Origin of the sequence: Sinorhizobium sp. P24N7 (genome assembly GCF_042436655.1) — a bacterium.
Classification (GTDB): domain Bacteria; phylum Pseudomonadota; class Alphaproteobacteria; order Rhizobiales; family Rhizobiaceae; genus Sinorhizobium; species Sinorhizobium meliloti_A.
In genome coordinates this window covers 1-230,686 of record NZ_JBHMIW010000002.1, presented here as the reverse complement: position 1 = coordinate 230,686, position 230,686 = coordinate 1, and the positions used below count along the sequence as shown (strand labels likewise).

The following is a 230,686-nucleotide window of genomic DNA, read 5'->3' as shown; positions in this document are numbered from 1 at the left end:
TTGAGGCTTAGTTCGAACGAGTGTGGGCGTCCGTTCGACAACAGTTCGGTTAAGATCGTTTCGTCGACATTGATGGAGAGCGCGCGCCGCAATGTATGCTGCGGCCACACCACATAGGATTCGGCGGGCGTGTACCAAGCGGCGCGGCGCCCGGCGCCCTTCTTCTGCAGCCTGCGCGTCTCGCTCGGATAGTGCGCCTCGACCTTGGCAAAATCCGCGATCTCCGGCGGATCGAGCCGCGCCATTGCGGCAGGGAGCGCCTGCACGCGCGCGACATGGCGTGCTGGCAACCGTGTGAACAGCAGAACGACGGCATCGTTATTGGCGAAAGGCGTGGGATCGCTCGCGTCAGTGCAGGTGAGCACGAGCTTCCGGTAACCCTGCGCACTGATCGCGGCGGTCAGATCGAAAGCGAGCCAGCGCGATGCGTCGTTCGCTTTGACCAGCCGCACTTGCCCCTTCACGCGCTCGCATGAGTCGTTGATTAGGTCGAGCACCGATGTCCGGTCGGCGCCTGACCGGTCGCGCAGGTCGGCAAAGATCGCGGTTGCCTGCGATTGTGGCTTGCGATTGAGCCGGATGGTCCCGTTGCCCGGATCGGCGTCCTCCACCGCCGTGCTCAACTTATAGGCGATCGCAACTGCCGCCGGAGCAGTCGTAGCGCTTTCAGCTTCGTCAGCCGCATCTATCTCAAACAGATCGAAACCGCCGAACAAGCGGGCCAAGCGCTTTGCGCTACTGTTTCCCGCATCGACATCGTCAGCGGCCGGGCGGCCGTTCCAGCGCACGCGCGTCGCGACCCGACGTTCGCCATCGCGCAGCAGCACGAGGGCCGGACCATTGGCGTCCGGTGTCAGAAGGCTTCTGAGCAATCCGTTTTCGGCCGGATGCCAGACCAACACGCGGCCGGATTCGCCGCCAAGGTCGTCGAACAGCAACGGCGCGGCGTCGATCGCCACCGGATGCTCAAATATCTCGACAGGCGCCGCGATCGGCGGCAGCTTCGGCGACGGGGCATTCGATTCTCGGGAATCAATCAGCATTGTGATGTCGACCGGACACCAGGGGCCTGGAGACTCTCCTAGCTCATGCTTCGGCCGGATCGCGAAGCGCACGCCGCGTGCGCCGTCGCGCGCACGCTCTTCGCCCGACAGGTCCACGCCGATCGTGCGGAAGAACTTATCAAGGTCGTTGCCGCCGCTCGAGCCGACGTGCTTCAAACCGTAGCCGTCTGAGTGCGCAAGCGGCCGCGGATCGTCGAACCACGGGATCTGGTTCGGCGTGTTGTTGGATTTGACCTTGGGCAGCGTCAGTTCGAAATCTTCGTCGGTGACGTGCTTCTGCGCAAAATCGCCGGCCGTCGGTCGCGCCAGCGCGTCGGTGACCGCGTCGTTACCGTAGAGTCCGGTCGGAGCGGCGCGCTCCTGACGCACCCGGAGGATATAAGTGCGCTTATCGCTTACGTTGCCGCGTTCGTCAGGGCGCTCGCCTTTCGCCGGCGTTGGATCCATTCCGTCATCCAGGCCGAGGGTCACAATCGGCCTAGTGGGAGGCGCATCGATGTTGCGGATTTGAGCGTTGTCGTTGCGGTACTCGAAGTGCAGCACCGCACGGCGGATGCCCTCGCGCGACCGGCTCGGCGCTTTTATGTCGAGCTGAAGCGGCGTCGGAGCGCCTGCGGTGCCGGCTGTGTCCACCGGGACGACGATATAGCGTAACGTGTCGGGCACCTGCGCTGCCACTTTCTCGCTCTTCTCTGCGCCTGGCAGAATCGCGGCGCGCAGCTCGCCGGGCAAGTCGGCCAGGTCATCAACATATTGCGCGTTCGGACGCAGAAAACGCCACACGAAGTCCCCGGTGGTGATGTCGCGCACCAGCCGCATCGGTGCCGCGGCCTTGACGGTGACCCGCCGCGGTGGCACGGAGGCCATTACGACACCTCCACGCATCAGAATGCGCTCGATGCGGTAGTGCTGCAGGTCGAACTCTGGATCGTTCCATACGCCGGTCGACAAACCGAACGCCGGCTCAAGGTCCCAATCGAGACGGATGCCGGTGCGTGTGGCCTCGACCACCGGCTCGGCCAGCTTCGGCCCGCGCTCACGGAACATGCGCTCGGGCGGATTGAAAAGATGGACCGAGGGCGTCAGTGCCCCGATGCCGCCGACCGCCGCATCCAACTCGAATTTAGCGCGGCGGGGCGCGGCTTCGCCGTTCGGCGCGGGGAGTTCGAACAACTCATCGATGTTAGCCCGTGTGACGACGAAAGCGACGCCGAGCGACCGCACGTCGAGGCCGAGCTCCGTTGCCTCTAACGTCCATGCGGCTTCGCCGCCCATCGCGAGCTTGCCGGCGGATTCGCACAGTGAGGCGATCACCGCGGAGCGGCGCTCCTCGATTTCATTTGCGGCCCGCTCCTCCGCCTTGAGCGCGATTTGGTCGCGTCCCGCCGTGGCGAGGAGCTGGGCGGCTGCTTCGCGCGCATCTGGCAACCGCTCGGGATCGACGTCGATGCGCCTCGGACACGGCTCGCGCAGGTCCGTAGCGGCATCGCCCACGCGTACGAAACACTGTCCTAGAAAGCGGCCGAGCGAAAGCGTGTCCTGTCCAGATTGGAATGCCGTCCTGGCGACGTCGTACGAGATTTCGATGGCGGCACTGTCGCCGAACAGGACCTCACGCGTAGTGCTGCCGGAGTTGTCCCTGCGCGACTCCAGTTTCTTGACTGCAACCGGTCTGGTCATCGAGCGGTTGCGGATGACCAGGGACGGTGGAACCGAACCGTTTGGTTCGTACACGGAAGGCGGTGCATAAAAGGTGCCGAGCAGTCCACCCGCAGTCGTTTTCGGCAGAGTCGCCTCCGGCAGTCCAGTCTCGGAATGATCGCGCGGCACGAAGATCATGACGAAGCGCTCGCCATCCCCGCCTCGGCCCGCGACCGGGAAGAGCATCGCCCAATAGCCGCTCGGCTGCAGGTCGCGACCTTCCGGCGTTGGCTGCGGCAGCGGTCCCGCCGATATTTCCTCGTGCTTGTCGAGCGAGTGGTCCAGCATCTGGTCTGCATCGCGGGACGTGGGCCCGCGAGGCTGCTCCGGCGCCGGCGGCGCGACGCCCTGCTCGGAGTCGGGAGTCGCGACCGTGAGGCCGAGCGCGAGGAACCGCTCGACCCGGCTACGCGCAGTATTGACCGCGCCCTCGTTGAAGCCGAAGCCGATGCCGAGGCGGACCGAGCGGCCGAACGCGCCGACTCCGACCGATGCCGCGGCGCGTCCACCGATCGCCCGCGGCGACACTGCAACCTCGAGCGCGATCGAGAGAGTGAGCGAGAGCGAGAAGCCGATTTCCAGATGGATATCCTTGATGCCTATCGAGAATTCGAGCCACACACGCACTTGCAGCGAGATCGAGACGTCGAACGCGAGCGATCCGTAGAACAGCGTCTCGTTGAAGCGCTGGATCGACAGATAGGCGATGAATTTCGCATCGATCGAAAAGTCTGCGCGCGCGAGCACCGAGGCGCCGAACGAGCGCCCGCCGACGGAGCCCCCGATCTGCGCGAATCCCCTGGCGCGAAACGCGATGCCGTAGAGGATCGAGAGGTCCTCAATGCGATTAACCAGACCGCCCTGGCAGACGATCTGGAACGTCTTGTCGCGCTCGAAGGTGAAACCTAGCTCGTAGGGCCAGCCGAACTCCTGGTGGAATAGACCAGGGCGGATATAGGTGGTGGCCGACCAGCGCACGGCCTTCATCGCTGCGACCAACGGCGCCGGCAACTCGGGATGCTTGCCGTCGACGTCGCCGGTCCCGTCGGCGATCATCCGGGCAAGAAACTCCTTGCGCGGCACCGAGAGATACACATAACCGCGCAAGGTTGGATTGGTACGCCAGGCATCGGTCCCACTTGAGTCGTGCCAGTCCGCATAGTTGCGCGCGATCCAGACGCGCGCGTTCATGAAGAAGGTGAGATCGCTGCGCAGCGCCGCCACGATGTCGAACAGCACTGGGTTGGGAATCTCTTTTTCCGCGTCGGCGTTGTATTCCCTTTCGCCCGACGCGCTGGAAATGCTGATCAGGCCGCGCAACGCAAGCGTCAGTCGATTGCCCGCGGCCTCCGGCTCCCATGACCTCACAGTAGCAAGTTCGCCTTGATATTTCGAGATGTCGTCGAGGACATCGATGAGCTGCTTCACATTGCGTACCTGATCGGCGCGGTTGAACGCAGCCAGGGTGAAGCGATAGCCGAAGCCGAAGCCGACCTCGCGCAGATAGATAGGTCCGAGCGGGGTCGGGATCTCGATCGAGAGCTCCCCGGCCTCGCCGTAAAGGAAGAACGCCTGCCGCAGCTCGCCGCCGCGCTTTTGCAACTCAAGGAAGCCCATTGAGGCGGCCATCTGGCCCCAGCCCTTGATGGTGAGCTTGCCTGACGCGAGGAAGCCATGCGCGGTTACGTCGGCCGGCAGCGCACCAGGCCTATACAGGCTCGGCAGCTGGTCATCGACCGCAATGGCGGTACCCTCGATCGAGGCCGCGCCGCCGAAACGAACGCCGACGGTGAGCCCGTCAAAGCGCACTTGCGGCAAGGTCTCGCCGTCCTTCGGCGGCGCAATCCAGAGCTTGTGGAAATCGAATTTGGGGCTGACGATGTCGCCGGCTTCGACGAAGTTGACCTGACCGGAGACCGACATTGCAGGCTTACCGCCGAAGGCCCGCGAGGCCGGATGAAAGCCGATGCCGCGCAGTTCGAAGGTGAAGAGGTTGAAGAAGTTGATCCGCTTCTTCGGCTCGACCGCGACCTGGAACTCGATTGCGGTCAGGAGCATCGAGGGATCGCGGGCGAGCGGCGCCTTGTCGAGAGTGATCGTCAGGCTGCCGAAGTTCTTCAACAGGCCGTCCGTGAATTCGCCCGCGCGCGGCTTGAATTCAGCCGATCCGGTGAGTGTGAAGTAGAAGTGATAGCCCGCGCCCTGGGACGAGAAGTCCTTGAACTCAAGTCCGATCGCCGAGAGTGTAAGCTTAAAGCGTGTGCCGTGGCAGACGATCGGATCATTCGACTTGTCGAGTGTCGCCTCGGCGCTTTGCACGATCAGCGAGCCATCCTTGCCGCGCCCCATTGAGATAGAAATCGTGGCGTTCGCTTCGCCAACCAACTCCGGCGGCAGTTGCCCGGCTCCCTTGATCGAGAAAGCTTGTATCTCGCTGCGCTTGATCGACAATCCGCCGCTGTCAAAGCGAAACGGCATGTCGACGCCGGCGAGCTGCACCGGGATATCGGGATCCACCTTAGCATTGAGGTCTAGTCCGCCACGCGACAGGCCGAGCTCCTCGACCTTGAACACGATGCCGCGCCCGCCGCTTGCGACTCGGCCGTAGGAGAGGTCGAGCCGCGCGCTGTCGGCCAGCGCGAGGCGCACGTCGCCTTTGGAGAAATCCAGCTTGTAGAAGCCGTATTCGGCGGGCAGCGGATCACCGGGCTTGTGCGTCTTGGGAACGATCTCGCCCGACAATCCCAAGACGTCGAAATCCCTTTTGGCGCTCGTGCCCTTGATCTCGATCATCTCCGGACCGGCGAAGCGCAGCTCGAAGGTCTTTAGATTGAGCCCGAGCTTGAGCGGCAGCTGCACCTTCGTTTCGCGGATGCGGAGCTCGGCATTGAGCGGCAGCTCCACCACGCCGTCCTTGGCCCTTTTCGGCGTCCCTGGCTTCACCGAGATATATTGATCGAGATTCTCCAGGAAGCTCGGTTTGGCATTTCCCTTCGATGACTGCAGGAAGGGCAACAGCCGTTCCGCCGTGCCGGGTTCGATCTCTGCGTCTACGGCAACGTCGCTCCAGTTGATCGGACGATAGACCACGGGCCCACTGATGCCCGCAATGCTGATTCCGCTTTCAACCAGCGGCGTTACGGCCGCCTCCACCGTTTCAAAGAAGGCCGTCTTGCCGGAGCGGAAGCGGAAGATCACTACCGGCTGCGCTTTGCTGAGCTTCGCGGCGACCTGGATCAGTCGTTTCGTCGGGCGTTTACCTTGGACGTCGGTATCCGCGACCGATTCGATGCTGGCATCGCGAGCGAGCCACAGGTCGGTTCCAAGCGTGAAAGAGGTGTTGTTGTTCTTGCCCTGCAGCGCGATTAGCGCGACGCTTGGCGGACCATCAAGGTCGATCACCAGGGATGGACGCCAGTTAAGCGGTACGGTCACATCCAGCGCGGCTGCCTCGCTGCTGAACACCTCGTTCGGCGCCACCGACCAGGCGGGCGAGATGACGATCTGGCGCAGCGCGAAGCTGCGTGCATCGAGGCGGACCTCGATCGCGACGTGCGGGTCGCCAGCCGAAAGCTTGCTGAGCGCCTTGCGAAGCCAGTGCACCGCCTCCTCGAGTGCCTTGCCGATTGCCTCCGCGATACCGAGCAGCGCGTCAAGCGCGCCACCCGCCTGGCGCGCCAGCCATTTGACCGCCGCGCCGATTATCGCGCCGATGCGTTCCAGCAGCGCGACCAGGCCGGTCTCCGGGACGTTCGGCTTCGGCAGACGGATTGCGCCGATCAGCCGGATTAGCCCCGCAGCGGCATCGGCGGCCTCACGTGCTGCCAGCGCCGTAAGTGCGAGCGGGTAGGGCTCCACAATCTCAAGTCGGGTCAGCTTGCCGGACGATGCGCCCGTAGCGGAATCATAGAGTTGCTCATAGGTTGCGCCGAGCGCGAGCAGCAGCGCCGGATCGCTCTTCGCCCGGACCAGCACGCGCGGCAGGTCCAGCGTGGCGGTAACGTCGGCGCTGGCGGATTGTGGAAGATTGATGTCGGCAGTGATCTGGATTTCGAGCTTGCCCGGATCGAGCTCGATCGTGAACGGCAGCGCGTCGGGCTGATCGATTCGCTTCCGCGGCAGACCAATCGATGCTGTGGCGGCCTTGATTGCACCGGTAAGCGAAAAACTCCCGCCGCTCGACAGCGCGATGCCGAAACCAGTGATGTCGGCGATTTTCTGTGCGAACGGGTTGCCATTCGCATCGATCGTGTCGCAAACGAGCTCGCCAGTGCCATTTTGCGTTGTCGTGATCGTCAAATGGTTCGAGGCGTCTATCGCGAACGCGATCTGAGGCTGTGGCGTGGTCCAGTTGATGTGCAACGGCTGATCGAATTCACCTGCCTTCGGAATCGGCAGGTCGAAGCGCAACAGCGACGCGACGTGATTCACGTCCAGCGTGGACCAGCTCAGCGACGGCCAGTCGATGCTGGGCCACCGAAAGTCGAAGGCGGGAATCTTTGCAGCCGGCAGTCCCTCGAGCGACAGCGACGGGACGGCGCTCACCAGCGCGCCGCGAGTGACCACCAGGACGAGCAGCATCGCGGCAGTGCACGTGTTGCCGCCGAGTTGAACCGTCCCGCGGCTGCTGAGGCGCGCGGTCAGCACGGCCGCATCGTCGGCCGGCTTTGGCTGCAGAGTCGGATCGAGCAGGAGCAGATCGATCGACAGTTGCGCCGTGGCGCTCGCGCCGGCGAAGCCGACGCCATCGATCCCAAGGAAAGCACCTGTGTTTGCGCTCAGCGATATCGAACGCTCCGCCAACTGCTCTCGCAGGTTGTCACGCATCCGCTCCCGCGTCGCGGCGAGATCGGCCCTCGCGGCATCGCGAAATGCCTTGATCTCGGCTTGGATTTCACTCCAAGTCTTGAGCCGTCCGCCAATGGTCAGCTCATCAGGCAGGTCGAAACTGACCTTGAGCTCGCCTTGACCGAGCACTGTATTGGCATGGTTGCGTGCTGTGACAATGATGGCTTCAACGGTCGAGCCGGTTGATCTTCGCGCCGAAAGATCGACCGAGTAATTCACGCCCGTAGCGGAATAGAGTTGAATGACGTCCGCCATGTCCCCCCTCGGTCTGGCACGCCAATAACTTCTGACCTTTTAATAGATCACATCTCGACAACGCTTTCCACAATAAATTGAAACTGCAGCATAAGAGTAGTATAGGTAGCGAGTGCGGCGATGTTCGCGACTAGCTGTGCCTGCGGAGGGGAGGGCGATGGCTGATACGGATGTGCTTGCAATCGTTTGGGGCGAGACCAGCGGGGCCACTTCCAAGGACGGCTCTACGGCAGCCGAAGCGCGACTGGAGGCGGTCGTTTCCAAGCTCGCAGCGGGAGCAAAAAAGCGTGGTCTCGACAACAAATTAAGAAAGCTCCCACCCCCTCGCGTCGGCGCAACCGAAGAGGCACGCTATAAAAGGGTAATGGCCACCGTGGACGCGGTAGAGGCTGGTAGTTGGAGTGGCGCCACGCTGCCTGCGCGTGCCGCATTGTGGGAAGTCACCGTCAACGGCAGTCCACGTGTCGATCAGCCGCTGCCCCAGGGAGTGAGTTGGATCACAGAGGAAGGCGTTACGAGCGGCGGTGACTTCGTAACCGCCGATGGATCAGACGGTCGCGTCTATCGTCTATTCGAAAGTGACAAAGTACCTGCCGACCACGAGTTGCCCTTTGCCTCCGCGCTCACCGGCAGTGGTCTGCCGCAGCTGGGGGGCAAAAACCCATACAACCGAGTTGCTTGGGGAATTGGCATCGTCGCGGCCATCGTCTTCGTGCTCGGTGGTGCATTGTCGGTCTGGGCTGGTCGATCGATGAGCGATGCACGCAATATTCTCGTTACAAGCAATCCCGCCTATCAGTACGAATTGCTGGCGAGAACCACCGAGTTGTGCGCAGCCGACCATAAGCTATTGCCCAATGGCGCCCAATCAGCAGTCTGCGGCAAGCTGTTGAGGGGCAATGATATTCCGCCGCCGACCAACGGACAGCGCCACGATTTTCCGGCGGCTGTGTCCGTTCTCTCAGACGCGATAGCATGCCCGACAGACCCCAGCAACGATGGATGTAACACCATTTGGCGCGCGGCGCTTGACGTTAGCCAAGAACACAGTTGGAGAGGCCCGATCTTCACCCTCTTGAACGATGTTTCGGGCTACCTGAGCGGAGTGGCTTCGGCCGCAGGATCGATCTCTGTTCTCGTCCCTTTCCTGATGCTGGTCTCCGGCATTGCAGGGCTTACCATTGCGCTTGGCTTAGGAACCAAGCAGCGTGTCGCCGGCGTGTGGATCGACACCCGGAACCGCGTATCGCTTGCGCGCGCCCAAGTCACACTTTGGACTGCAGTAGCTCTGTCCGGGTATGCCACGTTCGCATTGTTCAACATCGGCTTCGCCGGCATTGCCGGACCGGCGGCAGCAGCGGCCGGAGCAAGCGCGGTCGACATCGCGACGTTCGGTGTCTTTCCGACAATACCTGCCTCGGTCGCTGCCGCGCTTGGCATTGCGGCGGTTTCTCCGATGGTCTCTGCACTTATTCTGCCCACAAAGGACGCCAGCGGAAATAATGCCAGTTTGTCCATTAGGGGCGGTGACGCCGACTTACAAAGACGAGGTGCACCCTTTTTCGGCGTGGCAACGGAGGGGTTGGAGAAACGCGCATCGGCGCGCCTCGCTTCAATCGCTGATATTTTCATGGGCGAAGAAGTAGCCGATTCCGATACGGTCGACGTTTCGCGCCTGCAAAACGTGGTCATCACTGCAACCCTCGTGCTCGGCTTCTTTTCTATTCTCGTCGCGATGACTACCATTGACGCTTTCCAGATAATGGGCGCCAAGACGGCCATATTCACTACTCTGCCGGAACTCGGCACGGCGTTCACGGCGCTTCTCCTCGCGAGCCACGCGACGTACTTGGTCTCAAAAGCGCACGATGCGCAGCCTCTGAGGCCGCCGGATCAGCCGGCCAAATAAAGCGACATTGTGAGTCCAATTGGGAAAGATGTCATGGCAACATTCAGCGTACTTTCACTGGGAACCCGCCGCGACGCAAAACAGTTCCGCAAAGGCGCAGTTGAAAAACTTCAACTATCGCCCGGATCATTCCTACACGCCACGAAGCCGTCGCTCAACGACCTGAAGTCTCTCTTTGCGCGCAGCGATGACGTGCTTTTCCTCGCCGGGCACTTCAGCAATTCATTGTATAACGACGACCAGTCCATTGATCTCGAATTTGGGACCAGCAAACTGACGATCACTTACGATGGGCAAACCGTTGTTCTTAATCGCGGGACGGAGTTTAAACAGACCAGTTGCAAGCTCATCATCTGGGGCGGCTGCAACGTTTGTAGCAGTGCCCAAACAATCGCGACCATGCGAGCACTGTTTGGCCCGCATGTTCTCGTTGGTTGGGTCGGCGTGACCGGTTGGGAGATCACAGATATAATGTTCGGAGGCAAAGGGCACGGCAGTGCCGCGCCGGAGCCCTTGCCGGATTTCGCGATGCCGAACTACTTCTCCGCTCTGGGTGGTTCGATTGGGGACTCTACACGCCTGTGGAAAGAATGGCTAAAAGTCGCAAAAGCAATATCATGGGGGAATGACGCGGAGGGCCGACCATATCTCGAGCGATTCTGTGTTGTGGATGCAACCGGTAAAGCACACTACGCTTCGGAAGCAATCGCCTGAAGGCAAGAGCTTGTGCAAAACGTCGATAACGTTGAGGTAGATCTTGTCTTGAAGACGACCGGTGTTCTCCACACAACCGCAGGAGCGGCCGGAAAGGCGGTATCGCTGTCGCGAACAGCAAGTAAAGGCGGCGGCACGCGGCCCTGAATGGCACGGCAGCGGGCTCGTGCCGTTCACGGTATCGACATTGCCGTGCAGCGAGCAAAGAGGAGTCCGACTTGCAATGGTTTCTGCGACGATCCGAATTGAAACGCATGAGGCGAACAATGGCAATTTTGACGTCCACTTGATAGAGGAGGATGGCCACCAGACGTCCGGGATACTCAAGCGGCTCGACCTCACCACCGGACGATGGACCGCCAACGTCGATCGCGTCGTACCACCGCCTCGCACGGATATCGTAACCTATGTGTCCGGCGTGACTCCGGACCGCCGCAGTCACCCCGATTTCCTAGACATAGCCACGAAACTCTACGACTGGCTCCTGCCGGACGGCGTTCTGCGCCAGCGATGGGCCTCATTGGGCAATCCTCGCCTGTACGTCGCGACCGCGGTCGAAGCACTCGATCAATTGCCCTGGGAGATGGCCTGTCCCGCGGAGCCACCTCTCCAAAGGCCTGCGTTGATCGCCGGCCTTTGTCGGCTGAACCTGCAGGCCCCCCCCGCGACGAACAAGCCGTCGACCTGGCCATTCCGAATTCTGATGGTTGTCGGCTGCAAGGCGGAGGAGGAAGAAGCGCTTGGAATCGGCAAGGAAGTCGAGGCCGTGGAGAGGACGTTCCACCCACTTGGGCGAACCGTCGACGTTCATTGCATGCGCCGTCCTACGCGTGAGGCGATGATGCAATGGATCAGCCGTTTCCAGCCACATGTCTTTCACTTCGCCGGGCATACCAGGAAAGTCGAGGGAGCCGATGAATACGGCCTGCGAATTGAAAGCGACGGCGGTAGTTGGACCTGGTCGAGCAGCGGCATAGACAACGATTTGCCGGCAAAGCACTGGATTCCCACCTTCGTATTCTTGAACGCCTGCCGCAGCTCGGCCGAAATTGGCAGATGGAGTACACACCGAAGCTTCCTGGCAGCCGGCGCCAAGGCGGTCCTCGGCATGCAGGCGGATGTCATTGGCGATCTCGCCGGAAATTTCGCCGCCACGCTGTATAAGGGGCTGGCGGCCGGTGACCGCCTGGAAGATGCCATGAACGAGGCGCGCGCGCTGATCCCTGGCGCTCCAGGGAACATCGCCTGGGCGCTGCCGGCATTGACGGTAAGCGAGCGCAACGCGAAGCTGTTTACGCCTTGCACGCTGCCGTCCGACCAAACCTACGAGAAATGCGCCGAATTCGAGGAGGCCCGGCTGTTCGCGAATTGCCGCGAACCGCGTCGGATATTCACACACTGGGCCTATCCTTGCAGGATGACGGACAAACCGGAAAATGTCCTCATCGTGCTAGGCGAGCCGAATTCTGGAAAATCCCACTTGCTGAAGTGGTGCATGGAGAATTGGGCCATCGGCGGTGCGCGTGTCCGCTATATCAGGATGCATGACGGGACTCCCAAGTCTTTCCTCTCCATCCTTAGGCAGATTCGCGACGGTGACGCCGACAATCGGGATATCAGTACCCAATATTTGCATGCCGGGCTTTCCAAGCTCGCTTTCAGGCAGTTCAACTGGCACCTGAACAATCTGACGCGAACCGGCGCGCCGGGCGACTGGGTTGAGGCTGAGCACCCAGAAACTGAAATTTCAGACGAATGTCGGCCCTTGACCGCTCTGAGCGACAAGCGGCCGGAGGAGCAAATCGGGGCATTATTCGTGGAGGCTTTGCGGCGCGACGCCGCGGATAGACCACTCGTCTTGGTCTTCGATCAACTCGAAGGGCCAAAGGGCGAACGCTTGCTTCCAGTCGACGACTTTGAGCAGCTTGTCCGAAACGTGTTCCTGCCGATTGCCACACAGTCCAGTCACGTCAAGGTCGCCATAGCAGTCACGAACATGCAGGCTGCGGCCTTCAATCTCCTGCCGATGCCGCCAAAATATTCAGACAAGGTGGCCAAATATGAAGTGCCTGCCGATGTGGCGGACGATCACTTGGCTACGCTTGCCGCCGAGATGATGTGGTTCAAGGATGAGCAATGGATCAAGGATTTGGCCGGCTTGCTGTTGTGTCGTTCGCCAGGAAGATCACCTCCACCCAAGGGCTTGGCACGTCTGGTGATGGTTCGGGACACGATAAGACTTCATTTCCCAGAGTACTATAACGCCGTGGAGCGCATGCGATGAGTGTTCCGGATTTCGCGGCTCTCCTGCAAGCTCTGAAGAGCTTTCCGGCCGACACGCCGCTGGACGAAGTGCTCTCGAAAATCCGCCCGCCGCGGCCGGACGGTGTGGTCGAAGCGACCAAACAATGCGCGCTTGTGCGCTGGTTCGACAAACCACTCTACGATTCACTCTGCAAAGACCTGAACGACAAGCCGTCATTCGAGGACTTTATTACCTATCCCGATGTACGCCAGCTACGCCGCAATCGCTGGGCGATCGAGGATGGTGAGCGGGCGCGGTTGATCGCCGAGTGGCAGATCGAACCGCGTAGCTGGAGGCGCCAAAACACCAACATTGGCTCTCATTTCCTGAGAAGGGATGATCCTGAGGCGCAACTCGCCGCAGTGTACCACCTCGCCGCTTCGGCGTCGCCCGAACGAGTCATACCATTCTTCCAGAGATGGTTTGCCCGAGCCGACAAGGTTTTCGACATGGCGCAATGCAACGCATTGCTCGAAATGCTGCGTCTGCAGGAAAGCTGGCGCGGCAAACGGGTATCACGGTTATGGGAGGACTTCCGTTCGTACAATACCGCGCGCCTCCTGTTCGCCGGTGACTATTACAAGACCGGTTCCTATTTTGAACGGCCGCAACTGCTCGAAAGCTTTAAGTCGGTATTCGATCGAAAGCTCGGCGAGCGCGTCTGGATCTTTCACCTGCATGCCACCGGTGGCACCGGCAAGACGATGTTCCTGCGATGGCTGACCACCCGTCGCCTGGTTCCTAATCGGATTCTATGCGCAAAGGTCGACTTTGATGACTTCAGGCTCGAAGAAGTTCAGAGCTATCCGGCACGCCTCTTTGGCCGGATGATCGCGCAGTTCGTGCAGCAACCCAACGGCAATGCGCTCGCACCGCTTCTGGAAAGGCTGAAACGGGAGGAGGGGATTCCAGGGTGGAATCCGGATGTCACAAAAGAAATCCGCCGCCAGCTCAGGGGCGCCAATATCGACACCCCCGTCGTCGTCATGCTGGACACTCTCGAAGAAGCGACCTTGTCGGCCGGCAATTGGCTGGAGGCTTGCATCGACGCGTTGCGCACCATTCACGACGATTTCCCGAATCTTACCTTGGTGCTTTCCGGCCGTTACGATATCGCCAAACGATGCGATGTGCTCCACGACGGAGAATTTCTTGGTTACGATTTGCCCCGATTTGACGACGATGAGGCTCACCGTTATCTGGAGCAACGCGGTGTACCCGGTGGTCCTGTCCGAGATGCGATCGTCGAACGCACGGAAGAGAAGGATGCGTCGACGGGGAAAAACAACGCGTCTACCGACCAGCTGACTGGACGCAATCCGTTCAAGCTGGCCATGTTCGCGGAGCTCGCGCTCAACCGCAAGGAGCTCACGGCCGAGGAAGTCAAACGTTTCCCTAGCGTCGATATCGCCTATCTCGTCGAACGCATTATCCGGCGCATAGATTCGCAACCCATCCGCTGGATGATACGTTACGGTGCAATCGGGCGTCACCTTACGTTCGAATTCGCGAACGCCGTGTTGCTGCCACCGCTTCTTCAGGCTCTGCGCGGTAAGCCATTCGATGATGATCCGGCCAAGGGCCTCGACGGCTTCGAGGATCCTCTCGACGGCAAGATAGATGTCTGGAAGGCAGATTCCGAAGCACTCGCGAATCTGGAGCGGAACGGCATGAAAGATCTTTGGGATCAACTTGCCGGCTATGCGCGCGAAAAGGGATGGTTGACGGACGTCACGGTGGACGGTCAATCCGAGCTACACTTCCACCCGGAGGTGATCAACCCGACACGCATGCTGTTGCGGGAGCAGCCGGTATTCGCCGAACTGCAGAATCGCGCCGCGGAATTCTTCGAGCAGAAGGCGCGCGCGGCGAGTCGGGCCAACACCGCCGTACGCCATTACCAGGATGCAATATTCCATCGCTTTCAGGGGGAAGGCGTCCAAGCGAAGCCACTCTGGACCGGGCATCTGCGAGAGGCGGTTGATCGGTTCGGCCCGGCGGCCGCTGTTTCCGTTGCCGCCGAGATCCTCGGCCGCGAATATTCTGAGGCCGAGCGCATTCCTTACCCGAAAGTGTCCTCTGCGGAGCTGCTTGTTTCCGCACACTGCGAAGTCGCGGAATTGTTGATGCAGGCAGCCGGACTGAAGTTCGCCGAGCCGGTCAACCGCAACGAGTTCAACCGGCATGTCGAGATTGCCCGGGAGATCGTCGGCGTGCATCCGGATATCAGGGGCGCTATTCCGGTCTATCTCGACCAGATATTCGAGGCCTGGCAATCGGGTTCGGCTGAGAATGCTGGGGAATTCCTCCGGGCCGCCATCCCAGGCGCGCAAAATAGCCGCCATAAATTCGTGTTGGAATTCCAGCTTGCTGCCATCCTGCTGCGGCATCCCGGCCCCGACACACCAACCCATTTTCGCGAAGCGTTGCGGTTGCTGTCGGGAGCCGGACCGGTCGGCGTCACGGCGACCGATCTCTATCTCGCGCTGGCTTCGTATTACATGTTCCTCGGCGCTCACGCCGCTGTCATCGAAGCAATGAGCTCGGCGGGGCGGAGCGCAGGGGAGGACCCGCGCGCCCGCGCTCGCGTGATCGACCACCAGGCCTGGTATGCGGTTGGCGTGGGTGACATTTCGACCGCCAGAAAGCGCATAACGGAGATGCGCAAGTTGCCCCCCGGTGTGCTGCCGGTCCCCACGTCGCCGCAGGTTCTCGAAGAACGGCTCGCCATCATGGAGTGCGAACCTTTCACGGCCTTGCGCGCCTGCGAACAAGGTCTGGCCGTCGCCACCAGCGCGAACGAGCGCGCGCGGCTTCTCGACCAGCGCGCGGAGGCTCGAGCCTTGCTGCTGGAGTTTCGAGCCGCTTCCGATGACTGGGATTCGGCTGCAACAAGCTACGATCTTGCGACGATCTCATCGGGACCGGCAAGATGCGCGCTACTTTCTGCGACCATGACAGCCCGCGAGATGCAGGATTATCGGCGTGCGGAGACACAGATCGTGTCGGCACTTTCGTTGCGGGGAAGCGCGGACATCGAGATCCGAACCGAATTGCGACTACTAATGGCCTTTGTGCTGTGCCGAACCGGCCGGCAAGATGAGGCGCGTCAGAACCTGTCGGAGCTGATTGAGCGTCAGGGCATTCCGCCGCACATTCATGCGCGAGTATTGATCTTCGCGCTGTTATTCAGATTAAGGGAAGCATCGAATGATTTTCTGGAGGACGTGCTTGAAACGGTAGGCCAGATACAACCGATCAGCCGAACCGCGGAAGCTTTGGATTGGGTCAGGGACGCGGACGGAAGACTCGATGTATCGCAAGATTTTGTGACGCGGCTGATCGGACAGTTCGCGCGCCCTGGCTCCGAACTGGGGAGCGGCGTCGAATTGATGATCCGCCGCGCCGACCTTTATCGCGTTTTCGGCAGGCGCGAAGAGGCTGCGAAGGAACTCGACCGCGCCAGCGCCGGTTTCGCCACCGAATTCAAGGATGCCAGCGAGGGGCCGCTCTTGAGGGCCTGGCATTTGAACTTGGCCCGCAAGCGGCTGGGCCAGACCGAGACCGGTTTTGGATCCCTGCTTGAGCGTGCTCTTTCAACAGAGCTCGCAAATTTCCCCATATATGGCGCATTTTTGTGCCAGGCCGCCGAAGAGGTCCGTCACGCTGGCGACGCCGCAGCCGCTAAGGATATGCTTGATTCATATTCACCGCCGGCAGAGCTTCCCAATATTTGGCAGGCCCGTCGCGCCGACCTCTTAGTCGAGCTTGCTACGCCGGGCGATCGTCTCCGCCTCCAACGGGAGGCGACGGAGCTATATCGGGCGCTTGGACAATCCGCACCGCCTGATCGTTCAGCTTTGCCGGAGTCGCGCGAGATGGAAAGCTTCGGCACACATCGGCTCGCGCAAGCGACGGAAGGTGCACTGCCGGCGGAGGCGATCACAATCTCTCGGTCGGATTTGGTGCCGCATCTCAGTGATGCGGCCTTGTCGCACGAACTTGCCATCGATTTCTTGTGTGCCGACTGGGCTAGTTTCGCGAGCGAGCTCCGCAGCGTGCTTCGCAGTCGACATGCGGAGGGCGCACCGATCGCGCTGGCGCACGACATTGCGGCGCTGCCATGGGAGCTCGGGGGAGCAGGCACGCGATCTCGACAGGTGCCGGAATTGCGGCCGCCTCCATCCATGGCCGGCGATCGCCGGCGTCCTGGCTCGGTTCAATTGCTGATGCCCTCCGGAGGCGAAGATGACGTACGCATCGAGAGCTCCAGCGGATTCAGCCTCGCCGCAGTGTATTCTGACCTGGGGGTCGCGCCCATCGCTACCGACGTCCGCGATGTTGAATTCTTTTTCAGGGCATTCAACTGGAATAACCAGCCACCGGAGGTTCTGCATGTGGTTGCCGCCGTGCGAGAGGGATACGCGGGAGTCTATCTTGACTTTGCAAGCACGAGCCATCGCGTGGAATCGCTGGGCGGCGGATCAAGCGACGGCGGAGCCGACCCGATCACCGCGTCGTTTCTGGGCAAGATGCTCGGCAGTTTGCCGCAACCTCCATTCGTTGTGCTGGACATCACCCACCCGCGCAATGACGTCGAAGCCGTTCGCATGATGCTGCTGCGAAATATCTTCGCGGCCGAACTCTTCGAATTCGGCGTTGCGCGGGGCGTTCTGGCATGCGGGCTGGCGCGACCTGATGAGAGGCAGGATCTGACGGCGAAAATCGCGGAGGCACTATTGTCTGACTGCGTGCGCGCTCCGCTCAGTCGACTGCGCGCCGAACCACCGCGGGATCTGGGTCATGTCCTGCCGCGCCACGCCGCGGCGCTTTGGACCAATGATCCGAAAGACCGGCTGTTCATGCCATGAGTGCAGGACTGAACCAGCGGCGACGCGCCGAGATCGACGCCAAAATGGAAAGCCTCGACAAGGAGCTAGACCATTGGAGGCGGCTCACCGATGACGAGGGGCTCGGACTGCGCCGGCATTATTCTCAGATTCGTCGGCTGGAAACAGTGCTGAACGGGCTAACCGCATCCGTCAGGAAGGATCTCGGCGATCTGCCTCCAGACGGCACCGTGATTGACAAGGCGGTATCACTGGAAAACAGCATTCTGGCGGCGCATTCGATCTGGGAGGTATTTCGCACCAAGCTCCTGCTGCGCGAGGACGAGATGTTCCGCGGTGTCCTTGCTGCATGTGATGACCTTGCTTGGGAATGCTACGGGCCGGCCATGCAGAGGTTCGATCCGGGCCTCAAGGGCCCGCCGCTGGTGTACTTCTCGGCGACCTGGAGCCCCTTCATGGTCCCGCGCGACTCAAGTTTTCAAAACGAGGTTCGCGCCGGGCCGGGCGCGGCCGGCGCGTTGCGCGATGATGCATTCCTCGAGGTGCTAAAACGCCTTCCGATCCCGTTGATCGGCGTGCCCTGGTATCACACGGTTCATCTGCCCGGCGCGATCATCATCGCCCATGAAGTCGGCCATGTGGTTGAGTTCGATTTCGATCTGACTGCCGATATCGCGGCCGCTTTGTCCAACGCAGCGCTCGATCGCGCGGAGGTCTGGCAGGGCTGGGCATCCGAGGTTTTCGCTGACTTGTACGGCTGTTTGTGCATGGGGCCAGCGTTTGTTGGGGCGATGATGGATCTGCTGACGACATCTGTCGACGCTGTGCAGAAAGAGATCCGCACCGGTGGCAAATACCCCACGCGCGCGCTGCGCATCGAGCTAATGCTCAATGCCCTCACGCAAGCCGGGCATACGAAAGATGCCGCCCGTCTGCGTAGGACGTGGGAGGATGTCTACGAAACGAAAGGCACGCTGGTCGATTTCGAGAGCGATGTCGCCAAGGTGATCTGCGCGATCTACAAGGGCCCCTACCGGGGCCATGCGCTAACGGACATCATCAGCTATACCGTTGATCCATACGCGGACAATGTGATCGGAGAAGCTGCGGCCTTGGGTTCAACTGCAGTCCTGGCAGATCACACGGATCCCCGCAGGCTGTTCGCGGGCGCCCAGTGGTTGCACGAAAACCCGCAACCCGATCAGGATCCGAAAGCCTATGGCTTGATCGTCGAACAGATCGGCAAGAGGCACGCCCAACTATACCGGAGCGACGATGGCGAGCCGGTCGCAAATAAGGCCGTGATCGAATTGGAGGTGACGGCACGAGCAGTTGCTGACCGCCGGAGCGGCCGGGACTTGGCGGACCTTCTTGCGGCCGCGACCCAGCAGCGGCGAGAGGACTGAATTGCCCGTATGGCCGCCGCTGGCGACGGCGTCGGATGCCTTCACGTCCATCAAGTTGGCGGCATGTCCTCGACCCTCAGCCGCACGGCCGGATCTCCGAGGACGACGAAATTGCGAGCATCGTCACGCGAAACCCAAAGATTACCAAGCCTGCGCAGAGAAACGTCTACGCCCTTCGCCGCATCGGCCTGCATGTCGCTCAGCTCGGTCGCAATCGAAGCCCAGCGCAAATTGAACATGTCAGTAGCCTGACCGATACGCTGGCCGTTCAACAGCCGGCCGATGACGTCGCGGAAGCCCTGAATTTGCGAGCCGCCGCGCTGGCCTTGGAACGAATAGGCCCAGGCCCGTTCGACATGGGCCAGCACGGCGAGCGCGCCGCCATTGGGGTGCCCGAGCAAACGCTGCGGCAGTCGCGCCAGGAAGGGCTTATCCGCAATTCTTTTCGGCGCCTTGTTGAGGCGGTCGAAATCATCGAATTGTGTGCAGCCGCCGCCGTGGCAAGCAAAAAAGAAATGCATCATTCCCTCAAGCCTAGCGTCGTCAGGAACGTCCGCGGCCGATAGCCAATGGTCAGCCTTCACTGGACCGGAGCGGATCCAATCCTGGCACACGATAGCGCCTTGAGCGTGCGCCTGACGTGAGTCACCGAGGGAAAACTGCATACCATGGCTACCGCTGAGCAGCAGTGCAGGCGTCGGCTGCGCTTGGCCGCGAAGCACCTCAATGAGTGCGGCTTTTGTCGCCCGCTCACTGAGCAGCGTTTGGAGGCCAAAACTCTGTCGCTTCCACACGGTGGTGCCGCCATTTTCCCCCTCGGCTAGCGGCTTCGCCACTTGGCGCATGAACAATTGGGTGGCTTCGTCGAAGTCGTGTTCGGTCGCGAAAATGGCGCCGCGGCGCAACGTCGGGACGCTCACTGACGTCTCATATTTGACGACGCTTTCCGCATAACGGCGGAATTCATCCGCGGTCTCGAACCACAACCGTCCTGCCGCCCAATAGATATCGAGCGAATACTGAAACTCGAACGGCAGCTCATCGGGTGGGCCAACCAGCAGGAGATAGAACGGGACGCCCTTTTCAGGATCCACCACGTCCATGCGCACGTTGCGCCTCTTGAGCCAGTCATTCGCGGTGTCACCGGGACGGTAGCCGTCCGAACCATCGAAGATCTTGAACGGTTGCGCCTGCGCCTTGCGGCGCTCGATGAGTGGCGCCAGCGCGTCCTTGACTGCTTGGCTTACGCTGGGCGCATAGATAACACCCCACCCGGCCTGCGCCAGATCGCTCGGATCGACGTAGCCTTCGGTGGCGAAGGAGATGTTCGCGGGGTCGACGCGGCTCGACAGTGCCAGCGTTTCAGCTGTCGGCTCCGCTTTTCGGCCCAACAGATCGTGGATGACCTCGTCAGTCAATCCGTTCAGCGGTAAGCCATTATCGGCGTTGATGCCAAACGGGACTGGCGCATCTTCATCAGTCTGGTCCATGGCGGCCTTTCATCTAATCTGGGACAATGCGCGATGCGAAAGCCGCAGCCCATATCAAATGGGCGACTTCCGGTCCGGCGATGTCATTGTGCGCCCCGCTCGCGCCATCCATGCGCGCGATGAACTGCGAGCCGTCCACGTTGTAGATTTTGCCTGCCTCAAATGCGTAGCCTTCGGCCGCCGCCAGCATCTTCAGTTCGCTGCGCGAACTGTCCGGAATGCCCTGGAGACCGAAGGTGCCAATAGCGCCAAACTTTGGAAACCCGTCGGCGAAATTCACCGAACCCTTGATGCGCGACGCTAGTGGATAAAGTACGCCCACGGCAGTGTCGTGCTTCGATTGCGTAGTGACGATTGGCCCGCGTACTTTATGATCGGCCAGGATGCGGCTGAAATATCCATGACCCGCGCCGTCAAATGGAATCTGTCCAGCGTAACACCATAGCGACACCGCGCCCTGAACCAAAGCCACCGAATCGACGGGCCGCGGGAGCTTGCCGCCAGCATTTGGACCACCCAGCATCCCCGAGACCACGATGGTGCCGAAGCTGTGGCCCATCAGATGGATTTTGGTATGGCTGTCGGCGGTGGCATTCTGCAGGTTCTTCAGGAAATTGTGCATGCCGCCTTCGCCGATGGTGCGCGCCCGCTTCTTCATTGTCCAATAGGAGAGCTGGCGAAGCGGGCCAAGCAAGCCGCCGAGATTGGTGATACCGCCACCGAAGGATGCCGATTCCTCATTCGCGGCCTCGAAGGATTCCTCCGGATCGAAGCCTTGTCGGTCAGCATCCGGCGGCGCATCCACGCCTTCGCTCTTCAGCCCAAGCGCGTCGTTCAGGTCGAGATAGGCCCTCTTGATATGTTCTGGCAGTTCGTCGGGAGCCGAATTGCGCCGCGCTTCATCGATGATGATCTCAAGCGGCCCGCGGATCTCCGGGCGGTCGCCGAGCCGATCGAGATATCTCTGTAGCAAGGCAGCGCCTAGGATCGGAGCACCAGCTTCGAAGGAGGAAGCACCGACCTCCTCGTCGCCGAATGGCAGACTCGGCCAATGCAGCCCGATGTAGAGCGGATGGAAATTCGGAAAATGCGCGGCCGCCTTGGCGCTGTCCGCTGAATCGGCAAAGGCCTTGATCCAGAGCGCATATTGCTCCTTGGCAGCGGGTACATCGCCCTTCCACCCGTGGCTGAAAAAAAAGATATTCGTTGCATTATCCGCCCGCGCCTTGTCGATTAGGCGCTGGCTCATAAGGCCGCCGGGCTCCGGTATCTCCTTGCCGTCGGCATCGAAGCTGATCAGTCCATATTCGAGATTGGTGCCGGAGATCGTTTCGAAGCCCATGCCGTTCCCCTCGCTTTTGTATCCCACTTCAATTAAATTAAAATATAATCAATAGTTGTAGCGCGATATCTAAGCAGCTTCAAACGTTCTTTAGATTCAGACGCTTTACCTGACGAATGTGCGACCGCCAGTCGCCAGAGGGGTTAAGTATGATCGCCAAAACTCATCGAGCTGACCTGACGCGGGGCAGCCCAGCGATGGACCTTGCGACGACAGAGCGCAAGTACTGCAAATTTCATCGGCGGGGTGATCATTGGCAAGCTGACCATGCTCAATATCACCTGGTTCCTTTGAGGAAAACTGCCAGGACTGCGACTGAAGACAAGACTGCTGTCGGCGCCGCCACTCAGGTATGACCCAATGCCCCATCGATCTGCGCCATGACGTCGGTGAAGAGCTCAACGACATCCTGGATACTTTGATTCTTGAAGACTATCCGCGTCCCCTCAGTAAGAGGCCCTACCAAGGGACCTGCGCTGGGGACAGGTGCAAGATGAACGATTTCTTCGACTCGTATTGCTACGCTCGTATTATCTGGGCGTGTAAACGTAACAAATGCCATCGTAGCCCCCATGAAAGATCTGCGCATCATCTACGGCTGCCAACGCCGAGGTCGCAGACGATTTCGAAAACAGGTGGTTTTTGGAATTGCAGTATATTCCCTTGCCCATTTTAAGTTGATTAAATAGCAAACTCGAGATGCGTTGTCACATAGCTCGATGAGGCTATAGATGCTCACCTCTTTGGCAGGTTGCCAGCGATCGTTGTTGGTTGCAGGGCAATGTGTCGCTTGGCAGATGGGATGGTTGCCGCCCTCTTCGAGCGGTGCTTTATGAACAGGCAAGGTGTTCCTCTAACGGGCCTCGCCCATCTGAAGCGGATCGAGGCGTTGATCGAGGGTCCGACCTGTGGCCCGCCCGCTAATCATCACGGAATGCCAAGATTTGCTGACACAGATCTCCGAGAGGACAGAAAGATCGAGAACAAGACGAAGGCCTTGAAGGCACTTGCGGCCGAGACGGATACGGCGCGGCGACTGGAGACCATGCCTAGTGTCGGCCGCCTCGGTAGTGCTGGCATCGAGACCTTCGCGCTCTGCGCGAAGCAGTTCTCCGCTGGCCGGAATTTCTCGGCCTAGCCAGGGCTTGTGCCCACGATGGCATGGGCGGTGAGGAGCGGCGTGGTCGGGCTCATCGGTGCGATGACGCGGATCATCGGGCGGTGCGTATGCTGACACGCAAGCCCGAAATGCTGATGTTGATTGCACTTGCCAACAAAATGGCGCGTCAGATTAGGGCCATGCTGACGAAAGGCGAGGACTATCGGGATCCGGCGCAGGTGGTGACGGCGATCGACATACCGCCACAAACCGCCTGACGTCGGTGTTGGAAAATACGGCATCCTTCCTCCCCCAACTCCGCATGCAAATTGATTCCAATTTACGTTGCAAGCGTGGCTGCATGCTCTGGTTGAAGAATTTTCTTCCAGCCGAAGGAAAAAATGCCGTTTTAGCGTGATTGTGTCGCTCTGTGGATATCACGCTGAAAGGTGCCCGCGGGTCGGGCTGTAGTACCCGGATTTCGATAGTCTTCGTCGGAAGATTAAGAGCCGGATTTCTCCCCAATACCAAGGGTAGAGGGGCGGGTCGTTGGTTCGATTCCTTTCAAGGCGGCCTTTAGATCGGATCGAGATTAGGCGTTCCGCCGGCTGCAAACGCACGTCTTTGACCCCGTCATGTACGAGGAAGCGAGGAAGTCAGCCAAACGATCATGAATAGGATTGCGAGAGGTCCTCCGGTTGTGGATAGCTCAACTGGATTTTGCCACTCGCTGCATATCATCTTTAGCACCATGGCGGCGCGAGTTCTTAAATCCCTGACCCCTCGAGCTCTTGGTCGTCGCCGCCTTCCCAGGGCGAGGGCATCGAGATGCGATCGAGATTGGCCGAGGGCATCGGCATCCAGCACTTCAATTCCGGCTCGGGGTATTCGATGATGCGACCGGGCGAGGAATCAGAGGCGCGCCAGCCTTCTGCACCGAACTGATCGCCATTCGACCAATACGCGAGGTCAACTTCTGCCGCCCCTTGTTCGGACGGGCGGATCGTGACGAGGATCCGACTGCCGTTTTTCGGCGCGCTTGCCATGTGACGCCAGCGGTCTGGCTCGGCCATCATTTTTCCTCCTGCCTCGCTACAGGTTGCAAGTGTCGCCTCGCCGTCGAGAAGGGTCAACTCAATCTTTGCACAACCCATCGTCTTTCGATGGACTGTCCGATCAGAATGAACGCCCCGAATTGAGGCGTTCCATCGCTCCTCGGCTGGCACTTCGGAGCGTGGGTCTGCCGTGCTCAGCACATCAAATGCAACAGCAGCAAACCGGTCGACGTGCGCGAGCGAGGGGGCGCGGCATTAGTAGGGACGATCTCGGCCGCATTCGCCGTGTAAGGTGGCGCCCGGTAAACGGGATCGATCGAGCATTTTCCCAGAATCCTCCTCTGCAGGTTCTTATGGCTCCTATCTTATGGGCGCCTTAGTATGTGGCGCATCTCCGCAAAATCCTGACGTCCAATGCCCCTCGCATCTGTATGCTCCGTGTAACCTCGCGGGTCAAAGTCTGGCGAGATGATATCCCGAAGGCCCGGCAACCAAACGGGAAACTCGGTATCTAAGAAGCGCTTGAAACGGGCGTTATGCTCAGGCTGATAGTATTTTATCGCCATCGCCTCAAATATTTCCGCGCTTGCTTTGTGTTTAAGGTTTGCTTCGAGGATAGACCGAAGAAGAGACTCTCGTTCAGCAGCTCGTCGCGCATGCGGCCGTTGAAGCTTTCGATGTAGCCGTTATGCATGGGCCTTCCCGGCGCGATGTAGTGCCACTCGATCTTGTGCTCCTTCGACCAAGCAAGGATGGCGTTCGAGGTGAACTCCGTGCCGTGGTCGGAGACGATCATGTTTGGTTTGCCGCGGCGCTCAAGGAGTGCCGTCAGTTCCCGTGCGACGCGACGGCCGGAGATCGAGGTGTCGGGATCGCCGCCAGGCAGTCACGCGTCACCTCGTGGAGGATGTTGAGCACGCGAAACCTCCTGCCGCAGGCGAACTGGTCGTGAACGAAATCAAGCGACCATCGGGCATTGGCCTTCGCCTCGACGAGGATCGGCGCTCGCGTGCCGACGGCACGGCGTCTGGCTTTCCGCTTGCGAACAGAAAGCCCTTCCTCGCGATGCAGCCGATAGATGCGGTTGACCCCGGACGGCTCTCCCTCCCGCTTGAGCAGGATGAACAGCCGCCGGTAGCCGAAGCGTCTCCGGATCCAGAGCTCACCTGCCTGCAGGCTTTTTTTATGGCTGAGGTCGAGCCGGTGGAGATGACGACCAACATTGGAGCGGTGCACGATAACGCCGCGCTCGGCGAGTTCCAGGCCCAGTTCGTCCAGCGTCAATTCGTCATTCTGCGCCAAGCGATCGCGAACCCAGTCGCCATGCGCGTTCAGCTTGCCACCACCCAGATGGCCTTGCCGCCGCGGTGCCAGCGATCCGGTCGCGCGTTTGAGCTTCACCAGATTGTTCACGAAATTCGGTGACACCCGGAAGTGCCGGGCCGCGGCCCGGTGGCTGTGACCTTCCTCGACAAACGCAATGACACGACTACGCAAAGCAAGCGGATGTGATTTTGCCCATGGTGTCCCTCCCGTCAAAGCGAGGGAATCGCAGCCAAACCCGATTCGGGAATCCATAAAAATCGCGACCCGCTTTAGCGACCTTCATGCTCGCTTCGGACGAGTTCCTTTGTCCGCGATTTAGCCTCTTGGATCTGGGCCATCACTGAACCGAGATTCTCGAGCTCGATCTGCAGCCGTTCGGGCGAAAGCTCTTTCGATTCCGCGAGGTCCAGGTTCATGCGTCGGATGAAATAAAACGCAAGCGAGGCTCGCATCTCGATGTCAAGGCGGCCATCGACCATCCCGTAGTCAAGCTGGATTGCCTTGCTCTGCTCTGGCGAGAGGCCGCGGTGCGGTCTGAGCCGGAGCATGACCTTCGTCGCCCACTCGATGTCATGTTCGGGATCGAATTGTACTGGCTTTGTTTCTCCGATTTCGTCGATGCGCGAGAGGACGAAATCGCGGAAGTCCTCGTTATCGCAGCACCAAGCGCGAACGTGCCAACGGTGACCGTCAAATGCCAGAGCATGAGGTGCGATGGCACGGCGACGCGCCCCAGTGAGAGCGTGGTAGCGGACGTCGAGTGCTACACGTTCGCGCATTGCCATTAGAATCTGCCGCAAGCACTCGGGTGAAACGCTCCGGGCTATATCTGGTGCGACCTCAACTGGTGGGTCCTCCCTGAACCAGAGGTCAGATCTTGGGATGACACTCGAAAGAGCCGCCCGCAATTGCAGGAGTAATCGGTCGGCAGAGGGAATCAGGAAGTGCGGCTTGAACTTTGGCGATGGTTTGTAACCTCTCGCGGTCGACTCGAGATTGCCGGGTGCGATCTCTCTGTAATGCCTTAGATCCACAGAGGCTTGCGGTGTGGAAATGCCAAACGTTGATTCCAGGTCGCTTCTGATAACTCGGTTCTCCCAGAACATCTTCCATTCCAGGAATTCGAAGCGCCGCTGTTGCGTCCATGTGCGTCGATCGTCGGATTCCGACATTGTTACCCCTATCAGGACTTGACACGTATAGGAATTATAGCCCTATACTAATGATGCAGGTCGAGATGGCACAATCCGACTTCCCAGGGACAGAGGCAAGCCCGAATCGAGGGAACTCATAAACTGGAGCGGCAAGCATTCGAGACCGATGCAGTGTTTCATCGAGAAAGGATTTGCTGATGGCCAAAAATACAGGTGACGGTTACCGACGCGGCGCTGTGACCGGCAGAACACAGTTTGAGCGCCCCGATGGAATGTACCAGAAACGCGACGAGCGCTCGGGACAGTTCATGGAGGTGAAGCAGACGCCGGGCAAGTTCAAAGGGGTTGCCCAAGAGCCCGACGGCCGCGACACAGAGAATTCGTGACCATGGTTTGGACCTGGCGCGGCGGAGATGTTTATCACCAGCGTCGCGCCAGGTCCGGCGCTCACCTTCCCATAGTTGGCAAACGAAGCCTGTTGGCTGGCGGCCTGAAGGACGGCGGCGGCTCATGGCTGGGGCGTAAGCGGGGCTGGAAGTATGCGTTTAGTATTCGGGTTGTCTGCGGATGGCCGCGTGTATCCCGAGGCGACTGGGGTGGTAGGCGCCATCGACGCAGCGGTCGTAGGCCCTGCAGGTCTAATCAGCGTGCTGGAGGGCCAGCTCGGGCTCCTCGGCCCGATCGTTTCGCGTGCGGCGCGGATCGCAAGCTATCTCCCCAAGCTTCGAGCTGCGGGCAAAGGTCGCTTCTGGATTGCATCCTTTGAGAAGGATCCTTGGGCAACAGCAGCAACCTTGCTGCAATGGCGCGATAATCTCATTGCGGCAGGATGGCATGGAAAACCGGTTGGGACGGGAAGGATTGACGATCTCGCCGCGGCCGAGAATGCCGGAACGAGCTTGCCGCTTGGCCTTGCAGATCGCGCGGTTCAGCTGCTGCAAGCATTGCCAAGTCGTTCCGGCCTGCGTCTTAAACGGCTCACGCTGGCTGAACCGCGAGCTCTGCTTCCCCCGCTGTGGCTGCGGTTGGTGGACGCACTGGAGGCCGCCGGCGTCTCGATCGATCAGCACGAAGGCTGCGTACCGGCCGTGGAAGGGTCCGACCTTCGCAAGGTGCAGGGGGCTCTTGCCGGGGAACCGCCGGAACCGCTCGAGGGAGACGGCACTTTCGTCGTTGTTGAGGCCAACACGGAACTGATGGCTGCGGAAGCAGTCGCCGATTGGCTGGCGACCGGTTCTGCTGAGGAGGGTGCGGGCACCGTTGTGTTGGCCCCGGACGGAGACACGGCCTTGCTCGATCATGCGCTGGCTGCGCGTGGCCTTCCGGCGCTTGGCCTCTCAGCCGCATCACCCTGGCGTGGCGCGCTGCAGGTACTGCCACTCGCCTTCGCCGCTGCTTGGCGACCATTCGATCCGCGAGTGCTGCTCAACCTTCTTATGCTTCCTCGACCGCCGATCTCCCGTTGGGCGGCAAAGCGTCTGGCCCGTGCACTGAGCTCGGAGCCAGGAATCGGTGGTGCGGCTTGGCTTAATGCTTGGGCCGAGATTGAAGCGCGGCTCCTGGAGATGCACACCGAGCTTGAATCAAAGGACGCGAACAAGAAAGTTGATGCCGTACTCGCCGAATGGCGCATGTGGACGGATGTCGGCCGTTTCGACAGGAGTGTGGGAATTCCGATGGTCGAGGCGCAAGCGATCGCCGGTCGAGTGGCCGCATGGGCGATGCGCGCGGATGCTGGACGCAACGACAGGCTCTTGCTGGCCGTCGCTGCAGCCGCGGGTGCTGTGGTGGATGCCCTCACTCGCCTGGAGCAGGAGGTCGTCTCGGCCTTGCTGCTGGAGCGAATCGTCGGCCAAGTGCTTTCGGAGGGTGTTGTTAATCCGGATCATGTTCCCGAAGCAGGAAGCGTTCGTACCGTGCGCGCGCCCGGAGCGTTGTGGTCGGCGGCGCCGCGGGTGGTCTGGTGGGGCTTCGTTGGCCCAGGCGAACGGCTCGCCCACGAACCTTGGGATAGCAACGAGGTCAAGGCTCTCGAGGCCGCAGGTGTGACCTTAGAGTCGTCAGCCGAGGCGGCGCGCAGGATTGGGGCTGGCTATACCCAGGTTCTACAGCGCACGGCAGAACGGCTGATTTTCGTGCGGCCGGCGCTTTTGCGGGACGAACAGACCACAGTGCATCCTCTTGCCCATCAATTGAAACCCATTCTTGAGGGCGCCGGCGAAGGAGTGACGTTCAAGGCCGAGCGTCTGCTGCGCGAGCCAGACGCGGCACTTGCCGGACGCCATCTCACCCGTCAGGCTAGCGAAACCAAGGATCCGCCCGGCGGCGTCGCGACGTGGACCTTGCCGGGTAGCACCGCGACCGCCTTCATGGAAGGGCGGCGTGAGAGCGCAACCTCGCTTGGTCGACTTTTGAACTGCCAGTTCGGTTGGTTTGCCCACGATGTCTTGGGCCTGCGGCCCGGGCGCTTCGCTGAAATTCCAGGGCCAGATCAGCTCTTTGGCAATCTCGCCCATGAGATCGCACGAAGGTTGCTCCCTCCCGGACCGCCACCGCCGATGGGTGGTGTGCGCACCGGCGCCACGGAACTCTTCGAAACTCTGCTGCCACAGATCGCGGCGCCGCTGCTGCAGCCCGAGCACGCGGGTGAGCTCTCTTCTGCGCGCGAACTCGTGCCGGCTGCATTGGAATCGCTCGTGCGTTTGCTGCATGAGCGCGACTTGGAAGTCGTTGGCTCGGAACTTGAACGGGAGGGTTCTCACCAAGGTCTCAGCCTTCACGGGAGACTGGATCTGCTTGTGCGCCGTGGCTCGCAAGTCGCGGTACTGGATCTGAAATGGACCCGATCCGAGCGGCGTTACCTGGAGCAGATCGCCGACGGGAGTGCGGTTCAATTGGCCGTGTACCGCGCGATCTCGGCGGAAACCGGAACTAAGGGCACCGGAGGCTACTTCCTGCTGCGTCAGCGCCGGATCCTGGCCGGCGGGGGTTCGATCTTGACTGATCATCCGATCGAGTCCGAGCGCACGGACACCGAAACGCTCGACATGGTCGCAGGTGATTGGAAGCGCTGGCGTGATCTTGCGTCGTCAGGCGTGCTGGTGGCGGCCGGATTTGAGGACGTGGTCAACGACCGGCTTGAGGGTCTCGAGTTCGAGGCGCCGAAAGAGCCTTGCCGTTTCTGTGATTTGACGAGCCTCTGCCGCGTCCAAGTGGAGACCATCTGATGCGTCGACTGAACACCATCACCGCAGCCGCCGGCGCCGGCAAAACCACCCGCATTGTTGCCGACATCGCGCGCGAGGTCACTATCCGTGCACCGGAAGAAATCCTAGCCACGACGTTCACGATCAAGGCGGCTGACGAACTTGTCGAGCGCGCTCGCGCGAAGCTCTTCGAAGGGGGGAATGTGGAAGAGGCGGCCCGCCTTCTCGGAGCACGCTTCGGCACCGTCAACGCCGTCTGCGGCCACATCGTCAGTGATTTTGCGATCGATCTGGGACGATCACCGTCAACGAGCGTCATCGGCGAAGGCAACGAGGCCTTGGTCTTCAGTGTGGCAGCGGATGCCGCCATTGCGGCAAGAGCCGGAGTGCTGAATCCGCTTGCGGAACGCTTCGGTTATAACGACCCCAGGCGTCCGGATAGCGGTGAGCCACCGGACTGGCGGCGCACGGTGCGAGCGATCGTGACTCTGGCCAGGGCCAACGGTCTCGATGCTGCAGGCTTATTAGCTTCGGCAGAACGGTCGGTTGAAACATATCGAACACTCCTGCCGTCGCCGGTCGCTGACGGCGCTGCCCTGGACGCAGCGCTCACCGCGGCGCTGGCAGCCGCCATGGCTGCTCGACCGGCACAGCCGAGCGCGACCGCGGCAAAGGACCTGCCGACCATTCGCGCCGCTCATGAGCGCGCCTCGCGTGGGGAGGTGCTCAATTGGTCAACTTGGGCAAAACTGACCAAGGTCAGCTGCGCGCGGACCAAGGATGGGCCGGCCTACGCGGAAGCCTTGGCCGATCTGGTTGCCGCGGCCGGACGCCACGTGGATCACCCACGTTTGCGGGGCGAGACCGAGCAGTTCATCCTTGAGACGTTCACTTGCGCCGCGGAGGCCCTGACGGCCTATCACAACTGGAAGGCAGAGCGCGGTCTTCTCGACTTCACGGATCAGGAGGCGCTCGCGCTTGAGGTGTTGAAGGATCCCGTTCGCGTTGGGCGACTGCGCGAGCGCGTTGGCCGCGTGTTCGTGGATGAGTTTCAGGATTCGAGCCCCCTGCAGCTCGCCGTGTTCACGGCTTTGGCGGAGGTCGCCGAAGAAAGCACCTGGGTCGGCGACCCGAAGCAGGCAATCTATGGCTTCCGCGGAGCCGATACGGAACTCACCCAAGCCGCTTTCACCGGCTCGGGCGTCGCTGCAAATCCGCAGGACGTGCTTTCGAAGTCCTGGCGCAGCCGCCCCGGAATAATCAAGCTGTCGAACGCCTTGTTTACTCCGGCATTCGAACGAATGGGGCTGGCGGCGGCCCAGCATGCGTTCTCTGGCGCGGCCCGATCGGACGTCGAGTTCGACCGCCCACCGATCGCTTGGTGGCCGCTCCTGGGCAAAGTCGAAGAGCAGGCGCAAGCCTTGGCCGAGGGAATTCGCCAGTGCCTGGCGGATACCTGGCAGTGGACGGTCGAAGGAGTTCGCCGCGAGCATCGACCCCTTCGCTCGGGAGATATCGCTGTCCTTTGCCGTACGAATACCGACGTGGCCCGTTTCGCTCGGGCACTGAGTCGAGCTGGCTTGCCAGTGGCGGTGGAGCGTTTCGGACTCGTGCGCACCCCCCATGTCGAACTTGTGCTCGCAGCTTGCCGTTTGGTGGCAGACGCGACTGACCGGCTGGCGCTCGCAGAACTCGCCCGGTTTTTCGGTGGCGATCCGGAATCGGATGACTGGTTGCATGCAGCCGCCGCCGAAGACTCGGCTGCGGCGCTGCGCGCAAGAGTTCCCGTCGCGGACGAGCTTGAGCGACTCCGCGAGCGCACACTCAATCTTACGCCCGTCGAACTGATAGACTCAGTGCTCGCCCTGCCGGCGCTGATGGAGCAGATCGAGCAATGGGGCGACCCGGCGATCCGTTTCGACGACCTCGAGGCGCTTCGCGGCTTTGCCGCCGCCTATGAAGGCGAATGCGCCGCGTCCGGCGCACCGGCGACGCTGCAAGGCTTGCTTCTCAGTCTCGATGGCGCTGATCCAAAGCGACCGCCGAGCCTCGCCAAAGATGCAATCCAGGTTATAACCTATCATGGCGCAAAGGGCCTGGAATGGCCCATGACCGTCCTGACGGGGCTTGCGTGGGAACCACGGGCACGGCTGTTCGAGCCGATCGCGGAGGTCGATGGCGCGCTCGACTGGCGGGCACCTCTCGAACGGCGCTGGATTCGTTTCTGGCCATGGCCTTATGGCCAATCTGGTAAAGACAGCGCCCTCGAAGTCGCTGCGTTCGCTTGCGAACTCGGCCAGTCTGCCTGGCGCCGCGCCGTGCATGAAGACATCCGGCTCCTGTATGTGGGGGTAACCCGCGCTCGTGATTACCTTGTACTTGCACCGCCTGCCAAAGGGACGTTGAACTGGCTGAAATTGCTGGACGAGCCTGATGCCGCTCCACACGTCGTTCCGCCAGCGGCGGACGACAATCTGTTGGGCGTGGGTGACCAAACCTTTGTTGCGGATGTCCGGCCCCTTGCAGCGAAGGAAGCGCCGGAGGAACGATATCCGCAGCCGTCTTTCGTGCGGCCGCGAGGCGCTCCGGTAGATCGGTTGCCGCTGTACCTACGGCCCAGCCAGGCGGAGGGCGGCGATTGGAGGGTCGTGGAACGCGTGAGCCTCGGGGGGCGGTTGCCGATCGATCGGGTCGCAGACATGGCGGCGGTCGGCGAAGCCTTGCACGCCATCATCGCGTACGATGATGTCAACCGGGACCCAGCACAGCGGCTGGAGGACGCCGACGCGACGCTCGCGCGTTGGGGGGTCAAGGGGTTCGCCGCGGTCGATGCATTGACCGCGTCCGACAGGCTTTCTGCCTGGCTCCGAACCCGTTGGCCCAATGGCAATATGTTGCACGAAGCCCCCGTGACGGCCCGGTTCGGTGATCAGCTCGTTCAAGGCAGGATCGACTTGCTCGTCGACTACGGCCATGGCTCGGCCATTGTCGACCATAAGAGCTTCCCCGGCCGCATGGATCATTGGGAGGGGCACGCCCTCCTGCACGCCCCTCAGCTCGGGCTTTACAGCGACGCCGTAGCTGCGGTCTCGGGCCGAAGGTGCGACCAGCTATGGATTCATATGCCAATCGTTGGCGCGCTACTGCGCGTGATGGCGCACGGTCATGGAGGTGCTGAATGCTAGTAGTTCAAAGCGGCATGCTGCGCGCCTTTCAACACGGTGCTTCGGTTAACCGTAACGGTGGGGTGTCATCTAACGTGCTCGACTAAAGGTGGATTTTCTGCTCAACTCTCGCGAGGGGAAGGGAACATTCAAGCGACTGAGCGGAACCCGCTGGCATTTGGTCGATCTGGCTGTTTGTCGTAAGCGTTTGGCGGACGCAAACTAGGTCAACCGACTGCGACGGGGTTCGCTGCGAAATTTTGGAATTGCCGACACAAATCCCTCCCGCATCACTGGAGGCGGCAATGCCGTGCACCAATGGATTTAATTGATGATCATATTGCATACACCGAACCTCATATCCGGCCGGTCCTACTTGGACTAAGGGCTGCAATTAGGGGTCTTGACCCGCGAATAGTCGAACGCGCAACACCTGCGCAGCGCATAGTTTACCTCATCGATCGCATCTTCGCGGAAGTGAAGGTGCAGAAGGGTTGCGTGCTTGTCCGTTTCTTCGACAGACGTATTCCAGATCCCGAGCGGCGAGTTCGGCACATCGAACATGCCCGGAAAAATGGCTGGCAGCACGACAAGGAAATTCGTCTGTACGAACTGAATTCCGTGGATTACGCAATGCAGTTTATATCGGCGTCCTTAGGAATAGTCGGCCCGCCGCTTGTTTCAAATAATTCTTTTCCCGTCAGAAACTTACCAAAATCTGAGGTGCCTATGTCAACTACCATTACCATTCCCGCAGCTCGTGTTCGTCAGGGTGATTTGACGTTGTATGCGACTGCGCTCAAGGTTAGAGATCTGATCCGCCCCGGGTTCTATACTGTCGAGACGCTTGACCCGTCTGACACGGACGACAAGGGATACCAAAGGCTCCTAAACAAGAGTCGCGCGAGAAAACTCGCGGACTACGTTGTGAAAGGCCAGGACGCGCGGGACGCGTTCCTACCCACATCGGTATTTCTTGCGACGGACAAGACTGTTCCGTTCGACGAAAACGGAAATACTATTACCATTGATGTCGCGAAGGTCGGCCCGTTCAATGTCGTCGACGGACAACATCGGCTCGAGGGATTGAAGGTTGCCTCAGAGAAGGATTCGCGCGTCCTTGATTTCGAAGTGCCGGTTAACGTGGCCATCAATCTTCCGACGCTGCATCAGATGTGCCACTTCCTGATCGTCAACTCGACGCAAAAGAGCGTCGATAAGTCGGTCGAGCAACGAATTGTGGCGAGATTGACCGAAGCGTTGGATGTTGAGGACATCCCGAGTTTGCCGCGATGGATCCTCAATACAGTGGAAAAAGGAGAAGTTGAGAGAGCTATAAGATATGTAGACTTTCTCAATGACCAGCCAGACTCCCCCTGGTACGACAAGATTCGTAAGGCGAATGATGACGCTGGGCCTGGACGGATCAACCAGAGCAGCTTCGCGAAGTCAATTCTAAAGTATGTGCTGACCGCAAATAATCCGATCTCAGCCATAATGGACTTCGATAAAGAAAGAAGAATATTTTTGAATTATTGGAAAGCGATTTCTTCCATCCTTGATGATGGCAATTCAGAAACTCTATACAAGTACGGTGGCGTGGAGCTGTTCTGCCAATTCTCAGTTCCGTTTTTCATGAAGCTGCAAACCAGCGGCAACTACCGGGTGGAGACCATGGAAACCCTACTGCAGTCCTGCTTCGACAACGTCGAGGGAGAGTATGCCGGAGTGGGGCATCCGGAATGGTGGCGCACGGGCGGGCAGGCTGGCCGGTTGAACTCTGGAGCACTTCGCCTGGTGTCGAACGAAATGGCCAAGGCACTGAACAAATCTTCTATGGCTGAAACGATCCAGATATGAATATTGGCGAATTGGTTCCCCGGCCAACGAAGAGGGAAGCGTTCCGTCGCAGCAGATTGCGCTTCATTCCAGACGGCAGTGGTTGCTACGTGCTGACGTCATTTGATGGGAATGTCCTTTACGTCGGCCTCACGAAGAATCTCAAGCGCCGAATGGGGCAGCACCTGGACAATCCGGAAAAGGTAAATGCCACTAGCAACGGGCGGGCAGTGTGGTTTTCTTGGCTCGAATGCGACGATCTGAGCAAGGTGGAGAGAACGTGGATGAACATCTACGCCCAACATCATGGTACGCTGCCGTTACTCAACAAGATCTATTCTGCTACGTCTTCATGAGATGATCTTGCAAGACGGAATCATCATCTGGGAACGCTTGGAAAATAGTTTGAAATAATTTCCAGTTTGCAGGAGAGCAGGCGGGTTTGGAGAAATGGAATTACCGCGAAAATCCGTGCAGGAAGTCGAAATCGATCACTTGCTGGCCGAGGAGTTTGCATGTGATCCACTGTTTGCGCAGCGTTTCCTCTCTGGTTGTGGGCTCGGTTCTCTGAATTTTAGGACGATCACGGTCACTGTAGAGCCAAGCCTTGGCGGGGAAGGCTTCGGGGATCTGTTGGTCCAAGGCGAGGTGGACGCTAACCGTGTCGCGCTTCTAATCGAAGACAAGATCTCTGCCGCACCGGCAGTACGGCAGGCGTTGCGCTATTCGGCCTATGCTGGACGACTGCGAGCCCAAGGCTGGGATGCGGTCTGGACCATCCTCGTGGCCCCAGCGGCCTATACCGGCGAGCGGAAAAGTTACGACGCGAGTATCGATCTAGAGTCAGTCGCAAAGCTCATCTCATCACCGGATTCTGTGCGGCAGGAATATCGGCGCTCCATCATTGATCGCGCCATCCGGAAACGAATCGCGACGGGCGTGCAGATCCCCGACCTCGCTCTTCACCGGATGAAGTCGGAATATTTGGAGTTTGCAACCACCTGGTGTGCAACGGAGGGAATTGCTTTCGATTTTCCGCCTCTTCGCCCCAGCTATTACGACGGCGATTCTTGGGTCGAGCCGATCCGTGATGCACGCTTGCCCACCCATGTCAAGCTTCGGCATCGCCTCTGGACTTCCGTCAAAGAACCTGGCGGCCAGGTGGACCTCATCGCATCACCCGCGGACGAAGACGAAATGGCGCGCTTCTTCGAGAACGCGCCGGAAGGGGCGATTGTTACCCCCTATTCAAGCGGAAAAGGTGTGCAGGCGTCGGTGCGCTTGCCCGAGATGCGGCAGGCGTCAGGCTTTGATCGCGAAACTACGTCCGCCGCTTTTTCGGCAATGTGCAAACTCGTTCAATGGTACCTGGGCGTGGGGGCAAAGCAGGGCCTGCCATAAGGCATGTCTTGTCCGGAGATTGGGCGATGTGGCTTTGATTAATTTGTTATCTGGCCGGGCGCGTACATATCGCCCTGGCTTCCTTGCAAGGTTGTTTTCTTCCGGAAAATGGAAGTTGGTCCTGGACCCCAGGCGATCTGAAAGCATCCGGCTGAGCCAGAGTGGTGATGTCGAACTCAGTTGCCTCGATATCGTGTCGATTTCCACCAGCAAGGCGCTGCTCTGGCACACCGTCGAGATCCGCGCACGCAGCAGAACAGATACCCTATCAGGGCTAACGGGTGAATCGGCCGCACAGCTGGCGGCAGATGTTTATGCATTCATCAACACCCACCTCTTTGGCCTCATCGGCACAGAGAGGGATCATTTGCTCGATGTTGATGCTAAGCTTCGGGAGATCACCAAGGGCAACAGACAATATCTCGCTCAGACCGATGTCGGCCGGGCTATCGCCGGCGTGCCCGGCAGCGCCGCCGCCGCCCTCTCTCACCCGCTTCTGGATCCACAAATGATGCCGGTCGGGCTCAAGGAGTCCCTACCGGCTTCATTTGCCCTGCTGACCGACCCGAGCGTTCGACGCGCCTATAATGAAGCGTTCGTCACCTCGGAGTTCCTTAAATTCCAGCAATTCTTCGACGATCTCGACGGGCGCTCGCTTTCTGATCAGCAACGCGAGGCCTGTATCCGGCTAATTTAGAGGATAACAACCTGCTCGTTGCCTCCGCCGGGTCGGGCAAGTCCGCGACCATGGTCGGCAAGGTTGCTTATGTCCTAGAAAAGCAGCTCTACCGGGCCGACGAGATCCTGCTTCTGGCGTTCAACAAGAGCGCGGCCGATGAACTCAGGTTCAGGATCGCGCGACAGCTCCACGTCGAGGAAAGCTCGTTGGAGTGTCGCGTCACGACGTTTCATGCGCTTGGACGCGGCATCATCGAGGAGGTCGAGGGACGCCCGCTCCAGCTAGCCAACTGGGTGGATCATCCCGGCGGCGAAGCCAGGGTTATCGGAGAGATCATCCAGGGTCTTGTCGAGACCGATCCGGAGTTTGCCCGACTGTGGAGCGACCTGCTCGTGGTGCATCCCAAAGCGGACATCCCGGCCGAGGTTTTCGACACTGAGGCGGACTTTCGCCGCTATGTGTCGGATCGCCTCAGGAAAGGCGCGGCCACGATCGGGTCACTTTCCGGGGTGATCGTCAAATCCCTGCAGGAGCAGAAGATCGCCAACTGGTTATGGCTGCACTCCGTCGCGTTCGAATATGAGCGGCAGATCAAGATCGAAAATGAGGACGGTACCCGCCTACACCTGCACCCCGACTTCTACTATCCGCTGACGGATACGGTACACGAGCATTTCGCGCTCAATGCCGACGGCACCTCGCCCTTCACAGATTATGTCCAACACGCGGACAGCAAACGGCAGGCGTATCGCCGGAAAGAGATTGATTTTTTCGAGACCACCTCGGCGCAGGCCAGCAGCGAGACGATGCTCAGCGCTCTTGAAGCGGAACTGGCACGGCGCGCCGTGCCCTTCGAGCGCAGGAGCTATAAAGAAATCACCAAGGCCCTCGAGCCGGTCGTGATCAAGCACTATCACAAGCTTATAGCCACCTGCATCAAGCATATCCGCGCCAGTCATCTGACGCTCGAAATGCTGCTCGAGCGCGCCAAGACCCTGCACGACAAGGAGCGTGGGAAGCTCTATGCGCGCGTCGTGTGGATGATCACGCAAGGGTATTCCCGGAGACTCGAAGAATCCCAGCGGATCGATTTCGACTCGATGATCGCCGATGCTGTAAGTTTGATCCAGACCGGCCGATATCAAACACCGTATTCTCTGATTCTCGTGGACGAGTTCCAGGACATTTCCGCGCCGCGCGCCAACCTTATCAAGGCGCTCAAGCAGCAGAAGGCGTTCAGCAAGGTGTTCGCGGTCGGAGACGACTGGCAGTCGATCTATCGCTTCGCCGGCTCTGACATCACGATCTTCACGCAGTTCGAGGCGAATTTCGGAGCCAGTTGGCAGGGGCGCCTTGAACAGACCTATCGGTGCAACCAGCTCATTGCCGAGACGGCCGCGAAGTTCGTCCAACGCAATCCGGAACAGATCACGAAATCGGTGCATTCGATACGTGCTGCGGTACCTCGCTCGATACGGGTGATACCCATCGAGGGCAAAGGTGGCAAGCCAGACTTCGGGTTGGCCTGCCATCGCATTCTCGAGCGGCTTGATGCGTTTTTGGAAGATATCGCGTCGCAATGGCGGAGTGCACCAGGCACCACGCTCAAGGTTTTGGTGCTGTGGCGATATAATCACGTTGACCCTTTTCAAGGAACTCTACCGTCCTATGCGAACATCGAGGTTTCCGGCCAATCGTTTCATCGGGCGAAGGGACTCGAAGCGGATTACACGATTCTGCTTGATGTTAGCGAGGGCGATTACGGTGTGCCGAGCCGGATCGAAGATGACGAGCTGCTTAATCTGGTGATACCGTGTCCCGAAACGTTCGCCTACGCCGAAGAAAGGCGCCTTTTCTACGTTGCGCTGACACGCGCCAGCCGCGGCGTATACATCGTTACCAACAGCCGCCAGCCGTCACGATACATCCGCGAACTTTGCGAGATCGCGGGCGCTGAGGTCCGCTTCGAGACGACCGAAGGGGCTGTTTTACGCCAGTGTCCTACCTGCCTCGTGGGCCAGATCATCGAAATCCGCAATCGAGACGGCTCGGTATTTTGTGGGTGCAATCAGTTTCCCGATTGCAGTCGGGCTGAACGAGGTCCAGTGCGGTCAGCGCCCAGACTGCGAAGAAGGCGTTAAACCGCGGCAGCTGCGCCCTGCTTTTGACGAAGGGCGCTGTTCATCCGATGTTCCCGCTTTGTGCGTTTAGGATCGCATAATGTATCGTCTGGAACGCTCTAAAGCGCCGGGGGCAATGCCGCTGACTCGCAGCCTAATGGCGATGCCGCGTATACGGATCTGGACCGTCGTGCACTGTCGCAACGGACGGGCAGCTGTTTTTTGGGGCTCAGCGAGACTTCAGTCCGATTTTCTTGCGAGCGGCAGGTGGCGGCGCTCGCGCTGGTGCCGCCGGTTCTTGCCCAGCCCAGCCCAGACGCGCGCGCAAGCTCGGAGCGTTGTTGAGCATAGCTTGGATCATCGGGTAGTCGGCCGGGAGACCCACTTCTCACGATATTGCTCCGGAGTGAGGCCGTACTTTGCCATCAGGTGGCGTCTCAGGGATTTGAACTTTTCACCATCCTCCAGGCAGATGATGAAATCGGCTGTCACGGACTTCTTGATCGGAACGGCCGGGCGCTGTTCCTCGACGGCCGGTTCAGCCTGATGTCGCGAAGACGTGCCGCTCAGCGAGGAATACGTCCGCTGGATAAGATTGGATAGATCGCCGGCAGGAACGACATTGCGGCTTAGATAAGCCGCGACGATCCGGCTCGTCAGCTCCAGCTTCCGCTCCTCATTGCTCGAACGCGATTCGCTCAACATCGTCTGTCGATCGGGCCGCTGCGCTGAGGGTGCAGGTATTTCGGTCGGAACGAAGTCGGTGTCGCTGGAGAGGTGTGTTTTTCGACAGATTTCTGGGCATTTTGGTTTGTGTGTCCTGTTCTGCCGACCTCATGCGTTGCCAGAGTCTCCCTCGGTTTCTATCCTGACACATGATCCGCACCCTACTGGTGCGCCGAAATCCGAGGGCACTGGAGGCCGATGGCATCTCAGCTAGATATGTTTCCCTCGCCGCGTGAGCCAGGCGATGATGTCGTTGTGAAGCTGCGACCGCCCTTGAAGCTGCGCGAGCGGAGGCGACTCGATGACGAGAGCATGGCCCGGCTTTTGGAGGAGAGCGGCAGCTATCGCGTGCTTCGCAAGCTTGTCGGCCGCCAGATCGTCGATACGCCGCGCCCGGGATTTCCTCGCATGGGAGTGATCGTTGACACCGAGACGACGGGCCTCGACCACAGCAAGGACGAGATCATCGAAATCGGCGCAGTGGCCTTCACCTTCAACGACGAGGGCGATATCGGCGACGTCACAGGTGTTTACGGCGGCCTGCAGCAGCCAACTGTCCCGATCCCCCCTGAAATCACCTGCCTCACAGGAATCACGGACGAGATGGTTGCCGGGCAGATAATCGATGTCGGGCTGCTTCGAGCGCTGCTCGACCCGGCCGACCTCGTGATCGCCCACAATGCCGGCTTCGATCGTCCGTTCTGCGAGGTGTTCTCAAGCATGTTTTCCGGCAAGGCATGGGCCTGTTCCGTCAAGGAAGTCGATTGGGCGGCGCGCGGTTTCGAGGGCACGAAGCTCGGCTATCTGATCGGTCAGAGTGGCTACTTCCACGATGGCCATCGCGCCGTCGACGATTGTTTCGCCCTGCTCGAGGTGCTCGCCGGCGCCAGCGGGGTGACGGAGCCGAGCGCTTTCGCGGAACTTCTCAAGACAAGTCAGCGCTCGCGCGTGCGCATCTTCGCCGAGCACAGCCCCTTCGACATGAAAGATCATCTGAAGGCTACCGCTGGTCGGATGGCAGCGACGGCCGCCCGAAATCCTGGTGGATCGAAATCGACGAGGAGCAGCTCGCCGCGGAGCTCGCTTTCCTGAGGTCAGAGATCTACCGGTGGGAAGAGGCCGACCCACCGGTCAAAAGGCTGACGGCGTTTGATCGTTACAAGGCTTGATGGGGATGGCCTGGGGGGGGCAGGCTGTGGCATGCAGGTTGCGCAGGCTCGTTACCGCGATGGTGGGGCCGTCTCGAAAGGTGTGAGGAGGCAACAGCTGCAGCTGGATCACAGTGCGGCTTGCTCAAGGTTGGAACGCTATGAAATCACCGTGGAAATTCCTTGTTCAATTGACGTCGCGGCGACCATCGGTGAAGGCGCAAGAGAGTTCGATCGGGAATGACACCGATCCCAAGGCTCTCGAGAGCGAAGTGGAGCACACGTCCGCACTTCCACCCAATTCGAGGGTAGCTGCCAGCCCACCTGCTCACGATGAGGACATCTCGGTTGATCGAGGGTCGGTCGCATCGGACAGGGCGAAAGACGATGACGATGTCGCGCAGGCATTAGGACCGCCGATCGATGCTGACGAGGCTCAAACACCGGCGCCGAATAAAGTTGACCACTCAGGTGCCGAAGCGAATTCGTTGGCACCGAAAAGCACGGCAAGCACAAAGTCGCAACGCAAGCCGCGGATCAAGCGTCGAGAACATGGGAAGAGAGCCAACGCCCACGTAGCTGCGCAGAGCGCGGTCACCTCAATGGATCATCAAAGCGTGCGACCCTCGTCTTCACGGGATTTGTTCTTCCATGAAGTGGCAATGCTCGACGAAGAAGTCAAAATGCTGCGGACCCAACTCGCTCAAAAGCTTCATCTGCAGAACGTTCAGCTAAAGAAGATGCTTGAGCGATTCGACGTGTCGTGAGCCTGGCGGCGCTCCCCATAAGCGCGCACCTGCGTCATCTTTGCCCGGCAAAGCTCTCGCCGCCACTCAATTGAATGAGTTGGGGAGCCTGCTGAGCAGGCAGCCATCAATCGCACACGCTCAGCGTCTATTCGCCACTGCGCGCGCTGCGCCTCAGGACAGCCCAGCGACAATACTCAAGCCTAGGTCGTCGCGAATCCCTGCTTGATAAGCGTTGATCAGCTTTGCGGCGAGCGCTTCAGCTTCTTCAGACTTGCGCGACAAGGCTCGCCTTTGCAGCTCGTCTTGGAAGGCCCTTCCGATCAAATCCAGCTCGTCAGGTCCAATCGGATCGAAACTCAAGGTTTGACCTGAATTCATCTTTTCCCCTTCCGCTACCCGATGCGACGGAAGACCCTTTGTGTCCTGCGTTTCAGTCTGATTTGAAAGGGTGCAGCTTGGCTGGAGATCTATCGAAAGTGAGCCGTCTTTAAGCCCGGACCATCCGTGTCGGTCCACTGCAGTGCCGCAATGGCGGAGCCGAACAGGAGAGCAGGTATGGCCAGAGCTCCCATGAACCTGAGCATTTGGAGCCGACGTGTGCGCTTTCCATCCCAATCGTAAGCCATTTGCTACGCCCTCAAAAGCTACTCGGAAACAGTACGTCAGGATAGAACCAGAGAACAACTTTCCGGTCGAGTCTATTTTCAAGTATGACTTTTCAAGGAATTTGATTGGCGGGTTTTATATTGCGCGTCCAACGGCGAGGCGAGAAAACTAGAAGTAGAGTTGCTCAAGCAATTGAAGCATGACGATCGCCTTGGCTGTGACGGGCGGGCGTGATCGCCAGAAGGCGGTGTCCTGCGGTAACATACTGCGATGCCGTTGGCGCTCGCGTCGAACCTGCTCCAACGTGTAGGGGTCGCACATCGTCAATTGGGGAACAGTGATAAGCAGGGCGCCGTTTATTTCAGGTGAGACCTCGTAGCCTTCACGCATCGTCGATCGTCAGACTCCAGGCACAAGGCCAACATCAACTTCCGTAAAGCAGGACTCTGATGGTTGTGTTGACTCTGTGGTGCACTCAGCGGAAAACAGGCGATGACTAAAGGAGGGAATTGCTGATGGCTGATGAAAGTAATGCAGGACCAGTTGCTGCGACTGTAGCGACGGACGCAGAAGTGAAAGCACCAACGGCTAAAAAGCAGAGGTCGCCACGGCGTCCGAAGGCTGCTGCCGAACCGGTGCAAGCTTCATCAAAGGCGTCCGCCGCTGAGCCTAGGAGGTATAGCGAACAAGAGAAGAGCGAGAAGCTCAAGCTGATCGAGACGCAAGTCACCGAAGGCAGCACCCTCAAGGACGCTATCAAGAGCGCCGGCATATCGGAGCAAACCTACTACCATTGGAAAGGTGCCGCGAAACCTGTAGAGCGAAAGGACACTAAGAGCACCAAGCCCCGACCGGCCGGCGATGAGTTGGCAGATCTTGGCCAGCTCGAAGAGGAAAACCAGAGGCTCCGCAAACTCCTGGCGGAAAAGTTGCGAGCGGAAAATGCCGAACTGCGCAAGAGGCTCGGTCTGGACTGACCTGCCACGGGTAATTTCCTCCAGATTGGATTAGAGTCCGGCCTTATTAAAGGACGGACGCATGAAATGCCGGGAGCGGAGGCCGTCCAAGTCTTTTGAGGACTAGTCTTCATGCCGTGAAAATTCAAATCGTACTTGGAAATGTTGCTCTTCTCCTGGGGCGAGATTGACATTGTATTCCCGTTCGTCAAATGGAATGCGCGTGCCCTCTATATCGCCGTGGCCCGTACATGGTTCTAACGCCAGAAAGTCCTGCTGTGGAAGAGACCACACAACCCAGTGACGTGCATCTGGCGCATCAATTCCAATTGTGACCTTCTCTCCAACAAGCGACAGCCTTTTACTATTCGCATTCAAAAAACAAAGCGCTTCATTTTGGAAAAGGCTTTCATTTAGATGAAGGCAACGTCCGTGGAATGAGATTTTCCGTTGATTGCCTTGAATTAGCCCTTGGGAAGATATGCACGGGACGAGAGGGGATTCCGATTTCTCGAATTGCAGCCGCCAGGTATCTTTGTGCGGAGACAGTAACGGCCATCTAAATCCGGGATGTATTCCGATGGAATAAGGCAAGAATGCGCGATCGGACGTGTTTTTTACGGAAATCCCAATGTGCAATTGCATATCTACAATTGTATACTTAATTCTCAAACGGAAATAAAATGGAAACATTGTTTTTGTGAATTCATCGTCAGATGCTTCTAATGTCACCTCAGATTCTGAGTTGGAAACCAAGGCAAATTCCTGCATGCTGATGAAGCCGTGAACAGGCATCGGATAATATTGCCCTTTTATTTCGACACGTGAAGACTCACTCCATCCGCATGATGGGAACATCAGGGGACAGGTTTGGTTCCAACCTAGGGAGTCTCGCGGCCAAAGGAGGTCGTTTGCACCGACCTGCCACCCAATTAGCTCCGCTCCTTTTCGGTTGACAACTGCCCGTGCAATACCAGAACGAATAACGACAGCATCATTCATGAATGTTGTCACCTTAGAACCTTTAGAACCGGCAGCTTGGCGGTCTTTGCCCTCTGCAATCGTCGCGCGACCAGATTAAACTACTGTTTTTCGACCGTTGAGGACCAGCTTCACACCATTCTGTTCTTCCGCAGATAATTGCAAGATCATGCCCTTGATCTCTTTTGCAGCACCGGCCGAGCGTTGGGCCAATTCACGAACCTCCTGAGCGACAACCGCAAAGCGCTTCCCGTCTCGCCGGCACGTGGTGCCTCTACGCCTGCATTGAGCGCGAGAAGGGTGGTTTGAAAGGCGATTTCATCAATGACTCCGATGATATTGATGCCGCACTGATGGCGTATCGGACCCGCGTCGTTTCGCCTGAGGACGAGATCTGCACCTCGGTGATTTTGCGGCTCGGCGTGCCGGCTCGGCGAGCATCTGCTCTCGCAGCTGAACGGCAGCAAACATCTCATCCTCCGCCACTATCCATTCCGCACCTGGAACCAGATAGGGAAAAAAAATCGATCAATCTCCGTGGTCATTCGCATGGACGGCTGAAAGCGATGCTGCTGTCGCATCCCGGTGCCATTTCGGATCCGTTTTTCTTGACGTTCCCGAAATGGGCCCTGTTGCCGATGGTGATGCTTGCTACTGCCGCAACAATCATCGCCAGTCAGTCAGTCATCGCCGGAGCGTTTTCACTCGTCCGGCAAGCGATCCACCTTGGATTCGTGCCAAAATTCGAGATCTGTTACACCTCGGAAACACAAACGGGACAGAGCTATCTGCCGTTGCACTCCTCACCGGCGTCCTTGTGCTCAATGTTTGCGTTCAGCAGCTCCGAATCTCTTGCCCCGGCTTATGGTGTATCGATCATCGGCGGCATGGTGATCGATACAGTTCTCGCTTTCGCATTCCTCCGAGATCTGTCGAACTGGCCCGTCTTCGCGGCAATTGCATTCCTGCTTCCTCTGTTCTTGCTCGAACTGGTTTTCTCGGCGCCAATTTGTTTCAGCTCCACCACGGGGCTGCGTTCGGTCAGGAGAACGGCCTATATGGCTGTGTCAGTCCTATGGTCTCTGAAACTGCGGCGACCAGCCGCGCGAAATGTGGCACGCCCAACAGGATCTTTAAGGTCCTGATAACGTCGGCCGCGTCGACAAGGGCGGCCCTGACCTTTTCCGCGCTATGGGCGGGCAACTGGCACGACCTGATGCTATTCCAACGCGCAGGCTTGTCCGGCGTTTGTGGAAACTGCTCCTTATGGAGTGCTTGTTTTGATGGTTTTGCGACCCAATCAGATTCGAAGTGTAAATCTCCGCTCGTTCAATCCCCAGCCTCTACACCAGTTCCGACTTTACTATGCCAACGACGTCGATCGAATGGGAACATAATGTAATCGCGCACGGTAAGCGGCTCGGGCTGGTTTCGGAGGCCGACGTCCGGCCACTCATTCTTTTTTGGCCAATATGCCGTTAGAAAAACCGTGTCCCAGATGGTTGTAAAGAACCCATAGTTTCGGTGCCGGTGATGCGGTTCCATCGAGTGGTGAATGCGGTGGAACTTATTGTCGCCAATGATATATCGAAGCGGCCCAAGATTGATGCGGGTGCTAGAGTGTGAAAGATGGCCCTGAAAGGTAATCAGTGTCATGGCAACAACGGGCACTACGCCAGATTCGAAGTGGATCAGCGCGAGTGGCAGTGCTACCAACGCTGCGTAAATGAGGGGCTCGGAAACGTGATGATTGCAATTCCATGCCGTCAATTCGCGGATCGAGTGGTGAGTAGCGTGCAGGCGCCAGAGGAATGGAACAGCATGCTGAGCGCGGTGCATCCAGTAGTAAAAGAAGTCGCCGGCAATCGCCACTAAAACCCCTGAAAGGACGGCCAATCCATTATTAATGATTGCGTTGTCAGAGTGAAGCAACATACCGAAATTGATCGTTACGAGCGGCTTTATCCCTAACCAGCCCAAACCCACAGCGAAGAGGTGCCAGATCAACGCACCCCATCCGAGGCGAATAATCCAATTCCGGACGCCGCGCACGTATGAGGCAAAACTGTATCGATAAGCCGGAAAGGTTAGCTCCAGCGCGGCGCAAAAGGTGGCGAAGATCACAACCAGCTCAAGCGCTTTCACGAAGGACTGGATCATCTGATTAACATCGAGAACGTGCATTTGGTTGCTCCGGCGAATCGTTAAAATGCGCCAACCTCAGGTCGGAGTGACTCTCATTACCGCGGTCGTCTTCGTCACGGGGGCGGGTCCAGTAGTTATGAATCTGCAGCGCGCCCGACAAATTCGGGTCGGCATCCGGATCGATATCCACGCAGAAAGCGCGAATTGCATATAGCCACGTCTTGCAAATTTCCTTTTCACTGCGCATCCAAACGGTGATCCTTCCGCCAGCACCGCGTGGACGTGCTATGCGGCATTCTCGCAAATTGGTAAAATTGATTGTTTGGATAAGACCAATCCATGCCACAAATGGGTGGAGGAGTCCGGTAGACGAGGTGGCTTGCGCGAGGCGACCGACTATGCCTCAGTGTGTTGAGGCGGCGACCTCCAATGGCAGCAGAGCCTTGTAATAGCCACCAGTGTAGCGAACGGGCGTGCCCTGAGCTGATCGCGCCTTCGACGAGCGTTCGGACCTCCTGGCCAGACGCGCTGGTTAGTTGCTTGATCGTCTCGCCAAACTTGAGGGTGAACGGCTCGCCATGACGGGCGCTGCGTGCTCCAGGCCGACCGCCGCAACTTCTACGACCGCATCGAACTTCTCATTTCCCTCGCGAATCCTCAAAGCCGTCCACGTGATCGCCACCTGCTGCGTCTTGTGATCGCGGTGGAGCGCGATCCGCTCCGCGAGCATGTCTTCGCCGGCAATCACCGAAATTCGATAATCGATGCCGGCGGTGGCGAGATCTTCGGGGTCGCTGGACCAGGGCATGGTCAGTTGCGCGCGATCCTGACTCACGACCCTGTAGTTTGGCGCGGATGCCGTCTGTCTCCTTTCAAGGCCAGAGATAAACAGTCGACTTCCCGAAAAGCGGCAATCATCGGCCGGTCTACCGATCGCCTAAAATAGGGTCGAATTTACCCGTTGCCGCAGGTCTCAGCCCAGCGCTCGGACCTGTTTGACTTGCCTACCAAAGAAGCATCGCTCCTCAGGCACTTTACCCCCGGGCGGCGGCGATCTGAGCTAGTCCATTTTGAGTAGAAATGAACGGCGAGATAACTATCGGGACTAAGCGATAATGACATTGGCGCTTGATGGTTGTATCGGTAAACATAATTAGAGCCAAGTATTTAGCGACGGCGTTATCTGAATGTACTTAATTTAATATCCATCAATTTTTGAACGCTTACTAGAATACTATCGCAATATTTTGCAATGGTCTCAGGCGAAGTTTAACGCACTCAGGTAGAAACTCAGAATCCGAAAGATATAGCGAATACGAAGGAGGCATAAATGTATCGCACGAGTGCGCCCCTGAGCAATTTTGCAGATAACGACAAGGTATTGCCGAAGAAAAGCAAGATTGTAGTGCTCGCTAAGACCGACCTGTTCGCCGAATGTCTGACGCAGGCGATCAGCGCGCGTTTTCAAGATCGGGACGTCGTAAGCCTTTCCAGCGCCGAGCGTCTCCTGGATGGCAAACTTATCAACGTAAGCCTGATCATGCTCTACGGTCTGCCGGTGGCAGCATTTCCATCGATCATGAGGATGGTCCACGAGTTCCATCCGAAGGCCGGTGTCGCCCTGATGGTGCAGGATGCGGACGAGCTCGACTCGTCGATCGCGGGATTTGTCGACGAAGGGTTGGTTCACGGCGTACTGCCCCTGAATCTCAATCTCGACGTATGCCTTACCGCCATCGATCTCTTGATGAAGGGCGGCGAGCATTTTCCCGCCGCGTTGCTTCGCCGCCTGGCGCCGAGAGCGCTCTCAGGCGGTGGCCTTGTCGAGCAAAAACAGGCGTCTTCGGAAGCCGTCGATCTGGAACGCAGGACCGACTTTGGCCAAGGCCTCCTGACGACGCGCGAGATCCAGGTTCTCGAGCTCATCTGCATGGGCACGCAGAACAAGATCATCGCCGATCGTCTCGGGCTTTCCGAAAACACCGTCAAAGTCCATGTCCGCAACATCTGCAAGAAGATGGACGTGCGCAACCGGACGGAGGCGGCGTCGCGCTACTTCCGGAGCGACGCTGATCTGGCCTCACTCCGCGCACCATCACGCTGACGGAACTGACCGAAGTCGGCTTGATTGTCGTGGCGCCGCGCGCCTTATCAGTCGGCCGTGAACAACGGAGGAATTTTCTTGTGGTAGGCGACGCCTTGGCTGGGCTTGCAGCAACAGCCTCGGGATCAGTCTTCATCCTCGGCCGCTTTTCCATGCTTCTCCGCTTTCAATTGGGATGATCCGCCTACCCAATAAACTAAATAGTTGCCGCAGATAGCGGCTGATGTGGTTTTACTTACCAATCGTATCCGCGAGACCTTCCACAATCTGCACCGCGCCTGTGGCGATGATCAGTGCGAGCACCGTCATAATCGTCTTCGCGAAAGTCCAAACTCCACTGAAGCTGATCTTAGAACAGTCGGTGGCGTACAGGACTACTGATGCCAGGAAATACGACGTGCAGAGCGCCAACGAGAATATTGTAGATGCGCTTAATCGCTTCGGCGACGATGGGTCCGCGTGGACCAACCTTGCAACCCTGCTTACGGGGCTGAAGCGCCCTCAGAACGGCAAGGCTGCTTTCTCCCCTATTTCCTTGCTTCCGGCCTCGAGACATTCCCTGAGAAGGTCTTTGCGCTCATTGGATAACATCGCCGCTCCGGTCTTGATGCCTTCCTGCCATTGGGGCCTACGTTCCCATGCTTCTATATAGACCATTGCGAGGTCGGGAGATCGTCTGGTCTGCAGCAGGGACAAGGATCCCGGCCTGCATCACGTCCTTGTCGCGCTTGAGTGCACTGTCGGCATGACGCCGGGACGCGACGATGAGCTTGTGAACGGCATAACGCGCCGGGTCGGGCACCAATACCGAGACACCGGCTCCGTACAGGAGCACCGTTCTGACGGGTTCGCGGATCAGGAAATCCATAAACCTAAGCGGCTGTGCACCCGCTCCACCAAGGGCAGGCATTTCGGCAGGCTTGTCCAGGTACTCGCGCTTGCCTCGATTCGTAGTCAAAAACTCGACGCGATAGCCTTCGCCGTTGGTGAACGCGGTTGTCTCCGCCCCGGTCAGGGTCGGCACGGCACGGAAAGTCGGGTCAATGGATTGCAGCAGATTGAGGATCGGTGGCAGGCTATCCATGACGCTGGCCGAAAACGCATAGCCCTTTGCGAAATCGGCATCTGCGGTCACGATGGCAGTGGAGGGAAGGCGGACACCCAGAAGGCCGGAATAGGCTCCGAAGGCGAGCGTGCCTACAAGCACAGCGCGAAGCCGGAAGAGGCCTGCAGCCGCCAGAGCTTCGACGATCACGCCTGAGCTTCGGTCGGCCGCCAGCAGGCCGCCGTCCGTCGTGAGGCTGGAGACCAGACGTCGGCGTGTCCTGTAGTCGGTTTTGATGGTGGAGAAGTCCTCGACGCGTTTCGTGATCTCAGGATCTTCGACGGGGCCGACATATTTCCGCTTTTGACCGCCTTCGCGTCTGGCTGATCGAAATACCAGTAATCGCGATCCTTGACCCTGACCTTCACAAAGCGACCAGTCGGCAGGAAGCCCAGCGTCCAGGCGTCATCCATCGCACGCTGACCGACCTCGGCGAGCATCGTCTGGTACATCATGTCGACGGTTTTCAGCATGGATCTCGGCGTTATACTGGATTTCCAGATTTAGTATAGTAAAGTGGGGGTCCGTATCAACGCTATTATATCATAATCAAAAATCTAGTATAACTGTCGTGCTCAGACGCGACCGCTTGGTAAGTGCATCAACCAACTCTGTTGTTGCGAGTTGAATTCTGTGTTTCCATCCTGGTTCTGCAGGGCTAGCGGCAGCGCGACGCGCTGAAGACAGTCTGGCTGTGGTATATCGGCCCCCTCATTTCCGGCTTTGCCGTGCTGTTAGGGGGAGGCCGTGTGGGGGCACCGTGGGAATTTCCGTCATCGATGAGAGGAGACACAGGCAAGCTTGAGGTCGAATGGGACACGGTCTTGTTTACCGGATAGGCAATTAGATCATCGAAGCGGGTGGCTGAAATCGCCGGCGGAAGGGGCGTCCGTGTGGTGTACGACTCCTGATGGAGTTTCGATCGGTTCTTGGTCCCGCTCTACGTTGCGAAATTTCGTAGCAACCCGGCTAGCTCGGCATGGCACCTTCTTCTTTTCTATATTAGCGCTGTCGTATAAATTTACCTGCTCAGCTTGCTATTGGGAACAGAACGGGCGAGATGCAGACAGCGCGCCGCAATCGGACTGCACGCGCACATCTCTCGGTCAGGTCCTCGGCCATTGAACCAGCAGGAACGATAAAAGCAGCAATACTGAACCTGGAGAATACATGATGGAAAATAGCGCCGGTGACGCCGTTTTTCGATATCGCGGCTCAACGTTCGATAGCATGATCGAAACCCTCGGAGGGGTTTTCGGCACATTCGACGCCGAGCTCGTCGGCCGTGCTCAAGACTTCCATTGGGCGATCGATCTTTCGGCCTGTGAAAGCGCAGTATTGATTACTGGGTATCATCAGACAGGGTTTCAGTTCCGCGCTCAGGGGGCTTCCGATGCAACAGAGCACCTATCGATCGTAGTGCCGCGCAGAGGTGGCATGGGGGTCACGTACGGTTCGCGCATCGCCGAGGCCGGACAAGGGAAATTGCTTCTTTACAGGAATTTCGAGCCTGGCGGCATCTCAATGCACGGGCAATCCAATCTCATAGACGAGTTGGTGCTTGATTGGTCCTTGATCCAACGGACAATTGGCGAAACTTTCGATGTGCCGTTTAATGGCTCGCTCGACCTGTTGCCCGAATTGGATCTGTCAACGCCAGTTGGTAGGACAATCGGCAATATTACGGAAGCGGTCATCGACGGAATACGCGATAATGGCCCCCTCACTCAGTCTCCCGTAGCGATGGCACATATTACGCAGGCACTAGCCGACGTGGTAATAAGGATGGTGCCTCATCGGTTGTCGCATCTAATGAATAAGAAGCCTTGCATGATTGCTCCCGGACATGTCCGCCGCGGGATCGAGTTCATGTGTGCCAATATCAACCGTCCGATTACAATGCCAATGGTGGCAGATGCAGTGGGTGTTTCCACCAGAGCACTCGAAGCGGGTTTTCGTGCTTTCAAGGATACTACGCCTGCTGCCTATCTACAGATGCTTCGGTTACGCGCTGCACGGGAGGACCTGCTCGATCCAGAGAACCGTATGCTTTTGAAAGAAATCTGCCTGAAATGGGGATTCTTTCAGTTCGGGAGGTTCTCCGCAGTTTATAGGGCGCACTATGGAGAAAATCCGTCCGAAACAAGGAGACGCGTCTGTGGATCACATTCTCGCAGGTCCTCCTGACAAAGCGGATGACGAACGCCCTCACGCGGCAAATAGGATGACCGGTTTGCGTAAATCGGAAGACAGCCATGCCGTAGATATGCCTCTGCGTCGGCGGATGATCGCCGTTGGCGCCGCTGACTTCTCCTCGTCAGCATCCGTCGCGCTCAGCCGCTTCCTGAGCGGCCAATTTGTCGTCCGCTTCACGGATGAACTTCGCAAGCGAGCCAAGAGGAAGTCGCTCCTCGTTGTTTGACCGCCCTTAATCAGTGTCGTCGACCGCCAGAAGCTCTTGACCGAACAGGTCAAGCTATCGGCACGCGATGACGAAAGTCCGACCGTTCACTCGCTGAAAGCCGGCGCGACGCGAGGCTAGATCGCTAGCATTGCCCGAGCACGGCGCGTCCGCAATCCGACACGCCGTATTCAAATTCGCGTTCAATATGCAATTCGCGAATGAAAGTTTCCATACCCCGTCTCTGCACTGTGAAAATGTCAATTTGTATTACTAATAAACGGTGCTGATAGGTCGGATGGCATACATCCACGGTATGGATAAAGAAACATGCGGTTCAAGGGTCTTGATCTAAATCTCCTGGTTGCGCTCGACGCTCTGATGGCCGAGCGGAACCTCACGGCGGCGGCACGCAGCATCAACCTGAGCCAGCCGGCGATGAGCGCCGCCGTCGCCCGGTTACGCACCTATTTCCGTGATGAGCTATTTACGATGGCTGGTCGCGAATTTATCCCCACACCGCGTGCGGAAGGGCTCGCCTCCGCGGTGCGCGAGGCTCTGCTGCACGTTCAGCTCTCGATTATTTCCTGGGAGCCGTTTAACCCGGCCCAGTCGGATCGTCGTTTCAAGATCGTGCTTTCCGATTACGTCACACTCGTGTTTTTTGAAAAGATCGTGGAGCGTGCGGCGCGGGAAGCTCCCGGAGTCAGCTTCGAATTTCGGCCTCCCACCGACGATAATGAGGACCTTCTTCGGCGCGGCGATGTCGATCTGGTAATTCTCCCGGAAATCTTGATGTCGAACGCTCATCCTCGCGCGAAATTGTTCGAAGATGTACACGTGTGTGTAGGTTGTCGCACGAACGAGCAACTGTCAGAGCCACTTACATTCAACAGATACATGTCGATGGGGCACGTTGTGGTCAAGTTCGGGAATAGCCGGAGGCCAGGCATCGAGGAATGGTATTTGCTCGAGCATGGTCTCAAGAGACGTACCGACGTCGTCCTACAGGGCTTCAGCATGATTCCGCCCATGCTGGTGGGGACCGAGCGTATAGGAACCATGCCCTTACGGCTGGCGCAGCATTTCGCAAAGACAATTCCCGTGCAGATCGTTGAACTTCCGCTGCCACTTCCCCCATTCACCGAGGCTGTCCAATGGCCTGCCCTTCACGATAGTGATCCGGCAAGCCTGTGGATGCGCGAGATGTTGGTGCAGGAGGCGTCCCGTATGGGTTCGCCGCTTGCCACGGCCGAGCCCCTCATCAACCCGGACAAACACGAGTATTGTCCGGCTCACCTCTGATCCACAAACTTCATCGGGGCCAGGACTGTAAAATGGGTCGCACGGCACCCCTTGCTGGCGAAGCGCGTCAATACCGCCGGTACGCTTGTCCGTTCCCCTCGCAGCCTGCTTGCGATTGGCACATGCGCCGGAGGATCAGGCGCTCGCTACATTGCGCAGTTGGTCGATCGGAAAAACCTGTCCTCAAAGATAACGAATTCAATGATCTCTCGAGATTCAGCGGCTAGAAGAGGCGCTACTCTCTACTGCATCAGGACGAGATCAAGATCGCTTTACATACGCATCGTCGGTCTCGAGATTTAGCTGCGAGGACCGGTGACTCTATGAGGTAGCCGATCAGACGGATCTGACGTTTTCCGCTTTCGACTTCCCCGTCTTGCGGTCCTGCCCAAGGTCATAGCTGACCTTCTGACCGTCGCGAAGCGGATCCCCACCCTGCACAGCCGAAACATGGACGAACACGTCCGCTCCGCCATTGTCGGGTGTAATGAAGCCAAAGCCCTTGTCCTGGTTGAAAAATTTTACGGTACCGGTCGCCATGAACATCCTCGTGAGCTGAGCGGCGTCGGCGCCGCCGGCGAACCTTATTCGCTGCTGCCCGCGCCTGCAACCGCGTTTCTTGAATGAACAACCTTAAGGGAGTCCTGTCTTGAAGCGTCGCGGGGCCCATATGGGAGAGCCTGGAGCACATTGCGAATGGGAGAAACATCACGACATCCAGCGTCAACTGATCCGTGCGTTGGGGTCGCAAGTGTGAGGGAGGAGCCTTGCACGAGGACGCCAGAGGCAGCCGATGGGGCGAGATTAGGTGAATACCGAGACGAGAACGGACAGCCAGATCAAGATGACTCCCAACGCCAACGCTCGCCTGGCGGCTAGGACCTTCTCCTCGCCGTCATTTGCAACGGGGGTAGTCACAATCCAGGGCACCGAGCCAAGCGCTGCAAATCCGACGAGCGCCAAAATCACAATGACAAGATCGGCGCTGCGCCAGTCGTCGGGCTCATACAATCCCCAATAGCCAAGGAACGCCATTCCCACTGCGAACATGGTCGCGGAGGCAGAGCAAAGTCCCGCAACAGCACCTGATGGCGCACGCATGTAGCCTCCTTTCCGTGCCGTCAATTCAATGGCGACATCCATGATGGTGCAAACCGCCTTTGTACATGTGGCAGTGCGCCGTCTCATTCTGATCAGGTTTTCCGCGCACTTGGTGCACGAGGATTCACGTACCTCGCGGATAAGTTCATTGATTCGGAATCAAAGTTCAACATTCGGGACAATCTTCCCGGTTGACGACAAGGATAGCAGCGTTCAACAAAGCCGCGGCGGCATCAACTCAGGAGATTTTGGGGGCTCCGCAAACAGCGCGACGCCCGTTCCGCTAGTTCAGTAGGAACGTGGAGGTTGGCACTCGAAGTGCAGCAGCGATGCGCCGGAGTCTGCCCGGGTCGGCATCAGCACCTATTTCAATCCTTGTGATTTCGGCGCCAGTCAGGCCACAGGTTATTGCAAGCTCCTCAACGCTATATCCCACCGCTTCGCGAGATCGCCGAACCGCGGCTCCTGTATCGCCGTAGCCTCGGTCTGCGACGGGCGCCCTTATATCTCTCATTGAAGTTGTCATGGGTTGATCCCTCGATGGTGCGCCCTAAGCGAGCCGGCCGTCACAGAAGTTCGGACAGACAGGCTGATTTTGTTGCAGTGCAATATAAGAACAATAAGTATGATGAATATAAGGCAGGCGCTGGTGTCCGGAGAGCGGTGGGTGGGGCAATGGCTGGAGAGGCATCCTTCTGTCGAGATCGTAAGCCGAAGCCGTAGCGGATTTACACGTACTCGCGAGGGTGCGCCGCAAGCACGTCAGATGGCAGATCGGTTCCATCTAAGAATAGATGAGCCTTCCGGCCGCGCCACAGGTGCCCCGTGGCGGCCCTACCGAGGGCGTAGTGCCAACCCGGAGGGCACGTGGCCGGTTGCCGTGTATTGAGCACCTGCAAACTGGTAGATAATCAATATAGATTGGCAAACGTTGCGGTACAGCCAGTTAGAGATGCGCTAAGGTACCTCGGCCCTGGCGCAGGGCTGCACTGTGCAACTGACGACCGTGCAGGTGGAGCGTTTCGACGACAACCTGCCGGAGATCGGGGCCTTCGACCCGCCGGCATGATGGCTGTTCGAGGCCCAACGTGCCCGGCCCCGACGGGGGATCCATCGTTCAGCTCTGCACCTTTTGAAAGGCTGAGCCCGTTGGCGCGCTTGCGCCTTCCATGACATGGCGGCGCACGTAAGCTTGGGGACTACTGCCCATTTCGATGCGGAACGCATACACGAAAGCCGATGTCGAGCCGTAACCAAGCTCCATGGCGACTTGTGTCACGCCCAGACCACCGCCCAGAAGCTCTATTGCACGGAAGAGCCGAAGGCGCCGTCTCCATGAGCGCAGGCTCATGCCCAGCTCCGTGTTGAAGCGGCGCGCCAATGTTCGGGGCGAAATATTCAGCGCCAGCCCCCATTCCTGCGGGCTTCGGTCATCCGTAGGGTCCAGATAGAGCGCCTCGCACAGCGTGGTCAACGGCTTGTTGCGCGGCCATGGCAAAGCCGATGGCAGCGGCTGGACCCGCACGAGCTGATCGAGGATGAGGGCGGTCACGCGACCTGAATAGCCATCTCCTTCCGGCTCGCCCTCGAGTTCCGTGGCCTCGATGATCAAGGCCTGCAGCAAGGGTGACATCATGAAGATCGTCGGGACTCTCGGTAGGTTTGCGCCGGCGGCATCCGCGATCCAGAGGCTTCGAAATACCGCGCCGAGAAGCGAGCCGACGCGGTGCACGACGCCGGTCGGCAACCACACTGCCTGATCCGGCGTGATCACGAAGGATTGGGCTTCCGTGTAAACCGTCAGCACTCCGGAGATCGCATAGACCAGCTGGTGCCAAGTATGGGAGTGGTCCGGAAAATAATGACGCGCGGGAATGGATTGCGCTCGCACCGTGATCGGTTGAGGAGGACGAACCCCCGGCGGCGCGGCGATCGGATGCCAGATCATGTTTATCTCTCGCTTTGGCAGGTATTCTACATAGATTGTCAGTCCATTGAAATACAGCCAAATCGAAATTCGCTAATCTTTGGTCAAATCGAATGCTAAGCGCCTTTTCCGACCGACGCGACCAGACCTCGCGCCGGATCAGTCCCCTCATGCCTTGTGAAGCCGGATGTCAGAAATTACCGCAAGCAAAGTGCTCGAACCCGCTGCCTCATCTCATTATGACGCCGCACGCGGCAACCTTGCGAGGCTGACCATTGCACAGGCGTTGGGGGGCGCGAATTCGGCCGGCATCTATTCCACCGGGGCGATCGTCGGAAACACGCTTGCTCCTACCCCCGCGCTCGCCACGATGCCGATATCGATGTTCGTGGTGGGGATGGCGGTCTCGACGCTGCCCGCCGGTGCCATCGCGCAACGCTACGGCCGACGTACCGCATTTCTGGTTGGGACGGGCTGCGGCGTGCTCGTCGGGTTGCTGGCGGCGGTTGCGGTGGTGATCGGCTCGTTCTGGCTATACTGCGCCGCGACGCTCTTCGGGGGCGCCTATGCCGCCGTAGTGCTTTCGTTTCGTTTCGCGGCTGCAGACTGCGTTCCGGCTGACCGGCGTCCGCGCGCCCTGTCTCTCGTCATGGCCGGCGGCGTCCTGGCCGGCGTGATCGGTCCGCAGCTTGTCAACAACACCATGTATCTCTGGATGCCGCATATGTTCGCGGCGAGCTACCTCGCGCAGGCGGCAGTGGCGGCACTCTCCGCACTGCTTCTGATCGGCGTTCGCCTTCCGGCCCCGACCAAGGTGGAGGCCGCAGGCGGTCGTCCCCTTGGTGTTATCGCCCGCCAGCCCCGGTTCATCACGGCAGTCATCTGCGGGGTCGTCTCCTACCTGCTCATGAACTTCCTGATGACCGCGGCACCCTTGGCAATGCAGCTCTGCGGGCTGTCGCAGGAGTCGTCAAACCTCGCCATTCAATGGCACGTGGTTGCGATGTATGCCCCAAGTTTCTTTACCGGGCGGCTGATCACGCGCTTCGGCGCACCCCGCGTGGTCATGACGGGCCTGGTGCTGACGGGCATCTCCGCAGCCGTCGGATTGACGGGAGTCGATGTGGCGCATTTCTGGATCACCCTGATCGTGCTCGGTGTCGGCTGGAACTTCGGTTTCCTCGGGGCCTCGGCCCTGGTGCTCGAATGCCACCGTCCCGAAGAGAAGGCGCGGGTTCAGTCGCTCAATGACTTCGCAGTATTCGGAACGATGACCCTCGGCTCGTTCCTCTCCGGGGGACTGCTGACAGCGTACGGATGGAATACCATCCTCGCGCTTTCCTTCATTCCCCTCGTGCTCGCCCTTCTTGCGCTGGGTGGGACCTGCGTGCGCGGTGCGGCGGGGTCGCGGTGACTGCGATTGGCGTATGCGCGGCTCAAGGCAGCCGTCGCGGCGGGATGATCCCGCGCCGCAGCGGTAGAGGCCAAAATCAGAGCTTGGTCAGGCCGGCATCTGCAGCACGTCGGCGTGCTGAAGGGCGGCGTCCTTGATCCAGATCTCGGCGCCCTCGGGGCCGGTCATCGCCTCAAGCGGCAGGCCAGCGGGCAAACGTCCCCAGCTGTGCGCTTCCAGTTGCTCGGTGCCAACTGTCAGGCTACCGGAAAGCATGAGGAGTTCGAGACCGCGGCGATTTTCGACCGTCACGGTGGCCTCGGGCCGCCAGCGCTCGATCGATACGCATTCTTTCCCGTCGTCGAACAGGACCCGCGCTGCCTCGGCTCCATCGCGCAAGGGTGCTGCCTCACCTTCGCCAGGCTGGCGAACGATCTGCGTGCGGTCGCCATCCCGATACTGCCAGAGACGCACGAAGATCGTGCAGCCATCCTTCGACGCCGGCACATGGGAGGTACCGGGCGGGTTGCGGAAGTAGCAGCCTGCGGGATAGTCACCGTGTTCGTCCTGGAACGTGCCCTCGAGCACGAGGATTTCCTCGCCGCCGCTATGGACGTGGCGGGGGAAGGCGCTTCCCGGCGCATAGCGCACGATCGTGGTGGCGCGCGCAACTTCGCCGCCGACGCGATAGAGCATGTGGCGATCGACGCCGGCGGACGGACTGGCGACCCAGTCGAGCTTGGCCGAATGGACGATAACCGGTTTCGTCAGGTCTTCATTGATGCGCATTGGTCTGGTCTCCCATCGTCAGCACGATCCGGAACTTCGCGTCCCGGGATCTCATCTTCTGGACAGCTTCCTGGGCTTTCTCCAGCGGCATGGTGTCGATCATAGGCCTGACGCCCGCAAGCACACTGAAATCAAGCGTCTTTTCGTTCTCATACAGGGAGCCGGTGATCGAGCCGATAATGCCCCGTTCAGCCCCCACCAGGTAGCCCGTCGAGACCGGCAGTGGATCCTTGCCGACGCCAAGCACGATCAGACGCCCCTCCGGCTGAAGCGCGGGCATCAGCGCGGTAACGGCTGTCGAATTGCCGGTGGTGGTCAGGATCGCTTTCGCGCCGCCCAACCCGTTCAGCACATCTGCGGCGTTTTCGCTCTCCATGTCGATGTAGCGATGCGCGCCCAGGTTCATTGCATCGGTGGCGATATCCTCGCCTCGACCTACCGCCACCACCCGAAATCCCATCCTGCGGGCATATTGGAGCGCCATGTGGCCGAGGCCTCCGATTCCGAGAATGGCGACGGTGTCGCCTGCTTCGGCGCCCGATTTTTTCAAGGCATTGAACGTGGCGATACCCGCGCAGAGGATGGGTGCCGCTTCTTCTGACGACAATTCGTCCAGGATAGAGACAAGGCCTGTTGCACGCGCGATCATCATCTCGGCACAGCCGCCGTCGCAGGAAGACCTGACAATGGGCTGGTTGCGGCAAAGGTTGAAACGTCCTCGCCGGCACTCGCCGCATTCGTTGCAAAGACCGCCCAGACGGCCAACGCCGACGCGCTGCCCCACCTTCCAGATCGACGGCGTGTTGGGACTCAGTGCTGCGATGCGGCCGACGACCTCGTGACCGGAAACACGAGGCGGCTCAAGCGCCGGATCAGCCCGGTCGATATCGCTGGCATCGGCGCCGCAGATACCGCAGGCTTCGACGGCGATCAGCACCTCATTCACCCCTGGCTTCGCCGTTGGCCGCTCCACCAGTTCCAGGCGACCGCGTGTAGTGACCTGCATCGCTCGATAGGTAGTTTTCATGATTTCAATTCCCCACGGTCTGGGATGCTTCGGTGAAAGCCGTGAATGTGTGTGTCTCGACCTTGCTCAGTCTGCCGACGAGTTCGTTTGTGATCCGGGTGGCGGCTTCGACCGCACCGGCCAGGTAACCAGGTTCACTGATGCTGGTTTCGCTCCCGGCCAGCGAAATGTAATCGCGCCATTTTCCGTTGACCCATGGCCGTCGATCGGGGGTGGGATGGCCACCGGCCTGCCTGTCGTCCGCAGTTGCAGTCAACGGGTCGTCCGTCCAGTCCTTGAACAATGTCGCGCGGGGACTGGTGGCCTCCGGCCCGAACATGTGGGCGAGTTGCTGAATCGAAGCGGTGACGATTGCATCGCGTCCGACAGATGCGCGCTCACCGGCCGGGACGCCGACGAAGCCAAACAGTGCGGCTCGGCCCGAGGCGGTTGTCGCGTCGTGAATCTCGGCCAAAGGCCCCACCAAGCTTTGCGCCGTTCCCGAGAGGCCGGCGTCGCGCCAGAATGGGCGGTCATAGAGTGCGAAGAACTTGGCATGCGGCGCCATCCAGGTCGGGGTCTGCCGCCATCGCTCGGCTGTCGCGTAATCGAGCGATGGCGAAAACAAAACCTTTGCCTCGATGAGACGCGGCGGCAGTGCGAACAGGACATGCGACGCCCGCTCTTTATGGGACGACCCGCTCGCATCGACGTACTGCACAACGACGCCTTCGCCGTCGAGCGAGACATGCGTGACGCGGGCATTCAGTTGAATGCTTTGTGCGGGCAGGGTTTCGGCAAGCGTCGATATGACCGCTCCCATGCCCCCGACGAGCCGCATGCCCTGCGGTTCCTGCCGCATTCCGCGATAGCGCTGAGGAGCTTCGCGGGACATCCGCTGAAAGATCACGTCGCCGTCGCTGTTCTGCTCGAAATAGTTCAGCCCGAGATGGTGGACGAAGTCCACCATCTCGGGCTGCATGTCAGGCCAGAACCACGACGGGCCAAGATCGAAGCCGTCGCCTGATGGTTCACCGCTGCAGTCGACGGAGAGAATGCGTCCGCCCAGGCGCTCACGGGCCTCAAGAAGCTGAAAGCCGAGGCCGGCTTGATGGAGGAACCGGGCCGCGCTCAGGCCTGCAAGTCCGCCTCCAACGATCAGAATGGATTGTGACAAGGGACAGCTCCTCGTGAAGAGTGAGGGCCGGTGTCCGGGCCCTCCAGTACAACCGGGCTGGGCTTAGTCTAGGCCACAGCGTAGATGCGGACTTCCGCGGCGGCAGCCAGAAGCGGCTTCAGACCTCGACGACATCGTCGTTAAACAGCGCGCTTTCCAGATAGGCCTTTGCGTCTCCGACGCTGTTGGATCCGTGAAGCACCTGAACGAGTGGGTGACCGGTCGCGAACTTCGCGACGTCGAGATTCCGCACTCGCTCGACCCGGGGGTCCGGTGGCAACCTTGCTGCTCGCATATGACATAGGGATCTTTACGCTGCGAGCAGGCCGTGCCAGCGCGTGTCGCGCGGTGATGGGCGACGATGAAGGCGGCGGTCGAGCAGCGCACGGGCCTTCGCGGCTTCGCCGCTCCGCATGAGGGCGAGGAGGAGCATGTCTTCGATCATCTCGCGCTGGGCGCCACTGCCGCCGATGCGCGCGACGTCGACTGCGACCGGCTCCAGGATACGGGCGCAGCCTGCGTAATCCTCCTCCGCAAAGGACAAGGCGGCGCGGCAGATCGCCGGTACGACTGGCCCCGCGGCCAAGGCTCCGGCATCGATCAAGCCAGTCAACACCTGCACACGCTGCTCGACTGCAGCCCTGTCGCCGACTGCCGCCGCGATTATGGCCATGTGGACATCCGCGAAGGCGAAGCCGGCCTTCTGGAAATATTCCCCGGAATAGGTTGCCGCCGCCGCCCACAGCCCCGCCGGCACCGTGTGACCGTAGGCCTGGAGCCGCCACAGGAAAGAGGCCGTGTCGCTGACCACGTTGACCGGCATACCGGCCGTAACCGACGGCTGGATGTAGTTCTCGTAGATCGCAAGTGCTCGCTCGGGATCACCCCGCTCCAGGGCGCCCAACGCCGAGTGCCAGGCAATGTGGCCGTGAAGGATGCCAGCGCGGTCGTAGCGGGGCAGCCAGTTCGCGACCAGCCTCTCGGCGTCCTCGCCCGCGCCGCCTTCATACATGGCATGTGAAAGCGCATGTGCCGCATTTGCATTGTCGATCCTGAGCTCGTAGCCGCGCTCGGTGAGTTTTCGGCCGTGGGTTACGTTTCCGTTCTCGGCATGCGCCCAGCCCAGATACGTGAGGAACCACCAATCGTCGCCGTTAAAGTGGCGCGCATGACGTTCGCAAAGATCCACACGCGCCTGGTCGTGGTCGGACATGCCGGAAAAGGCGAAGAGTCCGAAGGCGCCAAGAGGCAATGAAAGGATAAGGATGTCGCGCGGCCAGCGGTCGGCGTGGTCGAGAGCTCGCTCCAGCGCCTTCGCCGCCTGCCCGTTGATGGCAAGCGAGAGGACCTGGACATGGCTTCGCTCCCTCTCGGTCCCGTACCGGGAGACGATCTCTTCGGCTTTCGCGATCTTCGCCTTAGCGCTTGCGAGTTCGGTGCGGACGGCATGCAGGCGCGCGCGTGCCGCATGTGCAAGAGCAAAATCCGGATCAACTGCGATGGCCTCGTCTAGAGCCTCTGCCGCACCCGGCCAGGCCGAGAGGAGCAGGTCGACCCCCTCCCGGTAGTGTTCGGCCGCGAGATTGGATGTCGTCGAGAGTGGTAGGCCACGGCTGTCGATGTGGGTCATGGCAGGTTCCTCAAACCAGGATCGGGCACGCATCAGCGCCCATTTCGGCTATTATACGGGATTGCCGCTGGCTGTATTTTGACAATATGCCAATTTATGTCGAACAACTGCCAATGACGCCCGAGGAAGACTGGCCTGTACGAGAGCGGCTGTTCCGCTCTCGAACATGGAACGATCGTCGAGGACGTTGGCGGTGAACATCGCGCCCTCGAGGGTAGCAAGTACCCGCACGGCGGTGTCGCGGCCCAGCCCCCTCGCGTGAGCGTTTCGATTCCGAGCACGAAGAACCGTTTTACTTCTTCCCTCACTTCCCCGGCCAGGTCGTGGGACACTGCTCCCATGGCGCCGCAGAGGCAGATCCTGCCGTTGCGGTGCAAGGCATCGCGGAAGACCTGCCGCCAGGCTGTGACGATGTCGTTGCCCGTAGCCTGTTTCTGATCCACCGCATCCAGAAAGCGGTCGGTGTAACGGCGGGCGACTGCCGCTGCGAGCTTCTTCTTGGTCGGGAAGTGATAGTGGACGCTCGAACTCTTAACACCGATATCCGCAGCGACTTCCCGAAAACTGAAGCCACTATAGCCTGCTTGACGGATACGCTCCTCAGCGGCGTCCATGATTGCTTCGGCTGTTTCGCTCATTTTGCCAAAATCCTCTCTATCGATAGATAGAGAAACAGAGATCAATATGCGATTTGAAGGCAAGGTAGCCGCCATCACCGGCGGCGGGTTCAGGCATCGGCAAGGAAGTGGCCGCTCGTCCCGTTGCGGAAGGCGGGAAGGTCGCTATCAACGGCCGAAACCGGCCGGTCAGCTTTGTAGCGGCAAATGAGTCTCGCAAGATGTCTTGGACGGCTAAGGCAGCAGCCGTTTGAAGTTTAGGAGGCAGGCTGTCGAGCCGACAGCTTTGACCGTGTCTTCGGTTTTTCTTGTGCGGCCTGGAAGTGCTCTAGAATCCGGTCACGCTGCCGCTCGATGTGGTTTCTTATCGTTTCGGACAAGCCTGCCAGGTCACGGCGTTTGAAAGCATCCAGAATGGACCGGTGCTCCTGCACGATGACCATCGAACACTCCGGGTAGCGGTCGTACAGGTTCTCGAACCAGTCCAGGTAAACATCGCAGTCGCGCCCGACTTCGTTCACCGCTTCATTACGGCAAGAATGCCGGATCTTGAGGTGGAACTTATGGGAGACGCTCTTATAGGTCCTGACATCGTTCTGTTCGACGGCGGTGGCCATCTGTTCGGCATATCGCTCAAGCTCGTCGACGTCGTCTTCACTCGCCGATAGCGAGGCGAGGTAGGTCCGTCCCACATCGACGATCCACCACAGTTCGAACTTCTCTCGAATCATCTCAAGGCTTGGGACCGTTATCTTCCGATCCCGCATTCCCGAGCGTTGGGTAAGCCCGGCACGCTCCAGTTCCGCCAGCGCCTCGCGGGCCGGAGAGCGACTGACACCGTAGGTTTCGGCCAGTGCTTCTTCCGAGATGGGACTACCTGGAAGCAACTGTCCTTGCAGAATGTCGTTCTTGACCATCGAGTATAGCTGGGAAGAGAGCTTGGATCTCTGCATTTGGCGCTTCGGACCGGTCTCTGAAACCATTCGTATTCATCCTTTAACGTTCATTTCGGCAGGCGCGGCTACGCCTCCCGAAAACTCAGTTCCTCGGGTCTGCAGGTCACAAGCCGGAGGGGAACATGCACATCGGCCGTCTTCCTCATTTTCGCGCGTCAGCTCGCCCGTCTGACCAAATCGTTATCTGCAACCATAAACCACTTGCAATCGCTTGTCACGTATGTATCCTGAATCCCGTATTCTGTATCCGAAAGACATGCAGATTAAGTTGGCGCCTATTCGCCGCCGACAAACCGCGTCGTCGGGCCGTTGACCGGCTGAACGAACGCATCAATGAGGAGGAAGTTAATGGCTGAAGTTGTCTGCGCCCTGAGCATGTCCCATGCCCCCGGCGTCCTTGGATGGGCGGACGCGCCATCCGAAGCGGTAAAAAAGAGCATCCACGAAGCCCATCAGGAATGCGCTCGGCGTCTCGACGCGGCACGCCCCGACTTGATCATCGCCTTCCTGGACGACCATTTCGAAAACCATTTTCGCAAGATGATGCCGGCCTTTGCCGTCGGCATCTCGGCGTCCCATAGCGGTCCCGCCGACTATATGATGGAAGCTCTCAAGTTCGACGAGAAAGTCGTGATCGAGAGCAATGTCGAGCATGCGGAGACATTGCTTCGTGGGCTCATCAAGCGCAACTTCGACGCAGCTCGCATGGGCGAGATCGAATACGGCAACAACCTTCTTGTGCCGTGGAAGCTGATCCGACCGCAATACGACATTCCTGTCATTCCGATCTACACGAACGTATTCTCGCCGCCGCTCCCGAGCATGGCGCGTGCATACGACATGGGTGCAGCGGTGCGCGATATCATTGAACGCGAACTGCCGGCCGGCCTTCGGGTTGCGTTCCTGGCGACCGGCGGGCTGTCGCATTGGCCTCCCGTCTGGACCGAAGGTGCGCCGGAAGACGACCAGTTCCTCCAGCGTATGAAGCGCTATCAAAGCGAGGGGAAGCACGTCGCGGAGGAAGATCCGACGCTCTATTCCGACCTGGCCGCCTACGAGATCGAAATGGCCGACAAAATGCAGTGGCCGCTGCGCCATCAGCACCCCCTGGTCAACGCGGCTTGGGACCGCGAAATCATCGATGCCTTCGGAAGAGGCGACACCGATTATCTTCGGAACTGCACGTTCGAAAGCGTCGAAGAGGGTGGCGGACACGGTGGTCACGAGATCCTCAACTGGATGGCCGTGATGGGCGCCATGGGCGGGTCCAAGGCCGATGTGATCGGTTATGAGCCGGTCGTCGAGTGGATCTGCGGCATGGGCTACATCGCCTACGACGCTGCAGCTTAACTGCACTCATCCATCGATTTGCCGATAACAGCAACCCGCACCGGGACAAGTGCGGTGCGGGTTCACGCATTCATTCGGCAAGAACGTAGCTGGCGTTTCTGGAGCTTCACATGCCCCATTTCGAAGACCGAGAGTTCTCGATTGACGGCCACCGGGTCGCTTATATCGAGGGCGGCAAGGGTTATCCCTTGCTGATGATCCATGGGTCCGGTCCCGGCGCATCCACGTTGGGAAACTGGAGCCGCGTCCTCGGGCCCTTGTCTGAGCGATATCATGTCCATGCAATGGATCTGATTGGCTTTGGAAAGTCGGACCGGAAGAAATCAGAACCCTTCTTTGACCTCGATCTTTGGGTCCGGCAATGCAAGGCCATGCTGGCAAGGATCCCGGGCGAAACAGTTGGGATCATCGCTCACTCCATTTCGGCCTCGCTCGCCCTGCAGGTCGCTGCTTCCGAAGCCCGCGTAGGCCAGGTGCTGACCACCGGGGCGATGGGAGCGAAATTTAATGTCAACGAAGGTACGGTCGCCTGCTGGACCTTTCCGGAAACCCGGGCGGATCTGCAGAAAGCGATTGGGTTCCTGATCAATGACAAATCGCTGATTGACGACGCCTATCTGGACGCGCGGGTAAAAGTCCTCCACGAGGATCCCAGCTACAAGGACTACTTTTCGCGGATGTTTGCCGGCGACCGGCAGCGTTACGCGGACCTCGCCATCATCGACCCGTCGGTGCTGGCCCGTATCAAGTGTCCAGTGACGATGCTGCACGGAAGAGTGGACGAACCGTTCCCGCCAGCGACCACTCTCAAACTTGCCGACCACATACCGCAAGCGGACGTCGTCCTGCTCGCAAATTGCTCTCACTCAGTGGCGCTTGAGCGAACGGACGCGCTGTTGTCCGCCGCTCATACGCTGTTCCCGCAACCACAATAAAATAACAACACCTTAGAGGGGTTCTACTATGGTTACCGGAATTTCGAAATCCAAACTCAGCTTTGCCCGCATCGCCTGTGCTGTCGTCGTTGGATCACTTTTTGCGTCGCATTCCAGCTTGGCCGAGGAGCCCGACCGGCTGGCCGGAATCGTTGAGCCGGTCGTCGCGACCAAGCCGCTCAAACTCGGCGTAACGCTGGTTCACCTCAATGACGATTTCTGGAAAGGCATCGCCTACGGGATTGCCGACGAGGCAAAGCGAAACAATGTCACGGTCGCCCAGATTTCGATCGCCGGCGCCTATGGGAACGTGACGCAACAGTTCTCGCAGATCGAAACCTTGCAAAGCCTTGGTGTCGACTATGTCGTGCTCGGCGCTGCTGCTTACAAAGGCTATGATCCCCAGCTCAAGCGGCTTAAGGATGCGGGCATCGGCGTCATTGCTGCGGGCATCCCGGTCGACAGCAAGAACGTCGATTTCGGTGTCACGCAGGATGACGAAGCAATCGGTCTCGGTCTGGCCAAGGAGATCTGCGCGGCTGCCGGACCAGACAAGGCCGGCGCCATTGCCCTACCGGGTCCCGCCGGCGCTGAATGGGCGCGCTTGCGGCTTGATGGCTTCGAGCAAGGCCTGAAAGCGTGTCCGAACGTAGCCTTGGTCAAGGGTGCTGTTACCGGCGGGCTTGAGCTGGAGCAGGGCCTCACCCAGGTATCGGATATGCTTCAGAAGAATCCGGACACGAAGTTTATCTTCACGCCGGTGATACCGCTGGGACTGGGTGCGGCTCAGGCTGCTCGGCAGAGCGGCATCCAAGCCCAGGTGGTTTCTGCCACGATCGTCCGCGAGGCACTGCCGTTGATCAAGAACGACCGCTTGTTGGCGCTCACGTCGGAGCCGGGCATCCTGATGGGCCGTCTGATCGTGCAGTTCGCCATTCGAGATCATGAGAAACTCTCGAAAGGTGACGAGTTCAAGACGCAGGGCATGGCCTATCCAACGATCTTCACCAACAATGCCGTGATCACAAAGAAGAACGTCGATTCCTACGGCTACGATGTCTACGACCTTCCCCCGAAGGATTGGTCCTTGAACATCAAGCAGTGACGGTGCCCTGATGACACCACTCCTGCGACTAGTCGACGTCAGCAAGTCCTTCGGAGCGACAAGAGCGCTCCGGGGGGTCTCCATCGATATTTTCCCCGGTGAGATTCATTGCATCATCGGGGAAAACGGGGCGGGCAAGTCCACTTTGGGCAGAATCTGTGGGGGCTTTGTTCGGCCAGATACCGGCAGCTTCTGGTATGGCGGCAAGGAAGTTCCGTTTTTTACTCCTGACGAAGCGCGAGCAGCCGGTTTGGCGATGGTTTTCCAGGAGCTTTCGCTGGCGCCGGACCTGAGCATTCAAGACAACCTTTTCCTGGGCGCTGAGCCGACACGCAACCCTCTTCGCGTCCTCAGACGTTCGCGAGAGCGGTCGCAATGCCAGAGCGTTCTGGAAGCGGTGGGCCTCGGCAGGATTGAGATCAAGCGGCCAGTCGGCCAACTCCCGCCTGGCCAGCAGCAGCTTGTTGAAATCAGCAAGGCCCTGGCGCGTAACCCGAGAATTCTCGTGCTCGATGAACCCTCGGCCATGCTTAGTCTGGCCGAGCGCAAACACCTGCACGGGATCATGGGCGAGCTTAAGGCCAACGGCACTGCGATCGTCTTCGTTACCCATCATGTATCAGAAGTCGCCGAGCTCGCCGACCGCGTCACCGTGCTTCGCAACGGCGCTCTCGTTGAGAGCATTGCCGGGCGCCAGACCGTCGATCAGATCGTTGAGCGTCTCGGCGGCGGAGGCATTCCCGCACCGCATCGGCAGCGCCAGGTCGTGCAAAATCCCGACAATGACACCGCCGATCTGCTCTCGCTCGTGGTGCCGCGTCTGGACGGTAGCACCGAAGCAATTCGCGTCGCGCCTGGCGAAGTCGTCGGGCTCTATGGCGTCATCGGCTGCGGTAGCGAGCGGATTGCATCGATCGTGTCGGGCCAGGAATCGGATGCCGCATCCGTCGCGATGGAAGTCGAGGGGCAAAAGATCGCCATCAATACGCCAGTTCGGGCTCGCAGGCTCGGAATAGGGCATCTTCCAAACGGCCGCGCCGCGAACGGGATCCTCCCGACGAGAAGTATCAGCGAAAACCTCTATCTGCGTCCTCGCAGCCGCAATCAGCGGGCGACGCTCGCTCCGACGGGCGGAGATCCTGACAAGGAACTGTCGGAAATCGGCGTTCGATACGGAAATGCGAAAGATCCGATTACGAGCTTGAGCGGCGGCAACCAGCAGAAAGTCCTTATCGGTCGGCTGCTCGGATCCGACCTCCGTCTGCTTGTGCTCGAGGAGCCGACGGCCGGAATCGATATCGCCGCAAAAGCGGACGTTCACAATCTACTGCGCAAATGCACTGGCAAGGGATGGGGGATCCTTCTTGTGTCCAGCGATCTCGAAGAAGCGATCGCCCTCAGCGACCGCATTCACACGATGTTCGACGGACAGTGCGTGCGCACGTACAGCGCCCCGACCACCGGCGACATGTCGTCGATCTCGGCGGACGTGGTTGGCGCGACACATGCAAAAGACAGGGAGGAAGTTCTATGAGTTCGCAAAGTATCAACCAGGCCGGTCCTCCGAAGGTGCGGCATCTGTTCGGACACGTCGGCTATGCCGATTTGATGTTGCCGTTGCTTATACTATTGCTGGCGCTCGTCGCAGTGATGATCGAGCCGCGGTTTCTTTCAACGAACAACCTGCTCAATCTTCTTCGGCAATTGACGCCATTGCTGATTTTCGCAGCCGCGCAAGGCATCGTGATCATGTCCGGCGGGCTAGATCTTTCCCAATCGTCCGTGTTGTCTGTGGCCGGGGTCGCAGGCGTCCTCGTGATGCCGCAGCTGGGTATTGGTGCCGGCGTCTGCGTGATGGTTGCTGTTGGGGCGTTTTGTGGGCTGTTCTCAGGCTTCGTCGTCGCCGCGACAGGGGCAAGTCCGCTCATCGTCACCCTATCCGCCCTTTCCATCACACAGGCTTTCGCGCTGATTTTGGCGAACGGCGTGCCGATTTATGACGTTCCCGGCGAATATACCGATCTGATCGGCTTTACCTCACTTGCCGGAATCCCGGTGATGGTTTTGATCGGCCTGGCGGTCTTGGCTTGCTGTTGGGTCCTGCTGCGCTTTACCGTTTTTGGACGGTACGTGTACGCGATGGGCTCGAACTTTTCGGCAGCTTCGCATTCAGGCGTCGACGTCCGGTTTTATACGGTGCTCGTCTATGTCTTGAGCGGCGTCTGCGCCGGGATTGGCGCGGTTGTCGTGACCGCCTGGACAAGCGCTGCCCAACCGATTGCGGCACCTAACCTCGCCTTGCAAGCCCTAGCCTCCGTTGTCCTCGGTGGGGTGGCCCTCAAGGGCGGCAGCGGTGGAATGATCCATGTGGTCTTCGGCGTCGTCACGCTCGGGATGCTCTCGAATGTCCTGAACATGATTGGCGTGTCCGCCTATTTCCAGACCTTGGCGGTCGGCCTCGTCATTCTGTTGGCAGTCTGCCTCGACCGGCTCCGGCAGCGCTCGGCTCGCCGTTAAGAGTCCCCCGAGCTCGCATCCCCCGTGGGTGGCGCGGTGCCCACCCATCCCCTCAGACAGGAGTAAATTGATGAAGTTTGTTACGTTCCAGCATCGGGGCAACACTGCCGTCGGCGTTTTGGTCGATGACGGTTCGCGCCTGGTCGATCTTACTGCGGCAGGCCTCGCAGCAGATATGCAGGATCTGATCGAAAACTACGATCAGCACACCGCCCAGATCGCGAGGCTTGTCCAAGAGAAAGCCAACGCATTGCAGCTCTCCGAGGTGGAGCTTCGCGCGCCTATCCCGACCCCACGCCGGAACATCTTCTGCGTTGGCAAGAACTATCATGAACATGCTGCAGAGTTCGGGCGCAGTGGCTTCGACGCGGGATCGATCGGCGGCTCAGAAGTTCCGGAATATCCGATCATCTTCAGCAAACCGCCGTCATCGGTGATCGGCCCGGGCGCGACGATCGAGTGGGCGAATGATCCCTATCAGTCGGTGGACTACGAAGCCGAGCTTGCTGTCATTATCGGTCGTGCCGGCCGCGTCACCGAGAACGATGATCCAATGGATTTTGTCTTCGGCTACACCATCATCAACGACGTGACCTCGCGTGAACTGCAGAAGCGCCATAAGCAGTGGCTGCTCGGAAAAGGTATCGACACCTTCGCGCCCATGGGCCCTGCGATCGTCACCCGGGAAGCAATGGGCGACATTTCTTCGAGGGGCATTCGCTGCCACGTGAATGATGAGCAGCGTCAAAACGCTCGCATCGGCGACCTGATCTTCGACATTCCGACCCTCATACGCTCGATCGGCCGCTCGATCTCGCTGGTAGCCGGCGACATTATCGCAACCGGCACCCCGGTCGGTGTCGGCATCGGCTTCACGCCGCCGAAATACCTCAACCGTGGCGATCGCGTTCGCGTCGAAATCGACGGAATCGGGACGCTCGAAAATCCGGTCGGATAATCATCGCACATCGAAGATAGGAGTATAGAATGGCCGATATCAATATTTACAATCCGGAGAAGCTTGGCCCGCCCATGGGTCAGTACACACATGTCACCCGTGTAAAGGCGAACGAGTTTCTGTTCATCGCCGGAATGCTTTCCGGTGACGCCGCGGGAAACGTCATCGGTGAAGGTGACTTTGACACCCAGACCGCGCAGGTTTTCAAAAACGTCGAAGCCGCACTGGAATCTGCCGGGGCATCCTGGAGCAATGTCGTGCAGTTCACGACCTATTTGGTCCACTCGCAGGACATCCCGAAGTTCATGGAGTTCCGCCTGCGTGAATTTCCCAAGATGTTCCCGGACGGGAAATATCCGCCGAACACTTTGTTGATGGTCGACCGGCTGGTGAAGGAACCGTTCCTCGTAGAGGTTCAAACGATCGCGGCGCTCTAAGCGCGAATACCTTCATCCGATTATCGAAGAGAGCAGGCTCAGCCATGCAGGCCGGGGCCTGCTCTCGGCCACCTCGTTTGTGAAGAAGAGTTGCGATGCCCATTTCCAAGATACTCGTTGCCAACCGCTCTGAAATTGCCATCCGTGTGTTCCGCGCGGCCAACGAGCTGGGACTTAAAACGGTCGCGATATGGGCTGAGGAGGACAAGCTGGCGCTGCACCGCTTCAAGGCGGACGAGAGCTATCAGGTCGGGCGCGGCCCGCACCTTGCCCGCGATCTCGGGCCGATCGAGAGCTATCTGTCGATCGACGAGGTGATCCGCGTCGCCAAGCTTTCCGGCGCCGACGCCATTCATCCGGGCTACGGCCTGCTCTCCGAAAGCCCGGAATTTGCGGAAGCCTGCGCCGCCAACGGCATCACCTTCATCGGCCCGAAGCCGGAGACGATGCGCCAGCTCGGCAACAAGGTGGCGGCGCGCAACCTGGCGATTTCGATCGGCGTACCGGTCGTGCCGGCGACCGATCCGTTGCCCGACGATCCGGAGGAGATCAAGCGGCTGGCGCAAGAGATCGGCTATCCGGTGATGCTGAAGGCGTCCTGGGGCGGCGGCGGCCGCGGCATGCGGGCGATCCGTGAGCCCAAGGACCTGATCCGCGAGGTGACCGAGGCCAAGCGCGAGGCGAAGGCCGCCTTCGGCAAGGACGAGGTCTATCTGGAAAAGCTGGTCGAGCGCGCCCGCCATGTCGAAAGCCAGATCCTTGGCGATACCCACGGCAACGTCGTGCATCTCTTCGAGCGCGACTGCTCGATCCAGCGCCGCAACCAGAAGGTCGTCGAGCGCGCACCGGCACCGTATCTCACCGCAGCCCAGCGCGAGGAGCTTGCCGCCTATTCGAAGCGGATCGCCGAGGCGACCAACTATATCGGCGCCGGCACCGTCGAGTATCTGATGGATGCCGACTCCGGAAAATTCTACTTCATCGAGGTCAATCCGCGCATCCAGGTCGAGCACACGGTGACCGAGGTCGTCACCGGCATCGACATCGTGAAAGCCCAGATCCACATCCTCGACGGCTATGCCATCGGCTCGCCGGAATCGGGCGTGCCCTCGCAGGAGAACATCCGGCTGAACGGCCATGCGCTGCAGTGCCGCATCACGACCGAAGACCCCGAGCAGAACTTCATTCCGGACTACGGCCGCATCACCGCCTACCGCGGCGCCACCGGCTTCGGTATCCGTCTCGACGGCGGCACGGCCTATTCCGGGGCGGTGATCACCCGCTACTACGATCCGCTCTTGGAAAAGGTGACGGCCTGGGCGCCGAACCCGGACGAGGCGATCCACCGCATGATCCGGGCGCTCCGCGAATTCCGCATCCGCGGCGTGGCGACCAACCTCACCTTCCTGGAAGCGATCATCAGCCATCCGAGCTTCCACGACAACAGCTACACCACCCGCTTCATCGACACGACGCCGGAGCTGTTCCAGCAGGTGAAGCGTCAGGACCGCGCCACCAAGCTCTTGACCTATCTTGCCGACGTCACGGTCAACGGCCATCCGGAGGCCAAGGGCCGGCCGAAGCCCAATGATGACATCGCCGCTCCCGTGGTGCCGTTCATCGGCGGCGACGTGCAGCCAGGCACCAAGCAGCGGCTCGATCAGCTCGGGCCGAAGAAGTTTGCCGAATGGGTCAAGGCGCAGCCTCAGGTGCTACTGACCGACACGACGATGCGCGACGGCCATCAGTCGCTGCTCGCCACGCGCATGCGCACCTACGACATCGCCCGCATCGCCGGCACCTATGCCCGGGCGCTGCCCAACCTCTTCTCGCTCGAATGCTGGGGCGGCGCGACCTTCGACGTATCGATGCGCTTCCTCACCGAGGATCCGTGGGAGCGGCTCGCGATGGTGCGCGAAGGTGCGCCGAACCTGCTCCTGCAGATGCTTCTGCGCGGCGCCAACGGCGTCGGCTACAAGAACTATCCCGACAACGTCGTCAAATACTTCGTCGCCCAGGCGGCGAAGGGCGGCATCGACGTCTTCCGCGTCTTCGACTGCCTGAACTGGGTGGAGAACATGCGCGTCGCAATGGACGCGGTCGCCGCGGAGAACAAGATCTGCGAGGCGGCGATCTGCTATACCGGCGACATCCTGAATTCCGCCCGGCCGAAGTACGATCTCAAGTACTACACGGCGCTTGCCGCCGAACTGGAGAAGGCCGGCGCCCACATCATTGCCGTCAAGGACATGGCGGGCCTTCTGAAGCCGGCAGCCGCCCGCGTGCTGTTCAAGGCGTTGAAGGAAGCGACCGACCTCCCGATCCATTTCCACACGCACGACACGTCGGGCATCGCCGCCGCGACCGTGCTTGCCGCGATCGAATCTGGCGTCGACATCGTTGACGCGGCGATGGATGCGCTTTCCGGCAACACCTCGCAGCCCTGCCTCGGCTCGATTGTCGAGGCGCTTTCCGGCTCCGAGCGCGATCCCGGCCTTAATCCGGAATGGATCCGCCGCATCTCCTTCTACTGGGAGGCGGTGCGCCACCAGTATGCCGCCTTCGAAAGCGACCTCAAGGGACCGGCCTCTGAAGTCTACCTGCACGAAATGCCGGGTGGGCAGTTCACCAACTTGAAGGAGCAGGCCCGCTCGCTCGGGCTCGAGACCCGCTGGCACGAGGTGGCGCAGGCCTATGCCGACGCCAACCAGATGTTCGGCGACATCGTCAAGGTGACGCCGTCGTCGAAGGTCGTCGGCGACATGGCGCTGATGATGGTTTCCCAGGACCTGACCGTTGCCGATGTCGAGAACCCGGCGAAGGACATCGCCTTCCCGGATTCGGTCATCTCGATGCTCAAGGGCGATCTCGGCCAACCGCCGGGCGGCTGGCCGGAAGCTCTGCAGAAGAAGGCGCTGAAGGGCGAGGAGCCTTATGCGGCCGTGCCGGGCTCGATGCTGCCGCCTGCCGATCTCGACGCGGAGCGCAAGTCCATCGAGGAGAAGCTCGGCCGCGAGGTCACCGACTTCGAATTTGCCTCGTATCTGATGTATCCGAAGGTCTTCACCGACTATGCGCTGGCCGCGGAGACGTACGGGCCGGTCAGCGTGCTGCCGACGCCGGCCTATTTCTACGGCATGGCGCCGGGCGAGGAGCTCTTCGCTGACATCGAGAAGGGCAAGACGCTCGTCATCCTCAACCAGGCGCAGGGTGAGATCGACGAGAAGGGCATGGTCAAGATGTTCTTTGAAATGAACGGCCAGCCGCGCTCGATCAAGGTTCCGGACAGGAACCGCGGCGCCTCCGCCGCGATCCGGCGCAAGGCGGAAGCCGGCAACGCCGCCCATCTCGGCGCGCCGATGCCGGGCGTCATCTCGACGGTGGCGGTTCACCCCGGCCAGCCGGTCAAGGCCGGCGACGTGCTGCTCTCCATCGAGGCGATGAAGATGGAGACGGCTTTGCACGCCGAAAAGGACGGCGTGATCGCCGAGGTGTTGGTCAGGGCCGGCGACCAGATCGATGCCAAGGATTTGTTGATCGCCTACAGCTTTTGAAACATTTAACTGTTCCCCAGAGGCTAACGTCGCCTCTCTTCGCCCCGTATCCGCGATATCGGGCATTTTTTCGTGAGCCCACCTTGTCACGCATTGGGTCATTGGGAAGAGTTGGCTCCAAGAGCGATTGGAGGTTACCCATGGCCAATGATTTGGTGAAGGGACGCCTTCTTTTTTTCCTCACAACCCGCCACAATCGAGCGAATACAACTTCTCAACCAAATGTGCCCTGCGTCTGTCTGCTTCGCTCGGACGTAAATCAAAGAAACTCGAACGTCAGGGAGAGCAAAGGGCGGACGCGTGACCACTATTTCGCTGCTTTCATCCAAAAGTGACAGCATGCCATCGGCGAATGCTGCAATCATTTGTGTACCCTTAAGCACTTTCGGAGCAACCATGTAGTACGGCACAGTCGCGGCAACGCGGCGTGACAATCCCATTGCCTTCAGTGCCCCATCGCTTACGCCGGATTCATCGCCATCCGGAGATATTTGCAAATGAGGCATCGCAAGATATTTCTCTAGTGTCAGATCCTTTATGACCGGATTCGCTACCCAGGCGGCGCAGAGCATTTGATGTCGTGCGAGAATAGTTTCGACCACATGCGCCTCCCGAATGATAGGATTGCCGAGTAACACGCAATCGAGATCCGGATCGCTCAGCAATTCGGAAGCCTCATAGAGATATACCGGCACGATGCGAAGTCGAGCGTGAGGTGCTTTGGCGTTGAACTCCTCTAGGAGCGCAGGAATATACAGGGCACTGGTATAGTCTGTGACACCGATTCGAAATTGGCGTTGGCTTTCACTCGGTTTGAAATTGACGTGTTGGGATACCACTCCCTGAATATCGGACAGCGCTTGCGTGATTACGGCTGCCAATTCTCTGGCCTGAGCAGTCGGGTTCATTGACCCGGCATGCTTGACGAACAGCTCGTCTCCAAAGATCTCGCGCAACCTATTCAGCGAATGACTGATCGCCGATTGTGTTCGACCAGCCCGCTCTGCGGCGCGAGTGACACTGCGTTCCTGCATGAGAAGATCAAAAACTTTCAGTAGGTTCAGGTCAATTTGATTAAGACTGAAATCGCTTCTCATCCGAGCCTCGTTTTACGTTTTGGCCCGGTATAATAATGAATGTGGCTCATATTACCATGCCGAATATTCATTCGCCGCCCAAGGGACCAGACGGTATGGTCCTTTCGCGGGTGTAGAGAGGATGCACCCTACAAAGCCTGTTCTCGCGCACTGTTCGGACAGAGAGGCAAGTCACACTTGCATCTCTGATGGCCGACGTGCGTCGAAACCAGGGCGATGAAGACAAACGCAACAAGGGAACATAAAATGACTGCCATTAAATCTGTAATGCTTTCGACAGCGGTGCTGATGGCTAGCGCAACTGCTTCGCTCGCAGACGAGGTTCCGCTTCCGGCCTATGTGAAGGACAGCGGCAAATTGCCAATCGCGACCACCATTTATGCTCCCTTCTCTTACATCGACGAGAGCGGCAAGCAGGTCGGTCTCAGCGTCGAATTGGCTCAGGCAGCTGCCAAAACACTTGGCGTCGAGCTGACCATCGACCAGGTCCCATTTACGTCTCTCATTCCGTCTTTGAGTGCTGACCGGATCAAGATCGCCTGGCTCAATGCATCGGTAACTGAAGAACGTCTCAAGCAAGCGGATTTCGTCGCGTGGATGGAGGACGGCACCATCGCTTCGACCCTCCCCGAAAACAAAGACAAATACGCGAAGCGCACGGCACTGTGTGGTGGCACGGTCGCGGTTCAGTCCGGCACGGCAGCCGACTTTTCTGCGGATCAGCTGAACCAGGAGTGCAAAACCGCCGGCCTTCAGGAATTCAAGAAGGATATATATCCGTCGCAGCAGGACACTGTTCAGGCCGTCATCACCGGACGGGCTGACGCTTATCTGGATGACTCTACGTCAGCCGGATACTACTCGCAGGTCAGCAAGGGAAAACTCGTTCTGACGGGCGAGGTCTTTCACAAGAAACCTATCGGCCACATCATCAAGAAGGGCGACGCCGAAACCGCCACCATGCTTGCTGCCACGATCCAAAAATTGATTGACGACGGCACCTACAAGGCCATCCTCGACAAATACGGCATGTCTTCGGCCGCGATCGCAAAGCCGATCGTCTACACGGATGTATCCCAGCTCAAAGATTGACCTCCATCTCCCCGCTCTGCCGATCTGGCAGAGCGGGGAGAACAGGTAATTCGGCCGCAACTCGATTTGCGAAAAGTCATCATATCACTCTAAGAAGGAATCGAGGACTTGAACGTTCTCCCCCTCAAAGACGATAGCGTCGCTGCAAAGCACACGACGCAGTTCAAGGTGGTGCCTCTCCGTCATCCCTGGCGCTGGACGGCTGCTGGTTTGGTCGCAATTCTTATGCTTCTGCTGATGCAGGCAGTCGTCAGCAATCCCAACCTTCAGTGGCCCGTCGTAGCCTCCTACATCCTGAACCCGATTATCTTGCAAGGGCTATGGATAACTGTCGGATTGACCCTGGCCATCATGTTTTTTGCCAGCGTCATTGGCATGATCGTCGCCTTGATGATGCTTTCGCCGAGCAGAATGCTGTCACTCCCGGCCGCAGGGTTCATCTGGTGGTTCCGGGGCACACCAGCGCTCGTCCAGCTTATCCTTTGGTACAACCTGTCGCTCATCTTCAAAGACATCACGCTTTGGTTGCCGGGCCTTGGTACGATCTTTTCGATTCCCACGAACACGATAATGACGCCGTTGGTTGCGGCGGTCGTTGCGCTGTCCCTCCATGAAGCGGGCTATATGGCGGAGATCATCCGAAACGGATTGAAATCAGTGAGCCGTGGCCAAACCGAAGCGGCTCTGTGTCTTGGGATGAAACCGTCTCTGTTGCTGCGACGGATTGTTATCCCTCAAGCGATGCGCGTCATCATTCCTCCGACCGGAAACGAGACGATCAATCTGCTCAAAACGACGTCCCTCGTCAGTATCATTGCCGTCGGCGACCTTTTGTACTCGGCGCAGGCGATTTATGCCCGGACGTTCGAAACCATCCCTCTCTTGCTCGTCGCCACTTTCTGGTACCTCGTTGTCGTCTCCATAATGACCGTCGGTCAAGGCTACCTGGAACGTTACTACTCAAGAGATGAAGCCGGACACGACTCCGCTCCGGTTGGCCTATCACGGCTTGGTTTGATCCTCACTATGCGTGAAAAATGGAGAGCCGCACAATGAAGACCAATCACTTCGAACGGTTCGGTGTCTCTTCCTCCGTCATGATACACGCGTCAGATGTCAGGAAATCCTACGGTAGCTATGAAGTACTGAAGGGCGTGAATGTCTCGGTGCCGAACGGATCGGTCGCCTGCATTATCGGACCGTCCGGCTCTGGTAAGAGCACATTTCTCAGGTGCATCAATCATCTCGAGGAGATCAACAGCGGACTGCTGCTGGTCGATGGGGACTTCGTTGGGTACCGCTTGAAAGACGACAGGCTCCATGAACTGAGGGCGTCGCAGATTTGTGCACGGCGTGCCGAAATCGGCATGGTCTTCCAGCATTTCAATCTGTTCCCGCATATGACCGTGCTTGAAAACCTCATGGAAGCTCCGGTCCGCGTCCGCGGTGAGAAGCGCGTCGAAGCGCGGCAACACGCTTTGGAGCTTTTGCGCCGAGTAGGGCTGGCCGAAAAGGCTTCCGCCTATCCAAGACAACTGTCCGGCGGCCAGCAGCAGCGAGTTGCGATCGCGCGAGCCTTGGCGATGCGCCCGAAAGTGTTGCTGTTCGATGAGCCGACCTCGGCGCTCGATCCCGAATTGGTCGGCGAGGTCCTCTCAGTCATGAAGGACCTGGCCCGTGACGGGATGACGATGGTCGTGGTCACGCATGAAATCGGATTCGCCCGTGAAGTCGCGGACCAGTTGATCTTCATGGACGGGGGAACCGTCATGGAACAAGGCGATCCGCGCGAGATGATCGCCAACCCCAAGTCACCCCGCACACGCGAGTTCCTGGCCAAAGTCCTTTAGCCGCGCTGGAACGACCAGACAGATAATCGGAGAATATTATGCACGATTTGCACCGGGCGCCGGCCGACGCCGCCGCGGAAACGACCAACTTTGACGAAGTCCTCGACCGCTCGACCCTGAGCACCGTCAAATGGGAAATGGAAATTGATCGTACCGGGAACAAATCCCTGCTCGGCTTCGGTACAGCAGATATGGACTTCCGGTCGCCCAAGCCAATTGCAGCGGCTCTTGAGCGCACCGCGCGGCTTGGCCATTTCGGGTACCCCTACAAGCCAAACAGCTACTACGACGCGCTGAGCGGCTTCTACAAGAGGCATTTCGGGTGGGAGATCAGGCGCGAGTGGATCGCCCACAATGTTGGCATCTACCCCTCCATGCGACCCTTGATCGATCGCCTGAGTGTCGAGGGCGACGAGATCATCTACCAGCCGCCGGTCCACTTCCAGTTCAGGAATATAGTGGCCGCCGCCGGTCGCGTGCCGGTTGCAAACCCTCTGATGCTACGCAATGGCCGTTATGAATTCGACTTCGATCAGCTGTCCCGCTGCGTAAGCAGCCGCACAAGACTGCTCTTGCTTTGCAACCCTCACAACCCTGTCGGCCGGGTATGGTCGCGAGAAGAATTGGCGCGGCTTGCGGAATTTTGCCAGCAGCACAACGTCGTTGTCGTTTCCGACGAGGTCTATTGCGGCCTGCTGCACGAAGGCGCTCACTTTACTCCTTTCGCGAGCGTTTCATCAGAGGCTCTCATGAATTCGGTGAGCCTGCTTTCCGCCAGCAAGATGTTTAATTTGACCGGACTGAAGCACTCTCAAGTCATTGCCGCCAATCCTCGGCTCATGCATGAGTATCTCGAGGGGTTGAAGCGCGATACCTCCGGCTACGGCGGTTCTCTATTCGGCCACGCCGCGACCGAGGTGGCATACCGGGATTGCGATGGGTGGCTGGGCGATCTCATGAGGTATGTTGCCGGAAACTATGCCTTCGCCGAGGCTTTCTTCAAGGAAAGACTTCCGCGTATTCGCGCGCGCCCGACGGAATCCACCTACTTCATGTGGCTTGACCTGTCGGATTACGGCATGTCGCACCAGGAAATGCTCGACTTGTTTGAAACAAGGCACGGCCTCGTCCTCAACTATGGTGAAGACTATGGGCCCGGCGGTGAAGGACATATCCGCCTGAATATCGGCACGCCAAGGTCTGTTCTTGCTCAAGGACTCGAGCGAATGGCGGAAGCATTGTCCAGCCACGAAAGATGATCGCGGCATTCCCCCCCTGTTAGCTATCACTCAACGATATGTCGGCGCGAACAAGTGCCGACACGCGATCCGTTCGAATTCGATATGCCGTGATGCATTGCGTAAGACGCCCATCTCCAACTCTTGTGAGGAAGCCATGGAAATCTCGACCCCTAACGCGCCCGCAGCTGTCGGTCCCTATAGCCAGGCGAGACGCCATGGAAATCTGCTTTTCGTTTCAGGCCAACTGCCTCTTGACCCCGTGACAGGGACCATGGCGAGCGACGCGGAAGCGCAGATGCGCCAGGTGCTGGCAAATATCGAAGCGATTGTGACTGCGGCGGGGGCAAAGATGTCCAATGTCCTGAAGACGACCGTGCTCGTGACCGATCTTTCGAAGTTCAAGCAGTTGAACGAGATTTATGCTGCGGCCTTCTCAAAGCCCTGTCCGGCACGCGCGACCTATCAGGTGGCGGCGTTGCCGATGGGCGCTCAAGTTGAAATCGAGGCTATCGCCGTCATTCCAGGTGAAGCGGATCATGTTTGTAAGGGATCCTGCGCCGCGGCGGCCTTGTAATGAAAACGCATCCCCTTAGAGGTTAGCGCGATGACAGATCAAGTTGATTTGGTCCCACTTGGCTTCTTCCCAACCCCGATCGACAACTGGGAAAACCTTGGGCGTGAACTCGGCATTTCGCTCAGCGCGAAGCGGGATGATCTTTCCGGCCTGGGCGGCGGCGGAAACAAGATCAGGAAGCTGCAATATCTTCTTGCCGAAGCCAAAGCGGAAAAGGCAACGACGCTGATCACGGCGGGCGCCGCGCAATCGAACCATGTCCGGCAAACCGCGGCTGTCGCCAGAAAACATGGCATGCGGCCTTTAGCCCTGCTTCGCGGGCAGCTGCCCTCCAACCCCTCGGGAAACCTGCTTCTCGATCGACTTTTGGGCGCGGAGTTGGAATTTCACGATCGTGACGACTTCAACGCCATGGTCGTGGACCTTATGCTGGAGCGCAAGGCAGAGCTGGAAGCCTCAGGCGAGCGCGCCTATGTCATCCCGATTGGCGGGTCGAGCCCCTTGGGAGCTCTTGGTTACGTCGATTGCGCCAAAGAGATGCGCGAGCAGTTCGATGCGCGCCGGCAGAGACATCCGGATTATATCGTGGTCGCAATGGGCTCGGGCGGCACGTATGCCGGCCTCGTCGCAGGATGCGCGCGATATCTGCCCAACACGCAAGTTCTCGGTATCGTTATTACAACAGCGGCCTTTGCTTCGCGCGAATGCGCGGCGTCATTGACGAACGACACCGCCCGACTTGCCGGTGTCGATCGGCGCTGGGATGCGGAAGATCTGTTGCTCAACTATCAGCATATCGGGCCGGAATACGGGATCGCCAGCGAAGAAGGGAATGCTGCAATCCGCAAGGTAGCAGGAGCTGAAGGGGTTTTTTTGGACCCGACATATACGGGAAAGGTCTTCGCGGGTTTGATCGCATCCCTCGGGGAGACGATCCCGGCAGGCAGTGATGTGGTTTTCGTGCACACCGGGGGAAGCCCAGCCCTTTTCGCACGCGGATAACGCGTTCCATCGAAATGGAACTCTCGGAGCACGTCGTTATTACCGCGGATCGCCAGCAATCACACTCCTAGCCAAGCGCGCGTCTCGCGTTGCATTTCAGCTTCCGTCACACACCCAGGAGCTTCGATGTCTGTTCTGAATACCTCGCTAAAGCCTTTCAAAGCGCATGTCTTCCGTCAGGGCCTCAACTCACGCTCAAGCAGCGTCATGACGACGTGCGTCGCGCCCCTTCCTTCTCGCTGAGTAGCCCAGGACGCGATATTAAACTGACCTTTGCCGGCTTCCACTCGGCCACGAATTCACGTCGCTTGTGCTCGCCCTTGTGTCGCTGTGCCGCCACTCAGTCACAGTTTCCGCCCCCACCTGCGCAACAGCTGCCGTAAAACTCTTGCGCACCCGTTGGCGCATGGCAGACCTGATGACCATCTGCACAGAGGGTCATCCTGCTGCAGATAAAGTCTTTGGACGTTGCTGCACCGATCGAGCCGGCACTCGGGTGGGACGTTAGTAGCTTGTGCTCACATAAACCGGGGCGGCTCACTTGAAGAACCGGGCGGGTGTTGTTCCGAACGTTTCGCGGAACGCTGCTACAAAACTGGAGGCGGACTCGTAACCGACATCCAAGGCGACATTGGTCACAGCTTCTCCGTAAGCCAGAAGTTCAAGTGCCGCCAGCAAGCGGAGACGTTGACGCCAGGCACCAAACGCAAGATGGGTTTCCCGCACGAAAATGCGTTCGACGGTTCTTGAACTCGCCCCCACTCGTGCAGCCAATGAGGCGAGTGGTTCGCGACTCGAGGGATCGCGCTTGAGGATCTCCACTATGCGCAAACCCCGTGGATCACTGGGGACAGGCAGATCGACAGGCGAGCGGTCGAGCGTCGCGATCTGGTCAAGCAAAACCTCGCAAAGCCGAGCTTCCTTCGAACCTGACTGATAGTTCCACGACAGACCCGCGCACGATGAGATCAGCTCGCGTACAAGCGGCGTCACCTCCACAACAACACACGACGATGAGGTCGGTGCACAAACAGCATCCGGGTCGATGTAAAGAACGCGGATTTCGGCTGCTCTCGCCACGCTCAATTTGTGGTCTGTATTTGCGCATATCCACAATGCCCGTGTGGGAGGAAGCACCCATCTGCTAGCTTGTGTCGATACGTGAATCACACCTTTTATCGCGTAAATCAGTTGGTGGCGCCGGTGATTGTGGAAAGATCCCTCACTTGATGACCAGCTTTCGACCTGGCCCACAACAGGAGCGGAGGCGAAATCAGGATCGGAGTCGTTTTGACGAGAGGGCAACATAGACGCAGATTATATCGATAAATCGTCGTGCGATCCAGTTGGAGAAACATCCGCTCTGACGGCATGGACGGGAAGCGCCGATCGCGAGTCCGGCCGTGGCGCTGTCGCGTCATCAATAAATATTGGCCGCCTGCAGATATTACCTCGCTGAATCGGCTGATATTCTGGCCCGCACTTCACCACGAGAGACGCAACGCGCCCGCCTCTACATTGTCGCAGGCGGGGCGGGGCGCCTACTGCGCAGCCACGTGGCCCGAAGCCGTGGAGAGGACAGAACAAATTATCCTACCGACTGCGTTTCCTATTCGCACCCGTTGGAGCCAAGCACGGCGCAATCAAAGGGTGTCATGATGGACTATGATCGCACGATATCAGCGTCGAACACGACACTCGAAATGCTCGATGATGGCGATGAGGCTCTTGGCGACCCGCGTGTCATGTTCCGATGGCATCATTACCCGTCGGCGCACGTGGTCACGCGCCATCTTCACGCCCGTGTCCAGCTTATTTGCGTTTTTGCCGGTGTGGTCCTGGTTGAAACAGACGGCGGGCGCTTTATGACGCCGCCCGGTCATGGCCTCGTTGTGCCTGCCGGGCTGCCACATTCTCACATCGTCCTCAGCGACGTAATGATGGTTTCCGTCTATTTGAATCCGACAGAAGGCGTTGGGCGGCAAGAGCCCTTTGTTTTTGAAGTGACGGATCTTGGCCGTAGCCTCTTGCTGGAAGCCGTCAAGCTGAAGGAAGCTGCCGTCGCAAACCCAAGGTCTTGTCTAGTGCAAGAACTCCTGCTCGAAGAGATCACGAATTTGGAAGAAAAACATCTCGTGCTCTCGTTGCCCTCAGATGTGAGGCTCGCAAACCTATGCCGCGGCTTCTTGGAAGCTCCAACGCCTAACGATCATATTGATGATTGGGCCGGGAAGCTCGGGATGAGCCGCAGAGCCTTCACGCGTTTTTTCCGCCGAGAGACTGGCGTAAGCTTTCTGAAATGGCGCCAACAGGCGATAGTGTTTTCAAGCTTGCCCCGTCTTTCAGCGGGGCAGCCGGTGACATCTGTCGCGCTCGAGGCGGGCTACGGCAATATCGGCGCCTTCACCACCATGTTCCGCCGGGTCATGGGCCTTCCCCCAAAACAGTATGCCAAAAGGGCAGGTCCTTTGCTAAGCGCTGACCATGTCAAACACGCAGGCTAGGGATCCGGCTATGGACGGAAATGTGGATTTTGCGAAAGACGGATCCTCCTTCGGCGAAGGGTGCACGATGTAGCGCTCGATCTTGGTCGCGAGCCTGAGGGTTTTTGGCAAGGCAACGAGGTTCGTCAAAAAAGCACAGCGTTTCGCAGCCGTCACAAGCTCAACGAGGCTGAACCAGAAAAACTCACAAACCAGTTGGCGCTGTCAGGATATCGCTACAGGCTGTCCGTTCCTCAATATCGGCCGCCGCGCAAGTCCTTTAAGCCTTTCCAGAACGCCTGGTGAATCTAGGACAATAGCGACGAGGCCGTGCGGATATGAACAAAGCGGATGTGAATCCCCCCTACGATATCTTCAGCGTGACCGTAAAAAAAGCGACGTTGATAACCCCGCTCTTGAAGCGCATAAGCGTGGATGCGCAAGAAGTATCGGGGCTGCGACCAGATCTGCCTGGTCAATACCTGAAAGTTTTCGTTCGCGACTCAGACGGATTTCGGCAGCCTGGGCGCGCTTATACTGTTAGGCGGTTCAATCCGACGACGAGTGAACTTGAGCTCGACTTTGTATTGCACGGCGACGAGGGCAACATATCCAGGTGGGCGTCCCGAGCAGAAGCCGGCGATAGATTGGAAATAAGCAGGCCTAACACGCGGAGCGGAATCTCGATTAATCCGGAAATCAGGAACTACATTCTTTTCGCCGACGAGACCGGTTTGCCAGCTGTCGCCGCCATCGTGGAGGCGCTTCCTCCGACGGCGGAAGCGCAAGTATTCATTGAGATCGCGAATGCTGAAGAGATGCAGTCCGTTGGCGCAGCGGCGGCAGTTTCAGTGCGCTGGCTCTGCCGCGAGCTCGGCGAGACACTGGTTGATGCTGTTAAGGATCTATCCGTCCCATCGGGTTCCCTGGTTTGGGTAACGGCAGAATCAGGCCAGGTTTCGGCGATCAGGACCGAGCTAAAAAGACAACAATCGCTTGAAACCTGCGCGGTTCATGCGAGCGGGTACTGGAAGAAGGGCGTGGCGGATCACCGCGAACCTGACTGACCTATGTCCCATTGGTGCAAATCGCGGTCGTGACCGATAGTGCGCAAGCGCTGCAGCACCTTTCCAAGCCGCCGAGGAGGGGCAGCGGAGTAGCGTCGTAGACGTAGGAAGTGGCACCCGAATTTACAGAGCAGGGGCGGGCACTAACATAGTGGGGCAAGCGCCCGGGTGCTTACCGCTTAGTCGATGTTGCCGTTTCAACTTGAAAGCGTCGCGATCCCGAGCCGGCTAAAACCTCTGGGAACGCCGGATGCGAGGAAGCGAGGGAGACCAACGCGCAGGTAGAGGACCCAACGGGCAGCCACGTTTCGACTGGCCTGTCGTCGCCAACGTCGACCTGAAGGCGGCAGGTTACCTGCGCGCCCACGCCTGTTGCACCGCACTGACGCTGCCCATCGGCAACGCCGGATCGATCGTCGTGATAAGCGTTGACGTAAGTCGGAACTCGCGCGTCTGCCCGGAGGTCGGCAGAATCCAGTGATGGTCATCGGGTGGACCCGCGCATAAGCATGCGGATCCTGTTCTTGACGGATTAGCGACGTAAGTCGGCATTATATCGAAAACCCGTTCTCCGTTCCAGAGTTAGATGGCTGGAACTCAGGAAATCAAAAGATGGGTCCATGACAGATTCGAAATTGAAGCTGGCCCGCAGGAATTCTGCGATCAACCCCGATGCTGATGTGCAGTTGCGAGACAGTAAGCGCGCTACGCGGCTTTCCTTCTTCATTTCAGGCTTCGCGCTGGCATGCTGGGCACCGATGGTGCCATACGCGCAAAGCCGCATTGACGCAGATTCTGCGACCTTGGGATCGGTGCTTCTGTGCCTTGGCCTTGGCGCGGTCGTGGGCATGCCGACTGCAGGTATAGTCTCCAACAGGATAGGAAGCAGGCCAGTCTTGATTGCCGGGGCTGTGGGCCTAGCCACGGTGCTGCCGCTCATGGCGGCGCTGGCGAACCCGATAGTCCTCGCAATTGCACTTCTGCTGTTTGGTTGCGCAATTGGCGCGATTGATGTCGCCACCAATATGCATGGAGCCGAAGTTCAAGATCTTGCAGGCGTGCCCCTGATGTCAGGGTTTCACGGCGTCTACAGTATTGGCGGGCTGGTCGGGGCGGCAGGAATGACTTTCCTTATCGCGGTCGGGCCCGGCGTCCTCGCCGCTTCCGCCGTGGCATCATTGGTTATGATCATTTGCATTGTTTGCGCGGTACCCGGATTTCTTAAAACGAAGCCAGCTTCCGACGGGGCGATTTTTGCGGTTCCCAGAGGAAGGGTGCTCGCGGTCGGTTTGCTTTTGATGGTCATCTTCCTAGCGGAAGGTGCGATGCTCGACTGGGGAGCCATTTTGCTGACCTCCAAGAAATTGAAAGTTTCATTTTCGGGCAGCGGCTATGCTCTCTTTGCAATCGCGATGACCGTTAGTAGATTTGTGGGCGACAAGGCGGTTGAACGCCTCGGCGAGTCCATGATGCTCGTCTTCGGCATTTCAGTGGCTGCTTTGGGTATAATCTTCGCCGCCTACGCCGAGACTGTCTCGATGACTTTGGCAGCCATCACCATCGCAGGGCTGGCCGCGGGAAATATAGTCCCGATCCTGTTCTCGCTCGCTGCGGTACAGCGATCGATGCCGGCCCCCCAAGCAATCGCCGCGACGGGAACGCTTGGTTATGCTGGAATTTTGATCGGACCCGCACTCATCGGTCACGCTGCCGAGGTCATTGGGCTTCCAAATGCAATTGCTGGCGTTGGCATATTAGCAATCGTCGCCCTGCTTCTCATTCCAGCGATCTCATTTCGTGAATCGACCATTGCCTCCGCGCATTGAGTGATCTGATTATCCTCAGTCCTTTGCCGCGTTGGAATTTGCACGGCAAAGGACCGATATTGGATCAGACTATATGGCTGGATTCGTCGATGAGGAACAACCTCTGGTGCGGCTGCTTCGCAGTGCCGACGACAGCGAAGCGGATGAGCGCGACAACAGCGACCGGCTGACCAAGATTGCCGAAAGCTTGGGATGCCGCCCTCCCAATCCGCCCATGAGAAATCTCACTTTTGATTATCGACAGGGCTTTGCGCTACGGGAAAGTTGGTCATCGAAAGCCAGTCGTATCACGCGGAAGGCAGGTCCGATCGCGCAACGTCTTCGAGTATCGGCGTGGCGCCCGACAACCGTTGACACGGCGCCAATTTGGGGTCTCTTGGTGCTTGAAAGCTTCTCTTTCTGGGGCGCTCTTGAGCGCCCCAGAAGCTCAGGATTTAGCCGAGACGCTCAGCAAGGGCTTCGGCGAGCGGCACGGCAGAAGCCGGGCTCTGACCCGTCATCAGGACGCCATCGATGACGACGTTCGGTTCCCAGTTCGCCTTGCTCTGGTAGTCGGCACCGCGGTTCTTGAGTTCGTCCTCGAGCGAGAACAGCAGGTGGTTGAGCAGTTCGATTTCGGTGTCTTCGGCGTTCTTGAAGCCGGTGAGGCTTATGCCTTTCACTAGGTACTGCCCATCGTCCTTTTTGATGTCGCGCAGGATCGCCGGCGCATGGCACACCATGGCGATCGGACGACCTACCTTGTGAAAGTCACGGATCAGCTTGATGGCGAAGGAGTCGGAGGCGAGATCCCACAGCAGGCCGTAACCACCGGGGAAGAAGACAGCGTCGAACGTGCTGTAGTCGATGTTACGCAGCTTGCGGGTATTACGAGCAGCAAAGATAGCGACCGGATCGGCCAGGAAACGGTCTGTATATTCGGTGGTAAACGGCGCCTTCCTGCTGAGAAGGTCGATCGGAGCTTCGCCGCCTCGGGGAGAGGCGAACACGACCTCATGGCCGGCTTCGGTCAAAATATAGTAGGGCGCGGCGAGTTCATGAAACCACGTGCCGGTCTGCTTGCCGCTGATGCCCATTTCGTCAACCGAGGACATGACGAGGAGGATGCGCTTTTGCTTGTTGCCAGTGCTCATAGGAGCTTCCTTTCGGTTCGGTAATTGTTCTGTCTATCTAGCGATAGATAGGCGGCGATTACTTAGCCGCTCCTTCCGCGACTTGCAAGACCTATCTACCGATAGATAAGCAAATCATGTTCGGCGTTGTTTTTTGGGTCGGATTAGCCTATCTACTGATAGATCGAGAACGGCATCTAAAAGGCTATAAGAATGAGCGAAACAACAGATGCGATAATGGACGCCGCGGAGGAGCGGATTCGCCGAGCAGGCTACAGTGGCTTTAGCTTTCGCGAGATTGCTGTCGACGTAGGCGTGAAGAGCGCCAGCGTTCACTATCATTTTCCGACTAAGGAGAAGCTCGCGGCAGCAGTCGCCCGCCGTTACACGGATCGTTTTCTAGCAGCCGTCGACCACCAGGTCGCCGGCGGCGAAGATATCGTCGAAGCTTGGCGGCAAGTCTTTCGCGTTGCTCTACATCGCGACGGGAGAATGTGCCTGTGCGGCGCGTTGGGGGCGACGTCGCAAGATTTGGCCGGTGAAGTCAGAGAGGAAGTGAAAAGGTTCTTCCTGCTCGGAATCGACAAACTAATGGAGGCAGGATTGTCTCACAACAGCGCGCTGCAGGTGCTCGCCACCCTCGAAGGCGCAATGCTGACGGCGAATGTTCTCGAAGACCCCTCCATGTTTGACAACGGTACCGCCGCCCTCGCCTAAACTGCCAGCCTTTCGGGAAGGGCGGCCACCTTACGCCCCTTGAATGACCGATTGGCATTGCACCGCCTCGTAAGGTTGCCATTCCGGCGCAAGGGGGCGTCCGGCAACGCTGCGGAGCATTCGCGAGATAGCGAAGCCAGAGCAACCTGATAGTCACGGCGTTGCCGCACGCTTGCTGATGCCAAATTTCCCGGTGCGCTGAAGGCCAATCAGTTTGCGCGTAGCCCCTGCGATGTAAACAAGTGGACCCTTCTTATGTCGGGGGCGACCATGACCGTCTGGCCGGGTTGAAGATCGATCCGGTCGCGCAGCACGAGGTTTACGTCTGCCGGGCCGATCTTCGCCAGCACATGTGTTTCGGACCCGGTCGGCTCGACCACGACCACGCTGGCGGGGACACCATGCTCGCCAATCGTCAGATGTTCCGGACGGACACCGTAGACCGCCGCTGTCCCGCCTTGATAGCCATCGGGTAGTGGAAGCGCTGCCCCGCCATGGGTGACAAACTGCCCATTGGCGATCGCCCCCTCGAAGAGGTTCATCGCAGGCGAGCCGATGAAGGTGGCGACGAAGGTGTTGGCCGGCCGGTCGTAAAGCTCCAGCGGTTTGCCGATCTGCTCGACATTGCCGCCGCGCATGACGACGATCCGGTCGGCCATCGTCATCGCCTCGATCTGGTCGTGGGTGACATAAACCGTGGTGGTTTTCAGCCGCTGATGCAGATCCTTGATCTCGGCGCGCATCGTGACGCGGAGCTTGGCGTCGAGGTTCGAAAGCGGCTCGTCGAAAAGGTAGACCTGCGGCTGGCGGACGATCGCCCGTCCCATTGCCACGCGCTGCCGCTGGCCACCGGAAAGCTGTTTCGGCAGGCGATCGAGCAGCGGCCCGAGCGCCAGGATGTCGGCCGCTTCGCGCACGCTCTTTTCGATCGTGGCCCTGTCCTGACCGTTCAGCTTAAGCGCGAAGCCCATGTTTTCCGCGACGGTCATGTGCGGATAAAGGGCATAGCTTTGGAAGACCATGGCGATGTCACGCTCCTTCGGGGCCACGTCGTTGACAAGGCGGCCACCGATGCGGATCTCGCCGCCGCTGATGTCCTCTAGCCCCGCAAGCATGCGCAACAGGGTCGACTTGCCACAGCCGGAAGGGCCGACGAGGGTGACGAACTCACCATCTTCGATGTTCATGGAGATGTCATGAATCACCGGAACGGCGCCGTATTGTTTGCGAACCTGATCCATCGAGACGGATGCCATGAAATTTCTCCTTTTGAGTCTCAGCTATAGCTTGAGCTGCCAGATCTTTGCGGCGGCGACATTGCCTGTGGGCGCGCTGAGGTAGGCGGAACGAACGCCTGCAACTCCGGGCAAACGCTTGGTCCCCGTCCAGCGACCGTTATCCGCAAAGACCTCGATCGACCCCATGTCCAGAAAGATGCGAAGCGTCGAGGGCGTTGCTCCGGCTGCGAGGTAGCGGGGCAGCAGTTTGCCGTCGGGAATGTCGTAGACGATGCTCAGCCCTTCCGGATCGACCCGGACGCCGAGCTCGACGTCGGGATGGTCGAATTCGAGATCGAAGGCGGCGCCGGGGGCGGCGAGATCGATCACGATCTCAACGGCTCCGTTGGCGAGTTCCACCCTGTCTCCGGAAAGCAGTCGCCGCTCGTCGATCAAATCTTGGCGCAAGCTGTCGACCGCATCGACCGGTGGGGTTAGCAACACACCCTCATCAAGCAGTACCCGGCGGGGGAGCGTCATGGCCGTGGGAAAATCGATCCTCTTCGAGATCTCCGTCCAGTTCGCCAGCCACGCGATGCCCACGGGGCCGGAATGGTCGACGAAGGCCTGGAAGGCATAGGCGTCGGTGGCAAAATCGAGTTCCTGCTCGAACTCCTTGACGAAGGTGCTGCCGTCGAAGCGGCCGACGGTTGCAAGCGTGATGTTGCGCCGCGCCGTTGCCGGATCGCGGCTGGTGAGCAGTCCGAAGATCAGCGCCCAACGGGTTTGCGGGTCGTCGACAGGACCACCGAGCGGGACCATGCAAGGGCATTCGGCCGCGGTCATGCCGAAGCGGTTCTCGCGGTGAAGAATCCCGACGAAGCTCCAACCAACCGCGGCGTCCGGATCGGCTGTCTCGTAGAGCAGGATTACTCCCCCCGCGTGATCGCGGCTGCCAAGCAGCATCTTCCAGCGGCCGTCCGGACCTTTGATTACATAGGGATCACGGAAATCGAGCGTCAGGTCGAGGCCGGACGGCCGTTGCGGCAGGATGATCTCCGCCGGAGCGGCGCTGATCTGGTCGCGACTGACGGCAGTCAACTGGATCTGCTCTTCCGGCTCGCGATCTTTCACCTGTTCGGTGAAGAAGACACGGATCCCGGGCTCCTCTCCCGCAAGGGGAATTGCCGAGCCGGAGAAGGCGCCGCCGCGGCCGTCCGCGCGAGCCGAAAGCCCCGCCGACGGAAACAGAAACATCGGAAGGTGCTTCCAGCGGAGATAGTCACCCGAGACTGCATGGCCCCAATGCATTGTGTTCCAGCGCAGGCTGTGGGGATAGTGCTGATAGAAGAGATGAACCTTGTCGCCGAAACGGCCGAAACCGTTGGGGTCGTTCATCCAGCCGAAAGGCGGGCGGAAGTGATAGCCGCCAGGAACAAGGGGTGTCGAATTGGCCTCGCCGCTGTAAAGAACAACGATGCCTTTTTCCAAGACGTCCGTTTCCGAGAAAGCATAGACGATGGAGAGTTTGGTGGTCCTGGCGTCATAGCTGAAAGAGATTTCGCCGGCGGTTTCGATCAGGAGCGCCTGGAACTCGAACTCCTCGGTGTTTCGCGCGGTTATGCGACCAATTTCCTGTCCGTCTTGGCTCGCTTTCAGCTCGGCCGGCGTACCCGAATCGACTGGCTTCAGCCACGCGTGGAGCGTGGTCCCGGCGGCAAGCGCGGCGCTGAGTGTTTTCAGGCTGCCGTCGAGAAGGGAAGAGGGGGGCGTATGGCCTGTCATTGATCAACCTTTCACGGCGGAGCCAATAAAGGAACTCACGAACCAGCGCTGGAAGGCGAGGTAGAGGGCGAGGATCGGGATCATCATCAGGACGGAGGCGGCCATCGCGCGGTCCCAGTAGATGCTGTCCTGGCCGAAGAACGTGGCGATCGCGACGGCGATCGGCCGGGCATAGTCGGTCTGCGTTACCAGGATCGGCCAGAGATACTGGTTCCAGCTCTCGATCCCCATGAGGATCGAGACGGTTGCGAGCGCCGGCAGGCTGAGTGGCAGGAAGATCGAGCGGTAGATGCGGAACACCGAAGCGCCGTCGATCTGAGCCGCTTCGAAGAGTTCCTTCGGAAGCTGGGCGAAGAACTGGTAGAACAGGAAGATGTAGAGGGGGCTCGCGATCCAGGGGACGATCTGCACAGCGAAGGTGTCGGTCATGCCGGCCCGCGACACCATGATGACGAGCGGCATGATGATGCTCTCCTGCGGGATCACGTAGAGAGCAATGACCAGGGACAGGACCACGGCGCGGCCGCGTAGCGAACCCCAGGCGAGCACGAAGCCCGCCATCGAATTGACGATCAGGCCGGCGCCGACCGTGCAGGCGAGAATGAACAACGAGTTCAGAAGGTAGCGGCCGAAGGCGAGCTCGCCTGAGAGATTGCTCACTTCCGCGAAATTGGAGAGTGTCGGGTTGGAGACCCAAAAGGCCCGGAAACTTCCCATATCGGCCAGAATCTGGAAGCGGTCGTCCTTGAGGCTCGCGATCACGAGCATGAACAGCGGCGACACGATAACGAGCGCGACCACGAGGATCGAGGCCGTCTGGACGATGCGCAGCGAACCGATCGCGGAGCGCTCGCGCTTTGCCTCTGTCTGCAGGGTGGGGAGAGCGAGATCAGACATCGAAACGCCTCAGAAGTTGACGCTGCAGGAGCGCGATGACGAGAACGATGAGGAAGAGAATGACCGACACGGCCGAAGCGTAGCCGAGTTTCTGTTCCTCGAAACCGGAGCGCACCATGTAATGGACCACGGTCTCGGTGCTGCTTTTCGGGCCGCCTTGGGTCAGGATCGCGACCTGGGTGTAGAGTTTGAAGGCCTGGATCGTGGTGATGACCAGCACGAAGACATGGGTCGGCCTCAAGCCCGGCATGGTCACGTGCCAGAAGCGCTGCAATGCGTTGGCGCCGTCGATGCGGGCGGCATCATAGAGCTCGTCCGGAATGCCCTGGAGGCCGGCGAGATAGACGATCATCTGGAAGCCGTAGGCCTGCCATGCCGACAGGAGCACGATCGAGAACATCGCCCAGTCCGGATCGCCGAGCCAGTCAATCGGCTGGATGTGGCCGCCCGAGAGAAAGCCGATCACCTGATTGAGGGGGCCGGTCGGATACTGGAAGAGCGTGCCCCAGATCACGCAGACGACGACCATGGAGGTGATCGCGGGCAGGAAGAACAAGCTGCGAAAGAAATTGCGGAACGGCAGCTTCTGGTGGAGGAGCAACGCTGTCGCAAAGGCGAGGCCGCATTGCACCGGCAGGATCCAGAAGGTGAAGCGCGAGACGTTCCAGAGTGACGTCCAGAACAGATCATCCTTGAAGATACGCAGGAAGTTTGTGAACCCGATGAAACGGACGGGGGTCGGGCGCGGCACCAGCGGCTGGTTGGTCATCGCCGTCCAGAAAGACAGAAGGAACGGCACGACAAGGAAGATCGTCAGCAGGATGACCGCGGGCGCTAGCATGCCGACTTCCTGGAACAGGCGGCTCTGGTCGCGCCGTCTGGCCGGGCGCGCCGCGACTGCCGTCGCCGCTAGCGCCGGTTGCTGCAAAGTCATGATCTCCTCCTCCTCACAAGATCGCGTCATCGGGAGCCGCGCGACAATGGCTGTCTGGGGCTGTCGGGTCTTTCGGGCGTACGGCCGCGCGGCATTCGCGCCGCGGCCGCACCGTCCTGGAGTTATTACTGTTCGTCGAAGGGCGGATAGCCGTCGTTTTCTTCGATATCCTCGTCGATCTTCTCGGCTGCCGCGGTGAGTGCAGCCTTGACGTCGCCGCCATTGAAGATCTCGTCCACCGCTCCCATGAAGGCCGAGGTGATGATCGGATAGGCCGGATGCGGGGGCCGTGCGATCGCGGTTTTCGATGCCTGCTCGAAGGCCACCGCCATCGCGCCGCCGTCGGCGTAAAGCGGTGAACCGGCGGCGAAGCTCTTCAAGCCAGGATAGGCGGAATCTTCCTTCGCATAATCTCGGAATGCCTTGTCCTTAAGCATGAAGCTGACGAACTTTCCGGCGATATCCGGATGTTCGGAGGCGGTGGTGATCCCCCAGATCCAGGTGCCGTTGGGGCTCGCGCTTTTCTGCCCGAATTTAGGCAGCGGCATGACCACGATGTCGTCCTTCATCGAAGCCGCGGCTTCCGCATAGAACCAGTGACCGCCGAGCGCGAGCGCCGCTGGATGTCCCTCAGCGAAGAACTGGTTGGTGCCGGAGGATTGCGGCACGACCCAGCCGTTCTTCACCCATTTCTGCATCATCGTCAGCGCATCGACACAAGGATCGCTGTCGAGAGTGCCGACAGACTTCCAGGTCTTGCGGTCGATCAGGTCGCAGCCGGCCGATTGCAGGATCGGACCGTAGGCATAGGTGATCCATTCGGTCTTGATGCCGTAGCCGCGGAAGGTGTCGATCGGCCATTTGACGCCGTCGAGGTTCGAGAGCTTTTCGAGATAGCCCTCGAACTCTTCCCGGGTCCAGGCGTCGTCGACCGACTTGGGGATGCGGGCGCCGATCGCTTCGAGATATTTCCTGTTGCCGTAGAGGACGACGGAGGAGTCGGTCAGCCCGACGGCGTAAAGCTCCTTGTCTATGGGGTAGGTGCCCTGCGCGACGTTGGATTCGGTCATGTCGTCGATGACATCCTGATCGATCAACGGCTTGATCGGCTGCAGGTACCCCGACCAGACGTAGTTGGCGAGGAAGGGCGCGTCGAGCTCCATGACGTCCGGCAATTGCTTGGACATGACGGCGGCGCTGAACTTCTCGTTATAGGCGTCGTGGGGAGCATAGATGAGCTCGATGTCGACGTCCGGGTTAGCGGCCTCGAAGCGCTTGGCAACTTCGCCATAGGTCGAGACCCAACCGGGGTCGCCCTGGTGCATCACGTGAATGACGGTTTTTGCTTCCGCCAGGCCGCCGAACGCGACAGACGCCACCAGGAACGAAAGTAAACGATTACCCATCACTGTATCTCCTCCTCAACAGGGTTCACGCAACTACTGATTTATACGGATGACCGCTCCACCAATTGGAACGGAAGCTTGTGCACCTCGCTTGGCATAGTGTCACCGGCAAGCAGGATGTCCGCGGCCAGGCGCCCCATCGCCCGATGCGGCAGGGCCATGGTCGTCAAGGCTGGGTCGAGACGCGATGCAATTTCGACCTGATTGTCGAAGCTGGCGACGGCGACGTCGTCGGGGATTTGCGCCCCGACGCGGCGTAGCGCCGCATAGACCTCCATCGCGACGCGATCATTGCCGCAGAGAATCGCGTCAGGCGGTTCGGATCCGGCCATCAGTTCGGCTACATGCGAAAGAACCAGGCTATGGGCCCTGTCGCTGTAGATCGCCCTGCGGACTGCCGGGAGCACCCGGGCGCCGTCGCCATCGAGCCCGGCTTCGGTCATCGCCTGACGGAAGCCCGACTCGCGCAATTCCCCGGCGAGCAGGCCCGGCAGGTTGATGAAAGCGATATTCCGGCGCCCCGCCTCGATCAGGTAGGTGGTGATCTCGTGCGCCGCGCCGAATTCGTCGGGCACCAGTGACGTCACCCGATCGTTCGCCTCGCGGCAATTGATCATCACGCCAACTGTGCCGGCGAATTCGGCGGGAAGCGAGACCGTCTTGTGATACATGGCCGCGTAGGCAATCGCCCGCGGGCGAAAGCGGCGCACTTCCTCTATCACCGCGCCCACATCGCGGCTGCCGTTCAGGGTCATCGCAAAAACGGCCATGTCAGAGGCTCGCGCCGCACCATCGAGCCCCCGGATGATTTCCGTCGCGAAAGGGGAGGTGATCAACTCGTCGGCAACGACGCCGATCAGCGGCATCCAGCCCTGCCGCATGCTGCGTGCGGCGAGATTGGTGACGTAGCCGAGTTCCTCGGCTATCTCCTTGATGCGCTGCCTGGTCGCTTCGGCCATGCGGGCCGAACCGCCGTGCAGCGCGCCGGAAACCGTCTTGACGGAGACGCCCGCGCGTTCGGCAATGTCGTTGAGGGAGACGGTCACGGCTTCACCAAGGGTTAACGATTACCCACACCTAACATTCACCAACGCTCAAGTCAAATCGAGCAAAATCGCCCCTGTTGACGGAGCGCACTTCATCATCGTGCGGGACCAGGGGTGTCGATTTTCAGAGCGAACTCGGCGCAGCCTGGAACCAGGCCCGACTGTTGGCGGTGACGACATCGTCCGGTCGACGAAAACAGCGAGAAGCTCCATGGGGGGCAACCGGATCAAGAATATCGGCCGGATCATTCGTCGGAGAGCCGACCTTATAGTCGATCGCCTGCGTCCTCATCAGGTCGGCCATGCGGTCCGTTGTGAAAGGGGCATCCCCTCTGCCAAGCCCCTGCACGGGCTCTACGGCACAGACAGGTACGTGGCTTTGGGAATTAATCAGCTCTGGCCATGTCCTCGAGCGGCGGGGCTACGTTTGAAGGCAATCGGCTCGCAATTGTCGAATGCATCCGTTTCCTGCCCGGCGGTTTCGTTGCGTGCCTGCGTCCGGCGTCCGAGCCGTTTCAGTGCCTCAAGCAGGTCGTCGACGAACGTGAAGATGATGGGGATCACAATAAGGCTGAGTAGCGTTGACGTCATTACACCGCCGATCACCACAATGGCCATCGGCCGTCGGAAACTTGAATCGCCCCCCGTCAGGCTCAAAGCAACCGGGAGCATGCCCGATGCCATGGCGATGGTCGTCATGACAATGGGACGCCCGCGCTTGCGGCAGGCATCGACGAGTGCATCGAACCGCGACATTCCCTGGCGGCGCGACATGATCGCGTATTCGACGAGAAGGATCGAGTTTTTCGTCACCACGCCCATGAGCATCAGCAGGCCGATGACCACCGGCATCGAGAAGCTGGTTCCGGTCACCACTAGTGGCAGCAGTGCGCCTCCGAGCGAAAGAGGAAGGGCCATGAGGATGGTGAACGGTTGCAGGAAGTCGTGGAAGAGCAGGACGAGCACCGCATAGACGCAGAACACGCCGATCGCCATCGCAAGAGCGAAGCTTTGGAACAGTTCCGAACTGCGCTGAAGTTCTCCTTGCTTCACGAGCGTGACGCCCGCCGGCAGGTGCTCAAGAGCCGGCAGCGCCTTTGCCTCGCGATAGACGTCGCCCAGGATACGGCCGTTGAGCTCGACGGAAAGGGTCATGTTGCGCATCTGATCGATGCGATCGATCTCGGAAGGACTTCCGCCGATACGTATGTCGGCGATTGATCCAAGATCGACGCTGCCATGGCTTCCGGGCACCCTTATGTTCCTGATGTCGTCGAGATTTGTGCGTGCCTCGGGCTTGAAGCGGACGACGATGGGGATTTGCCGCTGAGGCAGATTGAGCTTTGGCAGGGCGGAAGAGTAGTCTCCACGCGTCGCAACGCGCACGGCTTCCGCGATGGCGCTTGACGTCACCCCGAGTGCGGCTGCGCGTACAAAGTCCGGGGTGATCTGAACCTCAGGCGCCTGCCTCGAAGCGGTCGAAGTCACCGCTCCGATCCCATTGAGCGTTCGGAGTTGCTCCTCAAGCGCATTGGTTGCTTCGTCAAGGGCATTTGAGTCGTCGCTTGCAAGGGTGATGACGAGCTGCGTGCCGTGGCCACCGTTGTCGACCGCAACCCGCACGCCGGGGAGCACCGAGAGGGCCGAGCGGATATCCTTTTCGATCTCTGACTGCTTGCGGTCTCGTTCGTTAATGGGCGTCAGCATGACGTCGAGCGTGGCTGTTCCAATACTGATCTCCGGGCCATCACCCGATGATGCAGAACCGACCGACGAGAAGACATGCGTCACATCGCGCAGCTTGCTTACGATGTCCGCCGCCTTCCTGACCGTTGTGTCCATCTGGTCGATTGTGGCTCCGGGCTGCTGGGTCAGCGTCACCCGGGTCCGGGCGTCGTCGGCAGCCGGCAGGAAGCCCGATTTCAGGAACGGGATGGTGGAAAGCGAGAGTGCGACGAAGACTGCGGTCACGAGGAGCGTTTTCTTCCTGTGCTTCAAAGACGCCTTCACAATCGCCATGTAGGCACGCATGATCCGCCCATCCTCTTCCTGGGTGGAATGCGGCTTCATGAAATAGGCGGCCATCATCGGCGTTAGCAGGCGCGCAACGATCAGAGAGGCGAGTACGGCGACTGCGGCGGTGATGCCGAACTGGCGGAAGAGCAGCCCTGATATGCCGCCCATGAATGCCGTGGGCAGGAAGACCGCGACGAGCGTGAGCGTGGTCGCGACAACTGCTAACCAGATCTCATTGGCCGCCTCGAGGGCTGCATCCATCGGTCGCTTGCCCATCTGGAGGTGGCGAGCGATGTTTTCGATCTCCACGATGGCATCATCGACAAGAATGCCGACCACCAGCGACAGTGCAAGCAGAGTGATGATATTAAGACTGAAGTCAGCGGCGTACATCAAAAGGAAGGTCGGTATGACTGACAACGGCAGCGTCACGGCGGACAAGATCGTCGCGCGCCAATCCCGGAGGAAGAACCAGACCACCACGACCGCGAGGATCGCCCCCTCGAATAACATCCGCATCGAACCGTGATAGTTCTCGAGCACCGCCCCGACGGTGCTGTAGACCTTATCGATCTGCACGTCGGGATGTTCGGCGGCGAACTGTGCTACCTCCTCGTCGACGTCAGCGGCAACGCCGGTGTCCGAGAACCCGTTAGAGCGTTTGATCGCGACAGCGATCACTGGCTGGCCGTCGAGATAGGCAAGCGACGACCGGTCCGCGAAGCTGTCAGTGACGGAAGCGACATCGTCAAGACGGACCTGCTGGCCGTTGGGCAGCGGAACTTGCAGTCTCTTGAGGTCTTCGACGGATGCGACGGCGCCGAGCGTCCGCAACGTCTGGCGGGCTCCGCCGATTTCTCCAAGCCCACCCGACGTATCAGCCTGGACCGACTTCAACTGTGCTGAAACAGTCGCTGCAGTGACCCCGAGCGACGCCATCGTTGTGGGATCGAGGTCGACATGAACTTCGCGATCGATCCCGCCGACGCGACTCACCTGTCCCACTCCCGGCACCGACAGCAGTGCCTTCGTCATGTCGTTGTCGATGAACCAGGAAAGCTCGGTCTCACTAAGATGAGACGAACGGATCGCGTAGGTGACCAGCGCGGCGCTCTGCAGGGTAGCTTTGGTGACGCTCGGCGTCTGCATCTGCGCCGGGAGATCCCCCTTCGCACTGTCGACAGCATTGCGGACCTCGTTTAAAGCGTCATCGGTGTTCTTCTCCAGCTCGAAGGTGACGCTGAGTGCGACGGTTCCGTCGGTGATCGTTGTGGCAATGTGGTTGAGATGAGTCAACGAGGCCACCCGGTCCTCGATAATGCGTGCAACCTCCGTCTCGAGCTGCGCCGGCGCCGCGCCATCGAGTGTCGCGGTTATGCTGATCCTCGGAAGGTCCATATCCGGGAAGTATTGGACCGGCAGGCGCTCAAAAGCCAATATCCCGCCGATCGTGAGCATTGCGAAGAGCAGTATCGCCGGTATGGGATTGAGTATCGACCAGGCGGAGAAATTCATCAGCCTTGCTCGGCGACATTCACGAGGTCGTTGTCCGACAAAAACGCTCCGCCCGATGCCACGATCCTTGAGGACTGATCTATGCCGGAGAGAATCTCGACTTCGCCGTTCTTGTGGCGGCCCGTCTCCGCCCGGACCCGTCGCACCCGCCTGTCGTCGCCGATCGTAAAGACGTAGCTCATGCCGTCGCGGAACACGATCGCTGTCTCGGGAACCGTGAGGGCCGAAGTCGTCTTTAGCTCGATGCTGCCGGTGACATAAAGACCGACAGGCGGATGGACGCCGGCGGGAAGCGTGACATAAACGATTGCGCGGCCGGTCTCGGTGCTGACAGACGGTCCGACAAGTCTCACCTTACCCTGAACGGGGCGCTCATCCGGGACGTTGATCCTGACGCTCAATCCTCCCGCAATGCGTGACAGGAAGCGTGCCGAAACTTCGGCCTGCCACTCGACGCGCTGCTGACGGACCAGGCGGAACAGCTCGGTGCCAGCGGAAACGACTGCGCCGAGATTGGCGGTGCGTGACGTTATCAGCCCGTCGTCTACGGCAGTGACAGTCGTCTGAGCGAGCTTGATCTTCTGGCTGTCGAGCGCGGCCTGTTGGGATTCGAGGCTTGCTATTGCCATCTGTTCGTCAGTTAAACGCTCGGCGACCTTCTCATCCGAAATTGCTCCCGAGGGCCCAAGCTGCCGGGCTCGGTCCGCGTTCGCCTTGGCCTTTGCTAAATCTGCCTTGGCGGTTTCGACGGCTGCGGCTTGCTTTCGAAGGTCCGCCAGCACGCTCTGCTGCGAAAGCTGGACCAGCGTCTGACCCTTGGCCACAACCGATCCGACATCGACCAGAACGTCCGTTACGCGAAGCCCGCTCGTCTCGGAGGCGATGACCGCTTCCTGCCAAGGTTTGAGCCATCCGCTTGCAGGAATTGTTTCCGGCCACTCCCGCAGCGCCGGCGTTACCAGCGATACCGTAAGTGCAGGTGCTGCCAGCTGATCCGCCATGGCACTCCCGAAGGGAAGCAGTGCTGCACAGAAAAGAACAGTGGCGAGTGGGATGGACGGCTTCCTCAACTATAAATCCTCGTAGTTCACGGCATCAGCACATTGCCGAATCCGCGCGAGCGCCATGGAGTTGTTCTTTTTGCTGGATCGCGGTGAGATGGGGTGCGGCATTGATCCTAGGCCCGATGTCACCGTGTCCACGAGCAGCCGGCCACACGATAACCATGCATTCGGAGCGCTGCGTCCGCGGGGGCGCGGTCAGGCTGGACACCTGGTCATTGTCGGAGTCGAGGCACTGTAACCTGTCGAGGAGAGTTTCGTGCAGGTGTTTCAACCGGTTCAGGGCGGCATCGAGCCGCCGAAGCGAAGTTTCCCCTTCGCCCGACCGGGCCTGACCTGTGTTCACCATTGCTGTCTCGTCGGTAGCCAATCAAGAGAGTGCATGCTGGTGCCCGCCGGCAGCTCCTCACCATGCATGCCGCTCCGCCTTCGGATCACGTTTATCTTCATGCAACAGGCCGTAGCATAATCACAATCGATTGTTTGGATGGGGGTCATCGATGCCATGGATATATCGGGGTGAAATGTCCGGCATCGGTCAGCCTGATCGCCGCGGTGCTCGTTCACCACGGCCTTGCCAATCCGGGTGGCAAGAGGCGGTGATCTCGCCCCAACATTGGGTCGAGTTGCGGGGGCCGTAAAACAAAGGCTTGCGGCACTCACCGTCAAAAGTACCTCCACAGTCGGTTGGGGCACCGATCTCCTTCATTCCGCCGCCGAAATGAAATCGGCCGCGCGTACGGGTAAGATCTGCGCCTGTCCCGGGATCCCACGCAAGCACCATGCCAAGGGACACCCCGGGGTTACGGTCGTGAGGGCGCTTAGGATTTCAGCGGCGAGCATTTGTGTCGCAGCATTCCACGCGGGTGGCTCGCTGCTGGTGAGCGGCTCCGCACCGATAGCATGCGTCCAGATAATACGGCAATCCGTCCGACAACCTCCTCAAGCGCTGCCTGAACTCCGTGCTGGAGGAACCAAAAAATGCCGCAAACGCGGATAGAGGTGGCTGCAATTGCGGTGGCGTCTCTTGCGATTCCTTTGCCTAGAGAGGTCTTTGCTTCTCATCTTCGATTTCCGTCAGCGGAGAACGGGGCGGTTGTCTCGCCCAGTGCGCGATGCATGGAGGGGTTCTTCCTGTCGGCGCGGTCACTTGAACTCGGGAGTGCAGCCCAGCTTAGCCCGGTCGCGGACCTGCCCTGATGCGCGATATTTTGCGCCGCTTGGCTTATGGGTCATCAAGGGTAACGAATCGTTGTAGCGTGGGAACGAACACGAGGGGTTTGCGGTTCTGAGTACGATCTTCGAGGAGGTCCGAAAATGAGAGAAGTGCCATGGCGTGCCCCACTGTGGGTGACGTTGCAAAACGGCATGAAGCGCCAGTTCTGCGGGCCCTACGACGCACTTGATTTCCTGGAGAATGAATGGCCGAGGCAGGGGATGCAGCACGCACGGGCGGTGCAGGTCTGCCGTGAAGCGTTGCATCACTCCGAATACGCGAATTCCGCAAGGAATTGCTTCATAGCGGCATGCGTTGAAGCGTCTCTCCGATGCAGTGAAGCTGAGAATCTGCGCTCTCGCGCCGAAGCGAAGATGGTGAGCCGGCACAGATAAGCTGGGCTGTGTGGCTTCTTCAAACTTAAATGCGAGCGGCACGCCCCTCGGGTTGTTCTCAGGTTCCGGGCATGATGGCGCGCGTCGCCAAGCCGAGCGCCATTTGGGTGGTGGGGCATGCCGATCGAACGCTTCCGACCTTCAGGAGTATTGGGATTGCGACCAGCGGACTCACGGGCAAGCTGAAAACGGCGTGTCCGCTGGGCGCTGCGGCTCGTAGGCAAATAGCGGAATCAGACGAATGTGAAGTCCGACGCGGTCAGGTGGAGATTGGCAAGGTTGCTCACACTGTACACATCAGAAAGGTGAATCAACTCGTCCACGTTGTTTGCCGAGGTGACATAGGCGAGGTTGGCTGTGTGGGTCTTGAAGTCGTGGTAGACGATGATGTCGCCAGCGGCCTCGCCGGAAATCGCCCTCGCGGCGGCTGAGCCACTGGCGAAACTCTGGTCGGTGATCACCACGACGTGCTCGCCCTTCGCACCCGAGGCCGCGCCGCTGTAGAAGGTGTCTACGGGGTAGCCCGACTGCACGCTGGCGTGGTTAATGAAGTTCGCGCCAAAGCCGTCGTTGTAGAGGCCCGCCGCATCGAAGGCGAAGGTATCCTGAGCCGGGTCGAAATCGAGGATGGTGGAGATATCCGGGTCCGGCCCCTGTTTGGGGAACACCCCTGGCATCGGGTTGTGGGAACCGCGCACCGGGTTGTGGAACTGGAACACGAACATGTCGCCCCCGTCGCCCCCTCTCAGCCAATCCCTACCGTCCCCGACGAAGAGAACATCATCGCCGGCACCACCGGAGAGATAGTCATTGTCCTCGCCGGCAATGCGGGGTTTGTCGCGGCCGTTGTCGCCGGAGAGATAGTCGCTGCCCTCTTCGCCGTAGACCTGGTCATTGCCCGAGCCGCCGAGTACCCGGTCATTTCCCGCGCCGCCGAAGGCGCGGTCAGTGCCCGCACGAGAGTCGATCCAGTCATTGCCGGCAAAATCGATGATCACATCGTCGCCATTGCTGCCGAAGAGGGTGTCCGCGCCATCGTTGCCCCGGAAAAACTTTTCCATCGCAAATACTCCTTGTGATGCAATGCCCGACCGCCCGTGACGTCTTCATACTCCTCATGGGACACTTGGCGTAATCGATTGTTTTGATTGAAAGTATCCACGTGATGGATGTATTTCCGCGCACGTCGTCCGACTGAAAATTTCCGGGCCTCGCGGTGGGCGGTGCTCAGGCGCCCAGATAAGCGATCTGAAGATTCGAGGCGTTAAACCGGACCAGGGTCAGGACTTTGGCTACGCCGTCTCTGTGCTACACGATCGCGGCAGACTCCCATCCTGATTAACGCTGAAATCTCACGTTCATTGTCGCGCGGTAATGGGCGCTTTAACGTGCGTGCTGTTCATGCAGACAGGAGGAACGCCACTATTATGCCTTCTCGACACTTAGCTGGTCCCCAGATTCGCGCGACCTTGCAGTTTGCCAAATCCGCCCCGGCTACAGGCGGGAGATGCACAATTTTGGTTTCGGCGCGACGGATTCACTCCAATCCGACTGCCTGACGAAGGTCTATACTAAGCCGGGTGAAGTCCTTGCACTACCGCAACCGATGCTGCCAGGTCGACACGCGCGCTTACGAGGAAGACCCTCGCCAGATCTCCTACCGGCGTAAAACTCGTCATCAGGCGGGCGAACCTCAACTGCTAATACGATCGCCGGTTCGACAACCTCAGCGTTCCCGGTCCGGACCGGATGGACAACCTATGGAAAACTCACAGCTAGCTACTGTCTCTCACTAACCTAGACTTAAACCAGGTCACCAGTTCGTCGAAATCAATCTCTCCAGCGGCGACGGCAACGACGAGATCATCGACGGGTTCATCGTCCGGAATATCCAGCTTATATCCACTACGGTCGATTAAGATCTCGACAAGAAGCCAAGCTGTTCGTTTATTACCGTCCGCAAAACCGTGATTGCCCACCATGCTGTGCAGAAGAGCTGCGGCCTTTTGAGCAATGGGGCGATGATAGCCCGAATAGGGTCGCGCCAGCGCAGACTCGATCAAGTGCAAGCTACTAACGCCTTCCAGGCCGCCATACGTCAGAGCTTCATCGTGAGCTGTGATGGCGTCTGCGAGGGTCAGCCTGTAATGCCGACGGCTAGCGATCTGCCAGGCGCTTCAGCGCCGAACTGCGCTTGGACGAAGCTTCCCTTACCGTAGCCTCCGTTTTCGAGCTTGCCTTAGCAGCACCCTTGTGTGTGACAACCTCCATGAAACGGCCTGTGGCAGCTTCGCGCTTAACCCACCCGCCCTTTACCGGCGTTGTCTCAGATCTCTTCTTCATAATTCTAATCACGATTAAACCTCTGACTTATATGCGGCGTTTCCTTGATCTGCGCAAGGTCACGATGAGTGCCTGCGCCTTTATACCGATTTGCTCTTTGATTGCTTACTATCCTACATATCAGCGATTTTCACTTCACCCGGCGTCGCCTTTCATGATCGAGACGCTTGGCGCCCGCATCGGAGTCGTTGGGGCGACGGTCCCGCACGAGAAGCTGTCAGGAGTCCGTTGCGCTCGTCACGCCTGCAACACGTCAATGTCGCTTGGCATTGTCCGATATACGACAATGTTGGACATGGCGAGACTGCGGTTCAATCGAACACGTTGGTTCCAAAGACGGTTCCTTCGGCACGCATATTGCTTCAGGCATCTTGAGACGCGTCATGGGATCAAAGATAAACGCGCGGAGATGGCGAAATGTTACCACCATGCTTTTTATCAGTACCTTCGTCCGGTCATTCCACAGCTGGACGTTCCAAATGCCGTAGAGGCAAAGGCCCGAACCCCCCAAGCAACAGTCGAGCCGACGCTGCACGGGCGCTTTTGCCGAGTTTGTCCTTGCGCGGCCGCAACGATCACTATGGCCTGCTTGCCGGCAAAATCCTACGGCGGCCGTTCCGATTGAATGGGGCCGAGGGGTTCGCCTACCGCGGGACCAGTCGTGGCGAGCACCGGTTCATGCCGGTCGATGTGAAGCGGTCCGCCTTCGATCCGGCCTTCCTGGCTGCGGTGCTAAATAGGTCGAGCCACAACAGCCATCTTCGCTTGGAGGGCGGCCGATGAATCATGGAGGAATAAATTCGCGTATACGTGCATTTGCCCTGAGCATCGTTGCGCTGCAAACTCTGATGACCTTCGAAGCGGCTGCCGTCGAGGCCCCGCTAGGCGAATCCGAGATCGCAAATTTCCTGCTGAGCAACGGCATGGATGTGGTCGTCATACCGGATCACCGGGCGCCGACTGTCACGCAGATGGTCTTTTACAAAGCCGGTAACGCCGATGAGCCACCCGGCAAATCGGGCATTGCTCATTTCCTGGAACATCTCATGTTCAAGGGCACGAGCAAGCACCCGGCCGGCGAGTTTGACGCAAAGGTCGCAGAGATCGGCGGCGAGGAGAACGCCTTCACGTCGTCCGACTACACCGCCTACTATCAGACTGTCACGCCGGAGGCGCTCGGGACGATGATGGAATTCGAAGCTGACCGGATGCGCCATCTCGTGCTCACGGACGCGGTGATCGTGCCGGAGCGCGATGTCATTCTCCAGGAGCGGCGCTTGAGGGTCGAAGACAATCCGGAGGGGCTTCTCGAGGAGGAGACACAGGCGACGCTCTATCAGAACCATCCTTACCGTATCCCGGTCATCGGCTGGATGCACGAGATGGAACAGCTCGATCGCACGGACGCCGTGGCGTTCTACGATCGCTACTACGCCCCGAACAACGCCATACTGGTCGTGGCAGGCGATGTGGACGCCGGAACGGTGTGGCGGCTCGCGGACAAGACCTACGGGGCCATACCGCGCGGCCCGGACCTGCCGCAGCGGGTGAGGCCGCAGGAGCCGGAGCAGAACACCAAACGAACGGTCGTGCTCACCGATCCTCGCGTGACCGTGCCGAGCTTCGAAAAGTCGTGGGTGGCGCCCTGCTACAGAATAACCGAGCCGGGTGAAGCGGAAGCCCTTGATCTTCTGGCGGAAATTCTTGGCGGAGGAACGCGGAGCCGGATCAATCAGGAATTGGTGGTGAAACAGGGAATTGCCTCCTGGGGCGGCGCCTATTTCCAGGGAAGATCGCTCGATCCGTCCAGCTTCACGATCTATGGCTCGCCGCGGGGCGAGGCGACGATCGAGGCGGTGGAAGACGCGCTCGACGCTGAAGTCCGGAAAATCATCGAGACCGGTGTTACCGATGTCGAACTGGAGAAGGGCAAGAACCGCTTGGTGCGCTCGATGATCTTCGCACGCGACAGCCAGACGGGAATGGCCAGCATCTACGGGAAGGCGCTTGCGACCGGCAGCACTGTTTACGACTTAGAGGCATGGCCGTTGAGGGTCCGCGCGGTAACTTCGACGCAGGTGCAGGCGGTTGCCAGAAAATATCTTAATCCGGACCGATCGGTGGCGGGATATCTGTTGCCGCGGGAAAGCGCGACCTCAGGAGACAAACGCCGATGACAATGTTCAACCGACTGCCGATCGGTGCCGCCAAGCCACTGCTCGTCGCGCTCGTATTCTTAGGCCTTGCCGCGATACCGGCTCGGGCGGCCATGGCCATCCAGGAAGTCAGGACATCGAGCGGGATCAAGGCCTGGCTGGTGGAAGACTATTCGATACCGATCGTTACCGTCCGTTTCGCGTTCCGGGGCGGGAGCACGCAGGATCCCTCCGGTAAGGAGGGCCTTGCCAATCTCATGGCCGGATTGTTCGACGAAGGGGCCGGCGACCTTGACAGAGAAGCCTTCCAGGAGCGGCTGGACGATGCTGGCGCCGAGATGCGGTTCGACGCCGGGCGCGATGCGGTCTACGGCTCCATGCGAGTGCTTGCCGATCAAAAGGATGTTGCGTTCGATCTTCTCCGGCTGGCCATCGAACAGCCACGCTTCGACCAGGGACCGACGGATCGCGTCCGCGCTCAGATCGTTTCCGGCATCACCGCGCAGGCCAAGGATCCGGAGGCGGTGGCAAAGATCGCATGGGGGAAGGCGCTCTATGGCGAGCATCCGTACTCCCGGCAGGACGAAGGCACCGAGCAGACCCTTGCCGCTGCCAAACCCTCCGATCTTAAGGCGCTTCGTAAGCGCCTTTTCGCGCGCGGCAACCTGACCATCGCCGTGGCGGGAGCGATCGACGCGGGTGCGCTCAAGCGCGATCTGGATCGGATATTCGGCGGGTTGCCTGCTGAACCCTCCCTGGTGCCGGTTGCAGAAACCGCGCCCAAGCTGGCGCAGGAGGTTCGCATCCCGTATGACCTGCCCCAGACTGGGCTGCGCCTGGCTTATGCCGGGGTCAGCGACAAAGACCCGCGGTTCTTCGCAGCCTATCTGATGAACCACATCCTCGGGGGAGAAGCGTTCACGTCTAGGCTCTGGAACGAGGTCCGCGAGAAGCGAGGGCTCGCTTATCACATCGGATCTACCCTCGTGAACAGCGACCATGCCTCGGCGCTCGTTATCGGCACGGGGACCCGCCCGGATCGTGCCGCAGAGACGCTGTCCCTCGTTCGCGCCGAGGTGAGGCGGATGACGGAGGAGGGCGTCAGCGAGGAGGAGCTCGAAGCAGCGAAGAAAAACGTGATCGGCGGTTACGCCGTCGACCATCTCAACTCATCCAGCGCGATCGCCAACACTCTGGTCGCAATCCAGATGGAAGATCTCGGCATCGACTACATCGAGCGGCGGAAACAGCTGATCCAGGCCGTAACCGTGGAGGATGTCCGGTCGGTCGCAAAACAGCTTCTCTCCGCTGACCCCGCCGTGATGATCGTCGGAGCGCCGCTCGAGGGAAGGAAAGGATAACGGGCCACAGGGAAAGCTCGCCTCTCGCGGCGCGGCCGGGCTTCGCCATGGGCGGCTGGCCGGGCCCTCGGGCCTGCGCACGTGCTTGTGGTCAAGCGTAGCGTGCGACTCAGCAACACCGGCAGCAAGGGAATCGCGACATCTGCTCAGTGGTCTGCACTGTCTGGAAGCCTGCGAAATCCTGCGTCCGACTTGCGCTGCCGAATGCAAGGCATGTGAACCAAGCTCGGCGGGCGCCGCCGTCGCGCACTGCAGATACCGGTCGCAGATGCCGGGAACACGGCGCTAGTAGGGGGCGCGGTCGAGATAAGCGTCAAATGCGGCAGCGACAGCTCGAAGCAAAAAGCGATGCTCCTGCCGCACGCGGACGAAACCATTGTCAATGTCCACGATCCCGTCCTCGGCCAACATCGCCAAACGCTCGGCTGGATCGACAAAGAGGATCGGATCAAATCCGTGAGCGGCGCAGATTGCCGGCACGTCCGCCTCTAAATTGCACATGAGCCGCTCGATGATCTCGGCTCGCACGCGATCTTCACCGGTGAGACGGCAGCCCCTTGATGTCGCAAGGTGACCGGCTGCGATGTGTCGGCTATACGAAGTCTGAGTAACTTCGTTCTGGACATATCCTTCGCCGAGACGACCGATAGCCGACGCACCGAAGCCGATCAGGGTTTGGCAGGTGTCGGCCGAGTAACCCAGGGAATTGCGCCGCAGGCGTCCGGCTCTCTGCGCCAGCGCGAGCTCGTCATCCGGCAACGCGAAATGGTCGAGCCCGATCTGGCGATACCCGGCGGCAACCAGCGTGCCGGCCACGGCCGCTGCCTGTTCCGCGCGGGCAGCCGCGTCCGGCAGTGCCGTCTCATCGATGAGGCGCTGATTTTTTCGATAGGAAGGAACGTGTGCGTAACCGAACACCGCAAACCGGTCGGGGCGCATCGCGATTGCCGTCGTCGCGCTCTCGACACAGGACTGCACTGTTTGATGCGGGAGACCGTACATGAGGTCGAAATTGATGCGGCTTACTTTATGCCGGCGCAGGTTCACGACGGCAGCCGTCACCTGCGCCTCGCTCTGGACTCGATTGATCGCCTTTTGGACAATCGGATCGAAGCTCTGCACGCCGAGGCTCGCGCGGCTCACCTCCGCTGCTTCCAAGGCTTCGGCCATCTCCGTGGTGAACGTGCGCGGGTCGATCTCGACAGCGACGGTAGCCGCTTTCTCGAACGCGAAGCGGCGGCGCAGAAGTTCCACTAGGGTGAGAAACTCCGCTGGCGGCATGATGGTTGGCGATCCGCCGCCGAAATGCACGTCTCTCACGGTTAGTGCCTGCGGCGCCTGCGCCGCAACTAAACTGATTTCCGTGCGTAGCATCGCCAGGTAATCGACGATCGACGCATCCCGACGAGTGATGCTGGTCGGAAAGCCGCAATACCAGCACATCGACCGACAGAATGGAACGTGGAGATAGATCGACACGGCATCGTCAGTTGCCAAAACTTTCAGCCATTCCTCGCAGGCCTTGGTGCCGACCGCCTGGGAAAACTCCGGTACGGTTGGATAGATCGTGTACCAAGGCAGGCGGGCATCATAATACTTTGTATGAAGCGAGGTCGGCGCCGTGATGCCGGCTGACTTTCGTCCCCACTCGGACCGAGAGGATGTCCGGATCCCTCGCGTCCTCTCCCCTTGCATCGAATGGGATCCCGCGCCCAGGATGCTTTTTTGGCCGTCAGCCATCACCGTTTTCCGCTACCTGAATGCCATTCGGCAATGCCCGCCGCCTTTCAAGCATGGAGGTTCAAAACGCATGCCGATTGCGCTGCCGGGTATCGACAAACCGATTTCGCGGTAGTTCTCCGCTTATTAGCGTTCAACTGAAAAAGAGCCGTCGAACCAATTATGTCGCGCGTTCGACAAATACGACAGAATTGTCGGCAATCACCCTCATCGGCCTGGGTTGGCGACGACCACTCGTGGGACACTATTCGGAGGACTGGGACAGCCTAATGTCCGATTCACTCGAAACGATGTTGACGAAAGCCGCGGGACCACCGGCAGTGCCGAAGACGAACTCGATTGATGAGCCGTTATCTGCCTTCTCGCATGTCGTTTGAGGACGGCGATCACGATCGTTGCCACGCCAATCCGCTTCGGTTCCTCCCCGAAATAGATAACTCGAACAATCCGCCAGCGACAGGGCGGTCGGTAAATAACTTGGACCGGTCCGTTTCTTGCAGAATCTCCCTGTGACTGAGCCGGTTGCCGATCCGGACGATTGAATGGGGGGACGGATTGCTGGAGGAGCGCGATGGCAACTGTTGAAACCTTCTATGATGTCATTCGCAGCCAGGGGATCACCCGGCGCAGCTTCACCAAATTCTGCAGTCTGACGGCTGCGAGTCTTGGCCTCGGTCCGGGTGCGGCGACCGCCATGGCCGAGGCGCTCGAGACCAGGGAACGCGTGCCCGTCATCTGGATGCACGGGCTCGAATGCACCTGCTGCTCGGAAAGCTTCATCCGTTCGGGCCATCCGTTGGTAAAGGATGTCGTGCTGTCGATGATCTCGCTCGATTACGATGAGATGATTATGGCCGCTGCCGGCCATCAGGCCGAGGCCATTCTCGAGGAAACCAAGGCGAAGTATAAGCGCAAGTACATCCTGGCCGTCGAGGGCAACGCGCCGCTCAACGAGAACGGCATGTTCTGCATCGACGGTGGACGGCCATTCGTCGAGAAACTGAAGTGGATGGCAGAGGATGCGATGGCCGTAATCGCCTGGGGCACCTGTGCCTCGTGGGGCTGCGTACAGGCGGCCAGACCGAACCCGACCCAGGCGACCCCGATCGACAAGGTAATCCGCGGCAAGCCGATCATCAAGGTTCCCGGCTGTCCCCCGATCGCCGAAGTGATGACCGGCGTCATCACCTTCATCACCACGTTCGACAAGCTGCCCGAGCTCGACCGTCAGGGGCGGCCGAAGATGTTCTATTCGCAGCGCATCCACGACAAATGTTATCGCCGCCCCCATTTCGACGCTGGCCAGTTCGTGGAGGAGTGGGACGACGAGGGCGCGCGCAAGGGCTACTGCCTCTATAAGTCGGGCTGCAAGGGTCCGACGACCTATAACGCCTGTTCCACGGTGCGCTGGAATGAAGGCGTCTCATTCCCGATCCAGTCGGGCCATGGTTGCATCGGTTGCTCCGAGAAAGGCTTCTGGGATCAGGGCAGCTTTTATGACCGGCTGACCAACTTCCACCAGTTCGGCATCGAGGCCAATGCCGACAAGATCGGCTTGACCGCTGCGGGGGTCGTCGGTGGTGCGATCGCCGCGCATGCCGCGGCGACTGTCGTCAAGCGGGTCACCACGAAACGCGAAGCCGACGCATAATGCTCACGCCAGGAAACACCTCAATGAAGATCGAAACGCCAAACGGCTTCACGCTGGACAAATCCGGCAAGCGCATCGTCGTCGATCCCGTCACCCGCATCGAGGGCCATATGCGGATCGAGGTCAATGTCGACGAGAACAACATCATCCGCAACGCCGTGTCGACGGGCACGATGTGGCGCGGCATCGAGGTCATCCTCAAGAACCGCGATCCGCGCGACGCTTGGGCGTTCACCGAGCGCATCTGTGGCGTCTGCACGGGCACGCACGCCTTGACGTCGGTGCGAGCGGTGGAAAACGCCCTCGGCATCACCATTCCCGAAAACGCCAATTCCATCCGCAACCTCATGCAGCTTGCCCTGCAGGTGCATGACCACGTGGTGCACTTCTATCACCTGCACGCCCTCGACTGGGTGGACGTCGTCTCGTCGCTCTCGGCCGACCCCAAGGCGACGTCGGCACTGGCACAGTCGGTATCCGATTGGCCGCTCTCCTCGCCGGGTTATTTCAAGGACATCCAGACGCGGCTCAAGAAATTCATCGAGTCGGGTCAGCCCGGTCCGTTCAAGAACGGCTATTGGGGCAACGCTTCCTACAAACTGCCGCCCGAGGCAAACCTGATGGCGTTGGCGCACTATCTCGAGGCGCTCGATTTCCAGAAGGAGATCGTCAAGATCCACTCGATCTTCGGAGGAAAGAACCCGCATCCGAACTGGCTCGTCGGTGGCGTGCCCTGTCCGATCAATATTGACGGGACCGGTGGCGTCGGCGCTATCAACATGGAACGGCTGAATGTGGTCACCTCGGTCATCGACCAACTGATCGAGTTCAATGACAAGGTCTACATCCCCGACATCATGGCCATCGGCTCCTTCTACAAGGACTGGCTCTATGGCGGCGGCCTCTCCGGCAAGAATATGCTCACCTATGGCGACGTGCCAGAGCACGCCAACGACTATTCGGATGCGAGCCTGAAGTTGCCGCGGGGCGCGATCATCAACGGCAATCTCGCGGAAGTGCATCCGGTGGACCATGCCGATCCCGAGGAGATCCAGGAATTTGTGACCCACTCCTGGTACAAATATCCCGACGAGAGCAAAGGCCTGCATCCCTTTGACGGCGTCACCGAGCCGCATTACGAGCTCGGGCCCAACGCCAAGGGCACCAAGACCAATATCGAACAGCTTGACGAGGGCGCGAAATATTCCTGGATCAAGGCGCCGCGCTGGCGCGGCCATGCCATGGAGGTTGGGCCGCTCGCGCGCTGGGTGATCGGCTACGCCCAGAACAAGGCCGAGTTCAAGGATCCGGTCGACAAGGTGCTCAAGGATCTCGGCCTGCCGGTATCGGCGCTCTTCTCGACGCTTGGCCGCACGGCCGCCCGAGCGCTCGAATCGAGCTGGGCCGGCCACCAGATGCGTTACTTCCAGAACAAGCTGATCGCCAATATCAGGGCCGGCGATTCTTCCACGGCCAACGTCGACAAGTGGAAGCCGGAGACATGGCCCAAGGAGGTCAAGGGCGTCGGCTTCACGGAGGCGCCTCGCGGTGCGCTCGCGCATTGGATCAAGATCAAGGACGGCAGGATCGAAAATTACCAGTGCGTCGTTCCCACGACATGGAACGCCAGTCCACGTGATCCGGCCGGCAACATCGGCGCCTTCGAGGCGTCGTTGATGGATACGCCGATGTCCGACCCCGCTCAGCCGCTTGAAATTCTGAGGACCATCCATTCCTTCGATCCGTGCCTGGCATGCTCGACTCATGTCATGAGCCCGGACGGGCAGGAAATGGCCCGGATCCAGGTCCGTTGAGGAGTTTCGGTGATGACGATCCATCAATTCCCCGCCGCCGACGCCAACAGCGAAAAGGCCGTCGAGCAGAGCGTCTACTTCTACCAGGCGCCGGTGCGCGTGTGGCACTGGGGCAACGCCCTTTCGATCCTGACGCTCTCTCTGACCGGCTATTTCATAGGCTCGCCGCTGCCGTCCGTTTCCGGCGAGGCGAGCGCCAACTACCTGATGGGTCATATCCGCTTCATCCACTTCGCGGCGGCGCAGACCCTTTCTGTGCTTCTGATCCTGCGGCTCTATTGGGTTTTCGTGGGTAACGTGCATGCCCGCCAGATCTTCTACGTGCCCATGCGCGGCCGTTTCTGGAAGGAGTGTTTGCATGAAGTGCGCGGGTATATGTTGGCCCGCCAACCGAAGAGACATGTCGGCCATAACCCACTGGCGCGGCTCACCATGTTCCTCATGTTTACCCTGCCGCTGTTCTTCATGGTGATCACCGGTTTTGCGCTCTACAGCGAAGGCGCCGGCCGCGACAGTTGGAAATATGTGCTTTTCGGCTGGATGTTCTCGATCTGGCCGAATAGCCAGGATATCCACACCCTCCATCATCTCGGCATGTGGGTCATACTCGTCTTCGTGATCGTCCACATCTATGTGGCGGTGCGCGAGGACATCATGAGTCGGCAAAGCGTCATCTCGTCGATGATCTCGGGCGAGCGGCTCTTCAAGGACGTGGAGGACTAGACGGTTGCTCTATCGTCAACCGGCCATTCGCCCCGTGCCCCGTGTTCTCGTGCTCGGAATCGGCAATATCCTGTGGGCCGACGAGGGGTTCGGCGTGCGTGCGGTCGAAGCCTTCCACAAGGCTTACGAAGTGCCTGCCAACGTGACCATCCTCGACGGCGGCACGCAGGGCCTTTACCTGGTTCAGTTCGTCAACGAACACGATCGGCTCATCGTCTTCGACGCCATCGACTACGGCCTCGTGCCAGGCACGATGAAGGTGGTGGAGGACGATGACGTGCCGAAATTTACGAACGCCAAAAAAATGAGCCTACACCAGACCGGCTTCCAGGAAGTGCTGAGCGCGGCAGACCTCATGGGGCACTACCCCGAGCGCCTGACCCTGATCGGTTGCCAGCCGCTTGATCTCGAAGACTGGGGTGGTCCGCTGACGGCGCCGGTCAGGGCCGTCATTCCGGCGGCTGTCGAAACCGCCGTCCGGATGTTGCGGGACTGGGGTGTCGCCGTTGCCGTGAGGCCGGAGGGGACAATGGTTCCGCCGCTTCTCGAAAACGGTATCGACGTGGAGAAGTACGAGCGCCGTGTCGAAGCGGCCGCGTTTAACCAGTGAGGAGAACCTGTGAAACGCTTTTCCATGGCCATGCCCATGGCACCAGGGATGCCGCAAACGACGCGGGGGGCGGCGATATGGCCGGCTGCATGACTGCCCTATTTTATCCTCTTCCGATGGGCATCGGGCTGGCCCGCTCAGGTTCGGCAAAGCCGGGCAGGTCGCCGCCACAGGTGGCTATCGCCTGTGGCGAAGCGGCTCTGCTCATGCCTCCAAATCTCACAGGGCGGGGGCCCGTGGGACGCATATGGCAGCCTGTTCCCGCGACTCTCGATTCTGCAGCCTCGGAAACGCGGAGGCGGAGCATCATCATGTGCATAGGCATTCCCATGCGGATCGTCGCCGCCAATGAGTTCGTCGCGCGGTGCGAGCATCATGGCGCAATATCCATGATCTCCCTCGTTCTTGTCGGCCCGCAGCGGTCCGGAACCTATGTCCTCACTCATCTTGGCTCCGCCATCCGCGTACTCGACGCCGAAGAGGCCCGCGTGATCGACGATGCGCTTGCTGGCCTCGTTGAAGCCAGCGAAGGCCGCGCCTTCGAAATGCTCTTTACCGATCTCGTTTCCCGCGAGCCCGAATTGCCGCCGCATCTTCGCACCGAGTGAAACGAACATTTCAAGACTGGAAAGTCGAAATTCCAGCCCATCGCCAATTTCCTCAGTCTGGCATGACGTTTGCACCATCGTTCGGAACATTCTGAGTCCGGTGTCGCAGATCCCCTTGAGCACCCCTTTGTCGACCTCACGGAGGACTGGTGCTGCCCGATCTGCGATGCGCCGCAGTTAACGTTCATGAGGCTGGGCGATGATCACTGACCTCACCATGCGTGGCGAGCTCGATGCGGCGCTGGCGGTCGGCGAGCGGGTCGTGGCATGCCACCGACACATTCACGACGCCGCCATGACGGACGTGCCGATCTGCAATCACGAGCTCAGGGTCGCGGCAACAGGCTTTCGGACCTATCGCTGCCGCGCCTTCGGTGTTGTTGCTACAGCTTGGTTCGTAAGCGTCGCGGGCGTGGATCTGCCCGAAGGGGCACCTGCCGCGACCGCCGCCATTGGCACAACCCTGCGTATCGGCCTTCCTGCGGGGGAGGTCGAATTCATTACCAGGGCGCTCCATACGTTCGGCCGCGTCGATTCCAGCGCGCCCTTTGCGACATAGTGTTCTACTTCAGACACAAGGAGGTTGGCAGGTTGGTAGGGGCCCCCGCGCACGCAGTCAAACGCCGCGATCAATCCGAACTCAAACATTCGGCGAACCGGCGTAAGCCGGTTGGAATGCCCTGCCATCAAACACTTGAGCGCGGTCTGCATGATTGCCTCCAGGCGGGAGGCTTGTGACCTGCTAGACCACCCCAGGGTTCTTGACCACGGGATGCTAGAATTTGGGGCCTCGTTCAGGAGGCGGGCTGTACCTGCCAGGTTCGTTGAGGAGATCGGCACGTCATTGCCGATCGCACCACGGTTCAGATCAAGTCATGGAAGTTCAATTTGAGGCGAAGCGCACGTGAATGCATCCGCTATGTCGATGCGTTCTATCAAAACAATCAATTACTCTAATTGCCCAATAAGGAATATGACTGAGTCCTGTGGCATAGCGGGCTGTTTCATAAGGAGGTTCGCGATGGAAAACAAAATTCTGGGCGGCCAAGGTAGCAACAGTCTCTTTGGCAGCAATGGTAATGAGATGATCCTCGATCCCACAGGAAATGACTGGATTGACAGTGGGGCCGGAAACGATACGTGGATGACTTCGCGCATCTGGGCAACGCGCACAGCTTGCTCGACTTGGCCCGCTTGGGCTTGACCGCGTCGGATTTCATGTTCTGCTGATCCAGAAAACGATGCGGAGCCGCGCCACGCTCGCCCAAGCGCAGCGCTTTCCCTTTACGCTCACTGTCGTGACCGCTGGGCACCCCGGGAGCAGGCGCATTGTTGTTCAGCATGATGAAGCTCTGTACATCGCGTCGGCTGCCGACTGAACCCTAAATCGAGCCTAGTTCAAGACAAAGCATTGCCCGGCTGTTTCATAGTTCGTACGAGAAGCTGCACGAATAAGTCGTCATAAAGAACGCCACTCGTCAGTCCTCCGTCGGCAATACCTTTGTTCCGAAAGTGGAGAGACCCACAAAATGGTTGAATCAAACTCGACAGACTTGCAGGAATTGCGCGCTGCCATCCCTGGCGGCAGGGTCCTGGAAATAACGACCACCACAGGCTGCGTCGTCGGCTGTTCTTACTGTCCACAGGACAAGTTCGCCAGCCGGCAAAAAGCAGTATCTCGTGTGAAGCATCTTTGTCTCGAAGATTTCAAGCGATGTCTGGCGCGTGTGCCGACCGCTGTTGACATTAGCTTTGCCGGCTATTCCGAGCCCTGGCTCAATCCGGATTGCACCGAAATGGTCGAGCATGCTCACATGTCTGGCCACGGCATTCGGATCTTCACGACGCTTGCAGGAATGGACAGGAACGATCTACGACGCTTGCAGGCGCTGCCCTTCAGGGTATTTGTGGTTCATGTTTTCGACGACGGCACGTACATGAATAGCCGCCTTGTCAGACAAAAATATCTCGACGTGGTTCGTCAACTGGTGGACTCTGATATCCCCTCAATTCGGTTCCTGGTGATGGGCGAGGTCCACCCCGATATCGTCGGGATAATTCCCGCCGGAGCGCTATGTCGCTCGCGGCCGCTGAGTAGCAGAGGTGGAAGCGTCGATGCTGAGATAGTTGAAACGCGACCGCCCATCGTCGGGGCACTGACATGTGCTGAACAACGGCAGTATCGGAATGTTCTTCTTCCGAACGGTGACGTTACTCTCTGCTGCATGGATTTCGAGCGGCGCCATGTGCTGGGCAATCTCCTGCGCGACGAATATCGAGAGCTCTTCGAGGGGCCAGTGTTCAGGGAGATCGTCGATCGCATGAACGGCAAGGATGGTTTTCTACTTTGTAGAAAGTGTGAATTTGCCGAACCGAAAACATCGGCATGCTGATGCCAATTGCGGCAAGGCGCCGTTACGTTAATAACCACTGTCTACCTCGGCAATGGCACCTTCAGTCGTCGCGTGCGGGATAGGGCCGGTGATCGGCCCATCCTTCCTGAGAGTTTTGATGCCAAGTCGCTGTCGCTTAGATGTTGTGCCGGCGCCAAGGTGGTAGATACAGAGCAATTGAAGTGTCGTCGACGGCGACAGGCTGTTCGAGGTCGGAAGCGGTCGACTGCGATGGCGGCGCGGGCTGTGGCCGTGGCCAAGGCGTGCGCCTGATGCCGAACCCACCTAACCCCCGCTACGCCATCTATTATACGCCGGCGCGAGACCATCCGCTGACGGTAGCGAGTTCCTGGCTTGGCCGCGATGCTTTCGCACCTGAGGCTGGTCGTGAGAGCGGTCCAGCCGTGCTCGAATTGACATCGGAGCCGCGCCGATACGGTTTTCATGCCACGCTCAAGGTACCGTACCGCTTGAGAGACGGCACGACCGTCGAGGACTTGGAACGACGAGTTCGACCGTTGTGCTCGCGAAGGCGGCTTTTCGCTTCATTGGCAGGCGCACGGCCTCTCCTTATGGCATCCACTCGAAGATCGACGACTGGCTGGAACGCGGCGACGTCGTAGTGGAATGGCTCTCGAGCAATTCTGCCGGACGCGCGACGGCGCTACCCGCGACTGCTCGTCATCAATGTCACTGCCCTAATCGAGGTCTTGGCGAAGCGCCGGGTCGAACGGGGTCGCGAAAATCTGGAGGGCATCAGAGAGCGTCTGATCCGAAGCGAGCAGCAAAGCGTCGACGGTGACGATGTGCTGTATCTCGACAATGCGCGTCCGCCGGAGGCTGCCGGCGAGCGCCGTTTGGCCGTGCTTCTCGATCACGCTGTCGGGGTGAAGTGACCGCCTATCTGCTCCGGGCTTGTATGCAGCGCAGCATTCGCATAGCTGCATTGCACAATAAGTGATTTGCCTTTGGTCAAAAAACAGGCATCCTGCATGCAGCCGATGCATTTGCGGTCTTCTCCTCCCAGTACCGCCGCATCGGCTGTTCCCCTCTGGAGGTTATATGACCTTCACACCTATAAGGGCCGCGGTCTTCCGCTGGCCCTCTTTTTTGCCGCAGGGCCCATCATAGGCTTCGGCCATCAGGAACCGAGCAGCCATCCGCCACCGCGCTCGACATAGGCGTCTCGCGCTTTGATGCCGTCAGGAACCCGCATTTCGAACGCGGTCAGAAGCTCGTCGATATTGTGCGCAATCAGGTCGCCGAACCGCTTGAGACCAATGCGATCGAGTCTCGGTAGTTCCGCCGCGAGCCCTGCTGAAATCCTTTGGGTCAGCCTTGTCGTAAGGCGCGTTTGTGCGCGCGGCGATGCAATTCCCAAGGCATTCAAGAATGCTGCAAAATCCAGAGGGTCGAGTTCGGCCAGCCTTGCTGCTTCGCCAAGGCTGAAGGCAAAGAGATCCGTCAGATTGGGATCAAGCCGTGTGGGCATCAGGTCGTAGCGGGGCGAAACACGGATCCGGCCTGCCCTATCGTAGAGGAGCGCAAAATTCTTGGCATGAGCATCGACATTTCCGGTCATGAGGTCGAACAGGACCGCCCCGATGAACCGTTGCCTTTCCGCCGCAGGATCGGTCGTCGCGTCGAGAATCCGGTTTATCGCGTGAGCATCGAAGCGACGGCCTTCTCGCCCTTGACGTTCGTATTTGAGGGACGGAGGAAGTCCAAGCGCCTGAGCGAAATCCTCCTGATGGACTCTCACGATCTTGTTCTCGGTGTTCAGCCGCCGGTCGAACCGTTCGATCACCAGGGCGTCGATGCCGTTGAAGTTGACGACACTCGCCTCAGCGGTCTCAAAGCCGAGATCTCGTGAGAGCCGAAGCGTCTCGAATTCGAGCCTGGGGTCTTGCGGATGCTCCTGGTCCGGCACCTTGATGATGTGCGTGGTGGGGGCGCCCGAGCCAGCGACGGGTTCGGCATAGCTTCCGTCGGGCAGAATGGTGATTGCGATCTTGCTTTGAACGCCGGCGAGCGGTGAAGGATCTTCCGTGCCTTCGAGAAGCCGCTGACGCCTGTGCAGCGAGCCAATGATGGCGTTCAGGCGATCGTCATCTATCCGTCTGTAGTCGACGTCGTAGTCGCCGGGCACTTTGACGGGCGGGGCTCCAAGCGGCAGGACCGAGATCGCGCCGGCGCAATCCTTCCCGAGGTAAAAAAGGAGGCCCGCAACATCGCTGCGGGTCAAGCCCTCGCGATCCATGACGCGCTGCAGGACGCCGTCTCGCTCCTGAAGCAGGTTATCGAAAAAGGGGCGGGTTCTGCTGTCATCGAAGGGCTCTTCTCCCAGCGGAAAGGACAGCGAAAGCGGAAAGGCATCGGGATCATCGAGATAGGTGGCCGCATAGGCGAAGGCCAAAGCGCCACCTTCATCCCTTACGAGGTTGCCAATAGGGTCGGCCACCCCGTCAAGCCTGACATCGAGCGCAATGATATCCATGCGGTTATCGTGGCTGCGCGAATATTGAAATGCCGGCGGCGTGCGCGACCTTGAGAACCTTCTGGAACTCTAGCGTAGCCTTGCCATTCTCGAGCTCCGATAGAAACCGTCGTCCGACGCCTGCGAGATCGGCAAAATCCTGCTGCGAGAGGTTCCGCGCCTCCCTCGCTTCCCTGACAATACGGCCCAGGTCGCCGGGTATGGCAATTTCCGTTACTCGATACCGGTTCTCATAGGCCCTTGCCTTTGTCGCCTCGGTCTTTTCTTCGCTGGGCAAGCGCGCAAGGGGATTGGGAAATCCGAGATACTGTGTCCCGGCATTCAAGGTTGGCATCGTGACGTTTGGTAGCCTGACAGCGGTTGCGGCCTTCGGCGTCTCGCTTGCAAGCCTGACCGATGGAATGTCGATGCTCTTCAGCGTGTCCGTCAAGCTTTTGGACATTGTGGAAATATCGCGAAGCGATTTCGTGCCCGCAAGAAGGTCCGCCTTGCCAAACTGCTCCCGCAAAGCGTCGGAGAAAGGCGATTGCGCAATCATCCTGGCGAGATCAGTCGCTTTCTTCGGGTGTGGGTTTTTGTCTCCTCGATCGGTCATATCTGCTCCTGTACGGGAACATACACTAGCTCCATGACGACTTCAAGAGTGACTGATCCCGATCGGTAACACGCTTTGCAGTGCACGTTCCCGAACGGGAGCACGGCGTCGAGGTTTGGATCGCGGTTGGGATTTTGTTCCCGTTCGGGAGCAGAACTTGAACAGCGGCAGCAACTCACGCTTCCCCTGCGCAATCAAGGTCGATATCAACCGTCGGCGCGCTGTGGGTGATCCAGCCGTGGACCGTGTGCATGCGAAAATTTAACTCGTCCGTGGCATTCGGAATGCCGAGAACTGCGACCGGTCCACGCGCCTCCTGGTGTCTGATGGTTTTTCCCCATAGATTGCCTTGTACGCTGCTGAGAACCTTCCAAAATGAAAGAAGCCCCATTTCAGGCAAGTTTCCCTCACCGCTTGATTATTGTCGGGATCAAGCAGGTCCCGCCGCACTGCCTGCATACGAAGCGTCCTCAGATAGGCAGCAGGTGTTGTTTCCCTGAAGGCGCGAAAGCCCAGTTGTAATGTTCGACTGGTCACACCAGCCGCTTCTGCCACCATCGCAATGGTGATCGGCTGATTGATATTGGCCTGCATGTATTCGATCGCGCGATGGACATGTCGAGGAGCGATCAAGCAAGGCTTCTTATCGAGCAAATGCGATAACCTATGGGGAATGTGGCGCACCACCAGGTCGGCCAGCGCCTGCGTTAGATGTGCCATTGCTATTGGAGAGCCCATGAGCGGGCCGTTGCCCCGCATGCCGTTCATTATTGTTGATGCCAGGTTGCCGATCATCTGGCCAGTTGGTGTGGCCAGCTCCAACTCCGGTAACAGATCCAGAGAGCCGTTCAACGGCACCTCAAGTGTTTGGCCGACAGTTTGCTGTATGACAGACCAATTCAGCAACAATTCGTCTATTACGTTTGATTGCCCATGCATCATAACTCCGTCAGGTTCAAAGTTATTATAGAGCAGCAGCTTCCCCCTGCCGGCCTCGGCCGTGCAATCCCCATACGTCAGCCCCATCCCGCCACTTTGAGGAATGACAATCGACAAAGACTCTTCTGTTTCGGAAGTCGGCGCGATGCTGAACTGGAATTCGTTTTGGTGATATCCACTGATCAAAACTGCGTTGTCGCATGCCGCAAGATCAATTCGCCAAAGAAAATCACCAATTTGCCCGATCGGCTCGGCACTAAATGTCCCGAAAGCTCCAGCGAGAGTTTCAACCATCCCGTCGAAGGACGAACCACGAAATGAGAACTGTGGAGAGCTATTTTCTGGCGTCGTCGATTCCCCAATCCTTGAAGTGCTTTTCTGGGTCACGCGAATACAGGAAGCCGTGTTTCGGCTAATGTCTCGATGTCATGATTCATTTTTCTGGTTTGCGTCCCTTTCCGACGTTCTGATGGCCAGGAGTTGCTGTCCGCACCCCAACCCTGTCCAGCGAGTTCCAACGCTGTTCCTGGTGGCCTCGCTTCCGCTTCGCCCCTTAGCTTTGCGCTCGGATGACCGGCATGTTTTGACCGTCTATACGCTGTGACCGTTGTCTGAAGTGTAACGAGCCCTCGATGAGCCGCGGATCGTCACCAGACCGTAATGCCGGTCGCGCAGTACCTCTTGAGCGGCGCGGAGATCTGCCTGGCTCAGCTGATGTTTGGCCTCAACGGTGTTGAGCACGTTCGAAACTGTATAGAGCTAATTGTATCGCGTCATACCACTTTGGAATTTGCGAAATTTGCGTGCTGGAGCGCAGGCATCTTTCGCGCGCCCTTCTCGCCATCTCCTCGAAATCCCTGTCATCGGCCACAAGGCGATGCATCATTTCTGCAGCCTTGACCTCGATGTCCGGCTCGTCCAGGACAACGCCGTTTAGGCCGTTCACGACCTGCCTTTTCAGACCAAAGGCGGAAGACACTATGACGGGTCTGCCCCGGAACAAAGCCTCGGTTACTGTCAGGCCGAAGCCCTCTTCGCGAGAGAGCTGAAATACCCCATGAGCATTCTGTTGCAGCCGCCCGACAATTTCCGCATTTGCCTCACTGTGCTCCATTGAGATACAGGTGAGATATACGCGCCGCCGCACTTCTTTGGGCAAGTTAGAGCACAGGACTACGCATTTTTCGAAATACTCGCGGCCTTCCGGATCATCTGCAACACCCGAAGGATCCGGTCCCGCGATCACCAGGCGTGTATGGGAGGCTTCCTCGGACGCCGTTGCCACAAAGCGAGCAAAGGCAGCAATGATGCGGTCGATGCCTTTCAGGCTGTCCCACCTGGATACATGCAGGAAATACCGCGACTGAAGAATGTCCTGAAGCGTTGCGTTGGGCTCCAGTTGATGGCCGCTGAACGATACCGAATTCTCCAGCGCCCGGCCTGGTGGCCCTCCATAGTTGCGGTTCTTGGTCGAGAAGGGGCTGATCGATGGCTGAATAAAATCGATTGGGCGACCCGCATCAAACGCATATGCCTTGTCGCTCAGGACGATGCGCTGGAAGGGACGGAGGTACTCCTTCAGCAGTCCCCAGGTTCGCTCAACTGTTGGGGTGCGCTTCGGATAGCCGATGTGGCATCGCCAGATGGCCGGGTGTGGGTAAGCGTCCAGGAACTGTGCGGCTGCACACAGCGGCTGCGGATCATGAATAACCAGGAAGTCATTTCGTCCGATGATCCTTTCCAGCTCCGCGGCGCCTTGCTGCGATGCCTCCAAATAATACGGCAGCAGCTCGGTCACGTCTGCTGGGATGGTGTCGTGAAGAGAATTGTGAAGTCCTTTGGTGAACTGAAAAAAGAGCTCGCCCTTCGGTTTGAAGATGAGCCAGCGCACATGGAAACCAAGCTCCCGAAGGAGGCATATGTGGTGGGGAAGCATTTCGGCCACCCCACCGCCGAATGCGGTGGAATTTATATGCCAAATACAGCGGGCGCCAATATTGTCACGAGTTGCGCTGGAGGAACGAAAGAGTTCATCGAGAAGTCCCCCATAGTCCTCCCGCTCCTCAGCGTAGTGCTCAAGTACCGAGCCTTCTACCAGAACCTCATCAAATAATGGCGTGCACGGTGTCGTGGTTACTTTCAAATTTGTGGCCCTCCTTATGGTTGGGGAAGCAGGTTCAGCGCGGCCGGTTAGCTAGGACCTCGCGAAAATTCTCGATCCAGCCCTTGGTTTCAGTGTGACCTCTGGCACTGGGGCCGACACCCACGCAGTCGCAGCCTGCAGCGGTTGCCGCTTTGATTCCGGCTTGGGAATCTTCAAATACCAAGCATCTTTCGGGGGGGATGTGCAGCATCCGCAATAGTGCTCGATAGGGTTGCGGATGCGGTTTTCCGTGACTGACGTCCTCAGCTGCAATCATGATCCTCGGGCAGGAGATTCCCGCTGCATCGAGGCGGGCGAGGGCCGAAATCCTTGTCGAAGAGGTGACAATGGACCTCTTTTCGGCAGGGATCGAGCAATAGAACTTCGCGGCCCCCTCGATTGGTTGCAACAGCTCCATCGCTTGGATCTCATAATCGGCAATGCGAGCCGCTTCGCGTTCGGGCGAGAGACTGGGCGCAATCGCCTCCACCAGTTCAACATCCCGGCGAGCGGCCGACATCCGCATTGCGTAATCAGGACAAATCTGTCGCTCCAGCGCCCACCGGCGAAGTGCGCTTTCGACCACAGCCTTCGAATCTACAAGGGTTCCGTCCAGATCGAAGGCTACGTGATCATAGTCTTCAAGCTGAAGTTCGATGGTGACTCTCACGGCTTGCCTCCGTCTATCGGGCCCAATAGTTCCTATTGGAAAGACATGCTTTCTCTGTGGCGTGAAACGCTTCGGCGCAGTAGTCGACCATGGATGTGTCGGTGACCTGGGCAGTTATGTCCTCGTCCTTGCGATAGTCTGCGAGTGCTAGCTCCAGCGCCGCCTGCAGAGTTCTGAAAAATGTGCCATCCATGGACGCATTGCTCATGTATGTTCCCGGGTAGCTGGTGTAGATACCGTGCTTCAGACACCTCTGAGCGAAGGCCCTTCCATGCTTTTGCGAGGGCAGAACGATATCGAACATGGTATCGCTTCCAAGAACGCGTGCAGGTATCTCGCTGCGCTCTAAAGAGATTTGGAATAGCCGCTTGAGGGCCGAGCCCCTCTCGGCGAGGCGCTCAACAATTTTCGCTTCGGCAAAGATTTCCTGTGTCAGGTTGCCGGCCACAAAGGCGCGGTTCTCGCGCAGATACGTGTTGCCGAGATAGGCTCTGTCGGCTCCCGCCATGGCATCGGTCGTGCCGGCGACCGCGGAAAGGCCGATGCCTTGTGCAATCCCCTTGGCCAAAGTGATGACGTCCGGTGCCACGCCGTGTTTTCGGCAGTAACCACCCTTGGCGTAACGAAGTCCGCATAGCACTTCATCAACAATCAGCAGGACGCCATGCTGTCTTGCCATCCTGGAGATTTCCTGGAGCAATTCCGGAGGAAAGACCGAGGGCTCAGGCGTGAAGAAGATGCCAGCGACTCTTCCCTCGTTCGCGGTCAGCTGCTGTTCCAGAATATCGAGGTCATATTGATAATCCTGGATGTGTGGATCCTTGGCCGGCGGATCGTGCGACCAGGGTCGCTGTTGAAAGATGTCGTGCCATCCGTGGAAGCCAGCCGTCAGGATAACCGGCCGGCCAGTTCGGTGGCGCGCGATCCGAACGGCCGCTTCCGTTGCACAAGATCCGGTTCTCAAAAAGAACACTCTAGGAGTGTCCGGGAACATCTCCGAAATTTTCCCGGCAAGTATCTGGCGTTGCTCGCTCACCGGTGAGGGCAGAACGTCAGTTTCTCGCTCCATCGCCTGCGCAAGCCGGGCCTTGAATACCGTGTTATTGCTGCCCAACGGCGAAGCCCCGCTGCAGGAGGTCATATCCAGATAGATTTTGCCGTCGACATCTTGCGCAATTGCGCCATTGGCGGAGCGGAATATGATGGATGATGGGGTCTCACGTTCCCATTCAGCCAAATGTCCGCTAGCTCCATGATTGAGCATCTAAGTTACCCCTTTATTTCAGCGACAGGGCCATTCTCCTCGCGTTGGCCATGATTGTGTGTGTCGGATTGCTGTTCCCCGCGAAATTCATCACGGACCCATCCATGACATAGATGTTGGTGAACCCATGGACTCTGCCGCGGATGTCTACGACCGATCGCCTGGGATCACATCCGGCACGCATTGTGCCGTGCAGGTGGGAACTGCCTTTTGCATGGGAAGAAGGTTCTCGTTCGACGCGGCGTGCGCCCAGGTGGAGCAGGATGTCATCAGCGCGATCGGCAAGAAAACCTATTCGCGCATGGTCATTTTCCGAATTCTTGTATTCGAAACGAACGTAGGGAATGCCGTATCGGTCAGCGACGTCGTCCAGCACCAGGCGATTGTGCGACCATGGCTCGTCCCCGGCTATATAGTGCAGGCGCACGCGGCCAATGTTCTCACTCGGCGATACCAGGTTCGCTTCATAAATGAGGCCACCAAATCTGCACGGTACGTCACTATGTTCGTAGAACTCGTCTGTATAAACGGTCGCATGCGGTCCCCAGTGCGAAGCCAATGCGTCGGAGCCGCAATCAGCCGGATCCAGGTAGCCGACGGAGTAACCGCTGATCTTGAACGAGAGGCCGCGCCCGACAAGGTCTGATTCGTTTCCTATTCCGTGCGGGGCATGCTTACTCTTCGACCGAAGCATCAATGCCGCTGACTGTATTGCGTTTGCGCAAATGACGACCCTTTCAACTGGGATCCGAATCAGTGCCGATGAGAACGGCACATAGCACTCCAGGGCTTCGGCCCGGCCGTCGCTGCGGATCTCTATCCGGTTGACGAAACAGCCGTAGAGAACCGAAATCGCTCCTGGCAGTCCGGAGTCGTCCAAAATGTTTCTCGCAAGCACGGAAGCTCTCGCTTCCGTAGGGCATACTAGCTCGTCGCAAGCAGAACAATTGATGCATCCCCTGCTGTTGCCGGGTGCCCGGATCGCCAATGGGATCTGCCTTGGCCGTATGCCGAGTTCCTGCATCGCATTGGATAACATCACTCCACGTTGGCTGGCCGGATACGATGCGTGCCCGTTCGTGCCACCGATCTCCATGAGATGCTCGATCTGCGAATAGCAGGGTTCGAGATCTTGAATGGTTATGGGCCAATCAATCTCCATATCGGTCCCAAGATATTGGGAAGCAGATAGATCCGATTGGCGGTATCTGAACGTGATCGCATTGTAGAATTGCATTCCGCCGCCGACGCAACACGCTGTCCACGGGTTACCGTCAGCAGCGCCAGTGGAGGTGAGCGCCCTGCTGTATGCCGCTTGATGAGGCCCGTGCATGGCACCAGGAGAAACCAGGCCTCCATATTCCAGGACGGCCACGCGACAGCCTTTCTCCGCAAGCGTTCGGGCGACGATCGATCCAGCTGCTCCGGAGCCCACGATAACCGCGTCGAAGGTAGTGTAATTACAAGAGGCCGCCGCAATGTGTCTGATGTCCGTCACTGGCAATGGTCTCCAATCCGATGTGGAGTGGCTGGCCAACCAGCGGTGTTCGCGACGCAGGCCAGGATGTGCTTTGTGCGCGCCACATAGTCGGGGACCGCGACCCCTGCGGGCCCGGTGGCCGGGTGGCGGTAGTTGGCGACGAGGCCGCCGAAGGTCCGCACGATCCAGAGGCATACCTCGTCCGGATCGGTGCTGCGGCTACGCAGGGTGACAACTTGCCAGCTGTTCCAGTCGCGCGCACCGGGGGTACGGCGAACGTCCATGTACGAGACCATGAAGGGATCGCGCAGTGGCTCCCCGAGGAGATCCGCCACTCGGGGTGTAGGTATCCTGGACAGGTTCTTCGACCAATCCAGGTTGGATGCCGCCCGACGCACCGCCTCGCAAAACGAGTCGGCTGCGCCGAGCGGGAACGCAACCGGGCCCATTCCTACGTACCAGCCAATGGAGGACCGGAAGGGGGCTGTACGGGTGTGAAAGGGGACCATCGTACGAAATTCACCCGAGCCGGTGATTTCGTGACCGACCTTGGCAAGGCAGGCGAGCAGACCGGAGAAGGAGTCTCCCCCGGCCTTACGGCAGACCGTGTCGAAGGCGTGCGCCGAGGATGCGTCGAGAAGCTCGGTGTATCCGCTTGGCTGGGCGGCGGAGCTGCCACTCACGTCGCTAACCGGTACGGGGAACTCCGGCAGACGGCCGCCCGCCTCGGTGAGAAACTGCCGCCATTGGGCGACGGATTCGTCCTCAGGGGTCAGCGTATCGGCCTCGATCCTTTCGGCCTCCGCGAAATTGAGGTAGCTGGCAGTGGGGGGAAGGGGAGGTGGGACGGTCTTGCCGTCGCGGACCGCGAGCGCGGCGGCGTACAGCGTGTGAATCTCATAGGCAATTGTGAGAATGGAGTAACCGTCCATCAGGATGTGGTCGGCGGCGATACAGACGGTTGTGGCTTTCGGACGGCTGATGGTGGCACAAATATATGCGGGCCAGTCGAGTGGGCCGACTTCGGAATCGAAGAGTTCCTCCAGGTAGCGCGACAGTTGCTGGCCGTCGGTGAATTCACCCGCGCCACTGTGGTGGATACTCACGGCTCCGGCCGGTAGCGTCCTGCGGCGGAGGCAACCGCCTTGCGTGGAGCCAGCGGGGGGGCTGAGATGGCTGCGCAGGATTTCGTGGCGGTCTGTCCACTCGCACAGTGCCGCAGCGAAGGCGTTCGCATCGAGTTCGGCGGGCAGATCGAAGACAGAGCCCAGCCAGGAAGGCCGCAGGGAGGCCCCATCGGCCGTCTCAAGTGCATGTGCGACATGTGCTTCCTGCACGTGGGACGCCCGCCGTAGATCGGCCGCCCAAATGGCCTCGGACATGCGCGGGGCGCCAGCCCGCCACACGGTGACACGGCCCGCAGGCAGATCGAGGGATGACAGGTCAGTGAGTCTCATGAAATGGCGCACCTATTTGCGAAGAAGGGGAGCAAGGGGAGCACGCTGACCAAATTCACCGCCCGCGGTTCGGGGCGCGAGCAATGCGGCGACCGCGCATTTTAACGCGCTGGGTTCGGGCTCGGGTCGAGACGCTCCATTGCGGTCAGCGCGGACGACGACCATCACCCCGGATCCGACGAGGGAGACCGTCTGGCCCGCGAGAAGAAGGGAGAAGTCGCGGGGCGGGCCGCGTCGGGGCGCTTCGTGTGCCTCTTGCGTCACCCCGCGCTCCCCGGATCCAGCATCGACAGGTCGTAGCCCAGGTCTTTCAGTTCCTTCCCGGCGATCCGCTCGAACTCCTCGATTTCCGTGGGCGCGAGGTCCTGCAGGTACCGTCCACGACTCCCGGTATGCAGCGGTTTACCCGCCGCTTCCGCCGCGGGATGGCCCCATGGTTTGTCGAACAGCGCGTGCTCGTGCTCCGCATGGTGCAGGACTGCCTCGTCCCATGGCAGACCGAGGTGTTCCAGCATCCGCTCGACGGTCTCGCGGGGGCAGGCGACCAGGTCCTCATATCGCACCTCCAGATAACGGCCGTCAGGAGCAGCCTGACGGGGGCGGTTGACGACCTCCAGCCAGCCGTTCGCTGCCTCCGCTATAGTCCCGTAGCCCCAGTCGGGGACGGTCTTGAGGTGTGAGGCAGCCACGTCGCGGCCGTCGCGGATAATGTGGATGAAATGGGCGTGAGGCCAGATCGCGGCGTACGTGCCGATGTCCTTAATCCTACGCTGAAGCTTCAGGCCCCATCGTCCGGCTCCGGTCTGTTCACGTCGGAAATCGCCGATAGAGTCGATGAGCCGGCAACGGTCGTCGAGGGAGGACAGAATGGTGCCATGCTCCGCCATCAGGCCCGTCACAAGGTTTCGCACGTCATCACGCTTGAGTCCGAAACGCTCGCACTGCACAACAAAGTGCGCGCCGTCGAACCAATCAGGATCAACGGTCTCCTTCGTGGCACCGGCGAGCCGTGGGTCGCGGCGGTCCATCATGTCACACACCGCGAGGATGTGCGGACCGAGGTCGACGGGATCGGTGAAATCGATCTCCGGACCGACGACCAGACCGGGGTGCGAGTCAAGCACGACGCTCAGAAGAGTGGTGCCGGAGCGGTTCTCGCCGCCGAGCAGGACGGGCTTAGAAGGCAGGGCAAGAGGAGAAGAAATGAGACCGGACATGATTTTCCTGCTGGCCAAGTGGCGTGCGCACAAGTTGTACTGATAAAAATCAAGTGTTGCTATTTGAGACAAAGGTAATTGGTCAGTTTATTTCGACATGTGGATAGCAATTTCGCCAAATGTCCAATCTGTTGCTTTTCTCCCAACGCGGATGTGCGAAAGCGGGCATTGGTTGTTTGGTGGAAGACCATCGAGGATTATCGAAGAAGCGCTATTTCGCGACTGTCGGGCGGGGCTAAAAGGTAGGAACGAGGAATGACAGAAGAACAGCGCGAAGCTGCGGAGAACCTGCACGCGGCATGCGGCTGTGGCTGCAGCGGCAAGCAGGCGAAGGCAGCGTTTGTGAAAATCCACGCCTCGCGGCCAGAGCGTATCGTCCTCATTCCGCGCGCCATCCTGAAGTCCAGATCAGGCGAAGCCTATAAGCACGCCGCCGACCGCAGAGACGACCACCACGATCCAGGGCGGGACTTCCAGGCCATGAGAAGGACAAAGCATGTCAGCGCGAGTGCAAACTCGTGCGGACCAACGATCCGGCGCGGTAGAAAGCATCGAAGACTGCCAAGCCTTGCGACGAAGTGTATAGCTCATCAGCACGACGCACCCGCACGGCGCTCGTAGGGGGAGCGGTCAAGATAAGCGTCAAATGCGGCAGCGACAGATCTAAGCACGAAGCCATGCTCCCGCCGCACGCTGACGAAATCATTATCAATGTCCACGATCCCGTCCTCGGCCAACGAAGTCAGGCGCTCAGCTCGACACATGAGGGAGGTTGGATCAAATCCGTGAGCGGCGCAGATTGCGGGCACGTCGGCCTCCAAATTACACATTAGCTGCTCGATGATTTCGGCTCGTACCCTATCTTCGGCGCTCAGACGGTAACCACGTGATGTCACCAGATGGCCAGCTGCGATGCGTCGGCTATATGAACTCTGTGCCATTTCGTTGCCGAGACGACCGATAGCCGACGGGCCGAAGCCGATCAGGGTCGGGCAGGTGTCGGCCGAGTAACCCAAGGAATTGCGCCGCAGACGACCGGCACTCTGCGCAAGCGCGAGCTCGTCATCCGGCAAGGCGAAATGGTCGAGCCCGATCTGGCGATACCCTGCGGCAATCAAGGTATCGGCAATGGCCGCTACCTATTCAGCGCGGGCAGCCGCGTCCGGCAGTGCTCTCTCATCGAGAAGGCGCTGGTTCTTTCGATAGGAAGGAACGTCGCGCGTAACCGAATACCGCAAGCCGGTCAGGGCGCATGGCGACTGCTGTCGTTACGCTCTGGAAACAGGACTGCACCGTTTGATACGGAAGACCGTACATGAGGTCGAAATTGATGCGGCTTACGTTATGCCGGCGCAGATTTTCAACGGCAGCCGCCACGACTGCCTCACGCTGGACGCGATTGATCTTCTTCTGAACAGTGGGGTCGAGGCTCTGCACGCCGAGGCTCGCGCGGTTTAGCTCGGCTACTTCCAAAGGTTCGGCCATTTTCCGGCGTGAACGTGCGAGGGTCGATCTCGACAGCGACGGTAGCCGCTTTCTTGGGACCCAGGTTCTCACTCATCTCGGCTCCGCCATCCGCGTGCTCGGTGCCGACGAGGCACGCGCGATCGACGACGCGCTTGCCGGCTGCGTCGAAGCCAGCGAAGGCCGCGCCTTCGAGACGTTCTTTGACGATCTCGTTTCCCGCGAGCCCGAATTGCCGCGGCATCTTCGCAGCGAGTGAAACGAACACGTCCAAGCTGAAAATCGACGTTGCCGCCGATTGTCGCTTTTCCCTGCAGATCAAAGGAATTCAACTTTCCTCAGTCTGGCACGTCGCTTGCAAAACATCCTTCGCAACATCCTGCGTGCTGATTTGTGGAGGAGAAAATGCCATCTATTCTGGTCCCCACCGTGAGCGAGCGGGCGCGATGCGTCGCCGACAACACGAACATCGATGTTTTCCTCTTCCCGCCGGCGGGCGAACCCGACAACCACCCCATGCTGTTCCCCGCGCATGATTCAACGCAGCGGGCCGAGGCCGATGATGTCGCCGTCGTTCCTCTCGAATTCCCGCCGTTCTTCCAGGGCCGCCTGCGCGGCTCTGTGATTGGTCGCGCGGCCGAGGGCAAGCTCAGTCCCGGTTCGAAGTCGTCTTGCGGCGTTTGGTTGCTATGCAACGGAAGCGGCCGGTGAACGTGCTCGGCAAGCTTCACGATCGGTCGCAATATGTCGGGAAGCTCGGCGACCGCCTTTCGCCCGACGCGTCAGTCACGGTGCACTCAGGCGGGCCGAAGGTCGAGACGCCGGCTTTTGGGTCGCGCCGGAAGCTCAAGGGGCGGTGATGACAGCGATAGGCGCTGAACCGCCCCGCAAGCTCAATTTCCTCGCGACAAGCAACGCGGAGGAGCTGATCCGCCGATGCTGGAGGACAGCGCTGCTCCTGCCGGGGCTGGCCGATGCGCTCGCGGTTCAGAAGGCTGACCGGCCGTGCCGGCTGTTCGACATCACCGACTATCCCGAGCACGACAAGGAACTGATCACCCACATCCTCGGTGAGGGCGAGGTTGCCGGTGTCGCAATGCTTGAGAACGGCATCACCGCAAAGATGCAGGAAGCTGTAATGGCCGGCGTCTGGCGGACCCGCTTCACCGCCGCCGGAGGGCACCTCGTTGGCGACTATATCGAGGTGGGGAGCATTCCCGCCGCGGTTACGCAGGCCTGTTCCGGACTACCGGCATCGATCAGCCATGGCGCCGCGCCGGCAGGCGCCATGAATGTCATGCCCGTGCTCACTGAGATCGGTGACCGCATCACCCGTCATCGCGACAGCGACCCGGCCCATGTCATCACCTTGTCACTCTTCCCCATGAGCCCGGAAGACATCGCCTTCCTGCAAAATTCACTGGGTGTCGGGCCGGTGCGGCTCACCTCGCGGGGATACGGAGCCTGCCGCATCGTTGCGACCGGCACACGCAATGTCTGGTCGGTGCAGTTCTGTAACGCCGTGGACACGCTCATCCTCGATACGCTGGAGATCTGCGACATACCCTCGGCCGCCATTGCCGCCGAGGAGGATTTCCATGACTCGGAGATGCGGCTCCGCGAGATGGAGGAGGCCTATTTCAAATGAGCGCCTTCGACAATTTCGGCAAGTGCGAGACCGTATCTGGCGACCGGATGGAATGCAGTATCTCCTGGCGCATCTATGCTCCCGCCGCCGGCGACCCGGTCTCGCAGATCCCACCGAGCACGCCGTTTGCCGACCTGCCGGAGGAATGGCGCTTCCCGAATTGCGATGCACTGCAATCGAAGTTCATGAGGTTGGGCGGTGATGGCTGACAGCATCAAGGGAGCCGAACCCAATCCGGCGCTGGCGCTCGGCCAACGGTTAGAAGCCCGCTATCGACACATTCACGCAACCGCCATGACTGACGTGCCAATCTGCAATCCCGCACTCACAGTCGCGGCTACAGGCTTCCGGACCTATCGCGGCCGCGCCTTCGGTATTGTGACCACGCCATGGTTCATGAATCTCGTGGCCGTGGATCTGCCTGACGGGGCACCTGCCGCGCCCGTGGCCACCGGCACAACCCTCAGTATCGGCCTGCCCGCGGGCGAAGTCGAATTCATAGCCGGCGAGCTCCATGCGATCGGCCGCGTCGATTCTTGCGCGCTGCTCTCGCCGGTCTTCGAATTCGCCGCGATGGAAGCGGCGCTGGAAATGGCAGAGGAGGCCGCCCGCGCCTTCTTCGATCCTGCCACGTTTGAGCTGGCGTCGGAACTACGCGCTGTCGTCAATCGGCGGCACCTGCTGCGCGGGCATTTCCGCCGGCGCGAGGAGGAGTCGGAATGACATTCCTTCGCGGGCCGGGCACGATGAGGATCGAGGTGACGGTGTCGCGCGCAGTTGCCTGTTCCGTCGAAGTTAAAGCGAACCGTCCGCTGGGGCTAACGCGTATGTTCGTCGGCCGCACGCCGGAGGACGCGCCCAGACTCGCACGGCAGGTGTTTTCGCTCTGTGGCTTTTCGCAATCGGTTGCCTCCAGGCTCGCGGTCCTCAATGCGGCGGATCTGCCGATGGGTGAAGGGGAGCGCGCCGCCGCCGCCGCAGGTCTGCACGCGGAACGGATCTTCGAAACACTGCGGGTGCTGATCCTCCATTGGCCGTCGCCATTGCCCGCCGAGCTCGCGGCGGCCGCCGGCGGATATCTGCGAAAGGCACTGGCCGCCTCACAAGCGATCATGGCGGAGGCGAGTACCGGAAAGATCAACCCCCAACATATCGCTTCGGCGATCGCTCGCCTCTGCTCGGCGGCTGCGGCGATCGGAATTTCCGGCCCGGGCGACATGCCAGTGTCGGGATCGGTCTGCGCAGCAATGCTGAAAGATATAGACGATGATCGCGTTTTCGTTGGCCGGAGAAGCGACGCGCTGACCGTCGAAGATGACCTGGAGGTCATCGCCCGGCTTTGTGATCAACCCGATTATACGAGACTGCCGCATCTTCCCGGCCGGGTTGTCGAGACGGGGGCCTACGCCCGGCGCGCAGCGGCGGGAGCTTCCGCGGGCTCCCATCTCGCGCAGCGGTTCCTGGCCCGGATTGGCGATGTCCGGTTCTGCCTCGGGCAACTAACGGCTCTCGCCAGTACCGGCGAAGTTGACTGGGCAACGCTCGCCTGCGGCGCGCCGACGCTGGGCGCGGGCGGTTACGGCGCCGTGGAATGCGCGCGCGGCCGGCTCTATCATCAAGCAGAGATAGGCGACGACGGCAGGCTTTCGGCCTATCGCATCCTTGCCCCGACGGAATGGAACTTTCACCCGGCCGGTCCTTTCGTAGAGACTCTTCTGGGGTCGCGGATCGGCTCCGACCATTCCGCTACCCGGTCTGTCTCCCGGCTCGCCGTCCTGTTCGACCCTTGCGTGGCCATCGAAGTCGCTATCCGCGAGGCCGCCCATGCATGAAATGTCATTGATGGAAAGCGTGATCGAGATCATCTGCGAGACCGCGCGGCTGAATGGCGCAAGGCGGGTCAAGTCGGTCCGTCTCGATGTCGGCGTACTGAGCCACGGCGATCCCGACGCGTTGCTCTTCTGTTACGACGCAGTGCGGCGCGGCACGCTCGCGGATCGCGCGAGGCTCGAGATCAACCGCATCACCGGCGAGGGCTGGTGCCTCGATTGCGGCACGACAGTTGCTTTGAAGGAACGGTTCGGCGCCTGCCCGCATTGCGGGCGCCATCGCGTGCAAATGACGGCAGGCGACGAATTGAAAATCAGGGACATGGAGGTGATTTGATGTGTGCAGTATGTGGTTGCGGGACATCGCCTATCGAAGGCCACAAGCACGAGGCGGGCAGCCATGGTCATGGCCACGGCGTTGGGCCCGACCATGACCATCATCACCTCCATGGTCACGATCATCATTCTCACCATCATGCAGAGGACGGCCCAGCCGACTGCCGCCAGGGCATGGCCGGCGTGCATGTTCCTGGCATGAGCCAGGAACGGATTATCCAGGTCGAGACGGAGATCCTCTCCAAGAACGACGCCTATGCCACCGAAAATCGGAGATATTTCGTAGACCAAGGCGTTTTCGCGCTCAACGTCGTCTCTAGCCCGGGCTCGGGCAAGACCAGCCTGCTTGTGCGGACGATCAGCGAACTCAAGGAGCGTGTCACGATCAATGTCATCGAAGGCGACCAGCAGACCTCGAATGACGCGGCCCGCATTCGCGAGACAGGCGCCCGCGCAGTTCAGATCAACACCGGCAAGGGATGCCATCTCGACGCCCATATGGTCGGCCATGCGCTCGAGGATCTCGCGCCAGAGCCGGGCTCGGTGCTCTTCATCGAGAATGTCGGTAATCTTGTCTGTCCCGCCGCTTTCGATCTCGGCGAGGCTCACAAGGTCGTGGTGCTCTCGGTCACCGAGGGCGAGGACAAGCCGCTCAAATATCCCGACATGTTCGCCGCCGCCGACCTGATGATCCTCAATAAGGCGGACCTGCTCCCGCATCTCGACTTCGATGTCGGGCTCTGCATTTCCAACGCGCTGCTTGTCAATCCGCGGCTGCAGACGCTGATTGTCTCCGCCCGCACGGGCGAGGGGATGGAGGCTTTATATGGCTGGCTCGAAGCATCCGCTGTGCGGCAGGACAAGCGACCGAAGGTGGTGTGAACAATGGCGCGGGTGCTCGCACGACCGATCGAAAGGCGGGTCCGGCGGCTGCGGCTGCGCGTGCGCGGTACCGTGCAGGGCGTCGGCTTCCGGCCTTTCGTTTATAGGCTCGCGTGCGAGATGCGGCTCTCCGGATTTGTCCTTAATGACAGCGAGGGCGTGCTGATCGAGATCGAGGGCCTGGATCCAGACCGCTTCCGCGAGGCGATCCGCACCCAGGCGCCGCCGCTCGCCCGCATCGAGGCTGTCGACGTGCTGGAGCTGCCGCCGACCGGCGGCGGTCGGTTCGAGATCCTCGATAGCCTCGGCGGCAGGAGTGCGACCCGTATCGGCGCCGACGCCGCGGTTTGCGAGGAATGCCGGCGGGAGCTCACGGATCCGGAGAGCCGGTTTTTCGGCTATCCCTTCGTCAACTGTACCCAATGCGGGCCGCGCTTCACCATAACCGGCGCGCTTCCTTACGACCGCGCCCAGACCTCGATGGCCTCGTTTTCGATGTGCGATGCCTGCGCGGCGGACTATGTCGCCCCGGAGAGCCGTCGCTTCCACGCCGAGCCAGTTGCTTGTCCTGAGTGTGGTCCGAGCCTCAGCCATCCAGTCACCGAGTTGGCGGCGCGGCTTGAAGGCGGCGCGATCGTCGCACTGAAGGGGGTCGGCGGGTTCCACCTGTTCTGCGATGCGCGCAACGATGCGGCGATCGCGCGCCTCAGGCGGCGCAAGGCCCGCGACGAGAAGCCTTTCGCCGTCATGGTGCGGGATATCGCGGCGGCACGGCAGCTGGCGCAGCTGACGGACGCTGAAGAGGCCTTGCTGAGTTCGCCGGCGAGCCCCATCGTTCTGGTAGAGGCCGTTGCCGGCGAGCTGTCCAATCTCGTTGCTCCCGGCCTCGGGCGGATAGGCCTCATTGTGGCCTACGCACCGGCGCACCTGCTCCTGTTCGATGAACTGTCCCGTCTTTCGCCGCACTGTCCCCCTGCGCTGATCGCGACCAGCGCCAATCCCGGCGGCGAGCCGCTCGTTGCCGATAACGCGGATGCCGAGCTGCGCCTTTCCGCGATCGCCGATCTGATCGTCACCCATGATCGCGATATCGTCGCCCGCGCCGACGACTCCGTCATGCAGGTTGTTGACGGCGCGCCCGCCTTCATCCGCCGCGCCCGCGGCTTCGTGCCAGAGCCCGTCGACCTCGGCGCGGACGGACCTTCCGTGATCGCCACCGGTACGGACTTCAAGAACACCGTCTGTGTCACGCGCGGTCGCGAAGCGTTTCTGTCGCAGCATGTGGGCGGCCTCGACAATAGGGAGGCGATACGCTTCCAGCGTGAGGTGGCTGCGCATCTCTGTTCGATCCTTGACGTGACGTTGGAATTCGCGGTCTGCGACCTGCATCCGGATTTCCGTTCGGTCCGGATGGCGGAGAGCTTCGGTCTGCCGGTCATGCCGGTTCAGCACCATCTCGCTCATGTCGCTGCGGTGGCGGCGGAGCATCGACTCGCCGGGCCGGTCCTCGGGCTCGCGCTCGACGGCCACGGTCTCGGGACGGACGGCAGCAGTTGGGGCGGCGAGATGCTTGCGGTCGAGGGACATCGCTGGCTGCGCGCAGGATCGCTCATGCCGCTGCCGCTGCCAGGTGGCGACCGCGCGGCGCGCGAACCCTGGCGCATGGGGGTCGCAGCACTTCAGGCGGCGAACCGTATCGACCTCGCGCGGGCGCTAGAGCTCGCTCATTCCGGCGTGGCGCGATTGGCGGCGATGTTCAACCGTGGCATGCGGACCCCGGTTACGAGCAGCCTCGGTAGGCTCTTCGACGCCGCCGCGGCGATATCGGGTGCTCGCCTCGTCCAGATCTATGAGGGGCAGGCAGCGATGGAATTCGAGGCACTGGTCCGGGCGCCGCGGTGCATGCCCGGCGGGTATGCCATTAACGATGGAGTGCTCGACTTCCGGCCGCTCATCCTGTGTTTGGCTGAGGCAGGGATGTGCGGCACCGATGCCGCCGACCTTTTCCATGGCACGCTGATTGCCGGCCTCGCGGACTGGGCGGCGAGCGGCGCGGCAAGCCTCGGCACGCGGCAGGTTGCGCTCGGCGGCGGATGCATGATGAACCGCGTGCTTGCGACGGGTCTGGCGCAGGCGCTGCGCGAGCGCGGCCTTAAGCCATATTTGCCACGTCTGGCGCCGGCCAATGACGGCGGCGTTGCGCTTGGCCAAGCCGCCCATGCGCGGCAGGTCATCATGGCCAAACGTGCATCTGGGGAGCAGAGCCCAACATGTGCCTAGCCATACCGGTCGAGGTCAGGGAAGTGCTGCCCGACGATATGGCGAGGGTCACGCTCGACGGCGTCTCGAAAATGATCTCGACGGCGCTGATCGACGATGTCCGGCCGGGCGACTACGTCATCCTCCATGTCGGCTATGCGCTGACGAAGATTAATCCTGAGGAGGCGGAGCGAACGCTGGCGCTGATCCAGGAAGCCGCGATGGGTAATGCGACATGAAGTATATCGACGAATATCGCGACGGAAGGCTCGCCCACGATATCGCCCGTCAGATCGCGTCGACTGCGGATCCAGCTCGCTCCTACCACTTCATGGAGTTCTGCGGTGGACACACGCACGTGATCTCCCGCTACGGGCTTGAGGATTTGCTGCCCGACAATGTCCGGATGATCCACGGCCCGGGTTGTCCTGTTTGCGTGCTGCCGATTGGCCGGATCGGCGCGGCGATCGCGCTCGCGATGCGTCCCGAGATTACGCTATGCACCTATGGCGACCCGATGCGCGTGCGGGACAAGAACGGTTGGAGCCTGCTCAAGGCAAAGGCGGCCGGCGCCGATATCCGCATGGTCTACTCGACCCTCGATGCGCTGAGGATCGCGGAAGCCGAGCCGCAGCGTGAGGTGGTGTTCTTCGCGATCGGCTTCGAGACGACGACGCCGCCAACCGCTCTCGCGCTCAAGAGGGCAATCGCCAAAGGACTCGGCAATTTTTCGATCTTCTGCAACCATGTCCTGACCCCGGCGGCAATCCACAGCATCCTGGAAAACCCGGATGTCTACGAGCCCGGTACGATCAAGATCGATGGCTTCATCGGCCCAGCCCATGTCAGCGCTGTGATCGGCACAAAGCCCTATGAATTCTTCGCCGAGGAATTCCGCAAACCAGTCGTGGTGGCCGGCTTCGAGCCACTCGATGTCATCCAGGCGGTCCTGATGCTCGTGCGCCAGATCAACGAGGGCAGGCACGTGGTCGAAAACCAGTATATCCGCGCGGTGACCAGACTCGGCAATGTGAAGGCCCAGGCGGAGGTGGCGAATTTCTTCGAGCCGCGCGAGAGCTTCGAATGGCGAGGCCTCGGCGAGTTGCCGTTGAGCGGCCTCAGGCTCCGGCCACAATATGCGGCCCACGATGCCGAAAAACGCTTTTCGATGGTGACCTCCAGGGCCGAGGACAATCCGGCCTGTGAATGCGGTGCCATTCTGCGCGGTGTTCAGAAACCTGCCGACTGCAAGCTGTTCGGCACGGTCTGCACACCCGATACGCCGATGGGGTCCTGCATGGTGTCGTCGGAAGGCGCCTGCGCCGCACACTGGACCTATGGCCGCTTCCGCACGAAGGCGCGGCAACCGGATGCGGGGAGGGCGGTCGCATGAACATGATGATGGAGGCGCACAGCCGAAACCTCGACCTTGCAAACGGGCGGGTCGATCTCTCCCATGGCGCCGGCGGACGTGCAATGGGACAGCTCATAGAGGGTATCTTTCACAAGGCTTTCGACAACATCTGGTTGCGCGCCGGCAACGACCAGTCGGCCTTCACCGTCCCGGGCGGACGCATGGTCATGAGCACTGACGGCTATGTGGTTTCGCCGCTGTTCTTTCCCGGCGGAAATATTGGCTCGCTCGCCGTGCACGGCACGATCAACGATATCGCGATGGCCGCTGCCCGGCCCCTCTATCTCTCGGCGAGCTTCATCATCGAGGAGGGTTTTCCGCTCGCCGATCTCGAACGCATCGCCGAAAGCATGGGCGCTGCTTCGCGCGGGGCCGGTGTGCCGATCATCACCGGCGACACCAAGGTCGTCGAGCGCGGCAAGGCCGACGGTGTCTTCATTTCGACGTCCGGCGTCGGCGTGGTGCCGGACGGGCTCGATCTGCGCGCCGATGCCGCCCGGCCGGGCGATGCGGTTATCCTCTCCGGCTCGATCGGTGATCATGGCATCGCGGTGATGTCGAAACGCGAGAACCTGGAATTCGATGCGGCGGTCGTCTCCGACAGCGCCGCGCTCAACGGGCTGGTAGCCGCGATGGTCGAGGGCGGTGGCAGGCAAATCCGGCTGATGCGCGATCCCACGCGCGGCGGCATCGCCGCGACGCTTAACGAAATCGCCAGCCAGTCAAAGGTCGGTTTCCATATTGACGAGGTAGCCATCCCGGTCAAACCGGAGGTCGCAGCGGCCTGCGAGTTGCTTGGGCTCGATCCGCTCAATGTGGCCAACGAGGGCAAGCTTGTCGCCGTCGCCGCGCCGGAAGGCGCCCAAGCAATTCTGGCGGCGATGCGTGCACATCCCCTCGGGCGGGAGGCGGCGGTGATTGGACACGCCGTGGCTGACGACGATTGTTTCGTGCAGATGGCGACTTGCTTCGGCGGCGGCCGGATCGTCGACTGGCTGTCGGGCGAGCAATTGCCCAGGATCTGCTGAGAGAGGCGAATGCACATCCTGCTTTCTGCGGCAGCTTCAATTCCCGGTCTGAGCGGCGGCATGTCGACTTGCGGGCCGCTCGGTCATCTGCGCGTCGAGCGCTAGGAAGCAGATTAAGGGCAGGCCCTCGAAACGCATTAGCGTCGTGCATCCATGGCGCGAATGGGTGTGATCCAAAGAATCGATTTTGCCAATCTGTTGAGTGCAATTAGAAAGCGCTGGTTCTGACCGAACCAAGCGCATGGCGGCAGGTCGATCGTCGATATGACGCTTCTGCCAGCCGCCATTTCGGCGGCGTCACGAATGGCGACAGCAGGTGAGGCGCAGCGACGATAATTGCCTGTGCGAGGCGACCGACAGCTACTGACGTAGCCTCGCTCAGACGGGGTATTTGAGTACGCCGCGGCCGGCGTGGAAGGAACGCGAAGAGGATATGTGCGGGATCGTAGGCATCGTCGGGCAGCAGCCGGTCTCGGAACGGCTGGTCGGTGCGTTGAAACGCCTGGAATACCGCGGCTACGATTCGGCCGGCGTCGCGACGATCGACGGCGGAGCGCTCGATCGCCGGCGTGCGGAGGGCAAGCTCGTCAATCTCGAGGCAAGGCTGAATGAGGAGCCATTGGCCGGCACCATCGGCATAGGCCATACGCGCTGGGCGACCCATGGCGCTCCGACGGAGCGCAATGCGCACCCCCATTTCACAGACGGTATCGCAGTCGTACACAACGGCATCATTGAGAATTTTGCTGAGTTGAAGGACGAACTGGCCGGGGCCGGCGCCGAGTTTCAAACCGAGACCGACACGGAGGTCGTCGCGCATCTCCTGGCAAGGCTTCGCCGGGATGGCATCGGACGGCGCGAGGCGATGTTTGCGATGCTGAGGCGGCTGAGGGGCGCATACGCACTCGCTGTCCTTTTCGAAGATGATCCGTCGACGATCATGGCGGCAAGAAACGGGCCGCCGCTCGCGATCGGCCACGGCGACGGCGAAATGTTCCTTGGGTCGGATGCGATTGCCCTGGCGCCCTTTACCAATGAAATCACCTATCTGATCGATGGCGACTGGGCGATCATAGACAAAACCGGTGTCCATATCTTTGATATCGACGGCAACGCCGTCGCCCGGCCGCGGCAGGTTTCCTCGGACGTCGGCTATATGGTCGACAAGGGCAATCATCGCCATTTCATGGAGAAGGAAATCTATGAGCAGCCGGAGGTCATCTCCCACGCGCTCGGCCACTACATCAACTTCATCGAAAACCGTGTGACGGCTGTTTCCGATGACATCGATTTCTCCAAAGTACCGAGTCTTGCGCTTTCCGCCTGCGGTACCGCTTATCTTGCCGGACTGATCGGAAAGTACTGGTTCGAGCGTTACGCGCGTCTTCCGGTCGAAATCGACGTCGCGTCCGAGTTCCGCTATCGCGAGATCCCGCTCTCGCCACAATCGGCCGCTCTCTTCATTTCGCAGTCGGGCGAAACGGCCGATACGCTGGCATCGCTTCGGTACTGCAAGGAACACGGCCTGAAGATCGGTGCCGTCGTCAATACCCGCGAATCGACAATCGCGCGCGAGTCCGACGCCGTCTTCCCGATCCTCGCCGGTCCCGAGATCGGTGTCGCATCGACCAAGGCCTTCACCTGCCAGCTTGCCGTGCTCGCTGCGCTCGCTATCGGGGCGGGCAGAGCCAGAGGAACGGTCAGCGAGCAGGAAGAACAGGCGCTGGTGAGAAGCCTTGCCGAGATGCCGCGCATCATGGGCCAGGTGTTGAACAGCATCCAGCCGAAGATCGAGTTCCTGTCGCGCGAATTGTCGAAGTGCCGCGACGTGCTCTACCTCGGCCGCGGCACCAGCTTCCCGCTGGCGATGGAAGGCGCGCTGAAGCTCAAGGAGATTTCCTACATCCACGCAGAGGGCTATGCGGCCGGTGAACTGAAGCATGGCCCGATTGCGTTGATCGACGAGAACATGCCGGTCATCGTCATCGCGCCGCACGACCGGTTCTTCGACAAGACGGTCTCGAACATGCAGGAAGTCGCCGCTCGTGGCGGGCGCATCATTCTCATTACGGACGAGACGGGAGCTGCCGCGACGAAGCTCGACACGATGCATACGATTGTGTTGCCGAACGTCGACGAGATCATCGCACCGATGATCTTCGCGCTGCCGATCCAGCTTCTTGCCTATCACACGGCCGTGTTCATGGGCACCGATGTCGATCAGCCGCGTAACCTGGCCAAATCGGTAACGGTCGAATGATCATCCGGCCGAAAGCACACGAGGTAGGGAGTCCATGGCGGCTGTGACGGCGACCGCCTAGGGCGCGTCGCCTCCGAGTTGGGTCAGCTCGGAGGCGACGTTGGCAGCGTCCTGGAGTCTGACGCCGTCAGCATCACCGCAATAAGGAACTCGTTCGAGACCGGCGGGACCGGTCTTGTCTCCAGCTCATCCCTCTGTTCGCCTCTCTCGCCCAAATCGGTAGAACGTGCTCCCCAGCACAAGAACCAGACGTCCAGTCCCCGATGCGGATGCGGTGAAACCTACAAAGCGGGGGCCGCGGCGACCAAGGAGGCTATCCGCGCTCGGATTTCTCAGTCCCGCGTCCCTGTTGCGATCGTAGGAGGCGCTCGCCGTGGCGCTGCTATCGGCGGCCACCCTGCGCAAGCCTGGCTGACCTGCTTCTACGCCTTCGGCCGAGGAGGGGAATGGCGGCACGTGGGGAATGCCCGGCACACTTCAAACTCGGCGACGGGCACGTCAGGTCCCCCGAACGCGGGCCGCAAGCGTCTTGTCGACCAGGCACACCGCCTGCAGCTCGATCAGGCGATCACTCGGACTCGTCAACTGCGCCTTTGCATGGGCAACAACGTAGTTTTCAATTCGGAACCTCAACGAAATATGTTTTCGCAGCGCCCACCAAACTATACCCCGAAAACGACAGCACCTCCGGTTAAGCCGGCTCCAGCGGCGGTAAGCAACAGCTTTTCGCCCGAAACAAGTGGCCTGGTTTGATGCGAGAGCGACAGGGAAAGCGCTACAGTCGCCGCTGACGAATTCCCATAATTGTCGATCGTTCGCACTGTTCGTCCCGGGTCGATGCCGAGCCTGTCGCTGACGGCGTCGAAGATTCGGGCATTGGCTTGGTGAGGCACGAAGCGGTCGATCTTTGCCGCGTGAAGACCGGCGGCGGCGAGCGCCCGGGCGCCGCAGGTCGCCATCATCTCGACTGCCTGCGCGAACATCTCGCGGCCATCTCGCATCGTCATCAGGAAATCCTCCGCCGGAATGCCTGAAGCGAAGGGCCGGTTGCTGCCGCCGGCAGGAATGGAGATCAGATCATAACGGCTCCCGTCCGAGGCGAGATCCACACCGAGAATGCCCTTCTCGACCTCGTCCGACGGCGCCAGCACGACGGCCCCGGCGGCATCCGCGAAAAGGACCGCACTTGCGCGTTCGGCCGAATTGATCCTCCGGCTCAAGATATTTGCCGCCACGACCAGGACCGGCCGTCCCTGCGCGCGCACGAACCCGTCGGCAAGGGTCAGCGCATAGACAAAGCCCGAGCAGGCGCCGGCAAGATCGATCGCACCGCTGTTCAAGAGGCGGAGACGGTGAGCGAGCAACGGGGCAGACGGCGGGAGAAGATGATCAGGCGTCGATGTGGCCAGCATCGTCAGCGCAATGTCCCCGCGCGCGATGCCGGCGTCGTCGACAGCAGCCTCTCCGGCCTTCGCCGCAAGTCCGCTGAGGGTGTCGCCATCGTCAACCCAGTGCCTCGTTCGAATACCCGTCCGGCGCTCGATCCAGCCCGGCTCCAGTCCGAGTCTCATTTCGATCTCGGCGTTTTCGACGCGCCGGTCCGGCACGGCATGGCCTAACCCCGCAAGACGCGATGCAGGCGCGCCCCTCATAGCCGCCCTGCCGCAAAAAGGCCCGCCGCCTCGTCGATCGCGTCATAGGCCCGGTCGAGATCGGCGGCGGTCACGCAGTACGGCGGCATCAGATAGATGACGTTGCCGAGCGGGCGGATCAGGAGCTTGCACTCGCGGAAAAACGTTCGAAGGCGGGGTCCGATCCCGGACAGATATCCGCCCTCCGGCACGACGACGTCGAGAGCGGCGATCGTGCCCATCTGCCGAAGATTGGCAAACCGGGGGTTGGATGCGAAGCGAGCGAGCCCCTTCTGATGAAGCTTTGCGAGCGCGCCGATGCGGTCCCGCACCGGCTCCTCCCGCCAGATATTGAGATTGGCAACGGCCGCCGCGCAGGCGATCGGATTGGCTGTGTAGGAACTGGAATGGAAGAAGGTCTTGCGTCGGTCCGCCGAGAGATGCGCCTCGAAGATCTCGGCGGTGCAAAGCGTCGCCGCCAGCGGCAGCGCCCCGCCGGTCAAGCCTTTCGACGTACACAGGATATCTGGCGCGATGCCTGCCTGTTCGCAGGCAAAGAGGCTGCCGGTTCGCCCCCAGCCGGTCATCACCTCGTCGGCGATCGTCAGGCAGCCGTATCGCCGGGCGAGGTCCTTCAGTTCCGCAAGCAGCGACCCCCGATACATCTTCATGCCACCAGCGCCGAGAACGAGCGGTTCGATGAGGAGGGCGGCGACCTCGCCGGAACGGCATATCGCTTCGAAAGCATCGAGTGTCGCCTGATCAGAGTCTGCGTGAGGAAATGGCAGCCGATCGACGTGGAAGAGCAGCGGCTCATAGGCCGCGTTGAAGACGCCGCGCTCTCCCGCCGACATGGTGCCGATCGTGTCGCCATGATAGCTGTGCTCCATGACCACGACGCGGCGCCGCGGCTTGCCAATGTTATGGAAAAAACCAAGCGCCATCTTCAGCGCGACCTCAACGGCGGTGGAGCCGCTGTCGGAAAAGAAGACGTGGGCGAGTCCGGCAGGCGCCACTTCGATCAAGCCCGTCGCCAGTTCCTCCGCCGGTTCGTGGGAATATTCCGCAAAAATGATCTGGTCGTAGGTTTCACAGGCTTTTCGGATCGCCTCCATGATCGGCGGATAGCGGTGGCCGTGCGTTACCACCCACCAGGACGAGATCGCGTCGAGAATGGGCGTGCCGTCCTCGTCGATGAGATAGGCGCCCTCGGTCTTGGCGATCCGCTTCATCATCGGCTCGAGCGCATGCTGGGTAAAGGGATGCCAGATGGGTGAGCGGATCATGCCGGTTCCTTCAGGAAAAGGCCGATATCAAAGTTCTCCCGAAAGGCCTGGCGCAGCAGATCCGGGGTCAGCGGGTCGAGTTTCGGCAGCCGTCCGAGCGAACGGACGCGGCCCATCTTGGCGATGATGCTTTCCGTATCCGCTTGCCCTTCGCCGATGAAAGCGACGCCGAAAACTGGAATGGACCGCGCGCGCAGCGCCTCCAGGGAGAGGAGTGTGTGGTTGATGGTTCCAAGCTCCGTGCGGGCGCACAGCACAACGGGTATCTGCCAGCGGGCAAAAACGTCCGCGAAGACGGTCTCTGCGTTAAGCGGGACCAGCAAGCCGCCCGCGCCCTCGATGATCAGCGGCGCACCCGTCACAGGCGGGACAAGCGCTTCGGCCTCAATATGGATTCCGTCGATGCTGGCCGCCAGATGCGGCGAAGCCGGCGTGCGCAGCCGATAGGCTTCCGGCACGATGCGCGCGGACGGTATCCGACCAAGCCGTTGAACCGCCTCGCTGTCCGTTTCACCTTGAAGACCGGACTGGACCGGCTTCCAGTAACAGGCGCCGAGGACATCCGTCAGGGCGGCGGAAAAGACCGTCTTGCCGATACCCGTATCGGTTCCGGTGACGACGAGGCGACGCGTCACGGCTTTTCCTCCGCCATGATCACGGCGAGCTGCGCGAGCATCTGCGAAATCGTCGGCCTGTCGACATTGAGGGTGATGGCGATCCTAAGCCTTGCCGTGCCTTCCGGGACGGTCGGCGGCCGTATCGCGCGGATATCGAAGCCTTCGGCACGCATGCGCGCCGCAATCTTCAGGCATAGGGCGTTGTCGCCGATCGGGACTGGCAGGATCTGCGACCCGCTGCCCTCGACACCGAGTGCGGCCGAAAGTTCCGCATTGGCGAATGTTTGCAACGCTTCCAACGCGGCCCGACGCTCGGGCTCATCGGCAACAACCCGCAAAGCTTCGCGCACGCACGCGGTGATGAGCGGCGACGGCGCAGTCGAATAGATGAAGCCGCGTGCCCGGTTGACGAGGTAGTCACAAATGACGGCGCTGGCGCCGATCAGCGCGCCGCTGACGCCAAGCGCCTTGCCGCAGGTGTGAAGAACGATGATGTTCTCGCGGTTTTCCAGACCGTGGCCGAGACCACGCCCGTTTGGACCGAAGACGCCTGTGGCATGCGCCTCGTCGATCACCAGAACGCCGTCATGCCGGTCCGCGAGTTCCGCGAGCTTGGGGAGGGGAGCGCGGTCGCCGTCCATCGAGTAGAGGCTTTCGACGGCAATCCACGGATGGCCGGTCCCGCCCGCAAGCCGCCATCGTCTAATAGCCTCAGCAAAACCTTCGACGTCGTTGTGCGGTACGGAGACTGCCGGTGCCTTGCTTGCCGAAATGCCTTCGTGCGCGCTGGCATGCACCAGGGCGTCATGGACAATCAGATCATTCCGTTGTGGCAGGGTCGCAAAGAGCGCAGCGTTGGCGCCATAGCCGCTGCCGAAATAGAGGCAGCGCTCCATACCGAAATGGGCGGCAGCCTCGGCCTCGAGCGTCTCATGCTCCGGATGATTACCGCGCAGCAACCGCGAGCCGCCGGCGCCAACCGGCACGCCGCGTTCGATCGCGGCGGCGATGGCAGCCTTGAGGCGTGGAGAAGCGGCGAGCGCCAGATAGTCGTTCGACGTGAAATCGACGCCACCCGACGGCAGCAGCTCCCTGCGCCGTCCCTTGCGCGCGAGCCCCGCCAAAGTCCGCGCGTAGCGGTCGAGGCCGCCGTTCATGCGCCCGGCTCCAGTGCCATCGGCTTCAGGCCGAGACGGCGGAAGAGCCCGGCATCGTGGTCCTCACCGGGATTGTCGGCGGTCAGCAGCGTGTCGCCGACGAAGATCGAATTGGCCCCGGCAAAGAAACAGAGAGCCTGCATCTCGTCGCTCATTTCCGTCCGTCCGGCCGACAGTCGCACATGGGATTGCGGCATCAGGATGCGGGCAAGCGCGATGGTGCGAACGAACTCGATGGGGTCGACCGGAGCCGCATCGGCCAGTTTCGACCCGGGAATCGGAATGAGCATGTTGATCGGTATGCTTTCGGGCGGGGAGGGAAGATTGGCGAGAGTCACCAGCATGGAGATGCGGTCATCGGCCGTCTCGCCCATCCCCAGAATGCCGCCGGCACAGACCTTGATCCCGGCGTCGCGCACATTCGAAAGGGTTTCGAGGCGGTCGGCGAAAGTGCGGGTGGTGATGATTTCGCTGTAGAAGCGCTCCGAGGTGTCGATATTGTGGTTGTAGTAATCGAGACCGGCGTCGGCGAGCGTCGTACTCTGTGCCGGTGTCAGCATGCCGAGCGTCATGCACGTCTGCATGCCGAGCGCCTTTACGCCGCGAACCATCGCGACGATTGCGTCCATGTCGCGGTCTTTCGGGCTGCGCCAGGCCGCACCCATGCAATAGCGCGTCGCGCCCCCCTCCTTGGCCTTGCACGCATCGGCGATAACTCTTTCAACTTCCATTAGCTTCGAGGCCTTGAGCCCCGTCGGATAATGAGCCGACTGGCTGCAATAGCCGCAGTCCTCGGCGCAGCCGCCTGTCTTGATCGAAAGCAGCCGGCTCATCTGCACTGCATTGGGATCGAAATTTGCCCGGTGCACGGTCTGCGCCCGGTACAGCAAATCGTTGAATGGCAAATTATAGATTTTTGTGGCGTCCGAAGGGATCCATCGCTTCGACTCTTGTTCGGCCGCGACAGTTCGGTTCAGCTTTTCCGGCAAACTAGCCTCCGCGCGAGAATCATTATCAATAGAAGTTTATTTCTATCTATAATTTTCGACTGGATGCAAGCAAGCACGCTGAGAGCGTGCGCCCTCTGACATTCAACTGCCGGATAGACGTCGCGGTGAATGAAGTGATCGGATGAGGGCTTAGCGCTCAGCCGGCGATTGCGAAGCTATCGCGCCGCGCGCCGGCGGTTCCTTTGATCGGTCTCTGCCCAATCCGTTGAACGTGACGCTCCAGAATTGCCGAGGCGTTTTCGGTTTTCCCCTCGCGCAGAAAGGCAAGAATCGCACGATGCTCGTGGTCCGTCCGCACTTCCCATTCGGACCGCCAGGATGCAAACAGAAAGCGCGCGCTTGCGGCATGCAGATCATCAATTGCAGCAAGCAGGCGCGGCATTCCGCAAGGTGTAAGAATGAGCCTGTGGAAACGCCTGTTCGCATCCTCCCACGATCGGACATCACGCGAATCGTCGCCTGCGACTGTCGCTTCTTCTGCCTCGTTAAGAATGGATGGCGTCAAGTGCGGCGCCGCATGCCTCAGCGCGAGCACTTCCAGTGCTGCCCGCATTTCCGCCACCTCCCGGACCTCCTTGAGATCGAAGGAAGCCACTCGGACGCCGCGGCGGGGCTCGCTGACGACCAAGCCTTGCGCTTCAAGCCGCCGAAACGCCTCGCGCACCGGTACATGGCTCGCGCCGAATTCCTCTGCGAACTTGTCCTGCTTCAGCTTCATGCCTGGGGCAAGCTGGCCAGTGACAATCCGATCGGCGAGGATGCGGCTGATGCGGCTGGCAATTGTGTCGTCGTTTGCTGCGATCATGGCTTCCATTCAGTTCCGGCCAACTGGTTTCGTCCCCGTACACTGTTTTTATGCCGGATTTCTACCGTGATAAGGAGGCCGGCTGCGCGTATGATCGTCGGCGCGTGATCAGTTTGGCAGCGAACCGGCGTGCAATAACTCAGGCATTGCATGCCTCTGAGGCCAGGGTGCTGCAATACGCTCAAACTTCACGGCGCAAGCGCTGCAACCTTGCGGGCGCCTCCATTTCGAACGACAGTGAAAAGATTGCTCTACGAGACAGCTGCGCAAGTTGCACAACAGATGTGACAGCTATTTCCGAGATCATTTAGCGACACTTCGAACCGATCGCTGGCCAGCCGAAGCTGCGGCGTCTAACTCTGGTGCCTACCGTTTCTTGCCCAAGCCGGTTGCGCGCGCGAGGGCCGAGCGTTGTTGAGCATAGTTTGGAGCAGTCATCGGGTAGTCATCCGGAAGACTCCATTTTGCACGATATTCCTCCGGTGTGAGCCCGTACTTTGCCATCAAGTGCCGCCTTAGCGTTTTGAACTTTTGGCCATCCTCGAGGCAAATGATGAAATCGGCCGTCACCGACTTCTTGATCGGAGCGGCGGGGCGACGTTCTCCAACGGCAGGGGCAGGGTCGGCCGTGCCTGGCTGAGATGAGCGGCTCAGTGAGGAATACGTCTGCTCAATAAGACTGGGCAGGCCCTCAACAGGAACGACGTTGCGGGTCAGATAAGCGGTGACGATTCGGCTCGTCAGCTCAAGCTTCCGTTCCTCGTTGCCCGAATGTGATTCACTCAACGTCTTCTCCTTTGTCTTCATGTCGGTCCGATTCGTTCAAGGTGCAGGTATTTCGGCCGGAAGGAAGGCGGTGACAGACGCTGATTGGTCTTTTTCGACAGATTCCCGTCTTTTTTTATGTCTTGATCTGTCGACTCATTCGCATTTGCCAGAGTCCGTTGCGGTTTCTATCCTGTTGCACCAGAGGAACACGGGAGGGATGCCGACCGAGTCGCCGAACTGTCCATAAGTTAGTCGCAATGTGCCACGTGTCGCAGCGCTTACGAGTTCGTTTCTGAGCCGCTTAGCTACGCCGGTTAGAGTCTTCGTCATTTGTTGCCCCATCCATCGCGACCGGTGCCCTTTTACGACTGGGCATCGTGATCTGTCGATGATCCCCCGCGCCACCGCGTTCGATCCTCAGCCTCTAGCGTGGCCGCCCGGCCGAAGCAGTAGGCGCGCCGCGTCCATGCAAGATCTTCCCTATCTTCAGCGACAACTCGTCGAGCGTTGCCATAACTCGGTTCACTTGCGACAGGGTGGCGTTCATTTCAGGGCCGTATCTGGTGACGAGGTATTCTCTGCTGGATGACAGGGTCGCCAAGTGCTGTTCTGTGCGCTTGCGCAAGAGTAGGCCTGCATCAATCGCTATTCGCGCTCGTTCGCTGACATCGTGTTGAAGGCCGCGAAGGGACTTAGAGTCGTACCCTCTGGTGATGAGATATGCGTTCAGGTGCAGCTCAATCGAGTGGAGGGCCAGAAGCCGGCGGGGAGCGTGGGATAACTGCTTACCCCGTGGCGCGTGTTCGCCAAGCAATTTAGCGGCCATCCTGTAATGCCCCGCTAACTCAAGAATGTCGTCAACGCTCGCCGCGTCCCCAGGATACGCTAAATCCACGAACGATCTCCTACCCCCACGCACTGCAACCGACAGGTCGTAGGCTGTCACAGTGCAAGTCGCGGTCAAGGATTAGGGGCGCCGCCCAAACGGGGTACTGGTGCCCCGTGTAGTCTTCTTTCGTCGTCTATGGCTCGATCGATCGCCTCGATGCTCATCTGAAATTCAATCACGCCCTTTGCAGTTGCCACGATCTCCCCCGGCTCGTTATTGCTGGCAACCGCGCGTCGACGCTCGACCAATTCCTCACGCAATCTCAACAGGTTATCGATGTGTTCCTTGCTTCTCGCCACGCCATCTCTCCCGCGACATCTGTAGCCGTATAGATAGTTTGGCATCTCACGAGCAGTAGGCAACAAAAAAGGCCGGGGCTACCCCGACCTTCCTGCAGCCATTGCCAGTACATCCGTGGTCAATGGCGAGATTGCTACCTCTTAGCCGTCGAGCGTGACGACAGCGTGACAATTGCTTGACGCGTTCGGTCGGCGCCGTATGCAGCGGAATGCCGCCGGCAGAACCTATGCCGTCCCACCTGTAACCGGATTCACTTTCGGCTTTTCGCTCGTGTCCTTAGCGCCAGGTGGCTGAACCGTAGACGGTGCAATCGACTCCTCATCCTGATGCTTCTTGCGGTCCGCGGGTTGATGGACGTCGGCAGGCGTCGCCTGTTCCGGCTTTGCGTTGGTATCCTTGGTTGCCATGACTTCCTCCGTGCGTATGACGGAAAACGGCGGCGGACGGTGAGGGGTTCCTTTATGTCACGGCATCAGCGACTACCACTCACGCGCCTCGTCAGTTAGCGCGTTCAGGTGTCAATGCAATTTCTGTACCGGTTCGTCTAGAAAGCTCCGCATGCCATCACGCTGAACGGTGGTCAGAAATTCTGCGAATGCTTCTCGATCGGTGTCGAAGGTGTCATTCCAGACGGTAGTGTTTCCTTCCTCGTCGAACACCTCGAGCGTCCAGTCGGAGTTTGTCCCGGCAGGACGGAAAATGCGCAAAATGACAGTCACATCGTCATCGACAAATTCGCCGCAGAATTCAGAAAACTCGTATTGCTGGTCGCTTTCAGGCATGGACATTCATAACACGTTCCGTGAGCGAACACGATTGCTGGCTTGCCAGCGCATCCCGTCGCCCTGGCCTCCTCTGGCCACGAAAAAGCCCCGCGCGAGGGCGGGGCAAATCCCGCTATCCAGTTGCCTTCCTTGGATGCGGGGACGCAGCCGAAGAGAATCAGCTACGCAGAGACGCTATCTACGCTTTCACCAGAGAGGAAGTCCGATTCCACGTTTCCGCTGCGCCTCTTCAAAACACACGGGGGCAGGGTAAACGCATTTCATTCCTTGCCATCAAGCAGAATCTTCAACGTCCTGATCATATCGGCGGCATCGATGAGAGTGTCTCGGATCTCTGCAGCGGAGAGGCTATCCGTTCGGGCCACCGCCACCTGAAGATCAATCACAACATCCTTCGCTCGGTTGCTGCCTGGTATCCCGATCTCCTCGCGCATGTCGCGTATTGTCGCGATCGAGCGGTTGATGAGCCGCTTGACTTCGAACGGCGTCAGCCTGTCCGCTTCGTTGGCGGCTCTGATCAGCTCGGCAATGAATTGGGTGGTGAGGCTCATGCTTGGTTTGGATCATTGGTGGGGAAAACGCAATTTGTGAATTCGCGGCTCAGGCGCCCTTCGCTGAAATGCTGGCGAGGAGGATCGATGCATGTTGCTCTCGTTTCATGCTCGCGGCGCCGCGACATCCGAACGCAACCGCCGAAGAGCACAACGGGAGGGCGTGACCATAAACGGTGACAAACTATGGACCGACGAGGAGATATCCTTCGCCATCACCACCTGCAGGAAATCGCTCGAAAACGACCGCACCGGACGCCAAGGCTATCGAAATGAAGCGGATAAGATTGGGCTTGTCTAAGCAAATCCATTTTTGGACAGCGGCAGAGATATCAAAACTTCGCCGCATGTACCCAAGAAGTTCGCAGGAAGAAATCTGTGCTGCATTCCCACATTCGACGTGGGTGAACATTAGCCAGGCCGCCCGATATCACGGGTTCCGACGCGAGAAGCCCGCCTGTAAACCCACGGGGCGCACGCGGCCGTCGACCAAATACGCGAGAAATGCCACGAGATCAGGTGGTCAATGGTAGACCTCGACCGAGAAGCAGGAACTAGAGCGGGATGCGCTCACATGCGTTCGCGTCACCGCTCTATCTGTTTGTTTTTACCGCATTTGTGCGACGTCAGGTGATTCCACCTGACTGCAAAATGCTCTGACATACTTCAAGAGAAGCGGTTGGTACCGCAAGCGTATCAATTACAAGGCCGTTGGGCGAGCGCTGGAGGCCCTGGATGCCAAATGACGATCAAGTGGCGGGATGAGTCCGACGGTCGCTCGATCCGCATCACCTGAGACTTGGTTCTAGCTGTGTGAGGACCGTCGGCGGGAATACAGCCTCAGCCGTTCCGTTTCCCTACCAGCCCGACGCTTGGCTGGCCGTGGTTTAGGAATGCCCGTTGCTCGTCGCGGCATTCAAGCCAATCAAGTCATAAAGCTGAATTTGCCACACTGGCCCGTCTCGCGAATGAGGCGGGCTTTTTTGTTTCCGGTATTTTTTGCACCGATTCATGTCGCGTGGTTTCGCGTTTCCTTGAGCCGGCATGAGCAATCTGTTTAATCTTTGTGAAGGACTGGCGGCGATTGTGGCCATATCCTCAGGCGATTCGCCTGCCAATGATGGAGACAGCATGACGGTTCTGCAGTTCCCGCCTAATCGGCGCATGGGCGATGTCAAACGCTGCGCAGAAGCCCTCCAGAGGCTCCATGGAGAGCACGCAAACCGTTTCTGGCGGTCTGAGATGACCGACTTTGCCGCCGCGCTCAGAAGGTCGGGCGTTGTCGAGGAAGAGATATCGCGCCAAGCCAGCCTATTCATGCACGCGGTACAGATGGAGCTGCAAGTGGCGTTCGCCATCGAAGAGAACAACGCGTCCGCTTAACCTGATCCGGCGCGATTGGAAATCATTCCCGGTTGGCCATCCCCTAACATGTCGCAGGGATCGGCCGTCATCCGGAAGAGCCGCTGCCAATCGTCTGCGGCTGAGTATCCACGTTGGCTGCCATCGGGGCGGGGCGATCGAAGTACTGCCGGATCGCTCGGACAGGGCAACTTGCCAAGTTCCCGTGTCGATCACCCCTGGACCGTCCAGCCGGTGATAGAGACCAGAACGGACCTCCGCTACCACACGTCCCCCAGCATTCAGCGTTGGCGCCGATCAGGGCCGACAGGTGGCCGCTCCACAGCCTCATATCGGCGTGGACCCAACATCAACCATGCGAAAAATAGGAGTTTGACGGTTCTGTTGACTCTGTAGTTCACTCAGCCGACAACAGACGATGGCTAAGGAGGGTCTAGGGATGGCTGACGAGAGTAATACAGGGCAGATCTCTGCGGTTGCAGAGACGAATGCCGAAGCGAAACCACCGACGGGTAAGAAGCAGAGGTCGCCACGGCGTCAGAAGACCGCTGCCGAACCGGTTCGAACTGCCGCAAAGCCGGCCGCTAAAATCAGGAAGTATAGCGAACCAGAAAAAAGCGAGAAGCTCAAGCTGATCGAAACGCAGGTCGCCGAAGGCAAAGGCACACTTAAGGAAGCTATCAAGAGCGCCGGCATATCGGAACAAACCTACTATCAGTGGAAAAAGGCTGCAAAGTCCGCTGATGAAGGAGACAAGAAGCCCCTTCCGGCTGGAGATGAATTGGCAGATCTCGTCCAGCTTGAGGAGGAGAATCAGAGGCTTCGCAAAATTCTGGCGGAAAAGTTGCGCGCGGAAAATGCCGAACTGCGCAAGAGGCTCGGCCTGGATTAGATATGATTCGCGCGCAGGCGCTCAGTTTCCTCAATCGTCCCAATCCCGCGTGACAGGCGTAATTGGGGCTGGCCTCGAATTTTTCTGCAGAACGGCTGTCAGACGCATTTCGACTACGCGGTGGCGCGAGAGACAAGTCGACGCGCTCGCGCGCTTGTTAGTTGAAGCGCGCGGTGAGGAGATATATGGGTCCGCCGGCGAGCGCAGCGGCGCCGATTAGTGTTGGTTTCAGGAATTACCAGGGTGCAGGTATATGAAAGTGCCACAACGGAACTTCGTTGTTGAATTCAAGTCGGCGCGCCGACAACCAAAGGCGAAGACGAACTCAATTTGGGGCGACACAGACCTCAAGGCGTTGGCCCGCGCAGTAGAAGATGAGGCGTCGCACCTGTTCAATTCAACTGAAGCACCTGTCACGCCAGACACCGACGACATCACGCCGGCTGAGCCGATTAATGCAGGCTCTGCCAGCGAGGGCGCAGACAACATTGAAGTGGCCCCACCAGCAGTGTCCGCGGTCTCGGAAGCAGGAGTCGAAGTGTCCGAGCAGCCCGAGGCGGAAGGTCCGGCAGCCGAAACTGTTGCGCAAGCGCAGGAAAGCCAGCCGGCATCGCAGCCGCGAAGAGCATCACGTGGCACTTCTCGAACGCGCACGGCACATATGAACGCAATCACCCCTACTTCTGTGCCTGTATTTAGCGATCGAAGCAGGCAGTACGACACGGCAAATCACCTGATTTCTTTCGAGGAACTCGCGGCTCTTGACGTAGAAAACAGGCGGCTTAAGAGGCTTTTGGCTGAACAGCTTCGTGCACAGAACTCGCAGCTCAAGAGGATGCTTGAGCGGTTTGCTGCCGCATAAGCAAGGTCCACCCGTAAGATTGCCGGTATGGCTGGATGAGCAATGCAAGCCAAGCCTGGACTGCGGTGAGGAACCCTCGACTTGCGAACTTTATCTATTAGAGCGACGACGGAAGTGACGGTGAAGTAAATTGAGAAAGCTGGTCGCAGGCAAATTGCATGGCATCCACGTGACCGAGTCAAATCTCAATTATCACGGATCAATTACGCTGGATCCGGATCATTGCGAGGAAGCCGGCATTCTGCCCATGGAGTTCGTTGAGATCTGGAACAAGAATTCCGGCGCACGGATCTCCACGTACGTTATCCTTGGTGAACGCGGCTCAAGGTGCTGCATTCTTAACGGAGCCGCGGCACGTACCTGTCAGCCAGGTGACCAGATCATCATTTGCAATTCCGTCTATCTCGACGAACGCCAGATCACCTCGTTGAAGCCGAAGGTCCTCACGTTCGATGAGAACAATCATATACGCGACCGGTTGAGCTACTCAGTTAGCGTGGGTGTGGATGGGAAGTACACCTTCGAAATCCTCGATCACGCGCATACCGCCTTGAGCATCCCGCTGATGGTGTCTGGCGCATAGCGAGCACCACCACGTGCCGCGATAGGAGCGGCCAGTTTACAGTCCTTTCGAGCAGACAAGCCTCCTGCTTGGAGGCGAGGCGTCTTCCCGAGACCCCTCGTTAACACGTATGCCTCCAGTGACGGCCGCCTTGCCGAGGCAGGCTGAAGGCTGCAAGTCCTAGTGCAAATACTAGACCGTATGTTCGTCGCGTGAAGGTGGCTCGCCCCCGGAATATGCTGCGCGGGGGATTGCTCTGGATGGGCCAGAGCAGAGCCCCAAGCTTAGCGAGGGCGAACCATGAAGGAAAATAGCGAAATCTTCGTCGGACCAGACGTCTCGAAACTGAAGATTTCTGTCGCGGTCGCGGAGAGTGAGCGCGGTGGCGAGGTGCGCTTCTTGGGCGACATCTCTTCGGAGCCCGCCTCGGTGGCGGCAATGGTCCGCAAGCTTTCCAAACGCGGAGGCACTCTTCACTTTTGTTACGAGGCCGGACCTACAGGTTACGGTTTATACCGACAGATCGTAGAATTGGGCCATCAATGCGCTGTAGTCGCACCGTCACTTGTGCCCAAGCGGCCCGGCGACCGGGTGAAGACAAATCGTCGGGATGCGATGAGCTTGGCACGGCTGCATCGCGCGGGCGAATTGACGCCTGTCTGGGTCCCTGACGAAGGCCACGAGGCAATGCGCGACTTGGTGCGCGCACGCGATGCGGCCCAGGAAATGCAGAAACAATTGCGCCATCAGCTCCAGTCCTTTTTACTTCGTCACGGCCGAATTTACACAGGGCGCAAGCCGTGGACACGAGCGCATGCACGTTGGCTGGCGAGCCAGGCCTTCGAACATCACGCCCATCACGTTCTCCTCGCGGAATATTGCCAGGCTATTGACGACGCCACAGTGCGCCTGGATCGGTTGAGCGCGCTTGTCACCGACACCGCTGCATCCTAGTCTATGGCTCCGGTGGTGGCTGCTTACCAAGCGATGCGCGGCGTGGCGTTCATGACAGCGGTCACCTTCGTGGTCGAAATCGGCGATGTACGTCGTTTCGACAACCCTCGTCAGCTAATGGCATATCTAGGCTTGGTACCGTCAGAAAGCTCGACGGGCGAACGCATCAAACGTGGCGGGATCACCAAAGCGGGCAACATCCGGGCGCGCCGTGCACTCATAGAAGGGGCTTGGACATATCGCTACCCGGCGCGTGTGAGCCCGACGATCCAGGCTCGGCTTGTAGGCCTGCCGAAGGTAGTCCGGGACATAGCGTGGAAGGGACAGGTTCGGCTTTGCACGCGTTATCGCAGGCTGATCAGCGCCGGCAAGGCAAAGACAGTCGCGGTAACCGCTGTCGCGCGAGAAATGGCTGCTTTCCTATGGGCGATTGGACAAGAGGTTGCGCCGCTCGGGACGGTTTAGCTCGGTTAGTCGGCCCCAAATACGACCGCGGACGCAGAATACGGTCCCACACTTGATCATCTGTCTGTTGAACAAAGTTGGAGGCAGGGCCCCCGGTGGGGAATCCTCGATACTCCTATGTGGCAGAGACATCCAGGCCCGACACTAGACAGAGGCAGCCCCAGACGAACATACGGAAATGCGGTATCCAGCCCGCGAATGAGAGTATGCCAGCCGTCGTCGAAACGCTCTGTCTCCTGCTTTGTTCAACAACTCCGAAGGTTTGCCTGTCGTCATCAGACGAAAAGGGAAAGTCATGCCGGACTGACTTGCAAACGAACATAAGAGGAGTAGTCCTATGACAAAGCAGCTCGTTGAGGTGATCACATCGGTCGAACGGCGTCGGCACTGGCCGCGGGAGGAGAAGGAGCGGCTGGTCGCGGCGACGTTCGAACCGACCGCCAGTGTTTCGGAGATCGCTCACTCGGCCGGCATCCATGTGAGTCAGCTCTTCCGCTGGCGCAAGGAGCTCTGCCAGGTCTCCGCACCGTCCATCCCGCAACTCGTTCCCGTGGAGATCGCCGCGGCGCTGCCCGCACCCGCGTCACTGGAGCGGCCGGTCGCTCGATCGCGCAAGAAAGCCAGCATGGAGGCGATCGAGCTCGGCGGTGGCCGTCGCCTGCGCGTGGAGAGCGACGTCGACACCGAAGCTCTGGCCCCATCCTCGATGTTCTGGAGCGGCGATGGGAAGCTCACTTCGGCTCACAACTTGCGCTACCGATATCCGACCGCTAACCCCTACGCTAGACGGGGTCTCCTTGCCGCTTACGATAGCACGCGGCTTGGTGAGAATGACCAGTAATAGACTGGATATGTCACACCAATATCGAGGAAACGCGGGCTACCTACATCGGGTGCGGCGGCTGCTACTTTGCATGCGAGGCGGGAACAAGGAGGTTGATTCACGGCTGGCAAGATATCGCGTTGTCCTACTGCTTCCTGAGGCTTCCCATTGTCGCAAAACTCCTGAATTTGGCGGCCTCTCACCCGGTGCCATTCGTTCGGCAGGTATTGCGCTTGCTCCGTTCCATTTAGGCGGTTCCCGCGAAGCCTCCACCGCTCGCACGGCTCTGGGAAGCAGGAGGCGTCCGTGTTTCGCGGACCAAGGGGAGGATGCGCGGAGAACCGACGATAGGTGGGTGATCGGGGCGCCCGGCGACATAGGCGAGCGGTACTTCTTGTAGATTGCCTTCGTAAGGTGTCTTGGCCGAGATCGGCCCTTTTTCCTGTCAGCCTTAGATTTCTCGGAAACATTACCAAAGCTAGGATGCTTCAGACAGTCTTGTCGGATATGCGACAGAGCGAAAACGTTATTCAGAAACGATTTTTCCTTTTGGCACTGCAATTGCCTTGCTATCCGCAACCGCGCCACCAAGGGAGAAAGCCTTTGCCGCTCGCGAAGCCCAATTCGAATTTCTCAGTCGTCAGACTGCCGGTCAGCCAACTCCGACCAACCGAGAGGATCAACATTGATCGTGCTCACACGCTCGCCAAGATGATCGCCGAAAACGGTCGGTGGACCCGGCCAATCTTAGTTGAACAGCACCATTCGGTGATCATGGATGGTCATCATCGCCATTTTTGCGCCACGGCGCTTAAACTGTCGTTTGTTCCATGTGTATTGCTATCCTACGACGACCCAAATTTGCATGTGAGCTACTGGTCAGATCCCACACCCGTCTGCGTGGAGCAGATCATCCAGGCCGGCCTGACCGGCGACCTGTTGAACTTCAAGACGACCCGGCACACGTTGCAGGTCGCGCTGCCAACCTGTTCGGTAGCTCTCGATGATTTGAGATGAACGGCCCTTTGATGCAGCTAACTTTCTACCGAGCTGCAAACCCTCTGTTGGGTAGGCGAACGCTTTTCAGCCCCCAGGACGTTGGAGATGGCCGCTGGCCGTGGTGTCGTTTAGCGCCGACGTGGCTGCTCTGGCGACTCTGCGATGTGAGCGGCCTCGCGACACGATACTCGCTCTATGTACTCGCTGGACGCAGCTGTCTTGACTGTCGGGCCATCCGGTGTCGCCGCCTGATATTCGGCGCGCCAACCACTTCGCAAAGAGGATTTGCCCCGTGATTGTAAATAGCATTCTTGAGACTATCGGACGCACGCCCTTGCTGCACCTGCCTTTACGGGACGGTGAGGTCGATCTCTATCTCAAGCTGGAAATATTCAACCCTACCGGCTCGATGAAGGACCGAATGGCGTTAAGCATGGTCAACAGCCTGCCTCTCACGCCAAATGAGGCAACTGCCGATATTGTCGAGTCCTCTTCAGGGAATACGGCCAGTGCGTTGGCCATGATCTCTGCCGTGCGTAGACTCGTATTCACTGCCCTCATGGACTCCCATGCAAGCCTCGACAAGATCCTTACCGTTCGCGCATTCGGTGGCGATGTCAGAGTCGTGGGCAAATCCGATGGCGCCCTTGCCACAGACGAGCGTGACGAAGAAGCTAAGCGGATCGCCACCGAAGAGGGTGCGCACTGGACCGAACAGCACAACAATCCAGCCAATGCCACTGGCTACGAAGGGCTGGCAGCTGAATTGCTAGACGACCTCGGGCCGACAATTACGCATTTTGTGTCGGCGATAGGTACCGGTGGGTCGCTTTGCGGGACTGCACATCAACTGAGGCCGCATATCCCTGGGCTCCAAGTGATTGGCGTCGAGCCTGTCGGAAGTGTGATTTTCGGAGGCCAGGGCGGCTGCTACCGTCAATCGGGTACCGGCACTCCAGAAGGCGCCAATGTAGGTTTGGTGATAGATTACGACGTGATAGATTTGGGTCGGAAAGTGAGCGACGACAAAGCCTTTTCGATGTGCCACTACATGGCACGTCACCACGGCTTGTTGGTCGGCGGCTCGACCGGCGGGGCGATCTACGAGGCGCTCAGCGTGGCCCGCGAAGCGCCAGTTGGATCGCGTATCGTTACCCTAGCCTGCGACAGCGGCACCAAGTATCTCGACACAATCTTCAATCAGGAATGGCTTTTACTTCATAAAATAAACCTCCTTGACGTTGAGGCGCAATTCGCGGATTTATTCGCTGCTCGCATTGGCAGTCCAAACTGATCGTTGTAAGGGCTGAGTCCGGGAACCTGAAATCACGGTGTGAGAAATACATTTGTGGACCGAACGGGTTTAGCAATCCGGCGTATTCAGCCATGAAGTCGATGTGTTCCGCCGAATTCGTCTGGAAGCGCTTCGTTCTGAGCCGTCCTTCTTTGCAAGCAGCTATGAAGAGTGGGCTACTCTATCCCTCGTCGAGTGGAAGAAGCGTTTGACTGATCCAGTCTTTGTTGCTTTTTACAATGCCGAGCCGGTAGGTATGGCCGGTTTACTTCGTCAGCGCGCAAGTAGGATGGCGCATCGTGCCACGATTATTATGGTTTATGTACGCAGGAACTTGCGGGGTGCCGGTCTTGCTAGTGATCTCTTGAGGATAGTTGCTGACCATGCCCGCACCGCTGGAATCCTGCCGTTAGAATTAACTGTCAGCGCAGAGAACACGACAGCCAAACGTTTCTATCTGAGGGAGGAGTTCATTGAGGTCGGCAGAATTCCTGGCGGGCTTCTCCATGATGGCAGGGAGATCGATGACATTGTAATGATGCGTCGCTTAAGTGAGCAGTGCGCGTTAAGTGAGGCCACCTAGTTGTGGAGCCTTCTGTGGTTGCCGCCCGTAAAGCAGATGATTCGTCCCTTCAGCTCCTTCGGCCACTGAAGTGCGACATTACAGAACCTCAGGCAGCGCTGTATCCGGAGGGATAGTAACGGTTGCGATGGCCGCGAGGGCAGAGGCTAGGCCAGCCAAAACGAAAATAGCCGGCAACGATTCCGTGACCACCATCCCTGCAATTGCCGAGCCCAGCGGAAAGCCTGCGAGGTTCAGGCTCATCGAAATAGACATTACACGGCCAAGCTGTTGCGGATTGGTGCGCCGTTGGCGCAAGGTCAGCATCGCGACATCGATAGGGCCGGACATCACACCGACGAGCATCAGACCGACTGCCAGACCACCGAATCCGAACTTCGCTGCCACCGGCCATGCCGCAAAAGCGGTGACGACCATTCCAGCCGCCATAACATTGCGCTCGCGTCCAGTGGTGCGCATATGTCCGACGAACAGTGCACCGACACCTCCGGCGATACCCATCACAGCCCACAAAAGCCCTGTTACTGAACTGCCCGCCGCGGCGTAGTGATCGGCCACAAACACCGGAACCACCACGTGAAGGGCGCCCCATGTGACTTGATACAGTGAATAGGAGACAGCCAGCCCGCGTAACGTAGGCTGCCGCGCCACAATATGAACGCCTTCAATAGCTTGGCGCAGAAATGACGTCTGTGCAGAAGCCAGTCCTGGCAAGCGCTGAACGTGGGACAAGCAGACCACGGCGCCTGCATATGCTGCGGCAATCACAAACATCGCAGTCTCCGGCCCGAGAGAGGCGACGACTACGCCCGCTATCGCGGGCCCAGCGACATCCACGATGGCAAAGACAGCGGTATCCAGCGCATTGGTCCGATCGAGCGAATGGGCTGGAACGAGTCGTGGTAGAAGAGTGCGGGTTCCCGCTGCTCCTAAAGGGCCGGCGAGCGAAACCAGCATCACCAGGATCAACAGGACCGGCGGACTGGCCCAACCGGCCCAAGCGGCGATGCTGATCGCGGCAATGAAGACAGCGCTGGCGATCATGTCGATCCTGACCGCAATTGTGGGCCCTATGTGATCAAGCAAAACGCCCGCGATCGGGCTTACAAGCAGGCCAGGAGCCATTGCTGCAAATGTAAGCCACCCTGCCAGAGCCGGTGACGAAAACCGCGCCAGCACGAACAAAACCAGTGTGAGGACGAACATCCGTCCGGCCAGACGGGACAGTGTTGCAGCAAGGATAAGGGGGAATAGGCCAGGTATCTTCAGAAGACCGCGGTATGAGTTCTGCTGATCCATGGTGACCTTGACCATTGAGAGAGCGAGTATGTCTGCTTCGGCGCGGGCAGTCGCTCGGGATACTTGATCGACAGGTAGTGGGCGGGTTCAACCGCGCGCAGGAACCCTGAAGAAGGAGGTTGCGACGGTAGTGTTCTTTCGACTGAGATTGATCCAGCGTCGGAGTAGACCCTTCGGCTGAAGAACGCGGCGGTCAGTACAGGTAGCATGCGACGTAGTTCAAATTGCAGCTCTGCCAAAACATCCGTAGCGGCGTCATTGGCGCGGAGCGACAGCTCCTGCTGCCCCGTGACGGAGGAGTTTCAAAAGTCGTGCCAACTGGCAGAAAAGAACTTCTGAAAAGACATTTCTGCCGTTACGCAATGACTTGAAGCGATCTTGACGCAGAGCCAAGCCGAACAGCTCGTGTCATAGATTCGACAAAACCGACAATCGTGTCGGTTACCTGGGCGCCTTCTCAGGAGCCGCATTCCCGGGTCAATTCAACCGCGTTCGCGCTGCCTCGAGACATGCTTGGTCATACGCATACGAGCTTCCGCACTGAGCGGATTTTCGTCGATCCCCGGACTGGCGCTCGGAAACGGCACAGGTCCGGCGCGAACTCCACACGACATCGATCACGGCCCAATCGGTTCGGGAAGATTACGCCAATTCGGGCCATCGCCCATTGTGCAAGCTATGCTCCGCTATGCGTCACGTCGCGCTACACACGGCGAGCATCGCAAGGGCCAGGGGACTCGGTTCGAACGGGTGCAGGCATCAATTGGCTGGAAGAATAACGGCGAGCCGCGCGATGTTACCCGAAAACCTCTCGCCCACGCCCGGTGACATGCAATATGTTCCAAAAGTGTCGCGAGATTACTGGTGACCACGGGCCGACCCAGCCGCTGCTCCAACGCTGCTATGCCCCGCAGCCATGAAAATTCGTGCGCCATCAGCGCTGTCCGGAATCCGCGGTGTCACCCAATGAGTTCCAGCGCAGAGAATTTCCTGACAGCGCTCAGCTCCACGAGCTTTGGATTGGCCACCTTTGCGGTGGAATCTGTGGCCATTTAACCAATCCATTATACTGCAAATCTGCTTATCCGTCTCGCAGCGGCCTTTATGACAGCTGCAGCTTCCTCGACGTCAATGTCCTTCGAAAAATATGGAGAAAATGCAAGGCTGATTGCAGTGGGCGCACCAGCTCTGGGCTGCGTGATCAGTGCGCCAACAGAAATAATCCCATCGACGTTTTCGTTTTGCACGACCGCATAGCCTCGCTCCCTGGTCTTGTGAAGGTCTTCGAGAAGGAGTCTTGGATCGGTAATCGTTTTGCTGGCGATCGCTGGAAGTGGCCCCGGCCCCAGAATTTCCAGCACTTTCTCATCGGGAAGAGAGGACAGAATGCACTTGCCGATAGCCGTGGAATGCAGGGGAATAACCTCTCCTGCTTCCGCACGGACAGTGACTGGAGCGTCCCCCGTGATGCACATCAGGTAAATTGCGCGACGACCTTGCAAGGCAGCCATGTAAGAATCGACGCGCAACTTCCTTGTGACGTCTTCGAGTTCCTTGCGCGCTTCGAGCAGCAAGGCGTCTCGCGCCATCAGGGATGCGCCAAAGATCAAGGTTTGGTAGCCGATCGAATACCGTTTCGTGTCGGGATCCCGCTGTAGATAGTGCCGCTCTGTTAGGGTGTTCACCAGCCTCTGAACGATGGCAGGACTTAGATCGAGAACGCGAGCGAGTTCTCGCGTTCCGATCGGCTTTTCTGCCTGATTTACAGCTTCCAGAAGTTCCAACCCTCGCTCGAGAGATTGGCTCTTCGAACCGTGATTGTTACTCGCTTTTCGCTCGCGCATGATGATGTCCGGCATGAATATCCTGTTTACGTTGGCTAACAGAGTTTCCGCGAGGTGTTCGTCAGCAGGTCATAGCCGGTATCAGTGACGATCACCGTGTCTTCGACCATCATTCCTCCCCACCCGATCTCGTAATACGGAGTTTCCACGCAGAGCACCATTCCACTTTCAAGAGGAGTCTCGCTGTTCGGCCCAATGACTGGGAACTCATGTGGTTCTAGCCCTATGCCATGCCCGCAGTGATTGCGCTGATAGCCAGGCAGGGCCCCGGATCGCACTTCGTTCATCGCCGCTTCGAAGACTGCGCAAGCAGAAATTCCCGGACGGATGAGTTCTAGTTCGCACGTTTCTCCACGCAGCAGAGCGTCGTAACGGTCACGTGCAAGTGCCCCAGGATCTCCGGCGGCGTAAGTGCGAGCCATGTCGGAGTAATATCCATTCACGGTTGCGCCGATATCCAGTCGTACGAGATCTCCTTCCTGCAGGAGCCGATTTCGCGCGTAGGCATCAACGCGACTGGAACGTTCACCGGACGTCACAACGACGAAACGGCAAATACCGCCGCCCAGCGTGATTATCTGCGTGATCTCAGCGGCGATTTCCAACTCGCTGGCACCTGGCTGGATCAGACCAGCAGCGCGTTCCACAGCCTTGTCAGTCAGGTGAGATACATATCGAAGCAGATCGAGCTCACCTGAAAGCTTAACCGCTCTAGAGCGGGAAAATGCACCAGCGGCAGACACGAGGGTCGCTCCAGGTATCGCCTCGATTGCGCACCGCAAGTCACTCTGACTTAAATCGAGCCCGATACGTCTGGATCGGTTTGTCAGCACCGTTGTCGCGGCCTTGAGGGCTTCAGACACAGTCCGGTTTGCTGCTGGCATGTCACGACAAGATGGCAGATTGCCGGAATTACATACGAAGAAGGTCCCATAACGCCAGATCGTCTCCGGATCGCTCAGCACCTCGAGAGCGGCCGCCGCATCGCTAGCACCTGTAACAAGTGCGATTCTCTCCGGCGTTGCGATCAATACCTGTGGGTATGGACCCCCGTCGTGAAGAATGGAGCGGTAACCAGATAGGTAGCCAATATGAACCGGATCGTCGGTTACCACCGCATCAAGATCCGGGTTCTGGGCGAAGAAGCGATCCCGGCACTGCTTACCGAGCTCGGATGGGTCAAGGAGAGATGTCGACATATAACCCCGCGTTGCGTTCCGATATTTGTGTGACCGTCTCGATTTTGTGGCCCTTCATTAGGATTGTCAATGCGTCCGTTGACCGGACAAACAATGTCTTGGCGCCTTCATGACAAATGTATGTCGAGTTCTTGACACAGCGAGGTGTTTCGTTTTTAATTATAGTGTTCCGTTTTTAGGAACACTACGGAGACGAGGGGAGGAGTTGAAATGGATAGACGTTACCTGCTTACGGTTTGCGCTTTAGCGCTCTCAATCGGGCTGGCCGGAGGGGCTGCAGCCCAGGACGCGCCCCGCGACGTCTCGATCGGAGTAGTGACCGACGCGCCGCCGTTCTCCTATGTCGAGAACAGCGAATACGTCGGTCTCAGCAACGATATCCTTCATCGCGTGGCTGAGCTCGAACACCTCAAGCTGAACTACCAGCCGATGAAGTTTCCCGCCCTCATCCCGGCCCTGCAGGCCGGCCAGATCGATATGGCCGTCAGCGGCATCTACGTGACCGATGCGCGCAAGAAGGTCATCAAGTTTTCCGATCCATACTACACGCAGGGCTCGGTGATCCTTGCGCCGGTGGCTAGCGAGATCGCCGCGGTTGCCGATCTGAAGGGCAAGACAATGGCGGCGGAACTTGGATCCGCAGCGCTCGACACTGCCAAGTCGCATGCCGATGAGTGGGGCGTCACCATCCGTGTCATTCACGACGTCGCAACCATGCAGCTGGCGATGAACAGCGGTGACGTCGACGCGATGATCTACGATTCCGGCATTGCCGCCTACCAGCTTCGCCTCGAAGGAGACAAGCCGACGATCAAGGTTATCGGTGATGTGGTCGAGCCGACGGGCATTGCCTTCGGTCTTCCAAAGGATAGCGACCTCGTCGCGGTCATCAATGCCGGCATGGCAAAGCTGGAAGCCAGTGGCGAAATGACCAAGATCAAGCAGAAGTACAAGCTGGACTGAAGGGAAGCAGGACCGATGTCTGATCAGTCTTGGCAGGACTATATTCCGTTGCTCCTGCAAGGTGCCTGGCTCACCATTATCGTGACTTTTATCTCGATGATCGGCGGCACGGTCCTGGGAATTATCCTCGCGATCATGAAAATCTCGCATTCCAAGCTGCTGCAGGGGGGCGCGCACACCTACGGCGGATTGGTCCGCGGATTGCCGCTGCTCGTCCAGATTCTGCTGGTTTATTTCGCACTTCCGGTTTTGACCGGATTGCGCATGCCAGCAGTCGTCGCCGGTACGGTTGCGATAACCCTGTTCACCGGTGCGTTCATGGCCGAGATCATCCGCGCGGGCATCCAGTCGGTGGACCGTGGGCAGATGGAGGCTGGCCGTTCAATTGGCTTCGGCCATTGGGAGACGATGCGGCTCATCATCTGGCCGCAGGCCTTCTGGCTGATGCTCCCCAACATGGTCAATCAGTTCAGCATCACGCTGAAGGACACCTCGCTGCTGTCGGTCATCGGTGTTGTCGAGCTAACGATGGCCGGCGAACAGATTTACACGATGAACTTCGACACCATCCGCGTGCTTGCCATGGTAGGCATCATTTATCTTGTCATCTACCTCATTGCGGAGCGCCTTGCGGCGTGGCTCGAACGGAAGGTTTCAGCATGATTACCGCAAGGGACGTCCACAAATCCTTCGGTTCAATTGAGGTGCTCAAAGGCGTCGACCTGTCGGTCGCTACCGGGGAGGTCGTGTGTCTGATCGGCGCTTCGGGCTCCGGCAAGACCACGTTCCTGCGATGCTTCAACGGCCTCGAAATGGCCGACAAGGGTGAGATTGTCATTGGCGAAACGCCGCTGTTGGCACCCCAGACGGACATCAATAAGTTGCGCCAACGGATCGGCATGGTGTTCCAGCAGTTCAATCTGTTCAACCATCTTTCCGTTCTCGACAACGTTACCCTGGGTCCTATTCACCTTAAAAAGGTCCCCAAGGCGAAGGCGGAGACCGAAGCGCGCGATTTGCTGGCGCTTGTCGGCCTCGCCGATCGCGCCGACGCGATGCCCCGCATGCTGTCGGGTGGCCAGAAGCAGCGGGTGGCAATCGCCAGGGCGCTCGCCATGAAACCCGAGGCCATGCTGTTCGATGAGCCGACCTCCGCTTTGGATCCCGAGATGGTGCGCGAGGTCCTGGACGTCATCCGTAACGTGGCGCGCGGTGGCATGACGATGGTGATCGTCACCCATGAGATGGGCTTTGCCCGCGAGATCGCCAATCGCGTCGCCTTCATGCATGCCGGAATGGTCCACGAGATCGGCCCGCCCGAGCAAATCTTCGGCGCTCCGCGCGAAACCAGAACCCGAGAATTTTTGTCAAAGATTTTATAGGGCAGATATCATGCGCAAGAATTCCCACCTGGATGAAACGCTTTGCGTCATTCCGCCAGAAACACCGCTCGAAGGATTTGCAAGCCTCGCTGTTCCCGTCTACCGCGCGTCGACGATCGTCTTCCCGGACGCGGCGACCTACCGCAGCCGCGCAGGTCGTGCGCCGGATGGCTATACCTACGGTCTGTCCGGAACGCCGACGGCAAGAACGCTCGAGCGGCAGATGTCGGCGCTTCACAATGCGGAAAGAGCAATCATTGTCCCGTCTGGGCAAGCTGCCATTTCGATTGCCATGCTGACTGTCCTGAAGGAAGGCGACCATCTGCTGATCGCGGATAACGTCTATCCTCCGGTCAAGGACTTCGCCCACGACATTCTCATCAATCTCGGGATCGAGACGGAGTATTTTGACCCGACGCGGCTCTCAGACCTGGAGGGCCGGCTGCGGGAAGGGCGAACCAAGCTCGCCTGGGTCGAGTCTCCCGGATCGACGAGCATGGAAATCTGCGACATTCCGAGCATCGCCCGCCTTTGCAAGTCAGCAGGTGCGCTTCTTGGATGCGACAATACCTGGGCAACCGGACTCCTCTGCAAGCCGCTCGATCTCGGGGTCGACATCGTCGCCGAAGCTTTGACCAAATATGTGGGCGGGCATTCCGACGTCCTGTTGGGAGCGATCATGTTTCGCGACATGGACCTCTACAAACGCGTGCGAAACACGATGGGCTGTCTCGGCGTCGGCGTCTCGCCGGATGATTGTTCGCTGGCGCTGCGTGGCCTGCAAACCCTGGGGCTGCGGTTGCGGCATGTGGGGGCCGTGTCGGAAGACTTCGCGGGTCGCCTATCCGGGAATGGCAACTATGCCGTACTGCATCCCTCGCTTCCGGGTTCGCCGGGGCACGAGGTGTGGCGCCGTGACTTCAAGGGAAGTTCTGGAGTCTTCAGCGTTCAGCTCGATGGAGTCCCCGCAGAGGTCATCGACGGTGCGCTCGATAAGCTGCAGACCTTTGCGATCGGCGCTTCATGGGGTGGAACGAGGAGCATCATTGTGCCGATGGTGATTGCCGCTGACCGCCATGTTCTGCCCTGCAGTCAGACGACGACGCACCTGCGCATCAGCATAGGCTTGGAGAACGAAGATCACCTCTGGGCTGATCTGGAGCAGATGCTTCGTTCACTGCACCTGGATTAAGTGCGCCAATCCACCTGCTGATCGCGCTCTCGCCCGCGCGGACCCGGGCGAGAGCTGCGCCGGCAACCTGTGAAAACGGCCGCAAGCTTAACATTGCGCGGAGAAATATCTGCATGCCAAGGAGCTACCGATCATGTCCGAGAAGTTGAATGTCGTCCCGTTCGTCAGCGTCGATCACATGATGAAGCTGGTACTGGCGACGGGGGTCGAACGCTTCCTCATCGAACTTGCAGCCTATATCGAAGAAGATTTCCGGCGGTGGGAATGCTTCGACAAGACGCCGCGTGTGGCCTCCCACAGTGCGGAAGGCGTCATCGAGCTGATGCCGACCAGCGACGGGGAAACTTACGGCTTCAAATACGTCAACGGCCATCCGAAGAACACCCGCTCGGGCCGCCAGACCGTTACCGCCTTCGGCGTGCTCGCCGATGTCGGCAACGGCTATCCGATGTTGCTGACCGAAATGACCATCCTGACGGCACTCAGGACCGCTGCGATGTCGGCCGTCGCTGCGAAGTACCTGGCCCCCAAAAAACCGCGCACTATGGCGATGATCGGCAATGGCGCCCAGTCGGAATTCCAGGCGATCGCCTTCAAGGCGATCCTCGGCGTCGACAAGCTGCGCCTTTACGACATCGATCCCTCCGCCACGGCTCGGTGCCAGAAAAATCTGGCCGGTATGGGCTTCGAGATTACGGCCTGCACCTCCTCGCAGGAAGCGGTCGAAGGGGCGGAGATCGTCACCACCGTCACCGCCGACAAGCAGTGTGCGACGATCCTCACCGACAACATGGTCGGCCCCGGCATTCACATCAACGCCGTCGGCGGCGACTGCCCCGGCAAGACCGAGCTTCACCGCGACATCCTGCTGCGCTCCGACATCTTCGTCGAATACCCACCCCAGACACGGATTGAAGGCGAGATCCAGCAGCTCGATCCGGACCACCCGGTCATCGAACTCTGGCAGGTGATCGCCGGCACGGCACCCGGCCGCTCCGGCGAGCGCCAGATCACGCTCTTCGATTCCGTCGGCTTTGCCATCGAGGATTTCTCGGCGCTGCGTTATGTCCGCGACCGGCTCCAGCAGACCGGGCTCTATGAGGAACTTGATCTGCTCGCCGATCCCGACGAGCCACGCGATCTCTTCGGCATGATCCTGCGCGCCGCCAAAGCGGTGCCTATGGCTCAGCCACTCATAAGCGCCATTGGATGACCGCGGCCTGAATGAGGGTTGGGATGAATTAATGCATGCGGCATCTCAGATGAAATTGTCGCAAGTGGGAGGAAACAATCATGAAGTCGTTACGACCGGTTCTCGCGGCGAATTCTCAGGGTACGAATGTTCATTTTAAAGGCGCGGCGCTGCCGGACGGGAATGCCTTCACGGACAACGGTAGCCCTCCAACCCTAGTTGCGGAGGACATTCACAAGAATTTCGGCACTCTTGAGGTGCTGAAGGGAATATCGCTCGAAGCGCGCCGAGGCGACGTGATCTCTATCATCGGCAGTTCTGGATCCGGCAAAAGCACATTCCTGCGCTGCATGAACTTTCTCGAAACACCGAGCAGAGGTCGGATTGCGGTTGGTCAGGACGAAATTAGAGTCGAAACCGACCAAAAGGGCCATCTGATCGGCCTCGATCGCAAGAAGATCGACCGGATGCGAATGCAGCTCGGCATGGTGTTCCAGAGCTTCAATCTGTGGTCGCACATGACCGTTTTGGAGAACGTCATGGAAGGTCCGATCCACGTGCTCAAGCAGCCGAAGAATGAAGTGCGCGACAGAGCCATGGAGTTCCTGAGCAAAGTTGGAATTGCCGATAAGCATGGGAGCTATCCCTCGGAACTGTCTGGAGGGCAGCAACAGCGCGTGAGCATTGCGCGCGCACTAGCAATGCAGCCCGCGGCTCTTCTGTTCGATGAGCCGACATCTGCGCTCGACCCAGAGCTGGTGGGCGAGGTTCTCAAGGTTGTCCGGCAACTCGCTGAAGAAGGCCGCACGATGATTGTGGTTACGCACGAAATGGGTTTTGCGCGCGACGTATCAAGCAAGGTTATCTTTCTCGAGAAAGGGAGGATCGAAGAGCAAGGCACGCCTGAAAAAGTATTCCGTGACCCTTCTTCGCCGCGGTGTCGAGAGTTCCTGGCAAGTGTTCTCTAGGTCAAATCACCATCGCGCTGCGTAGCAACATTCTTACAACAACAATGAACTGACAGAGGTGAAAAATATGAATACCTTCAAAATGAGTGCGGTCCTGGCCATGCTGGCTAGCGCCGCGGTCATCGCCGGGCAGGCATTCGCGCAGGATCCAAAGAGTATTACGATTGCAACCGACGCAACCTATGCGCCTTTCGAATTTAAGGATGCAGGTGGCAATCTGGTGGGCTTTGACATCGATCTGGCGAATGATCTGTGCAAGCGGATGGAGATCAAATGCGCCTTCATGGAGCAGGCTTGGGACGGGATTATTCCGTCGCTGGTTTCTGGCCGCTTTGACGCGATCGTGTCCTCGATGGACATTCTGCCCGATCGCGAAAAGGTCATCTCGTTCGCTGGTCCCTATCTCGAAACGCCCTATCGTTTTGTAACGGTCTCCGGCAGCCCATTGCTCGATATTAAAAGCAAGCTGGAGTCCATTACGCTCGATGAGATTTCTGCCGAGGAAAAATCCGACCTGAAAGAGTTGGCGGGAGCATTCGAAGGCAAGAAATTCGGCGTCGTTGTGAACAGTACGACCGAATTTTTCATGAGAGATGCCATGCCCGGCGTAGAGCTTGCAACCTACGACTCCGCGGACCAGATGATACTTGATCTCAGCTCTGGCAGAATTGATGCAAGCATCTCCTCGTTCGGCTTTCTCAAGCCTTTGACGGATAAGCCGGAAGGAAGAGACCTTAAAATCTTTGGTCCTGGCCTGACCGGCGGCGCTTTTGGGAAGGGCACCGGCATAGGTCTGCGTAAGGATGAGGATGCGCTGAGGGCATCTCTCAACAAGGCAATTGGCGAGGCAACGGCAGACGGGACTATCCGCAATTTATCCATGAAGTGGTTCGGATACGACGCGTCTCCGAAGCAATAGCCGCACGGGTCGGGAGTGCCGAGCTATTCATTCGGCACTCTGGTTCCTCTGCAACTGAAAAAAGAGTGCAGACGATGGATCTCTCACTACTTGGCTGGGGCAGCGCCGGTTGGGGCGACGAACTGGCTCGCGGGACACTCATGACGGTGCTGGCCGCGACGTGCTCGTTTGCAGTCGGTATCCTTATCGGCGCAATATTTGCCGCCGCAAAACTTTCAAGATATTGGGCCCTTCAACTTATCGGAGACGTCTATACGACTGTCGTGCGAGGCGTTCCTGAACTTCTCATTATTTTCCTGGCCTTTTTTGGCGGAGGAACGCTGCTCCGATATCTCGCGAATTCCTTCTTCGGTTTCGACGGCTATGTCGAACCGCCTGTTTTCGCGATTGGGGTCTTGTGCATTGGTGTAAGCGCGGGTGCCTACGCGACCGAGGTGATCCGTGCTGCCGTGCTCGCGCTTCCCAAAGGTCAAGTTGAGGCTGCAAAGGCCATCGGCATGGGGCCGGCATTACGGCTGCGCCGCATTTTGATCCCGCAAGCCGCCAGATTTGCGTTGCCAGGCCTGGGAAACGTTTGGCAGTTCACTCTCAAGGATACGTCGCTCATTTCGATCGTCGGCTTCGTCGAGGTGATGCGGACGGCCGCCTTGGCTGCTGGTTCCACGAAGGAACCCTTCACTTTCTATCTCGCCGCCTTCGCAATCTTCCTGGTGCTTTCAGCTTTGACAAACCGCGCGTTCTTCAAAGCCGAGAGATGGGCAAACCGCGGTGTGAGGAGGCGCTAGAATGAACATTGATCTTATATGGGAAACTCTCCCGAAACTTCTGTCGGCCGTTCCGGCGACGCTGGCATTGGCTTTTGCATCGATTTTCCTCGGCTTCCTGCTCGCGGTTCCGATCGCCTTGGTGCGGCTCTCGGAAAATAGGTTCGCTTTTCTCGCGAGCGGCTACGTTTATGTCATGCGCTCGACGCCGCTGCTGGTTCAGCTGTTCCTGATATACTATGGATCGGGACAATTCCGGGGCTTCTTTGAACAGATTGGTCTGTGGGGCCTCTTCAGAGACGCTTGGTTTTGCGCAATTCTCGCTCTCGTCTTGAACACCGCTGCCTATACGAGCGAGATCGTTCGGGGCGGAATTCAGGCAGTGCCACATGGCCAGATCGAAGCCGCTCGCTCCGTGGGGATGTCCGGTTTCCGGCTGTTCAGGCGAATTATTTTTCCCATCGCTATGCGGCAAGCGCTTCCGGCATACGGCAATGAAGTCATGTTGATGATCAAGGCCACCTCATTGGCCTCAACGATCACCATCGTTGAGGTTACAAGCGTGGCGAAGCAGGTGATTTCCAAAACCTACAGCCCTGTGGAGGTCTTCCTGATTGCAGGTGCCATCTACCTGGCGATCAACTTTCTAATCAGTCGCGCCCTCGTGCTGGCTGAATGGCGGCTCAATCCTCACCTCGGCTCCGATTCCTCCCGGAGGTTCGCTTCCGCCCCGCTAACGCACTGACTGAGTGGGCTCCGCGGGCCAGATGCAAATGACCGTAACGATGTGGATTTCGCAGGAAGCAAATCGAGCGCGATGCTGGATCCGCAAATGGAATATAAGGAGATAACATAATGCCCTTGCAACCGATCGGGCTCGGTCTCGTCACCCCGTCCGGCAACTCTGTACTCGAGCGGGACTTTCCCCGCGCAGTGCCGAACGTCGGGTTCCACTTCACTCGCGTGTTCAACTCCGAAGATACCGCCGAACAGTTGTCTGCCATGAAGGCACAAGCCGCCGACGCCGCGCGGCTCCTAAGTCATGCCCGCTACATGAAGGCAATTGGGTTCGCTTGCACATCGGGCAGTTTCCTCGAAGGGCTTGGCTATGACGAGAGTATCGTTGCGTTGATGGAGGAGGCCAGCGGACTGCCGTGCGTTACGACATCTGGCAGTGTATTGACTGCCCTGCGTGCGCTGGGACTACGCAACCTCGCTGTCTTCAGTCCTTACGAAGAATGGTTATCGAACAGGCTCACGACTTTCCTGGAAAGCCATGGCTTTGGTATCTCCTACCATGCATGGGGCTTCGATATGGATAGTACTGAGGAACTCGATCGATGGGGTCCGATCAATGATTGGATTATCCCGAAAATTCCGGACAGCGCTGATGGCGTCTTCATAAGCTGTACAAATTTTACATGGTTGCAAGGCATTGAGCCGCTGGAGCAGCGGCTTGGTCGGCCCGTGGTCACCAGCAACCTGGCGACACTTTGGAACATGCTGCATGTCGCCGGAGCGGGTGATAGACTTTCGGGAGAAATCGCGCGTCTTGCCAATGTGCCGCCGCTCAGTTGAGACATCATGTGCACGCCTGGCTGATCGTCCTCTACGACCGCACGGACGAAAGCTGGTGCGGAGGCATCTAATCGCCTGCATCGTTCCGCTGAATAGATGATGAAGCCAAGTCCGCCTCGTCGACGTCAGTGCGGCACACACGACAACATCACCGATGACAACTTCAATCGCTGCGCCTGCAACTGGCAACAGGGAATACCCTGTATTACGCGGGCGTCCGAAGGGGCGTATTCAATCCCGTGATAGCTTCCACAGAGACTTCTCCGGTTGGGCACAGCGCTTGCTTCTTGTAGGCACTGACTTCCTCGGGAGCGGAGCAGCTCGATGTCGACACCCACGACTTCCCGGAAGGTCCGGAATGGCATCCTTCGTGAATTTCTAGCGTTGGTCGGAACATAGTTCAATTCTAGCAGGGAAGGTACAAGCGTCTTACTAGAATGTGTAGTAAATCGTAGCTGTCCTAGGTATGTCGACAAGAGAAACAGGCATGTCAAAAGACATAATCTCCGGCGCCAAACGGTCTTGTAGGAGTGCAATGTTTACAGTCATGCGAAGACACCTAGATCGCCTGCTGAATATATTTCTAGCAGTCACTCGTCAACTGCAGGATCGCCAGAAAACTGTTGAAAAACTCAACAGTATTTCCGCGTCTTCGGAGAGAACGTATGAGGAACTCGATAGTATCAGGACAGTACTCAGGACTAGTCAACAGAGAACTTTCCCGCGGAAGATGCGGGAGTTCGGGCTCGATCTGATCGTACGAGAAGGCGTTTTTCCTCCTGAAGATTTCCAAAGTTGGCGTTGGTTTAGCGAGAACTTCCCTCCATTCACTGGAAAGACGATTTTGGAAATCGGCTGCGGGTTCGGTCTCCCGGGCCTCTTGTTGGCAAAGACTGGTGCGCTGTCGTTGCTAGCCTGCGATATCAATCCGAAGGCAGTCGCGAACACGTTGGAGAATGCCGCAAGAAACGGCATCAAGAATGTCGGCGTCATCGAAAGCGATATCTTCAGTAACATTCCTCCTGGCAGGAAATTCGACATTATATTTTGGAACCATCCTTGGAACTTCGCTCCGGCAGATTTCGAGCTGGATGACCTTGAGCGTGGAGCATTTGATCCCGGCTACAGCCTACTCGAGAGATTTCTGTCGGAAGGCCGAGAATTTCTTACGGAAAGAGGCAAAATTCTTCTAGGGTTCGGACTAATGCCCGTGACGACCTTCTCGAGCGATTCGTAGCTGTGAATGACCTTAAATCGGTGATTGTGAAGTCGGGGACATACCCCAACGTCAACTCAACTTATCGGCTGTTCTCCATACGCCGTAGTGGGACAGCGTATGGTTTCCGACCTTCAATGTCCGTTGATACGTGAGTGCCAGCGATGATCCGCCCGAACGGTGCACTTCATATCCTCCAGGCCAAACGGCCACAGTATGGTAATGCTTTACCAAATATCCGCACTGAGCCAGCCAGTTGAAGCCGAGATGCAGCATGCCTGGATGATCGCCTTGTGGGTATCTACTGGGACTGGCGGGCGCCTGCCAGTCCTCGGCCATCCTGTGCCTAAACTCGTCCTTTGCCAGCGTTCACGCCGATTCAGCGCGCATACTCCCAGGCGGCCGGCTCTTGCGGCCATTTCCGGGGTCGCCGGCCGAGCAGTCCGCCACTACCTCGGGTAACCACACGTTGGATCTACCTCCGTATTCGGTCCCCTAGAGAAAGACCCGCGGGCCTCTATAGTCTGCTACATTCATGGCTGCCGCCAGGTTCGTTCGCACCTGCTTGGGCAGCGGATTAGATTCCAGGAAAACCATGCACCCGGAGCCTAGCTGTGCCAGCAATTTATCGGGCAGCCTGATCAACAGGTTGCACCTGGCGTTGAGCCTCCGGAGCCCAGCCGGAAGGTTGTTTGGAAGACCGGTCAGCCGGTTGCCGGCGGCGCCGAGCGTCTGCAGTCTGGCCGGGAGATCGCCGGGAAGGTTGGTGAGTTGATTGCCGCTGGCGTTGAGTGTCTGGAGCCCGGCCGGGAGATTGTCGGGAAGGCTGGTCAACCGATTGCTGTCGGCGTTGAGAGTATGGAGCAGGGCCGGGAGGCTGAGGGGAACGCTGGTCAGTTGATTGCCGTCGGCGTTGAGCGTCTGAAGCTCGGACGGGAGATTGTCTGGAAGGCGGGTTAACTGGTTTTCTCCTGCGTCGAGCCACCGAAGCGTAGTCGGTAGGACATCGGGCAGGCTGGCGAGTCGGTTGTAGCTGACCTCGAGGGTCTGGAGTCCGGCCGGGAGGGGGGCGGGTAGGCTGGTCAACTGGTTGTACTTGGCGTTGAGCGTCTGAAGCTCGACCGGGAGCTCGGCCGGCAGGTTGGTCAACTCGTTACAGTCGGCATTGAGGTGCCGGAGCCCGGCCGGCAACGCGGCGGGCAGGGTCCTAAGGCGCAGGCATGACAGGTTCAGCGCTGCGTCGAGATCGCCGGCATCCACCCAAGCACTGATTCGTCTTACCGCCTCTTGCCGACCCTCATCTCCCCCTTGCCCCACTTCGGCAGCCCACTCGTCCAGAATCTGGCCCAGCGATGTTGCCCGGAGGACTGTGGCGAGGCTCGGATTGCCGGTAAAGCCCGCGGACAACGGCCGCGCTCGCCTCAAGTTATCGGCTGCGGTTGTGGTGAGATCACCTTGAGTGGCCGCACCTTGCCGGTTGTCTTCTTTGGAAGTATTGCCATCGCATGGCTGAGACTGTCCTGTTTTCACCATTGCCCCTCTGTACTGACTAAGGAAGTGCCGGACGCTAGTGAACGATGACCGCTCGTCATCCGCGGTTTCGCCGAAATCGGTTACCGGATAAACGGCGGGTCGGTCCCGGCGATGACCGGCGAAGCGGGAGGCGAAAGCTTCATCACGAGCTCCTTTCTGTGCATGAAACAAATACATCCGGCCGCTGAGTCTTAGTGACCTGGGGTACATCGCCCGGGGACGCTCAAACCGCTGTTATCACCTCCGGTCTGGTCTGATTGACTTCATGCAACATTGCCTCGGATTGGCAAAATTTATTGTTTGGATGAAACCTATTGGCGCCATGGATAAAAGACATGCGTTTTCAGGGGCTTTGGAGAAGATATGCCGGGTGCATATGGCGTCTGAAGGGTTGCGGTTGACCCGCGTTCGCACAAGTATGCCAGTACAGCCAGCGTCCGGTAACCAAGGCACTTCGCGCAGTGAGCTCAGTTCAGGAACAAGGTCACAAGCTGCTGCTGAGCAAAGGTGAAGACATTAGTATCCCCAGTTAGCAAGAGCTGATGCATTTCTGGCATTTTCGACCGCACGGTTCTTCCGCCGAGAATTCGGGGGCGCAGGGAGCGCTTGTCGCCGCAGAGCGCTCTTGCGATTTCAAAGGAAAGGGTTGCGCGCACTGCCCAGGATGCGGCTGTCGGAACCGCTTCCGCGGGATCTTCTTGGCAGCGCATGCGCTCCTGCCGCCTCCAACCTGGTGGCATTTAGAAGTTGCTCCTCCTGGTTTAGCGAAAGCAGGGTCCTTGATGCCATCATGGCCTTTGTTGTTGTGCCGATAACGGCCTTGTTCGCGTATATTTTCGCCAGATGAAGCAGGAGGATTAGAATTTGGGCTCAGAAACGGGACAGAGGAGCCCGAAGTACCTCATGGAGCCGGCCAGCCGTCAATCGACTACCAAGACAACCGAGGGAAATTCCGCCTTGCAATCTTCAGGATCCTACCGACTTGAAAGTACCGCCAAAGCCGGTAGAGCCTGATCAGATCATGACCTTCCGAAAATTGCCATTGCAGATTATCTCCGGCGTTCGGCAGGGCTATGTTGAATGTTGCTCATTCCTTGGCTTCTCAGATCCCGAAGCCTGATCTTCATCCATCCCGATCCGCGACAGCCCTTAGAAAACTAATGGCTTGTCTTCTAACGCTCGCATCCCCGATACGGGTGAAGGCCCTAATCAGTGCGAGTCCCTCGTCGCTCGCCGCGAAGTCGATAATTTCAGGTTGAAGTTGGTATTGCACGGCGCCGCGATCGAAGCCGTTCGTGCCGGCGCCAGGCACTTCTTCGAAGAAGTACGATGGTGGCACGTCCAGCGCGTCGGCGATCTGTTGCAAGCGACTCGCTCCGACTCGGTTGATGCCCTTCTCGTATTTTTGCACCTGCTGAAACGTCACCCCGATTTGATCGGCAAGGGTCGTCTGTGTCATCGACATCCATACACGCCGCATGCGAATTCGATGGCCGACATGCATATCAACAGCCTTGGGCTCCGCTTTTTTCTGTCCAGGGTTCGCAATAAGCATGCATTTCTCCATGTTTATCTCGCGACGGTATCCCCCCCGTGCCCTATCGCGTTCTACTGTTGCTTCCGCCTTGATGAGGCGTTTGCGCCGGCACTTTTCCTTGAGTTGATTTTTTCGTTCACGATCCAGTAGAACTGGCAGGCGAGTCACTATGGCCGAGCAGCCATAGTCCTGTATAGCCGTTAAGGTTCCATTTTTGGAACCCTAAGCATTGGATCAGCATGATCGCGGCCGCACGGCGGACATTACCGAATGACTGGCTCACCGTGGTATCGGCGCTTTGATGGTTTCGAGACGCCAAATCCGATCTCCATCATCAGACGCGGCTTTTCTTTTGCCACAGTGCCCATGTGGAAGCCGAACGGATCTTCGACGAAGCCTGTGCCCGCCTTGCCGGTTAAAGTGATGGCGTTTTCTTCACCGTAGAAAGCCAGCACATCCTCCGCCGGATGCCCGACGAGTAGCGTCAGCTGATGTTTCAAACGGCGACGATTGTGGCTGCCGCGCACGTAGACATGCGGGCCGGAATCGGCATCGACGTCGGACAGATAGAAGAAGAACTTCAGCATGCGCCAATCATCGAGATCGAAGTGGAACTTGAAGGAAGCACGGCTCAGATCCGCTTCTGAGGCGCTCTTCGTCGGGAAGCTCCACCACGTCCGCGTCGTGATCAATCTGGCTTCGCCCCCGAGATAGTGCCTTGCCACATTAAGAAGCAGCGGGTCGTGCTGCACGGCTACGGCGGCGTCGCATTGCATAATCCGCTCATAATGATGGCCGCTCAAAATAGTGCGGCCGAAGCGACGCTCGGCTTCGGCATGATCGCCGGCCAGGAACTCGAGCTTGCGTTCGAAATTGCCGAAGCAAGGGGTTTCGTGCCCGAAGCGTGCAATTGCTTCCTGAATTGGGCTTGGCAGGGTCAGGCCCGTAAAAATACCGGTTCTCCGCAGTTCCGCCGCGATCGCTTCCGCCTGGAGGTCGCCGAAAATGGAAGGCGTAGCACTCTTGTCCCGCACAACGGGTCTTGCGGTTAGCCAATGCGCCTTGCGGAACGGCATCGTGCGTGCCAATAGGAACATCGGCAGCCAAGCCGGGTTCTCCCGCACATCCGTAAGATACGTAGGAACTCGGGCCGCTATGCGGCGGACAGTCCCGCCGCTGCGGGCGATTGCTTCGAGATCCTTCGGATCGGAGTGAGCGGAACTAAGCATTCAATTGCCTTTCGTGCTGTTAGATCTTCTGATGCCCGCGTGCGACCGCCAATGAGCACCACGGGTCCGGATTCCGGGCGAGCCGCCCGATCAAGCATTAGACATCGGCGAACTGAAATGCTCGCGCCGTTTGCGAGGATCACGCGTTCGTCTTGGCGGAGATCCGGCTGCGGGGCTTGCGTCGACGTCTCAAAATTGTTTTCGCCTCAGTTTAATTTACAACGGGTCATACCGGAAAACGGTACATGGCTAACGTGTATGGGGGTACTGTTCAAACCACCCGCTCGCGGTGTGGTCGGTCCTAATGCAACATCCCGTAAGTTCGGCAAAATCGAATGATTGGATTGAACACATCCAGGTCATGGATAGTCGAAGGTCGCATCTGAAGCTGTGCGTTCATGCTGAGCGCGACTTTGCGGCGTGTGCGCTGTTGGAGGCTCTAGTCTTGACTGGCGCGTCACAAATCTCTTTTCCACAGCGTCGAAAGGCCTACGCCCCACATCATTGCCGGGTTGGTCACACACCGCGAACTGAGCGCACACACTGATGCCGCGCGAAACCAAGCCGCTTCTCAGTCGATCGATCGCCACAATACTAGTCACGGGAGCAGACCCGCATACGCCAGCAATCGCGAAGGATCCGAAGAGCGTTTACCGTGCCGCGTGTTTTTAAAGAGGCGTACCGGACCGCCCTATCCGGGGCGCGAATGTGGATCATCCAAATAATCGATTTTACGAGTTACGGGGCCATGCTTCATTAGAAGAACATCAATCGAATGAAATCAATCACATCGGCGGCCCACTGCGAGCGCTGGAAGGACGGAATGGCTTGAGAACCGATCGGACTGGAACTTGGCGCAAGGATTATGCCGGCTCAATGGAGAGCATCGCAATAATTGGCGACCACGTCTGATGCGCACCAATCAGGCGCAGCTTCGATCGCGGCCTGCCTCGGGAGCGAGCAAGAAGGCGGAGGTCTTTGCATGTGCTTTGAGGTGCGGTGCAAGCTGCACTGGGAATGTGGGTTGCAACTCGCCGACCATGTCGAAGTCGCCAAGTTCTTTTGTAATCGTCGGGCCGACAGGGGCCTTCAACGGCGACTCGAAGGCAAGTCGAAGTTGGACCGCGGCCGGACCTGGTGGTGACCCACGTGAAGCCGACGTCTTGTACCGGCGGAGAAACGGAAGAACGGCAAGCTAAAGCAACGTACGACCGCAGAAAGGCATGAACTTTGCGTCCTTGCTGCGGGCAACTCTGGCTGAGTACCACCCTTTGCGAGCCCTCAGTTGATCCGCTTGAATCGAGAATTTCAACAGGTCCACTAATGTCACGAGAGTTTCGAACTGATATCCAGGCCTTACGGGGTTTGGCTGTCCTGCTGGTTGTCCTTTATCATGCCCGCATCGAGCCGTTCGGATATCTTGGCGTTGATATTTTCTTCGTGATTTCGGGCTTTCTGATCACCAGCCTGATTAGCACGCAGCTTGGGCAATCACGCTTCAGCTTTTGGGATTTCTATTATCGGCGCGCGAAGCGTCTGTTGCCGGCTGCCTATGTCGTCATCGCGCTCACAACGATTGCTGCGCCTTTCTTCCTGTCAGATATGGGCCTGCAGGAGTTCCGAAATCAGGTCCTCGGAGCGCTCACATTCACCGGCAATATTGTTCTCTGGTTTCAGTCGGACTATTTCGGCGGAGCCGCCGAAACGAAGCCCCTCCTGCATTTCTGGTCGCTCGCCGTCGAAGGGCAGTGTTACCTGCTGCTCCCTGCCTTCTTGGCCTTGACCCCCAAAAGATGGTGGCTCACGGGGGTTAGTTCACTCCTCGTTGCCAGCGCAGTGCTATGTTTCTATCTTGCCTTTCGTCACCCATCCGCTGCATTTTATCTTCTGCCGACCCGCTTTTGGGAAATGGCCATTGGTTCGCTCGGGGCGCTGCTTCCCGCCAGCTCTCGCGTGGCTGTCAAGGTTGGGATACTTCGCCTCCCGGCGCTCGCGCTTCTCCTCATTGTTCCCATTGCCCCTACTGGCCTTCAGAACCCGGTCATGGATGCCGCTTTGGTTTGCTTGGCAACCCTGATCCTCCTGCTTGCACCCAGCAGGAATAATGTGGCGGTTCGAGGCATGGCAAGGATCGGGGACATCTCGTACTCGCTCTATCTGATCCATTGGCCCGTGCTCGTCTACGTGCGGGCTGCTTGGCTGGCAGAGCCGCCTGCGCTTGCGATCTATACGGCAATTACCTTCTCAGTTGTTGCGAGCTTAGCTCTTTACCGTTTCGTCGAGGAACCCTTCCGGCGGGGGGTGGTCACGTCGCATGTAAGGCTGGCCCCAGGATTCGTTGCCGCATCGGTTATTCTTGGCTTCGCACCCGCAGTCGACATTGCCGCAACCCAAAGCAGGGTCGACTTTGCTGAGATCCGGCGGATCAATTATGGCCTGGGAAGAGCGTGTGATCTCACACCTGGATCGCCTCCTCAGAGTGTCCCGGAGGCCTGCCAGACGACGGACAGGCCACGATTGCTGGTCTGGGGCGATTCATTTGCCATGGCACTGGTTCCCGGGTTGGCCAAGACAGTCGGAGAAGCCGGCCTGGCTCAGCTCACTATGAGCGGATGCCTCCCCGCCATTGGCGTTGCTGCCTTCTCGAGGCGGGCAGCGTCTCCCTATCCCCGCGCCTTCGGTGAGGATTGTATTCGCTTCAATGACAGTGTGTTGGCTATTCTGAAAAGCCGGCCGGAGATACGAACTGTCGTCATATCGAGCCCATTTGACGCCCCTGTATCCAACGACTTCATGCTGCTTGAGAGGCGTGATGGTGCGTTCACGGAGGTTGAAACTTCGGAAGATGTAGCCGCTGAGGGGATCAAGGCTCTCGTCGAAGCCGTTCGCGCCCTGGGCAGGCGAGTGGTCGTTGTTGCTCCTCCGCCAGTCGCAAGCTTCGATATCGCCGATTGCCTTGAGCGAAAGGCAAGGGGAGGTGTTATGCTCGGGCGCTACAGTGATTGTAAGATACATGTCAGCGATTACCGCCGAATGCGGTCCCGCACCCTCGAGCTCTTGGACCAAGTGGCCTCGAAAGCTGACGTAGAGGTTGTCTCTTACCACGACTTTCTCTGCGACGACACTACATGCAAGACCGAGACCGACGGCAAATTCCTTTACCGAGACAGCGGTCATCTTTCCTATGAAGGCTCCGAAATTATCGCTCGAAAGGCGAGACTTGCAGAGAGGCTGATCAAAGCTGCTCGTTAGAGCGTTTTCCAATGGATCCAGTTCACCTTTCGAAACGCAGCTGATTTCTTGGGTCGGAGTGAATCGCGCGTGAACATACCCAAGAACTGCGGCATCCGGCAAATGCCTCGCCATCTACAGCACAATGGCCGAAGGCTCTCGTGAGCATGCAAGCGGCGGCGTTGTCCTGCGGCGTGATACAAAGCTCCCTCTGCATTTGGCCTAAACCTCCGCCATAGGCTCCAGCGAATCGTACACCGGCATGCCAAAGCCGATAGCTAGTCGTGGCGGTGATCGTTGGTCCGGCGAATGCGGTCTGAAGCACCCATGTAGCCGATCGAGCCTTATGGCGAACGCGTTATGGCGACGAACGCTCCGATGGCAGCTGGTTGCTGCGGCTTGCCGCGGCAAGTATTTGCCCATGGTCAGGAGCGTCGAGCGCGACAGGCTCAGGACATCAAGGCTATTCAAGGAACTCGATCGCCTTGTGATTCCGAGAAATCCAGCACGTAGCCGCCCCCGCGAGCGAAGTCGACGAAGTCGTCAATCAGGCGCAGGTCAATGGATCGTAACGAGCCAATGGACTTTTCTCCCCACAGGTTCGCCTTGTGCTATTTGTTTATTGTTTCTTGGAGAGCCGCGAGTTTCGCAAGTATTTCGTCGAGGGATGGCGGGCTCTCATCGAACATCATGAGGGCCATTGCCCTGTAGTCGGCGCGGAGGTCCTTGATCCGCCTTTCGTCCGGCAAGAGCCGTAGCGCGCCTGGACGGGCGATGTCGTAACTGGCCCAGCCGGAACGAAAGAAGGTTGCTTTGTGCTTGGCGACCTGAGCGAGAAGCTCGAAATCGGTGGAGGCGGCTTTGCCCTCGTCCGTGCCGAGGAGCATCGCGAGATCGTAGTAGTGCCGCGAAAAATATTGCGGCGTCGGAGACTCGGCGGGGCGATGCGCCTCCGCATGCAACGCAGTCGCCTTCTCCCAGAAGGTGCGGCGGGCGGAGAGGACGGTGACGGTGCTTTCAGGCTCTTCAAAGAAGTCGGGATAGTCCTCCGCCGCATATGGGCGAATGATCCTCTGTTCAGCGGGCCATGGATCGCCGCGCGCGCCGAGTTCGAGCTTCACCCGTGGGGTGATGTAGGCCATGTCTTCATATTCGGAGGTAGGTAGCACGGTCGGATAGTGGAAGTTCACCGTCGGCGCGTCGCTGGCGTCGATTTCCAACGACCATTCGCTTTTGGTCGGCTCGCCGAGTTGCTCGACGATAGCGAATCGAAGAGCCGGAAGCAGCTTCTCCGCAATGTGCTTCTCGACATCGCTCACCAGGGCTTCAATAAGTTTGTTCGCTTGCTTCTTGCTGATGCCTTCCTTCTCAGGATCGCGGTCGCCCGTGTAGCCGAGATCCGCTCGATCGAAAGACAGGTCGATATCTTCGGAAAAGCGACGGATTGCGCCGAACGCCTTGGAAAGGGACGTGCCACCTTTGAAGACAAGGGTGGCGGGATCCTTCTCAGGCAGGCCGAAAAGTCGCTTCAACGTCCAGCAGACCCAGAAGTCCTTTTCGATGATCGTATTGGCGACTCCTCGGCCAGCGCCTGTTTCGCCAAAGAGGGCTGCCCGATCCCCGGCTGGAAGAAGAGCTACCTTATCCATCGATCTCGCCCGACGCTGCATTGGCGATCGAAACAAGCGTCGGCCGCATCCAGGCGGGAGCTTGGACCGCAGTCGATGCGAGCTTCTTCTTGTCGCTGACCGAAAGACGACGCGCCGCGATCTGTGCAACGTCGCGGGCACGTACCGCCCCCACGTGACGAAGGGCCTGTACGACTGTGCCGGCCGCGCTGCCCGGAGCGATCAGATGCTTGGGCGAGGCGTGACGCAGATCGACCACGCGCTTGCCCAGTACGACACGGCGGGAGGGGCCATTGGTCAGATAGATGCTCTTTGCCGGAACCTGAGTGGAAAGACCGAGCGCGTTCGCTGCACGCGCACCCGCGATCTGCACCTGGGATCCAGTCTCCCGCGCCAATGCTTGCGCGACATCGTCGGGAGTCGGCGAAAGGGGACCAAGTTGCGGATGGACCTTCGGGAAGTCGTACAGGCCTCGCGCCAGGCGCCGAAGCTTTCCAGCCTTGACCATTCGGGAGAGCGCCTGGTCGACCGCCGCGCGTTCAGCCAAATCCAGGAAGTCGCTAGGCGTGAAAACCCCACCACGCCCGCGTGCACGGGCGCGCCTCATGATCTGATCCGGTACCGAGGTCGCAGTGGTTTTCATATGTCAGAAAATAGCCAACATTTTTCTGACATTCAAGGTCGGAGTGTTGCGCGATCTGAAGCGAGGCGAGAACCTACGCTCTGGCTTGTTTGGAAGGCATCGAAAACCTACCCAGAGACACACCCCCTGGCGAACCCGACGATAAAGCCAATTGTCGAGGAGGTATGGTTTTACATGGCGATCAAATCGCGACCTCGCCAAGCCCGAGGCAAGAAGTTTTTCGACCCGCGCGCCAATTGCCGGAAACATGAATTCAGAAAAGGCAACGTCTCGGGATCTGGCAGAAAGCGCTCATCACCATCCAGGATCGCCTGTCGCATGACCTGTGATCGTTTCGCCCATTTTCCTTTTTCCTGGGGCTTTTATCAGGTCATCGCATTCGTATTCTCGAAGAGCAAAGCGGGTATGCGAGCGATCCAGCGCGTGGATGCACGCCATCCAAACAATCGATTTTACGAATTACCGGACATGCTTCATTAGAGGAGCATCAATTGACCGAAATCAAGCACACAACACCTGCTGCCGGCGACTTTCTTCGTCATTGGGGAGGAAACGGACAACGGGTCGAAATCAATTCGACGAATGATTCCAGACGGCGCCATTTTTCACTTCGTTCCTGCAGACAGCTATGGCTGACAACGTGCCCCGAGTCCTCAGTTCATCCACTTAAATCGAGAATTTTATCAGGTCTTCCATGCCGCGAGAATTTCGAAGTGATATCCAGGCCTTGCGGGGGTTGGCTGTACTGCTGGTTGTCCTTTATCATGCCCGTGTCGAGCCGTTCGCAGCGGGTTATCTTGGCGTTGATATTTTCTTCGTGATTTCGGGCTTTCTGATCACAGGTCTCATCAAGACACAGCTTGAGCAATCACGCTTCAGCTTTTGGGAATTCTATTATCGGCGTGCGAAACGTCTGTTGCCGGCGGCCTATGTCGTCATTGCGCTCACAACGATTGCTGCGCCCTTCTTTCTGTCAGACGTCGGCCTGCGGGAGTTTCGTACTCAGGTCCTCGGGGCGCTTACATTTACCGCCGGTATCGTTTTTTGGTTTCAGTCGGACTATTTTGGCGGAGCCGCCGAAACGAAGCCCCTTCTGCATTTCTGGTCGCTCGCCGTCGAAGAACAGTATTATTTGCTGCTTCCTGCCTTCTTGGCTTTGACTCCCAAGAGATGGTGGCTCACGGGAGTTAGTTCGCTCCTCGTTGCCAGCGTCGTGCTATGTCTTTACGTGGCTTCTCGTGACCCATCCGCTGCATTTTATCTTCTACCCACCCGATTTTGGGAAATAGCCATTGGTTCGTTCGGGGCTTTGCTTCCCGCCAGCTCTCGCGTGGCTGCCAAGCTTGCGGCGCTGCGCCTGCCGGCGCTCGCGCTTCTCCTCGTTATTCCCATTGCCCCTGTTGGTTCCCAACACCCTGGCGTTGATGCCGCTTTGGTTGGTTTGGGAACCCTAATCCTCCTGCTTGCGCCCAGCGGGAATAATGTGGCAGTTCGAGGCATGGCGAGGATTGGGGACATCTCGTACGCGCTCTATCTGATCCATTGGCCCGTGCTCGTCTATGTGAGGGCTGTTTGGCTGGCAGAGCCGCCTGCGCTTGCGATCTATGCGGCAGTTGCTTTCTCTTTTGTTGCGAGCTTGGCTCTTCACCGTTTCGTGGAGGAGCCGTTTCGGCAGGGGCTCGTCATGTCTCGCAGGAGGATGGCCTCAGGCCTGCTCGCCGTATCGGTTATTCTCGGCTTCGCACCCTCACTCGCCATTGCCGAAACCCAAAGTAAGGTCGACTTTGCTGAGATCCGACGCATCAATTACGGCTTGGGAACCGCATGTGTTTTCAGTGCCGGATCGCCTCCTCAGGGTATCCCGAAGGACTGCCAGACGACGGACAGACCACAATTGCTGGTCTGGGGCGATTCTTTTGCGATGGCACTGGTTCCCGGCTTGGCTAAAACAGTCGGAGAAGCCGGACTGGTTCAGCTCACTATGAGCGGATGCCTCCCCGCCATTGGCGTTGCTGCCTACTCGAAGAGCTCAACAACCATTCCTTATTACCCCCGTGCCTTTGGCAAGGACTGTATTCGCTTCAATGACAGTGTTTTGGCTATCCTGAAAAATCAGCCGGAGGTGAGCACTGTCGTCATTTCAAGCCCATTTGCCACCGCCGTATCGAAGGACTTTATGCTGCTCAAGAGGAGTAATGATACTTTCGCGGAGGTTGAAGCTTCGGTGGATGGAGCCGCCGAGGGTATCAAGTCTCTCGTTGAAGCTGTTCGCGCCCTGGGCAAGCGAGTGGTGGTTGTTGCTCCGCCGCCAGTCGCAAGTTTCGATATCGCCGATTGCCTTGAGCGAAAGGCAAGGGGAGGTGTTATGCTCGGGCGCTACAGTGATTGTAAGATACATGTCAGCGATTACCGCCACATGCGGTCCCGCACTCTCGAGCTCTTGAATCAAGTGGCCTCGAAGGCTGACGTAGAGGTTGTCTCTTACCAGGACTATCTGTGCGACGACACAACATGCAAGACCGAGATCGACGGCAAATTCCTTTACCGAGACAGCGGTCATCTTTCCTATGAAGGCTCCGAAATCATCGCTGGAAAGACGAGACTTGCTGAGACGCTGATCAGGGCTGCTCGTTAGAGCATGATGCACAAATGGGTTCGAATCATCTAGCTCGTGATCGAGCCCGGTGCTCGTCCTTATGTTTGCGTTGACGTCTTTGGAAGTCAGAACGAGCCCTTGAGCCCCAAGGAGATCGAGATCGCCTCGAAATTCGCCCCCGCCTCATCCTTCGTCCACGGGAGGCGGGTTCCGTCCAACATGTCCCGTATTTCCATTTTGCCGCAGTTGTGAAACACGCGCTCGAACGAACCGGACAGATAAAGCGAAGCACCCGGCGTCAATGCGTAGTTGACCGCAACCGAGGCGCCGATCGCCGGCGCCGGATCCATATCGTCAGATAACGCCGGGCCGCCGAAGTGGTCGTCGATGTCCCTGATACCCAAGCTCAAGTCGCCCTGAATGCCGCCGCGGATCCTGAGATCGCCGATGGCCTGATGGCCGCTCAGGCCGATGAAGCTAACCGGAACCTTTTGCCGATAGCTGTTTCTAATTTCCCGGTCTGCCCATACAACGGGCTGATCGCGGAAGCCATCCTCGCTCGAATGGGTGCCCGATCCGCCATAGGCTGTCCACTGAACGTCAGTGTTGCGCAAACGGGGGCCGATCGTGATGCTGCTGGTCTCATTGCTGTAGATGATCCGATCCAATTCGATTGCTCCGGCGACACATAGATCGGTGTTGGGGTGGTTTGAGCGATCGCTCCAGTCATCGTGCCCAGGACTCAGCCTGTCGGTGTTGACGATATGACCGTTGCCGCCGGTGCCGAAGTTGACGCTGCCCTTCACGCTCCGGTCGTCGTCGATCTGCGCGTCTGCACCGGCGGTGAAAAGGGTGATTCCCTTGCTCTCCCAGTTCAGCTGACTGCACTTGTGGCCCTTTGCTCTCCCAACCCGAGTTTGTGCACTGTGCGCCGTTGTAGACAAATTCCTGGGCCTTGATGTTAGTAAGGCCGATTCCGCCGAAAGCGATGAAAGTGCCATTGTCGGAGGAAAACAGAACGTCGTCTGCGGCAGCGAGTGACGGAGTGGCCACAAAAAAATAGGAATTGACTGCTGATCCGGCGATGATGCGCTTGATCAGCTGAACACGTGTTTCGTCCACCGCCTCCGTGTCGAGCCTGAGCTTCCACGCCTCTGACGCTCTTGTGGGGCATTAGACTTGCGCTCAGCGCACGCCACCGCCGTTGATGGAACCGCTTCGCGCTGCCGCCGAGCGGCAGCCCGCGCCAAGCCGTTCGGCGACTGCACGTACGTTTGGCGCATGTCGTTGTCCTTTGCTGAGGAGCGATCGAATTGTCAGCACGAGGCAGACACGCCGCGCGGATATCTTTGCCGAAACAGCGACCGCACGAGCGCATTGCCTGCGAGCGCGCTGGAAAGCTGCGCCTGATCGCGCTCGCCTCCTCGGCGATTTTACCTGAAAAGCAGTACCCAGGGACACGTCTGGGAGGTGTCCTGACACCGGTTCTGAGGGGCTCGGCGTGTAGGTCGACGTGTCCCTGGGCATGTACCCTAATGCAACATCCCGTACGAACCGTAAAATCGATTTCTTGGATGGCGCCGATCCACTCTACGGATGAATGAAGACATGTGTGGGCCGAGGCGAGAGATTCGGTAATGTCTGCGTCACAGTAGTCATAGCCAACTGTCCGACGAGCCGTCGTCCTTCACCTCGGACAGGATACTGGCCGACCAGCTCCCCTGGTTGTCCGGGTTTATAAGTGACCCTATGTATGCATACCCCACCGCTCCCTACGACGGCTAACATGTTCTCCAGCGAACAAGTGGCATGAAGTCCTGCGAACGGCTCGACGGCACTCGGATTCTTCAAGGTCAAAAGGGCCGCCTCCCGCTGTCTGGCTCTCCTCCGGCACGGACGGGACGAATTACAGCCTCGTCAACCGTGTCGTGACGGCGGGCGGCAGGACGTACGACCAGACAGTGCGGCTCAAGGTGAGGGCGAAGTAGTTAACCGGCCTTCTTCAACCCGGCAGCCTTCCTAAGGTCGTCGTTCATCCGGGTTTGCCAGCCTTTGCCGCAGTTCTTTTTGTAATAGTCAATGATATCCGGATCGAGGCGAATGGATATCTGCTGCCTTGGGTTCTCAACTGCCGGTCGGCCTCTGGCACGCTTGATGCTCTCGGCCAGGTCCGGGAAGGCCTCAGCAAAAGGCTTTGCTTGCCTAAGCTGCTCGTCGGTGGCCTCTAGGGCGTCTGGGTCGCTGGCTATCTTGCGCTGAATGTCTGCCTCCTCCTTGTCGGAGATCCGGCGGATGCGGCGGGATAGATTGGTCATAGTAAACTCCTTTCCTTCCGGCTGGCGTCACCCATGGAGATAATCGAAACGCCTTCCGAACCAAGGCGGGCGAAGACTACGGCAATCACACCATTGCGCAGAACGCCGATCGCCGTGAAGCGACCTTCCTTGGCGGGACCACCACAGACGAAGCGAAAAATCCATGTCCAGATCGGCGAAATCATAGCCGTGCTTGGCGATGTTGGTTTTGCGCTTGGTTTCGTCGTAGGTGATCTTCATGCATTTGTTGCATCACATTTAATGCCGCTGGCAAGAATAAAAGTGATACGATAAATAATTTTTGTGATGCAGAATGATTCCACCCAGACTGTCGGACGCTGAGCGTATACCGGCTGCCCGTACACATTGAGCTGCGGGGCGGCTACAGTGGCGCTGATGGCGATGGCTCCAGCTTCATACGGGTGCGGGAGACGACAAAGCGCACGCACTGCCGGTTACACGCGTTGTTAGAACTTCGACAACTGTCGGACATAGCACAAGGCGCTATGAATGCCATCCAATTGATCTGCAACAATGCTCCCATCGGCACGATGCTTGCTTGCCTCTCGGCTACCGCGGTGGTCACCGCGTTAGCCGATGTAAACCCCTCGCTAGCTGTACCGGTGGGGACTCAGGAAAGGCGAGAACCACGAATCTCGGTCGAAGGAGGAAAAATGATCTCCAGCAATATCGTCCGCGCCATCATCACCGCCGCAGCATTGGTTGCTGCCTGCACCGCCGAAGCGGCGGATCTGACGACGGCACAATTTACTCCGCCCGCCGCTGCTGCAGCGGCAGACACGACCCCTTGGCAGATACGCTTGCGGGGGCTTAACGTGATCACCAACGACTCCGGCCGCGTCGACGGATTGCAGGGTTCGGACCTTTCCTTTTCGAATACGGTCATACCGGAATTCGACATCTCGTATTTCTTCAACGAGAATATCGCCGCCGAGCTCATCCTCGGCACAACCTACGCCAATGTTTACGGCAGTCGCTCAATTTCAACGCTCGGAGAGATCGGCAAGACCTGGCTGCTGCCGCCAACCCTGACCCTTCAATACCATTTCACCGATTTCGGCACCTTTCGGCCCTATGTCGGCGCCGGCGTCAATTATACGCTGTTCTACAACCAGTCAGGCAAAAGTGCCCGTAGCCTTGATGTCAAGAACACCTTCGGCGTCGCCCTACAGGCTGGCTTCGACTATATGGTCGACGACCACTGGGGCGTGAACTTCGATGCGAAGAAAATCTTCCTGAGACCAGATTTCGAGGCCAATGTCGGTGGCGCCGGTGTCAGCGGCAAGGCCAAGCTCGATCCATGGCTGATCGGCGCGGGCGTTACCTATCGTTTCTAGTCCGATATCTGTCGGCGGGGCATGGGGTCGTACGACCTGATCCAGATGCGTCTCGCGGCCAGGCTTATGGCCGCGAGAAAGTGGCGGGTTCCTTGTCATATCTCGTCGCGATGCTGCGGAACTGCTTGAGTTTGTTGAAGAACCGTTCGATCACATTTTGCGGGGGAACCTGAACTTGCGGTTCGTTTGACGGAATGTCAGCCCAAGCCGCTTTTCTTTGGCCAAGTCTTGGAAGGTATTGGTGTCGGAGGCGCGGTCAGTAAGAGGTTCGCGTCCTCACGCATGTCCTGCAGCATCGGTTCTTCCATTGGATGGTCCTGGACTCACCCTGCCGTCGATCAAAGGTTACTCGGCCTGCCGTCTGCGTCGATGACCGCGTGGCTCTTTTTGGTCAAACCGGCCTGTCTTGGTAAAGGTGCGCAATGAAAAACAATGTACGCTACCTTGCGCGCCTCGCGCCTTTGGCCGCCACCGTGATGAAAGATGGCGCCGTCGAGCAGATCGGGGCGATCTGCCACCGGTTCGGCGAGAACGGAGGCGTTCAGATTCTGCTGATCACAACGCGAGCCTCTCGCCGATGGACGATACCAAAAGGGTGGCCTATCAAGGATCTGAAACCTCACCGTGTTGCCGAGCGGGAGGCGTGGGAAGAGGCCGGCATAACAGGAAAGGCGAAGAAACGCCCATGGGGCTATTACACCTATCTCAAGACACTCGCGAATGGCAGGAAAGTTGCTCCGGTTGTCGCGGCGCACTTGCTCAAGGTGGACGGGGTCCACAGCAAGTTTCCAGAGCAGGGAGAAAGACAACTCGAGTGGCTTTCGCCGACTGATGCCGCCGCTCGTGTTCAAGAGCCCGAGTTGAAGGGATTGCTCACGAGTGTGTTGAAGAAGATTCCCGCTGAAAGCTACAGCCGATGAAACATAAACGGCTCCCGCATAGCACGCCGGGATGAGCGATTCATCCTGGGTAAATGGCCCTTCGTCGCGGTCCGGAGAATCCATGCCGGACGAACCTCGCTCGCAAGAGCCGCTACCCGGTATCAAGATGGCGGCCGCCACTCACGGTCGGTCATGGACAGCGTCCCGAGGAGGCACGCGCGGCCGGGTGGCGCAGGGCGCGTCGGTAACGTTATATCGCGATTTCGCTGCCACGACCTCATCCTTTAGATGTCGTGAGCCTGGTTTTCTCCAGCGACTGACCTTAGGCGGGCCTTGCTGTATCAGGACAAGAGCGGGTGTGTGAGGGGTTCGTAAGTGCGCCGGTACAGCGAGTCGCCGAACAGCCGCAGGACAGCGTTTCGTATCGTACTCGAACCCGTTCTGAGCTTGTCGCGTGCGCGTGACTTCTTCTGTACCCATGCGACCCGGCCAATGCGGGCCTCGTGGAACCGTTGAAGGATACCTTCGATCGACCCGCCCTTGGTGACAAGCTCTGCAAGAACGACCGCGTCCTCGATTGCCATGCCGGCGCCCTGGGCCATGCTCGGCGATGAGGCGTGCGCTGCGTCACCGATCAAGACACAACGATCCGCTACCCACCGTCTTGCGGGAACTTCCTGCAAAACGGCTCGATGGACCGCGGTGTCCGGATCTAGAGCCGCCACAATCGGGCCTAGCGGCCCAGCGAAGTCGCCGAATAGCCGCTTCAGAACATCGACGGAGCCGTCGTCGAATTCGCTCGAGCGACAGTCGGCGTATATGTACGTTTCCCTTTCACTGATCGGAATGCCGAGCAGGGTGCGGCCTTTCCCGATCATCGCCGTCCAGCCATCGATTTCGCCGTTGTTGCGGACGACCAGACGCCAGCAGGAGATGTCGATCTGGCGAGCGGCATTCGGACCGAACACTGCGCTTCGTAGCGGCGAATTGACGCCTGCCGCGCCGACCACGAGATCGTATTCTCTTTCTCGAGCGTCGGAGAAGCGAACTATGCGCTTATCACCCCGGGACACCGTCGAAACCGCCTCCAAGCCATAGTTCACGGTGCCAGGATTCAGCGACATCTCGAGGATGCCTGCCAGAGATTGGCGCGATAGGGCGAGACAGGGCCCGCAATCCTTCCAGACGTTTGCGGTCCTGACGTCGTTCAGAACTGAACCCGAAGGCGAAAGGATTCGTTGAGAGGCTATTGGATAGGCGACGGACCTGACTTCGTCCAGCAGCCCCAGGTCGCCGAGCGCTCTTGCGGCGTTTCCCAGAAGGAAGATTCCTGCGCCCTCGGTCGGCGGCCGTTCTCGCCGTTCGACGACCTGGCACTCGACGCCTTTCATTTCCAATGCTCGTGCCGCCGAAAGTCCAGCTATTCCTGCCCCCGCAATCAATACTCTCATCGATCATTCCTGCGTAAGCGACCTGTGGTCGACATTGTTTTTCAACTTGCGGGCTCGATATGACACACTCGACGATGGATCGCCACCCGGACTTTTAGACGGCTGAGCAGTAGCCGCGTTGCCTCGTTCCGGCGCTCTCCACCTCTCGAAGGCAAGTGGAGAATCTAGTCCGAGCGCAAACAATGAGGAGTGGAGGGCAAGGCATTACCAGCATTCGCCCATAATGACGGCATATGCGAGGTCGCTGAAAGCTGTAGGTTAATATCCGGACTCAACGCCCCCTGCCGCCCGGTTCCAGCGCAAAAATGATCAACCTTTGATCACGGCGCCGCAAGGAAAACTGCAGTCAGTATAAGTCCGTTTGCAATAAGGAATCGGCCGCGGAGTTCCCGCGGACAAGCGTTCGCCGGCACGAGTGTGTGCGGAAGCTGAGCAACAAATGAGCCGTTGTCCGGGATGATAGTGACCACAGCATCCTCGAAGCCCAACCATTCACGTGTGAGCGGAAACCACGCCTTGAAGATGCTCTCTTTAGCACTGAAGAGCAGCCGTCCCCAATTGAGGCGTCCGGATGCGTTGGCGATCCAATTTCGCTCCTCGTCAACCGAAACGAGCGACAACACGCCTGAGGGCAGCTCCTCGTCGACTTCTGCATCGATTCCAAGCGCAACGTAGTCTTTCTGCGAGGCCACAGCCGCGGCATAGAACCCACCGCAATGAGTTATGCTGCCAACGATGCCAGACGGCCAAAGCGGTTCCCGGTGAGGCCCACTTGGGATCGCGCACGGAGCAAAGCCAAGCTTGGACAATGCCGCTCTAGCACAGGCCCGCCCGATCGAGAATTCACGCCTTCTGCTTTTGACTGCGGTGGCGATTGCACTCTCTTCTTCGGCCATCACTTGGACTCCGCTGCCCTCACTTGCTCGACAAGTGTGCACGGCAACATTCGATGGAAGCAGCGTTGCTATCACCTGAGACTTCCTCGCGCTCTAGCACAAAGTACTGTTGGGGGACCTCACGCCAAATCGCGCTTGCGGCCGACGGCGCATCCCTGCCGATGCCATTGAACCGGATTCAGCGTTGAGGGCTAAGATAGGCGTGACCTCCTCATTGGGTCCGGCTGGTCATCTACATCCCAATCAGGTCCGAAATGATCGCCACGATCGCATCAGCTCTCAGCCTTCACCGCTCGTTGGCCGGGAAGGGAGCCTACCTTTGAGATCGCCGAACTGCCTGAGTATTACAAATACAGCCAGCAGCCCTGCCACCAGCTCAGCAGCTGCCTGGCTGATCAATACTCCGTTGAAGCCCCAAATATCCGGCAACAGTAGTATGGCTGGTACGAAGAGATATCCTTGCCTCGCGAAGGAAACGACCGCACTCAGACGTGCTTTCCCGAACGACTGAAGCATGGTTATTACAACGTACTGAACACCAAAGAGTCCGAAAAAGAGATGAAACATGATGCAGGTCGAGACAGCGATTTCGGCCACATCCTCGCTATCGCTCAAAAGCCGGACGATCGGCCGGGCAAAAGTCACGACCACAGCAGAAAAGGTAGCTGAAAATCCAACGGCTACGGATAGCATGAATTTCGCGGCCTTCTGTACCCGAGCGAAATCCTGTGCTCCCCAGCTGAAACCGAGAACCGCCTGAGAGCCTATGCATAGGCCCATAATCGGGAGAGTCCCGATTGTTAACAACCGTACGGCTATACCCACAGCGGCAACGGAATGGTCGCCGAATGGTGCGGCAGCCCTGTTCAAGAGCAAGGACGCAACAGCAGACAAAATACCGGTGATGGTTGCGGGAGCTCCAATGGCGGCGATCTGCTTTACGCGGCCGCCTTTCAAACTGATGTAGGAAGGTCGGACACGGACAATTCCACATTGTTTCACAAAATATAAGACGTATAGGCTAGTGGCAGCGATCTGAGACAACAGTGTAGCGAGCGCGGCGCCGCGAATTCCGAGATCCAGCGAAAACATTAGAATGGGATCAAGCAGGGCATTCAGCGCAAAAGACGTAATCATGGTCCACATGCTATATCGTGTATTACCCTCGGCCCTCACGATGAATCCGTTGACCATGTTCAACAGCATGAGAGTGTACCCGAATAGGAGCATCGATGCGTAGTCGAGCGCGGCTGGCATCATTGTCGGACTGGCGCCGAGCAAAGCGAGAACATCGCGCAAACTCAGACTCAGAGCGACAGTAAGGGCGACTCCGATCGGAGCCGCGAGAGCGAGTGCCGAACTTGCGCCTCGACTCGCCTCTAGCGAGTTGCCAGCGCCAAGATTGCGCGACACGAAAGATGCTGTGCTGACGCCAATGCCCTGCCCAACCGAGGTGAGTAGGAGTATGATGGGCAAAGTTATGCTGACGGCGGCGATAGCCTGCGCGCCGAGCGTTCCAACAAAGATTGCATTCACGAACTGCTGAAGTGCATTGAGCGACAAACCGACAATCGAGGGAATGGCGAGCCGTATGATGAGGCGGGAAACCTTGCCATCCGACAAACTGATATGCCCTGCCGGTGAAGCCATGCGCTCGTCTTCACCCTTTATCGGTCGCTCCGACGGCCTCATCAGTCATTGCCCGGTTGACCAAATTCCCGAAATGCATCGACGGTCTGTATGAGTTCCTCGCGCAAGATCGTGCAGAGGTTGCGCGTCGTTTCGTAGCCAACTTGTCGTGGATCGTATCTCACTTCAATTTTTAGTTCGCCCGATTGGTATCCGACGCGAAACCAGAAGAGATAGTTCATAACCGACTGATCCATATCTTCGCCGATCCACAATGGGTGTGGCTCTCTGGATAACAGACGGCGCGGATAATGACGTTGGAGTCTAGCTCGATAGTTCAATCCGATGCGGGGTAACGGCAGGCGATCGATCCGCTCCCGCACAGCGGGATTCCGGTTCAAGAACTTCAAAGCTCGGAAACCTATGCCCCGGCGAGGCAACGAGCTGCGCTGCTGATATATGGAGCGGGCGCGGTCTGGATGAGACTCCGTTCCGGTAAGGGATAACGGAAGCGGCACCAGTTCACCGACGTAGCCGATGATCTGAGACGGGTCGATGTCGTCGAATAGCTGTCCCCTGGTCGAAGTGAGGCTGTCGATCCAGAGGGAGTAATTTCCGAAAGCGCGGCCAAATGCCCCCGAAATAGCCGCAAGCACTAGATCAAAATCCTCGCATTGCGCAGACGCCGCCGCAACCTTGAGAAGCTTCCCCGTTGTCTCCTCGCTGAACCTTAGATGATAGGTAGCCTGATCTTTCCAAAGTGGCCTGCAGAATTCTTCATCGATATGTTCCTCAGAGCCCACATAGTGGAGCCACCTCGCAGTTTCGGCTGAAAACCCCGCCGCATTCGTCCCAGAGTCGCTCACACCTATGTCAAACAGGTCGTACCGTAGGCCCTCCCAATGCTCGAGCTCGGTTACCGCTTCGCCATTCGCGTAACTATCCAATCGCTGCAGCCATTGAGACAGGGTCGTCGTCTCTGCATCTGCAGCAGTCCGGCCGGCAGCAAACGAATCATAAGCTGCCTCGAGTGCATTCAGGAATAGTCTGTATCCAACCCCGTCTGCTACAAAGTGGTGCAGCAGAACAAGCAAATAGTAATCGCCGCTCCCTGATGTCCGGAAGGCTGAGACTCTGATAAGAGGTGTCCGACCGTCAAATCGAAATGTGCGCTGACGCTCCGCGCAGGCTTGCTCGATAGCCGAGAGTTGTTGCGCTGTGGCCATTCCCACGAGGTTGACTTCTTCTACGATGGGATCTGGTATCGATCCGATGATCTGAGATAGGCCGCTCTCCGTTTCAGCGATTCGGAGCCTCAGTGCTTCCTCACGGCCGATAACATGCACAAGTGCACGTTCAAGAATGGAGACATTCAAGACGCCGGCGGGCATGAAGAAGAGATCAACAATGTTGTAGTGCTCGCCGATTCCGACACAACTATTCCAATGTGAGACCGCAGGGGTCACTGGCAGCGGTCCGTCGGAAGCCGCTAAAGCAGTTGTCGCGGCCGACGTTTGGTACGTCGCCAGTTCCCGGATGGTTGGTGTCTGGTGCAGTTGGCTGACTGTTAAGCTCAGTCCCGCTTTACGCGCCAGTGTAACGCACCGCACACTCAGAAGCGAATTTCCACCGACATCAAAGAAGCTATCGTCGATGCCAATGGATTTAGCGCCCAACAGCTCTTGCCAGATATCGGCGAGGAGTCGCTCCCTCTCCGTCCGTGGCTCGGCGGACTTGGTCTTTTGCATTGCAGAGGATGAGACGGAAGGGAGGCGAGCCCGATCTATCTTGCCGTTCGCGGTGAGCGGCATACAGTGCACCATCTGTACATCCGATGGGATCATGTAAGATGGCAGTGTCTGCCGCAGGTGGCTCACAATGTCTCCCGAGGTCAGGCCGTCGTCAGCTGGGACCACAAGGGCAACCAGTCGCCGATCATCATCCTCGCCCTTTACGAATACGGCGGCCTGCGCGATGCCAGGATGAGATACGAGCGCCGTCTCAATTTCCTCAAGCTCAATTCGGAACCCCCGAAGCTGGACTTGATTGTCGGCTCGACCGCAAATCTCCAGAAGACCTTTGGCCGAGATGCGGGCGATATCACCACTACGGTAGAGGACGCTGTATTGACCGTCATTGTACGGATTTGGAACGAAACAGTGTTGTGTTTGCTCTGGATCCTTCCAATAGCCCGTACTCACGCAGCGTCCTGCCACACAGAGTTCACCTGTGACTCCGACGGGAACCCGCTTCAACTGTGCGTCAAGGACGTACATTCTCACATTATCGATCGGGCGCCCGACGGGCACAGCCGAAGAGCCATTGTCGGCGTCCTGTGTTCGGTACACCGCTGCATTAGACGCGCACTCTGTCGTGCCATAAAAATTCCATAGCGGCACATCTGGAAAACACTCTCGCCAACGAAAAGGAAGCGAAGGCGGCATCGGTTCAGCGCTGCTTGTAACCAGGCGCAGGTTGGTCACTTTCTGCAGGCGCTTTTGAGCGGCAATTAAACCGGACAGAATGGGCGGGGAAGCAAACAACCGCGTGACGTGATGCCGTGCCAACGCCCTCAACAAGAGGTTGGGGTCGTGCAACTGCTCATCGGTCAGGATCAGCGTGGGCATCCCCTTCAGGAGCCCTCCAAAATACTCCCATGCCGCAGCAACAAATGTCGCAGACTTCTGTACAGCCATCACGTCGAAGCGATCAAAGGGAAAGCATCGCCACATCCAGTTCAGTCGATTAAGTATTGCGGATTCCGGTGTGAGAACGCCCTTCGCCTTACCCGTCGACGATGAGGTGTATATCAGGCTGGCGGCGCCCTCGTCGGCCAATTCGACAGTTCGGTGCGTGAGCGGCCCGGGGGCGTATCTAGCCTCCAGGGTAGACAGATTAACGCACGGCACACCGAAATCGACCTCTTCCTCCTCGCTGGCGTGAACAAGCAGCTTCGCGCCACTGTCCCTCACGATATGGCCGACACGTTCCTCCGGGTAATCTGGCGATATAGGCACGGCAGTTGCCCGCAAATCCCGGATTGCCAAAGTCGTGGCCGCTACATCCGGCGACCTGTCGACCAGCATCGCAACGATATCACCCGGCCCTACACCGCACCTTCGCAGAACGGACTGGATCGCAGCCATGCGTTCGCGCAGTTGGCCAAACGTGATTGCTCCGAACTCGCCGAAATAAGCCACCCGATCGATATTTGAAGCGCTCACCTGATCGAACGCTTCCACGAGTGCAGGCTCGTTTTCATATGACCGTTCATCGCCCTTGAGCGAGCTTAGAATGGCCACGTCCGACGGGCTGAGGCTGCTCAGGGCTACAATCGGCTCGGCCGATCTCTCAACGCAGGCAGCAATGAGATGGCGAAGATTATCGGCCATTCGAGCGATGACATCGCTCGAAAATACGTCTTCCGCATAAGCCAGTTGCAATGCGATTGCATCGCCTTCGTCTTGTGCGTAGAGCGTAAGGTCGAATTTCACATAACCCGTGTCGTATTCGCGAAATGTCAGTTCCAAATCGCGTTTGGCAGGTGGTTCCGCGGGCTCGGAGTACATGTTGAACATGACTTGGAAGATCGGCGATCGACCGGGTTCGCGGTGGAGTCGGGTGTCCCTGACCATCCAGCTAAATGGATACGCCGAGTTCGCGATCGCATCGCTTATGAGGTCCTGCACGTGAGTTACGTGAGCCGCGAAGGACTTATTGACGTCGATCGTGGTTCGAATTGGCAGCATGTTGAGGAAAAATCCCACGATCTCCTCGGTGCCGGGCTGGCTGCGCACCACGTGCGGTATGCCAACGATCACATCGTCTTGGCCGCTATACATCCGCAACAGCAGCTTAAAGCATGCCAATAGGATTGTGGACGTCGTGCACCTGTGCCGGCGCGCAAAATCTCGCACCTGATCAGACAGTTCGCCGCCAAGGAGAATCGCATGCGAGTTCCCGCGGTAGGAGCCTACGTTCGACCGCAGTCGATCATTCCCGAGCGAAAGTGCGGGAGGATTGTCGCCTAGCTGACGGCGCCAATAGCGCCGCTGATCACTCAGCGACTCCGGTGTAACATGTACACTTTCCCAGACTGCATAGGTCGACAGTGAAGGGCGATTTGCTGGAGAGACTGCAGCGGCATTGGAGTATCTCGTTTGTAAATCTCTGAGCAGGACAGAGATTGACCATGCATCGATGATGATTTCGTGCGCGGTTATGAGCATGAGATGGTCGTCGGCGGCAAGACGGATCAGGCGCGCACGAAACAAATGGCCCTGGCTGAGATCAAAGGGATTGTTGAGCTCCGCCCGCCGCAACTCCGCCAAAAGCTCCTCAGCCTCTTCTTGAGGCAGGTGAGTGGCGTCCACCAACTCTATATCGGAGCTCTGCGGATCATCAAAAATCTGAACCGGCCCATCTTCCTCGATGAAATGTGCCGAAAGCGCGTCATGCGCCTGAACAACATCGTTCCAGGTTTTATTGAATGCAGTAAGGTCGATAGCACCTCGGATACGCACACCACCCTGAATAATGTAATTTTTTGCGGTCGGATCGAGCTGCCAGAGAAACCAAAGATGTTCTTGCACTCGCGTCAGGGGCGCTCGTCTGAGCTTCCCACAAGCAGGAAGCACGTTCTGTGTCGCCTCGGATTGTCTTGATATCGACGATGCGAGCGAACTGATGGTCCCATTCAGGACAACCCTGAAATCCGCATTTGCTCCGAGCTGTCTCTGAATCTGAGCCAATATAAGTACCGCGCGGAGCGAGTCGCCCCCGAGATCCATGAATTGGTCATTGACGCCGATGCCTTCGATCCGAAGAACGCTGGACCAAATATCTCGTAGTGTGCTTTCAAGCTCCGTCTTTGGTTGCTCGAGCGGACCCAGCTGCTCCGGGCGAACCGTTGTCGGATCTGGCAGTAACGCGAGATCTATCTTCCCGTTTCGGGTGATCGGCATTCGCTCGACACGAATGATCCGCTCCGGAAGCATGTAGCCGGGAAGCGTTTCGGCAGCAAAGCTCCGGAGTTCAGCCTCTGAAAGTTCGGCAGGAGCCGACACATAGGCCAGTATTCGTCTTGGCCCAGTTTCTCGGTCGGTGTTGGTTATTTCCCGAGCCGTGAGCTTCACGCTCTCGTGGACGGGTGCGATAGCAACGGCGGCACTTACCAAAGGATGAGCGCAGAGGCGAGATTCGATTTCTCCAAGTTCGATCCGGTGCCCCCGGATCTTGATCTGACGATCTCGTCTGCCAAGACATTCCAGCAGGCCATCTGCCCTGATGCGTCCGAGATCGCCGGTTTTGTAGAGCTGCCGATAGGATGGATCGTCCGAGAACGGGTTCGACAAAAAGACGTCTTTGGTGCGCACGCCATCGTTGATGTATCCATCAGCGACACCGACGCCGCTAACACAGATCTCGCCAATTTCTCCCGTCTTGCACAGACGCGATCCATTGGCGACATAAACCCTAAGATTGGCAATAGGTTTGCCAATGGGCAAATAGGTGTCAGCTGTGCTGGGCGGGAGAGATATCAAATGGTGTGTAACCCCATCCGCACATTCGGTCGGTCCGTAGTGATTGAGAATTGGGACTCGAGGATGAAGTGTCAGCCACCCGTGCGCCAAGGCAGGCGTCAGCGGCTCGCCGACCGTGGAGACGATGCGCAACGCACGAAGAAGCCGCTTCTTGACTGAGAGTGTCTGGAGATACTCAACGAAGACGGCGAGCACCGATGGAACGAATTGGGCAATTGTGACGCGATTTGCCTGCAGTGCCTCAAGAAGGGCCATCGGTGATCTTACTGTCGAATCATCTATGATCGCGACGCAACTGCCGACACATAACCCGGCCAGAAGCTGCCACAGCGAGATGTCAAAGCTATGCGAGGCAGTTTGTGCGACACAGTCCTTCTGACTTAGCTCGAGCGCATCTATCTTGGCCCTCAAGTGGTTGTTCAGGCCTGCGCGCTTGACCATCACCCCCTTCGGTCTCCCCGTCGAACCGGACGTAAACAGAATGTAAGCGAGATGGCCCTCAGCCGCAGCTGGCATTCCAGGAGAGGCACGGCCACCGCGTAGCGCCGTCTGCACCGTCAAGAATTGTCGACCGGTGCTGTTTTCCTGAAAGAGGTCAAGCTCCTCCGGTCTTTCCGGGCCGATAATCAGAGTGCATCCACTCTGCTCGATCATGAAAGAAACGCGGGAGGCCGGCAAAGATGGATCGAGCGGCAGATATGTTGAGCCGCTTTTCAATATTGCAATTACCGTGGCTGCCCAATGGGGGTTTCGGTCACCGAAATACCCCACGATTTTACCCTCTGCGCCGCGCTCTCGCAGCGTGCTCGCAATTCTGTCCGACAGCAGTTGCAGCTCACCATATGTGAGTTCTTCCGCGCCATGTTTAATCGCTATCCTGTCCGGACACGACGCCGCAATTTCATCGATAGCCGTAACTACATCGATGAGCTGACTTCCGACAAATTCGGACTTCACAGTCCGGCCTTCGTTGAGCATGAGTTTTCCTCGTAGGCGAGACAATCACCAGGTCAGGGTGCGGTTATGATATCGGTGTGGGTGTCCATCTGGGGGCCTGGCCTGAGCCGGCGCGAGGCAGAAAACATCGTAGGATAGGGAGCATCGATCCAGGACCGCCGCGACACCGAAGTGTACCCCGAACCGGAGTGGGACCCGCATTCTGGAAAGGCGAGCATTCGACTGTGGAGGTGTCAGGGCCAAGCCAATGTCGTTGGTCGTCCCGTTGGTGCATGTGACGGGGAGGGCGGTCGCGGCGTCGGCGACCGCGCTTAGGACGCCAGACGAGCTGAAGTCCGGATCGATCGCGGAATAGTTCGCGGCGATCGTCGTCTGGCGTTGAGCTTCGTGGTGGCAGTTTGTCGGCATGTGGAGCCGAGGAAGAGCGCCGGTAAGCGTCGCAACCGCGTTCAAAACCCAAGTAGCGTGTTTGCACTGCGTCCGTCCGAGATGCTTCCGAAATGGAATGTTTATTGATGTTGTCATCCACGACATGAAAATCGGTTGGCAGCTCCTGCCGCCTCGCGGCAAGGGAGTTTCAAAAGTCGTGCCAACTACGCGGGGGAAGGAACAGGAGCAATTCTCTACATGTTATCAAAGGCGTAGGAATCGAACAGCATCGTGTCGCGGACTCAACAAACCGACAAGTAGGTGTCGGATAATCTGATCGATCTCTGGTCGAAGTGCCGCCGCCAGCCGCTTGCCGAAGCAATCGACGACACTTTTGACTAGAGGCCGAACCCCCCGGGCGCACCTTGGGCGACACTCGGTAGCCAAAGGCCATCGGCGCCACGCCAGCCGACAATCGGAATGTCGCACTTGCGATCGAACTTGCCAATCGGCGCCTGGCGTACACAATTCACCGCAGTCCGGAACTTGTGGCCGGGAATCTGGATGGTGCCATCCTTCGAATAGGCGACGTCGCAAAATAGGAGGGCGAGGGCGATCAGGGCGCATAGGCTACACTTTGGCATAGTGAGTCCCACCTCATTTCAGCAAATTCTGATTTTACGTCGGGCGGAGGAGTTTGGCCCTTAGCCTTTCCGAACTAGCTCGGGCGGACGAGTCCGCGAGGCGCATTGCCGTCAAGGCGGCGCAGGCAAAAAAGGGCGCAATCTGGAAAACCAGACCGCGCCAAACCGCACTTACCGTGCGTTTCGGCGGGCTGGACGGCCGACGGGACGGTTACGACCGGCACTTCACCCGCAAGTGCCGCGGAGAGCTGCGCCCGGTCGAGCTCTCCTTCCCACCTCGCCACGACCAGCGTCGCAGCCGCATTACCGATAATATTGGTGAGCGCGCGGCATTCCGACATGAAGCGGTCGATGCCGAGGATCAGCGCCATGCCGGCGACCGGTACCGAGGGGACGACCGAGAGCGTTGCGGCAAGGGTGATGAAGCCCGCGCCGGTGATGCCGGCAGCGCCCTTCGAGCTCAGCATTGCGACAAGCAGGAGCAGGATCTGGTCACCAAGCGACAGCGGGATATCGGTCGCCTGCGCGATAAAGAGCGCGGCAAGCGTCATGTAGATGTTGGTGCCGTCGAGGTTGAAGGAATAGCCGGTCGGGATGACGAGGCCGACGACCGAGCGCTTGCAGCCTGCCTTCTCCATCTTGTTCATCAGGCCCGGCAGCGCCGCTTCCGAAGAGGACGTGCCGAGCACGAGCAGCAGCTCTTCCTTGATGTAGCGGATGAGCGCGACGATCGAGAAGCCGTTGTAGCGCGCGACCGCACCAAGCACGATGAAGACGAAGAGGAACGACGTGAGATAGAAGGTGCCGATCAGCATCGCGAGATTGGCGATCGACGCCACGCCGTACTTGCCGATGGTGAAGGCCATCGCGCCGAAGGCGCCGATCGGAGCGGCCTTCATCAGGATCGCCACCAGGCGGAAAATCGGCAGCGTCAACGCATGCAGGAAATCGACCACCGGCTGGCCTTTTTCGCCGACCATGGCAAGCGCGATGCCGAAGAGGACCGAGATGAACAGCACCTGCAGGATGTCGCCCTCGGCGAAAGCACTGACCAACGTCGTCGGAATGATGTTCATGAGAAAGCCGGTGACCGACTGTTCATGCGCCTTTTCGGTATAGGTGGAGACCGCCTTCATATCGAGCGAGGCCGGATCGATATGCATGCCGGAACCAGGCTGCACCACATTCGCGACGATCAGACCGACGACGAGCGCGAGCGTCGAGAAGGTCAGGAAGTAGATCATCGCCTTGCCGGCGACGCGCCCGACCTTGGCAAGATCGGTCATGCCGGCAATACCGGTCGCGACCGTCAGGAAGATGACCGGCGCGATGATCATCTTGACGAGCTTGATGAAGGCATCGCCCAGCGGTTTGAGTTCGGTGCCGACATCCGGATAGAAATGCCCGAGCAGGATGCCTGCGGCGATCGCCGCGAGGACCTGGACATAGAGATGCCGATAGAGCGGTGTCTTGCCGCGGACCTCCGCGGAATGTTGTGCGATCATGATATCCTCCACGCGGGCCTAGTCCGGCGACGGGCCGGGCCTCCCAGGCCACTTTTCCGAAGAACGACAGCACCCGGCTGCCTTGTAGAGATATCGAGCAAATGGCATGCCAACCGACGGCGGATCGATTAACGCTCTGAAAGAGTGAGGCATTTTTCTTCGAGCGCCGGAGCGCAACACAATCGTGTGCGGAAATCCGCAAGATCGACCGGGGCAATAGGCGAAAACATACACAATGCTGTCATATTCAGACCGGCCATGGACGACCTTTGCGCATCGCGCACTCGCGTGCGGCAGGGACGGTCCCGACCCATGCTTGTGTGACGCGGGCCGGCAGGCCATAGAAGACGAAATCCCGGGCAGAGGGAGCCTTGCCGACGTAACCGAAGAATTCCAAGTAGGATCAAATAGGACATGACGACTCCGAAGACTCAGCCACGCTTCACGTCGTTATCCTTCCTTCCAGCGTTGACGTTGCCCGGCCTGCGACCCCGCGGCGTATAGCCGTTCGTCTCGCTATCGGTCCCTGACCTTCGATGACGCCTGCTGCTGCCGCTCATTGAGGTGGGCCAACACATCGGAAGGCCGTTGGTTGTCGGTGATGGCTGCACAGGTCACGCGCTGATCCCTATCGAACACGCGGTAGGGCAGGCATGCCCTTTCCAGCGCACGTCGAGCCGGCGATTCGGGCCATTTCGATTCCAGCTGTATGCGTTCGGTCCAGATTGACCGCACGGCCGGTTCCTGGTCGGTTATGGGGCCGCTCGAATACCCTGATGCCACGATCGCGTGTGCCTGTACTTCGCCGAGGGCGAGGGGAGACTTTCCCGTGCGAGCAGCAGTGCAGACGAAGAGCGCGCGCCTTGAGCGCTTCACAACTTGCGCGGTCGCCTACGTGAGATCCTGCCCAAGTGCAGGACAGCCCGTGTGTCCATGGTCGATCAAGCCGAGAGCGCTATAGGTTGGCCAAGCACGGTTGCGGACCTCAACTGAGGGACACTCGCCGGACCACTGCCGAAAGTTCACTCGGCGCACGGGGAGAAGTGCGCCGTTTTCTCTGTACTAAGAGAACGTTTGTTCCTCATTCATTTGAGCTATTTCGACCGCGTTCCGTGCGCGAAGCGTTCCGCAACTGTTCGAGATTATTTCAGGTCTTGCTGGATTTTTGCCTAGCCCACATGGGTCGCGATGCCGATCGAGATAGCCTTAGTGGCTGGCCGGCATGATTGGCGGTACGGGGGTGGCGCCTCATCCGCTGGTTTGATCGCAAGAATACTCATCAAGATGACAATGAGAATGCCTATGAGCGCGAGAAAGCCGATTCCAGATTTATCCATGCCCCATCATGGTGAGGCGAATGAGAGCAAAACGGGGCGGCCGACGGTGCAGACCTTTACCAATCCCTGTCATGGTGAATTTTGCCTCAAACCCCGACTCGTTGTTCCGCCTCCAAATGATGTCGCGTAGGGCAGCCGTCCGAAAAACCGGACCTAACGTGTGTCTCGTGGTCGAAGCGACGGGCGTACCGCCGGAAGGGCGTATGGTTGTGCCGGCTGTGGACTGATGCCAAGGCCGAGGCTTTCGTGTGATGCTCACGCGCTATTTCGTTGGCAGTGACGCAATAACAACCGCTCAACTCAGCCACCTGCGGATTGACAAAAGCGCTGACCCCTTCGATTTTCTTCTCTATAGATCGTCCATGAGGCCTTCGACTGCCAGTCGTTGTTGCGGAGAAGGCGGCAAAGCGGCTGAACCGATCCATGGAGGCGCGTTGGAACTCGCGATGGTGGGCGTCCGCTAATCAGTTGATTAAATCCAGTGCCTGCCGCTCAAATAGGCGGCGGTAGATGCCGCCGTCGAGACGGATCAGCGCGGCATGATCGCCCTCCTCGATGATGCGGCCGCGTTCGAAGACGAGCAGCCGGTCTAGCCCGCGCACCGTCGAGAGTCGGTGCGCGATGATCAGCGTGGTGCGTCCGACCATGAGCCGTTCCATCGCCTTCTGGATCAGCGCCTCGGATTCCGAGTCTAGGCTTGATGTCGCCTCGTCGAGGATTAGGATCGGTGCATTTGTCAGGAAGGCGCGCGCGATCGCCACCCGCTGGCGCTCGCCGCCGGAAAGCTTCACGCCGCGTTCGCCGACCAGAGTGCTGTAACCCTCCGGCAGGCGGGCGATGAACTCGTGCGCGCTGGCGAGCCGCGCCGCTTGTTCGATCTCAGCCTGGCCGGCGCCGGGACGGCCATAGGCGATGTTCTCGGCCAGAGACCGATGGAAAAGGAGGGGCTCCTGCTGCACGATCGCGATTTGCGAACGCAGCGAAGCCTGCGTCACCTTCGAAATGTCTTGGCCATCGATCAGGATTCGGCCGCCGGTCAGCTCGTAAAGCCGCTGGATGAGCTTCACAAAGGTGGTCTTGCCTGAGCCGGACGGACCGACCAGACCAACCTGTTCGCCGGCCCTAATCGACACCGAAAAGTCTTTGTAGAGCGGCAGCCCATGGCTGCCATAGTGGAAATGAACGTTCTCGAAATCGATGCGGCCCTTCGTGATCCGGATCGGCTTGGCATCCGGGCGATCAGCGATGCCGAGCGGCTGGCTCTGGAGATCGACCAGCTCCTCCATATCATTGATCGAGCGCTGCAGGTTGCGGACGTGCATGGCGACGTCGCGCAGATAGCCTTGCAGCATGGAGAACGAGGTGAGCACGAAGGCGACATCGCCGGGGGTTGCCTGACCGCGTGACCATAGAAGCAGCGCATAGCCGATGACTGCCGCCCTGAGCGCGAGCAGAGTTATGCTTTGCGTTGTGCCGTTGATCGTACCCCGCGTCCAGGTCTGGTGCATCCGGCGCCGCCATTTGGCAATGACCTTCGCGAGGCGCTCGTCTTCCCGTTGCTCGGCTCCGAAGCCTTTAACCACCGCGTTGCAGCTAATCGCGTCCGCGAGTACGCCGCCAAGCCGGGTATCCCAGCTGTTAGCAAGGCTCGCCAAGGGCGCAACATAGCCGAGCGACAGCGTGATCGTCAGGGCCACGTATACAAAGGAGCCGCAGGCAATGATCAGGCCCGTTATCGGCCAGTACCGGCCGAGCAGCACGGCCGAGCCGATTAGCATGCTGAGCGAGGAAAGCAACGCGATGAGAATCGTGTCGTTCAAGATATCGAGCGCCCGCGCGCCGCGCGTGATCATGCGCACCGTCGAACCAGAAAAGCCTTTTGCATGCCAATCCGTCGAAAAGCGTTGGACGCGATGAAACGCATCGATCGAGATGTCGGACATCATCTTCAGCGTTAGATCGGTGATGCGAAAGAAAGCAACGTGACGCATGACGATGGCGCCGAGCGCGAGGGCAATCAGCATAGAGAAGGCCGCGAGCGCTGCATCCCACGCTATGGCCTCCGTTGCGGCTCCCTTCGCGACGGCGTCCACCAGCCGGCCTGAATAGAGCGGTGCCAGCACGTCAGCCAGCGTGCAGGTGAGCACAGCGGTGATGATGATCGCGAGCCGGGCCGGCTGCGTGCTCCAGTGGCGAACAGTGAAAGCGAGAACGTTGCGAAAAGCGCCGCCGCGCAGATCCATACGGAAGCGATTCATGTTCTTATACGAGCGCACCAAGACGCCCGGCCCCAAGAAGGCTGAAATACAAACTCTGCGTGACGGCGAAAACATCGCGCGAATGCGAGTATCTGACGCAGACCTGACACGGGCCTTCTTTCCATTCGTTCCAGCGATAGTGATGTCACCTATGACATGAATAACGGTTGCCAGCTCCTATCGCCTCGCGACAAAGGAGCTTCAAAAGTCATGCCAACTACGCAGAAAGAGCCTCAGAGCGAGTTTCCGGCCCGTCATTCAGTGGCTTAATGAGAATGCAGCAAAAAGCAAGCCGAACACCACTGTGCTGCCGACGCGACAAAACCGACAGCAGGTGTAGGTGCCCCGCGCTAGGGTAGGGCATACCCCGCAATCGCGCATATGTGGCATGAACACTGCCAAGGGCTTAGAAGTCCTGCCGCGCCGCTGGGTCGTGGAGCTTACGTTCGCATGGCTCGGCAAGGAAGTCAGCCTCGACGAGGACCCTATCGACTACGCTCAGCATGAGGCGAAGAGGGTCGATTCCCCGGTTTTTTGACCGATGAACCTGTCGATGATGCGGCAGATGCTTGAGAGCGATCCGCAATTGAACGGCCGATTGACAGCGCGTTCAATTGTCGGACGCCCGGCAAATGTCGGACAAGTGACATAGCAGTGTTAGGGCTATCATATTGTTTGAGAACGATTTCTCCTTTGGCACGGCCCATGCGTAGGCCTCGACAAAGGCGCATGAACTGAGGAGAAGTCGACCGGTTGCTGATCGGCAGTTTCAGCCCGAGAGCGCCGACCAGCAATGTTGTACCTGAAGACCACGGCAACGCGATGGCGAGCGAATAACTTTCCGCGACCGCGCCAGCAATACCGCCATATGTGAACGCGCTATAGATCGAGATGGTGCGACCGGTGATCCAGCGTGGACTTGCCAGCTGAACAATCATGCTAAGGCCGGACCACGCCGTCACCCAGCCGGCGCCGGCGGCAGCCAGCGAGACCGTTGCGATCACAAGCGACGAGGTCAACGTGATCGAAAACGAGCATATCGCACAAGCAAGGCAGGCGAGGACTATCAAGCGCTCCTGCGTGAGCGTCCCCCTGAGCGATGCGTTTGTAAGGCCCGCCAACAGGGCGCCGGCGCCGAAGCCCCCATCAGAATGCCATAGGCGATGGGACCGCCCTTCAAATGGTCACGGGCCACCAGGGGCAGGAGTGCCAATATCGAAATGCTGGCAAGACCGAACAGGGCTCCCCGCGCGATGGTCGCCTTGATTTCCGAAGAGATGGCCGTGAAACGCAGCCCGTCATAGATCGCGGTCGCCAGGGATTCGCGGGGCAGGGGTGAGGAGCGGACCTTCCAGCTGTTGCGCCACAGAGCGGCGAGCGGGGGAACAAAGCCGAGGGTCGTAAGCCCAAAGGCGACCAGCGGCCCGAAGGAGGCGACGACGATACCGCCCAGTGCCGGACCTACGCTTCGGATCGTATTGAACCCGACGGACATAAGGGTAACGGCGGATGGCAGGTCTCGCCGCTCGACAATGTCGCCAATGGAGGCCTGCCAGGTCGGATCGTTGAGCGCGATCCCGCATAAAACTGAAGCCGAGTATGATCCACGGGTCCGTCACGCCGAGGGCCATGAGAACAGTCAGCACCGCGGAAGCCGTCATCATCAGGCTGCGGCCGATAATCATGATCGTGCGCCGGCTGAAATTGTCGGCTATGGCTCCGACAAAGATAGCCATGAAGAACGCCGGTAAGGTCGATGAGGCCTGAACCAACGCGACCAATGTGTCTGACGTCGAGATTGTCGCCATGAGCCAGCTTAGCGCCACCGTCTCCATCAGCCAGTCGAGGCTCGACACTTGGGTCGCCAGCAGATCGACCGGAAGGTCGCATTCTTCAGGGGCGCCATTAGCGTTGTGGAGTCTTCCTTGGCCGCCATGGTCATTTGTCGGGCTCGCTCTGGATCTATGGGCTCAACTGATAGCGCCGCTGTGGGGGTGAGTAAGCCGCAGGTGTGCCGCCTTGAAGCTGCGGCAGACCGGCATCCCCAGTTTGAAGTGTGCGGATCTGAGGAATAGCGGATTGCCCGGCGAGAGTTTCGGATTCGCGGCGGTCATCGGGAAACGCCGCCAGACACTAGAAACTTCCCGAAACTCGGTAATTTTGGTCCATTTCTTCCAATCCATCATGCCGGATCCTGTATTCGTCCGCCATGATCTTTGCTGTGCATGAGCAAGACATGGATCAATGTGAACAACCGACGGGCGGTATCGGCGTCAACGGCAACCTTTGACGACTGGCGCTCTTTCAGCAGTTCCGCAGCCTCGTTGTGAATGGCTCGCCGTCCCATATCGATCGCCTCGAGCCTTTCAGGGTTCGCGCGCGCCATGGCGTCGTAGTGGCTGTCGCAGACAAGCGCGTAGTCCTTGAGCAACCGGCGGAATTGCGTAAGCGACAAGTGGTGACTCGCGACATGCTCCCCTTTGTCGGTCATGATGGTCATCACCAGGCGCGCGTTCGCCAGGGCAAGGCAAAGGCGATAGGGTCCACCGCCATGTCCGACTGGCGTGAATGTGTTCTTGTCCAGAAGATCGAAGATGGCCTGTTCCCACTTCAGCTGCGGATTGGCCTGACTGTTCAAGTCACCATCAAGCGACACGGCACACAGTCGCAAGCCCGTAGTACTGGCAGTAGAAACCGTCGCCGCTGCGCGTCACGCCTCATGCGATTGCTGTAGAGTCCGCAGCCGCACCTTGTGCGGCATTGAGAAAAAGGTGGCTGCCGCCGAAGCGTGTTCGACGACAGCCAGGTCGCCCTGGGAGGGGTCGGGCGACGGAAAGGTCCTGGCGCTCCCGGGACCCGCCGCGGTATCGCTGTCCGATCCGGCCGATCTGGCACACACGCCATTTCATTGACACACGCAGAAATTGGAGAAAAAGCGGCTGCCGTTGAAACAGGTTCAACGACAGCCGAATGACCCTGAGAGGACGGGGAAAGAGTCGCCACACTTAGGGTCGAAGTATGTTCAGGATCAATCGGTTGCTCGGCATGGATCATTTTGCCGGTATGTAACGAACACTTGCACGTCTCGACCGAAGAGACCTCGGTCGTGCGCTTCACTGCAATCGGCTTCCACATAGCGAGATCCAGGTCCGTCTTTTTTCATCAGCGTTCATCGCTTTCAGCATTCTCCATCTTGCCCTCATCGCGTGCGAAGCGCAGGGCGGAGGAGGGACTGCAGCCGTAGGCGCTCCTGTAGAGAACCGAGAAACGACTGGGATTGGAAAACTGAAGGCTCATCGCCAAATCGGTTATGCTCGCCGTTCGGCCGGCCTTGATTGCGCCATGCGCTGCAGCCAGCCTGTAGCTGCAGAGAATGCCAATGGCCGAGTCGCCGCGATGGCTGCGGAACATCCTCTGCAGCGCCCGCGGGCTGCAGCCTGCAGCGACCGCGAGATCGTCGATGGTTATCGGATTGGACAAGTTCTCCCGCATGAAGGCTTCGGCCTTGAGGAGTTGCCTTGGTGCATCCGACAGAGTTCCGCGCCGGAATGCCTCGGCGAGGTTGTGCGGCGTCTTCGCAAACAGCTTCGCCAGCGCCAACTGTTGATAGGCTTTTGCCAACATCGGTCTCTCTTCGGGAGACGCGGAAGAAAGATCCTCTGCTGCCTGTCGGAGGGTTTGATAAAGGCCCTGCCCATCGCCCTCGCAAAAATTGGTCGGCGGCAGCACGAATTCCTGCATAAATGGCCGACCGGTCAGGTCCTCAAAGTGTCGCCGCAGAGTAGGCTCGGGAATGTGGAACGCCAACCACGAACTGTGAGCTTCGATAGTCAGTCGTTTTCCTGAACTTTCGCAGACACTTGCAACGTGGTTCGCGTGGATGGATAGAATCTTGCGCGCCGTGCGATCACGAATTTCCATCGCGCCTGTGAGCACGAAATAGATGCTGACGCGCGCCATGTTTCGTCTGGCCACGGCGCCGATGTTGACGGAATGGTCGGCGGTCGCAATCGAGCTTGTGTGAAGATCTTGCCGGCTGAACCTGAGTGAGCAATCCTCATCCGAATGGGTAGGGATCGTCCACCGCCAATTCGGTTCGACAGCGTGAAGATTGCGCAGGATCGCATCACGCATATCGGCTTCGAAGCTAATACTTCTGAGCACACTCATCCGCTATGCTCCCTTTTAGTCAATCCGAGACTCGGTCCCAATTGATGGCGTGGGGCTGCGCCTTCGTTGTCATTATTGGAGGGTGCGCCCGGCGATCGTCGCATGAGCAGCACGTAGATCAGCGTGAACAGCCGTCGGGCGGTGTCTTTGTCGACGATCACCTTGGCCGAGAGCCGCCCTCTCAGCACTTCGGCGGCGTCGTTGTGAATGGCACGACGGCCCATGTCGATTGCTTCGAACCTGGCGGGGCTCGCGCCCGGCATGGCGTCGTAGAAACTCTCGCAGGTCAGGATGTAGTCCTTGAGCAGCCCGCGGAAGGGAGCGAGCGACAGAAAATGGCTCATGACATGCGCTCCCGTCTCGGTTGAGATATGCAATGCTAGCTGCGCCCCCGCCAAGGCGAGGCTGAGGCGATAGGGCCCGCCGTCATGACCGACCGGAATGAAGGTGTTCTTCTCGAGCAGTTCGTAGACGGCAATGGCGCGTTCCCTCTCGAAGTGGGGATTGCGGCTGCTGAACGAGCCGTCAAGCGTCACATGGCCCAGTCGAAACGCGGCGGCACTCATCGACGTTGCTCCGCTCGCGAGGCTTCAATGCCGATGGCGACGCCCACTCCAGCACCGGTGCAGAGCTTCCTCAGGCCGGGCTGTGGCACTTCCGGAACCGCTGCCGGGTGGCGTTCTGCAAAGAGCGCATAGATCAACGTGAACAGCCGCCGAGCGGTGCTTTTGTCAACTGCAACCTTCGGTGCGAGCCGCGCTCGAAGTAGGTCCGAGGCATCGTCATGAATTACCCGACGGCCCCTGTCGATTGCTTCGAGCCTTTGCGCGTTCGGGTGTGTCAAGGCGTCGTCATAGCTTTCGCAGATCAGGAAGTAGTCCTTGAACAGCCGACGGAACGAAGTGAGCGACAAGGAGTGCCTCACCACATGCGCGCCGTTCTCCGTCGAGATATGCAGCGCCAGGCGTTCATCTGCCAATGCAAGGCTGAGACGATAGGGCCCGCCCTCATGACCGACGGGAACAAAGGTGTTGTACTCCAACAAGTCATCGACGGCGATCGCCTGTTCGCGCTCTAGGTGCGACTTGCGGCCGCTCAACGAACCATCAAGCGACACGTCGTAAAGCCGGAACATGGTGGCGATCATCGCCGCTGCTCCGGTCGCAAGTATTCAATGCACACGACGATGCCTATTCTGCGGCCAGTGCAGAGCTTTGCCAGACACGATTGCGGCGCTTCATTCTTTTTCGGTTGAAAAGTGTCAAAATTGAGTAGCTGTCTGCGCATGGTTTCATAAACCTTCTGAGCACGTTCTTCCGGCATGTTTCCGAACTTGCGGCTGACTTGGGAAGTATCGTTATGTTATAACGTCGCATAATCTATCTTATGGAACTCCGGCCGTCATCTAGCATTTTGCGAACATCGCCCTGCTGCCGGTGGTAGGGGCACCGGCAGGGCGCGCCCCGCTTAGGTCGCTGCTGCGTGGCGACCAGACGGCTGCGGCAGGGTATGGGCTTGAGAGCGAGCTCGCTCTGGATTCCGTCAGATTATACCGCGCCCTCCGCCTTCAGCTCCCGATAGGTAGTATCGACCGATTTCGCAGTCGCATCGACGATGATGTCGATCTCTTTTCGGGTAATGATCAGTGGTGGGGCATAGCCGAGGATATCGCCATGTGGCATAGCCCGGCCGATTACACCATTCTCAAACAGAGCAGCGGCGGCGCGCACGCCGACCTGAAGTCCGGGTCCAAATGGTACCCGCCCTTTAGGATCCCGCATCAGCTCCACCGCGGATAAAATGCCGACGCCGCGAACCTCGCCAACAATGGGATGTCCCTCCAGTTCGGCTTTCATGCGGGCATGCCAGTACGGTCCGACATCCCGAACATGCTCCAAGATGTTTCTTTCCTTTAGTAATTTGATATTGGCAAGTGCGGCCGCCGCGCAAAGCGTGTGACCGGAATATGTCCAGCCATGGCCGAGTGGGCCGTGCTTCTCCGTTCCTTCTTCCAGGACCGACCAGACGCGGTCGCCGATAATTGACCCGGAGATGGGCAGGTAGGCTGAACTCAAGCCCTTGGCGATCGTTACGAAATCCGGACGCATGCCATAGAGATGGGAACCGAATTTCTCACCGGTTCGCCCGAAGCCGCAGACCACTTCATCCGCGATTAGCAGAATATCGTATTTGTCAAGGATCTCCTGTATGGCGGCCCAGTATCCCGTTGGAGGTGGCACGATGCCCCCGGTCCCAAGTACCGGCTCTCCGATGAAAGCTGCAACCGTCTCCGGATCTTCAGCGAGGATGAGAGCTTCAAGTTCGTTGGCACAGCGCCTCGAGAACGCTTCCTCGCTCTCGCCATCATGCGCCTGGCGGTAATGGTGCGGCGTCGTCGTATGGCGCACCAAATCCAGAGGCAGGTCGAAGAAATCGTGAAAGAACGGAAGGCCTGTCAGACTGCCGGTGACCAGCCCGGACCCGTGATATCCGCGACGCCGCGAGATGATTTTCTTTTTTTCAGGGCGACCAAGAATGTTGTTGTAGTACCAGACGAGCTTGATATTAGTTTCGTTGGCGTCGGACCCTGAGAGGCCAAAATAGACCCTCCGCATGTTCTGTCCGAAATATTCGACCACGGCCTCTGCCAAGAGGGCGACCGGCTCGGTTCCTTGGCTCGCATAGACATGGGCGAACGGCAACTCGTGCGCTTGCCGCGCGATGGTCTCAGCAATCTCCGTGCATCCATACCCCATATTGACGCAGTACAGCCCGCCGAAACCGTCAAGGCTCTTTCGGCCGTCCGTATCCCAGATGTACACGCCTTCTGCACCTGCCATAATCCGGTTTGGCGTCTCGCCGCGGCTATGCTTGGCTAAGTGCGTGGACGGATGAAATACGAAGCTTCGATCCTTCTCCCGGAGTTGCTCCGTTCCCAAATTGCTCAACCCCATCGTTCCTCTCCTCGCGATCTGTCGGCTGAGAACACTCGGCCAGCCGTCCCTTTAATAATTAACATACCGGCAAATACCTCTCGAGTTTCGCGGAAATGCACCTCCTTAGCCGACGAATTCGCGGAATCGGCGCCGATCGCCGTGGAAACCAAGGCTTCGGGAGTTTACCGCTGTCTTAATGCGGACAGGGGGATTGGTGAATTGGATTTCACTGGTTTCGTGACGACAAGGCTGTAGTATTGATTGACACCCAAGCCTGCCTGCAGCAGTCCCTCCATGAAATCCTGATACGCAGCCATAGAAGAAGACGCGACGCGCATCAGATAATCAATGCGCCCCCCTATAGCCCAGCAGTCGAGGATTTCCGGAATGTGTTGGATCGCAGCCTCGAAGTGTCGTTGGTCCTCGAGACGATGGCGATCCAGCACCACCTCCACAATCACAAAAGCCATGCCTCCGACGAGGGCTGGACTTAATCGCGCGTAGAACCCCTCAATAATCCCTGCGGCCTGGAGCACACGGAGCCGCTCTGAACAGGCCGAAGCTGAAAGGTGAACACGTTTTGCGAGCTCGCTTTTCGAAATCCGACCGTCTGACTGAATCTCTGAGAGAATACGGACGTCCCAAGCGTCTAGTCGCACAGCGTCGGGTTTCGCCTTCATGACCTATTGCTCTCAAGCGGTGGTCGACAGCAATTGGTGCCAACCGATTCTATAATCGAAGCGACCGAATATAGTGGATGGCATCCATTCTACCGCAGTTCGCCAGAGGGGCTGTCGAAGTGAGAGAGCTCGAACCATGTTGGCTGTCGCCCGTCGCCTAACGGAGCGGCGATGACACAACTGAAGAGATATCGTGGCCTTCGGCGGCGACCTGGTCGTAAATAGATAGCGCATTTTTCTGACGCTCCGCTGCTCTACCTGATTGGCACCCCCGACAGCACCTGAGCATCGATCGCGTGGAACAGCATGATCGATTCAGTGTTTACATCGGCGCATTTGGCTTCGAGATGAATTGAAGGCTTTTTTCTCTGGTTCGCCGAGCAGCTGGCACCAAAAAATGCCGCTCGTGTTACCGTTATCGCCCTTAATCCAGCGCTCAGCCCGATGTCGCGACATGCGTTCTGGGTTGATGCTAAGGCTGGAATACTCAAACGCCGATGTTGCGTGCGATGCTGTCGGCCGCCATGCGTTTACGCCACTCAAGAGGCCCAGAATTGTGAATGGAGTTTCCCTTAACATCGACAGCCATAATGACCGGCATGTCCTGCACCTCGAATTCATAGATGGCTTCCATGTCCAAGTCTTCAAAGGCAACGATCCGCGCCGCTTTGATCGATTTTGAAATCAGATACGCAGCACCACCCACTGCTATGAGATAGGGCGCTTTGTGTCTAACAATCGACTCGATGGCCGCTGGTCCCCTCTCCGCCTTACCCACCATCGCAAAGAGCCCCGTTCCAGCGAGCATCTTTTCAGTAAAACCGTCCATGCGGGTGGAGGTTGTCGGGCCAGCCGGCCCAACGACCTCATCGCTCACCGCGCGCACTGGACCGACATAGTAGATCACGCGTCCCCGCAGATCGACTGGAAGCGGCTTACCAGCATCGATCAGGTCGACCATTCGTTTGTGGGCGGCATCGCGGCCCGTCAGCATCCTCCCGGACAAAAGAAGAGTTTCCCCGCAGCGCCACGATGCCGTCTCTTCTTTCGTAAGCGTATCGAGATTAACCCGTCGGACCCCGGCTGGGTTCAAGTCCTCGGTCCTAATCTCGGGCCATTCGCGCAAGTCGGGCGGCTCAAGCCTGATGGGTGCAGAGCCGTCCAAGGTAAACTTCAAATGCCGATTGGCGGCGCATTGCGGGATGAGTGCCACGGGCATGGACGCCGCATGCGTAGGATAGGTCGCAACCTTGACATCAACGACTGTCGTCAAACCACCAAGACCCTGCGCGCCGATGCCTAGCGCGTTTATCCGTTCATAAAGCTCAATCCGCAGTGCATCCTCCGCGCTTGAAGGCCCCCTGGCGATCAGTTCCGACATATCAATGGGCTCGTTCATGGCCTCCTTCGCCAGCAGCATGGCCTTTTCAGCGCTGCCACCGATGCCGATCGAGATCAGGCCGGGCGGACACCATCCGCTGCCAAGGCTCGAAACGGTGTCGACCACCCAGTCGGCAACGGAGGCACTGGGGTTCAAGGTGGTAAAACGCGCCTTGTTTTCCGACCCACCGCCTTTTGCGGCAATGGTAATCTCGATCCGGTTACCGGGCACGAGGTCCACGTGGATGACCGCCGGCGTATTGTCACGGGTGTTGACCCGCCCGGAGAGCGGATCCGCAACGATCGATGCCCGAAGGGGGTTGTCCGGATTAAGGTATGCCCGACGGACGCCATCATTCACGAGGTCTGCGAAACTGGCCGATGACTTGATGCGGACATCCATACCGACCTTTGCGAAGACCACCACGAGGCCGGTGTCCTGGCAGATAGGGCGCCGCCCGAAGGCCGCCATGCGGGAATTCAGCAAGATTTGCCTGATGGCGTTCTTCGCCGCTGGGCTCTGTTCGCGCGCGTATGCCTGCGAAAGGTAGCGGATATAGTCTGCAGGGTGATAATACGAGATGTACTGAAGAGCGTCGGCGACGCTCCTTGTGATGTCCTTGCCTGCAATGGTACGTGTTCTCCTATTCACCAGATCTTATCCGAATGACCCGAGTCCGTTGACCAGTTTCAGGTTCTGGAAGCCCCGCACCCCCTGCTCGCCCCCTTCATATCCATAGCCGCTTTGTTTGACGCCTCCATAAGGCGCATCTGCGGAAACCCCTTTCAGGTAATTTACACTGACAGCGCCTACCGAAAGACCGCCGACTAGCGCCCGTTTCGCATCGGAGGTGCCAGCGAAGAAGTAGGCGGCCAGGCCATATTCGGTGGCGTTGGCCTCTTCGATCGCCTCCTCGATCGTGTCGAACGGCGCCACGGTCAGGATTGGCCCGAAAGGCTCCTCATGAAGCACTTTCGCATCCTTTGGCACGCCTGTCAGGATGGTTGGCGGCCAGTAGAAACCCGGCCGATCGAGGCGGGTGCCACCGGTCTCGATGCGGGCGCCGCGATCGACCGCATTCTCGGTTAAGCGTTGCATTGCCTCTATTCGCCGCGCGTTTGCCATCGGCCCCATCTCCGTCTCCGGGTCGTCCGGTGGGCCGACCCTGATCTTTCGGGTGGTTTCCGTCATCCGGGCCAGGAATTCCTTGTAAAGTGCTCGCGCGACCAGAATCCTGCTGGGCGCGTTGCAGCTCTGGCCCGCGCACTCGAACTTGTATTCCGAGATCGCCGGTATGGCTTTTGCGAGGTCAGCACCCTCGCATACAACGACCGGAGAGTGCCCCCCGAGTTCAAGGATGCACCGCTGCAAGTTATTCGCGGCGAGCTTGGCGAGCTGTCTTCCAACCTCTGTGGAGCCCGTGAAAGTCAAGACCTTCACAATCGGCGAGCTGAGTAGATGCCGGGATATTTGGACCGGCACGCCAAAGACGAGATTGACCACGCCGGCCGGGATACCCGCTTGGCGCAGCGCTTCGACGATATGGACAGCCGCGCTTGGCGTCTCTTCAGCCCCTTTGAGGATCACCGGGCAGCCTGCCGCCAAAGCAGGGGCGAGCTTACGGGCGACGAGAACGGCGGGATAGTTCCAAGGCGTCAGGGCAGCAACGACGCCAAGGGGCTCCGGTACAATCATCCGGTTCGGACCCATCGGAATAGTGGCCGACAGCGCTTCGGCGTGCGTGCCGTTCCACTCCAGTGTTTCGACAGCTCGTGCGTACTCACCTGTCGCTTCGGCGATCGTCTTTCCCTGTTCGGCCGACAAGTCCCTGGCTGCCGTTCCAAGCTTTGCTGCCAAGATCCCTGCAGCTGCTACAAGGATCTCACCACGATCTTTTGCAGGGCGTGAAGACCAAGCCCTGCGGCTGCGTTCTGCCGAAGCGAGGGCCTCATCAAGATCCGATACCGTCGCCGAGGCTACCGAGGCAAATACCTTCTCCGTCGCCGGATTGATTACTGGCAGAGTGATTCCGTCACCACCGGCTCTCCACACACCGTTGATAAAGAGCTCGTAGCTCGTGGCGTCGGACATCGCATGCTCCAGCTGTATGAACTTTTGCCCATCCGAGCGCCGTGCAAACCCAAACCGCTACGCTCGTTCTTCCGTCAATTTCGCCCCGATGGCGGGGCGGGTCAAATATGGAATATTGTCGGGGTCCATCTAGATTTTAGATTGATACGGCTCCCGCAGCCGCGGAAGAGCGAGTGCATTCCAACTTGATTGAAAGACGTGCTGCCCAAGCCTAGTCCGGAGCCGCGACTGACCCGTGCCTACTCTCGATCGTGTCCTGGCGATTTTGGGATCAGCTGGCGGACCGCAGACGCGGCTGGAGAGCGCTCATCCTTCGAACCGACGACAAGCACATCGGAACGGGTAATCGCTGCTCAATGATTTTCACCGTACGGACTTGGCCGACGGGGTAAGAATAGAATACGCCTTTTCTCCATTCGAAACCACAACTGAGTGCCCTGGCTGGATGTTGAGATATGCATAACCCCTGAAGCCAATCCCGCGGTCTTCTGTTCGGCAGGGGTGCGCGCCGCGCGCTCTCAAGCGTCTCGCTTTTTTGACCGGCGGGGTGCCTTTTGAATCAGTGCCTCCGTCGATAACGACACGCTTCTGCGCGGCGCCTGCAGGACGTAGGTATCGAAAGCCGCGAGATGCGCTTCGTTCGCCGCCAAGGTTTCAAGCGCGGGGCTGCCGCGCTTGGCTGCAATCAGTTCAACGAGACACTCCGCCGCCGCGAATGCGGGAGTCATGGTATGAAAGAACGAAGGCGTCTCGGTGTGAACACAAACCAGCACTTCGGAAAGCTTTGCTATTGGCGATAGCTCGCTGTCGGTCAAGGCCACCAACTTCGCACCGCGCGAGACTGCAAACTCGGCTGCCTGCAATGTGTAGCGGGTGTAGGGGCTAACTGTAACCGCAAGTAAAACGTCTCCAGGACCGACAGACCGGAGCACATCACTGGCCGTGCCGCCCACCCCGTCAATCAGCACCGTAGTCGAGCCTAGCAATGAGCCGACATAATGCACGAGATAAGCTACAGGAAAACTAGAGCGCAGGCCGAGACAAAAAATGTGTCGCGCCTCCACCATGAGATCGGCGGCGGCTGCCAGCGCCGAAATTGTGGACGGCTGCGCGAGATCCGCGAGATGGCCGTGCAAGGCATTGATTGTATCGCCGATTAGGGCGGCATCGCCCTCGGCCTCTCGCCGTGCCAGTAGTTCCTCTGCACGCCCCGAGAAGCTTTCCGGCCGTTCCCTGATGGCACCCGCAAATATTTCCTTCAAGCCGTCAAAGCCATCGAAGCCCAGGCGCTTTGCAAGCCGTGTTAGCGTCGCCGCCGGTACTCCTGCTCTGCGCGCCTGCTCCCTCATAGACAACAATGCGACCTCTGTCGGATGATCAACCAACCAACGTGCGGCGACCTTCATTTGCCGCGGCATGTGCTCGTAGTTGTCTTTGATGACATTTGCTATGGGCAAATCCATTGCGTTCATGTCCTACGGTCAAGCGGATAAGCACTGGAAAACAGCTTATATGGCTGTTTCTCCCACGAGGCTAGATCAGTTTCGGCGGCTTCCACACCAGGCACCTGTCGGCCGGAGCTTCGGATGAACCTTCCGCCTGACCCCCACTATTTGCCAGACGATGATTGAATGCCTTCGGAAACAACGTCGGACGGGTTGCCAGATGCCCCAAGCTGAATCATTTTTCATGCTCGGCGATGTGCTTCATCGGTTTGCGGCGATGACGCGATAATCGCTCGACGTCGATCGATCAAGGCATCGCTCCGCGATAAGGCGCCGAAGAACTCCGTGTCGAACACGCCGGGCGCAGTGTCATCGTGCTCCACTTTCGGGTCCTCTTCTCCATCGGCTTGGGTTGAGTCATGAGAAGAGCTGCAGGCAAGCGAACATCAGCGCCCAAAGATCGCGCGGACGCGTGAACTGTGGCTCCGACGACGCCGGTGCTTCTTCAACAAGGCATTGTCGCGACTGATCTCTATCGACGAGACCTCGACTATTACCAAGCTGACCACGCGCCGCGGGTGGTCACCAAAGGGCAGCACTATCGCAGCCACGCCTCCTTCGGCGCGTGAAAGACGCAGACCTTTATCGCCGGCCTGAGGTCGCATGGATTGCTCGCGCCCCTTATCCTCTGCGCCAATGACAGGCGCATCTTCGAGACCTGGATCGAACGCAGCTCACGCCGACGCTGGCGCCTGGCGACGTCGTCATTCTCGACCGCGTCGCCTTTCACAAAAGCCAGCCGAACAGATGGTCAAGGCGAAAGGCGCGTCTCTCTCTTCCTGCCGCCCTAATCACCCGACCTCAACCCGATCGAGACCGCCTTCTCCAAGCTCAAGGCGCTGCTGCGCAAGCGGCGGCCCGCAGTTTCGACGCCATCGCCGACGCTCTCGGTGACATCTGCAATCGCTTCTCCGTCTCAGAACGCAGGAACTACTTCAATACGGCCGGTTATGGGACCGACTAAACGCAACCCGCTCTAAAATCAAAGGGGAACCGGATGAACATTTCAATGTCGATATTTTTTCGATCTATCTCTGTGATCCAATAATTGTCTGTTATCACGGCGTAGTGTTCCTTGCTAGCGGCGCGCCAGATGAGCACCGGAACTCTTTGCGTAGTGCCTCAGAATGCGCTCCGAGAGCGGGCACGGCTTGAAACGTTGGCGCTTTTTCTCCATTGAAAATCGCAGCTGGTGCAATTACCTGAATGTCCCCTTCCGGCGTAGACACTGGCACTCGTCTCAGATGGGGATGCGTCGAGACATCCTCAACTTGATTGAGACGACCGTACGCAAGTCCCGCCATTTCGAGTTCATTCATGGCCTCCTCGCTCGACATTTGCGTGAACCGATCAGAAACAATCTCGTCCAAACCAGCTCTGTGACTGAGACGCTCCATATTGTCAGCGAAACCCGGACGGCGCGTGAGTTCAGGCCGCTTCAAGAATTTTGTACAGAAGTTCACCCATTCGCGATCGTTTTGGACGGAGAAGACGACGTCCTTTCCGTCAGCGCAGCGGTAGGCTCCGTAAGGAGCCAGGGAGGGGTGGTTGACCCCTGCCCTCGCTGTGGCGTAGGCGCTGTAGTCGAATTGCAGCACCGGGACATTCATCCAATCGGCAACAGCATCGAACAGTGAGACTTGGATACTCGTCCCCTGTCCGGTACGCTCACGTTCGAACAGTGCCTGCAGGATGGCGTTGTGGGCGGTCATGCCGGCCGAAATATCACAGACCGAGACGCCAACGCGCGCTGGTCCGTGTGATGTCCCAGTGATCGCGCAAAGCCCGGTCTCAGCCTGCACGATAAGATCATACGCCTTGAGATGCGACAGGGCGCCGCCATCGCCAAAACCGGAAATATCACAAGTTATCAACCGGTGAAAACGCTTGCGAAGATCGGCGGAACCGAACCCAAGCTTTTTGATGCTGCCAGGTTTGAGGTTCTGGATGAAGACATCAGCCGCAGCAATCATTGCCTCGAGAAGTGCTCGATCGTGTTCTACCGTGAGGTCGAGGCAGATCGATTCCTTTCCGCGGTTCAACCACACGAAATACGCACTCTGTCCCTTAACGAGCTTATCGTAGTTACGTGCAAAGTCGCCCTCGGGTCGTTCGATTTTAATGACGCGCGCGCCAGCATCGGCGAGCCGAGAAGAAGCGTAGGGCGCCGCCACGGCCTGCTCGACAGCAACAACAGTAATACCTTCGAGAGCCTTGCTCATGCGGATGGTGCCTCAAACACTCTGAATGAAACTCTGAGAGCGTCGGTAGGTAAGAATGGAGAGCAGCCTGTTCTGTTCATTGCCGACGATGGAGATACCCTCATCAACGCCCATCCCGGGCTTTGCGAGGATCATGTCAGCTTGGGTAGCGACCGCGACGTTCACCGCAGCCCTCGCCGACAAGTCTGTTTCGGTGCAGCTTCCGCCAACATAGGCTCCTATACCTTCTTCCTTGCAGGCCAACACGCCCCGCGCTGTATCGGCAATAGATCCGACGTCAGGCATCTTGATCTGAATTAGATGAGCGGCCCTCGCTTCCGCGAAGACCCGAATGTCGTCAAGCGTATTGCAATGCTCATCGACGACAATGCGTGCATTCGAGCCGCGGGAGTCGAGAAGCGATACGATATCCGCATACGCATCGAGTTGCGTATCGGTTGATCCGAAATCTGCTGGGCATTCGATATGAAGGCGGTACCCTGGGACGTCGTCTGCAACCCTGCAGACAAAATCGGCGATTTTCTCCGCCTCCATCCCGATTTCGAGGCCGATCCAGCCATAGACGTCAAAGTGTAGGATTGGATGATAGCCTGGTTCTCCAATTTCCTTAATGCGCTTGGCAACCCATTTGACGAACTCACGAAACCTCTCCCCTGAAGGGCCGAACTTTTCGCGCGAGTTGATCAGACCATGAGGAAGCACGTCCACCGACTTGAGGATCATCTTATCGACGTTGATCTCCCTTGCGTCTCCGCTCTGGGCATAGATAGGGACCGGCCTCACTGGCAAAGGCAGGCAGAATTCTGAGCAGATCACTTCGGCGAGCGTTGTGCGTGCGACGTGCGCAGCGGCGCTAAGCAGCGCTTGGCTCACGCCGTACTCGATCGCAAGCGGAAGCCGTTTGCCCCTGTGATAGGCGAGGACATGGCCGCAGGCTTCAACAAACCTCGACACGTTGACAGTCAGAAGCCGGGGGATGATGACGGATCGAGTGAATGCTTCGATCGCATCAATCTGGAAAAGCGAATCGCGCCCGCCTGCGCCTGAATACTGCACGCTCATCATATCGCCCCAGACGATCGCACCGTCCGACAACACGAGGCCGATGCCAAGCGATCGTGAAGGCATTCGGATAGTGGTGAAGCCGGGTGTCAAAGGCGTCCCGATGTAACGAAAACCGTCACTGGCGACGCCGGCTCTTATCGCCGCTTGATCGTCATAAAAGAAGCTACCGTTCCCCGGTGCGAGAATAACGTCTTTTACTGTCGGGACCGTTGCTATCATTGCGCGCTCATTTGTTCATCGTCGTCACGTGGATGGCAGCGACTTCAAGGAAATCGCGTAACTCTTCCACTCGATGGCCTATCGCTCAGCCCTCGCGCTGCAGTATGCCCAACGACGTCGCGTACGCTCCAATACATTTTTTGCTTTTCAGCCATCTCTTTTCGAGATAATGGTTGGAGTTAACGCTGGAAAACACAGCGGTTCGGGATCCCGTACCTGGGGGCTCCCGCAAGGGGAATGCATAAGTGGACTTTAGACAACTTAAATATTTCGTTGGCGTGGTGGACGCAGGTAGCTTCACCAAAGCTGCAGCAAATCTCAATGTTGCGCAGAGTGCGCTCAGCCTTCATGTCCGACAGATGGAAGAAGGTTTTGGCACGCAACTATTGATCCGCGACCGAACGGGAGTGACGCTTACGGCCGCTGGCACGAAGCTTCTGCATCACGCGCACATCATTTTGCGGCAGGCAAGCCTGGCGGAAGAGGAATTGTCTAACAAGAAGAAATCGCCCTCCGGGGAAGTTACGATCGGCATACCATCGGGCGCAGCTCGCGTTATGGTGACCGAGCTTCTCGCCTTGGCCAAAGAACGGCTTCCAAAGGTTTCGCTCAAGATTGTCGAAGGCATGAGTGGCCCGATCGAGGAGTGGATGACTGCTGGTCGCTTCAACCTCGCGATCCTCTACAGGACCAGCGAAAGTCCGGGCAGTTCCACCGTACTAGCTCGAGAAGAGCTTTGCCTTATCGTGCCCCCCAACCAGCCCCCGTTCGAAAGCTCCATTCGTTTAGCTGATCTGCACGCCTATCCGCTGGCTGTTCCGATGCGTGTCAACAACGTTCGGCGCTCTGTGGCCGACGTGGTCTCTCAGCATGGATGCACGATTGATGTGCGATTTGAGGTAGATTCTCTGTCGACGATCATCAGCATGGTGATGGATGGAAAAGCCTACTCGATCCTCGCGCCGTCGGCCATTCAACGCGAGGCTTCTCTTGGCGAAGTTCGAATCGTGAGGATTGTCGACCCAGTCATAACGCGGACCGTCGTCCTTGCAGTGAATCCGAGAGACGAGCGGTCGATCGAAGTGGCTGCGGTGCGGGCGCTGGTTCCGGAGGTCGTACAAAAACTTGCGCAAGATGGGAAATGGCGGGCGATTCTTCCTGAACCTGAGCCTGCCCTCTAATTTTATCTGGGTCGGCGGCCAGCGATCGCTGCCGCCATTCGGCTGGACCGCTTTTGTGGATAAAGTTGCATTCTGACAGCCATCTTCACCGGCATGTCCTGGACCTCGAACACATGGATCGCCTCCATGCCAAGGTCCTCAAAAGTGACGACGCGGGCGATTGATCACCTTTGAATCAGAGACATGCCGCGGCGGCTATTGCGAACATGCGGAGCGCGGTGTTTCTCAATGGCGCCGGGAGGGAAAAGTCGCAACCGTCACGTCCCCGACCGTCGTGAGCCTTCCCTACCCCGGCGCACCGATCCCCAGTGCATTGATCCGTTGGTAGACTCCGGTGCGGAGCTCCTCTTCCGGGCTCGACGAACCACGAGCGAGCAACGCGAATATGTCGATTGGCTCGTTCAGGACTTCTTCGGTCATCAGTCGGAGACGGAGCCGCTAGGGTTTAGCGTTGTGAAACGAACCTTGTTCTCTGAACCGCCCCCCCTTGGCGGCAACGATGAATGTGATGCTGTTACCCGGGACGAGCTCCACATGCACGATCGCCCGGGCGTTGTCCCTTGTAGTTGTTCGAGTCGATAACGGGTCCAAAAGACCGACGTCCGCAACGAATTGTTCGGCTCGAGGTAGGCTTGGCGAACGCCCTCGCTGACCAGATCGGTTAGGCTCTGAGCGTTATCGATTCATGCGAACATGCCGATCTTGGCAAACTGTACGAGTCCGGTGTCCTAACAGATCGGTCGCCGACCGAAGGCTGCAATCCGCGAGTTCGCGGGGGTTTGCGCCATCGCATTTCTTGCCGCCGCGCCCTCTTGCTGGGGTGATGGGTCAAATATCGTCTATTGTCCTCAGCATTTCGTTACTAGATCGCCATGAGCAGCGTTCGCGCTCCATCTGGGAACCAGATGGTTGGTCGCGACAAACCATATTTGACGATCGCCGAAGGTAAATGAACAATACCGCGGATTTTGACGCGCGACGAGGACTTGAGAAAAACAATGGCGACGAACCATGTTGACGACGCCTTCTGGCGCTCACTTCTTTTCGTTCCAGCAAATAATGCGCGTTACGCGGAAAAAGCGCGCTCTTCTCGAGCCGATGCCATCATTCTCGACCTTGAGGACGCTGTTCTCGAAGCCCAAAAGGCTGAAGCGCGCTCTGCCGTTCAAGGAGTGGCCGCGAGCCTGTGTATTGGCTCGCGAGACGTCCTTGTTCGTATCAATCGACCCTTGTCGTTGGCCGTCCGCGATATCGAGGCCGCAGTTTGTGAGCATGTCAAAGCGATCGTTGTGGCGAAATCTGCCAGCGCAGAGCATCTGTCCTTTCTCAGTGAGGTGATCGAAGAACGAGAAGCGTTGTTGGGTTTGTCTGCGGGCTACACAAAGCTATTGCCTCTCATCGAAACAGCAAACGCCGTTGCCCGACTGGACGAGATCGCATCCTCTCCGCGCGTGATCGCGATCGCATGCGGTGATGAAGACCTCGCTGCAGATCTCGGCTGCGATCCCCGCTCCGAAACCGTCGTCGCAGTGAAGTATCGGCTTATCCTTGCTGCAGCGCTGCGCGGCGTCCGGCCCCTCGGCCTCTTGGGATCAATTGCAGAGTTTCGCGATACCGAGAAATACCGCTCTTTTGTCAATCGATCGAATGACGCAGGGTTAAGAGGGACGCTGTGCATCCATCCCAATCAGGTGGACGTCGCGAATAGAGGCTTTGCTCCGTCCAAGGAGCAGCTCGAGTGGGCTGCACAGGTCGTCAAAGCGGCTGAAACTGCTCGCGAGAGTGGGGCCGGAGCCCTCGGTTTGGACGGAGAGATGATTGACGCTCCTGTGTTGCGTCGCGCCGAGAACATACTCAAAGCTGGAGAGCTGTAAGGGGACTGCAAGCTCGGCGACAGGGACGATCGCTGGCGCCGTCCTCATTTCAAGCGGCCCTAAATGGGGCGGCGCAGGTGGGCGTATTCTTCCCGGCGATACCTACTGCGGCTACCCGATCCGCTCGCAAACGCGGAAATCGAAATCGTCGAAAGGGAAAGCTTAGCCACGCCACAAGCGCAGTTGAATATCACTTCCAAGAGCAGTTACACGCGACGTTGCGCAACGGTCGAGCGTCGATGGCGGCTCGCCTGACCTCATGGATGGCGCCGGCTGGTCAAGGAGGTTTTGATCATCTTTGGTGAACAGGTCGGCTGCGGACATGTATACGGCGTCTGAATGTGCAGCGGATCGTTGCGCACCCTGATGAATGTCCGCTTGGCGGAACAGGTCCCGCTCAATCGAGCGCACTCCGGGTGCCTCGTGTTAATCGGGATGCCCTGAGCTCTTTGCCTCCGTTAGTTCGCCATCTGACCCTTCCTTGAGCGATCAGGAGGCGACGGGCACCTGCGGTTTATAGCTTGTTCCATCCCAGAGGACGGCGAAGATCGTTCTTGCATGTGGTGAGCAAGAGTAATGGCGACGATATTCATTTTTTCCTCGTCAGCATGTCCCACAACCAGTCCGATCCCGGCCCGCGCATCCGTCTGACCCTCTGCTTGCCACCTGTAAAGTGCGGCTTCGCCGTGAGGCCGAGCCAGGCGCCGTAGTCCTTCGCAGAAGCGCAGTTACCAACGTCAGGGCCTCGCCGCTGCGATATTTTCGTAGTGAGACGCCGCCCCCTGGAATCGTGGCCAGCCGCTGACCCGCCTCGCTCCGCTGGTTGGCCACTTCGATTTCGCCGGACAATTGTTCGTTACGCCCGTTCGTCTCGTCCAGCTGAGCAAAAAGCAGGCGTAACGGCACGCGGGCGGCTCTCTCAGCTGATCGACGTTCTGGGCGCCGTTCGCTGCAATAAGACCGCCAGGATCGCGTTGCCGAAACCAGGAAATCTCGCGTGCGATGCAGGACGAGAACCGATGAGCATTCCTCACTCATAACTTCGGCAGCCCGGATGGAGAGCCTGTCACAGCTTCACATATGGCGGCCGCGTCCGCAGCGTCAGTCTTTCCGCGCTTCACGTAAGGCTTGACGTAGGATGGCGGCACCCGCCGAAGGTCATGCTCCATCTCCTTAAGCCTGCGACCCCAACGATGTGAGCGCGCGCAAGCTTCCATGCCGATCAGGCAGCGGGACGCTTTCGAAGAAGGGAAGCAACTAGCCGCGGCACAATTGACGACGCGCGAGAATTCGCCCGTTCTCATCAACGCCGTGGACCTGAAAGACTGTCTTGGCGAGGTCGACACGAAACTGTGGGACGATGACATCCCAACGCTATGCGACGCCGCGGAGCCATCCACACGATCAATCGAAAGGCGTTCTCCAAGCTCAAGGCGCTCCTGCGCAAGCAGGCCGCCCGCATTTTCGACACGATTGCAGATGTCCTCGGCGACATCTGCAATCTCTTCTCCGTCACAGAATGCCGGAACTACTTCAGTACGGCCGGATATGAGGCCGATTGAACGCGACACGCTTCAGAGATGTGCTGCCGGGTGAAACGGTCCGGTGGCGCCGCCATATGTCCGAGCGAAGGATTGGCCGCTACAGCAGGGAATGTCAGTAGCCGGCGCGCGCACATGACAGGCGACGAGGCGTCCGTCTGGCATTGGCACCAAAGGCGGCACGTCGATGCGGCAGCGCTCGACGGCGAGCGGGCAGCGCGGGTGAAACGCGCAG

General features: G+C 59.0%; 179 protein-coding genes and 15 pseudogenes (1 of these 194 cut by a window edge). 98 read left to right on the top strand and 96 right to left on the bottom strand.

The features are described from left to right. Positions 1-7,868: the 5' portion of a hypothetical protein gene (locus ACFHWW_RS03870; RefSeq protein ID WP_283067788.1), read on the bottom strand. It extends 4,258 nt beyond the left edge of the window; 7,868 of the gene's 12,126 nt are visible here — the first part of the coding sequence; its start codon is at positions 7,866-7,868; its stop codon lies beyond the left edge, outside the window. A gap of 157 nt (positions 7,869-8,025) precedes the next feature. Between ACFHWW_RS03870 and ACFHWW_RS03865 the strand changes: the two genes are divergently transcribed. The 5 genes from ACFHWW_RS03865 (at position 8,026) to ACFHWW_RS03845 (ending at position 19,052) form a co-directional block, all read left to right on the top strand. After that, positions 8,026-9,777, top strand: coding sequence for a hypothetical protein (locus tag ACFHWW_RS03865; RefSeq protein WP_379937350.1), 1,752 nt, complete (start codon positions 8,026-8,028; stop codon positions 9,775-9,777). 33 nt (positions 9,778-9,810) lie between these two features. Further along, positions 9,811-10,491, top strand: coding sequence for a hypothetical protein (locus ACFHWW_RS03860; protein ID WP_283067794.1), 681 nt, complete (start codon positions 9,811-9,813; stop codon positions 10,489-10,491). A 61-nt stretch (positions 10,492-10,552) separates the two neighbouring features. Next, positions 10,553-12,775, top strand: coding sequence for a CHAT domain-containing protein (locus ACFHWW_RS03855; protein WP_379937349.1), 2,223 nt, complete (start codon positions 10,553-10,555; stop codon positions 12,773-12,775). Further along, positions 12,772-17,667: an ATP-binding protein gene (locus ACFHWW_RS03850; RefSeq protein WP_379937348.1), complete on the top strand. Its 4,896-nt coding sequence runs from the start codon at positions 12,772-12,774 to the stop codon at positions 17,665-17,667. The genes ACFHWW_RS03855 and ACFHWW_RS03850 overlap by 4 nt, the downstream gene beginning before the upstream one ends. Then, positions 17,664-19,052 carry a hypothetical protein gene (locus ACFHWW_RS03845; protein WP_283067798.1) on the top strand — a complete coding sequence of 463 codons (1,389 nt, stop codon included), beginning with the start codon at positions 17,664-17,666 and terminating at the stop codon, positions 19,050-19,052. The genes ACFHWW_RS03850 and ACFHWW_RS03845 overlap by 4 nt, the downstream gene beginning before the upstream one ends. 50 nt (positions 19,053-19,102) lie before the next feature. Here ACFHWW_RS03845 and ACFHWW_RS03840 read toward each other — a convergent pair whose 3' ends face one another. Continuing rightward, a complete protein-coding gene (locus ACFHWW_RS03840) occupies positions 19,103-20,542 on the bottom strand; it encodes a C25 family cysteine peptidase (protein ID WP_283067800.1) in 1,440 nt (479 codons plus the stop codon). A 13-nt stretch (positions 20,543-20,555) separates the two neighbouring features. Next, positions 20,556-21,884: a hypothetical protein gene (locus ACFHWW_RS03835; protein ID WP_283067802.1), complete on the bottom strand. Its 1,329-nt coding sequence runs from the start codon at positions 21,882-21,884 to the stop codon at positions 20,556-20,558. An 832-nt stretch (positions 21,885-22,716) separates the two neighbouring features. On the opposite strand from ACFHWW_RS03835, the gene ACFHWW_RS03830 reads away from it, so the two are divergent. Then, a complete protein-coding gene (locus ACFHWW_RS03830) occupies positions 22,717-23,022 on the top strand; it encodes a hypothetical protein (protein ID WP_283067804.1) in 306 nt (101 codons plus the stop codon). Between the two features lie 89 nt (positions 23,023-23,111). Beyond that, positions 23,112-23,261, top strand: coding sequence for a hypothetical protein (locus tag ACFHWW_RS03825; RefSeq protein ID WP_283067805.1), 150 nt, complete (start codon positions 23,112-23,114; stop codon positions 23,259-23,261). 489 nt (positions 23,262-23,750) lie between these two features. Here ACFHWW_RS03825 and ACFHWW_RS03820 read toward each other — a convergent pair whose 3' ends face one another. From ACFHWW_RS03820 to ACFHWW_RS03810, 3 genes and pseudogenes are all read right to left on the bottom strand, one after another. Beyond that, positions 23,751-24,056: a hypothetical protein gene (locus ACFHWW_RS03820; RefSeq protein ID WP_283068026.1), complete on the bottom strand. Its 306-nt coding sequence runs from the start codon at positions 24,054-24,056 to the stop codon at positions 23,751-23,753. A 556-nt stretch (positions 24,057-24,612) separates the two neighbouring features. Beyond that, positions 24,613-25,190 (bottom strand): annotated as a pseudogene (locus ACFHWW_RS03815) (DDE-type integrase/transposase/recombinase); the annotation flags it as partial. Positions 25,191-25,633: 443 nt separating this feature from the next. Next, entirely contained in the window at positions 25,634-26,536 is a 903-nt protein-coding gene (locus ACFHWW_RS03810) for a YafY family protein (protein WP_283067806.1), read from the bottom strand. Between the two features lie 179 nt (positions 26,537-26,715). Here ACFHWW_RS03810 and ACFHWW_RS03805 point away from each other — a divergent pair, with 179 nt between their 5' ends. The 8 genes from ACFHWW_RS03805 to ACFHWW_RS03770 all read left to right on the top strand — a co-directional run bounded on the left by ACFHWW_RS03805 (position 26,716) and on the right by ACFHWW_RS03770 (position 38,948). Continuing rightward, positions 26,716-26,904: a hypothetical protein gene (locus ACFHWW_RS03805; protein WP_283067808.1), complete on the top strand. Its 189-nt coding sequence runs from the start codon at positions 26,716-26,718 to the stop codon at positions 26,902-26,904. Positions 26,905-27,057: 153 nt separating this feature from the next. Next, positions 27,058-29,745 (top strand): PD-(D/E)XK nuclease family protein, encoded by a 2,688-nt coding sequence (locus ACFHWW_RS03800; protein WP_379937347.1) that lies wholly within the window; start codon positions 27,058-27,060, stop codon positions 29,743-29,745. Continuing rightward, a complete protein-coding gene (locus tag ACFHWW_RS03795) occupies positions 29,745-32,909 on the top strand; it encodes an exodeoxyribonuclease V subunit beta (RefSeq protein WP_283067812.1) in 3,165 nt (1,054 codons plus the stop codon). The genes ACFHWW_RS03800 and ACFHWW_RS03795 overlap by 1 nt, the downstream gene beginning before the upstream one ends. 297 nt (positions 32,910-33,206) lie before the next feature. After that, positions 33,207-34,748 (top strand): DGQHR domain-containing protein, encoded by a 1,542-nt coding sequence (locus ACFHWW_RS03790; protein WP_283067814.1) that lies wholly within the window; start codon positions 33,207-33,209, stop codon positions 34,746-34,748. After that, positions 34,745-35,083, top strand: a complete 339-nt coding sequence (locus ACFHWW_RS03785) for a GIY-YIG nuclease family protein (RefSeq protein ID WP_283067815.1) — start codon at positions 34,745-34,747, stop codon at positions 35,081-35,083. The genes ACFHWW_RS03790 and ACFHWW_RS03785 overlap by 4 nt, the downstream gene beginning before the upstream one ends. 115 nt (positions 35,084-35,198) lie before the next feature. After that, on the top strand, positions 35,199-36,128 hold the full coding sequence (locus ACFHWW_RS03780; protein WP_379937345.1) for a hypothetical protein: 930 nt from the start codon (positions 35,199-35,201) through the stop codon (positions 36,126-36,128). 28 nt (positions 36,129-36,156) lie between these two features. Then, the gene (locus ACFHWW_RS03775) at positions 36,157-36,825 is read left to right on the top strand and encodes a hypothetical protein (RefSeq protein ID WP_283067819.1); all 669 of its coding nucleotides are present in this window, start codon (positions 36,157-36,159) and stop codon (positions 36,823-36,825) included. Between the two features lie 50 nt (positions 36,826-36,875). Beyond that, positions 36,876-38,948: a UvrD-helicase domain-containing protein gene (locus ACFHWW_RS03770; protein WP_283067820.1), complete on the top strand. Its 2,073-nt coding sequence runs from the start codon at positions 36,876-36,878 to the stop codon at positions 38,946-38,948. Positions 38,949-39,223: 275 nt separating this feature from the next. Here the strand turns inward: ACFHWW_RS03770 and ACFHWW_RS03765 are convergent. Further along, a pseudogene (locus ACFHWW_RS03765) lies at positions 39,224-39,629 on the bottom strand (MucR family transcriptional regulator); the annotation flags it as partial. A gap of 240 nt (positions 39,630-39,869) precedes the next feature. Here ACFHWW_RS03765 and ACFHWW_RS03760 point away from each other — a divergent pair. After that, positions 39,870-40,822 (top strand): annotated as a pseudogene (locus ACFHWW_RS03760) (3'-5' exonuclease). Positions 40,823-40,962: 140 nt separating this feature from the next. Then, positions 40,963-41,568, top strand: coding sequence for a hypothetical protein (locus ACFHWW_RS03755; protein ID WP_283067822.1), 606 nt, complete (start codon positions 40,963-40,965; stop codon positions 41,566-41,568). A 153-nt stretch (positions 41,569-41,721) separates the two neighbouring features. Here ACFHWW_RS03755 and ACFHWW_RS03750 read toward each other — a convergent pair whose 3' ends face one another. Continuing rightward, positions 41,722-41,928 carry a hypothetical protein gene (locus ACFHWW_RS03750; RefSeq protein WP_283067823.1) on the bottom strand — a complete coding sequence of 69 codons (207 nt, stop codon included), beginning with the start codon at positions 41,926-41,928 and terminating at the stop codon, positions 41,722-41,724. Positions 41,929-42,324: 396 nt separating this feature from the next. Further along, positions 42,325-42,546: a hypothetical protein gene (locus ACFHWW_RS03745; protein WP_283067825.1), complete on the bottom strand. Its 222-nt coding sequence runs from the start codon at positions 42,544-42,546 to the stop codon at positions 42,325-42,327. A gap of 125 nt (positions 42,547-42,671) precedes the next feature. Here ACFHWW_RS03745 and ACFHWW_RS03740 point away from each other — a divergent pair, with 125 nt between their 5' ends. Continuing rightward, positions 42,672-43,133 (top strand): transposase, encoded by a 462-nt coding sequence (locus tag ACFHWW_RS03740; RefSeq protein WP_283067826.1) that lies wholly within the window; start codon positions 42,672-42,674, stop codon positions 43,131-43,133. A gap of 102 nt (positions 43,134-43,235) precedes the next feature. Here ACFHWW_RS03740 and ACFHWW_RS03735 read toward each other — a convergent pair whose 3' ends face one another. Beyond that, complete coding sequence (locus ACFHWW_RS03735) at positions 43,236-44,114, bottom strand: hypothetical protein (RefSeq protein ID WP_379937344.1); 879 nt, start codon at positions 44,112-44,114, stop codon at positions 43,236-43,238. 102 nt (positions 44,115-44,216) lie between these two features. Beyond that, a pseudogene (locus ACFHWW_RS03730) lies at positions 44,217-44,434 on the bottom strand (methyl-accepting chemotaxis protein); the annotation flags it as partial. On the opposite strand from ACFHWW_RS03730, the pseudogene ACFHWW_RS03725 reads away from it, so the two are divergent. Then, a pseudogene (locus tag ACFHWW_RS03725) lies at positions 44,435-44,662 on the top strand (hypothetical protein); the annotation flags it as partial. It lies immediately after the preceding pseudogene. Next, a pseudogene (locus tag ACFHWW_RS03720) lies at positions 44,657-45,123 on the top strand (KUP/HAK/KT family potassium transporter); the annotation flags it as partial. The pseudogenes ACFHWW_RS03725 and ACFHWW_RS03720, both read left to right, overlap by 6 nt. 299 nt (positions 45,124-45,422) lie before the next feature. On the opposite strand, the gene ACFHWW_RS03715 reads toward ACFHWW_RS03720, so the two are convergent. Beyond that, positions 45,423-46,277, bottom strand: a complete 855-nt coding sequence (locus ACFHWW_RS03715) for a sterol desaturase family protein (protein WP_283067828.1) — start codon at positions 46,275-46,277, stop codon at positions 45,423-45,425. Between the two features lie 493 nt (positions 46,278-46,770). Next, positions 46,771-47,046: a hypothetical protein gene (locus tag ACFHWW_RS03710; protein ID WP_283067830.1), complete on the bottom strand. Its 276-nt coding sequence runs from the start codon at positions 47,044-47,046 to the stop codon at positions 46,771-46,773. 522 nt (positions 47,047-47,568) lie between these two features. Here ACFHWW_RS03710 and ACFHWW_RS03705 point away from each other — a divergent pair. Beyond that, positions 47,569-48,342: a response regulator transcription factor gene (locus tag ACFHWW_RS03705; RefSeq protein ID WP_283067832.1), complete on the top strand. Its 774-nt coding sequence runs from the start codon at positions 47,569-47,571 to the stop codon at positions 48,340-48,342. A 501-nt stretch (positions 48,343-48,843) separates the two neighbouring features. Here the strand turns inward: ACFHWW_RS03705 and ACFHWW_RS03700 are convergent. Continuing rightward, positions 48,844-49,917, bottom strand: a pseudogene (locus ACFHWW_RS03700) (GSU2403 family nucleotidyltransferase fold protein). A 700-nt stretch (positions 49,918-50,617) separates the two neighbouring features. On the opposite strand from ACFHWW_RS03700, the gene ACFHWW_RS03695 reads away from it, so the two are divergent. From ACFHWW_RS03695 to nodD2, 3 genes are all read left to right on the top strand, one after another. Continuing rightward, positions 50,618-51,634: an AraC family transcriptional regulator gene (locus tag ACFHWW_RS03695; RefSeq protein WP_283067834.1), complete on the top strand. Its 1,017-nt coding sequence runs from the start codon at positions 50,618-50,620 to the stop codon at positions 51,632-51,634. Next, positions 51,606-51,869 (top strand): hypothetical protein, encoded by a 264-nt coding sequence (locus tag ACFHWW_RS03690; protein ID WP_283067836.1) that lies wholly within the window; start codon positions 51,606-51,608, stop codon positions 51,867-51,869. Before ACFHWW_RS03695 ends, ACFHWW_RS03690 begins: the two co-directional genes overlap by 29 nt. Positions 51,870-52,178: 309 nt before the next feature. Further along, positions 52,179-53,153 (top strand): transcriptional regulator NodD2, encoded by a 975-nt coding sequence (nodD2, locus tag ACFHWW_RS03685; protein WP_283067838.1) that lies wholly within the window; start codon positions 52,179-52,181, stop codon positions 53,151-53,153. A gap of 336 nt (positions 53,154-53,489) precedes the next feature. Here nodD2 and ACFHWW_RS03680 read toward each other — a convergent pair whose 3' ends face one another. From ACFHWW_RS03680 to ACFHWW_RS03665, 4 genes are all read right to left on the bottom strand, one after another. Beyond that, positions 53,490-53,693, bottom strand: coding sequence for a cold-shock protein (locus ACFHWW_RS03680; protein ID WP_283067840.1), 204 nt, complete (start codon positions 53,691-53,693; stop codon positions 53,490-53,492). Positions 53,694-53,957: 264 nt separating this feature from the next. Next, positions 53,958-54,254, bottom strand: a complete 297-nt coding sequence (locus tag ACFHWW_RS03675) for a hypothetical protein (protein WP_283068027.1) — start codon at positions 54,252-54,254, stop codon at positions 53,958-53,960. Between the two features lie 283 nt (positions 54,255-54,537). Next, positions 54,538-54,780, bottom strand: a complete 243-nt coding sequence (locus ACFHWW_RS03670; RefSeq protein ID WP_379937343.1) for a helix-turn-helix domain-containing protein — start codon at positions 54,778-54,780, stop codon at positions 54,538-54,540. A gap of 591 nt (positions 54,781-55,371) precedes the next feature. Next, positions 55,372-56,202, bottom strand: a complete 831-nt coding sequence (locus ACFHWW_RS03665) for an AraC family transcriptional regulator (RefSeq protein WP_379937342.1) — start codon at positions 56,200-56,202, stop codon at positions 55,372-55,374. Positions 56,203-56,368: 166 nt separating this feature from the next. Between ACFHWW_RS03665 and ACFHWW_RS03660 the strand changes: the two genes are divergently transcribed. Further along, the gene (locus tag ACFHWW_RS03660; RefSeq protein ID WP_283067844.1) at positions 56,369-57,595 is read left to right on the top strand and encodes an MFS transporter; all 1,227 of its coding nucleotides are present in this window, start codon (positions 56,369-56,371) and stop codon (positions 57,593-57,595) included. An 87-nt stretch (positions 57,596-57,682) separates the two neighbouring features. Here ACFHWW_RS03660 and ACFHWW_RS03655 read toward each other — a convergent pair whose 3' ends face one another. The 7 genes from ACFHWW_RS03655 to ACFHWW_RS03625 form a co-directional block, all read right to left on the bottom strand. Further along, a complete protein-coding gene (locus ACFHWW_RS03655; RefSeq protein ID WP_283067845.1) occupies positions 57,683-58,363 on the bottom strand; it encodes a cupin domain-containing protein in 681 nt (226 codons plus the stop codon). Further along, entirely contained in the window at positions 58,350-59,390 is a 1,041-nt protein-coding gene (locus tag ACFHWW_RS03650) for an alcohol dehydrogenase catalytic domain-containing protein (protein WP_283067847.1), read from the bottom strand. The genes ACFHWW_RS03655 and ACFHWW_RS03650 overlap by 14 nt, the downstream gene beginning before the upstream one ends. Positions 59,391-59,394: 4 nt before the next feature. Beyond that, a complete protein-coding gene (locus ACFHWW_RS03645; RefSeq protein ID WP_283067849.1) occupies positions 59,395-60,546 on the bottom strand; it encodes an FAD-dependent oxidoreductase in 1,152 nt (383 codons plus the stop codon). A gap of 118 nt (positions 60,547-60,664) precedes the next feature. Then, entirely contained in the window at positions 60,665-60,799 is a 135-nt protein-coding gene (locus tag ACFHWW_RS03640; RefSeq protein WP_283068075.1) for a hypothetical protein, read from the bottom strand. Positions 60,800-60,856: 57 nt separating this feature from the next. Continuing rightward, positions 60,857-62,176 (bottom strand): tetratricopeptide repeat protein, encoded by a 1,320-nt coding sequence (locus ACFHWW_RS03635; protein ID WP_283067851.1) that lies wholly within the window; start codon positions 62,174-62,176, stop codon positions 60,857-60,859. Between the two features lie 32 nt (positions 62,177-62,208). Continuing rightward, positions 62,209-62,814 carry a TetR/AcrR family transcriptional regulator gene (locus ACFHWW_RS03630; protein WP_379937341.1) on the bottom strand — a complete coding sequence of 202 codons (606 nt, stop codon included), beginning with the start codon at positions 62,812-62,814 and terminating at the stop codon, positions 62,209-62,211. Positions 62,815-63,050: 236 nt separating this feature from the next. Then, entirely contained in the window at positions 63,051-63,776 is a 726-nt protein-coding gene (locus ACFHWW_RS03625) for a GntR family transcriptional regulator (RefSeq protein ID WP_283067855.1), read from the bottom strand. A 321-nt stretch (positions 63,777-64,097) separates the two neighbouring features. Here ACFHWW_RS03625 and ACFHWW_RS03620 point away from each other — a divergent pair, with 321 nt between their 5' ends. From ACFHWW_RS03620 to pyc, 8 genes are all read left to right on the top strand, one after another. Next, the gene (locus ACFHWW_RS03620) at positions 64,098-65,099 is read left to right on the top strand and encodes an extradiol dioxygenase (protein WP_283067856.1); all 1,002 of its coding nucleotides are present in this window, start codon (positions 64,098-64,100) and stop codon (positions 65,097-65,099) included. Positions 65,100-65,209: 110 nt separating this feature from the next. Beyond that, positions 65,210-66,034, top strand: coding sequence for an alpha/beta fold hydrolase (locus ACFHWW_RS03615; RefSeq protein ID WP_379937340.1), 825 nt, complete (start codon positions 65,210-65,212; stop codon positions 66,032-66,034). 28 nt (positions 66,035-66,062) lie between these two features. Then, positions 66,063-67,139: a substrate-binding domain-containing protein gene (locus ACFHWW_RS03610; protein ID WP_283067858.1), complete on the top strand. Its 1,077-nt coding sequence runs from the start codon at positions 66,063-66,065 to the stop codon at positions 67,137-67,139. Between the two features lie 10 nt (positions 67,140-67,149). Further along, positions 67,150-68,673, top strand: a complete 1,524-nt coding sequence (locus ACFHWW_RS03605) for a sugar ABC transporter ATP-binding protein (protein WP_283067860.1) — start codon at positions 67,150-67,152, stop codon at positions 68,671-68,673. Then, complete coding sequence (locus ACFHWW_RS03600; protein WP_379937339.1) at positions 68,670-69,656, top strand: ABC transporter permease; 987 nt, start codon at positions 68,670-68,672, stop codon at positions 69,654-69,656. The genes ACFHWW_RS03605 and ACFHWW_RS03600 overlap by 4 nt, the downstream gene beginning before the upstream one ends. Positions 69,657-69,726: 70 nt before the next feature. After that, positions 69,727-70,614: a fumarylacetoacetate hydrolase family protein gene (locus ACFHWW_RS03595; protein ID WP_379937338.1), complete on the top strand. Its 888-nt coding sequence runs from the start codon at positions 69,727-69,729 to the stop codon at positions 70,612-70,614. Positions 70,615-70,643: 29 nt separating this feature from the next. Next, positions 70,644-71,051 (top strand): RidA family protein, encoded by a 408-nt coding sequence (locus ACFHWW_RS03590; protein ID WP_379937337.1) that lies wholly within the window; start codon positions 70,644-70,646, stop codon positions 71,049-71,051. 95 nt (positions 71,052-71,146) lie between these two features. Continuing rightward, complete coding sequence (gene pyc, locus ACFHWW_RS03585; RefSeq protein WP_283067868.1) at positions 71,147-74,605, top strand: pyruvate carboxylase; 3,459 nt, start codon at positions 71,147-71,149, stop codon at positions 74,603-74,605. A gap of 134 nt (positions 74,606-74,739) precedes the next feature. On the opposite strand, the gene ACFHWW_RS03580 is transcribed toward pyc, so the two are convergent. Further along, positions 74,740-75,702, bottom strand: coding sequence for a LysR family transcriptional regulator (locus ACFHWW_RS03580; protein WP_283067870.1), 963 nt, complete (start codon positions 75,700-75,702; stop codon positions 74,740-74,742). A gap of 246 nt (positions 75,703-75,948) precedes the next feature. Here ACFHWW_RS03580 and ACFHWW_RS03575 point away from each other — a divergent pair, with 246 nt between their 5' ends. From ACFHWW_RS03575 to ACFHWW_RS03550, 6 genes are all read left to right on the top strand, one after another. Continuing rightward, the gene (locus ACFHWW_RS03575; RefSeq protein ID WP_283067872.1) at positions 75,949-76,794 is read left to right on the top strand and encodes an ABC transporter substrate-binding protein; all 846 of its coding nucleotides are present in this window, start codon (positions 75,949-75,951) and stop codon (positions 76,792-76,794) included. Between the two features lie 108 nt (positions 76,795-76,902). After that, complete coding sequence (locus ACFHWW_RS03570; protein ID WP_283067873.1) at positions 76,903-77,850, top strand: amino acid ABC transporter permease; 948 nt, start codon at positions 76,903-76,905, stop codon at positions 77,848-77,850. After that, positions 77,847-78,644, top strand: coding sequence for an amino acid ABC transporter ATP-binding protein (locus ACFHWW_RS03565; RefSeq protein WP_283067875.1), 798 nt, complete (start codon positions 77,847-77,849; stop codon positions 78,642-78,644). The genes ACFHWW_RS03570 and ACFHWW_RS03565 overlap by 4 nt, the downstream gene beginning before the upstream one ends. A gap of 38 nt (positions 78,645-78,682) precedes the next feature. Beyond that, complete coding sequence (locus ACFHWW_RS03560) at positions 78,683-79,903, top strand: MalY/PatB family protein (RefSeq protein ID WP_283067877.1); 1,221 nt, start codon at positions 78,683-78,685, stop codon at positions 79,901-79,903. 136 nt (positions 79,904-80,039) lie between these two features. Next, positions 80,040-80,459: a RidA family protein gene (locus tag ACFHWW_RS03555; RefSeq protein WP_283068032.1), complete on the top strand. Its 420-nt coding sequence runs from the start codon at positions 80,040-80,042 to the stop codon at positions 80,457-80,459. A gap of 30 nt (positions 80,460-80,489) precedes the next feature. Then, positions 80,490-81,461 carry a 1-aminocyclopropane-1-carboxylate deaminase/D-cysteine desulfhydrase gene (locus ACFHWW_RS03550; protein WP_283067879.1) on the top strand — a complete coding sequence of 324 codons (972 nt, stop codon included), beginning with the start codon at positions 80,490-80,492 and terminating at the stop codon, positions 81,459-81,461. A 537-nt stretch (positions 81,462-81,998) separates the two neighbouring features. Here the strand turns inward: ACFHWW_RS03550 and ACFHWW_RS03545 are convergent. Continuing rightward, positions 81,999-82,769: a helix-turn-helix domain-containing protein gene (locus ACFHWW_RS03545; protein WP_346283799.1), complete on the bottom strand. Its 771-nt coding sequence runs from the start codon at positions 82,767-82,769 to the stop codon at positions 81,999-82,001. A 350-nt stretch (positions 82,770-83,119) separates the two neighbouring features. On the opposite strand from ACFHWW_RS03545, the gene ACFHWW_RS03540 reads away from it, so the two are divergent. The 4 genes from ACFHWW_RS03540 (at position 83,120) to ACFHWW_RS03525 (ending at position 86,837) form a co-directional block, all read left to right on the top strand. Further along, the gene (locus tag ACFHWW_RS03540) at positions 83,120-83,965 is read left to right on the top strand and encodes an AraC family transcriptional regulator (protein ID WP_379937336.1); all 846 of its coding nucleotides are present in this window, start codon (positions 83,120-83,122) and stop codon (positions 83,963-83,965) included. 317 nt (positions 83,966-84,282) lie between these two features. Further along, positions 84,283-85,011: a siderophore-interacting protein gene (locus ACFHWW_RS03535; RefSeq protein ID WP_283067884.1), complete on the top strand. Its 729-nt coding sequence runs from the start codon at positions 84,283-84,285 to the stop codon at positions 85,009-85,011. 250 nt (positions 85,012-85,261) lie between these two features. Beyond that, on the top strand, positions 85,262-85,492 hold the full coding sequence (locus tag ACFHWW_RS03530) for a hypothetical protein (RefSeq protein ID WP_379937335.1): 231 nt from the start codon (positions 85,262-85,264) through the stop codon (positions 85,490-85,492). Between the two features lie 139 nt (positions 85,493-85,631). After that, positions 85,632-86,837, top strand: coding sequence for an MFS transporter (locus ACFHWW_RS03525; protein ID WP_379937334.1), 1,206 nt, complete (start codon positions 85,632-85,634; stop codon positions 86,835-86,837). Between the two features lie 434 nt (positions 86,838-87,271). Here ACFHWW_RS03525 and ACFHWW_RS03520 read toward each other — a convergent pair whose 3' ends face one another. Continuing rightward, entirely contained in the window at positions 87,272-87,970 is a 699-nt protein-coding gene (locus ACFHWW_RS03520; RefSeq protein WP_283067886.1) for a type 1 glutamine amidotransferase domain-containing protein, read from the bottom strand. 192 nt (positions 87,971-88,162) lie between these two features. On the opposite strand from ACFHWW_RS03520, the gene ACFHWW_RS03515 reads away from it, so the two are divergent. Beyond that, positions 88,163-88,666 (top strand): TetR/AcrR family transcriptional regulator, encoded by a 504-nt coding sequence (locus ACFHWW_RS03515; RefSeq protein ID WP_283067888.1) that lies wholly within the window; start codon positions 88,163-88,165, stop codon positions 88,664-88,666. A 209-nt stretch (positions 88,667-88,875) separates the two neighbouring features. Here ACFHWW_RS03515 and ACFHWW_RS03510 read toward each other — a convergent pair whose 3' ends face one another. The 8 genes from ACFHWW_RS03510 to ACFHWW_RS03475 form a co-directional block, all read right to left on the bottom strand. Continuing rightward, on the bottom strand, positions 88,876-89,922 hold the full coding sequence (locus tag ACFHWW_RS03510) for an ABC transporter ATP-binding protein (RefSeq protein WP_283067889.1): 1,047 nt from the start codon (positions 89,920-89,922) through the stop codon (positions 88,876-88,878). A gap of 24 nt (positions 89,923-89,946) precedes the next feature. Next, positions 89,947-91,668 carry a glycoside hydrolase family 32 protein gene (locus ACFHWW_RS03505; RefSeq protein ID WP_283067890.1) on the bottom strand — a complete coding sequence of 574 codons (1,722 nt, stop codon included), beginning with the start codon at positions 91,666-91,668 and terminating at the stop codon, positions 89,947-89,949. Positions 91,669-91,671: 3 nt separating this feature from the next. Continuing rightward, positions 91,672-92,565 (bottom strand): carbohydrate ABC transporter permease, encoded by an 894-nt coding sequence (locus ACFHWW_RS03500; RefSeq protein WP_283067892.1) that lies wholly within the window; start codon positions 92,563-92,565, stop codon positions 91,672-91,674. Next, positions 92,558-93,499: a carbohydrate ABC transporter permease gene (locus ACFHWW_RS03495; protein ID WP_283067893.1), complete on the bottom strand. Its 942-nt coding sequence runs from the start codon at positions 93,497-93,499 to the stop codon at positions 92,558-92,560. Before ACFHWW_RS03495 ends, ACFHWW_RS03500 begins: the two co-directional genes overlap by 8 nt. 125 nt (positions 93,500-93,624) lie before the next feature. Then, the gene (locus tag ACFHWW_RS03490; RefSeq protein ID WP_283067894.1) at positions 93,625-94,905 is read right to left on the bottom strand and encodes a sugar ABC transporter substrate-binding protein; all 1,281 of its coding nucleotides are present in this window, start codon (positions 94,903-94,905) and stop codon (positions 93,625-93,627) included. Positions 94,906-94,946: 41 nt separating this feature from the next. Continuing rightward, the gene (locus ACFHWW_RS03485) at positions 94,947-95,951 is read right to left on the bottom strand and encodes a LacI family DNA-binding transcriptional regulator (protein ID WP_283067895.1); all 1,005 of its coding nucleotides are present in this window, start codon (positions 95,949-95,951) and stop codon (positions 94,947-94,949) included. A 390-nt stretch (positions 95,952-96,341) separates the two neighbouring features. Beyond that, positions 96,342-99,482: an efflux RND transporter permease subunit gene (locus tag ACFHWW_RS03480; protein ID WP_283067896.1), complete on the bottom strand. Its 3,141-nt coding sequence runs from the start codon at positions 99,480-99,482 to the stop codon at positions 96,342-96,344. Then, the gene (locus ACFHWW_RS03475; protein ID WP_283067897.1) at positions 99,482-100,552 is read right to left on the bottom strand and encodes an efflux RND transporter periplasmic adaptor subunit; all 1,071 of its coding nucleotides are present in this window, start codon (positions 100,550-100,552) and stop codon (positions 99,482-99,484) included. The genes ACFHWW_RS03480 and ACFHWW_RS03475 overlap by 1 nt, the downstream gene beginning before the upstream one ends. A gap of 1,308 nt (positions 100,553-101,860) precedes the next feature. On the opposite strand from ACFHWW_RS03475, the gene ACFHWW_RS03470 reads away from it, so the two are divergent. Continuing rightward, positions 101,861-102,154, top strand: coding sequence for a DUF982 domain-containing protein (locus tag ACFHWW_RS03470; RefSeq protein ID WP_379937333.1), 294 nt, complete (start codon positions 101,861-101,863; stop codon positions 102,152-102,154). A 233-nt stretch (positions 102,155-102,387) separates the two neighbouring features. Here ACFHWW_RS03470 and ACFHWW_RS03465 read toward each other — a convergent pair whose 3' ends face one another. Both ACFHWW_RS03465 and ACFHWW_RS03460 read right to left on the bottom strand, forming a co-directional pair. Next, positions 102,388-103,215 (bottom strand): calcium-binding protein, encoded by an 828-nt coding sequence (locus tag ACFHWW_RS03465; protein WP_379937332.1) that lies wholly within the window; start codon positions 103,213-103,215, stop codon positions 102,388-102,390. A gap of 714 nt (positions 103,216-103,929) precedes the next feature. Beyond that, positions 103,930-104,217, bottom strand: a complete 288-nt coding sequence (locus ACFHWW_RS03460) for a type II toxin-antitoxin system death-on-curing family toxin (RefSeq protein WP_379937331.1) — start codon at positions 104,215-104,217, stop codon at positions 103,930-103,932. 1,128 nt (positions 104,218-105,345) lie between these two features. Between ACFHWW_RS03460 and ACFHWW_RS03455 the strand changes: the two genes are divergently transcribed. Beyond that, positions 105,346-106,674, top strand: coding sequence for a pitrilysin family protein (locus tag ACFHWW_RS03455; protein ID WP_283067900.1), 1,329 nt, complete (start codon positions 105,346-105,348; stop codon positions 106,672-106,674). After that, positions 106,671-108,014, top strand: coding sequence for a pitrilysin family protein (locus ACFHWW_RS03450; protein ID WP_283067902.1), 1,344 nt, complete (start codon positions 106,671-106,673; stop codon positions 108,012-108,014). Before ACFHWW_RS03455 ends, ACFHWW_RS03450 begins: the two co-directional genes overlap by 4 nt. 285 nt (positions 108,015-108,299) lie before the next feature. On the opposite strand, the gene hemN is transcribed toward ACFHWW_RS03450, so the two are convergent. Beyond that, complete coding sequence (hemN, locus tag ACFHWW_RS03445; protein ID WP_379937330.1) at positions 108,300-109,754, bottom strand: oxygen-independent coproporphyrinogen III oxidase; 1,455 nt, start codon at positions 109,752-109,754, stop codon at positions 108,300-108,302. A gap of 571 nt (positions 109,755-110,325) precedes the next feature. Between hemN and ACFHWW_RS03440 the strand changes: the two genes are divergently transcribed. The 8 genes from ACFHWW_RS03440 to ACFHWW_RS03405 all read left to right on the top strand — a co-directional run bounded on the left by ACFHWW_RS03440 (position 110,326) and on the right by ACFHWW_RS03405 (position 117,553). Continuing rightward, positions 110,326-111,405, top strand: coding sequence for a hydrogenase small subunit (locus ACFHWW_RS03440; protein ID WP_283067903.1), 1,080 nt, complete (start codon positions 110,326-110,328; stop codon positions 111,403-111,405). A gap of 23 nt (positions 111,406-111,428) precedes the next feature. Continuing rightward, a complete protein-coding gene (locus tag ACFHWW_RS03435) occupies positions 111,429-113,219 on the top strand; it encodes a nickel-dependent hydrogenase large subunit (protein ID WP_283067905.1) in 1,791 nt (596 codons plus the stop codon). Between the two features lie 12 nt (positions 113,220-113,231). Next, positions 113,232-113,942: a Ni/Fe-hydrogenase, b-type cytochrome subunit gene (gene cybH, locus ACFHWW_RS03430; protein ID WP_283067907.1), complete on the top strand. Its 711-nt coding sequence runs from the start codon at positions 113,232-113,234 to the stop codon at positions 113,940-113,942. Positions 113,943-113,946: 4 nt separating this feature from the next. After that, positions 113,947-114,552: a HyaD/HybD family hydrogenase maturation endopeptidase gene (locus ACFHWW_RS03425; protein WP_283067909.1), complete on the top strand. Its 606-nt coding sequence runs from the start codon at positions 113,947-113,949 to the stop codon at positions 114,550-114,552. 311 nt (positions 114,553-114,863) lie between these two features. Next, a complete protein-coding gene (locus ACFHWW_RS03420) occupies positions 114,864-115,160 on the top strand; it encodes a HypC/HybG/HupF family hydrogenase formation chaperone (RefSeq protein ID WP_283067910.1) in 297 nt (98 codons plus the stop codon). 199 nt (positions 115,161-115,359) lie between these two features. Continuing rightward, positions 115,360-115,719 (top strand): [NiFe]-hydrogenase assembly chaperone HybE, encoded by a 360-nt coding sequence (gene hybE / locus ACFHWW_RS03415; RefSeq protein WP_283067912.1) that lies wholly within the window; start codon positions 115,360-115,362, stop codon positions 115,717-115,719. A gap of 462 nt (positions 115,720-116,181) precedes the next feature. Further along, positions 116,182-116,364 (top strand): hypothetical protein, encoded by a 183-nt coding sequence (locus ACFHWW_RS03410; RefSeq protein WP_283067914.1) that lies wholly within the window; start codon positions 116,182-116,184, stop codon positions 116,362-116,364. A 325-nt stretch (positions 116,365-116,689) separates the two neighbouring features. Continuing rightward, positions 116,690-117,553, top strand: a complete 864-nt coding sequence (locus ACFHWW_RS03405; protein WP_379937328.1) for an SPASM domain-containing protein — start codon at positions 116,690-116,692, stop codon at positions 117,551-117,553. A gap of 698 nt (positions 117,554-118,251) precedes the next feature. On the opposite strand, the gene ACFHWW_RS03400 is transcribed toward ACFHWW_RS03405, so the two are convergent. From ACFHWW_RS03400 to ACFHWW_RS03350, 11 genes and pseudogenes are all read right to left on the bottom strand, one after another. Next, positions 118,252-118,560, bottom strand: a complete 309-nt coding sequence (locus ACFHWW_RS03400) for a hypothetical protein (RefSeq protein WP_379937327.1) — start codon at positions 118,558-118,560, stop codon at positions 118,252-118,254. 134 nt (positions 118,561-118,694) lie between these two features. Then, the gene (locus tag ACFHWW_RS03395; protein WP_379937326.1) at positions 118,695-120,050 is read right to left on the bottom strand and encodes a HipA domain-containing protein; all 1,356 of its coding nucleotides are present in this window, start codon (positions 120,048-120,050) and stop codon (positions 118,695-118,697) included. 4 nt (positions 120,051-120,054) lie between these two features. Beyond that, complete coding sequence (locus ACFHWW_RS03390) at positions 120,055-120,645, bottom strand: helix-turn-helix transcriptional regulator (RefSeq protein WP_283067919.1); 591 nt, start codon at positions 120,643-120,645, stop codon at positions 120,055-120,057. Positions 120,646-120,906: 261 nt separating this feature from the next. Further along, positions 120,907-121,878: a helix-turn-helix transcriptional regulator gene (locus tag ACFHWW_RS03385; protein WP_379937510.1), complete on the bottom strand. Its 972-nt coding sequence runs from the start codon at positions 121,876-121,878 to the stop codon at positions 120,907-120,909. A gap of 430 nt (positions 121,879-122,308) precedes the next feature. Beyond that, positions 122,309-123,727, bottom strand: coding sequence for a glycosyltransferase (locus tag ACFHWW_RS03380; protein WP_379937325.1), 1,419 nt, complete (start codon positions 123,725-123,727; stop codon positions 122,309-122,311). A 34-nt stretch (positions 123,728-123,761) separates the two neighbouring features. Beyond that, positions 123,762-124,397, bottom strand: a complete 636-nt coding sequence (locus tag ACFHWW_RS03375) for an HAD-IA family hydrolase (protein WP_283067921.1) — start codon at positions 124,395-124,397, stop codon at positions 123,762-123,764. Positions 124,398-124,410: 13 nt separating this feature from the next. Then, on the bottom strand, positions 124,411-125,661 hold the full coding sequence (locus ACFHWW_RS03370; RefSeq protein ID WP_379937324.1) for an aminotransferase class III-fold pyridoxal phosphate-dependent enzyme: 1,251 nt from the start codon (positions 125,659-125,661) through the stop codon (positions 124,411-124,413). A 13-nt stretch (positions 125,662-125,674) separates the two neighbouring features. Beyond that, positions 125,675-127,159, bottom strand: a complete 1,485-nt coding sequence (locus ACFHWW_RS03365) for a GMC oxidoreductase (protein ID WP_283067924.1) — start codon at positions 127,157-127,159, stop codon at positions 125,675-125,677. Beyond that, positions 127,156-128,523: a condensation domain-containing protein gene (locus ACFHWW_RS03360; RefSeq protein ID WP_379937323.1), complete on the bottom strand. Its 1,368-nt coding sequence runs from the start codon at positions 128,521-128,523 to the stop codon at positions 127,156-127,158. The genes ACFHWW_RS03365 and ACFHWW_RS03360 overlap by 4 nt, the downstream gene beginning before the upstream one ends. Positions 128,524-128,858: 335 nt before the next feature. Next, positions 128,859-129,815 (bottom strand): sulfotransferase family protein, encoded by a 957-nt coding sequence (locus ACFHWW_RS03355; RefSeq protein ID WP_379937322.1) that lies wholly within the window; start codon positions 129,813-129,815, stop codon positions 128,859-128,861. Between the two features lie 590 nt (positions 129,816-130,405). Next, a pseudogene (locus tag ACFHWW_RS03350) lies at positions 130,406-131,352 on the bottom strand (radical SAM protein); the annotation flags it as partial. Between the two features lie 42 nt (positions 131,353-131,394). On the opposite strand from ACFHWW_RS03350, the gene ACFHWW_RS03345 reads away from it, so the two are divergent. The 14 genes from ACFHWW_RS03345 (at position 131,395) to glmS (ending at position 142,935) form a co-directional block, all read left to right on the top strand. Continuing rightward, a complete protein-coding gene (locus ACFHWW_RS03345) occupies positions 131,395-131,538 on the top strand; it encodes a hypothetical protein (RefSeq protein ID WP_379937522.1) in 144 nt (47 codons plus the stop codon). Between the two features lie 146 nt (positions 131,539-131,684). Beyond that, positions 131,685-131,990, top strand: coding sequence for a hypothetical protein (locus tag ACFHWW_RS03340; protein WP_379937321.1), 306 nt, complete (start codon positions 131,685-131,687; stop codon positions 131,988-131,990). After that, positions 131,987-132,139, top strand: coding sequence for a hypothetical protein (locus ACFHWW_RS03335; RefSeq protein ID WP_283067936.1), 153 nt, complete (start codon positions 131,987-131,989; stop codon positions 132,137-132,139). Before ACFHWW_RS03340 ends, ACFHWW_RS03335 begins: the two co-directional genes overlap by 4 nt. After that, entirely contained in the window at positions 132,139-132,927 is a 789-nt protein-coding gene (locus tag ACFHWW_RS03330) for a hydrogenase expression/formation C-terminal domain-containing protein (RefSeq protein ID WP_379937320.1), read from the top strand. The genes ACFHWW_RS03335 and ACFHWW_RS03330 overlap by 1 nt, the downstream gene beginning before the upstream one ends. Beyond that, complete coding sequence (locus tag ACFHWW_RS03325) at positions 132,924-133,136, top strand: rubredoxin (protein WP_379937319.1); 213 nt, start codon at positions 132,924-132,926, stop codon at positions 133,134-133,136. Before ACFHWW_RS03330 ends, ACFHWW_RS03325 begins: the two co-directional genes overlap by 4 nt. Beyond that, positions 133,129-133,650 carry a [NiFe]-hydrogenase assembly chaperone HybE gene (gene hybE / locus ACFHWW_RS03320; protein WP_379937318.1) on the top strand — a complete coding sequence of 174 codons (522 nt, stop codon included), beginning with the start codon at positions 133,129-133,131 and terminating at the stop codon, positions 133,648-133,650. Before ACFHWW_RS03325 ends, hybE (ACFHWW_RS03320) begins: the two co-directional genes overlap by 8 nt. Continuing rightward, complete coding sequence (locus ACFHWW_RS03315) at positions 133,647-134,759, top strand: nickel-dependent hydrogenase large subunit (protein ID WP_379937317.1); 1,113 nt, start codon at positions 133,647-133,649, stop codon at positions 134,757-134,759. Before hybE (ACFHWW_RS03320) ends, ACFHWW_RS03315 begins: the two co-directional genes overlap by 4 nt. Next, positions 134,752-135,093: a hydrogenase maturation nickel metallochaperone HypA gene (gene hypA, locus ACFHWW_RS03310; protein ID WP_379937316.1), complete on the top strand. Its 342-nt coding sequence runs from the start codon at positions 134,752-134,754 to the stop codon at positions 135,091-135,093. Before ACFHWW_RS03315 ends, hypA begins: the two co-directional genes overlap by 8 nt. Further along, a complete protein-coding gene (hypB, locus tag ACFHWW_RS03305) occupies positions 135,093-135,974 on the top strand; it encodes a hydrogenase nickel incorporation protein HypB (RefSeq protein ID WP_379937315.1) in 882 nt (293 codons plus the stop codon). The genes hypA and hypB overlap by 1 nt, the downstream gene beginning before the upstream one ends. 3 nt (positions 135,975-135,977) lie before the next feature. Beyond that, positions 135,978-138,254, top strand: coding sequence for a carbamoyltransferase HypF (gene hypF, locus ACFHWW_RS03300; RefSeq protein WP_379937314.1), 2,277 nt, complete (start codon positions 135,978-135,980; stop codon positions 138,252-138,254). Then, positions 138,245-138,472, top strand: coding sequence for a HypC/HybG/HupF family hydrogenase formation chaperone (locus ACFHWW_RS03295; protein WP_379937313.1), 228 nt, complete (start codon positions 138,245-138,247; stop codon positions 138,470-138,472). The genes hypF and ACFHWW_RS03295 overlap by 10 nt, the downstream gene beginning before the upstream one ends. Beyond that, positions 138,469-139,626 (top strand): hydrogenase formation protein HypD, encoded by a 1,158-nt coding sequence (hypD, locus tag ACFHWW_RS03290; protein ID WP_379937312.1) that lies wholly within the window; start codon positions 138,469-138,471, stop codon positions 139,624-139,626. The genes ACFHWW_RS03295 and hypD overlap by 4 nt, the downstream gene beginning before the upstream one ends. After that, on the top strand, positions 139,623-140,675 hold the full coding sequence (gene hypE, locus ACFHWW_RS03285) for a hydrogenase expression/formation protein HypE (RefSeq protein ID WP_379937311.1): 1,053 nt from the start codon (positions 139,623-139,625) through the stop codon (positions 140,673-140,675). Before hypD ends, hypE begins: the two co-directional genes overlap by 4 nt. 433 nt (positions 140,676-141,108) lie before the next feature. Continuing rightward, positions 141,109-142,935, top strand: a complete 1,827-nt coding sequence (gene glmS / locus ACFHWW_RS03280; protein WP_379937310.1) for a glutamine--fructose-6-phosphate transaminase (isomerizing) — start codon at positions 141,109-141,111, stop codon at positions 142,933-142,935. A 662-nt stretch (positions 142,936-143,597) separates the two neighbouring features. Here glmS and ACFHWW_RS03275 read toward each other — a convergent pair. The 11 genes from ACFHWW_RS03275 to ACFHWW_RS03225 form a co-directional block, all read right to left on the bottom strand. Then, on the bottom strand, positions 143,598-144,587 hold the full coding sequence (locus tag ACFHWW_RS03275) for a beta-ketoacyl-ACP synthase III (RefSeq protein ID WP_379937309.1): 990 nt from the start codon (positions 144,585-144,587) through the stop codon (positions 143,598-143,600). Continuing rightward, positions 144,584-145,852: an adenosylmethionine--8-amino-7-oxononanoate transaminase gene (locus ACFHWW_RS03270; protein WP_379937308.1), complete on the bottom strand. Its 1,269-nt coding sequence runs from the start codon at positions 145,850-145,852 to the stop codon at positions 144,584-144,586. Before ACFHWW_RS03270 ends, ACFHWW_RS03275 begins: the two co-directional genes overlap by 4 nt. Continuing rightward, positions 145,849-146,487, bottom strand: a complete 639-nt coding sequence (gene bioD / locus ACFHWW_RS03265) for a dethiobiotin synthase (protein ID WP_379937307.1) — start codon at positions 146,485-146,487, stop codon at positions 145,849-145,851. The genes ACFHWW_RS03270 and bioD overlap by 4 nt, the downstream gene beginning before the upstream one ends. Then, on the bottom strand, positions 146,484-147,626 hold the full coding sequence (locus ACFHWW_RS03260) for an 8-amino-7-oxononanoate synthase (RefSeq protein ID WP_379937306.1): 1,143 nt from the start codon (positions 147,624-147,626) through the stop codon (positions 146,484-146,486). The genes bioD and ACFHWW_RS03260 overlap by 4 nt, the downstream gene beginning before the upstream one ends. Continuing rightward, a complete protein-coding gene (gene bioB, locus ACFHWW_RS03255) occupies positions 147,623-148,603 on the bottom strand; it encodes a biotin synthase BioB (RefSeq protein ID WP_379937508.1) in 981 nt (326 codons plus the stop codon). The genes ACFHWW_RS03260 and bioB overlap by 4 nt, the downstream gene beginning before the upstream one ends. A 169-nt stretch (positions 148,604-148,772) precedes the next feature. Next, positions 148,773-149,441, bottom strand: coding sequence for a GntR family transcriptional regulator (locus ACFHWW_RS03250; RefSeq protein ID WP_379937305.1), 669 nt, complete (start codon positions 149,439-149,441; stop codon positions 148,773-148,775). 366 nt (positions 149,442-149,807) lie between these two features. After that, complete coding sequence (locus ACFHWW_RS03245; RefSeq protein WP_379937304.1) at positions 149,808-150,227, bottom strand: MucR family transcriptional regulator; 420 nt, start codon at positions 150,225-150,227, stop codon at positions 149,808-149,810. A 942-nt stretch (positions 150,228-151,169) separates the two neighbouring features. Continuing rightward, positions 151,170-151,397, bottom strand: a complete 228-nt coding sequence (locus tag ACFHWW_RS03240) for a hypothetical protein (RefSeq protein WP_379937303.1) — start codon at positions 151,395-151,397, stop codon at positions 151,170-151,172. A 225-nt stretch (positions 151,398-151,622) separates the two neighbouring features. Continuing rightward, positions 151,623-151,805: a hypothetical protein gene (locus ACFHWW_RS03235; RefSeq protein ID WP_180942236.1), complete on the bottom strand. Its 183-nt coding sequence runs from the start codon at positions 151,803-151,805 to the stop codon at positions 151,623-151,625. A 111-nt stretch (positions 151,806-151,916) separates the two neighbouring features. After that, entirely contained in the window at positions 151,917-152,180 is a 264-nt protein-coding gene (locus tag ACFHWW_RS03230) for a hypothetical protein (protein ID WP_379937507.1), read from the bottom strand. A gap of 263 nt (positions 152,181-152,443) precedes the next feature. After that, positions 152,444-152,734 (bottom strand): hypothetical protein, encoded by a 291-nt coding sequence (locus ACFHWW_RS03225; RefSeq protein ID WP_379937302.1) that lies wholly within the window; start codon positions 152,732-152,734, stop codon positions 152,444-152,446. A gap of 1,044 nt (positions 152,735-153,778) precedes the next feature. Here ACFHWW_RS03225 and ACFHWW_RS03220 point away from each other — a divergent pair. The 9 genes and pseudogenes from ACFHWW_RS03220 to ACFHWW_RS03180 all read left to right on the top strand — a co-directional run bounded on the left by ACFHWW_RS03220 (position 153,779) and on the right by ACFHWW_RS03180 (position 161,530). Then, positions 153,779-154,117 carry a DUF6074 family protein gene (locus ACFHWW_RS03220; RefSeq protein WP_379937301.1) on the top strand — a complete coding sequence of 113 codons (339 nt, stop codon included), beginning with the start codon at positions 153,779-153,781 and terminating at the stop codon, positions 154,115-154,117. Between the two features lie 418 nt (positions 154,118-154,535). Continuing rightward, positions 154,536-154,988 (top strand): transposase, encoded by a 453-nt coding sequence (locus ACFHWW_RS03215; protein WP_379937300.1) that lies wholly within the window; start codon positions 154,536-154,538, stop codon positions 154,986-154,988. A 253-nt stretch (positions 154,989-155,241) separates the two neighbouring features. Continuing rightward, positions 155,242-155,850, top strand: coding sequence for a hypothetical protein (locus tag ACFHWW_RS03210; RefSeq protein ID WP_379937299.1), 609 nt, complete (start codon positions 155,242-155,244; stop codon positions 155,848-155,850). 130 nt (positions 155,851-155,980) lie between these two features. Then, positions 155,981-156,433: an aspartate 1-decarboxylase gene (gene panD / locus ACFHWW_RS03205; RefSeq protein ID WP_379937298.1), complete on the top strand. Its 453-nt coding sequence runs from the start codon at positions 155,981-155,983 to the stop codon at positions 156,431-156,433. Positions 156,434-156,712: 279 nt separating this feature from the next. Then, positions 156,713-157,831 (top strand): annotated as a pseudogene (locus ACFHWW_RS03200) (IS110 family transposase). A 337-nt stretch (positions 157,832-158,168) separates the two neighbouring features. After that, entirely contained in the window at positions 158,169-158,672 is a 504-nt protein-coding gene (gene tnpA, locus ACFHWW_RS03195) for an IS66-like element accessory protein TnpA (protein WP_379937297.1), read from the top strand. A gap of 585 nt (positions 158,673-159,257) precedes the next feature. Next, complete coding sequence (locus ACFHWW_RS03190; protein WP_379937296.1) at positions 159,258-159,671, top strand: ParB N-terminal domain-containing protein; 414 nt, start codon at positions 159,258-159,260, stop codon at positions 159,669-159,671. Positions 159,672-159,945: 274 nt separating this feature from the next. Next, positions 159,946-160,947, top strand: coding sequence for a PLP-dependent cysteine synthase family protein (locus tag ACFHWW_RS03185; protein ID WP_379937295.1), 1,002 nt, complete (start codon positions 159,946-159,948; stop codon positions 160,945-160,947). A gap of 103 nt (positions 160,948-161,050) precedes the next feature. After that, entirely contained in the window at positions 161,051-161,530 is a 480-nt protein-coding gene (locus ACFHWW_RS03180; RefSeq protein WP_379937294.1) for a GNAT family N-acetyltransferase, read from the top strand. Positions 161,531-161,608: 78 nt separating this feature from the next. Here the strand turns inward: ACFHWW_RS03180 and ACFHWW_RS03175 are convergent, their stop codons facing one another. The 3 genes from ACFHWW_RS03175 to ACFHWW_RS03165 all read right to left on the bottom strand — a co-directional run bounded on the left by ACFHWW_RS03175 (position 161,609) and on the right by ACFHWW_RS03165 (position 165,872). Then, positions 161,609-162,844 carry an MFS transporter gene (locus tag ACFHWW_RS03175; protein WP_379937293.1) on the bottom strand — a complete coding sequence of 412 codons (1,236 nt, stop codon included), beginning with the start codon at positions 162,842-162,844 and terminating at the stop codon, positions 161,609-161,611. Positions 162,845-163,893: 1,049 nt separating this feature from the next. Further along, positions 163,894-164,688, bottom strand: coding sequence for an IclR family transcriptional regulator (locus ACFHWW_RS03170; RefSeq protein ID WP_379937292.1), 795 nt, complete (start codon positions 164,686-164,688; stop codon positions 163,894-163,896). Between the two features lie 20 nt (positions 164,689-164,708). Beyond that, on the bottom strand, positions 164,709-165,872 hold the full coding sequence (locus tag ACFHWW_RS03165) for a M24 family metallopeptidase (RefSeq protein ID WP_379937291.1): 1,164 nt from the start codon (positions 165,870-165,872) through the stop codon (positions 164,709-164,711). A gap of 210 nt (positions 165,873-166,082) precedes the next feature. Between ACFHWW_RS03165 and ACFHWW_RS03160 the strand changes: the two genes are divergently transcribed. From ACFHWW_RS03160 to ACFHWW_RS03110, 11 genes are all read left to right on the top strand, one after another. Further along, positions 166,083-166,835 (top strand): substrate-binding periplasmic protein, encoded by a 753-nt coding sequence (locus ACFHWW_RS03160; protein ID WP_379937290.1) that lies wholly within the window; start codon positions 166,083-166,085, stop codon positions 166,833-166,835. Between the two features lie 48 nt (positions 166,836-166,883). Next, positions 166,884-167,498, top strand: coding sequence for an amino acid ABC transporter permease (locus ACFHWW_RS03155; protein ID WP_379937289.1), 615 nt, complete (start codon positions 166,884-166,886; stop codon positions 167,496-167,498). Beyond that, the gene (locus ACFHWW_RS03150) at positions 167,495-168,217 is read left to right on the top strand and encodes an amino acid ABC transporter ATP-binding protein (protein ID WP_379937288.1); all 723 of its coding nucleotides are present in this window, start codon (positions 167,495-167,497) and stop codon (positions 168,215-168,217) included. The genes ACFHWW_RS03155 and ACFHWW_RS03150 overlap by 4 nt, the downstream gene beginning before the upstream one ends. Before the next feature lie 10 nt (positions 168,218-168,227). Continuing rightward, the gene (locus ACFHWW_RS03145; RefSeq protein WP_379937287.1) at positions 168,228-169,409 is read left to right on the top strand and encodes a trans-sulfuration enzyme family protein; all 1,182 of its coding nucleotides are present in this window, start codon (positions 168,228-168,230) and stop codon (positions 169,407-169,409) included. 133 nt (positions 169,410-169,542) lie between these two features. Continuing rightward, a complete protein-coding gene (locus ACFHWW_RS03140) occupies positions 169,543-170,622 on the top strand; it encodes an ornithine cyclodeaminase (RefSeq protein ID WP_379937286.1) in 1,080 nt (359 codons plus the stop codon). A gap of 80 nt (positions 170,623-170,702) precedes the next feature. Continuing rightward, positions 170,703-171,569 (top strand): ABC transporter ATP-binding protein, encoded by an 867-nt coding sequence (locus ACFHWW_RS03135; protein ID WP_379937285.1) that lies wholly within the window; start codon positions 170,703-170,705, stop codon positions 171,567-171,569. Positions 171,570-171,636: 67 nt separating this feature from the next. After that, positions 171,637-172,488, top strand: coding sequence for a lysine/arginine/ornithine ABC transporter substrate-binding protein (locus tag ACFHWW_RS03130; RefSeq protein ID WP_379937284.1), 852 nt, complete (start codon positions 171,637-171,639; stop codon positions 172,486-172,488). Positions 172,489-172,562: 74 nt separating this feature from the next. Beyond that, complete coding sequence (locus tag ACFHWW_RS03125) at positions 172,563-173,273, top strand: ABC transporter permease (protein ID WP_379937506.1); 711 nt, start codon at positions 172,563-172,565, stop codon at positions 173,271-173,273. A 1-nt stretch (position 173,274) separates the two neighbouring features. Then, positions 173,275-173,997 (top strand): ABC transporter permease, encoded by a 723-nt coding sequence (locus tag ACFHWW_RS03120; protein WP_379937283.1) that lies wholly within the window; start codon positions 173,275-173,277, stop codon positions 173,995-173,997. 110 nt (positions 173,998-174,107) lie between these two features. Continuing rightward, positions 174,108-174,830: a hypothetical protein gene (locus tag ACFHWW_RS03115; RefSeq protein WP_379937282.1), complete on the top strand. Its 723-nt coding sequence runs from the start codon at positions 174,108-174,110 to the stop codon at positions 174,828-174,830. A gap of 535 nt (positions 174,831-175,365) precedes the next feature. Beyond that, the gene (locus ACFHWW_RS03110; protein WP_379937281.1) at positions 175,366-176,067 is read left to right on the top strand and encodes a methyltransferase; all 702 of its coding nucleotides are present in this window, start codon (positions 175,366-175,368) and stop codon (positions 176,065-176,067) included. A gap of 474 nt (positions 176,068-176,541) precedes the next feature. On the opposite strand, the gene ACFHWW_RS03105 is transcribed toward ACFHWW_RS03110, so the two are convergent. The 3 genes from ACFHWW_RS03105 to ACFHWW_RS03095 all read right to left on the bottom strand — a co-directional run bounded on the left by ACFHWW_RS03105 (position 176,542) and on the right by ACFHWW_RS03095 (position 180,345). Next, positions 176,542-177,579, bottom strand: a complete 1,038-nt coding sequence (locus tag ACFHWW_RS03105) for a hypothetical protein (protein ID WP_379937280.1) — start codon at positions 177,577-177,579, stop codon at positions 176,542-176,544. Positions 177,580-178,702: 1,123 nt separating this feature from the next. Further along, positions 178,703-179,134: a helix-turn-helix domain-containing protein gene (locus ACFHWW_RS03100; protein WP_283067984.1), complete on the bottom strand. Its 432-nt coding sequence runs from the start codon at positions 179,132-179,134 to the stop codon at positions 178,703-178,705. 245 nt (positions 179,135-179,379) lie between these two features. After that, positions 179,380-180,345 carry a hypothetical protein gene (locus ACFHWW_RS03095; protein WP_379937279.1) on the bottom strand — a complete coding sequence of 322 codons (966 nt, stop codon included), beginning with the start codon at positions 180,343-180,345 and terminating at the stop codon, positions 179,380-179,382. 1,323 nt (positions 180,346-181,668) lie between these two features. On the opposite strand from ACFHWW_RS03095, the gene ACFHWW_RS03090 reads away from it, so the two are divergent. Continuing rightward, positions 181,669-183,597, top strand: coding sequence for an acyltransferase family protein (locus ACFHWW_RS03090; protein WP_379937278.1), 1,929 nt, complete (start codon positions 181,669-181,671; stop codon positions 183,595-183,597). Between the two features lie 590 nt (positions 183,598-184,187). Here ACFHWW_RS03090 and ACFHWW_RS03085 read toward each other — a convergent pair. Both ACFHWW_RS03085 and ACFHWW_RS03080 read right to left on the bottom strand, forming a co-directional pair. Next, positions 184,188-185,225 (bottom strand): nucleotidyl transferase AbiEii/AbiGii toxin family protein, encoded by a 1,038-nt coding sequence (locus ACFHWW_RS03085; protein WP_379937277.1) that lies wholly within the window; start codon positions 185,223-185,225, stop codon positions 184,188-184,190. After that, positions 185,218-185,811 (bottom strand): DUF6088 family protein, encoded by a 594-nt coding sequence (locus ACFHWW_RS03080; RefSeq protein ID WP_379937276.1) that lies wholly within the window; start codon positions 185,809-185,811, stop codon positions 185,218-185,220. Before ACFHWW_RS03080 ends, ACFHWW_RS03085 begins: the two co-directional genes overlap by 8 nt. Before the next feature lie 210 nt (positions 185,812-186,021). On the opposite strand from ACFHWW_RS03080, the gene ACFHWW_RS03075 reads away from it, so the two are divergent. Together ACFHWW_RS03075 and ACFHWW_RS03070 are read left to right on the top strand one after the other, a co-directional pair. Next, positions 186,022-186,327: a hypothetical protein gene (locus ACFHWW_RS03075; protein ID WP_379937275.1), complete on the top strand. Its 306-nt coding sequence runs from the start codon at positions 186,022-186,024 to the stop codon at positions 186,325-186,327. A gap of 214 nt (positions 186,328-186,541) precedes the next feature. Next, entirely contained in the window at positions 186,542-188,482 is a 1,941-nt protein-coding gene (locus ACFHWW_RS03070) for an acyltransferase family protein (RefSeq protein ID WP_379937274.1), read from the top strand. Between the two features lie 86 nt (positions 188,483-188,568). Here the strand turns inward: ACFHWW_RS03070 and ACFHWW_RS03065 are convergent, their stop codons facing one another. From ACFHWW_RS03065 to ACFHWW_RS03055, 3 genes and pseudogenes are all read right to left on the bottom strand, one after another. Next, positions 188,569-189,387: an omptin family outer membrane protease gene (locus tag ACFHWW_RS03065; RefSeq protein ID WP_379937273.1), complete on the bottom strand. Its 819-nt coding sequence runs from the start codon at positions 189,385-189,387 to the stop codon at positions 188,569-188,571. A gap of 1,044 nt (positions 189,388-190,431) precedes the next feature. Then, on the bottom strand, positions 190,432-190,758 hold the full coding sequence (locus tag ACFHWW_RS03060; protein WP_379937272.1) for a BrnA antitoxin family protein: 327 nt from the start codon (positions 190,756-190,758) through the stop codon (positions 190,432-190,434). After that, a pseudogene (locus ACFHWW_RS03055) lies at positions 190,755-190,998 on the bottom strand (BrnT family toxin). Before ACFHWW_RS03055 ends, ACFHWW_RS03060 begins: the two are co-directional and overlap by 4 nt. Positions 190,999-191,432: 434 nt before the next feature. On the opposite strand from ACFHWW_RS03055, the gene ACFHWW_RS03050 reads away from it, so the two are divergent. Together ACFHWW_RS03050 and ACFHWW_RS03045 are read left to right on the top strand one after the other, a co-directional pair. Then, a complete protein-coding gene (locus ACFHWW_RS03050; protein WP_379937271.1) occupies positions 191,433-192,116 on the top strand; it encodes an OmpW family protein in 684 nt (227 codons plus the stop codon). A 422-nt stretch (positions 192,117-192,538) separates the two neighbouring features. After that, positions 192,539-193,036, top strand: a complete 498-nt coding sequence (locus ACFHWW_RS03045; RefSeq protein ID WP_379937270.1) for an NUDIX hydrolase — start codon at positions 192,539-192,541, stop codon at positions 193,034-193,036. Between the two features lie 302 nt (positions 193,037-193,338). Here ACFHWW_RS03045 and ACFHWW_RS03040 read toward each other — a convergent pair whose 3' ends face one another. From ACFHWW_RS03040 to ACFHWW_RS03005, 8 genes and pseudogenes are all read right to left on the bottom strand, one after another. Further along, positions 193,339-194,448, bottom strand: coding sequence for an FAD-dependent monooxygenase (locus ACFHWW_RS03040; protein WP_379937269.1), 1,110 nt, complete (start codon positions 194,446-194,448; stop codon positions 193,339-193,341). A gap of 320 nt (positions 194,449-194,768) precedes the next feature. Beyond that, the gene (locus ACFHWW_RS03035; RefSeq protein WP_379937268.1) at positions 194,769-195,344 is read right to left on the bottom strand and encodes a 4'-phosphopantetheinyl transferase; all 576 of its coding nucleotides are present in this window, start codon (positions 195,342-195,344) and stop codon (positions 194,769-194,771) included. A gap of 279 nt (positions 195,345-195,623) precedes the next feature. Continuing rightward, complete coding sequence (locus tag ACFHWW_RS03030; protein ID WP_379937267.1) at positions 195,624-196,994, bottom strand: MATE family efflux transporter; 1,371 nt, start codon at positions 196,992-196,994, stop codon at positions 195,624-195,626. Between the two features lie 41 nt (positions 196,995-197,035). Next, a complete protein-coding gene (locus ACFHWW_RS03025; RefSeq protein ID WP_379937265.1) occupies positions 197,036-203,494 on the bottom strand; it encodes an amino acid adenylation domain-containing protein in 6,459 nt (2,152 codons plus the stop codon). 746 nt (positions 203,495-204,240) lie between these two features. After that, entirely contained in the window at positions 204,241-204,486 is a 246-nt protein-coding gene (locus tag ACFHWW_RS03020; RefSeq protein WP_379937264.1) for a hypothetical protein, read from the bottom strand. 74 nt (positions 204,487-204,560) lie between these two features. Beyond that, entirely contained in the window at positions 204,561-205,991 is a 1,431-nt protein-coding gene (locus ACFHWW_RS03015; protein ID WP_379937263.1) for a dicarboxylate/amino acid:cation symporter, read from the bottom strand. A 431-nt stretch (positions 205,992-206,422) separates the two neighbouring features. Beyond that, a pseudogene (locus ACFHWW_RS03010) lies at positions 206,423-206,671 on the bottom strand (ISNCY family transposase); the annotation flags it as partial. A 1,121-nt stretch (positions 206,672-207,792) separates the two neighbouring features. Beyond that, a complete protein-coding gene (locus ACFHWW_RS03005) occupies positions 207,793-209,586 on the bottom strand; it encodes an ABC transporter ATP-binding protein (protein WP_379937262.1) in 1,794 nt (597 codons plus the stop codon). Between the two features lie 397 nt (positions 209,587-209,983). Between ACFHWW_RS03005 and ACFHWW_RS03000 the strand changes: the two are divergent. After that, positions 209,984-210,070 (top strand): annotated as a pseudogene (locus ACFHWW_RS03000) (IS5/IS1182 family transposase); the annotation flags it as partial. Between the two features lies 1 nt (position 210,071). Here ACFHWW_RS03000 and ACFHWW_RS02995 read toward each other — a convergent pair. From ACFHWW_RS02995 to ACFHWW_RS02935, 13 genes and pseudogenes are all read right to left on the bottom strand, one after another. Beyond that, positions 210,072-211,394: pseudogene (locus tag ACFHWW_RS02995) on the bottom strand (MFS transporter). Between the two features lie 162 nt (positions 211,395-211,556). Then, positions 211,557-211,769: a hypothetical protein gene (locus ACFHWW_RS02990; RefSeq protein ID WP_379937260.1), complete on the bottom strand. Its 213-nt coding sequence runs from the start codon at positions 211,767-211,769 to the stop codon at positions 211,557-211,559. Next, positions 211,769-212,257: a UPF0262 family protein gene (locus tag ACFHWW_RS02985; protein ID WP_379937259.1), complete on the bottom strand. Its 489-nt coding sequence runs from the start codon at positions 212,255-212,257 to the stop codon at positions 211,769-211,771. Before ACFHWW_RS02985 ends, ACFHWW_RS02990 begins: the two co-directional genes overlap by 1 nt. Before the next feature lie 491 nt (positions 212,258-212,748). Further along, entirely contained in the window at positions 212,749-213,756 is a 1,008-nt protein-coding gene (locus tag ACFHWW_RS02980; protein WP_379937258.1) for a helix-turn-helix transcriptional regulator, read from the bottom strand. Next, positions 213,753-214,322 carry a UPF0262 family protein gene (locus ACFHWW_RS02975; RefSeq protein ID WP_379937257.1) on the bottom strand — a complete coding sequence of 190 codons (570 nt, stop codon included), beginning with the start codon at positions 214,320-214,322 and terminating at the stop codon, positions 213,753-213,755. Before ACFHWW_RS02975 ends, ACFHWW_RS02980 begins: the two co-directional genes overlap by 4 nt. Then, complete coding sequence (locus tag ACFHWW_RS02970) at positions 214,319-214,903, bottom strand: UPF0262 family protein (RefSeq protein WP_379937256.1); 585 nt, start codon at positions 214,901-214,903, stop codon at positions 214,319-214,321. The genes ACFHWW_RS02975 and ACFHWW_RS02970 overlap by 4 nt, the downstream gene beginning before the upstream one ends. Before the next feature lie 400 nt (positions 214,904-215,303). After that, a complete protein-coding gene (locus tag ACFHWW_RS02965; RefSeq protein WP_379937255.1) occupies positions 215,304-216,710 on the bottom strand; it encodes an aminotransferase in 1,407 nt (468 codons plus the stop codon). A gap of 164 nt (positions 216,711-216,874) precedes the next feature. Next, a complete protein-coding gene (locus ACFHWW_RS02960; RefSeq protein ID WP_379937254.1) occupies positions 216,875-217,372 on the bottom strand; it encodes an Lrp/AsnC family transcriptional regulator in 498 nt (165 codons plus the stop codon). A gap of 487 nt (positions 217,373-217,859) precedes the next feature. Beyond that, positions 217,860-219,404 carry a fumarate hydratase gene (locus ACFHWW_RS02955; protein WP_379937253.1) on the bottom strand — a complete coding sequence of 515 codons (1,545 nt, stop codon included), beginning with the start codon at positions 219,402-219,404 and terminating at the stop codon, positions 217,860-217,862. A 6-nt stretch (positions 219,405-219,410) separates the two neighbouring features. After that, positions 219,411-220,844: an NAD-dependent succinate-semialdehyde dehydrogenase gene (locus ACFHWW_RS02950; protein WP_379937252.1), complete on the bottom strand. Its 1,434-nt coding sequence runs from the start codon at positions 220,842-220,844 to the stop codon at positions 219,411-219,413. Between the two features lie 518 nt (positions 220,845-221,362). After that, the gene (locus tag ACFHWW_RS02945) at positions 221,363-222,307 is read right to left on the bottom strand and encodes a MurR/RpiR family transcriptional regulator (protein ID WP_379937250.1); all 945 of its coding nucleotides are present in this window, start codon (positions 222,305-222,307) and stop codon (positions 221,363-221,365) included. Positions 222,308-223,407: 1,100 nt separating this feature from the next. Continuing rightward, positions 223,408-224,571 (bottom strand): CaiB/BaiF CoA transferase family protein, encoded by a 1,164-nt coding sequence (locus ACFHWW_RS02940; protein ID WP_379937249.1) that lies wholly within the window; start codon positions 224,569-224,571, stop codon positions 223,408-223,410. 12 nt (positions 224,572-224,583) lie between these two features. Next, positions 224,584-225,855 carry a methylaspartate ammonia-lyase gene (locus ACFHWW_RS02935; protein WP_379937248.1) on the bottom strand — a complete coding sequence of 424 codons (1,272 nt, stop codon included), beginning with the start codon at positions 225,853-225,855 and terminating at the stop codon, positions 224,584-224,586. 245 nt (positions 225,856-226,100) lie between these two features. Here ACFHWW_RS02935 and ACFHWW_RS02930 point away from each other — a divergent pair, with 245 nt between their 5' ends. Next, positions 226,101-227,036, top strand: coding sequence for a LysR family transcriptional regulator (locus ACFHWW_RS02930; RefSeq protein WP_379937247.1), 936 nt, complete (start codon positions 226,101-226,103; stop codon positions 227,034-227,036). A 2-nt stretch (positions 227,037-227,038) separates the two neighbouring features. Here ACFHWW_RS02930 and ACFHWW_RS02925 read toward each other — a convergent pair whose 3' ends face one another. After that, the gene (locus ACFHWW_RS02925) at positions 227,039-227,164 is read right to left on the bottom strand and encodes a hypothetical protein (RefSeq protein ID WP_379937246.1); all 126 of its coding nucleotides are present in this window, start codon (positions 227,162-227,164) and stop codon (positions 227,039-227,041) included. A gap of 870 nt (positions 227,165-228,034) precedes the next feature. Here ACFHWW_RS02925 and ACFHWW_RS02920 point away from each other — a divergent pair. Then, positions 228,035-228,910 carry an HpcH/HpaI aldolase/citrate lyase family protein gene (locus ACFHWW_RS02920; RefSeq protein WP_379937245.1) on the top strand — a complete coding sequence of 292 codons (876 nt, stop codon included), beginning with the start codon at positions 228,035-228,037 and terminating at the stop codon, positions 228,908-228,910. A 489-nt stretch (positions 228,911-229,399) separates the two neighbouring features. Here the strand turns inward: ACFHWW_RS02920 and ACFHWW_RS02915 are convergent. After that, positions 229,400-230,272: pseudogene (locus ACFHWW_RS02915) on the bottom strand (transposase). 14 nt (positions 230,273-230,286) lie between these two features. Here ACFHWW_RS02915 and ACFHWW_RS02910 point away from each other — a divergent pair. After that, on the top strand, positions 230,287-230,472 hold the full coding sequence (locus ACFHWW_RS02910) for a hypothetical protein (RefSeq protein WP_379937243.1): 186 nt from the start codon (positions 230,287-230,289) through the stop codon (positions 230,470-230,472). Between the two features lie 12 nt (positions 230,473-230,484). Here ACFHWW_RS02910 and ACFHWW_RS02905 read toward each other — a convergent pair. Further along, a pseudogene (locus tag ACFHWW_RS02905) lies at positions 230,485-230,686 on the bottom strand (hypothetical protein); the annotation flags it as partial.

Bases quoted from the DNA above. Each gene is read 5' to 3' on its own strand.
- ACFHWW_RS03865 (WP_379937350.1), top strand. From the start codon at position 8,026: ATGGCTGATACGGATGTGCTTGCAATCGTTTGGGGCGAGACCAGCGGG.
- ACFHWW_RS03860 (WP_283067794.1), top strand. From the start codon at position 9,811: ATGGCAACATTCAGCGTACTTTCACTGGGAACCCGCCGCGACGCAAAA.
- ACFHWW_RS03850 (WP_379937348.1), top strand. From the start codon at position 12,772: ATGAGTGTTCCGGATTTCGCGGCTCTCCTGCAAGCTCTGAAGAGCTTT.
- ACFHWW_RS03845 (WP_283067798.1), top strand. From the start codon at position 17,664: ATGAGTGCAGGACTGAACCAGCGGCGACGCGCCGAGATCGACGCCAAA.
- ACFHWW_RS03840 (WP_283067800.1), bottom strand. From the start codon at position 20,542: ATGGACCAGACTGATGAAGATGCGCCAGTCCCGTTTGGCATCAACGCC.
- ACFHWW_RS03835 (WP_283067802.1), bottom strand. From the start codon at position 21,884: ATGGGCTTCGAAACGATCTCCGGCACCAATCTCGAATATGGACTGATC.
- ACFHWW_RS03830 (WP_283067804.1), top strand. From the start codon at position 22,717: ATGAACAGGCAAGGTGTTCCTCTAACGGGCCTCGCCCATCTGAAGCGG.
- ACFHWW_RS03825 (WP_283067805.1), top strand. From the start codon at position 23,112: ATGCTGACACGCAAGCCCGAAATGCTGATGTTGATTGCACTTGCCAAC.
- ACFHWW_RS03820 (WP_283068026.1), bottom strand. From the start codon at position 24,056: ATGGCCGAGCCAGACCGCTGGCGTCACATGGCAAGCGCGCCGAAAAAC.
- ACFHWW_RS03810 (WP_283067806.1), bottom strand. From the start codon at position 26,536: ATGTCGGAATCCGACGATCGACGCACATGGACGCAACAGCGGCGCTTC.
- ACFHWW_RS03805 (WP_283067808.1), top strand. From the start codon at position 26,716: ATGGCCAAAAATACAGGTGACGGTTACCGACGCGGCGCTGTGACCGGC.
- ACFHWW_RS03800 (WP_379937347.1), top strand. From the start codon at position 27,058: ATGCGTTTAGTATTCGGGTTGTCTGCGGATGGCCGCGTGTATCCCGAG.
- ACFHWW_RS03795 (WP_283067812.1), top strand. From the start codon at position 29,745: ATGCGTCGACTGAACACCATCACCGCAGCCGCCGGCGCCGGCAAAACC.
- ACFHWW_RS03790 (WP_283067814.1), top strand. From the start codon at position 33,207: ATGGATTTAATTGATGATCATATTGCATACACCGAACCTCATATCCGG.
- ACFHWW_RS03785 (WP_283067815.1), top strand. From the start codon at position 34,745: ATGAATATTGGCGAATTGGTTCCCCGGCCAACGAAGAGGGAAGCGTTC.
- ACFHWW_RS03770 (WP_283067820.1), top strand. From the start codon at position 36,876: ATGGTCGGCAAGGTTGCTTATGTCCTAGAAAAGCAGCTCTACCGGGCC.
- ACFHWW_RS03755 (WP_283067822.1), top strand. From the start codon at position 40,963: ATGAAATCACCGTGGAAATTCCTTGTTCAATTGACGTCGCGGCGACCA.
- ACFHWW_RS03750 (WP_283067823.1), bottom strand. From the start codon at position 41,928: ATGAATTCAGGTCAAACCTTGAGTTTCGATCCGATTGGACCTGACGAG.
- ACFHWW_RS03745 (WP_283067825.1), bottom strand. From the start codon at position 42,546: ATGCGTGAAGGCTACGAGGTCTCACCTGAAATAAACGGCGCCCTGCTT.
- ACFHWW_RS03740 (WP_283067826.1), top strand. From the start codon at position 42,672: ATGGCTGATGAAAGTAATGCAGGACCAGTTGCTGCGACTGTAGCGACG.
- ACFHWW_RS03735 (WP_379937344.1), bottom strand. From the start codon at position 44,114: ATGAATGATGCTGTCGTTATTCGTTCTGGTATTGCACGGGCAGTTGTC.
- ACFHWW_RS03715 (WP_283067828.1), bottom strand. From the start codon at position 46,277: ATGCACGTTCTCGATGTTAATCAGATGATCCAGTCCTTCGTGAAAGCG.
- ACFHWW_RS03710 (WP_283067830.1), bottom strand. From the start codon at position 47,046: ATGCCCTGGTCCAGCGACCCCGAAGATCTCGCCACCGCCGGCATCGAT.
- ACFHWW_RS03705 (WP_283067832.1), top strand. From the start codon at position 47,569: ATGTATCGCACGAGTGCGCCCCTGAGCAATTTTGCAGATAACGACAAG.
- ACFHWW_RS03695 (WP_283067834.1), top strand. From the start codon at position 50,618: ATGATGGAAAATAGCGCCGGTGACGCCGTTTTTCGATATCGCGGCTCA.
- nodD2 (WP_283067838.1), top strand. From the start codon at position 52,179: ATGCGGTTCAAGGGTCTTGATCTAAATCTCCTGGTTGCGCTCGACGCT.
- ACFHWW_RS03680 (WP_283067840.1), bottom strand. From the start codon at position 53,693: ATGGCGACCGGTACCGTAAAATTTTTCAACCAGGACAAGGGCTTTGGC.
- ACFHWW_RS03675 (WP_283068027.1), bottom strand. From the start codon at position 54,254: ATGCGTGCGCCATCAGGTGCTGTTGCGGGACTTTGCTCTGCCTCCGCG.
- ACFHWW_RS03670 (WP_379937343.1), bottom strand. From the start codon at position 54,780: ATGACAACTTCAATGAGAGATATAAGGGCGCCCGTCGCAGACCGAGGC.
- ACFHWW_RS03665 (WP_379937342.1), bottom strand. From the start codon at position 56,202: ATGATCTGGCATCCGATCGCCGCGCCGCCGGGGGTTCGTCCTCCTCAA.
- ACFHWW_RS03660 (WP_283067844.1), top strand. From the start codon at position 56,369: ATGTCAGAAATTACCGCAAGCAAAGTGCTCGAACCCGCTGCCTCATCT.
- ACFHWW_RS03655 (WP_283067845.1), bottom strand. From the start codon at position 58,363: ATGCGCATCAATGAAGACCTGACGAAACCGGTTATCGTCCATTCGGCC.
- ACFHWW_RS03650 (WP_283067847.1), bottom strand. From the start codon at position 59,390: ATGAAAACTACCTATCGAGCGATGCAGGTCACTACACGCGGTCGCCTG.
- ACFHWW_RS03635 (WP_283067851.1), bottom strand. From the start codon at position 62,176: ATGACCCACATCGACAGCCGTGGCCTACCACTCTCGACGACATCCAAT.
- ACFHWW_RS03630 (WP_379937341.1), bottom strand. From the start codon at position 62,814: ATGAGCGAAACAGCCGAAGCAATCATGGACGCCGCTGAGGAGCGTATC.
- ACFHWW_RS03625 (WP_283067855.1), bottom strand. From the start codon at position 63,776: ATGGTTTCAGAGACCGGTCCGAAGCGCCAAATGCAGAGATCCAAGCTC.
- ACFHWW_RS03620 (WP_283067856.1), top strand. From the start codon at position 64,098: ATGGCTGAAGTTGTCTGCGCCCTGAGCATGTCCCATGCCCCCGGCGTC.
- ACFHWW_RS03615 (WP_379937340.1), top strand. From the start codon at position 65,210: ATGCCCCATTTCGAAGACCGAGAGTTCTCGATTGACGGCCACCGGGTC.
- ACFHWW_RS03610 (WP_283067858.1), top strand. From the start codon at position 66,063: ATGGTTACCGGAATTTCGAAATCCAAACTCAGCTTTGCCCGCATCGCC.
- ACFHWW_RS03605 (WP_283067860.1), top strand. From the start codon at position 67,150: ATGACACCACTCCTGCGACTAGTCGACGTCAGCAAGTCCTTCGGAGCG.
- ACFHWW_RS03600 (WP_379937339.1), top strand. From the start codon at position 68,670: ATGAGTTCGCAAAGTATCAACCAGGCCGGTCCTCCGAAGGTGCGGCAT.
- ACFHWW_RS03595 (WP_379937338.1), top strand. From the start codon at position 69,727: ATGAAGTTTGTTACGTTCCAGCATCGGGGCAACACTGCCGTCGGCGTT.
- ACFHWW_RS03590 (WP_379937337.1), top strand. From the start codon at position 70,644: ATGGCCGATATCAATATTTACAATCCGGAGAAGCTTGGCCCGCCCATG.
- pyc (WP_283067868.1), top strand. From the start codon at position 71,147: ATGCCCATTTCCAAGATACTCGTTGCCAACCGCTCTGAAATTGCCATC.
- ACFHWW_RS03580 (WP_283067870.1), bottom strand. From the start codon at position 75,702: ATGAGAAGCGATTTCAGTCTTAATCAAATTGACCTGAACCTACTGAAA.
- ACFHWW_RS03575 (WP_283067872.1), top strand. From the start codon at position 75,949: ATGACTGCCATTAAATCTGTAATGCTTTCGACAGCGGTGCTGATGGCT.
- ACFHWW_RS03565 (WP_283067875.1), top strand. From the start codon at position 77,847: ATGAAGACCAATCACTTCGAACGGTTCGGTGTCTCTTCCTCCGTCATG.
- ACFHWW_RS03560 (WP_283067877.1), top strand. From the start codon at position 78,683: ATGCACGATTTGCACCGGGCGCCGGCCGACGCCGCCGCGGAAACGACC.
- ACFHWW_RS03555 (WP_283068032.1), top strand. From the start codon at position 80,040: ATGGAAATCTCGACCCCTAACGCGCCCGCAGCTGTCGGTCCCTATAGC.
- ACFHWW_RS03550 (WP_283067879.1), top strand. From the start codon at position 80,490: ATGACAGATCAAGTTGATTTGGTCCCACTTGGCTTCTTCCCAACCCCG.
- ACFHWW_RS03545 (WP_346283799.1), bottom strand. From the start codon at position 82,769: ATGTTGCCCTCTCGTCAAAACGACTCCGATCCTGATTTCGCCTCCGCT.
- ACFHWW_RS03540 (WP_379937336.1), top strand. From the start codon at position 83,120: ATGGACTATGATCGCACGATATCAGCGTCGAACACGACACTCGAAATG.
- ACFHWW_RS03535 (WP_283067884.1), top strand. From the start codon at position 84,283: ATGAACAAAGCGGATGTGAATCCCCCCTACGATATCTTCAGCGTGACC.
- ACFHWW_RS03530 (WP_379937335.1), top strand. From the start codon at position 85,262: ATGCGAGGAAGCGAGGGAGACCAACGCGCAGGTAGAGGACCCAACGGG.
- ACFHWW_RS03525 (WP_379937334.1), top strand. From the start codon at position 85,632: ATGACAGATTCGAAATTGAAGCTGGCCCGCAGGAATTCTGCGATCAAC.
- ACFHWW_RS03520 (WP_283067886.1), bottom strand. From the start codon at position 87,970: ATGAGCACTGGCAACAAGCAAAAGCGCATCCTCCTCGTCATGTCCTCG.
- ACFHWW_RS03515 (WP_283067888.1), top strand. From the start codon at position 88,163: ATGAGCGAAACAACAGATGCGATAATGGACGCCGCGGAGGAGCGGATT.
- ACFHWW_RS03510 (WP_283067889.1), bottom strand. From the start codon at position 89,922: ATGGCATCCGTCTCGATGGATCAGGTTCGCAAACAATACGGCGCCGTT.
- ACFHWW_RS03505 (WP_283067890.1), bottom strand. From the start codon at position 91,668: ATGACAGGCCATACGCCCCCCTCTTCCCTTCTCGACGGCAGCCTGAAA.
- ACFHWW_RS03500 (WP_283067892.1), bottom strand. From the start codon at position 92,565: ATGTCTGATCTCGCTCTCCCCACCCTGCAGACAGAGGCAAAGCGCGAG.
- ACFHWW_RS03495 (WP_283067893.1), bottom strand. From the start codon at position 93,499: ATGACTTTGCAGCAACCGGCGCTAGCGGCGACGGCAGTCGCGGCGCGC.
- ACFHWW_RS03490 (WP_283067894.1), bottom strand. From the start codon at position 94,905: ATGGGTAATCGTTTACTTTCGTTCCTGGTGGCGTCTGTCGCGTTCGGC.
- ACFHWW_RS03480 (WP_283067896.1), bottom strand. From the start codon at position 99,482: ATGAATTTCTCCGCCTGGTCGATACTCAATCCCATACCGGCGATACTG.
- ACFHWW_RS03470 (WP_379937333.1), top strand. From the start codon at position 101,861: ATGAGAGAAGTGCCATGGCGTGCCCCACTGTGGGTGACGTTGCAAAAC.
- ACFHWW_RS03465 (WP_379937332.1), bottom strand. From the start codon at position 103,215: ATGGAAAAGTTTTTCCGGGGCAACGATGGCGCGGACACCCTCTTCGGC.
- ACFHWW_RS03455 (WP_283067900.1), top strand. From the start codon at position 105,346: ATGACCTTCGAAGCGGCTGCCGTCGAGGCCCCGCTAGGCGAATCCGAG.
- ACFHWW_RS03450 (WP_283067902.1), top strand. From the start codon at position 106,671: ATGACAATGTTCAACCGACTGCCGATCGGTGCCGCCAAGCCACTGCTC.
- hemN (WP_379937330.1), bottom strand. From the start codon at position 109,754: ATGGCTGACGGCCAAAAAAGCATCCTGGGCGCGGGATCCCATTCGATG.
- ACFHWW_RS03440 (WP_283067903.1), top strand. From the start codon at position 110,326: ATGGCAACTGTTGAAACCTTCTATGATGTCATTCGCAGCCAGGGGATC.
- ACFHWW_RS03435 (WP_283067905.1), top strand. From the start codon at position 111,429: ATGAAGATCGAAACGCCAAACGGCTTCACGCTGGACAAATCCGGCAAG.
- cybH (WP_283067907.1), top strand. From the start codon at position 113,232: ATGACGATCCATCAATTCCCCGCCGCCGACGCCAACAGCGAAAAGGCC.
- ACFHWW_RS03420 (WP_283067910.1), top strand. From the start codon at position 114,864: ATGTGCATAGGCATTCCCATGCGGATCGTCGCCGCCAATGAGTTCGTC.
- hybE (WP_283067912.1), top strand. From the start codon at position 115,360: ATGATCACTGACCTCACCATGCGTGGCGAGCTCGATGCGGCGCTGGCG.
- ACFHWW_RS03410 (WP_283067914.1), top strand. From the start codon at position 116,182: ATGGAAAACAAAATTCTGGGCGGCCAAGGTAGCAACAGTCTCTTTGGC.
- ACFHWW_RS03405 (WP_379937328.1), top strand. From the start codon at position 116,690: ATGGTTGAATCAAACTCGACAGACTTGCAGGAATTGCGCGCTGCCATC.
- ACFHWW_RS03400 (WP_379937327.1), bottom strand. From the start codon at position 118,560: ATGCATCGGCTGCATGCAGGATGCCTGTTTTTTGACCAAAGGCAAATC.
- ACFHWW_RS03395 (WP_379937326.1), bottom strand. From the start codon at position 120,050: ATGGATATCATTGCGCTCGATGTCAGGCTTGACGGGGTGGCCGACCCT.
- ACFHWW_RS03390 (WP_283067919.1), bottom strand. From the start codon at position 120,645: ATGACCGATCGAGGAGACAAAAACCCACACCCGAAGAAAGCGACTGAT.
- ACFHWW_RS03385 (WP_379937510.1), bottom strand. From the start codon at position 121,878: ATGGTTGAAACTCTCGCTGGAGCTTTCGGGACATTTAGTGCCGAGCCG.
- ACFHWW_RS03370 (WP_379937324.1), bottom strand. From the start codon at position 125,661: ATGCTCAATCATGGAGCTAGCGGACATTTGGCTGAATGGGAACGTGAG.
- ACFHWW_RS03360 (WP_379937323.1), bottom strand. From the start codon at position 128,523: ATGTCCGAGGCCATTTGGGCGGCCGATCTACGGCGGGCGTCCCACGTG.
- ACFHWW_RS03355 (WP_379937322.1), bottom strand. From the start codon at position 129,815: ATGTCCGGTCTCATTTCTTCTCCTCTTGCCCTGCCTTCTAAGCCCGTC.
- ACFHWW_RS03340 (WP_379937321.1), top strand. From the start codon at position 131,685: ATGCCATCTATTCTGGTCCCCACCGTGAGCGAGCGGGCGCGATGCGTC.
- ACFHWW_RS03330 (WP_379937320.1), top strand. From the start codon at position 132,139: ATGACAGCGATAGGCGCTGAACCGCCCCGCAAGCTCAATTTCCTCGCG.
- ACFHWW_RS03325 (WP_379937319.1), top strand. From the start codon at position 132,924: ATGAGCGCCTTCGACAATTTCGGCAAGTGCGAGACCGTATCTGGCGAC.
- hybE (WP_379937318.1), top strand. From the start codon at position 133,129: ATGGCTGACAGCATCAAGGGAGCCGAACCCAATCCGGCGCTGGCGCTC.
- ACFHWW_RS03315 (WP_379937317.1), top strand. From the start codon at position 133,647: ATGACATTCCTTCGCGGGCCGGGCACGATGAGGATCGAGGTGACGGTG.
- hypA (WP_379937316.1), top strand. From the start codon at position 134,752: ATGCATGAAATGTCATTGATGGAAAGCGTGATCGAGATCATCTGCGAG.
- hypB (WP_379937315.1), top strand. From the start codon at position 135,093: ATGTGTGCAGTATGTGGTTGCGGGACATCGCCTATCGAAGGCCACAAG.
- hypF (WP_379937314.1), top strand. From the start codon at position 135,978: ATGGCGCGGGTGCTCGCACGACCGATCGAAAGGCGGGTCCGGCGGCTG.
- ACFHWW_RS03295 (WP_379937313.1), top strand. From the start codon at position 138,245: ATGTGCCTAGCCATACCGGTCGAGGTCAGGGAAGTGCTGCCCGACGAT.
- hypD (WP_379937312.1), top strand. From the start codon at position 138,469: ATGAAGTATATCGACGAATATCGCGACGGAAGGCTCGCCCACGATATC.
- hypE (WP_379937311.1), top strand. From the start codon at position 139,623: ATGAACATGATGATGGAGGCGCACAGCCGAAACCTCGACCTTGCAAAC.
- glmS (WP_379937310.1), top strand. From the start codon at position 141,109: ATGTGCGGGATCGTAGGCATCGTCGGGCAGCAGCCGGTCTCGGAACGG.
- ACFHWW_RS03275 (WP_379937309.1), bottom strand. From the start codon at position 144,587: ATGAGGGGCGCGCCTGCATCGCGTCTTGCGGGGTTAGGCCATGCCGTG.
- ACFHWW_RS03270 (WP_379937308.1), bottom strand. From the start codon at position 145,852: ATGATCCGCTCACCCATCTGGCATCCCTTTACCCAGCATGCGCTCGAG.
- ACFHWW_RS03260 (WP_379937306.1), bottom strand. From the start codon at position 147,626: ATGAACGGCGGCCTCGACCGCTACGCGCGGACTTTGGCGGGGCTCGCG.
- ACFHWW_RS03250 (WP_379937305.1), bottom strand. From the start codon at position 149,441: ATGATCGCAGCAAACGACGACACAATTGCCAGCCGCATCAGCCGCATC.
- ACFHWW_RS03235 (WP_180942236.1), bottom strand. From the start codon at position 151,805: ATGGCAACCAAGGATACCAACGCAAAGCCGGAACAGGCGACGCCTGCC.
- ACFHWW_RS03230 (WP_379937507.1), bottom strand. From the start codon at position 152,180: ATGCCTGAAAGCGACCAGCAATACGAGTTTTCTGAATTCTGCGGCGAA.
- ACFHWW_RS03225 (WP_379937302.1), bottom strand. From the start codon at position 152,734: ATGAGCCTCACCACCCAATTCATTGCCGAGCTGATCAGAGCCGCCAAC.
- ACFHWW_RS03220 (WP_379937301.1), top strand. From the start codon at position 153,779: ATGAGCAATCTGTTTAATCTTTGTGAAGGACTGGCGGCGATTGTGGCC.
- ACFHWW_RS03215 (WP_379937300.1), top strand. From the start codon at position 154,536: ATGGCTGACGAGAGTAATACAGGGCAGATCTCTGCGGTTGCAGAGACG.
- ACFHWW_RS03210 (WP_379937299.1), top strand. From the start codon at position 155,242: ATGAAAGTGCCACAACGGAACTTCGTTGTTGAATTCAAGTCGGCGCGC.
- tnpA (WP_379937297.1), top strand. From the start codon at position 158,169: ATGACAAAGCAGCTCGTTGAGGTGATCACATCGGTCGAACGGCGTCGG.
- ACFHWW_RS03175 (WP_379937293.1), bottom strand. From the start codon at position 162,844: ATGGTCAAGGTCACCATGGATCAGCAGAACTCATACCGCGGTCTTCTG.
- ACFHWW_RS03170 (WP_379937292.1), bottom strand. From the start codon at position 164,688: ATGCCGGACATCATCATGCGCGAGCGAAAAGCGAGTAACAATCACGGT.
- ACFHWW_RS03165 (WP_379937291.1), bottom strand. From the start codon at position 165,872: ATGTCGACATCTCTCCTTGACCCATCCGAGCTCGGTAAGCAGTGCCGG.
- ACFHWW_RS03160 (WP_379937290.1), top strand. From the start codon at position 166,083: ATGGATAGACGTTACCTGCTTACGGTTTGCGCTTTAGCGCTCTCAATC.
- ACFHWW_RS03150 (WP_379937288.1), top strand. From the start codon at position 167,495: ATGATTACCGCAAGGGACGTCCACAAATCCTTCGGTTCAATTGAGGTG.
- ACFHWW_RS03145 (WP_379937287.1), top strand. From the start codon at position 168,228: ATGCGCAAGAATTCCCACCTGGATGAAACGCTTTGCGTCATTCCGCCA.
- ACFHWW_RS03140 (WP_379937286.1), top strand. From the start codon at position 169,543: ATGTCCGAGAAGTTGAATGTCGTCCCGTTCGTCAGCGTCGATCACATG.
- ACFHWW_RS03135 (WP_379937285.1), top strand. From the start codon at position 170,703: ATGAAGTCGTTACGACCGGTTCTCGCGGCGAATTCTCAGGGTACGAAT.
- ACFHWW_RS03130 (WP_379937284.1), top strand. From the start codon at position 171,637: ATGAATACCTTCAAAATGAGTGCGGTCCTGGCCATGCTGGCTAGCGCC.
- ACFHWW_RS03125 (WP_379937506.1), top strand. From the start codon at position 172,563: ATGGATCTCTCACTACTTGGCTGGGGCAGCGCCGGTTGGGGCGACGAA.
- ACFHWW_RS03120 (WP_379937283.1), top strand. From the start codon at position 173,275: ATGAACATTGATCTTATATGGGAAACTCTCCCGAAACTTCTGTCGGCC.
- ACFHWW_RS03115 (WP_379937282.1), top strand. From the start codon at position 174,108: ATGCCCTTGCAACCGATCGGGCTCGGTCTCGTCACCCCGTCCGGCAAC.
- ACFHWW_RS03110 (WP_379937281.1), top strand. From the start codon at position 175,366: ATGTTTACAGTCATGCGAAGACACCTAGATCGCCTGCTGAATATATTT.
- ACFHWW_RS03105 (WP_379937280.1), bottom strand. From the start codon at position 177,579: ATGGTGAAAACAGGACAGTCTCAGCCATGCGATGGCAATACTTCCAAA.
- ACFHWW_RS03100 (WP_283067984.1), bottom strand. From the start codon at position 179,134: ATGCTTATTGCGAACCCTGGACAGAAAAAAGCGGAGCCCAAGGCTGTT.
- ACFHWW_RS03095 (WP_379937279.1), bottom strand. From the start codon at position 180,345: ATGCTTAGTTCCGCTCACTCCGATCCGAAGGATCTCGAAGCAATCGCC.
- ACFHWW_RS03090 (WP_379937278.1), top strand. From the start codon at position 181,669: ATGTCACGAGAGTTTCGAACTGATATCCAGGCCTTACGGGGTTTGGCT.
- ACFHWW_RS03085 (WP_379937277.1), bottom strand. From the start codon at position 185,225: ATGGATAAGGTAGCTCTTCTTCCAGCCGGGGATCGGGCAGCCCTCTTT.
- ACFHWW_RS03080 (WP_379937276.1), bottom strand. From the start codon at position 185,811: ATGAGGCGCGCCCGTGCACGCGGGCGTGGTGGGGTTTTCACGCCTAGC.
- ACFHWW_RS03075 (WP_379937275.1), top strand. From the start codon at position 186,022: ATGGCGATCAAATCGCGACCTCGCCAAGCCCGAGGCAAGAAGTTTTTC.
- ACFHWW_RS03070 (WP_379937274.1), top strand. From the start codon at position 186,542: ATGCCGCGAGAATTTCGAAGTGATATCCAGGCCTTGCGGGGGTTGGCT.
- ACFHWW_RS03060 (WP_379937272.1), bottom strand. From the start codon at position 190,758: ATGACCAATCTATCCCGCCGCATCCGCCGGATCTCCGACAAGGAGGAG.
- ACFHWW_RS03050 (WP_379937271.1), top strand. From the start codon at position 191,433: ATGATCTCCAGCAATATCGTCCGCGCCATCATCACCGCCGCAGCATTG.
- ACFHWW_RS03045 (WP_379937270.1), top strand. From the start codon at position 192,539: ATGAAAAACAATGTACGCTACCTTGCGCGCCTCGCGCCTTTGGCCGCC.
- ACFHWW_RS03040 (WP_379937269.1), bottom strand. From the start codon at position 194,448: ATGAGAGTATTGATTGCGGGGGCAGGAATAGCTGGACTTTCGGCGGCA.
- ACFHWW_RS03035 (WP_379937268.1), bottom strand. From the start codon at position 195,344: ATGGCCGAAGAAGAGAGTGCAATCGCCACCGCAGTCAAAAGCAGAAGG.
- ACFHWW_RS03030 (WP_379937267.1), bottom strand. From the start codon at position 196,994: ATGGCTTCACCGGCAGGGCATATCAGTTTGTCGGATGGCAAGGTTTCC.
- ACFHWW_RS03025 (WP_379937265.1), bottom strand. From the start codon at position 203,494: ATGCTCAACGAAGGCCGGACTGTGAAGTCCGAATTTGTCGGAAGTCAG.
- ACFHWW_RS03020 (WP_379937264.1), bottom strand. From the start codon at position 204,486: ATGCCAAAGTGTAGCCTATGCGCCCTGATCGCCCTCGCCCTCCTATTT.
- ACFHWW_RS03015 (WP_379937263.1), bottom strand. From the start codon at position 205,991: ATGATCGCACAACATTCCGCGGAGGTCCGCGGCAAGACACCGCTCTAT.
- ACFHWW_RS03005 (WP_379937262.1), bottom strand. From the start codon at position 209,586: ATGAATCGCTTCCGTATGGATCTGCGCGGCGGCGCTTTTCGCAACGTT.
- ACFHWW_RS02990 (WP_379937260.1), bottom strand. From the start codon at position 211,769: ATGGATTGGAAGAAATGGACCAAAATTACCGAGTTTCGGGAAGTTTCT.
- ACFHWW_RS02980 (WP_379937258.1), bottom strand. From the start codon at position 213,756: ATGAGTGTGCTCAGAAGTATTAGCTTCGAAGCCGATATGCGTGATGCG.
- ACFHWW_RS02975 (WP_379937257.1), bottom strand. From the start codon at position 214,322: ATGAGTGCCGCCGCGTTTCGACTGGGCCATGTGACGCTTGACGGCTCG.
- ACFHWW_RS02970 (WP_379937256.1), bottom strand. From the start codon at position 214,903: ATGATCGCCACCATGTTCCGGCTTTACGACGTGTCGCTTGATGGTTCG.
- ACFHWW_RS02965 (WP_379937255.1), bottom strand. From the start codon at position 216,710: ATGGGGTTGAGCAATTTGGGAACGGAGCAACTCCGGGAGAAGGATCGA.
- ACFHWW_RS02960 (WP_379937254.1), bottom strand. From the start codon at position 217,372: ATGAAGGCGAAACCCGACGCTGTGCGACTAGACGCTTGGGACGTCCGT.
- ACFHWW_RS02950 (WP_379937252.1), bottom strand. From the start codon at position 220,844: ATGTCCGACGCCACGAGCTACGAGCTCTTTATCAACGGTGTGTGGAGA.
- ACFHWW_RS02945 (WP_379937250.1), bottom strand. From the start codon at position 222,307: ATGGATTTGCCCATAGCAAATGTCATCAAAGACAACTACGAGCACATG.
- ACFHWW_RS02940 (WP_379937249.1), bottom strand. From the start codon at position 224,571: ATGAGCAAGGCTCTCGAAGGTATTACTGTTGTTGCTGTCGAGCAGGCC.
- ACFHWW_RS02935 (WP_379937248.1), bottom strand. From the start codon at position 225,855: ATGATAGCAACGGTCCCGACAGTAAAAGACGTTATTCTCGCACCGGGG.
- ACFHWW_RS02925 (WP_379937246.1), bottom strand. From the start codon at position 227,164: ATGGAGGCGATCCATGTGTTCGAGGTCCAGGACATGCCGGTGAAGATG.
- ACFHWW_RS02920 (WP_379937245.1), top strand. From the start codon at position 228,035: ATGGCGACGAACCATGTTGACGACGCCTTCTGGCGCTCACTTCTTTTC.
- ACFHWW_RS02910 (WP_379937243.1), top strand. From the start codon at position 230,287: ATGCGACGCCGCGGAGCCATCCACACGATCAATCGAAAGGCGTTCTCC.